Origin of the sequence: Microbacterium sp. LWO13-1.2, from assembly GCF_038397725.1 — a bacterium.
Taxonomy (GTDB): Bacteria; Actinomycetota; Actinomycetes; order Actinomycetales; family Microbacteriaceae; genus Microbacterium.
The window spans coordinates 2,038,146-2,260,033 of the sequence record NZ_CP151634.1 but is presented as its reverse complement, the minus strand read 5'-3'; the positions used below and the strand labels follow the sequence as shown (position 1 = coordinate 2,260,033).

At 67.5% G+C, this 221,888-nt stretch carries 229 protein-coding genes, 6 tRNA genes, 1 other RNA gene and 1 riboswitch (2 of these 237 cut by a window edge); of the genes, 79 read left to right on the top strand and 157 right to left on the bottom strand.

What is annotated here, in order from left to right:
* The 3 genes from MRBLWO13_RS10685 to MRBLWO13_RS10675 all read left to right on the top strand — a co-directional run.
* A protein-coding gene (locus MRBLWO13_RS10685; protein WP_341973963.1) for a LuxR C-terminal-related transcriptional regulator crosses the window boundary here: on the top strand, positions 1-425 show its 3' portion. The gene continues 430 nt to the left of window position 1, outside the view; the window shows 425 of its 855 coding nt (coding positions 431-855); its start codon lies off the left edge, out of view; its stop codon occupies positions 423-425.
* A 62-nt stretch (positions 426-487) separates the two neighbouring features.
* Positions 488-553, top strand: a riboswitch (guanidine-III (ykkC-III) riboswitch).
* A 9-nt stretch (positions 554-562) separates the two neighbouring features.
* Entirely contained in the window at positions 563-889 is a 327-nt protein-coding gene (locus MRBLWO13_RS10680) for a multidrug efflux SMR transporter (RefSeq protein WP_341973962.1), read from the top strand.
* 41 nt (positions 890-930) lie between these two features.
* Positions 931-1,275, top strand: a complete 345-nt coding sequence (locus tag MRBLWO13_RS10675) for an Lsr2 family protein (RefSeq protein WP_341973961.1) — start codon at positions 931-933, stop codon at positions 1,273-1,275.
* A gap of 81 nt (positions 1,276-1,356) precedes the next feature.
* On the opposite strand, the gene MRBLWO13_RS10670 is transcribed toward MRBLWO13_RS10675, so the two are convergent.
* Positions 1,357-1,995, bottom strand: coding sequence for a MarR family transcriptional regulator (locus MRBLWO13_RS10670; protein WP_341973960.1), 639 nt, complete (start codon positions 1,993-1,995; stop codon positions 1,357-1,359).
* 82 nt (positions 1,996-2,077) lie between these two features.
* On the opposite strand from MRBLWO13_RS10670, the gene idi reads away from it, so the two are divergent.
* The 9 genes from idi to MRBLWO13_RS10625 all read left to right on the top strand — a co-directional run bounded on the left by idi (position 2,078) and on the right by MRBLWO13_RS10625 (position 10,088).
* A complete protein-coding gene (gene idi / locus MRBLWO13_RS10665) occupies positions 2,078-2,599 on the top strand; it encodes an isopentenyl-diphosphate Delta-isomerase (RefSeq protein WP_341973958.1) in 522 nt (173 codons plus the stop codon).
* On the top strand, positions 2,596-3,684 hold the full coding sequence (locus tag MRBLWO13_RS10660) for a polyprenyl synthetase family protein (RefSeq protein WP_341973957.1): 1,089 nt from the start codon (positions 2,596-2,598) through the stop codon (positions 3,682-3,684). Before idi ends, MRBLWO13_RS10660 begins: the two co-directional genes overlap by 4 nt.
* Positions 3,681-4,604 (top strand): squalene/phytoene synthase family protein, encoded by a 924-nt coding sequence (locus tag MRBLWO13_RS10655; RefSeq protein ID WP_341973955.1) that lies wholly within the window; start codon positions 3,681-3,683, stop codon positions 4,602-4,604. The genes MRBLWO13_RS10660 and MRBLWO13_RS10655 overlap by 4 nt, the downstream gene beginning before the upstream one ends.
* Complete coding sequence (gene crtI / locus MRBLWO13_RS10650) at positions 4,601-6,220, top strand: phytoene desaturase family protein (protein ID WP_341973954.1); 1,620 nt, start codon at positions 4,601-4,603, stop codon at positions 6,218-6,220. Before MRBLWO13_RS10655 ends, crtI begins: the two co-directional genes overlap by 4 nt.
* A complete protein-coding gene (locus tag MRBLWO13_RS10645; RefSeq protein WP_341973953.1) occupies positions 6,211-6,570 on the top strand; it encodes a lycopene cyclase domain-containing protein in 360 nt (119 codons plus the stop codon). The genes crtI and MRBLWO13_RS10645 overlap by 10 nt, the downstream gene beginning before the upstream one ends.
* Positions 6,567-6,893 carry a lycopene cyclase domain-containing protein gene (locus MRBLWO13_RS10640; protein ID WP_341973952.1) on the top strand — a complete coding sequence of 109 codons (327 nt, stop codon included), beginning with the start codon at positions 6,567-6,569 and terminating at the stop codon, positions 6,891-6,893. Before MRBLWO13_RS10645 ends, MRBLWO13_RS10640 begins: the two co-directional genes overlap by 4 nt.
* Positions 6,890-7,786: a prenyltransferase gene (locus MRBLWO13_RS10635; RefSeq protein ID WP_341973951.1), complete on the top strand. Its 897-nt coding sequence runs from the start codon at positions 6,890-6,892 to the stop codon at positions 7,784-7,786. Before MRBLWO13_RS10640 ends, MRBLWO13_RS10635 begins: the two co-directional genes overlap by 4 nt.
* Before the next feature lie 34 nt (positions 7,787-7,820).
* Positions 7,821-10,004, top strand: coding sequence for an MMPL family transporter (locus MRBLWO13_RS10630; protein WP_341973950.1), 2,184 nt, complete (start codon positions 7,821-7,823; stop codon positions 10,002-10,004).
* Between the two features lie 11 nt (positions 10,005-10,015).
* A tRNA-Arg gene (locus MRBLWO13_RS10625) sits at positions 10,016-10,088 on the top strand.
* Between the two features lie 17 nt (positions 10,089-10,105).
* On the opposite strand, the gene MRBLWO13_RS10620 is transcribed toward MRBLWO13_RS10625, so the two are convergent.
* The 3 genes from MRBLWO13_RS10620 to MRBLWO13_RS10610 form a co-directional block, all read right to left on the bottom strand.
* Positions 10,106-10,603 carry an HNH endonuclease gene (locus MRBLWO13_RS10620; protein ID WP_341973949.1) on the bottom strand — a complete coding sequence of 166 codons (498 nt, stop codon included), beginning with the start codon at positions 10,601-10,603 and terminating at the stop codon, positions 10,106-10,108.
* 334 nt (positions 10,604-10,937) lie between these two features.
* A complete protein-coding gene (locus tag MRBLWO13_RS10615; protein ID WP_341973948.1) occupies positions 10,938-11,756 on the bottom strand; it encodes a M23 family metallopeptidase in 819 nt (272 codons plus the stop codon).
* 266 nt (positions 11,757-12,022) lie between these two features.
* Positions 12,023-12,724 (bottom strand): metal-dependent transcriptional regulator, encoded by a 702-nt coding sequence (locus MRBLWO13_RS10610; RefSeq protein WP_341973946.1) that lies wholly within the window; start codon positions 12,722-12,724, stop codon positions 12,023-12,025.
* A 101-nt stretch (positions 12,725-12,825) separates the two neighbouring features.
* Here MRBLWO13_RS10610 and serC point away from each other — a divergent pair, with 101 nt between their 5' ends.
* Positions 12,826-13,938 (top strand): phosphoserine transaminase, encoded by a 1,113-nt coding sequence (serC, locus tag MRBLWO13_RS10605; protein WP_341973944.1) that lies wholly within the window; start codon positions 12,826-12,828, stop codon positions 13,936-13,938.
* A 67-nt stretch (positions 13,939-14,005) separates the two neighbouring features.
* On the opposite strand, the gene MRBLWO13_RS10600 is transcribed toward serC, so the two are convergent.
* Together MRBLWO13_RS10600 and MRBLWO13_RS10595 are read right to left on the bottom strand one after the other, a co-directional pair.
* Positions 14,006-14,605, bottom strand: a complete 600-nt coding sequence (locus tag MRBLWO13_RS10600) for a DUF3027 domain-containing protein (RefSeq protein ID WP_341973943.1) — start codon at positions 14,603-14,605, stop codon at positions 14,006-14,008.
* Entirely contained in the window at positions 14,589-14,969 is a 381-nt protein-coding gene (locus MRBLWO13_RS10595; RefSeq protein ID WP_341973942.1) for a cold shock domain-containing protein, read from the bottom strand. The genes MRBLWO13_RS10600 and MRBLWO13_RS10595 overlap by 17 nt, the downstream gene beginning before the upstream one ends.
* Before the next feature lie 109 nt (positions 14,970-15,078).
* Between MRBLWO13_RS10595 and MRBLWO13_RS10590 the strand changes: the two genes are divergently transcribed.
* The 3 genes from MRBLWO13_RS10590 to MRBLWO13_RS10580 are packed head-to-tail and all read left to right on the top strand — an operon-like array spanning position 15,079 to position 18,768.
* Complete coding sequence (locus MRBLWO13_RS10590; protein ID WP_341973941.1) at positions 15,079-15,354, top strand: multidrug ABC transporter ATPase; 276 nt, start codon at positions 15,079-15,081, stop codon at positions 15,352-15,354.
* 10 nt (positions 15,355-15,364) lie between these two features.
* Entirely contained in the window at positions 15,365-17,068 is a 1,704-nt protein-coding gene (locus MRBLWO13_RS10585) for a helicase-associated domain-containing protein (protein ID WP_341973939.1), read from the top strand.
* A gap of 59 nt (positions 17,069-17,127) precedes the next feature.
* Entirely contained in the window at positions 17,128-18,768 is a 1,641-nt protein-coding gene (locus MRBLWO13_RS10580; RefSeq protein ID WP_341973938.1) for a DNA repair helicase XPB, read from the top strand.
* Here the strand turns inward: MRBLWO13_RS10580 and MRBLWO13_RS10575 are convergent, their stop codons facing one another.
* Positions 18,769-19,680, bottom strand: coding sequence for an alpha/beta hydrolase (locus MRBLWO13_RS10575; RefSeq protein ID WP_341973937.1), 912 nt, complete (start codon positions 19,678-19,680; stop codon positions 18,769-18,771). It abuts the gene before it with no gap.
* A gap of 107 nt (positions 19,681-19,787) precedes the next feature.
* Between MRBLWO13_RS10575 and MRBLWO13_RS10570 the strand changes: the two genes are divergently transcribed.
* The 4 genes from MRBLWO13_RS10570 (at position 19,788) to MRBLWO13_RS10555 (ending at position 23,252) form a co-directional block, all read left to right on the top strand.
* Positions 19,788-20,324, top strand: coding sequence for a TetR family transcriptional regulator (locus MRBLWO13_RS10570; protein ID WP_341973936.1), 537 nt, complete (start codon positions 19,788-19,790; stop codon positions 20,322-20,324).
* Positions 20,325-20,381: 57 nt separating this feature from the next.
* Positions 20,382-21,074 (top strand): response regulator transcription factor, encoded by a 693-nt coding sequence (locus MRBLWO13_RS10565; protein ID WP_341973935.1) that lies wholly within the window; start codon positions 20,382-20,384, stop codon positions 21,072-21,074.
* Positions 21,075-21,156: 82 nt separating this feature from the next.
* Positions 21,157-22,839 carry a HAMP domain-containing sensor histidine kinase gene (locus tag MRBLWO13_RS10560; protein WP_341973934.1) on the top strand — a complete coding sequence of 561 codons (1,683 nt, stop codon included), beginning with the start codon at positions 21,157-21,159 and terminating at the stop codon, positions 22,837-22,839.
* A 125-nt stretch (positions 22,840-22,964) separates the two neighbouring features.
* Positions 22,965-23,252: a WXG100 family type VII secretion target gene (locus MRBLWO13_RS10555; RefSeq protein WP_341973933.1), complete on the top strand. Its 288-nt coding sequence runs from the start codon at positions 22,965-22,967 to the stop codon at positions 23,250-23,252.
* A gap of 69 nt (positions 23,253-23,321) precedes the next feature.
* Here MRBLWO13_RS10555 and groL read toward each other — a convergent pair whose 3' ends face one another.
* The 4 genes from groL to MRBLWO13_RS10535 all read right to left on the bottom strand — a co-directional run bounded on the left by groL (position 23,322) and on the right by MRBLWO13_RS10535 (position 26,953).
* Positions 23,322-24,941: a chaperonin GroEL gene (gene groL, locus MRBLWO13_RS10550; RefSeq protein WP_341973932.1), complete on the bottom strand. Its 1,620-nt coding sequence runs from the start codon at positions 24,939-24,941 to the stop codon at positions 23,322-23,324.
* Between the two features lie 111 nt (positions 24,942-25,052).
* Complete coding sequence (locus tag MRBLWO13_RS10545) at positions 25,053-25,619, bottom strand: LytR C-terminal domain-containing protein (RefSeq protein WP_341973931.1); 567 nt, start codon at positions 25,617-25,619, stop codon at positions 25,053-25,055.
* A gap of 74 nt (positions 25,620-25,693) precedes the next feature.
* The gene (locus tag MRBLWO13_RS10540) at positions 25,694-25,951 is read right to left on the bottom strand and encodes a DUF3263 domain-containing protein (RefSeq protein WP_341973929.1); all 258 of its coding nucleotides are present in this window, start codon (positions 25,949-25,951) and stop codon (positions 25,694-25,696) included.
* 9 nt (positions 25,952-25,960) lie between these two features.
* A complete protein-coding gene (locus tag MRBLWO13_RS10535) occupies positions 25,961-26,953 on the bottom strand; it encodes a DUF2332 domain-containing protein (protein ID WP_341973928.1) in 993 nt (330 codons plus the stop codon).
* A gap of 71 nt (positions 26,954-27,024) precedes the next feature.
* Here MRBLWO13_RS10535 and msrB point away from each other — a divergent pair, with 71 nt between their 5' ends.
* Both msrB and MRBLWO13_RS10525 read left to right on the top strand, forming a co-directional pair.
* Positions 27,025-27,429: a peptide-methionine (R)-S-oxide reductase MsrB gene (gene msrB, locus MRBLWO13_RS10530; RefSeq protein ID WP_341973927.1), complete on the top strand. Its 405-nt coding sequence runs from the start codon at positions 27,025-27,027 to the stop codon at positions 27,427-27,429.
* Positions 27,426-27,977 carry a nitroreductase family protein gene (locus tag MRBLWO13_RS10525; RefSeq protein ID WP_341973926.1) on the top strand — a complete coding sequence of 184 codons (552 nt, stop codon included), beginning with the start codon at positions 27,426-27,428 and terminating at the stop codon, positions 27,975-27,977. The genes msrB and MRBLWO13_RS10525 overlap by 4 nt, the downstream gene beginning before the upstream one ends.
* Positions 27,978-28,002: 25 nt before the next feature.
* On the opposite strand, the gene MRBLWO13_RS10520 is transcribed toward MRBLWO13_RS10525, so the two are convergent.
* The gene (locus MRBLWO13_RS10520; protein WP_341973925.1) at positions 28,003-28,947 is read right to left on the bottom strand and encodes a DMT family transporter; all 945 of its coding nucleotides are present in this window, start codon (positions 28,945-28,947) and stop codon (positions 28,003-28,005) included.
* 50 nt (positions 28,948-28,997) lie between these two features.
* On the opposite strand from MRBLWO13_RS10520, the gene MRBLWO13_RS10515 reads away from it, so the two are divergent.
* The 6 genes from MRBLWO13_RS10515 to MRBLWO13_RS10490 all read left to right on the top strand — a co-directional run bounded on the left by MRBLWO13_RS10515 (position 28,998) and on the right by MRBLWO13_RS10490 (position 33,885).
* Positions 28,998-29,651 carry an SOS response-associated peptidase family protein gene (locus tag MRBLWO13_RS10515; RefSeq protein WP_341973924.1) on the top strand — a complete coding sequence of 218 codons (654 nt, stop codon included), beginning with the start codon at positions 28,998-29,000 and terminating at the stop codon, positions 29,649-29,651.
* 5 nt (positions 29,652-29,656) lie between these two features.
* Positions 29,657-30,040, top strand: coding sequence for an MmcQ/YjbR family DNA-binding protein (locus MRBLWO13_RS10510; RefSeq protein WP_341973923.1), 384 nt, complete (start codon positions 29,657-29,659; stop codon positions 30,038-30,040).
* 88 nt (positions 30,041-30,128) lie between these two features.
* The gene (locus tag MRBLWO13_RS10505) at positions 30,129-31,073 is read left to right on the top strand and encodes an ATP-binding cassette domain-containing protein (protein ID WP_341973922.1); all 945 of its coding nucleotides are present in this window, start codon (positions 30,129-30,131) and stop codon (positions 31,071-31,073) included.
* Entirely contained in the window at positions 31,070-31,885 is an 816-nt protein-coding gene (locus tag MRBLWO13_RS10500) for an ABC transporter permease (RefSeq protein ID WP_341973921.1), read from the top strand. The genes MRBLWO13_RS10505 and MRBLWO13_RS10500 overlap by 4 nt, the downstream gene beginning before the upstream one ends.
* A 9-nt stretch (positions 31,886-31,894) precedes the next feature.
* Positions 31,895-33,193 (top strand): histidine kinase, encoded by a 1,299-nt coding sequence (locus MRBLWO13_RS10495; RefSeq protein WP_341973920.1) that lies wholly within the window; start codon positions 31,895-31,897, stop codon positions 33,191-33,193.
* Positions 33,190-33,885: a response regulator transcription factor gene (locus MRBLWO13_RS10490; RefSeq protein ID WP_341973918.1), complete on the top strand. Its 696-nt coding sequence runs from the start codon at positions 33,190-33,192 to the stop codon at positions 33,883-33,885. The genes MRBLWO13_RS10495 and MRBLWO13_RS10490 overlap by 4 nt, the downstream gene beginning before the upstream one ends.
* A gap of 23 nt (positions 33,886-33,908) precedes the next feature.
* Here MRBLWO13_RS10490 and MRBLWO13_RS10485 read toward each other — a convergent pair whose 3' ends face one another.
* The 3 genes from MRBLWO13_RS10485 to MRBLWO13_RS10475 all read right to left on the bottom strand — a co-directional run bounded on the left by MRBLWO13_RS10485 (position 33,909) and on the right by MRBLWO13_RS10475 (position 35,893).
* Entirely contained in the window at positions 33,909-34,760 is an 852-nt protein-coding gene (locus MRBLWO13_RS10485) for a transposase (RefSeq protein WP_341973917.1), read from the bottom strand.
* A gap of 27 nt (positions 34,761-34,787) precedes the next feature.
* Positions 34,788-34,860, bottom strand: a tRNA-Thr gene (locus MRBLWO13_RS10480).
* A 73-nt stretch (positions 34,861-34,933) separates the two neighbouring features.
* Entirely contained in the window at positions 34,934-35,893 is a 960-nt protein-coding gene (locus MRBLWO13_RS10475) for a thioredoxin domain-containing protein (RefSeq protein WP_341973916.1), read from the bottom strand.
* Between the two features lie 228 nt (positions 35,894-36,121).
* Here MRBLWO13_RS10475 and ugpC point away from each other — a divergent pair, with 228 nt between their 5' ends.
* Together ugpC and MRBLWO13_RS10465 are read left to right on the top strand one after the other, a co-directional pair.
* Entirely contained in the window at positions 36,122-37,237 is a 1,116-nt protein-coding gene (gene ugpC, locus MRBLWO13_RS10470) for a sn-glycerol-3-phosphate ABC transporter ATP-binding protein UgpC (protein WP_341973915.1), read from the top strand.
* Between the two features lie 70 nt (positions 37,238-37,307).
* A complete protein-coding gene (locus tag MRBLWO13_RS10465; protein WP_341973914.1) occupies positions 37,308-38,615 on the top strand; it encodes a DUF4032 domain-containing protein in 1,308 nt (435 codons plus the stop codon).
* Here the strand turns inward: MRBLWO13_RS10465 and MRBLWO13_RS10460 are convergent.
* From MRBLWO13_RS10460 to MRBLWO13_RS10435, 6 genes are all read right to left on the bottom strand, one after another.
* Positions 38,612-39,253 carry an NAD(P)H-binding protein gene (locus MRBLWO13_RS10460; RefSeq protein ID WP_341973913.1) on the bottom strand — a complete coding sequence of 214 codons (642 nt, stop codon included), beginning with the start codon at positions 39,251-39,253 and terminating at the stop codon, positions 38,612-38,614. The genes MRBLWO13_RS10465 and MRBLWO13_RS10460 overlap by 4 nt on opposite strands.
* A 27-nt stretch (positions 39,254-39,280) precedes the next feature.
* Positions 39,281-40,285, bottom strand: coding sequence for a 23S rRNA (guanosine(2251)-2'-O)-methyltransferase RlmB (gene rlmB, locus MRBLWO13_RS10455; RefSeq protein ID WP_341973912.1), 1,005 nt, complete (start codon positions 40,283-40,285; stop codon positions 39,281-39,283).
* Entirely contained in the window at positions 40,278-41,687 is a 1,410-nt protein-coding gene (gene cysS / locus MRBLWO13_RS10450; protein WP_341973911.1) for a cysteine--tRNA ligase, read from the bottom strand. The genes rlmB and cysS overlap by 8 nt, the downstream gene beginning before the upstream one ends.
* Positions 41,688-41,740: 53 nt before the next feature.
* Positions 41,741-42,265 carry a hypothetical protein gene (locus MRBLWO13_RS10445; RefSeq protein ID WP_341973910.1) on the bottom strand — a complete coding sequence of 175 codons (525 nt, stop codon included), beginning with the start codon at positions 42,263-42,265 and terminating at the stop codon, positions 41,741-41,743.
* Complete coding sequence (gene ispD / locus MRBLWO13_RS10440; RefSeq protein WP_341973909.1) at positions 42,262-43,461, bottom strand: 2-C-methyl-D-erythritol 4-phosphate cytidylyltransferase; 1,200 nt, start codon at positions 43,459-43,461, stop codon at positions 42,262-42,264. Before ispD ends, MRBLWO13_RS10445 begins: the two co-directional genes overlap by 4 nt.
* An 84-nt stretch (positions 43,462-43,545) precedes the next feature.
* Positions 43,546-44,028 carry a CarD family transcriptional regulator gene (locus MRBLWO13_RS10435; RefSeq protein ID WP_341973908.1) on the bottom strand — a complete coding sequence of 161 codons (483 nt, stop codon included), beginning with the start codon at positions 44,026-44,028 and terminating at the stop codon, positions 43,546-43,548.
* A gap of 136 nt (positions 44,029-44,164) precedes the next feature.
* Between MRBLWO13_RS10435 and MRBLWO13_RS10430 the strand changes: the two genes are divergently transcribed.
* Complete coding sequence (locus tag MRBLWO13_RS10430) at positions 44,165-44,710, top strand: DNA modification methylase (protein ID WP_341973907.1); 546 nt, start codon at positions 44,165-44,167, stop codon at positions 44,708-44,710.
* 94 nt (positions 44,711-44,804) lie between these two features.
* Here MRBLWO13_RS10430 and MRBLWO13_RS10425 read toward each other — a convergent pair whose 3' ends face one another.
* Together MRBLWO13_RS10425 and MRBLWO13_RS10420 are read right to left on the bottom strand one after the other, a co-directional pair.
* A complete protein-coding gene (locus MRBLWO13_RS10425; RefSeq protein WP_341973906.1) occupies positions 44,805-45,488 on the bottom strand; it encodes a response regulator transcription factor in 684 nt (227 codons plus the stop codon).
* Positions 45,485-46,726: an ATP-binding protein gene (locus MRBLWO13_RS10420; protein WP_341973905.1), complete on the bottom strand. Its 1,242-nt coding sequence runs from the start codon at positions 46,724-46,726 to the stop codon at positions 45,485-45,487. The genes MRBLWO13_RS10425 and MRBLWO13_RS10420 overlap by 4 nt, the downstream gene beginning before the upstream one ends.
* Before the next feature lie 198 nt (positions 46,727-46,924).
* Between MRBLWO13_RS10420 and phoU the strand changes: the two genes are divergently transcribed.
* Complete coding sequence (gene phoU / locus MRBLWO13_RS10415) at positions 46,925-47,620, top strand: phosphate signaling complex protein PhoU (RefSeq protein WP_341973904.1); 696 nt, start codon at positions 46,925-46,927, stop codon at positions 47,618-47,620.
* A gap of 28 nt (positions 47,621-47,648) precedes the next feature.
* Here phoU and MRBLWO13_RS10410 read toward each other — a convergent pair whose 3' ends face one another.
* Entirely contained in the window at positions 47,649-48,407 is a 759-nt protein-coding gene (locus MRBLWO13_RS10410) for a WYL domain-containing protein (protein WP_341973903.1), read from the bottom strand.
* A gap of 83 nt (positions 48,408-48,490) precedes the next feature.
* Here MRBLWO13_RS10410 and MRBLWO13_RS10405 point away from each other — a divergent pair, with 83 nt between their 5' ends.
* The gene (locus MRBLWO13_RS10405; protein ID WP_341973902.1) at positions 48,491-49,360 is read left to right on the top strand and encodes an NAD(P)H-binding protein; all 870 of its coding nucleotides are present in this window, start codon (positions 48,491-48,493) and stop codon (positions 49,358-49,360) included.
* Between the two features lie 3 nt (positions 49,361-49,363).
* Here MRBLWO13_RS10405 and MRBLWO13_RS10400 read toward each other — a convergent pair whose 3' ends face one another.
* Entirely contained in the window at positions 49,364-50,113 is a 750-nt protein-coding gene (locus tag MRBLWO13_RS10400; RefSeq protein WP_341973901.1) for a phosphoglyceromutase, read from the bottom strand.
* A 57-nt stretch (positions 50,114-50,170) separates the two neighbouring features.
* Here MRBLWO13_RS10400 and MRBLWO13_RS10395 point away from each other — a divergent pair, with 57 nt between their 5' ends.
* Positions 50,171-50,992, top strand: a complete 822-nt coding sequence (locus MRBLWO13_RS10395; protein WP_341973900.1) for a class I SAM-dependent methyltransferase — start codon at positions 50,171-50,173, stop codon at positions 50,990-50,992.
* Between the two features lie 5 nt (positions 50,993-50,997).
* On the opposite strand, the gene MRBLWO13_RS10390 is transcribed toward MRBLWO13_RS10395, so the two are convergent.
* The 3 genes from MRBLWO13_RS10390 to MRBLWO13_RS10380 form a co-directional block, all read right to left on the bottom strand.
* Positions 50,998-52,116 (bottom strand): folate-binding protein, encoded by a 1,119-nt coding sequence (locus tag MRBLWO13_RS10390; protein ID WP_341973899.1) that lies wholly within the window; start codon positions 52,114-52,116, stop codon positions 50,998-51,000.
* A gap of 1 nt (position 52,117) precedes the next feature.
* Complete coding sequence (locus MRBLWO13_RS10385) at positions 52,118-52,720, bottom strand: FABP family protein (RefSeq protein WP_341973898.1); 603 nt, start codon at positions 52,718-52,720, stop codon at positions 52,118-52,120.
* Between the two features lie 145 nt (positions 52,721-52,865).
* On the bottom strand, positions 52,866-53,156 hold the full coding sequence (locus tag MRBLWO13_RS10380) for a hypothetical protein (RefSeq protein ID WP_341973897.1): 291 nt from the start codon (positions 53,154-53,156) through the stop codon (positions 52,866-52,868).
* A 73-nt stretch (positions 53,157-53,229) separates the two neighbouring features.
* Between MRBLWO13_RS10380 and MRBLWO13_RS10375 the strand changes: the two genes are divergently transcribed.
* The 7 genes from MRBLWO13_RS10375 to pstB all read left to right on the top strand — a co-directional run bounded on the left by MRBLWO13_RS10375 (position 53,230) and on the right by pstB (position 61,315).
* The gene (locus tag MRBLWO13_RS10375) at positions 53,230-53,913 is read left to right on the top strand and encodes a response regulator transcription factor (RefSeq protein ID WP_341973896.1); all 684 of its coding nucleotides are present in this window, start codon (positions 53,230-53,232) and stop codon (positions 53,911-53,913) included.
* A 52-nt stretch (positions 53,914-53,965) separates the two neighbouring features.
* Positions 53,966-56,131: an RNA degradosome polyphosphate kinase gene (locus tag MRBLWO13_RS10370; RefSeq protein ID WP_341973895.1), complete on the top strand. Its 2,166-nt coding sequence runs from the start codon at positions 53,966-53,968 to the stop codon at positions 56,129-56,131.
* The gene (locus MRBLWO13_RS10365; protein ID WP_341973894.1) at positions 56,128-57,123 is read left to right on the top strand and encodes an NUDIX hydrolase; all 996 of its coding nucleotides are present in this window, start codon (positions 56,128-56,130) and stop codon (positions 57,121-57,123) included. The genes MRBLWO13_RS10370 and MRBLWO13_RS10365 overlap by 4 nt, the downstream gene beginning before the upstream one ends.
* Positions 57,124-57,278: 155 nt before the next feature.
* The gene (gene pstS, locus MRBLWO13_RS10360; RefSeq protein WP_341973893.1) at positions 57,279-58,379 is read left to right on the top strand and encodes a phosphate ABC transporter substrate-binding protein PstS; all 1,101 of its coding nucleotides are present in this window, start codon (positions 57,279-57,281) and stop codon (positions 58,377-58,379) included.
* Positions 58,380-58,471: 92 nt separating this feature from the next.
* Positions 58,472-59,413, top strand: coding sequence for a phosphate ABC transporter permease subunit PstC (gene pstC, locus MRBLWO13_RS10355; protein ID WP_341973892.1), 942 nt, complete (start codon positions 58,472-58,474; stop codon positions 59,411-59,413).
* Position 59,414: 1 nt separating this feature from the next.
* The gene (gene pstA / locus MRBLWO13_RS10350; protein WP_341973891.1) at positions 59,415-60,506 is read left to right on the top strand and encodes a phosphate ABC transporter permease PstA; all 1,092 of its coding nucleotides are present in this window, start codon (positions 59,415-59,417) and stop codon (positions 60,504-60,506) included.
* A 29-nt stretch (positions 60,507-60,535) separates the two neighbouring features.
* A complete protein-coding gene (gene pstB / locus MRBLWO13_RS10345; protein WP_341973890.1) occupies positions 60,536-61,315 on the top strand; it encodes a phosphate ABC transporter ATP-binding protein PstB in 780 nt (259 codons plus the stop codon).
* A 76-nt stretch (positions 61,316-61,391) separates the two neighbouring features.
* On the opposite strand, the gene MRBLWO13_RS10340 is transcribed toward pstB, so the two are convergent.
* The 4 genes from MRBLWO13_RS10340 to sigK form a co-directional block, all read right to left on the bottom strand.
* Positions 61,392-62,276, bottom strand: coding sequence for an aminodeoxychorismate lyase (locus MRBLWO13_RS10340; protein ID WP_341973889.1), 885 nt, complete (start codon positions 62,274-62,276; stop codon positions 61,392-61,394).
* Between the two features lie 157 nt (positions 62,277-62,433).
* A complete protein-coding gene (locus MRBLWO13_RS10335) occupies positions 62,434-63,063 on the bottom strand; it encodes a DNA-directed RNA polymerase subunit beta (RefSeq protein WP_341973888.1) in 630 nt (209 codons plus the stop codon).
* 27 nt (positions 63,064-63,090) lie between these two features.
* On the bottom strand, positions 63,091-63,864 hold the full coding sequence (locus MRBLWO13_RS10330; protein ID WP_341973887.1) for an anti-sigma factor: 774 nt from the start codon (positions 63,862-63,864) through the stop codon (positions 63,091-63,093).
* Positions 63,861-64,460: an ECF RNA polymerase sigma factor SigK gene (gene sigK, locus MRBLWO13_RS10325; protein WP_341973886.1), complete on the bottom strand. Its 600-nt coding sequence runs from the start codon at positions 64,458-64,460 to the stop codon at positions 63,861-63,863. The genes MRBLWO13_RS10330 and sigK overlap by 4 nt, the downstream gene beginning before the upstream one ends.
* Before the next feature lie 251 nt (positions 64,461-64,711).
* Between sigK and MRBLWO13_RS10320 the strand changes: the two genes are divergently transcribed.
* Positions 64,712-65,374 carry a fasciclin domain-containing protein gene (locus MRBLWO13_RS10320; protein WP_341973885.1) on the top strand — a complete coding sequence of 221 codons (663 nt, stop codon included), beginning with the start codon at positions 64,712-64,714 and terminating at the stop codon, positions 65,372-65,374.
* A gap of 596 nt (positions 65,375-65,970) precedes the next feature.
* Positions 65,971-66,471 carry a hypothetical protein gene (locus tag MRBLWO13_RS10315; RefSeq protein ID WP_341973884.1) on the top strand — a complete coding sequence of 167 codons (501 nt, stop codon included), beginning with the start codon at positions 65,971-65,973 and terminating at the stop codon, positions 66,469-66,471.
* Positions 66,472-66,534: 63 nt separating this feature from the next.
* Here the strand turns inward: MRBLWO13_RS10315 and MRBLWO13_RS10310 are convergent, their stop codons facing one another.
* Entirely contained in the window at positions 66,535-67,050 is a 516-nt protein-coding gene (locus MRBLWO13_RS10310) for a CGNR zinc finger domain-containing protein (RefSeq protein WP_341973883.1), read from the bottom strand.
* A gap of 25 nt (positions 67,051-67,075) precedes the next feature.
* Here MRBLWO13_RS10310 and MRBLWO13_RS10305 point away from each other — a divergent pair, with 25 nt between their 5' ends.
* The gene (locus tag MRBLWO13_RS10305) at positions 67,076-67,285 is read left to right on the top strand and encodes a hypothetical protein (RefSeq protein ID WP_341973882.1); all 210 of its coding nucleotides are present in this window, start codon (positions 67,076-67,078) and stop codon (positions 67,283-67,285) included.
* On the opposite strand, the gene MRBLWO13_RS10300 is transcribed toward MRBLWO13_RS10305, so the two are convergent.
* From MRBLWO13_RS10300 to MRBLWO13_RS10245, 12 genes are all read right to left on the bottom strand, one after another.
* Positions 67,282-67,815 (bottom strand): DUF1697 domain-containing protein, encoded by a 534-nt coding sequence (locus tag MRBLWO13_RS10300; protein WP_341973881.1) that lies wholly within the window; start codon positions 67,813-67,815, stop codon positions 67,282-67,284. The genes MRBLWO13_RS10305 and MRBLWO13_RS10300 overlap by 4 nt on opposite strands.
* Complete coding sequence (locus MRBLWO13_RS10295) at positions 67,812-68,393, bottom strand: isochorismatase family protein (RefSeq protein ID WP_341973880.1); 582 nt, start codon at positions 68,391-68,393, stop codon at positions 67,812-67,814. Before MRBLWO13_RS10295 ends, MRBLWO13_RS10300 begins: the two co-directional genes overlap by 4 nt.
* A 66-nt stretch (positions 68,394-68,459) precedes the next feature.
* Positions 68,460-68,532 (bottom strand) — tRNA-Thr (locus tag MRBLWO13_RS10290).
* A gap of 69 nt (positions 68,533-68,601) precedes the next feature.
* Positions 68,602-70,158, bottom strand: a complete 1,557-nt coding sequence (locus tag MRBLWO13_RS10285; RefSeq protein WP_341973879.1) for an alpha/beta hydrolase — start codon at positions 70,156-70,158, stop codon at positions 68,602-68,604.
* Positions 70,155-71,312, bottom strand: coding sequence for a DNA polymerase III subunit delta' (locus MRBLWO13_RS10280; RefSeq protein WP_341973878.1), 1,158 nt, complete (start codon positions 71,310-71,312; stop codon positions 70,155-70,157). The genes MRBLWO13_RS10285 and MRBLWO13_RS10280 overlap by 4 nt, the downstream gene beginning before the upstream one ends.
* A gap of 54 nt (positions 71,313-71,366) precedes the next feature.
* Positions 71,367-71,996 (bottom strand): dTMP kinase, encoded by a 630-nt coding sequence (gene tmk / locus MRBLWO13_RS10275; RefSeq protein WP_341973877.1) that lies wholly within the window; start codon positions 71,994-71,996, stop codon positions 71,367-71,369.
* Positions 71,993-74,851, bottom strand: a complete 2,859-nt coding sequence (gene topA / locus MRBLWO13_RS10270; RefSeq protein WP_341973876.1) for a type I DNA topoisomerase — start codon at positions 74,849-74,851, stop codon at positions 71,993-71,995. Before topA ends, tmk begins: the two co-directional genes overlap by 4 nt.
* Before the next feature lie 78 nt (positions 74,852-74,929).
* Positions 74,930-75,259: an Rv3654c family TadE-like protein gene (locus tag MRBLWO13_RS10265; RefSeq protein ID WP_341973875.1), complete on the bottom strand. Its 330-nt coding sequence runs from the start codon at positions 75,257-75,259 to the stop codon at positions 74,930-74,932.
* Positions 75,259-75,636 (bottom strand): TadE family type IV pilus minor pilin, encoded by a 378-nt coding sequence (locus tag MRBLWO13_RS10260; RefSeq protein WP_341973874.1) that lies wholly within the window; start codon positions 75,634-75,636, stop codon positions 75,259-75,261. The genes MRBLWO13_RS10265 and MRBLWO13_RS10260 overlap by 1 nt, the downstream gene beginning before the upstream one ends.
* Positions 75,636-75,833 carry a DUF4244 domain-containing protein gene (locus MRBLWO13_RS10255; protein ID WP_341973873.1) on the bottom strand — a complete coding sequence of 66 codons (198 nt, stop codon included), beginning with the start codon at positions 75,831-75,833 and terminating at the stop codon, positions 75,636-75,638. Before MRBLWO13_RS10255 ends, MRBLWO13_RS10260 begins: the two co-directional genes overlap by 1 nt.
* Before the next feature lie 54 nt (positions 75,834-75,887).
* Positions 75,888-76,787 (bottom strand): type II secretion system F family protein, encoded by a 900-nt coding sequence (locus tag MRBLWO13_RS10250; RefSeq protein WP_341973872.1) that lies wholly within the window; start codon positions 76,785-76,787, stop codon positions 75,888-75,890.
* On the bottom strand, positions 76,781-77,797 hold the full coding sequence (locus tag MRBLWO13_RS10245) for a TadA family conjugal transfer-associated ATPase (RefSeq protein WP_341973871.1): 1,017 nt from the start codon (positions 77,795-77,797) through the stop codon (positions 76,781-76,783). The genes MRBLWO13_RS10250 and MRBLWO13_RS10245 overlap by 7 nt, the downstream gene beginning before the upstream one ends.
* A gap of 401 nt (positions 77,798-78,198) precedes the next feature.
* On the opposite strand from MRBLWO13_RS10245, the gene acs reads away from it, so the two are divergent.
* Complete coding sequence (gene acs / locus MRBLWO13_RS10240) at positions 78,199-80,166, top strand: acetate--CoA ligase (protein ID WP_341973870.1); 1,968 nt, start codon at positions 78,199-78,201, stop codon at positions 80,164-80,166.
* Positions 80,167-80,253: 87 nt separating this feature from the next.
* Here the strand turns inward: acs and MRBLWO13_RS10235 are convergent, their stop codons facing one another.
* Together MRBLWO13_RS10235 and MRBLWO13_RS10230 are read right to left on the bottom strand one after the other, a co-directional pair.
* Complete coding sequence (locus MRBLWO13_RS10235) at positions 80,254-80,712, bottom strand: RidA family protein (RefSeq protein ID WP_341973869.1); 459 nt, start codon at positions 80,710-80,712, stop codon at positions 80,254-80,256.
* Positions 80,709-80,933: a hypothetical protein gene (locus tag MRBLWO13_RS10230; protein ID WP_341973868.1), complete on the bottom strand. Its 225-nt coding sequence runs from the start codon at positions 80,931-80,933 to the stop codon at positions 80,709-80,711. The genes MRBLWO13_RS10235 and MRBLWO13_RS10230 overlap by 4 nt, the downstream gene beginning before the upstream one ends.
* Positions 80,934-81,044: 111 nt before the next feature.
* Here MRBLWO13_RS10230 and MRBLWO13_RS10225 point away from each other — a divergent pair, with 111 nt between their 5' ends.
* The 5 genes from MRBLWO13_RS10225 (at position 81,045) to MRBLWO13_RS10205 (ending at position 85,938) form a co-directional block, all read left to right on the top strand.
* On the top strand, positions 81,045-83,579 hold the full coding sequence (locus MRBLWO13_RS10225; protein ID WP_341973867.1) for a transglycosylase domain-containing protein: 2,535 nt from the start codon (positions 81,045-81,047) through the stop codon (positions 83,577-83,579).
* A complete protein-coding gene (locus tag MRBLWO13_RS10220) occupies positions 83,570-84,529 on the top strand; it encodes a metallophosphoesterase (RefSeq protein ID WP_341973866.1) in 960 nt (319 codons plus the stop codon). The genes MRBLWO13_RS10225 and MRBLWO13_RS10220 overlap by 10 nt, the downstream gene beginning before the upstream one ends.
* Before the next feature lie 18 nt (positions 84,530-84,547).
* A tRNA-Pro gene (locus MRBLWO13_RS10215) sits at positions 84,548-84,624 on the top strand.
* 64 nt (positions 84,625-84,688) lie between these two features.
* Positions 84,689-85,165 carry a VanZ family protein gene (locus MRBLWO13_RS10210; protein ID WP_341973865.1) on the top strand — a complete coding sequence of 159 codons (477 nt, stop codon included), beginning with the start codon at positions 84,689-84,691 and terminating at the stop codon, positions 85,163-85,165.
* Complete coding sequence (locus MRBLWO13_RS10205; protein ID WP_341973864.1) at positions 85,162-85,938, top strand: HAD-IIB family hydrolase; 777 nt, start codon at positions 85,162-85,164, stop codon at positions 85,936-85,938. The genes MRBLWO13_RS10210 and MRBLWO13_RS10205 overlap by 4 nt, the downstream gene beginning before the upstream one ends.
* Positions 85,939-85,944: 6 nt before the next feature.
* Here the strand turns inward: MRBLWO13_RS10205 and MRBLWO13_RS10200 are convergent, their stop codons facing one another.
* The 17 genes from MRBLWO13_RS10200 to ffs all read right to left on the bottom strand — a co-directional run bounded on the left by MRBLWO13_RS10200 (position 85,945) and on the right by ffs (position 105,488).
* Positions 85,945-86,262: a hypothetical protein gene (locus MRBLWO13_RS10200; RefSeq protein WP_341973863.1), complete on the bottom strand. Its 318-nt coding sequence runs from the start codon at positions 86,260-86,262 to the stop codon at positions 85,945-85,947.
* Positions 86,259-87,533, bottom strand: coding sequence for an alpha-hydroxy acid oxidase (locus tag MRBLWO13_RS10195; RefSeq protein WP_341973862.1), 1,275 nt, complete (start codon positions 87,531-87,533; stop codon positions 86,259-86,261). The genes MRBLWO13_RS10200 and MRBLWO13_RS10195 overlap by 4 nt, the downstream gene beginning before the upstream one ends.
* Before the next feature lie 10 nt (positions 87,534-87,543).
* The gene (locus MRBLWO13_RS10190; RefSeq protein ID WP_341973861.1) at positions 87,544-88,296 is read right to left on the bottom strand and encodes an FCD domain-containing protein; all 753 of its coding nucleotides are present in this window, start codon (positions 88,294-88,296) and stop codon (positions 87,544-87,546) included.
* Between the two features lie 186 nt (positions 88,297-88,482).
* A complete protein-coding gene (locus MRBLWO13_RS10185; RefSeq protein ID WP_341973860.1) occupies positions 88,483-89,124 on the bottom strand; it encodes a thymidine kinase in 642 nt (213 codons plus the stop codon).
* Positions 89,125-89,131: 7 nt separating this feature from the next.
* Positions 89,132-90,604, bottom strand: coding sequence for a malate:quinone oxidoreductase (locus MRBLWO13_RS10180; RefSeq protein ID WP_341973859.1), 1,473 nt, complete (start codon positions 90,602-90,604; stop codon positions 89,132-89,134).
* A gap of 62 nt (positions 90,605-90,666) precedes the next feature.
* Complete coding sequence (locus tag MRBLWO13_RS10175) at positions 90,667-91,743, bottom strand: aspartate-semialdehyde dehydrogenase (RefSeq protein WP_341973858.1); 1,077 nt, start codon at positions 91,741-91,743, stop codon at positions 90,667-90,669.
* 157 nt (positions 91,744-91,900) lie between these two features.
* Positions 91,901-93,190 (bottom strand): aspartate kinase, encoded by a 1,290-nt coding sequence (locus MRBLWO13_RS10170; protein ID WP_341973857.1) that lies wholly within the window; start codon positions 93,188-93,190, stop codon positions 91,901-91,903.
* A gap of 266 nt (positions 93,191-93,456) precedes the next feature.
* Complete coding sequence (locus tag MRBLWO13_RS10165; protein WP_341973856.1) at positions 93,457-94,380, bottom strand: EamA family transporter; 924 nt, start codon at positions 94,378-94,380, stop codon at positions 93,457-93,459.
* A gap of 46 nt (positions 94,381-94,426) precedes the next feature.
* Positions 94,427-95,020, bottom strand: coding sequence for a recombination mediator RecR (gene recR, locus MRBLWO13_RS10160; RefSeq protein WP_102191756.1), 594 nt, complete (start codon positions 95,018-95,020; stop codon positions 94,427-94,429).
* Entirely contained in the window at positions 95,020-97,359 is a 2,340-nt protein-coding gene (locus MRBLWO13_RS10155; protein ID WP_341973855.1) for a DNA polymerase III subunit gamma and tau, read from the bottom strand. Before MRBLWO13_RS10155 ends, recR begins: the two co-directional genes overlap by 1 nt.
* Positions 97,360-97,428: 69 nt before the next feature.
* Positions 97,429-99,909: a glycosyl hydrolase family 65 protein gene (locus MRBLWO13_RS10150; protein ID WP_341973854.1), complete on the bottom strand. Its 2,481-nt coding sequence runs from the start codon at positions 99,907-99,909 to the stop codon at positions 97,429-97,431.
* Positions 99,906-100,652, bottom strand: a complete 747-nt coding sequence (locus tag MRBLWO13_RS10145; RefSeq protein ID WP_341973853.1) for a beta-phosphoglucomutase family hydrolase — start codon at positions 100,650-100,652, stop codon at positions 99,906-99,908. The genes MRBLWO13_RS10150 and MRBLWO13_RS10145 overlap by 4 nt, the downstream gene beginning before the upstream one ends.
* Positions 100,653-100,750: 98 nt before the next feature.
* Positions 100,751-101,974, bottom strand: coding sequence for an acetate kinase (locus MRBLWO13_RS10140; protein ID WP_341973852.1), 1,224 nt, complete (start codon positions 101,972-101,974; stop codon positions 100,751-100,753).
* Positions 101,971-104,091 (bottom strand): phosphate acetyltransferase, encoded by a 2,121-nt coding sequence (gene pta, locus MRBLWO13_RS10135; RefSeq protein ID WP_341973851.1) that lies wholly within the window; start codon positions 104,089-104,091, stop codon positions 101,971-101,973. Before pta ends, MRBLWO13_RS10140 begins: the two co-directional genes overlap by 4 nt.
* A 9-nt stretch (positions 104,092-104,100) precedes the next feature.
* Positions 104,101-104,757 (bottom strand): hypothetical protein, encoded by a 657-nt coding sequence (locus MRBLWO13_RS10130; protein ID WP_341973850.1) that lies wholly within the window; start codon positions 104,755-104,757, stop codon positions 104,101-104,103.
* Positions 104,754-105,350 (bottom strand): rhomboid family intramembrane serine protease, encoded by a 597-nt coding sequence (locus MRBLWO13_RS10125; protein ID WP_341973849.1) that lies wholly within the window; start codon positions 105,348-105,350, stop codon positions 104,754-104,756. The genes MRBLWO13_RS10130 and MRBLWO13_RS10125 overlap by 4 nt, the downstream gene beginning before the upstream one ends.
* A 41-nt stretch (positions 105,351-105,391) precedes the next feature.
* Positions 105,392-105,488: signal recognition particle sRNA small type (ffs, locus tag MRBLWO13_RS10120), an RNA gene on the bottom strand.
* 113 nt (positions 105,489-105,601) lie between these two features.
* Between ffs and MRBLWO13_RS10115 the strand changes: the two genes are divergently transcribed.
* Genes MRBLWO13_RS10115 through MRBLWO13_RS10105 form a run of 3 tightly spaced genes read left to right on the top strand, consistent with a single transcriptional unit; the run spans position 105,602 to position 110,029 of the window.
* Complete coding sequence (locus tag MRBLWO13_RS10115) at positions 105,602-106,591, top strand: MoxR family ATPase (RefSeq protein WP_341973848.1); 990 nt, start codon at positions 105,602-105,604, stop codon at positions 106,589-106,591.
* A gap of 11 nt (positions 106,592-106,602) precedes the next feature.
* Positions 106,603-107,793 carry a DUF58 domain-containing protein gene (locus MRBLWO13_RS10110; RefSeq protein WP_341973847.1) on the top strand — a complete coding sequence of 397 codons (1,191 nt, stop codon included), beginning with the start codon at positions 106,603-106,605 and terminating at the stop codon, positions 107,791-107,793.
* A complete protein-coding gene (locus MRBLWO13_RS10105; protein ID WP_341973846.1) occupies positions 107,780-110,029 on the top strand; it encodes a DUF3488 and transglutaminase-like domain-containing protein in 2,250 nt (749 codons plus the stop codon). Before MRBLWO13_RS10110 ends, MRBLWO13_RS10105 begins: the two co-directional genes overlap by 14 nt.
* 3 nt (positions 110,030-110,032) lie before the next feature.
* On the opposite strand, the gene MRBLWO13_RS10100 is transcribed toward MRBLWO13_RS10105, so the two are convergent.
* Entirely contained in the window at positions 110,033-110,926 is an 894-nt protein-coding gene (locus MRBLWO13_RS10100) for a rhodanese-related sulfurtransferase (protein WP_341973845.1), read from the bottom strand.
* Between the two features lie 9 nt (positions 110,927-110,935).
* Positions 110,936-111,664: a DeoR/GlpR family DNA-binding transcription regulator gene (locus MRBLWO13_RS10095; RefSeq protein ID WP_341973844.1), complete on the bottom strand. Its 729-nt coding sequence runs from the start codon at positions 111,662-111,664 to the stop codon at positions 110,936-110,938.
* A 56-nt stretch (positions 111,665-111,720) separates the two neighbouring features.
* Between MRBLWO13_RS10095 and MRBLWO13_RS10090 the strand changes: the two genes are divergently transcribed.
* From MRBLWO13_RS10090 to MRBLWO13_RS10080, 3 genes are all read left to right on the top strand, one after another.
* Positions 111,721-112,077 carry a DUF4406 domain-containing protein gene (locus MRBLWO13_RS10090; RefSeq protein WP_341973843.1) on the top strand — a complete coding sequence of 119 codons (357 nt, stop codon included), beginning with the start codon at positions 111,721-111,723 and terminating at the stop codon, positions 112,075-112,077.
* 51 nt (positions 112,078-112,128) lie between these two features.
* Positions 112,129-112,216 (top strand) — tRNA-Ser (locus MRBLWO13_RS10085).
* Positions 112,217-112,300: 84 nt separating this feature from the next.
* Entirely contained in the window at positions 112,301-112,762 is a 462-nt protein-coding gene (locus MRBLWO13_RS10080; RefSeq protein WP_341973842.1) for an anthrone oxygenase family protein, read from the top strand.
* 14 nt (positions 112,763-112,776) lie between these two features.
* On the opposite strand, the gene MRBLWO13_RS10075 is transcribed toward MRBLWO13_RS10080, so the two are convergent.
* The 8 genes from MRBLWO13_RS10075 to MRBLWO13_RS10040 all read right to left on the bottom strand — a co-directional run bounded on the left by MRBLWO13_RS10075 (position 112,777) and on the right by MRBLWO13_RS10040 (position 121,808).
* The gene (locus MRBLWO13_RS10075; RefSeq protein WP_341973841.1) at positions 112,777-113,379 is read right to left on the bottom strand and encodes a GNAT family N-acetyltransferase; all 603 of its coding nucleotides are present in this window, start codon (positions 113,377-113,379) and stop codon (positions 112,777-112,779) included.
* Positions 113,380-113,388: 9 nt separating this feature from the next.
* The gene (locus tag MRBLWO13_RS10070; protein WP_341973840.1) at positions 113,389-114,036 is read right to left on the bottom strand and encodes a phosphatase PAP2 family protein; all 648 of its coding nucleotides are present in this window, start codon (positions 114,034-114,036) and stop codon (positions 113,389-113,391) included.
* 31 nt (positions 114,037-114,067) lie between these two features.
* Positions 114,068-115,297 carry a multidrug effflux MFS transporter gene (locus MRBLWO13_RS10065; RefSeq protein ID WP_341978347.1) on the bottom strand — a complete coding sequence of 410 codons (1,230 nt, stop codon included), beginning with the start codon at positions 115,295-115,297 and terminating at the stop codon, positions 114,068-114,070.
* A 311-nt stretch (positions 115,298-115,608) separates the two neighbouring features.
* Positions 115,609-116,763, bottom strand: a complete 1,155-nt coding sequence (locus MRBLWO13_RS10060; protein WP_341973839.1) for a cystathionine gamma-synthase — start codon at positions 116,761-116,763, stop codon at positions 115,609-115,611.
* A gap of 66 nt (positions 116,764-116,829) precedes the next feature.
* Positions 116,830-118,206: a cystathionine beta-synthase gene (locus MRBLWO13_RS10055; protein ID WP_341973838.1), complete on the bottom strand. Its 1,377-nt coding sequence runs from the start codon at positions 118,204-118,206 to the stop codon at positions 116,830-116,832.
* Between the two features lie 83 nt (positions 118,207-118,289).
* Positions 118,290-119,252: a carbohydrate ABC transporter permease gene (locus MRBLWO13_RS10050; RefSeq protein WP_341973837.1), complete on the bottom strand. Its 963-nt coding sequence runs from the start codon at positions 119,250-119,252 to the stop codon at positions 118,290-118,292.
* Positions 119,249-120,382, bottom strand: a complete 1,134-nt coding sequence (locus MRBLWO13_RS10045) for a sugar ABC transporter permease (RefSeq protein ID WP_341973836.1) — start codon at positions 120,380-120,382, stop codon at positions 119,249-119,251. The genes MRBLWO13_RS10050 and MRBLWO13_RS10045 overlap by 4 nt, the downstream gene beginning before the upstream one ends.
* A 112-nt stretch (positions 120,383-120,494) precedes the next feature.
* Positions 120,495-121,808 carry an extracellular solute-binding protein gene (locus MRBLWO13_RS10040; RefSeq protein WP_341973835.1) on the bottom strand — a complete coding sequence of 438 codons (1,314 nt, stop codon included), beginning with the start codon at positions 121,806-121,808 and terminating at the stop codon, positions 120,495-120,497.
* 264 nt (positions 121,809-122,072) lie between these two features.
* Here MRBLWO13_RS10040 and MRBLWO13_RS10035 point away from each other — a divergent pair, with 264 nt between their 5' ends.
* The gene (locus MRBLWO13_RS10035) at positions 122,073-123,089 is read left to right on the top strand and encodes a LacI family DNA-binding transcriptional regulator (RefSeq protein WP_341973834.1); all 1,017 of its coding nucleotides are present in this window, start codon (positions 122,073-122,075) and stop codon (positions 123,087-123,089) included.
* A 103-nt stretch (positions 123,090-123,192) separates the two neighbouring features.
* Here the strand turns inward: MRBLWO13_RS10035 and rplL are convergent, their stop codons facing one another.
* Both rplL and rplJ read right to left on the bottom strand, forming a co-directional pair.
* A complete protein-coding gene (gene rplL / locus MRBLWO13_RS10030; protein WP_341973833.1) occupies positions 123,193-123,570 on the bottom strand; it encodes a 50S ribosomal protein L7/L12 in 378 nt (125 codons plus the stop codon).
* Between the two features lie 47 nt (positions 123,571-123,617).
* Positions 123,618-124,106: a 50S ribosomal protein L10 gene (gene rplJ / locus MRBLWO13_RS10025; RefSeq protein WP_102191731.1), complete on the bottom strand. Its 489-nt coding sequence runs from the start codon at positions 124,104-124,106 to the stop codon at positions 123,618-123,620.
* 295 nt (positions 124,107-124,401) lie between these two features.
* Between rplJ and MRBLWO13_RS10020 the strand changes: the two genes are divergently transcribed.
* On the top strand, positions 124,402-125,817 hold the full coding sequence (locus tag MRBLWO13_RS10020; protein WP_341973832.1) for a glucose-6-phosphate dehydrogenase: 1,416 nt from the start codon (positions 124,402-124,404) through the stop codon (positions 125,815-125,817).
* Positions 125,818-125,934: 117 nt separating this feature from the next.
* On the opposite strand, the gene MRBLWO13_RS10015 is transcribed toward MRBLWO13_RS10020, so the two are convergent.
* Positions 125,935-126,918, bottom strand: a complete 984-nt coding sequence (locus tag MRBLWO13_RS10015) for a hypothetical protein (protein WP_341973831.1) — start codon at positions 126,916-126,918, stop codon at positions 125,935-125,937.
* Positions 126,919-127,189: 271 nt separating this feature from the next.
* Here MRBLWO13_RS10015 and MRBLWO13_RS10010 point away from each other — a divergent pair, with 271 nt between their 5' ends.
* The gene (locus MRBLWO13_RS10010; RefSeq protein WP_341973830.1) at positions 127,190-127,870 is read left to right on the top strand and encodes a YqaJ viral recombinase family protein; all 681 of its coding nucleotides are present in this window, start codon (positions 127,190-127,192) and stop codon (positions 127,868-127,870) included.
* 9 nt (positions 127,871-127,879) lie between these two features.
* On the opposite strand, the gene MRBLWO13_RS10005 is transcribed toward MRBLWO13_RS10010, so the two are convergent.
* From MRBLWO13_RS10005 to MRBLWO13_RS09985, 5 genes are read right to left on the bottom strand one after another with little or no spacing between them, the layout of a single operon-like run.
* On the bottom strand, positions 127,880-128,374 hold the full coding sequence (locus MRBLWO13_RS10005; RefSeq protein WP_341973829.1) for a hypothetical protein: 495 nt from the start codon (positions 128,372-128,374) through the stop codon (positions 127,880-127,882).
* Positions 128,371-129,027 carry an LPXTG cell wall anchor domain-containing protein gene (locus tag MRBLWO13_RS10000; protein WP_341973828.1) on the bottom strand — a complete coding sequence of 219 codons (657 nt, stop codon included), beginning with the start codon at positions 129,025-129,027 and terminating at the stop codon, positions 128,371-128,373. The genes MRBLWO13_RS10005 and MRBLWO13_RS10000 overlap by 4 nt, the downstream gene beginning before the upstream one ends.
* Positions 129,024-129,650: a signal peptidase I gene (locus MRBLWO13_RS09995; protein ID WP_341973827.1), complete on the bottom strand. Its 627-nt coding sequence runs from the start codon at positions 129,648-129,650 to the stop codon at positions 129,024-129,026. The genes MRBLWO13_RS10000 and MRBLWO13_RS09995 overlap by 4 nt, the downstream gene beginning before the upstream one ends.
* 26 nt (positions 129,651-129,676) lie before the next feature.
* Positions 129,677-130,303, bottom strand: a complete 627-nt coding sequence (locus MRBLWO13_RS09990; protein WP_341973826.1) for a SipW-dependent-type signal peptide-containing protein — start codon at positions 130,301-130,303, stop codon at positions 129,677-129,679.
* Positions 130,304-130,307: 4 nt separating this feature from the next.
* Positions 130,308-130,946, bottom strand: coding sequence for a SipW-dependent-type signal peptide-containing protein (locus tag MRBLWO13_RS09985; protein WP_341973825.1), 639 nt, complete (start codon positions 130,944-130,946; stop codon positions 130,308-130,310).
* 296 nt (positions 130,947-131,242) lie between these two features.
* On the opposite strand from MRBLWO13_RS09985, the gene MRBLWO13_RS09980 reads away from it, so the two are divergent.
* Positions 131,243-132,973, top strand: a complete 1,731-nt coding sequence (locus tag MRBLWO13_RS09980) for an MDR family MFS transporter (RefSeq protein ID WP_341973824.1) — start codon at positions 131,243-131,245, stop codon at positions 132,971-132,973.
* Entirely contained in the window at positions 132,960-133,448 is a 489-nt protein-coding gene (locus MRBLWO13_RS09975; RefSeq protein ID WP_341973823.1) for a MarR family transcriptional regulator, read from the top strand. Before MRBLWO13_RS09980 ends, MRBLWO13_RS09975 begins: the two co-directional genes overlap by 14 nt.
* Here the strand turns inward: MRBLWO13_RS09975 and MRBLWO13_RS09970 are convergent.
* Positions 133,445-134,332 (bottom strand): LysR family transcriptional regulator ArgP, encoded by an 888-nt coding sequence (locus MRBLWO13_RS09970; protein WP_341973822.1) that lies wholly within the window; start codon positions 134,330-134,332, stop codon positions 133,445-133,447. The two genes, MRBLWO13_RS09975 and MRBLWO13_RS09970, sit on opposite strands and share 4 nt — an antisense overlap.
* Positions 134,333-134,402: 70 nt before the next feature.
* Between MRBLWO13_RS09970 and MRBLWO13_RS09965 the strand changes: the two genes are divergently transcribed.
* A complete protein-coding gene (locus MRBLWO13_RS09965) occupies positions 134,403-135,077 on the top strand; it encodes a LysE/ArgO family amino acid transporter (RefSeq protein WP_341973821.1) in 675 nt (224 codons plus the stop codon).
* Positions 135,078-135,098: 21 nt separating this feature from the next.
* Here the strand turns inward: MRBLWO13_RS09965 and MRBLWO13_RS09960 are convergent, their stop codons facing one another.
* The 6 genes from MRBLWO13_RS09960 to MRBLWO13_RS09935 form a co-directional block, all read right to left on the bottom strand.
* Complete coding sequence (locus MRBLWO13_RS09960) at positions 135,099-135,881, bottom strand: amino acid ABC transporter ATP-binding protein (RefSeq protein ID WP_341973820.1); 783 nt, start codon at positions 135,879-135,881, stop codon at positions 135,099-135,101.
* Positions 135,868-136,530, bottom strand: a complete 663-nt coding sequence (locus MRBLWO13_RS09955; protein WP_341973819.1) for an amino acid ABC transporter permease — start codon at positions 136,528-136,530, stop codon at positions 135,868-135,870. The genes MRBLWO13_RS09960 and MRBLWO13_RS09955 overlap by 14 nt, the downstream gene beginning before the upstream one ends.
* A 3-nt stretch (positions 136,531-136,533) precedes the next feature.
* Entirely contained in the window at positions 136,534-137,355 is an 822-nt protein-coding gene (locus tag MRBLWO13_RS09950) for an amino acid ABC transporter substrate-binding protein (RefSeq protein ID WP_341973818.1), read from the bottom strand.
* Between the two features lie 182 nt (positions 137,356-137,537).
* Positions 137,538-138,227 carry a 50S ribosomal protein L1 gene (rplA, locus tag MRBLWO13_RS09945; RefSeq protein ID WP_341973817.1) on the bottom strand — a complete coding sequence of 230 codons (690 nt, stop codon included), beginning with the start codon at positions 138,225-138,227 and terminating at the stop codon, positions 137,538-137,540.
* Between the two features lie 11 nt (positions 138,228-138,238).
* Entirely contained in the window at positions 138,239-138,670 is a 432-nt protein-coding gene (gene rplK, locus MRBLWO13_RS09940; protein WP_102191716.1) for a 50S ribosomal protein L11, read from the bottom strand.
* A 121-nt stretch (positions 138,671-138,791) separates the two neighbouring features.
* Positions 138,792-139,775, bottom strand: coding sequence for a WYL domain-containing protein (locus MRBLWO13_RS09935; protein ID WP_341978345.1), 984 nt, complete (start codon positions 139,773-139,775; stop codon positions 138,792-138,794).
* Positions 139,776-139,879: 104 nt separating this feature from the next.
* Between MRBLWO13_RS09935 and MRBLWO13_RS09930 the strand changes: the two genes are divergently transcribed.
* Entirely contained in the window at positions 139,880-140,278 is a 399-nt protein-coding gene (locus MRBLWO13_RS09930; RefSeq protein ID WP_341973816.1) for a VOC family protein, read from the top strand.
* 57 nt (positions 140,279-140,335) lie between these two features.
* Here the strand turns inward: MRBLWO13_RS09930 and nusG are convergent, their stop codons facing one another.
* The 3 genes from nusG to MRBLWO13_RS09915 form a co-directional block, all read right to left on the bottom strand.
* Positions 140,336-141,373 (bottom strand): transcription termination/antitermination protein NusG, encoded by a 1,038-nt coding sequence (gene nusG / locus MRBLWO13_RS09925; RefSeq protein WP_341973815.1) that lies wholly within the window; start codon positions 141,371-141,373, stop codon positions 140,336-140,338.
* Between the two features lie 43 nt (positions 141,374-141,416).
* Positions 141,417-141,689, bottom strand: coding sequence for a preprotein translocase subunit SecE (secE, locus tag MRBLWO13_RS09920; protein ID WP_341973814.1), 273 nt, complete (start codon positions 141,687-141,689; stop codon positions 141,417-141,419).
* 40 nt (positions 141,690-141,729) lie between these two features.
* Positions 141,730-141,802, bottom strand: a tRNA-Trp gene (locus tag MRBLWO13_RS09915).
* Positions 141,803-141,980: 178 nt separating this feature from the next.
* Here MRBLWO13_RS09915 and MRBLWO13_RS09910 point away from each other — a divergent pair.
* The gene (locus tag MRBLWO13_RS09910; protein WP_341973813.1) at positions 141,981-143,825 is read left to right on the top strand and encodes an HSP90 family protein; all 1,845 of its coding nucleotides are present in this window, start codon (positions 141,981-141,983) and stop codon (positions 143,823-143,825) included.
* Positions 143,826-143,851: 26 nt separating this feature from the next.
* On the top strand, positions 143,852-146,650 hold the full coding sequence (locus tag MRBLWO13_RS09905) for a hypothetical protein (protein ID WP_341973812.1): 2,799 nt from the start codon (positions 143,852-143,854) through the stop codon (positions 146,648-146,650).
* A gap of 79 nt (positions 146,651-146,729) precedes the next feature.
* Here MRBLWO13_RS09905 and MRBLWO13_RS09900 read toward each other — a convergent pair whose 3' ends face one another.
* The 6 genes from MRBLWO13_RS09900 to gabT all read right to left on the bottom strand — a co-directional run bounded on the left by MRBLWO13_RS09900 (position 146,730) and on the right by gabT (position 154,917).
* On the bottom strand, positions 146,730-148,094 hold the full coding sequence (locus tag MRBLWO13_RS09900; protein WP_341973811.1) for an NAD-dependent succinate-semialdehyde dehydrogenase: 1,365 nt from the start codon (positions 148,092-148,094) through the stop codon (positions 146,730-146,732).
* A gap of 20 nt (positions 148,095-148,114) precedes the next feature.
* On the bottom strand, positions 148,115-149,590 hold the full coding sequence (locus MRBLWO13_RS09895; protein WP_341973810.1) for an NAD-dependent succinate-semialdehyde dehydrogenase: 1,476 nt from the start codon (positions 149,588-149,590) through the stop codon (positions 148,115-148,117).
* A gap of 30 nt (positions 149,591-149,620) precedes the next feature.
* Complete coding sequence (locus tag MRBLWO13_RS09890; protein WP_341973809.1) at positions 149,621-151,165, bottom strand: APC family permease; 1,545 nt, start codon at positions 151,163-151,165, stop codon at positions 149,621-149,623.
* Positions 151,165-152,049: a universal stress protein gene (locus tag MRBLWO13_RS09885; RefSeq protein ID WP_341973808.1), complete on the bottom strand. Its 885-nt coding sequence runs from the start codon at positions 152,047-152,049 to the stop codon at positions 151,165-151,167. Before MRBLWO13_RS09885 ends, MRBLWO13_RS09890 begins: the two co-directional genes overlap by 1 nt.
* The gene (locus MRBLWO13_RS09880; RefSeq protein ID WP_341973807.1) at positions 152,049-153,431 is read right to left on the bottom strand and encodes an NAD(P)/FAD-dependent oxidoreductase; all 1,383 of its coding nucleotides are present in this window, start codon (positions 153,429-153,431) and stop codon (positions 152,049-152,051) included. The genes MRBLWO13_RS09885 and MRBLWO13_RS09880 overlap by 1 nt, the downstream gene beginning before the upstream one ends.
* Positions 153,432-153,549: 118 nt before the next feature.
* Complete coding sequence (gene gabT, locus MRBLWO13_RS09875; protein ID WP_341973806.1) at positions 153,550-154,917, bottom strand: 4-aminobutyrate--2-oxoglutarate transaminase; 1,368 nt, start codon at positions 154,915-154,917, stop codon at positions 153,550-153,552.
* A 100-nt stretch (positions 154,918-155,017) separates the two neighbouring features.
* Here gabT and MRBLWO13_RS09870 point away from each other — a divergent pair, with 100 nt between their 5' ends.
* From MRBLWO13_RS09870 to MRBLWO13_RS09845, 6 genes are all read left to right on the top strand, one after another.
* On the top strand, positions 155,018-156,532 hold the full coding sequence (locus tag MRBLWO13_RS09870) for a PucR family transcriptional regulator (protein ID WP_341973805.1): 1,515 nt from the start codon (positions 155,018-155,020) through the stop codon (positions 156,530-156,532).
* Between the two features lie 260 nt (positions 156,533-156,792).
* Positions 156,793-157,932 (top strand): multiple monosaccharide ABC transporter substrate-binding protein, encoded by a 1,140-nt coding sequence (gene chvE, locus MRBLWO13_RS09865; RefSeq protein WP_341973804.1) that lies wholly within the window; start codon positions 156,793-156,795, stop codon positions 157,930-157,932.
* A gap of 71 nt (positions 157,933-158,003) precedes the next feature.
* Complete coding sequence (gene mmsA / locus MRBLWO13_RS09860; protein WP_341973803.1) at positions 158,004-159,545, top strand: multiple monosaccharide ABC transporter ATP-binding protein; 1,542 nt, start codon at positions 158,004-158,006, stop codon at positions 159,543-159,545.
* Positions 159,542-160,774: a multiple monosaccharide ABC transporter permease gene (gene mmsB / locus MRBLWO13_RS09855; protein ID WP_341973802.1), complete on the top strand. Its 1,233-nt coding sequence runs from the start codon at positions 159,542-159,544 to the stop codon at positions 160,772-160,774. The genes mmsA and mmsB overlap by 4 nt, the downstream gene beginning before the upstream one ends.
* 39 nt (positions 160,775-160,813) lie before the next feature.
* Positions 160,814-161,992, top strand: coding sequence for an ROK family transcriptional regulator (locus MRBLWO13_RS09850; RefSeq protein WP_341973801.1), 1,179 nt, complete (start codon positions 160,814-160,816; stop codon positions 161,990-161,992).
* Complete coding sequence (locus MRBLWO13_RS09845) at positions 161,989-162,765, top strand: ATP-binding cassette domain-containing protein (protein WP_341973800.1); 777 nt, start codon at positions 161,989-161,991, stop codon at positions 162,763-162,765. Before MRBLWO13_RS09850 ends, MRBLWO13_RS09845 begins: the two co-directional genes overlap by 4 nt.
* A 12-nt stretch (positions 162,766-162,777) precedes the next feature.
* Here the strand turns inward: MRBLWO13_RS09845 and MRBLWO13_RS09840 are convergent, their stop codons facing one another.
* Positions 162,778-163,476 (bottom strand): MBL fold metallo-hydrolase, encoded by a 699-nt coding sequence (locus MRBLWO13_RS09840; RefSeq protein WP_341973799.1) that lies wholly within the window; start codon positions 163,474-163,476, stop codon positions 162,778-162,780.
* A gap of 68 nt (positions 163,477-163,544) precedes the next feature.
* Between MRBLWO13_RS09840 and MRBLWO13_RS09835 the strand changes: the two genes are divergently transcribed.
* The gene (locus MRBLWO13_RS09835; RefSeq protein WP_341973798.1) at positions 163,545-164,102 is read left to right on the top strand and encodes a WHG domain-containing protein; all 558 of its coding nucleotides are present in this window, start codon (positions 163,545-163,547) and stop codon (positions 164,100-164,102) included.
* 34 nt (positions 164,103-164,136) lie between these two features.
* Here MRBLWO13_RS09835 and MRBLWO13_RS09830 read toward each other — a convergent pair whose 3' ends face one another.
* Positions 164,137-165,588 carry a helix-turn-helix domain-containing protein gene (locus MRBLWO13_RS09830; RefSeq protein ID WP_341973797.1) on the bottom strand — a complete coding sequence of 484 codons (1,452 nt, stop codon included), beginning with the start codon at positions 165,586-165,588 and terminating at the stop codon, positions 164,137-164,139.
* A gap of 140 nt (positions 165,589-165,728) precedes the next feature.
* Here MRBLWO13_RS09830 and aceB point away from each other — a divergent pair, with 140 nt between their 5' ends.
* From aceB to MRBLWO13_RS09815, 3 genes are all read left to right on the top strand, one after another.
* Positions 165,729-167,384 (top strand): malate synthase A, encoded by a 1,656-nt coding sequence (aceB, locus tag MRBLWO13_RS09825; protein WP_341973796.1) that lies wholly within the window; start codon positions 165,729-165,731, stop codon positions 167,382-167,384.
* A 28-nt stretch (positions 167,385-167,412) separates the two neighbouring features.
* On the top strand, positions 167,413-169,008 hold the full coding sequence (locus tag MRBLWO13_RS09820; RefSeq protein WP_341973795.1) for an isocitrate lyase: 1,596 nt from the start codon (positions 167,413-167,415) through the stop codon (positions 169,006-169,008).
* Positions 169,009-169,155: 147 nt separating this feature from the next.
* Entirely contained in the window at positions 169,156-169,500 is a 345-nt protein-coding gene (locus MRBLWO13_RS09815) for a hypothetical protein (protein ID WP_341973794.1), read from the top strand.
* Positions 169,501-169,540: 40 nt separating this feature from the next.
* On the opposite strand, the gene MRBLWO13_RS09810 is transcribed toward MRBLWO13_RS09815, so the two are convergent.
* Positions 169,541-170,044, bottom strand: coding sequence for an Lrp/AsnC family transcriptional regulator (locus MRBLWO13_RS09810; protein ID WP_341978343.1), 504 nt, complete (start codon positions 170,042-170,044; stop codon positions 169,541-169,543).
* A gap of 126 nt (positions 170,045-170,170) precedes the next feature.
* On the opposite strand from MRBLWO13_RS09810, the gene ald reads away from it, so the two are divergent.
* Positions 170,171-171,265, top strand: a complete 1,095-nt coding sequence (gene ald / locus MRBLWO13_RS09805) for an alanine dehydrogenase (protein ID WP_341973793.1) — start codon at positions 170,171-170,173, stop codon at positions 171,263-171,265.
* A gap of 58 nt (positions 171,266-171,323) precedes the next feature.
* Here ald and MRBLWO13_RS09800 read toward each other — a convergent pair whose 3' ends face one another.
* The 7 genes from MRBLWO13_RS09800 to MRBLWO13_RS09770 all read right to left on the bottom strand — a co-directional run bounded on the left by MRBLWO13_RS09800 (position 171,324) and on the right by MRBLWO13_RS09770 (position 179,013).
* Positions 171,324-172,151 carry a fumarylacetoacetate hydrolase family protein gene (locus tag MRBLWO13_RS09800; RefSeq protein WP_341973792.1) on the bottom strand — a complete coding sequence of 276 codons (828 nt, stop codon included), beginning with the start codon at positions 172,149-172,151 and terminating at the stop codon, positions 171,324-171,326.
* Positions 172,151-172,558, bottom strand: coding sequence for a RidA family protein (locus tag MRBLWO13_RS09795; RefSeq protein WP_341973791.1), 408 nt, complete (start codon positions 172,556-172,558; stop codon positions 172,151-172,153). The genes MRBLWO13_RS09800 and MRBLWO13_RS09795 overlap by 1 nt, the downstream gene beginning before the upstream one ends.
* Positions 172,559-172,606: 48 nt before the next feature.
* On the bottom strand, positions 172,607-174,997 hold the full coding sequence (locus tag MRBLWO13_RS09790; protein WP_341973790.1) for a bifunctional salicylyl-CoA 5-hydroxylase/oxidoreductase: 2,391 nt from the start codon (positions 174,995-174,997) through the stop codon (positions 172,607-172,609).
* A gap of 1 nt (position 174,998) precedes the next feature.
* Positions 174,999-176,660: an AMP-binding protein gene (locus tag MRBLWO13_RS09785; protein ID WP_341973789.1), complete on the bottom strand. Its 1,662-nt coding sequence runs from the start codon at positions 176,658-176,660 to the stop codon at positions 174,999-175,001.
* 31 nt (positions 176,661-176,691) lie between these two features.
* Positions 176,692-177,558 (bottom strand): acyl-CoA thioesterase II, encoded by an 867-nt coding sequence (locus MRBLWO13_RS09780; protein ID WP_341973788.1) that lies wholly within the window; start codon positions 177,556-177,558, stop codon positions 176,692-176,694.
* Positions 177,555-177,995: a cupin domain-containing protein gene (locus MRBLWO13_RS09775; protein ID WP_341973787.1), complete on the bottom strand. Its 441-nt coding sequence runs from the start codon at positions 177,993-177,995 to the stop codon at positions 177,555-177,557. The genes MRBLWO13_RS09780 and MRBLWO13_RS09775 overlap by 4 nt, the downstream gene beginning before the upstream one ends.
* 181 nt (positions 177,996-178,176) lie before the next feature.
* Positions 178,177-179,013 carry a PaaX family transcriptional regulator C-terminal domain-containing protein gene (locus MRBLWO13_RS09770; RefSeq protein WP_341973786.1) on the bottom strand — a complete coding sequence of 279 codons (837 nt, stop codon included), beginning with the start codon at positions 179,011-179,013 and terminating at the stop codon, positions 178,177-178,179.
* Positions 179,014-179,154: 141 nt separating this feature from the next.
* Between MRBLWO13_RS09770 and MRBLWO13_RS09765 the strand changes: the two genes are divergently transcribed.
* Positions 179,155-180,354, top strand: coding sequence for a pyridoxal phosphate-dependent aminotransferase (locus MRBLWO13_RS09765; protein ID WP_341973785.1), 1,200 nt, complete (start codon positions 179,155-179,157; stop codon positions 180,352-180,354).
* 138 nt (positions 180,355-180,492) lie between these two features.
* Here the strand turns inward: MRBLWO13_RS09765 and MRBLWO13_RS09760 are convergent, their stop codons facing one another.
* From MRBLWO13_RS09760 to MRBLWO13_RS09700, 13 genes are all read right to left on the bottom strand, one after another.
* Complete coding sequence (locus MRBLWO13_RS09760) at positions 180,493-180,888, bottom strand: VOC family protein (RefSeq protein WP_341973784.1); 396 nt, start codon at positions 180,886-180,888, stop codon at positions 180,493-180,495.
* A 33-nt stretch (positions 180,889-180,921) separates the two neighbouring features.
* The gene (locus MRBLWO13_RS09755; RefSeq protein WP_341973783.1) at positions 180,922-182,067 is read right to left on the bottom strand and encodes a UDP-N-acetylmuramate dehydrogenase; all 1,146 of its coding nucleotides are present in this window, start codon (positions 182,065-182,067) and stop codon (positions 180,922-180,924) included.
* 3 nt (positions 182,068-182,070) lie between these two features.
* Positions 182,071-182,469, bottom strand: a complete 399-nt coding sequence (locus MRBLWO13_RS09750; RefSeq protein ID WP_341978341.1) for a MaoC/PaaZ C-terminal domain-containing protein — start codon at positions 182,467-182,469, stop codon at positions 182,071-182,073.
* Positions 182,469-182,930: a MaoC family dehydratase N-terminal domain-containing protein gene (locus MRBLWO13_RS09745; protein WP_341973782.1), complete on the bottom strand. Its 462-nt coding sequence runs from the start codon at positions 182,928-182,930 to the stop codon at positions 182,469-182,471. Before MRBLWO13_RS09745 ends, MRBLWO13_RS09750 begins: the two co-directional genes overlap by 1 nt.
* A gap of 72 nt (positions 182,931-183,002) precedes the next feature.
* Positions 183,003-184,205 carry a glycerate kinase gene (locus MRBLWO13_RS09740; protein ID WP_341973781.1) on the bottom strand — a complete coding sequence of 401 codons (1,203 nt, stop codon included), beginning with the start codon at positions 184,203-184,205 and terminating at the stop codon, positions 183,003-183,005.
* Positions 184,206-184,304: 99 nt separating this feature from the next.
* Positions 184,305-185,978, bottom strand: coding sequence for an SLC13 family permease (locus MRBLWO13_RS09735; protein ID WP_341973780.1), 1,674 nt, complete (start codon positions 185,976-185,978; stop codon positions 184,305-184,307).
* Positions 185,975-186,634: a response regulator transcription factor gene (locus MRBLWO13_RS09730; protein WP_341973779.1), complete on the bottom strand. Its 660-nt coding sequence runs from the start codon at positions 186,632-186,634 to the stop codon at positions 185,975-185,977. Before MRBLWO13_RS09730 ends, MRBLWO13_RS09735 begins: the two co-directional genes overlap by 4 nt.
* A 1-nt stretch (position 186,635) precedes the next feature.
* Positions 186,636-188,198 carry a HAMP domain-containing sensor histidine kinase gene (locus MRBLWO13_RS09725; protein WP_341973778.1) on the bottom strand — a complete coding sequence of 521 codons (1,563 nt, stop codon included), beginning with the start codon at positions 188,196-188,198 and terminating at the stop codon, positions 186,636-186,638.
* Positions 188,191-188,451 carry a hypothetical protein gene (locus MRBLWO13_RS09720; RefSeq protein WP_341973777.1) on the bottom strand — a complete coding sequence of 87 codons (261 nt, stop codon included), beginning with the start codon at positions 188,449-188,451 and terminating at the stop codon, positions 188,191-188,193. The genes MRBLWO13_RS09725 and MRBLWO13_RS09720 overlap by 8 nt, the downstream gene beginning before the upstream one ends.
* Positions 188,452-188,531: 80 nt before the next feature.
* Positions 188,532-189,329, bottom strand: coding sequence for a sulfite exporter TauE/SafE family protein (locus tag MRBLWO13_RS09715; protein ID WP_341978339.1), 798 nt, complete (start codon positions 189,327-189,329; stop codon positions 188,532-188,534).
* A 63-nt stretch (positions 189,330-189,392) separates the two neighbouring features.
* Positions 189,393-190,940 (bottom strand): tripartite tricarboxylate transporter permease, encoded by a 1,548-nt coding sequence (locus MRBLWO13_RS09710; protein WP_341973776.1) that lies wholly within the window; start codon positions 190,938-190,940, stop codon positions 189,393-189,395.
* Positions 190,940-191,503 (bottom strand): tripartite tricarboxylate transporter TctB family protein, encoded by a 564-nt coding sequence (locus MRBLWO13_RS09705; protein WP_341973775.1) that lies wholly within the window; start codon positions 191,501-191,503, stop codon positions 190,940-190,942. Before MRBLWO13_RS09705 ends, MRBLWO13_RS09710 begins: the two co-directional genes overlap by 1 nt.
* Before the next feature lies 1 nt (position 191,504).
* Positions 191,505-192,524: a tripartite tricarboxylate transporter substrate-binding protein gene (locus MRBLWO13_RS09700; protein ID WP_341973774.1), complete on the bottom strand. Its 1,020-nt coding sequence runs from the start codon at positions 192,522-192,524 to the stop codon at positions 191,505-191,507.
* A 161-nt stretch (positions 192,525-192,685) separates the two neighbouring features.
* On the opposite strand from MRBLWO13_RS09700, the gene MRBLWO13_RS09695 reads away from it, so the two are divergent.
* Together MRBLWO13_RS09695 and MRBLWO13_RS09690 are read left to right on the top strand one after the other, a co-directional pair.
* Positions 192,686-193,921: a hypothetical protein gene (locus tag MRBLWO13_RS09695; protein WP_341973773.1), complete on the top strand. Its 1,236-nt coding sequence runs from the start codon at positions 192,686-192,688 to the stop codon at positions 193,919-193,921.
* Positions 193,922-194,022: 101 nt separating this feature from the next.
* Positions 194,023-195,597: an AMP-binding protein gene (locus MRBLWO13_RS09690; RefSeq protein WP_341973772.1), complete on the top strand. Its 1,575-nt coding sequence runs from the start codon at positions 194,023-194,025 to the stop codon at positions 195,595-195,597.
* A gap of 72 nt (positions 195,598-195,669) precedes the next feature.
* Here MRBLWO13_RS09690 and rplQ read toward each other — a convergent pair whose 3' ends face one another.
* From rplQ to MRBLWO13_RS09510, 36 genes are all read right to left on the bottom strand, one after another.
* Positions 195,670-196,347, bottom strand: coding sequence for a 50S ribosomal protein L17 (gene rplQ, locus MRBLWO13_RS09685; RefSeq protein WP_341973771.1), 678 nt, complete (start codon positions 196,345-196,347; stop codon positions 195,670-195,672).
* Positions 196,348-196,381: 34 nt separating this feature from the next.
* On the bottom strand, positions 196,382-197,371 hold the full coding sequence (locus tag MRBLWO13_RS09680) for a DNA-directed RNA polymerase subunit alpha (RefSeq protein ID WP_341973770.1): 990 nt from the start codon (positions 197,369-197,371) through the stop codon (positions 196,382-196,384).
* Between the two features lie 121 nt (positions 197,372-197,492).
* Positions 197,493-197,891 carry a 30S ribosomal protein S11 gene (gene rpsK / locus MRBLWO13_RS09675; RefSeq protein WP_033106075.1) on the bottom strand — a complete coding sequence of 133 codons (399 nt, stop codon included), beginning with the start codon at positions 197,889-197,891 and terminating at the stop codon, positions 197,493-197,495.
* 32 nt (positions 197,892-197,923) lie between these two features.
* Positions 197,924-198,298 carry a 30S ribosomal protein S13 gene (rpsM, locus tag MRBLWO13_RS09670; protein WP_341973769.1) on the bottom strand — a complete coding sequence of 125 codons (375 nt, stop codon included), beginning with the start codon at positions 198,296-198,298 and terminating at the stop codon, positions 197,924-197,926.
* A 131-nt stretch (positions 198,299-198,429) separates the two neighbouring features.
* Positions 198,430-198,546, bottom strand: coding sequence for a 50S ribosomal protein L36 (rpmJ, locus tag MRBLWO13_RS09665; protein WP_005050492.1), 117 nt, complete (start codon positions 198,544-198,546; stop codon positions 198,430-198,432).
* Positions 198,547-198,614: 68 nt separating this feature from the next.
* Positions 198,615-198,836: a translation initiation factor IF-1 gene (gene infA, locus MRBLWO13_RS09660; RefSeq protein WP_102191677.1), complete on the bottom strand. Its 222-nt coding sequence runs from the start codon at positions 198,834-198,836 to the stop codon at positions 198,615-198,617.
* Between the two features lie 204 nt (positions 198,837-199,040).
* Positions 199,041-199,724 (bottom strand): thioredoxin domain-containing protein, encoded by a 684-nt coding sequence (locus MRBLWO13_RS09655; RefSeq protein WP_341973768.1) that lies wholly within the window; start codon positions 199,722-199,724, stop codon positions 199,041-199,043.
* A 133-nt stretch (positions 199,725-199,857) separates the two neighbouring features.
* Positions 199,858-200,706, bottom strand: coding sequence for a type I methionyl aminopeptidase (gene map, locus MRBLWO13_RS09650; protein ID WP_341973767.1), 849 nt, complete (start codon positions 200,704-200,706; stop codon positions 199,858-199,860).
* A gap of 9 nt (positions 200,707-200,715) precedes the next feature.
* Positions 200,716-201,312 (bottom strand): adenylate kinase, encoded by a 597-nt coding sequence (locus MRBLWO13_RS09645; RefSeq protein ID WP_341973766.1) that lies wholly within the window; start codon positions 201,310-201,312, stop codon positions 200,716-200,718.
* Positions 201,309-202,631, bottom strand: a complete 1,323-nt coding sequence (secY, locus tag MRBLWO13_RS09640) for a preprotein translocase subunit SecY (protein WP_341973765.1) — start codon at positions 202,629-202,631, stop codon at positions 201,309-201,311. The genes MRBLWO13_RS09645 and secY overlap by 4 nt, the downstream gene beginning before the upstream one ends.
* Before the next feature lie 103 nt (positions 202,632-202,734).
* Positions 202,735-203,388 (bottom strand): 50S ribosomal protein L15, encoded by a 654-nt coding sequence (gene rplO, locus MRBLWO13_RS09635; protein WP_341973764.1) that lies wholly within the window; start codon positions 203,386-203,388, stop codon positions 202,735-202,737.
* Positions 203,388-203,573: a 50S ribosomal protein L30 gene (gene rpmD, locus MRBLWO13_RS09630; RefSeq protein WP_102191670.1), complete on the bottom strand. Its 186-nt coding sequence runs from the start codon at positions 203,571-203,573 to the stop codon at positions 203,388-203,390. Before rpmD ends, rplO begins: the two co-directional genes overlap by 1 nt.
* The gene (gene rpsE, locus MRBLWO13_RS09625; RefSeq protein ID WP_341973763.1) at positions 203,573-204,289 is read right to left on the bottom strand and encodes a 30S ribosomal protein S5; all 717 of its coding nucleotides are present in this window, start codon (positions 204,287-204,289) and stop codon (positions 203,573-203,575) included. The genes rpmD and rpsE overlap by 1 nt, the downstream gene beginning before the upstream one ends.
* Positions 204,286-204,645: a 50S ribosomal protein L18 gene (gene rplR / locus MRBLWO13_RS09620; protein ID WP_017201578.1), complete on the bottom strand. Its 360-nt coding sequence runs from the start codon at positions 204,643-204,645 to the stop codon at positions 204,286-204,288. Before rplR ends, rpsE begins: the two co-directional genes overlap by 4 nt.
* A 2-nt stretch (positions 204,646-204,647) precedes the next feature.
* Positions 204,648-205,184 carry a 50S ribosomal protein L6 gene (rplF, locus tag MRBLWO13_RS09615; protein WP_341973762.1) on the bottom strand — a complete coding sequence of 179 codons (537 nt, stop codon included), beginning with the start codon at positions 205,182-205,184 and terminating at the stop codon, positions 204,648-204,650.
* A gap of 6 nt (positions 205,185-205,190) precedes the next feature.
* Positions 205,191-205,589 (bottom strand): 30S ribosomal protein S8, encoded by a 399-nt coding sequence (rpsH, locus tag MRBLWO13_RS09610; protein WP_341973761.1) that lies wholly within the window; start codon positions 205,587-205,589, stop codon positions 205,191-205,193.
* A gap of 154 nt (positions 205,590-205,743) precedes the next feature.
* Positions 205,744-206,334, bottom strand: a complete 591-nt coding sequence (gene rplE, locus MRBLWO13_RS09605) for a 50S ribosomal protein L5 (protein WP_341973760.1) — start codon at positions 206,332-206,334, stop codon at positions 205,744-205,746.
* Positions 206,334-206,693: a 50S ribosomal protein L24 gene (gene rplX, locus MRBLWO13_RS09600; protein ID WP_102191665.1), complete on the bottom strand. Its 360-nt coding sequence runs from the start codon at positions 206,691-206,693 to the stop codon at positions 206,334-206,336. Before rplX ends, rplE begins: the two co-directional genes overlap by 1 nt.
* Positions 206,694-206,695: 2 nt before the next feature.
* On the bottom strand, positions 206,696-207,064 hold the full coding sequence (rplN, locus tag MRBLWO13_RS09595; protein WP_102191664.1) for a 50S ribosomal protein L14: 369 nt from the start codon (positions 207,062-207,064) through the stop codon (positions 206,696-206,698).
* Positions 207,061-207,405, bottom strand: coding sequence for a 30S ribosomal protein S17 (gene rpsQ, locus MRBLWO13_RS09590; RefSeq protein WP_341973759.1), 345 nt, complete (start codon positions 207,403-207,405; stop codon positions 207,061-207,063). Before rpsQ ends, rplN begins: the two co-directional genes overlap by 4 nt.
* Positions 207,405-207,722, bottom strand: coding sequence for a 50S ribosomal protein L29 (rpmC, locus tag MRBLWO13_RS09585; protein WP_270409973.1), 318 nt, complete (start codon positions 207,720-207,722; stop codon positions 207,405-207,407). The genes rpsQ and rpmC overlap by 1 nt, the downstream gene beginning before the upstream one ends.
* Entirely contained in the window at positions 207,722-208,141 is a 420-nt protein-coding gene (gene rplP, locus MRBLWO13_RS09580; protein WP_053097481.1) for a 50S ribosomal protein L16, read from the bottom strand. Before rplP ends, rpmC begins: the two co-directional genes overlap by 1 nt.
* A complete protein-coding gene (rpsC, locus tag MRBLWO13_RS09575) occupies positions 208,141-208,899 on the bottom strand; it encodes a 30S ribosomal protein S3 (protein WP_102191662.1) in 759 nt (252 codons plus the stop codon). Before rpsC ends, rplP begins: the two co-directional genes overlap by 1 nt.
* Complete coding sequence (rplV, locus tag MRBLWO13_RS09570) at positions 208,899-209,297, bottom strand: 50S ribosomal protein L22 (RefSeq protein ID WP_341973758.1); 399 nt, start codon at positions 209,295-209,297, stop codon at positions 208,899-208,901. Before rplV ends, rpsC begins: the two co-directional genes overlap by 1 nt.
* 25 nt (positions 209,298-209,322) lie before the next feature.
* A complete protein-coding gene (rpsS, locus tag MRBLWO13_RS09565; protein ID WP_102191660.1) occupies positions 209,323-209,604 on the bottom strand; it encodes a 30S ribosomal protein S19 in 282 nt (93 codons plus the stop codon).
* A 12-nt stretch (positions 209,605-209,616) separates the two neighbouring features.
* Complete coding sequence (gene rplB, locus MRBLWO13_RS09560) at positions 209,617-210,456, bottom strand: 50S ribosomal protein L2 (protein WP_341973757.1); 840 nt, start codon at positions 210,454-210,456, stop codon at positions 209,617-209,619.
* Positions 210,457-210,476: 20 nt separating this feature from the next.
* Complete coding sequence (gene rplW, locus MRBLWO13_RS09555) at positions 210,477-210,800, bottom strand: 50S ribosomal protein L23 (protein WP_102191658.1); 324 nt, start codon at positions 210,798-210,800, stop codon at positions 210,477-210,479.
* The gene (gene rplD, locus MRBLWO13_RS09550) at positions 210,797-211,459 is read right to left on the bottom strand and encodes a 50S ribosomal protein L4 (protein WP_341973756.1); all 663 of its coding nucleotides are present in this window, start codon (positions 211,457-211,459) and stop codon (positions 210,797-210,799) included. The genes rplW and rplD overlap by 4 nt, the downstream gene beginning before the upstream one ends.
* Positions 211,460-211,462: 3 nt before the next feature.
* Positions 211,463-212,122, bottom strand: a complete 660-nt coding sequence (rplC, locus tag MRBLWO13_RS09545; RefSeq protein ID WP_341973755.1) for a 50S ribosomal protein L3 — start codon at positions 212,120-212,122, stop codon at positions 211,463-211,465.
* Between the two features lie 8 nt (positions 212,123-212,130).
* Entirely contained in the window at positions 212,131-212,439 is a 309-nt protein-coding gene (gene rpsJ, locus MRBLWO13_RS09540) for a 30S ribosomal protein S10 (RefSeq protein ID WP_030147986.1), read from the bottom strand.
* An 837-nt stretch (positions 212,440-213,276) separates the two neighbouring features.
* The gene (locus MRBLWO13_RS09535; RefSeq protein ID WP_341973754.1) at positions 213,277-213,501 is read right to left on the bottom strand and encodes a hypothetical protein; all 225 of its coding nucleotides are present in this window, start codon (positions 213,499-213,501) and stop codon (positions 213,277-213,279) included.
* A gap of 150 nt (positions 213,502-213,651) precedes the next feature.
* Complete coding sequence (tuf, locus tag MRBLWO13_RS09530) at positions 213,652-214,842, bottom strand: elongation factor Tu (protein WP_102191654.1); 1,191 nt, start codon at positions 214,840-214,842, stop codon at positions 213,652-213,654.
* Between the two features lie 147 nt (positions 214,843-214,989).
* Entirely contained in the window at positions 214,990-217,104 is a 2,115-nt protein-coding gene (gene fusA, locus MRBLWO13_RS09525) for an elongation factor G (RefSeq protein ID WP_341973753.1), read from the bottom strand.
* 96 nt (positions 217,105-217,200) lie between these two features.
* A complete protein-coding gene (gene rpsG / locus MRBLWO13_RS09520) occupies positions 217,201-217,674 on the bottom strand; it encodes a 30S ribosomal protein S7 (RefSeq protein ID WP_028502477.1) in 474 nt (157 codons plus the stop codon).
* Between the two features lie 5 nt (positions 217,675-217,679).
* A complete protein-coding gene (gene rpsL, locus MRBLWO13_RS09515) occupies positions 217,680-218,048 on the bottom strand; it encodes a 30S ribosomal protein S12 (RefSeq protein ID WP_046013400.1) in 369 nt (122 codons plus the stop codon).
* A gap of 221 nt (positions 218,049-218,269) precedes the next feature.
* Positions 218,270-221,888, bottom strand: the 3' portion of a protein-coding gene (locus tag MRBLWO13_RS09510; RefSeq protein WP_341973752.1) for a hypothetical protein. It continues 233 nt past the right edge of the window; 3,619 of the gene's 3,852 nt are visible here — the last part of the coding sequence; its start codon lies off the right edge, out of view — the gene reads right to left on this strand; the stop codon is at positions 218,270-218,272.

The window sequence follows — 221,888 nt, the reverse complement described above, 5'->3', positions numbered from 1 at the left end:
ACGAGCTGCGCATCCGCGATGAAGTGGATCGGCGCCTTCGTCTCACCACCGGCGCGCAGCTGGTCGCTCCCTCCCAACGGGAAGAGCTCCGTGAGAGCTTCGCCGAGCTGCGCAGCATCGCGGCCGCCGTGGATGACTCCTCGCTGCGCGCGCGGATCGCAGACGTGCAGAACCGGTTGGTGACCCTGGCCGGTGACAGCCCGACCCCGCGCACGGGTCCGCTGCCGACGGTGCGGCTCTCCCCCCGTGAGACCGACGTGCTCGCGTGCGCGGCGCTCGGCGCCACGAACGCGGAGATCGCCGGCCAGCTCGGTCTCCGTGAGGGCACGGTGAAGGCGTATCTGGGAACGGCGATGTCGAAACTCGACGCCTCGACGAGGCACGCCGCCGTCGCCAAAGCCCGGCGAGCGGGACTTCTGCCCTGATCACCTCTCACGGGTCGGGCCGACTGCACAGTCCCTGATCAGGCGCGTTCGCTATGGTGGAAGCAGATCGGTCCTCCCGATCCCGGACGAGGCAGGCCAGTACCCGGAAAGCGACAAGACTGGTCCGGAGGATCACCATGTCGTGGATCATTCTTATTGCATCCGGTGTCATCGAAGCCGTCTGGGCGACCGCCCTCGGCAAATCCGAAGGCCTGACGAAACTCTGGCCGAGCGTCATCTTCTTCGTCGGCCTCGCCGCATCGATGTTCGGACTCGCCTTCGCAATGCGCGAGATCGCCACCGGAACCGCATACGCCGTCTGGGTCGGAATCGGCGCATCTCTCACCGTAATCTGGGCGATGATCACCGGCGACACCGAAATCTCCTGGATGCGAATCCTGCTTTTGCTCGGACTCGTCGGGTGCATCGTCGGACTGAAGCTGATCGACCCCGGCCACGAATAGGTTTCTTGTCGTAATTCCGGCTGCCGGGTATGGTCAATTCCATGGCAAGAAGAATTGTGCACCAGCTGGTCGACGATATCGACGGAACGGTCCTGGAGGTCGGCGAGGGCGAGACTGTGCATTTCTCACTCAATGGCGCCTCTTACGAGATCGACTTGAATGCGACGCACAGTGAGGAATTGCGCAGCGCCTTGGAGCCGTACATCTCGGCGGGTCGTCGGGCCGGGGGTTCCAGCTCTGCCAGGTCCTCGAGTCCGCGAAAGCGCGCCGGACGCAATCCTGAGGTCAGCGCCATTCGGGCGTGGGCGAAGGCGAACGGTCACACGCTCTCCGAGCGCGGTCGTATTCCGGCGCCTATCGTCGAGGCGTACAACGCCGCACACTGAGACGCGCGCACATCGACGCATCCGCGCGCTGAGCACTTCCGTCGCCCGCCGAGGTGCTGAACACAACCGGTGTTCGTCGCCCTATGGTGTGACGTCCTGAGCCCAGGGCTCGTCACGGATCGTGATCTCGTCCGTCATGTCTCTGAGGAACCGGATGACCACGTCCCGCTCCTCCCCCGTGAGCCGGGCCGCGGCATAGAACCGCTTGGCCTGCTGACGACCGACCGTCTCCATCGCGGCGAGGCGGGTCTCGGGCGTGATCGTGATGGCGAGCGCCCTCCTGTCCGTCGGATGCGGAGCCCGCGCGATGTGCCCTCCCTTCTCCAGCCGGTCGAGCAGCTTCGTCGTCGAAGCCGTCGAGATGGCGAGGTGCTGGGCGATACCTCCTGGCGTCGCGATGACCGCGCGATTCGAACACACGATCAGATAATGCAGCGCGCGCATGTCCGTCTCGTTGAGCTGCATATACCGCCTCGACACACGTGACAATCGCTGCTCCGCTTCGCGCAGCTCGCCGAGAGCACCCATGAGCGCCGCGATCTGCCGCAGCGCCTCCGGCGAAACGCCGGTCCTGTCGATCAGGGTGCTGCGAGGATCGCTGGCGTCCACGTCGTAGATGCTCGAGTGGCTCAGCCCGTCGACGGTGTCCCGATCTCCGGCCGATGAGCCGCGGGGCGCCGGCGACTCGGCATCGGGGATGGCGCCGGACTCGTTCTCCATGGCATCATGCTACACATGAATTGCTACATGCTAAGGTGACTACTTGCTAAGCTAGCTAAATATTCCGAAGGAGAGGATAGCGATGGATGATGTGGTCCTCCTTGCCAACGATGGCTCCACTGTTGGCATCCTTCCGAAGAGCGAGGTCCATTCCGCCGAGACGCCGCTGCACCTCGCCTTCTCGTGCCACGTCAAGGACGCAGACGGACGGCTGCTGGTGACCCGGCGAGCGCTGGGCAAGCGCACCTGGCCGGGAGTATGGACCAACAGCTTCTGCGGACACCCTCGCCCCGGCGAGGAGATGCTGGACGCTGTCCGGCGGCGCGCCCAGGACGAGCTCGGTATCAGCCTGTCATCGATCCGGCTGGTCCTCCCCGACTACCGCTACCGGGCGGTCGATGCGAGCGGCATCGTCGAGAACGAGATCTGTCCCGTACACGTGGCGGTCATCGACGGCGAGCTGTCGCCGAACCCGGACGAGGTCGCCGAGTGGGCGTGGGTGCAGGCAGAGGATCTGGCCGAGGCCCTCGTGCGCGCACCATTCGCCTTCACTCCCTGGCTCAGGGAGCAGTTGCCCCAATTGTCGGGCACGGACCAGACATGAGCGCGACGGCCACGAAGACGCAGAACCAGCACTCCGCGGTCGAGGATGCACTGCGGCGACGTTTCGCGGAACGCAGCAGCGCAGCCGAGGAGTACGGAGAACAGTTCGCGTTGCTCTGGCGCCTCGCCGCGGACCACGTCCTCGGCGGCAAGCTGATCCGTCCGCGGCTGCTCCTCGACGTGCACGGAGCGCTGAGCCCCGACGAGTCTCCCCGGCAGAACGATGTCGCGATCGAGATCGCCGCGAACGTCGAGCTCCTGCATTACGCGTTCCTTCTGCACGACGACGTGATCGACGGCGACCTGACCCGGCGGCACCGGCCCAATCTGATCGGCACTCTGGCCGGCTTCCACACAGAGACCGCCTCCGCGGAGAACGTCGTCCTGCATTGGGCGCGCAGCGGCGCCATATTGATGGGTGACCTGCTGCTGTCGTCCGCGATCCTGGGATTCGCGCGCGCGAAGGTCGCCGAGAGCACGCGTCGGAGGCTTCTCGATCTTCTCGAGCACGCCATCGTCGAAACGGTCGCGGGAGAGCACACAGATGTCGGTTTGAGCGACGGCGTGATCACGCCGGATCTGACGACGATCCTCTCGATGACCGCCTATAAGACGGCGACATACTCGTTCGCTCTCCCGCTCCGCGCGGCCGCCATCCTGGCCGAAACAGATCCATCGGTAGAGATGAGCATGGTCACGATCGGTCGCCACCTCGGCCTCGCCTACCAGCTCCAGGACGACCATCTCTCGATGTTCGGAGACCATGCCGACCACGGCAAGGACCCGTATGCCGACCTTCGCGCCGGCAAGGAGACCGCGATCATCGCCTTCGCGAGGGAGACGGGGGCGTGGACGCGCATCGAGCACGGGTTCGGGCACCCGCAGCTGCCACCAGGGGATGCCGCTCGCATTCGTGAGCATCTGATCGAGTGCGGCGCCGAGGCCTTCACTCGCGGCCTCATCGAGGATCAGCTCGCCGCCGCGCACTCCGTTCTGGAGAACGCTGCAGGGCGCGCGGAGATCCCCGGACCTGCGCGCGAGGCGATCCGGCGCGTCGCAGCGAGCATCAAGGACCGACGCCGATGAGACATGATGACTCTCCCGGAGCCGACACGACCGGTGATGCTCTGGAGCGCTTCACCCATGCCGCGGAGACCGCGGCACGGGACGTGATTCACACGTACTCGACCTCGTTCGGACTCGCCACCAGGCTCCTCGGTTCCCGGCACCGACGTCACGTCCGCAACATCTACGCGATGGTGCGGATCGCGGACGAGATCGTCGACGGCGTCGCCGCTGAGGCGGGGCTGACTCCCCCGGCACTCGAAGCCGCTCTGCGCGATTACCGGACAGAGACCCACCGCGCCATCCGCGACGGCTACAGCAGCGACCTCGTGCTGCACGCGTTCGCTCGTACCGCGCGCGATGCAGGAATCGACGAGGATCTCACCGGTCCGTTCTTCGACTCGATGCAGAGCGACCTGCCCTCCGCAGACGTCGGCTCGACCTTCGCGGCCTACGACGCCTCCGCCCATCAGCGCTACGTCTACGGATCTGCCGAGGTCATCGGCCTGATGTGCCTGAGAGTCTTCCTGCGCGAGGAGGTTCGCGATGCCGCTGCGCTGGAGACGTTGCGCTCCGGCGCACGCCAGCTCGGCGCCGCGTTCCAGAACATCAATTTCCTCCGCGATCTCGCCGATGACACGGAGCGACTCCGCCGCGGTTACCTCACCGGCGTCCGTCGCCTCACCGACGAGGATCGCGACGCGTGGGTGGGCACCATCCGGGAGCAGCTCGATCGAGCGCGCCTCGCCATCCCCCTGCTGCCTCGGGATGCGCGCGCCGCGGTGCGCAGTGCGCTCGCGTTGTTCGCCGCCCTCACCGATCGCATCGAACGCACGCCGGCCGCTGAGCTGTACCACCGCCGCATCCGTGTGCCTGCCGCGCAGAAGGGCCTTCTGGTCGCAGCGGCTGTTCTTCGCACCTGGACGGAGCCCCGTCGATGAGCCGTGTCGTCGTGATCGGAGCCGGCGTCGCCGGACTCGCCACCGCGGGTCTCCTCGCCCGCGACGGACACGAGGTCGTGGTGCTCGAGAAGAGTGCCCAGGTGGGCGGGCGGGCCGGGTCGATCGAGCGTGACGGATTCCGATTCGACACAGGCCCGTCCTGGTACCTGATGCCCCGCGTCTTCGACCACTTCTTCGCCATGATGGGAACGCGTACCGAGCGCGAACTCGGCATGACCATGCTGGATCCCGGCTATCGGGTCTTCAGCGAGCCGTCCGACGACGCGGCGAGTGCCGGCGCGGTGACGATCCCGCGCGGCGCCGAGGCGGTCTCGCGCCTCTTCGAGGACATGGAGGCGGGCGCCGGCGCGTCCCTGCGCAGGTATCTCTCCTCTGCCCGCCACACGAGCGAGATGGCCGAGAAGCATTTTCTCTACAATCCGTTCACCCGGGCGTCCTCCCTCGCCACAGCGGAGATCCTCCGCGCAGTACCTGAGCTCGCGCGACTCCTCCTGACGCGCCTGGATACCTGGGCGGCGCGACGGTTCTCCCATCCTGTGCTCAGGCAGATCCTCGGATACCCGGCGGTCTTCCTCGGAACCCATCCCGGCCAGGCCCCCGCCATGTACCACCTGATGAGCGCGCTCGATCTCGATGAGGGCGTGCAGTACCCCCAGGGCGGATTCTGGACGGTGATCCAGCGACTGGAATCGCTCGCCATCGAAGCGGGGGCGACAGTGCGGACACAGGCCGAAGTGCAGCTCATCGACACCGAACCGGTCGGTCGCCACCGCAGACGCCATCGCGCGACCGGGGTGCACTGGCAGGATGCGCATGGCGACGAGCATGTGGAATCGGCCGACATCGTCGTCTCCTGCGCGGATCTTCATCACACCGAGACCCGGTTGCTGTCCGCACCCCAGCGCAGCTATCCGGAACGCTGGTGGCGCCGGCGGACCAGTGGTCCCGGCGCCGTCCTCGTGATGCTGGGTGTGCGTGGCGGGCTGCCTCAGCTGCCGCATCACTCACTGTTCTTCACCCGCGACTGGACCGCCAATTTCGACGCCATCTTCGGCAGATCGCCGCACGTGCCGTCTCCTGCGTCCATCTACGTCTGTCGACCGAGTGCGACGGATGCCACGGTCGCACCGGCGGACCACGAGAACCTCTTCGTGCTCGTCCCCGTCCCGGCGGATGTCTCCCTCGGCGGCGGCGGGGCCGACGGCGCCGGTGATCGGGCGGTCGAGGCGATCGCCGACGCCGCCATCGATCAGGTCGCCCGCTGGGCGGACATCCCCGACCTCCGAGAGCGCATCGTCGTCCGCCAGACCAAGGGACCAGCCGACTTCGCGCGCGACCACCACTCCTGGCGCGGCGGGATGCTCGGCCCCGCGCATACCTTGCGTCAGAGCGCCATGTTCCGAGCGCAGAATGCGTCCAAGCGGGTGAGTGGCCTGTTCTACGCCGGCGCCACGACGGCGCCGGGCGTCGGCGTTCCGATGTGCTTGATCAGCGCCGAACTCGTGCTCAAACGCGTGCGCGGGGATCACAGCGGCGGCCCTCTTCCCGAGCCGGTGCCGGTCGGGGAACGAAGCGAGGCGCAGCCATGGGCCTGATCTACCTCGCCTTCCTGGTGGGGGCTTCCGGCTGCCTGCTCCTGCTCGACTGGCGATTCCGTCTCTTCTTCTGGCGCGATCCGGTGGCCGCCGCCATCGTCTCTGCGATCGGCGTCGCCTTCTTCCTCGCCTGGGACGTCGCAGGAATCAGTCTCGGCATCTTCTTCCGGGGCGAGGGCGCCATCGCCAGCGGCGTCCTCCTCGCTCCGCACCTTCCTCTCGAGGAACCGGTGTTCCTGTTCTTCCTCGTCCTGTGCGCCATGGTGCTCTACACCGGATCCGTGAAGGTGCTCGCCCGTCGACGGACAGCGACGCGGAACACGACGCGCGGCCGCGGGGACACCCGGTGAGCTACTCGACTCTCGCCCTCTGTTTCCTGGCCGTCGCTGCGACGGCCGGCGCCGCGCTGCCGCTCCTGGCGCGCACGCGGGGACCGTCGATGGCCGCCCTCGTCATCAGCGCTGCAGGGCTCGTTCTGCTCACCGCCGTCTTCGACAGCGCGATGATCGCCGCCGAACTGTTCCACTACGCGCCGACACGGCTACTCGGGCTGCATGTCGGTCTCGCCCCGATCGAGGACTTCGCCTATCCGCTGGCTGCCGTTCTGCTGCTTCCGAGCATCTGGGTCGTGCTCCTCGGGCGGAGATCACGGAGATCGGGGCGGGAACGATGAATCGCGAAGAACCGATGAAGATCGGGAGCGGTCGGAGCATCGCCCAGATCGTGCTGTCCTCACGACCAGTGAGTTGGATCAACACCGCGTTCCCTTTCGGTGCGGCTTATCTCCTGACCACCCGCGAACTGGACGCGACCCTCGTCATCGGTTTCCTCTACTTCCTCGTGCCGTACAACCTCGCCATGTACGGAATCAACGACGTATTCGACTACGCATCCGATGTGGCGAACCCACGCAAGGGCGGCATCGAAGGGGCTCTTCTCGCACCGCGGCTGCATCGCACGACCCTCTGGGCCGCCGCGCTGTCGAACCTTCCGTTTCTGGTGTTCCTCGTCGCTGTTGGGAATCTCGCGTCCACCGCATGGCTCGCGGTCAGCATCTTCGCGGTCATCGCCTACTCCGCGCCGCGGCTGCGCTTCAAGGAGCGCCCCTTCCTGGACTCGGTGACCTCGAGCATCCACTTCGTCAGCCCGGCCGTTTTCGGACTCGCTCTCGCCGAAGCGAAGCCGACCGTGGCCATGGTGACCACGCTTCTCGCGTTCTTCCTCTGGGGCATGGCCGCTCACGCCTTCGGCGCCGTGCAGGACATCGGACCGGATCGCGAAGCGGGGATCCGCTCCGTCGCCACCGTGATCGGCGCCCGCGCCACCGTTCGTCTGGCACTTGCCCTGTGGCTGCTCGCCGGCATCCTGATGCTGACAACGACCTGGCCGGGACCGCTCGCCGCAGCACTGGTGCTGCCGTACCTGCTGAACACCGCACGCTGGTGGAACGTCACCGACGATACCTCCGCCGCCACGAATGTCGCGTGGCGACGGTTCATCGCACTCAACTATGTGGTCGGCTTCCTCGCGACGATGCTCCTGATCCTCGCCTGGTTCTCCTCGTGACCCGATCCCTTCACCCGCTCCCGAAAGGACCGAGATGACGTCCCCCGAATCCGCCCCGCCGATCACCCGTCGAGAGCGGGTCCGCAGCCGTTCCTGGCTGCGTGCGCTCGTTCCGGCGGTGCTGATCCTCGCGTGGCTCGCCGGCGCGTCGTTCGGCGGTCCGCTCTTCGGCAAGATCGATGAGGTCTCCTCCAACGATCGGACCACATACCTGCCCGAGTCCGCCGACGCCACCCAGGTGCAGGAGCTGCTGGGCGACTTCACGGATTCGGATGCGATACCCGCGATCGTGGTGTTCACCGGCGAGACGGCTCTCAGCGAGAGCCAGCTCGAAGCCATCACGGATCTTCTCGCCACGGTCGACGCCCTCGACGGTGTCGGCGACGATGTCTCTCCCGCGCTCCCCTCTGAGGACGGCGAAGCGGTGCAGGCCTTCGTACCGATCTCCTCGGGGTCCGACGTCGGTGATGTCGTCGCCGAGCTCGGGACGACGCTACGCGAATCCGCACCGGCAGGAGTCGACGTCTTCATCACCGGCCCCGCCGGCTTCACGGCGGATCTCGTCGCCGGCTTCGCGGGGATCGACGGCCTGCTCCTCGGGGTCGCCCTCCTCGCCGTGCTTCTGATCCTCGTGCTCGTCTACCGCTCTCTGCTCCTGCCCGTCGTCGTGCTCTCCACGAGCCTGTTCGCGCTCTGCGTGGCGCTGCTGGTCGTCTGGTGGCTGGCGAAGGCGGAGGTGCTGCTGCTCAGCGGACAGACACAGGGCATCCTGTTCATCCTTGTGATCGGCGCAGCCACCGACTACTCGCTGCTGTTCGTCTCGCGCTTCCGTGAGGAACTCCGCAGCACGTCCGACAAGGGTGCCGCGGTCGCCGCGGCCTGGAAGGGCTCGTTCGAGCCGATCGTCGCCTCCGGCGGAACAGTGATCGCCGGTCTGCTGTGCCTGCTGCTCAGCGACCTCAAATCCAACAGCACCCTCGGCCCCGTCGCCGCGATCGGGATCGTCTTCGCGATGCTGTCCGCACTGACGCTGCTGCCCTCACTGCTGCTGCTCTTCGGACGCGCGGCCTTCTGGCCGCGCCGGCCGTCCTTCGAGCCTGACGTCGTTGCCGCCGAGCGTGGGATGCCGTCCACGGGCGTCTGGGCTCGACTGGCCACGGCGATCAGCCGCCGTCCGCGAACGATCTGGGTCGTGACGACGCTCGTGCTCCTGGTCGGGGCGCTCGGAGTGACGCAGCTCAATGCCTCCGGTGTGCCGCAATCGGACCTCGTGCTCGGCTCATCGGAGGCTCGAGACGGTCAGGTGGTGCTCGGGGAGCACTTCCCTGGCGGCTCGGGAAGTCCCGCGTACGTGGTCGCCGATGAGGCCGACCTGCAGGATGCGGCCGAGATCCTCCTTGCGCTCGACGGGGTCGATGCGGTCTCCGTGACCGCATCCGATGCACCGAGCGGTACGGCGGCGGTCACGGACGAGGGAATCACCGCGTTCGGTCCTCCAGGGAGCCCGACCCCGGATCCGACCGTGGTCGACGGCCGGGTGCTGCTTCAGGCGACACTGGCAGACGCCGCGGACTCCGATGCCGCGGCGTCCACGGTGCGCGAGATGCGCGCGGAGCTCGAGGGCCTCGATGCTCTCGTCGGCGGAGTGACCGCCACCGCGGTCGACACCGACGACGCGTCGATACACGATCGGAATCTCATCATTCCCGTCATCCTCGTCGTCATCCTGCTGATCCTGATGGCGCTGCTGCGGTCGATCCTCGCCCCGGTGCTGCTCATCGTCACGACGGTGCTCTCTTTCGGCACGGCGATGGGTGTGTCCGCACTCGTCTTCAACGGGGTGTTCGACTTCTCCGGAGCCGACCCGGCCGTCCCCCTCTTCGGATTCGTGTTCCTCGTCGCGCTGGGGATCGACTACAACATCTTCCTGATGACACGCGTGCGCGAGGAATCCCGTCGCCATGGCACGAGGGAAGGCGTGCTGCGCGGGCTCGCGATCACCGGCGGGGTGATCACTTCGGCAGGGCTGGTGCTCGCCGCGACGTTCGCCGCCCTGTCGGTGATACCGATCCTGTTCCTGGTGCAGCTCGCGTTCATCGTCGCGTTCGGTGTGCTGCTGGACACCTTCATCGTCCGGTCCCTCCTGGTGCCGGCACTCGCCTATGACATCGGGAGGGCCATCTGGTGGCCGTCAAAACTCGGTCGCGGGATCTTTTAGAATGATTCTGCGCCCTCGTAGCTCAGGGGATAGAGCAGCCCTCTCCTAAAGGGCAGGTCGCAGGTTCGAATCCTGTCGAGGGCACCCAAAGCACTTACACGTCACGCAGCGAGTGCGAGGTACGGCTCCCATCGCGGGTCACTTCGCTCCGTACCGCGCACGGTCCAGCCCGTGCCGTGCGGCGGGCGCGGAGTGATCCGCAACTCCCAGCGCATCTCCTGCGGCGTCCGGTCGCTCTTGACGTTGTTGCAGCGCAGGCAGCAGGCGACGAGGTTCTCCCAGGAGTCCGCGCCCCCGCGCGAGCGGGGCAGCACGTGGTCAATGGTGGACGCCGCCTTGCCGCAGTACCCGCAGCGATTGTTGTCGCGCCGCAGCACCCCGCGGCGTGTCACCGGAACGCGGCGGCTCTTCGGAACACGCACGTAGCGGGAGAGGATGATCACCGCAGGACGTTCGTATCTTCCGCGGGCGGCCCAGACCGGATCGTCCTCGACGCGCTCGATCACCGTCGCCTTGTCATTCATCACGAGAACCAATGCTCGTTTGAATGACACGATCGCGAGCGGTTCGTATCCGGCGTTCAAGACAAGTGTGCGCATCGTCATCCTCTCGATCCGCCGGGACGGCTTCCCGGCACTCTCGACTCACATGAGGTCGAACAGGCGGCAGAGGGTTTGCAGAGACGAAAAAAGGCGCCGTCTCAGAGACAGCGCCTTTCGCGCACGGCAACGCCGTGGCATCCCTGCGGACGATGCCGAAGAACGTAACGGCCGAGGGCATCCATGGTTCGGATGCTCGGTATTCGCTCCATCAGCTTCTCCCGTCTGTACGACAACGGGTTCAGGCTAACTCATTCACGCGCACAGCGGGCGAAACAGCAGGTGAACGGCCGAAGGTGTGTCCGCCTCGGGTCCGTTCCACCGACGAGAAGGATCAGCCGGCGTTGGCGGCCAGCCAGGAGTACGGCTCGAGGATGCTGCCGCCGATGCGCACCTCGAAGTGGAGGTGGTTCGCCGTCGAGCTGCCGGTGCTGCCGACCGCTCCGATGAGCTGACCCGCCTCGACGGTCTGTCCGGCCTGCACCTGGCGCGTGCCGTACGTCATGTGCGCGTAGGTCGTCGAGACACGCTGTCCGGCGATGACGTGGTCGATCACGATGGCGACACCGTAGCCGTAGTAGCTCTCGGACGAGACCCGCACGACACCGGCCGCAGCCGCGTAGATCGGGGTGCCCGCAGGGGCCAGCATGTCTGCACCGTCGTGGCCGCCACTGTCGGGGCCGACCGTCGTGCGTCCCTGGGTGTACGAACCCTGGGGCAGCGGATAGCGGACCTCACCGGAGCCGGGAGAGACGAGCGCATAGCCCGCGGTGTTGAAGGCAGTTCCGGCGGTCGAGGCGGCAGCGGCGGCGCGGGCTGCGGCAGCCTCTTCCGCCTTCTTCTTCTCGATCTCATCGGGCGTGGTAGCCGTGAAGGTACCGCGGCTGAGCGGGGCTGCGGTCGCCTGCGAAGCGACGACGAGCGACTGCGCATCGGCCTCGGCGAGCTGCTGGATCGTCGTTCCGGCCTCGGCGGGCTTGCTCGCCGCATAGGCGGGCAGCGCGATGACGGCGACAAGGGCGCCTACGGCACCGAAGATGGCGATCGACCGCAGAGGACCTGCGGCCTTGTGGGTACGCGCTCGCGCTGGTGAGCGTCGAGCAGGTGTTCGGTCTTCGGTTGTGTTCGTGGGCGATTCGATGTCTGCGGCCAAAAGTGGGTCCTCCTGCGCCTGCGCGCTTCGGGTAGCGCTGGCTCGTCGGCACTCTGCTTCTCGTGCACGGATGTAGCTCGGGTACTTTGTGCGACTTAACCGGAAAGACGACGAGCCTGGAAGGCAATCTTCACGGTCATCGTCTGCGGGCTTCTCGCTGACGACCTGTCCGAGGTTACCGGAAGATAACGATCGTGTCACCCTGCGAACCTGGCAATCCTCGGAGAGGGCTCCGGATTCGCCGCGCGAAGCACCGGCCGCGCGGGTCAGACCGGCTCAGCCACCAGGAAGATATGAGAGGCCAGCTCGACCGGAAGCTCGAGCCCTTCGCCGTTGCCGTCCATCTGGATCAGGACGTAGCCCTCGTTATAGCGGTAGTCGCCATGCGCACCGGGAACGACTCCGGCGTCACGGAGTTGCTGCAGCAACTCCGGATCGACCTGCGCAGGCTCGGCAAGGCGCCGGACGGTGCCGTCGATCGGCGCTCCGGCGGTGTTCAGCTTCTGCACAAGACCGATGACGCCCTCATCGAACGTGCGCGCGGGGAGGTCGCCGAGCTGATCGAGTCCGGGGATCGGGTTGCCGTAGGGCGACTCGGTGGGGTGACCGAGGAGCTCGACCAGGCGACGCTCGACCTGCTCGCTCATGACGTGTTCCCAGCGGCAGGCCTCTTCGTGCACGAACGCCCAATCCAGTCCGATCACATCGGAGAGCAGTCGCTCGGCCAGGCGGTGCTTGCGCATCACGTTGACCGCCTTCGACCGGCCGGCGTCTGTGAGTTCGAGGGTCCGATCCTCGGAGACGACGACGAGGCCATCGCGCTCCATCCGGCCGACGGTCTGCGAGACCGTGGGGCCGGAGTGCCCGAGGCGCTCGGAGATGCGCGCACGCAGGGGCACGATGTTCTCCTCCTCGAGTTCGAGGATGGTGCGGAGGTACATCTCCGTGGTGTCGATCAGGTCGGTCATGTCTGGCCCTCCGAGAGTTCTTAGGTAAGCCTACATTCCTGCGCCGACATCGGATCCGGGGCTCGTGAAACGACGTCACTCCGAAGCCATAGAATCGAGCTATGGCGATCGAGATCCCCCGAGAACTCCTGCCCGCTGACGGCCGATTCGGCTGCGGGCCCTCGAAGGTGCGCCCCGCGCAGCTCGAGGCGCTCCTCGCGGCCGGTCCGAGCCTGCTGGGCACTTCGCACCGCCAGGCCCCGGTGAAGAACCTCGTCGGCAGTGTGCGCGAGCGGCTGTCCACCCTCTTCCGCCTCCCCGAGGGCTACGAGATCCTCGTCGGCAACGGCGGCTCGACGGCCTTCTGGGATGCCGCCGCCTTCGGTCTCGTCGAGCGCCGCAGCCAGAACCTCGTCTTCGGCGAATTCGGCGGCAAGTTCGCCGCCGCCGCCGGAGCGCCGTGGCTCGAAGCTCCGGACGTGCGCAAGGCCGAGCCCGGTTCGCGCGCTGCTGCCGAGATCGTCTCCGGCATCGACGTCTACGCGTGGCCGCACAATGAGACCTCCACCGGTGTCGCAGCACCCATCGAACGTGTGCTCGCAGACGGCGCCCTGACGGTCATCGACGCGACGAGCGCGGCCGGAGGCATCGACTTCGACGTCACCCAGGCCGATGTCTACTATTTCGCCCCGCAGAAGAACCTCGGCTCGGACGGCGGGCTGTGGTTCGCCGCGGTCTCGCCCGCAGCGATCGAGCGGATCGAGCGGATCGCTGCATCTGATCGCTACATCCCGGAGTTCCTGAGCCTGAAGAACGCCGTCGACAACTCCCGGCTCAACCAGACGCTGAACACGCCGGCACTGACGACCCTGCACCTGCTGGACAGCCAGCTCGGCTGGATCCTCGAGAACGGCGGGTTGGCGTGGGCGGCCGCCCGCACCGCGGAATCGTCGGGAGTGCTGTACGACTGGGCCGAAGCATCCGCCGTCGCGACCCCCTTCGTCACCGACCCCGAGCACCGCTCCCCCGTCGTCGTCACGATCGACTTCGACGAAAGCGTGGATGCCGCGGCCGTCGCGAAGACACTGCGTGCGAACGGCATCGTCGACACCGAGCCGTACCGCAAGCTCGGACGCAACCAGCTGCGCGTCGCGACGTTCGTCTCGATCGAGCCCGAAGACGTGCGTCAGCTGACCCGCGCGCTCGACTACGTGCTGGCGAACTCCGGATCCTGAACCCCCGGTTCGCCGGAACGTCTTCTCGCCGTCAGGCGAGGATCGGCGTCATCACCGAGCGGACGCGCTATTCCTCTTCGTCGTCGGAGTCGTTCTCGTCGTCGGAGTCGTCATCATCGTCGGAGTCGTCGTCGAAATCGACCGCCGACTCATCCAGTTCGTCGATGTCGACGCCGTCGAGGTCTCCGGCGTGCAGGATGTCTGCTTCCTGATCCTCATCGTCGAGCTCATCGTCTTCATCGAGCTCATCGTCGTCGAGATCATCGGCGTCGTCGTCGAAGACATCGGCGTCGTCGTCAAGATCGGGCGCATCGGCAGCCGCGGCAGCCGCCTGCTCGGCGAGTTCGACCTGGTGGGCGCGGTACTCGGCGAGTCGCTCGACCCAGGGCACCCATTCCGGTGCGAGAAGCGCGCCGTCACCGGGAAGGAGTTCGATCTCGAGGACCGTCGGCTCCTCGTCGTCGACGCGAGCGACCGTGACCGTCCAGTGCCAACCCGGATACCCGGGGAGCCGGTTCTCGAAGCGCAACGAGACCGAACCGTCGTCTTCCAGGAGGTAGCCGGCCGCGGGGCCGATCGTCGTCGCCGGAGTGATCTCGCGCAGGGCTTCCAGCGCGAGATCGTGAGCGCCGACGAGACGCGCGTCGGCGTCAGGCTTCGAGGTCATCGGCTACCTTGCGCAGAACGGCCGCGATCTTGCGGCTGTGGCCGGAGGAAGGATAACGACCGCGACGCAGGTCGCCGCCCATCTCGTCGAGGAGCTTCACGAGGTCCTCGACGATGATCGCCATGTCGTCAGCAGGCTTGCGCTGCGCCTTCGCCAGACTCGGCGGCGCCTCGAGGACGCGCACCGAGAGCGCCTGCAGACCGCGCTTGCCGTCGGCCACGCCGAACTCCACGCGGGCACCCGCCTTCACGGCAGCGCCAGCGGGAAGGGCGGAGGCGTGCAGGAACACGTCCTGGCCGTCATCGCTGGCGATGAAGCCGAAACCCTTGTCGTCGTCGTAGAACCTGACCTTGCCGGTGGGCATGGAAGAACCTCGCTATAGAAATCGAACAGAAGGCGCGCCGAGACGCATCCACCCTCAGCCTACCGGTCACGGCGGAACCCAGCACCGCAGTGCAGGTAGGCTGAGGAAGATGAGCACGCACAGTTCCGGACCGGATGTTCCGGTCCGTCAGGTCGACCGGATCCTGGCGTTCAGCGCGCTCGGGCTTGCCGCCGCATCCGTGCTCTGCTTCTTCGCGATCATCATCGGCAGCGCCGTCGGCATGGATCAGGCCGCGTTCGGCGAAGGCCTCTGGCCGCTCGTCGCCGGCATCCCGCTCTGGGGTCTTCCGGTCGCCTTCGTGATGATCATCGCGCTGCTCGTGATGAGCTTCATACGCAAGGGACGCGCGGCTTCGCGGTCCTGAGGCACTCCATATGAGCACTCACGCGCGCCCGCTTGCTGATTGGCTGGCCGCGGCGAGCGATGCGGAGCTTGCTGATCTCTTCGCCGCGCGCGGCATCCGAGCGGATGCTCCATGGCATGACTTCTTCGACGCCGCCGAGGCGCTGCTCGAACCCGCGTCACTGGCGCGGATGCTGCCTCAGCTGACCCTGCGCGAGGCCATCGGGCTGCGGAGTGCGGCCGACGGTGTCGACGCCGGCCCGGAGCGCGCTGGGTTGACGGCACTGGCGCTGCTCCGTCCGGACGGGACTCCGTATCCGCCTGTTCTCGCGGTCGTCGCGGGCCTGCGGATCCCCACGGACGCCGGCGGAGATCCGCCGACACCGGCTTCGGCCGAGAATGCCGCGCATGCGGCCGAGCGCGCGTTCACTACGGTCACCTCGCTGGCCGATCTGCTGCTCCACGCGCGAGAGACCCCTCTGGCGCTGCTCGCCACCGGCGGGATCAGCGCCGGCGAGAAGCGTCTGCTGGCGGAAGCCGGGGTGCCTGCGGAGTCCATCGATGCCCTGCTGGGGATCGCCGTCGACGCAGATCTGGTCCGCGCCGACGGGCGAAAGCTCCGTGTCTCCGCGGATACCGAGCATTGGCTGCACGCCGGCGTCGGCGACCGCTGGGGACGCCTGGCGATGGGGTTCCTCCGCGCGCTGCCGCGCGGGCTCCGCCGGGATGCCGCCGGTTGGCCCGATCTCTCCGTCTGGCCGAACGCGCATCCGTGGGATCCGACCTGGCCCGATCGCTGCGCGGTACTGCTCGAGCGCGCCCGGCTCCTCGGCCTGATCGCCGACGACGGCAGCGAACCCGAATGGACCGTACCGCTGCGCGAACGCGGAGAGGTCGACGCCGAGGCGTTGACCGGCGTGCTCCCCGCCGAGGTCGACCGCATCTTCCTGCAGAACGATCTCAGCGCGATCGCCCCCGGCCCGCTCGCGCCCGCACTCGACGTGCGCCTGCGCACGATCGCTGCCAGAGAATCGGCGGCGCAGGCGTCGTCGTACCGTTTCACCGTCGAATCGATCGCTCATGCGCTGGCCTCCGGCGAGACCGAGGATTCGATCCTCGAGTTCCTCGGATCGCTCTCGCTCACCGGTATCCCGCAGCCTCTGAGCTATCTCATCGTGCAGACCGCTCAGCGCCACGGCCTGGTGCGAGTATCGGCCGATGCCGCAACCGGGCGCACGCGCATCGACAGCGTCGACGGTCATCTGATCGACGCGATGGCCGTCGACCAGACCCTGCGACCCCTGGCTCTCAGCAGGGTCGGCGCATCTCTGGCCTCTCGCGTCGGGCGCGACACCGTCTACTGGGCCCTCACGGACGCCCGCTACCCCGCGACGCTCGTCGGCGCGGACGGGACCGTCCTGACGGCCGACAGGCATCCGGCGACGACGGGACCCGTCGCCGTCATCGCGGATTATTCGCCGCTGCTTGCTCGATTGCGAGCGCAGCAGGGACCGGATGCCGACGCCGCCTGGCTCGACCGAGAGCTGGAGGCGGCCGTCCGCGCCAAGGCCGTCCTGCAGGTGACCGTCGGCATGCCCGACGGGTCGACACGGGACCTGCTGTTGGAAGCCACCGGACTGGGCGGCGGACGCCTGCGCGGACGCGACCGTGCCGCCGATGTCGAGCGGACGTTGCCGGTCTCCAGCATCCGCGCGGCTTTCGTCGTCGAGCAGTGAACCACCCGTCGAGTGCAGGGCCGACCCCGTGACTCGAAGCCGCGATAGACTGGTCAGCTATGTCTGATGGCCCCCTGATCGTCCAGAGCGATCGCACCGTGCTTCTCGAAGTCGCCCACGCCGAGGCCGAGAGCGCCCGCCACGAACTGGCGATCTTCGCCGAGCTCGAGCGTGCCCCCGAGCACATCCACACATATCGCATCACCCGCCTCGGCCTGTGGAATGCCCGCGCTGCCGGTCACACCGCCGAGGACATGCTGGAGACGCTCGACCGCTGGTCCCGCTTCCCCGTGCCGCCGTCGGTGGCCGTCGACCTCCGCGAGACCGTCAACCGATACGGGCGGCTCGTCATCGAGCGCGACGAGGAGGGCACGCTCATCCTGCGCTCCTCCGACCCGGCCGTGCTCACCCAGATCGCGAACAACAGGCGCATCCAGCCGCTGCTGATCGGACATCCGACCCCGGACACCTTCGTCGTCGACGCGTGGGCGCGCGGCCAGATCAAGCAGGAGCTTCTGAAGATCGGCTGGCCGGCCGAGGACCTTGCGGGATACACGCCGGGGACACCGCATCCGATCGAGCTCACCGAAGACGGGTGGCAGATCCGCCCGTACCAGCAGGATGCGGTCGATGCGTTCAGCAAGGACGGCTCGGGGGTCGTGGTGCTCCCCTGCGGCGCCGGCAAGACGATCGTCGGCGCCGGTGCGATGGCCGCGACGAAGACCACCACGCTCATCCTGGTCACCAACACCGTCTCAGCGCGTCAGTGGCGCGACGAGCTGCTCAAGCGCACGAGCCTCACCCCTGAAGAAATCGGTGAGTATTCCGGCCAGGCCAAAGAGGTCAAGCCGGTCACGATTGCGACGTACCAGATCCTCACGGCGAAGCGGAAGGGCGAGTACGCCCACCTCGCACTTCTGGATGCCCTGGACTGGGGTCTCATCGTGTACGACGAGGTGCATCTGCTGCCGGCCCCGGTCTTCAAGCTCACCGCCGACCTGCAGGCCCGCCGCCGGGTCGGCCTCACGGCGACCCTGGTGCGCGAGGACGGCCGCGAGGGCGATGTCTTCAGCCTGATCGGGCCGAAGCGATTCGATGCCCCGTGGAAGCAGATCGAGGCCCAGGGGTTCATCTCCCCCGCGGCCTGCTACGAGGTGCGAGTCGACCTTCCGCCGAGCGACCGCCTGGAGTACGCGGCCGCAACCGACGACGAGCGCTATCGGCTCGCGGCATCGGCCCCGGCGAAGATCGATGCCGTGAAGGAACTGATCGCGAAGCATCCCGGCGAGCGCATCCTCGTGATCGGGCAGTACCTGGATCAGCTGGAGACGCTCTCCGAATCACTGAACGCCCCGTCGATCACCGGCGCGACCCCGATCGACGAGCGCGAGGAACTGTACCGTCAGTTCCGCGAGGGCGAGATCTCGCTGCTCGTGGTGTCGAAGGTCGCGAACTTCTCGATCGATCTGCCGGAGGCGTCCGTCGCCATCCAGGTGTCCGGTTCATTCGGATCCCGCCAGGAGGAGGCCCAGCGCCTCGGTCGCCTGCTGCGCCCGAAGCAGTCGGGACACACCGCGAGCTTCTACACGCTGGTGGCCAGGGACACGATCGATCAGGACTACGCGCAGAACCGTCAGAGGTTCCTCGCCGAGCAGGGCTACAGCTACACGATCATGGATGCGGACGCGCTGGCGGCCTGATCAGGCCGCTCTGTCCGCGCGCTCGAACCAGTCCAACGCGAGTTCGGAGATCTCGGCCGGAGCGTCGTCGGTAACGAAGTGGGCCGCGTCTTCGACAAAGGCGAGTTCGAAGTGCTCGGCGCGCCGTTCGTGGTCACGGCAGATCCTGCGGACGAGCGTCTCGGTGAACGGACCGTCGTGCCGCCCGAACACGGCGAGCGTCGGCGGCTGCAACCGCATTCTCTTGTACGTGCCCCGCGCGAGGCGGAGCACCTCGGGAATGATCATTCCGCGGTACAGCGCCCGCACGGCGCGGCTCACCTCAGGCCGCTGCTGCACGCGCAGGTAGGCGTCGACGGTGGCGCCGCTCATCGGGTGCGCGACGTATCGGGGACCGAACAGCCAGCCCAGCGACTGGCCCTCGCGGTGCATGAGCATCCGCGGCATGTGCGCGAACGCGGGCAGGAGCCGGGGTGTGAACGCCATGAACCCCGGTGGCACCGCGATCTGCACAGCTGTGCGCACCCGCTCGGGGTGCGCGTAAGCGAACTGACCTGCGACGACCGCGCCCAGGTCGTGGCTGATCAGGTGGGCCCTTTCGATCCCCAGGGCGTCGAGCAGCGACTCCAGGTCGTGCCGGATAGAGTCGCGCTCGAAACCGGGGTCGTCGGCCTCGGACCACCCGGAACCACGCAGATCGGGACAGATCACGCGGTACCCCCGAGCGGCGATCGTCGGGGCGATCAGCCGCCATTGCCACCAGTGCTGCGGGAAACCGTGCAGCAGCACGACGGCGTCTCCTTCGCCGATGGCGGCGACGTGCGTGCGCAGCCCCGGCGTCTCGACCACCGTATGCGTGAACCCGTCCGCGTCGGGCAACGGGGGCGACCACGTCCCTCGGAGGGATCCCTGCGGGAATGCCGGTGTGTCCATGACGAGACCTCCGCGTCTGCACGTCCGGGTCGGTTCGGCCCTGAGCACAGAATACTACGTTCATAGTAGATTTGCCACTAGTTTCATAGTGCGCATAGTCTCGGACCGTGAGCAGCACTCGAGAGCGCGCCCTGGATGCCGCGGTGACCCTCGTCGGAACCGAAGGAGTGCGCGCGCTCACCCATGGACGCGTGGATGCCGCCGCGTCCCTCCCGCCCGGATCGACCTCGAATCACTTCCGCACCCGCGCGGCACTGCTCGCCGGCGTGATCGAGTGGATGGCCGTACAGGAGCGAGCGGACGCCGGCATCCCGGAGATCCACAGTCGGGAGCAGCTCATCGGCGCACTGACGCGGATGATCGAGGCCCAATCCGGGCCGCTCGCGGCCAGGACGCGTGCGCGCTACGCCCTGTTCCTCGAAGCCGACGAAGACGCCGCCGGCCCATTGAGGGCGCAGCGTGCGGGCATGGAGCAGTGGGTGCGCGGCATCCTCAACGAACTCGGAGGCGAGGCCGCAGCGGCGCATACCGCCTTCCTGATGGCGACCGGCGACGGGCTCCTGCTGCACCGCATCACTGTGGATCCGGAGGCGCCGATCGAGGCGGCGATCACGCAGGCCGTCACCGCCGCGCTACGTGCATGAACCGCCGCTCCGGCAGATAATCAGCCCGCTCATCACGGAAGTCACCATAATGGGGACATGACAGCAGCGCGCATCCTGGTCGTCGATGACGAACCCAACATCCGCGACCTCCTCTCGACCGGACTGAGCTTCGCCGGATTCTCGGTGAAGACGGTCGCCAACGGCGCCGCCACCATCTCGGCGGTGCTGGAGGAGGAACCCGACCTCATCATCCTCGACGTGATGCTGCCGGACATGAACGGCTTCAGCGTCACCAAGCGCCTTCGCGGCGCCGGTTTCACCGCGCCGATCCTCTTCCTCACCGCCAAGGACGGCACCGACGACAAGATCGAAGGCCTGAATGCCGGCGGCGACGACTACGTCACGAAGCCGTTCAGCCTCGACGAGATCGTGGCGAGGGCGCAGGCGATCCTGCGGCGCACCATGCAGGCCGATGAGGAGTCGATCATCCGCGCCGGCGAGCTTTCGATGGACCAGGACACGCATGATGTCCACGTCGGCAAGGAACCGATCGAGCTGAGTCCGACCGAGTTCAAGCTGCTGCGCTACCTGATGCTCAACCCGAACAGGGTGCTCTCCAAGGCGCAGATCCTCGATCACGTCTGGGAGTACGACTTCAACGGCGACGCCGGCATCGTGGAGAGCTACATCTCCTACCTTCGCCGCAAGATCGACCCGCACACCGAGGAGTCGCTCATCCAGACCAAGCGCGGCTTCGGCTACATGCTGAAGGTCGGCAAATCGGGCTGACTCGACCCGCACCCATCGCCGCTCTGCCAGTGGCCCCATCGCCGCCTCTGGTGGCCGCCGACGTCGCATACGGGAGGACCGCATGGCACACCAGCCGGACGCGGTCACCCACTGGTGGCGCCGCATCAGCCTGCGGGCGAAAGTCACCGGAGTCACCGTCGCGGTGCTCGCCCTCGGCCTGCTCCTTGCGGGAATCGGAACGGTGCCGATGCTGCGCAACTCCCTCATCGAGAACATCGACGCCCAGCTGCCTTCCCTGGTCTCCAGCGATATCACCGGGCGCTACTTCGACGTCGTCACCACCGACGGCCAGACCAGCTACACGCAGCTGGAGACACCACGCGACTTCTCCTTCGCCGTCTACGACCACGAAGGACGGCTGGCGGCAACGGCGGGGAACGGCCCCTCGCCGAACTTCCCCACGAAGTACTCCCTGCAGCGCGCCACGGCAGACCTGGACCGCAAGTTCACGCTCACGGGAGACGGGGGCAGCTCGTTCCGCGCCGCGGTCGCCGTGGTGCAGGGTGACGATGGCCCGCTTCGCGTACAGCTGGTCGCGATGCCGCTGGACGAAGTGGACCGGATCATAGGACAGTACTTCGGCATCTACACGACCGTCGCACTGATCACCATCTTCCTCGCGGCGCTGCTCACGCGAGGGCTGGTGACCCTCACGTTCCGCCGACTCGGCCAGGTGGAATCGACGGCGATGTCGATCGCAGCCGGTGATTTCAGCCAGCGTCTCACCGATCTCGAGCCGACGACGGAAGTCGGCCGGCTCAACGCCGCGATCAACACCATGCTCGACCGCGTCGACGGCTCGCTCGCCCAACGGGATCGCACGGTGCGGCACATGCGCCGCTTCATCGGAGACGCCAGCCACGAGCTGCGCACACCGCTCGTCAGCGTCCGCGGCTATGCCGAGCTGTACCGGATGGGCGCGATCCGCGGCGACGAGGACACCGCGCGCGCCATGGAGCGCATCGAGAAGGAGGCCATCCGGATGGGCGTGCTCGTCGAGGATCTCCTCGCACTCGCCCGACTGGACGAGGAGCGCGAACCGGAGATCGAAGCCCTCGATCTCCGGCCGATCGCCCGCGACGCCGCCCTGGATCTGCGTGCAGCCGCCCCAGGGCGGACGGTCACGGTGGTCGACCTCACGGGGAAGGCGGCATCCGCACCACCGACGTACACCGTCACGGTACGCCCGGACGCGCACTCGGCAGCACCCCGCGGGCTCGCGGGCGCCACCCTCGCCCGACTCCGCAGGAAACCGCGCGGCTCCGCTGATGCGGTGCCGGCGATCGATTTCACCGAGTCGGCCGACCTTCCCGTGCGCACGCCGCCGATCGTGCTGGGCGAGGAGAACAAGGTGCGCCAGGTGGTGACCAACCTGCTCGGCAACGCTCGCCGGTTCTCCCCCGAGGACGGCCCGATCGAGATCGTCGTCGACACGGATCGCGTGCGCGGGACCGGCAGCATCGCGGTCGTCGATCACGGCGAAGGCATTCCCCCGCAGATTCGCGAGCAGATCTTCGAGCGGTTCTGGCGGGCTGACACCTCGCGTGCCAGAGAGACCGGTGGCGCCGGCCTGGGCCTGGCGATCGTCGCATCGATCGTCAAGGCGCTGCATGGTTCGGTCGCCGTCTCCGAGACGGCAGGCGGCGGCGCCACCTTCACGGTCACCCTGCCCCTGGCGCCGGCCAGAGCGACGCCCGCGCACCTGATGGAGGACACGCAGCCGCTGGACCGGCTCGACCTGTAGCGCACTCCTCCTGCACCGTTTCTCGAACCCGCGGGTTGCACACAGACCGTGGAGATCGCCCCATTACCCGTGGGGACGGCGGGCGATCGACGAATAGGTTCAGAACTCCATCGAGAGGAGTTCCCATGTCCGTCTTCACCGTCGACACCGAAGCCGTGCAGGCCGCGAACAGCGCGGCCCACGCCACCATGGCGCGCCTGCAGGGCGAGTCCACCACCCTGATGGCTCAGCTCGGGCAGCTGCAGTCATCGTGGACCGGCAGCGCATCGGCCGCTTTCCAGACCTGCAGCGAGCAGTGGCGCGGCGCGCAGCTGCACGTCGAGCAGGTTCTGGAGTCGATCGGCACGGCCCTCGGCGCTGCCGCCATGCAGTACGCCGACGCCGACCAGTACTCGGCCAGTCTGTTCCGCTGATCCCCCTCCGCGGAACGCAGAAACGCCCCGGCCGAGAGGCCGGGGCGTTTCTGTGCGAGGAAGCGGGACTCAGAAGTCCATGCCGCCCGACGGGTCACCCATCGGAGCGCCGGCCTTCTCAGGCTTGTCGGCGACGACGACCTCGGTGGTGAGGAAGAGAGCCGCGATCGAGGCTGCGTTCTGCAGCGCCGAGCGGGTCACCTTGGCGGGGTCGATGATGCCCTGTGCGAACAGGTCACCGTACTCGCCGGTCGCGGCGTTGAGGCCGTGACCTGCGGGCAGGCCGGCGACCTTGTTCGCGACGACGCCCGGCTCGAGACCGGCGTTCAGCGCGATCTGCTTGAGCGGAGCCTCGATGGCGACGCGGACGATGTTGGCACCGGTCGCCTCGTCACCCGTGAGCTCGAGCGTGGCCAGAGCCTTGGTGCCGGCCTGGATCAGCGCGACGCCACCACCGGGGACGATGCCCTCTTCGACGGCAGCCTTCGCGTTGCGAACGGCGTCCTCGATGCGGTGCTTGCGCTCCTTGAGCTCGACCTCGGTTGCCGCTCCCGCCTTGATGACGGCGACGCCACCTGCGAGCTTGGCGAGACGCTCCTGGAGCTTCTCGCGGTCGTAGTCGCTGTCGGTGTTCTCGATCTCGCGACGGATCTGCGTGACCCGACCCTCGATCTGGTCAGCTTCGCCGGCACCCTCGATGATGGTCGTCTCGTCCTTGGTGACGATGACCTTGCGAGCGCGACCCAGCAGGTCGAGCGTGGCGCTCTCCAGCTTGAGGCCGACCTCTTCGGTGATGACCTGGGCGCCGGTGAGGATCGCGATGTCCTGCAGCTGCGCCTTGCGGCGGTCGCCGAAGCCGGGAGCCTTGACGGCGACCGACTTGAAGATGCCCTTGAGCTTGTTCAGCACCAGAGTCGCGAGAGCCTCACCCTCGACGTCTTCGGCGATGATGACGAGCTCCTTGCCGTCCTGGATCACCTTGTCGACGATGGGCAGAAGGTCCTTGATGCTGGAGATCTTCTGGTTCGCGATCAGGATGTACGCGTCCTCGAAGACCGCCTCCTGGCGCTCCGGGTCGGTGACGAAGTACGGGTTCAGGTAGCCCTTGTCGAAGCGCATGCCCTCGGTGAGCTCGAGCTCGGTGCCGAAGGTCTGCGACTCCTCGACGGTGACGACACCCTCCTTGCCGACCTTGTCGATCGCCTCGGCGATGAGCTCGCCGATCGCGGGGTCAGCGGCGGAGATGGACGCCGTCGCGGCGATCTGCTCCTTCGACTCGATCTCCTTGGCGCTGGAGAGCAGTTCCGCGGTGATCGCGGCGACGGCCTTCTCGATGCCGCGCTTGAGCGAGATCGGGTCAGCGCCGGCTGCGACGTTGCGCAGGCCCTCGCGGACGAGCGCCTGAGCGAGAACGGTCGCGGTGGTGGTTCCGTCACCTGCGACGTCGTCGGTCTTCTTGGCGACCTCCTTGACGAGCTCCGCACCGATCTTCTCGAACGGGTCGTCCAGCTCGATCTCCTTGGCGATGGACACGCCGTCGTTCGTGATCGTGGGGGCGCCCCACTTCTTCTCAAGCACGACGTTGCGGCCGCGCGGGCCGAGGGTCACCTTGACAGCGTCGGCGAGGATGTTCAGGCCACGCTCGAGGCCGCGGCGGGCCTCCTCATCGAAAGCGATGATCTTTGCCATGAGTTTTGTCGTCCCTCCTGGACGTAGACGTTGGGTTTAGCACTCAGACTGAGAGAGTGCTAACGCCATTCTGGCACTCGACCCCTTCGAGTGCAAGCTGCGTGGAGGGTGCTACTCCGCAGGAGTCTCGGGCGGCGCCGTCGAACGGTCCAGCCCGATCACGACGGCCAGCTGCTTCTGGTCCGTCTCATTGAGCCCTGCGTAGACATCGCTCTGCTGCACCTCGGCGCCGCCGAGCAGACCGGCCAGTCCGATCGCCGCGAGCTCGTCGTCGTCTGCGACGTAGTAGACCGTGGTCGTGGGGAAATCCTGGCTGTCGCTGTCAGTCGCGTAGACGACGTCCGCGGCCCAACCGCTGTTCAGCAGCGTCTCCCGCATCTGCGTGGCCAGACCCTCCTCCGGGGTCGCGTTGAGAATCATCACCGAATAGGTCGTGTCGACGATCCCGGTCTCCACCGGGGTCGGTGCGACGCTCGGCTCAGCCTCGGGGAAGAGGGTGATGCGACCCATCATGACCAGGGCGACGAAGATGCCGCCGATGATGAGCACCAGTGCGGCGACGAACGACCACAGCAGCACGACCCATCCGTTCATGCCCGGGGCTTCGGCACGGTGTGCTCCGACGCGTCCGGAGGTACGGGGAACGTCGTCGAAGCGATCTCGAGTGGGCTGGGGCACCCCTCGATGTTAGCGGCACCCGTCTGCGAATCCGCATCGGGCAGGGCTCGCCCGATCGGGCGAAGCCTCCGCGTTCAGCTCACGAAACCCGGAATCCGGGCGGCACGACGGGAGGCGCGCGAGTCGCGGATGCGGCGCAGCCGCCGGACCAGCATCGGATCGTATTCCAGCGCGACATCGGAATCGATCAGTCGCGTGAGCAGCTGGTAGTACCGTGCAGCGCTCATCCCGAGCTGCGTGCGGATGACCTCTTCCTTCGCACCACCGTGTCGCGGCCACGCGGCCTCGAGCGCGAGGATCGCGCGGTCGCGCTCCGTCAGGTCTCCGAGCATGACTCCAGGCTAGGACGAATCCGCGGCGTGGCCCGCGCGCCACTCCCACCAGCGGCCCAACGGGTCGGCGGACGCCCGGACGGCGGCGTCGAGGGCGACGACGAAGCCGGGCCAGGTGTCGGCGTCAACGGGAGGCTCCCAGACGTCGAGCAGGCCGGGAGGATCGATCGTCACCCATCTCGCAGGCAGCCGGCGGATGTCCTGGACGAGCGCGAGCCGGTCGGCACGCGGGATGTGCACGAGCACGCCGGGCGTGCTGATCACCAGCGTCGCCCCCGCCGGGGCTTCACCGGCGAGCGCACGCAGCCGCTCCCCGGCGTCGCCGGCGACCAGGAGCGGCGGATCGGACGCAGCGATGTCGAGGGCGGCCGCGATCCGCTCTTCACGCCCCTCCTCCCCCGGCCAGACCAACCCTCGGAGCCACCGTCGATCACGATCGTCTCGGGCATCCAGCGGCGCAAGATCGATGCCGGCACGCCAGATGATCTCCGGCATCCGCAGTGTCGGAAGCGCGCCGGTCACCGTACTCTCCAGCACCACGGAAGACGGACCGTCCTCGGGATCGAGCGCCGCGCGGAGCGATCCGTCCTCGGCGGTGAAGCGGTAGGAATACCGGTCCGGATACAGGCAGAGCCCAGCCGCCGCGCCCAACTCGAGCAGCGCGATGGGGCCGGGGATCTCTGACAGCACCGGCAGCAACGCCGCGAGGCGCAGCGGCTCATTGGTCTGCAGCTGCCTCCGCCCGCACTCCGCGACGATCTCGTCGGCGTGGTCGAGGAAGAACGCGCGCCAGGCCGGGTAGCCGGTGAGTGCGGCGCCGAGCATCCGCGTGACCGCGAAGACCAGGGGAGGTTGGCGTCGGGTCTCCGGGATCCGCGCGAGGAGGGTCTGTACCTCCGCGTCGGCGGCGACACCGGACGCCCACTCCGCGTACAACTCGCTCCGGCCCGGCGCCTCCTCCTGCGCGAACCGCAGGTAGCGAAGTCGCACCGCATCCGTCATGGTTCCATTCTCCCGCGCGTGGCCCGCCACGATCGCAGACGCGAGAGAATAGAGGGGACACAGGAGGACTCATGCCGTACAGCGTGGACAAGACCGAAGACGAGTGGCGCCGAGAGCTCGGCGACCAGCAGTACGCGGTGCTGCGTCAGGCCGCGACGGAACGCGCCTGGACGGGCGAGCTGCTCGACGAGAAGCGCTCAGGCCTCTACACCTGCGGCGCGTGCGGTGCGGAGCTGTTCAAGAGCGGCACCAAGTTCGACTCCGGATGCGGCTGGCCGAGTTTCTACGAGTCGATCAGGCCGGAGGCGGTCGAGCTTATCGAGGACGCGACGCTCGGCATGGTGCGCACCGAGGTGCGCTGCGCGAACTGCGGGTCGCACCTCGGGCACGTGTTCCCCGATGGGTTCGGCACACCGACCGGCGACCGCTACTGCATGAACTCGATCGCGATGAACTTCACTCCGGACGAGTCGTGAGTGTTCTCGATGCCGTCCGGACAAGACAGTCCTGGTCGAAGGTCACCGACGATGCGCCCTCGCGCGAGGAGCTGCTGACGTTCGTCGCCGCTGCCGGACGCGTCGCCGACCACTCCTCGCTGCGCCCGTGGCGCCTGATCGAACTGCGTGGCGCCGATCGCGAGGTGCTGGCCGCGGCGATCGCGAAGGCCGAAGGCGACAAGTCGCCGTCGTCGAAGCCGCTGCGTGCGCCGCTGCTGATCGCCGTCGTCGCCAGCTACCGCAAGAGCAGCAAGGTGCCCCGCTGGGAGCAGGAGGCCGTGGCCTCCGGTGTCGCGCACATGCTGAGCCTGCTGCTGGACGACGCGGGTTGGGGCGTCTTCTGGCGCACCGGTCACTCCACACGATCGAAGGCGGTCGCGAAGGCGCACGGCCTGTCGAAGGATGAGGAACTTCTCGGCTGGCTCTACGTCGGCGGCAAGCCTGCGGGCAAGAAGGCAGGACGACGCAAGCCCGTCGACGCGCGGCGACTCGTCTCCCGGATGCCGAAGAAGTCCAAGAAGAAGTAGGTTCGGGCTCCTCGCGGAACCTCGATCAACGGCGGCGACGGCGCCACGGAACGGCGACGACCACGGATGCCACGGCGACGACCACCATGGCGATGAGCTGCCACGGCGCTGGCCCGGAGACGGCGGGCCAGAGCAGGTCGATCACCACCGACGTCGTGAGCTGCCCGAGCACCGAGCCGAGCCCCATCAAGAGCACGCCGGTCTGACCGACGATGAACGCGCCGAGCAGGATGTAGGCGAACCCGAGGAAGCCACCGAGATACAGCCAGGGCTCCGTCGGAAGAGCATCCGGCAGTCCGCGGATGGACACGCTGCCCGACGCCGCCAGGGCGAGCGCGACTGTTCCCGCGATGAAACTCGTCAGGGTCGCGGCCATCGGAGACTGCACGCGCTGGGCGAGGCGCCCGTTGGTCGCTGCCTGCCAGGCGATCCCGACGCCCGCGGCGAAGGGCAGCAGCAGCATCCACAGCGGAGCGGTCGCGAGCACGTCGCCGCTGAGCGAGATCCCGACCGCGGCGAGCGCGAGCGCCCCGCCGAGAACCCGTCCGGGCGTGACGGCGACGACGCCGGCCGGCCCGAAGCCGATCCGGTCGAGGATCAGTCCGTGCAGGGTCTGCCCGGCGACCACGCCGACCGTGAACAATGACACGCCGAGAACCCCTGCGGTGAGGCCCTGGGTGGAGACGGTGAGAGCGCCGCAGGCGCCGCCGAGCAGCATCCAGAACGGGATCCTCCGCTCGCGGACACCGCTCCACAGCCGTGCCACGCCGGCCCTCGCCGAAGGGATGAACGGAATGACGGCGATCAACACGATGAGACCGACGGTGAAGGAGATGAGCCCCGCGACGATTCCGTCATCGACTCGGACGCCGAGAACGCCGTTGATGCGCGCCTGAACGGCCGTCATCGCGCCGATCGCGACCGCTCCGCCGAGAGCCACCGGGGCGGGGAGCACACGCTTCTCGGTCACCCGTCGACCCTACCCGAGCGCGTGTCGGAGGTCGGCGCTACCCTATGTGCATGTGCGCGAGCTACGGTCTGGATCCCCGGTTCACCGATGCGGAACTCATTGCTGAAGTTGACGAGGACATCCTCGAAGGGCTTCGCACCTGGGCCGCGGAGAATGCCGGCGAGACATTGAGACCGACGGGCAAGAACCTCCGGAATCTCAACCCGATCCTCGTCGATGCCGACGGCGAGATCACGGTGGCGCCCGCATGGTGGGGCTTCCTGATCGACGGAGCCCCCTCGCGGTTCCCCTCGATCAACACCCGCTCCGAACGCCTTCAGGAACGCCCGGGGAGCCTGCGGTCGCGTGCGATCGTTCCGGCGACCGGCTGGTACGAGATGAAGAAGCCCGAGCGGGTGTGGCACGAGTTCGGCCTCGGGGGCGGTGCCCTCTTCGGCATGGCGGCCGTCACGCAGCGCGGACGCACCGCCGACGGCGAATGGTTCACCTGCTATTCGGTCGTCATGCGCCCGGCACCCGAACACCTGGCGAGCATCCACGACCGGATGCCCGTGCTGATCCCGACGCCGTTCGCGCGCGACTGGCTGTCGGCGCAGGGTGATCGCGAGCTCATCGACGAGGCGCTGCTGGCCGCGGCATCCCTCGATGAGCGCGTGACCGCCGTGCCGCGCACCGACGACAAGGGAACGGAGCGGCTCTTCTGAGCGCCTTGGATGCCGCAGAGCTGATCGCCCTCGCCTCGGCGCGCGCCGAAGAACTCCCCGGATCCGAGCGGGAGAACCCCTTCGGGCCCGAATGGGACGTCTTCAAGGTGCGAGGCCGGGTCTTCCTGCTGGCACCGCTGGACGGCACCGGCCGAGTGACTCTCAAATCCCACCCCGACGACGCCGTGGCACTGCGTGAGACGTTCGCCGACATCATCCCCGGGTACCACATGAACAAGAAGCACTGGATCACGCTGACGCCGGGGACCACGCTCGAGGCCGACCTGATCGCCGAACTCGTGACCGAGTCGTACCTTCTCGTGGTGGAGAATCTCCCGCGCAGGCTGCGTCCGGTGGATCCTGCCCTCTTCGGGCGCCCGCCGGCCTGACAGTCCCCGCCACGAAAACCCGCACGGCGCAGAGAGACGGTACCTGCGGAGGATGCGGTGGACGGATGAGGCCTCCTAGCGTGGAAGCATGATCACAGCAGAAGGCCTCACGAAGAGGTTCGGAGACAAGACCGCCGTCCAGGACGTGTCGTTCACCGTCCGACCGGGGAGCGTCACCGGCTTCCTCGGCCCGAACGGTGCGGGGAAGTCCACCACCATGCGCCTGATCGTCGGCCTCGACCGGCCGACCGCCGGACGCGCCACGATCGGTGGCCGGGAGTACCGCAAGCTGCGCGCGCCCCTCACCGAGGTCGGTGTACTCCTCGACGCGAAAGCCGTGCACACCGGCCGCACCGCGCGGAACCACCTCCGTGCGATGGCGGCGACCCACGGCATCTCCGCATCCCGCGTCGACGAGGTCATCGACCTCGCCGGCATCACATCGGTGGGCAACAAGCGCGCGGGCAAGTTCTCGCTCGGCATGGGTCAGCGCCTCGGCATCGCCGCTGCCCTCCTCGGCGATCCGCACACGCTGATCCTCGACGAGCCGGTGAACGGCCTCGATCCCGAAGGCGTGCTGTGGGTGCGCCATTTCGTGCGGCACGCCGCCTCCGAGGGACGCACTGTCCTGCTCTCCAGCCACCTGATGAGCGAGATGGCGCAGACAGCCGATCACGTGATCGTGATGGGGCGCGGCAGAGTGCTCGCGGACGCACCGCTTGACCAGCTGGTGCGCGATTGGACCCGCAGCACCGTGCGCGTGCGCACCCCCCGTACCGGCGACCTCGCCGCCGCGGTGAACGGCGCCGACGTCGAGGTCGTCAGCGTCGAGCCCGATCTGCTCGAGATCGTCGGCCTCACCGCCGCGCGCATCGGCGATCTCGCCGCGGATCGCGGCATCCCGCTGCATGAGCTGACACCGACCAGCGGCTCCCTGGAGGACGCGTATCTCGCGCTCACCGGGGATGCCGTCGAATACCGCACCCGCACCGCGTCGGAAGCCGGCGCCCCGCTCGAGGAGGTCGTGGCATGACCGCCGCAGCCCAGCTCACCCGTTCCAGCCACGTCGCGGCCGACCGTCACAGCGTGACCTTCCTCCGCCTGGTGCGGTCCGAGTGGATCAAGATCGCCACTCTGCGCTCCACCTGGTGGTCGATCGCGATCACCGGCGTCCTCACGGTCGGCATCGCCGCCCTCATCGCGGCTTCAGCCGATGTGCCGGGTTTCGACGCGATCCAAGCCGTGGTCAGCCCCATCCAGTTCACGATGCTGCTCGCCGGGATCCTCGGCGCGATCTCCGTCACCGGTGAGTACTCCACCGGCATGATTCGCTCCACGCTCACCGCCAATCCGGTGCGCGGAGCCGCCCTCGCGGCCAAGGCCGTCGTGATCGCCGCGTTCCTGTTCATCGCGTCGCTCGTCATCTTCACGATCGCCGCGTTCGTCGTGACCGCTGTCGGCGCCCCGAACGACGTCGTGCTCGATTGGTCCTCCCCGGAGGCGACGATCCTTCCGATCATCGTCGCTTCGCTGGCGATGGCCGTGTTCGCTCTCATCGGCGTCGGATTCGGGTACATGCTGCGCTCCGGAGCCGGTGCGATCGCCGCGACCGTCGGCGTGCTGTTCGTGCTCCCCATCGTCGCCAGCATGTTCTCCTTCGGCGGGGAGAGCTGGGCGTGGATCCTCGACCTCGCGAACTACCTCCCGATGGTCGCCGCGCAGAGCGCCATCCTCCCCGGTGAGGGTGCGGCGCTCGAAACTCCGGTGGCCTACCTGACCCTCGCCGGCTGGGTCGCCGCCAGCATGATCGGCGCCTGGGCGTCGCTGCGCACCCGCGACGCGTAGAGTCTCGTCGTGACCTCCCCGCGCAGCCGCAGCGACTCGATCCGTGAGGACGAGGAGCTGCGGCTGCCGCGTACGCCCGGGATGATCCGTCGCTTCTGGGCGCGGCATCCGATCGTCGCCGACGTGCTGATCGCCCTTCTCTGCCTGGCGCTCTCGCTGGTGCCGGCCGGCATGATCGCACCGTTCGCGCCCGGCGACACCTCCGCCCCGACAGCCGACGCGGCTCCTGCTCTGGTGTTCCAGTCGGTGTCGATCTCCATCGTCGTGATCGGCGCGTGCGCCCTGCTCGTTCGACGGCGGCAGTGGCCGGTCGCGGCATTCGTGGCCGCCGTCGCCGTCTCGGTGTCGTATCTGTTCGTGTCGGTGCCGACAGGCGGGCCTCTGCTGCTCGTCACCAGCTACTCGCTCGCCGTGTACCGTTCCTCGCGCGCCTGCTGGCGCGGCCTCGCCATCGCCATCGCCGCGCTGGCGATCATCGCATTCGCGCTGGAGCGCGGGGGCGTGATCACGTTCCAGACCGCGGCGAACGCGGTCATCGGCGAACTCATGCTCGGACTCATCGGAGCGCTCATCGGAGTGAACGTCGGCGGCCGCCGGCGTTACATCGAAGCCGTCATCGACCGCTCGCGCCAGCTTCTGGTGGAGCGGGATCAACAGGCGCAGCTGGCCGCCGCCGCCGAACGCGCCCGTATCGCCCGGGAGATGCACGACATCGTCTCGCATTCCCTCACCGTGATCGTCGCACTCTCCGAGGGCGCGGCCGCCACCCCCGACCATGAGCGCGCGCGCAGAGCTGCGACGGCTTCGGCGACGACGGCCAGAAGCGCACTCACCGAGATGCGCGCCATGCTCGGCGTGCTCCGCAGTGATGATTCCCCTCTCCCCCTGGCACCTTTGGAGCCGGTGCAGCCGCACGACACCGTCGCGAGCGCGCAGCGAGCCGGCTATCCGGTGACGCTGGCGGTGAGCGGGAAGGCAGACATTTCCCCTGCCGTCGCCCACGCGATCGCGAGGATCGTGCAGGAGGGCGTGACGAACGCCATGCGCCATGCGCCCGCCGCGACAGCGATCTCTGTGCGAGTCGACCACACACCGGACACCGTGATCATCGAGATCCTCAACGACGGTGTCGCCGGGACTGTCGGCACCGGCGGCTTCGGCCTGCGCGGTCTCGCCGAGCGCGCCGCCCACGTCCGGGGACGTCTGCACTCCGGACCGGCCGCGGGCGGACGGTGGTCTTTGCGGGCCGACCTTCCCAGCGGTGCCCATCCCGATGATGCCGGGCAACCGGTGAAGGAGACGAAATGACGGGGCCGATCCGAGTTCTGCTCGTCGACGACCAGGAACTCATCCGAGTGGGATTCCGTATGGTGCTGGAAGCCGAGCCTGACATCGTCGTGGTCGGGGAGGCCGGTGACGGCAACGCGGCCATCGCGGAGGCCGCGCTGCTGCAGCCGGATGTCGTGCTGATGGACATCCGGATGCCGGGGCTGGACGGAATCGCTGCGACCGAGGCGATCGTGCGAGAGCATCCGGCCAGCCGCGTGCTGGTGCTGACCACGTTCGACCTCGACGAGTACGCCTTCGGGGCGATCCACGCCGGAGCCAGCGGATTCCTCCTGAAGGATGCCCAGCGTCACGAACTGACCTCCGCTGTGCGCGCGGTGCACCGCGGCGACGCAGCCCTGTCGCCGCGGATCACACGCATGCTGCTGGAACACGTATCGCCGAGGCTGGGGACGGCAACGGCGACAGCAGACGTCGGCGACGATCCCGTCACCGAATCGCTCACCGAAAGGGAGCGGGAGGTGTTCCTGGCGATCGCACGCGGGATGACCAACGCCGAGATCGGCGAGACCCTCTACGTCAGCGAATCCACCGTGAAGACGCATGTCGGGCGGGTGCTGACCAAGCTCGGCGCGCGCGATCGCATCCACGCCGTCATCCTCGCCCACCGTCTGGGCTACGTCGGCGACGAGGCGATGCCGCCGTCCGAGTAGACCTCGACGGTGTTCGCCGCGCCCTACAGGCACTCGAGGGCCTTGCGGGCGTCCTCGATCGCGCGCTCGGCTGATGCGAGGCGCTCCTGCACGATCCCCTGTTGCTCTTCGGCGCGGGCCATCTCTGCTCCCGCGTTCTCGATCTGGGCGCGCACGCGTGCGAGTTCGGCCTCGAGCTCGGCCGCCCGTGCCGAAAGTTGCGCGGCGCGCCGCGCGGTGTCGCGGACGTCGCGGTCGGCCTTCCCCTGGTCGCGTTCGGCGCTGGCCAGTTCCCGCTCGGCCGTATGAACCGCCTGCTCGGCCTGCCTGCGTTCCCGACGCGCTCGAACCTCATCCACCGGCACCGGCGAAGCGGGAGGCGAGTCCGAGAGCCCCCCGGCGACCGAAGCGGCCAGATCGATGGGACTGGACGGCTCCAGTTCGCGGATGAGCCGACCGGATGCGGCGGCACGCGCCGCATCCGGATCGAAGAAGGCGGCGGTGATCGTCTGGCGGATGGCGTCCACTGTGCTGGCGGAGATCTGCGCTCCGCGCGTCGTGGCCAGTTCCGCCGCCCGCTCTGCGAGCCGCCCGGTGAGTGCGCGCCGTTGGCGCCCCAGCGCCGCCAGGGTGGGCGCATCGAGGTCCGCCTGCGCCTCTCGCAGCTCCTCTGCGAGTTGGAGGGCTTCGCCGAGTTCACTCGCACGCTCCTGTGCGAAGACGTTGACCGCCCAGGCGGCGATCGACGGCTTCCGGAGTGCGCGCACCTGGGTGGCGAGATCGTGATCGCCGATCTCTGCGGCACGAGAGTTCCGCGCCGTGGTGAAGTCGGCGGGCGGAGCGGAGTAGAGCTCGGCCGCGATCTCCGCGAGTGCTGCTCCGGTCTCGATCTCCATCGCTCCGCTCCTGCCACGAGAAGTCAGAGCCGACTACGGGATTCGAACCCGTGACATCCTGTTTACAAGACAGGTGCTCTACCAGCTGAGCTAAGTCGGCGAGCGGCGCGCTGGGCCGTTGCGTCACCGAGTCTACGACAAGCGACGCGGACCGAGCCGCCAGGGCCCGCGCGCTACGGCGCGGGGGTCTCCGTCGGGGCCGGGCTTCCCGTGGCGTTCGGCGCCGGTGTCGGCGTCGCGTAGTAGGCATCGCTGGCGACGGTGAGGATGAACTGCGAGAACTCGGCCGGATCCTTGAGGGCGCCGACATAGGCCTCACCGTTCGCGACGACCATCGGCGCCGAGGTGAGCACGAGATCGTCCGACCCGGCGAGGGGGCCTTCGAGCGCTCGAGCCGTCGCGTCCTTCGCCCAGGTCAGGAAGTCCTGCTGTTCGATGCAGGAGCGCACAGCCTTGGCGTTGTCGACTCCGACAGCGCCCGCGAGGTCGGCGAGCTCGACGTCGGAGAGCCCGTCGCTGTCCACTTCGGGCTGGTCGTTGAGCAGGTCGTGATTGAACGCGTAGAACTGCTCCGGCGAATGCGTGGCCACGCACGCCGCGGCGGCCGCAGCACGCAGGGAGTACTTCGTGCCGTTCGAGCTCGCGGTGAGCAGCGACACCGGGTGATAGGTCACCGTCACGGCGCCCTCCGAGATCCAGCTCGCCAGCTGGCGGGCGTTGGCGCGCTCGAACTCGCCCGCACCGGGCGAGAGGTAGTCGACGTAGATGTGGATGTCGACCTGTCCGGAGGTGGACGGCTCGGGCGTCGGGGTCGCGGTCTGCCCTGCCTCGTCCGGCGCGGGTGTCGGCGAGGCTGCCGCGTCCGATGCTCCGGCGGCGTTGATCTCGGTGACGGCGACGCCGTCGCCGTCCATGCCGGTCGGCGTCAGCTGCGGCTTGCTCACCGTGGAGTTCACGGCCATCGCGACAGCGGTTCCGATCGCACCGACGGCGACGAGCGCGACGGCACCGATGATGATCCGTCGCATCATGCGCGCCCTGCTCTGCTGCGCGTGCACTTGCTGTGCCTTCTCCCGCACGGCCTCGCGCGAGTTGCGCGGCGTGGGGACGTTCGGCGTTTCGTCGCTCGACATCGTTCCTCTTGAAGTCTCGTGGGGGCGGGACCCCGATCGCCGTACGGGGCGGCGATCGCCGCGCGTAGGCGGCCGGTTTCGATGTTAACCAGGCTGGCTGGGAAATACCCAGGTGCGCCGTTTCATGCCATACTGATCGCGACCCAAAGAAGGGTCCCGGTGGGTCACTCCACCGCTTCCATCACAACGGATCGTCCGGCACGTACCTGCCGGTGAGGAGAAACAATAATGGCATCTGTAACTTTCGACGACGCGACCCGCCTGTACCCCGGCGGCACCCGTCCCGCAGTCGACAAGCTGAACCTCGAGGTCGGAGACGGCGAGTTCCTCGTCCTGGTCGGCCCCTCCGGTTGCGGTAAGTCCACGTCGCTCCGCATGCTCGCGGGCCTTGAAGAGGTCAACGCGGGTCGCATCCTCATCGGCGACCGCGACGTCACCGACGTGCCGCCGAAGGACCGCGACATCGCGATGGTCTTCCAGAACTACGCGCTGTACCCGCACATGACGGTCGCCGAGAACATGGGCTTCGCGCTCAAGATCGCCGGCGTCAACAAGGACGAGCGGGCCACCCGCGTTCTCGAGGCGGCGAAGCTCCTCGACCTCGAGGACTACCTCACGCGCAAGCCGAAGGCGCTCTCCGGTGGTCAGCGTCAGCGCGTCGCCATGGGCCGTGCCATCGTCCGCCAGCCGCAGGTCTTCCTCATGGATGAGCCGCTGTCGAACCTCGACGCCAAGCTCCGCGTGCAGACCCGCACGCAGATCGCGTCGCTGCAGCGCCGCCTCGGCGTCACCACCGTCTACGTCACGCACGACCAGACCGAGGCGCTCACGATGGGTGACCGCATCGCGGTCCTCAAGGACGGTCTCCTCCAGCAGGTCGGCACGCCCCGTGACCTGTACGAGAAGCCGAACAACGTCTTCGTCGCCGGCTTCATCGGCTCGCCCGCGATGAACCTGTTCAGCGCCGACCTCGCCGAAGGCGGCGTCCGGTTCGGAACCGAGGTCGTTCCGCTCGAACGCGACACCGTCGGCCGTGCACACGGCAGCCAGGTCACCGTCGGCGTGCGTCCCGAGGACATCGTCGTCGGACCGGCAGACGGCAAGGGCCTGTCCGTCGTCGTCGATCTCGTCGAGGAGCTCGGCGCAGACGGCTACCTCTACGGACACACCGAGATCAACGGCAAGCGCGCCGACCTCGTCGCACGCGTCGACGGCCGCAGCCACCCGAACGCCGGCGAGACGGTCACGCTCGCGGCGTCCGCTGGTCACGTGCACGCGTTCGACATCGAGTCGGGCGAGCGCCTGAACGACAAGCCGGTCATCTCGTCGTCTTCGGCTTCCTGAGTTCCACACCCCTCGCGGCGCGGGCGACCCTCGGGTCGTCCGCGCCGCGTCGTTTCACCCCGGAGAGCACATGCAGGATGCACTGAGGATCACCGCCAGCACCGTCGACCCCGGACTGCTATCGCTGCCCTGGTCGATCACCTTGGCGAAATGGCCCTCGGAGCACATCGTTTCTCTCCCGAAGGGTCTCTCGCGTCATCTGGTGCGCTTCGCGGATCTGTCCGGGCGGGTCATCGCCGTCAAGGAGACGACGACGGAGATGGCGCAGCGCGAGTACGACATGCTCGGCAATCTCGGACGCCTCGACGTGCCGTGCGTGAGTCGCGTCGCGGTGATCGCCGGGCGGACGGATACGGCGGGCGAACCTCTCCCCGCGGCCCTGGTCACCTCGCATCTCCGTTTCTCGATGCCGTACCGTGCGCTGTTCACCCGCGTGCTCCGCCCAGACACCGCCACCCGCCTCGTCGATGCCCTCGCGCTGCTCCTGGTCCGGCTGCACAACGTCGGCTTCTACTGGGGAGACGTCTCGCTGTCGAACACCCTGTTCCGACGCGACGCGGGCGCATTCGCCGCCTACCTGGTCGATGCCGAGACCGGAGAGCTGCACGAGGAAGGTCTCACCGACGGGCAGCGCGCGTACGATCTGGACATCGCCAGGACGAACATCGCCGGCGAGATCATGGACCTGGCTGCCGGCGGCCGTCTCGAGCACGGCGTGGATGCCGTCGCGATCGCCGACGGTCTCGTGTCGTCGTACCGCTCGCTCTGGGCGGCACTCACCGCCGGTGAGTCGTTCGCCGCCGCCGAGACATGGCGGATCACCGAGCGGGTGGAGCGTCTCAACGCTCTCGGTTTCGACATCGACGAGATGTCGATGTCGACGACTGCGGATGGCACTCTCGTCGAGATCCAGCCGAAGGTGGTAGATGCCGGGCACCACCAGCGCCGCTTGATCCGGCTCACCGGACTCGACGTCGAGGAGAACCAGGCCCGTCGACTGCTGAACGATCTGGACGAGTTCCGTGCCCGCTCGACCAAGCAGTGGGTGGACGAGGAGATGTACGCGCACGAGTGGCTGACGCGCGTGTTCGAGCCGGTCGTGCGCGCGATCCCGTACGAGCTACGGGCGAAGCTGGAGCCGGCCGAGGTGTTTCACCAGGTGCTGGAGCACCGGTGGTACCTCTCCCAGGCGCAGGGCCGCGCCGTGCCCCTGGCCGAAGTGCTGACGAGCTACATCAACGATGTGCTGCGGCACCGTCGCGACGAGGCCACGATCATGGGCCCGCCGACCGAGACCATGAGCCTCCCGGTCATCACCGGTGCGACGCCGGTGTCCGGCGACGATGAGGACGACGTCGACTGGCGCGATCTCGTCTAGTAGCCGACGGTGAACCGCCCGCGGCGGTGCTTCGGCTGCTCGACCTCATCGACGACCGCGATCGCGAAGTCCGCTCCCGAGATGAACGACTGGCCCTCGGCGTCGCGGACGATCACGTCGCCACCGTCGCGGTAGCGCCCGGTTCGCTCACCCTCGGCCCACGGTCCGAACACCTCGGCCGGATGGATGAAGAACCAGTCCAGCCCGGCATCCGCGCCTTCCAGCAGTGCGAGCGAGTCGATGCCCACCTGAGCCTCGTGCTTGTACTCCTCGGGGAAACCCTGGTCGAAGAGCCGAGGGCCGCCAGGCGCGACAAGGCTGCCACCGGCCCCGCCGACCACACCGAGCCGGGTGGCTGTGCCGGTGAACCTCGTGATCAGGCTGGAGACCACACCGAGCATCTCGTGCTCCATGTCACCGCGCGGCGAGAGAGACGAGACGACCGCATCTGCCCCGTCGAAGACGTCGCCGAGCGAGGCGAGATCGAGTACGGATCCCTGAACGCTCAGGGCGCCGTCGACCGGGTCCGACGGCGTCGACCGGGAGACCGAGATCACCTCATGCCCTCGACTCACCGCCTCGGAGACGATGTGGCGGCCGGCGTAGCCGGTTCCTCCGAGGACGACGATGCGAGCCATGCGGTTTCCTTTCGGGAGGGTGTGCTTCTAGCGGGCGGCGCGGATCGTGGCGACCTGGTAGAGCGCGACAGAGGTCGCGATACCGGCGTTCAGCGATTCGGTCGCCGCGTTGATCGGGATCGAGACGATCTGGTCGCAGGTCTCGGTGACCAGGCGCGAGAGGCCCTTGCCCTCGGAACCGACGACGATCACGACGGGCCGGTCGGCGAGCTCAAGATCCGGGAGCGAGACGTCGCCGTCGCCGTCGAGGCCGAGCACGAAGACGCCCTGCTTCTTGAACTCCTTGAGCTGGGTCGTCAGGTTCGTCGCGAGCGCGACCGGAATACGTGCTGCCGCTCCGGCGCTCGTCTTCCAGGCTGCCGAGTTGACGCCGGCCGAGCGACGCTGCGGGAGGATGATCCCCTGGCTGCCGAAAGCAGCGGCCGAGCGGATGATCGCGCCCAGGTTGCGCGGGTCGGTGACCCCGTCCAGTGCGACGAACAGCGGCACCTGGCCGCGGCTGATGACCTTCTCGAGCAGGTCCTGCGGGTGCGCGTACTCATACGGCGGAACCTTCAGGGCGACGCCCTGGTGCACACCGTCGAAGCCGGCCATCCGGTCGAGTTCCTGTCGGGTGACCTCGAGCACCGGGATGTTGCGGTTCGTGGCGATCGACAGCATCTCCTTGACGCGGTCGTCCATCTCCACGCGCTGCGCGATGTAGAACGCCGTCGCCGGGATCTTCGCGCGGAGCGCCTCGAGCACAGAATTGCGCCCGGTGACCGTCTCGGTGTCGGAGGTGTTGTCCTTCGCACGAGCGGAGCGGTTCGGGCTGCCGCCGGATGACGAACGTGCGCCCGGCTTGCCCTTGCCACCCGAGGCCGCGAAACGCTCGGCCGCAGCCTTGCGCTTCCCCGCGGGGTGCCAAGCGCGGTCCTCCGCCTTCGGAGTCGGTCCGCGCCCTTCGAGCGCCTTGCGGCCGAGGCCACCGGTGCCCTTCAGCGGGCCCTTCTTCTTGCCGTTGCTTGCGCCGGGGCGCTGAGGCTTAACCATCGATACTCCAATGTGTTCCGTCCGGGCCGTCTTCGAGCGTGATGCCCGCAGCCGCGATCGCGTCGCGGATGCGGTCAGCCGCAGCCCAGTCCTTGTCTGCGCGTGCCTGTGCACGCTGGGTGATCATCGTCTGCACGAGGGTGTCGAGCGCGGAGGCGGATGGTCCGCCGTCCGTCGTTCGCCACTCTCGCGACAGCGGATTGATTCCGAGGATGTTCGTCATCTGAGTGACGTCCATCACATCCTGACTCGCTGCGGCGTGCTCCCCCGCGTCGAGGAGAGCATTGCCGGAGCGGATGCTGTTGTGGATCGCCGCCAGAGCGCGAGGAACGGAGAGATCGTCATCCATCGCCTCGACGAACTCGTTCGGAAGACCTTCCTTGGCCTCGCCCCAGCCCGGCTTCGCCATTCGCGTTCCCCGCTCGAGGAACGCGCGGATGCGCCCGATCGCCGCCTCCGCCTCTGCCCACGACGAATCCGACAGGTCGATGTTCGATCGGTAGTGCGCAGCGGCCAGTGCGTAACGCACCACGAGCGGGTCGTGCGCGGTCAGCACGTCGGCGGCGAGCGTGAAGTTGCCGAGCGACTTCGACATCTTCTGACCGTTGACGTTGACCAGGCCGTTGTGCACCCAGTACCGCGCGAATCCGTCGCCGGCAGCCGTCGACTGGGCCAGCTCGTTCTCGTGGTGCGGGAAGCGCAGATCGAGGCCACCGCCGTGGATGTCGAACTCCGCGCCGAGATAGCGCTTCGCCATGGCCGAGCACTCGATGTGCCAGCCGGGCCGCCCAGCGCCCCAGGGCGATGCCCAGGTCGCATCTGCCGGCTCGTCCGATTTCGCACCCTTCCAGAGGGCGAAGTCCTGCGGGTTGCGTTTTCCGCGCGGGTCCGCGTCCTGCGCGGCTTCCATCGCGTCGACCGACTGGTTGGTGAGCGAGCCGTAGTCGGCCCAGGAACGCACGTCGAAGTAGACGTCCCCCGAACCATCGGATGCAGGGTACGCGTGACCGCGCTCGATGAGCGCCGCGATGATGTCCTGCATCTGCGGGACGGATGCTGTCGCCCTCGGCTCATAGGTGGGCGCGAGGATGCCGACTGCGGCATATGCGGCGGTGAATTCCCGCTCGAACCGGAAGGCGAGCGCCCACCACGGTTCGGCGTCCGTGTGATTCGCCAGCACCTTGTCGTCGATGTCGGTGACGTTGCGCACGAAGGTCACACGACCGTGACGGCGCTCGAGCCAGCGGCGCAGCAGATCGAAACTCAGCGCAGCGCGGACGTGCCCGATGTGCGGGCCGGACTGCACCGTCGGACCACAGACGTACATCGTGACGTTTCCGGCGTCGAGCGGCACGAAGTCGCGCAGCTGCTGTGCGCGGGTGTCGTAGAGGCGGAGAGTCACCGCTCAAGCCTACTCGGCCCGCTCGCTCGTCCCCTGAGTGTGTCCCGCGCCCTTCAGCGCGGCGGTGATACCGGCCGCGGTGACCGCTCGTAGGTGACGACGTTCACCCTGCCGCGGAAGGCGGTGCGTCGTTCGACTTCGGCGTACCGACCGCCCTGATCGACCAGTTCCAGCACTCGCTGGTAATCCTGCATTCGCGGGTTGAACTCCTGAATCAGCGAACCGTCGAGCGCCAGCAGCCGGATGGTGCCCACCCGCGGGGTGTTCACCGTGTACCGCGCGATGTCGCCGTTGCGCAGATGCCTCTCCGCACTCCCGATCCGCACCGTGAGAGTGTCGGCATCGCGACGCAGGTGCACGCGCTGCATCGACACCGCGGCGAGCGCGATGAGCGGGATGAAGACGACCGCTCCGACGAGCATCCCGGTGCCCTTCGCACCACCTGCGGCCATGTCGTTGACGATCTCGGCGAGCGCATCGAAGTTGATGATCATCAGCGTGAGCACCACGACCAGGTACGCCAGGCCGAGCACCAGGATGAGGGTGCGGCGCGGCTGTCGGAAGGAGAGCTCGTTCATCGGGACTCCTCGGCCGGGTACACCATCGCGATGGCTGTCACGGAGATGCCCTCGCCTCGCCCAGGGAATCCCAGCCCGTCGGTCGTCGTCGCGGTCACCGACACCGGCACTCCGCCGAGCGCGGCAGAGAGCACCTGTTCCGCTTCCGATCGACGAGCACTGAATCGCGGGCGGTTGCCCTGGAACTGCGCGGAGACGTTCCCGATCGTGAACCCCGCGTCCGCCAGCAGGTCCCGGGTGCGGGCTAGGAAGACCTCCGCGTGCGCGCCCGCGTACTCGGGGTGGGCCGTGCCGAAATGCTCTCCGATGTCGCCGAGTCCCGCCGCCCCCAACAGGGCGTCGACAATCGCGTGGGCGACCGCATCTCCGTCGGAGTGTCCGGACAGCGGCTGCTCCCCCGGCCACTCGAGACCGGCGAGCCAGAGATTCCCCTCGCCTCCGAATGCGTGCACGTCGGTGCCGATGCCGACGCGCGGGATCGCGGCGGCGGGGGCCGGAGCCGCGGACAGCAGCTGCCGAGCGCGCACCAGATCGGCAGGGGTGGTGATCTTGAACGCGCGCGCCGCCCCGTCGATGTGTCGGACCGCATGGCCCGCTGCGGCGAACAGCGCTGCATCATCGGTGTACTCCGCGCCCGAGGCGAGAGCCGCCGCGTAGGCGGATTCGAGGTGTCCGCGCGGGAACCCCTGCGGCGTCTGCGCCGCGGCGAGCTCCGACCTGTCCACGGCACCGACGACCGCGCCGCCGTCGACCTTCTTGAGGGTGTCCACCACCGGCAGCGTGGGAATGACTCCCGTGTCGTCCGTCACGGCGGCGGCGACGGCGTCGATGAGCGACGACGGCGTCAACGCTCGCGCCGCATCATGCACGAGCACGGTCGTCACGTCGCCCCAGAGCGCGGCGAGCCCCGCCGCTACCGACTCCTGACGCGTGCCACCGCCCGTGACGACACGGCCGAGATCGCTCCTCCCGCCCGCGGCGGCGAGCAGTTCGGTCTCGGCATCCCCCTCGAATCCGGCGGGGGCGACGACGATCACCTGTGCGGGTGCGGCCGCGAAGACGCCGTCGAGCGCATGCCGGAGGATCGGGCGGCTGTCGATGCCGACGAAAGCCTTGGGTGCCCCCGCATCGAGGCGGGTGCCGGAGCCGGCCGCGACGACGATGATGGCCACGTGGGGCACGGGAAGCAGAGTCACACGCACACGTTACCGGCGACGACCGGAAACGACGAAGAGGGCGGATGCCGAAGCATCCGCCCTCTTCATGAAAAGTCCCGGTCGTTACGAGGCGAGAACCTCGTCGAGCACGGCACCAGCCCTGTCTTCGTCGACCTTCTCGGCGAGTGCGAGCTCGGAGATGAGGATCTGGCGAGCCTTCGCCAGCATCCGCTTCTCGCCCGCGGACAGGCCACGGTCCTGATCGCGACGCCACAGGTCGCGCACGACCTCGCTGACCTTGATCACGTCGCCGGAGGCGAGTTTCTCAAGATTCGCCTTGTAACGGCGCGACCAGTTCGTCGGCTCCTCGGTGAACGGGGCACGCAGCACCTCGAACACATGGTCGAGGCCCTCCTTGCCGATCACATCGCGGACGCCGACGAGGTCGACGTTCTCCGCCGGCACCTCGATGATCAGGTCGCCCTGCGTGACGTTGAGCTTCAGATACTTCTTCGTCTCGCCCTTGATGATGCGATCTTTGACCTCGATGATGGTCGCGGCCCCATGGTGCGGATAGACGACTGTTTCGCCAACCTCAAAAAGCATAAAAACGTGTCCTTTCGGCAACCTCAAGGATACCACAGGGGATATGCGCTAAGGTTCGCGCCTCATCGTCTCCGATCCCCCGCGCGCATACCCATAGAATGGATCACGGACACCCCGCCGGACCTCAGGAGGACCCGTGAAATCGCGCCTTGTCGCCGCTGCTGCTGTCAGCGCCCTCGTTCTTCTCGGCGCAACGGGGTGCACCTTCCTCACGCCTCAGGCGACGACGATCGAGTATCCCTCGTCCGACGGCGTGAACGTCTCCGACGCCGACGGCCCTCTCGTCGTCCGCAACGCCTTCATCGTCGCCACCGAGGACGGCTCCATCGGCAACCTCGTCGGTGCGATCGTGAACCCCACCGAAGAGCGCGCCACGATGACGATCACACTCGCGGGCATCGCCCCGTTCGTGGTCACCGTCTCGGCCGGCGAGACGATCAGCCTCGGCGCCGACGCTGAGCCGCTGCGCATCATCGACCTCGACAGCATGCCCGGCTCCACGGTCGAGATCCACTTCCAGTCCGGAGATTCCACCGGCACGAAGGCCGAGATCCCCGTGCTGGACGGATCCCTCCCCTACTACGCAGACCTGGTGCCTTCCGAGGCGAAGCCGGTATCCGTGCCGGAGAGCACCCCCGTACCGGTGCCGACCGACACCGCGACGTCCGCTCCTTCGAACTGACCTTCCAGAACGAAAGAAGAGGCCGGTCACCCCACGGGGTGACCGGCCTCTTCTCGTCTGAGCGGGCGCGGAGCGCGCCCGCGAGGGCTGGCCCTCAGCCCTCGAAGCGGTATCCGAGCCCGCGAACCGTGACCAGCATCACCGGCTCGCCAGGGTTGACCTCGATGCGCGAACGGATGCGCTTGATGTGCACGTCGAGCGTCTTCGTATCGCCGAAGTAGTCGCTCCCCCACACGCGATCGATCAGCTGACCGCGCGTGAGCACCCGCCCGGAATTGCGCATCAGGACCTCGAGCAGTTCGAATTCCTTGAGCGGCATGTTGATCAGGTCGCCCGCAACCGTGACCGTGTGGCGGTCGATGTCGAGAGACACGCGCCCGCCGTCCAGCACACGCTCATCGAGCTCGCTCTCGGCCTGCACGACTCTGCGCAGCACCGCGCGCATTCGCGCGAGCAACTCGCGCGAGGAGTACGGCTTCGTGATGTAGTCGTCGGCGCCGAGTTCGAGCCCGACCACGATGTCGACCTCGGAGTCCTTGGCCGTGAGCATGATGATCGGCACGGCCGAGGTCGAGCGAATCTGACGGCACACCTCGGTTCCCGGCATCCCCGGGAGCATCAGATCGAGAAGCACGATGTCCGCGCCGCGCTCACGGAAGGCGGTGAGGGCTCCGGGACCGTCCTCCGAGATCTCGACCTCGTAACCCTCGCGACGCAGCAGATAGGCGAGCGGGTCGGCGAGATCGGGCTCGTCCTCGACGAGAAGGATGCGGGTCATATGAGTTCTCCGTTTCGGGTGCGCGCGGATACGGCAGCTTTGGCGGCCTTCGCCGCTTTGCGTGCCTGCTTCTTCTCGCGCTTCTTGCGCTTCTGGTCCAGGTCGACGAACTCCGGCGCATCGATGCGCGGCAGCCGGATGGTGAAGGTGGAGCCGCGTCCCGGCCGCGACCACAGGAGCACCTCGCCGCCGTGGCGCTGCGTCGCGTGCTTGACGATCGACAGGCCGAGGCCGGTGCCGCCGGTGCGGCGGGAGCGGGCCTCGTCGGCGCGGTAGAAGCGCTCGAAGATCCGCTCGCGATCGGTCTCCGAGATGCCGATGCCCTGATCCGCGACGGCGATCTCCACGATGTCGCCGTCGGCCTTGACCCCGACGCCGACGCGCGAGCCGCGAGGCGAGTAGACGATGGCGTTGGCGATGAGGTTACCGACCGCTTCGATGAGGATCTGCGCATCACCGCGCACCCACACACCGCGGTCGCCGCCACGGGTGAGCTCGACGCCCGCGGAATCCGCCTGCACGCCGTTCGCTTCGATCGAGGCGGTGATCACCTCGTCGATCGCGACCGGATTCACCTCTGCGAGGCCGTCTGCCGCCTGCAAGCGGGAGAGGCTCATGATGCGGCCGGTGAGCTGACCGAGCCTGGTCGCCTCGGCGAGGATCCGCGCAGCGAAGATCCGCACCTGGGCGGGATCGTCTGCCGCGGACTCGATCGCCTCGGCGAGGAGACTGACAGCACCGACCGGCGTCTTCAGCTCATGACTGGTGTTGGCCACGAAGTCGGTACGCATCTGATCGAGGCGCTCCTGCTCCGTGACGTCGCGGATGATCAGCAGCATCAATCGTGAGCCGAGCACGCTCGCCCTGGCTGAGACAAGGCGGGGATCGAGACTGAGTCCGCCGCGGGTGATCCGCATCGTCTCGGTATCGGTTCCCCCCGTCGACCGCACACTGCGCACCAGTTGACGCAGCTCCTGATTCTCCAGATTCGCACCGACGTCGATTCCGAAGCGGGTCGCGGCATGCGACCGCGCGAGCACGAGCCCCGACGTGTCGACGACGCAGGCGGCGTCATCCATGCTGCGCAGCACGTCCGCGACACCGTCGGGGACGACGACCGAGGTCTCTTCCTCGGCGCGAGCTCGGGCACGGTACGCCCACACCACGATCATCGACAGGCCGACACCGATGACCAGGCCGATGGCCAGTGCGATCAGGGCGATCTGCGGCGTGCTCATGGCTCAAGCGTAGAGTGTGTTCACCGGGCCGCTGACGGGTTTCCTGGCCATCCACGCGGTCAGCGAAGTACTGTTCATATGCTGGGCACCGTTCGTTAACCTTCGAGGCACAGAATCGCTTCGGGCCTGTGCGGCAGCTCAGCCCAACCTCTCGGCCGGATGACGCCCGTCGAGACATGAATGAAAGGTTGCGCCGCCATGCGCGAAGTCTTCCACCAGTCCCTCGAGGATCTGCAGTCCAAGCTCGTAGAGATCGCTGACCTCGTCACGGTGTCGATCGACAAGGCGACGCGTGCGTTCGCGACGAGCGATGTGGCGTTGGCCGAAGAGGTCATCGCCGACGACGCCAACATCGACGCCCTCGCCATCACCCTCGACGAGCAGGCCATCGAGATCCTCGCCCGTCAGCAGCCGGTCGCGCGCGATCTGCGCATCGTGGTGACGGCACTCCGGGTGAGCGCCTCGCTGGAGCGCATGGGCGACATGTCCGAGCACATCGCGCAGCTCGCCCGACTGCGCTTCCCCGAGCGCGCCATCCCGAAGGGCCTCAAGGGCACTTTCGTGAAGATGGGCGAGCTGGACGTCGAGATCTCCCGCACCCTGTCCGAACTGCTGCGCACGCAGGACCTCCGTTACGCCGACATCATCCGCAACGCGGACGACGATGTCGACGAGTTGCACGCCACCGTGTTCGAGAAGGTCCTCAGCGACAACTGGAAGGGCGAGGCGACGGCGACGGTCGACGCGACGCTCGCCAGCCGCTACCACGAGCGCTTCGCCGATCACGCGGTCGCCGTCGCGAAGAAGGTCGTCTACCTCGCGACCGGCGACTGGCAGGTCGACGAGCAAGACATCCCCCTCGCCGTCGAGCAGCAGGTGCAGGGACACGCGTAGCCACCCGTTCGGGGCGGCTACGCGCTCGTCACCGCTCTCGCCGATCCCCCGTCGGGGACGACCTCGCGTCGTCCCCGACGGGGGATTTCGGCTCGCGACCGAAGTCTGTCGCCAACCACTGCTCCACTGACTCCTCGGGGAACGCCCGCTCCGCCGCACGCTCGGACCCACTCTCGGCGTCACGGATGCGATCGAGTCGGAACAATCGCCAGGCATCCCGATCCACGTCAAAACCGACGAGGTACCAGCGATTGCCCCGCAGGACGTGCCGGTACGGCTCCACCTGCCTCAGCGACGCACGCTCGCGGCTGTCCCTGTAGGCGAACCGCACCCGCGTCGCGTTCGCGACAGCATCGGCGAGCACCCCCATCGTGGCCATGTCGATCGCCGGACGATCCGCGTGCAGCACCTGGGTCGACAGGGACACGGCGCGCGCCCGTCGCGCCAGCCGCGGCGGCAGCAACGACGTCAGCTTGGCGGCCGCAGATGCGGCGGCTTCATCGGCGGGTTCCCACGCGGCGAGCATCCCGAGTCCGACCGCGACTGCGGCGATCTCATCCTCGCTGAGCAGCAGCGGCGGGATCTTCACGCTCGGGCGCAGCCGATAACTCGCGCCAGGACCTGTCCGGGCGCTCACGTCATATCCGAGGTCGCGCAATCGCCTGGCATCACGCCGCACCGTGCGTTCGCTCACCTCGAGTCGTCGAGCGAGCATGTCGACGGGCAGCTCGCCTCCTCCTTGCAAGAGCGAGAGCAACTGCAGTGCGCGTTCCGTCGGCGTCGCCATCCGTCCAGCCTCGCACACAGATACGGACAGGATCAGGCCTTAACTGCTCGTATCGTGAGGGACCACGGACGAAAGGAGCGATCATGCGCATCGCAATCACCACCCCCAACGGCCACGTCGGACACCACCTCGCACGCGCCCTCGTCAGGGCGGGAGTGCGGCCCCTCCTCGTCATGCGCGACAGGAGTCGAATGGACGACGAGCTGCGGGAGGTCGCTGACGTCGCCGAAGCCGACTCCCTGAACGCCGGGGAGGTCGTTGACGTGACTCGCGGCGTTGACGCCCTGTACTGGGTCGACCCGCCGTCGATGAACGACGACCCGCTCGCGGACTACGCGAGGGCGACCGAGGCTGTGACGGCCGCGGTCACCGCCAACGGCATAGGTCGGGTCGTCTTCCAGAGCAGCGTCGGAGCCGAGAAGCGCCACGGCGCCGGCGAGATCGACGGGCTCGCCGCGACGGAGATGGCCCTGGATGAGCTCGACATCTACGTCACGCACCTGCGCTGCGGATATTTCTTCACGAACCTGGTCATGCAGCTCGACGCGATCCGGTCTGGAAGGATTCCGGTGCTGCTGCCGCCAGACTCCCGGATGAGCTGGGTGGCCCCGCGAGACATCGCGGACGTGGCCGCCGGCCTGCTCCTGAGCACGTCATGGTCCGGACGCCGGGTGCAGGCCGTCCACGGACCTGCGGATCTCAGTTGGAACGATGTCGCCGCGATCTTGGCGACGGAACGAGGAACTCCCGTGAAGGCCGAGCAGATCGCGGACGATGAGATGCGACGCATCTACCTGTCTGCGGGCATCTCGCAGTCCGCAGCGGAAGCACTGCTCGGCATGTCAACGGGACTGCGCGACGGTTTCACACCGGAACAGGCTCGCACGGTCGTGTCGACCACGCCCACCACTCTGAGATCGTGGGTCAGCGAAGAACTGACCCACGATCTCTGATGGCTACTTCTTGCCCTGCGCAGCGACCGCTGCGGCGCCGGCTGCGGCGGCCTCGGGGTCGAGGTAGCGGCCGGGTCCGGTGGGGACGTTGTTCTCGTCGAGCTCATACACCAGCGGGATGCCCGTGGGGATGTTGAGCTCGGCGATGTCGTCATCGCTGATGCCCTCGAGGTGCTTGACGAGACCGCGCAGCGAGTTGCCGTGTGCCGTGACGAGCACGGTCTTGCCCGCCTCAAGGTCGGGAACGATGGCGCTCTCCCAATAGGGCAGCATCCGATCGATGACCAGCTTGAGCGACTCGGTGCGCGGCACCTCGCCGTCGATGCCGTCGTAACGCGGGTCGTTCACCTGGCTGAACTCGCTGTCGTCGTCGAGCAGGGGCGGCGGCACATCGAAGGAACGACGCCACAGCTGGAACTGCTCCGGGCCGAATTCCGCGAGCGTCTGGGCCTTGTCCTTGCCCTGCAGCGCGCCGTAGTGACGCTCGTTGAGTCGCCAGGAGCGGGTGACCGGAATCCACAGGCGATCGGCCGCATCGAGCGCGATGTTCGCGGTCTGGATCGCGCGGCTGAGCAGTGAGGTGTGCAGGACGTCCGGGAGGATGCCGGCTTCGGCGAGCAGCTCGCCGCCGCGCTGAGCCTCTGCCTTGCCCTGCTCGTTCAGGCGGACATCCACCCAACCGGTGAAGAGATTCAGTTCGTTCCACTCGCTCCGGCCGTGGCGGAGCAGGATCAGGGTGCGCGTCGCAGTCATGCGGCCAGTTTATCGGGGAGGTCGTCGACCACGCCCGCGGGCTGGAAGGATTGACTCATGGCGTCATCTCCACTCGGCCGGCCGACTCGGGGCACCACCGGGACGAACCGTCTCCGCCGGAGCGATCGCTGGATCGCCGTGAGCAGCGCGTTCCGCTCCTCTCCCGATCCGCTCATCGTCGATCTCGGCTACGGGGCGAGCGGCGTGACGGCGTTCGAACTCGCCGCGCGACTGCGGCAGGTGCGACCCGACGCGGAAGTGATCGGCCTGGAGATCGATCCTGTGCGCGTCGCCACGGCTCGCGAGCAGCTCGAGGAGGTGCGCGCCGGCCGCACGCCGTTCCCGCCGGATATCCGCGTCTCCTTCGCCAGGGGCGGGTTCGAGGTGCCGCTCCCCGACGGCAGACGTGCCGCCGTCATCCGCGCGATGAACGTGCTCCGCCAGTACGACGAGGCGGATGTCGCTGCGGCCTGGCGCGCGATGGCCGCGAGACTGGCCCCCGACGGGCTGCTCGTGGAGGGCACGTGCGACGAGATCGGCCGGGTCTCCAGTTGGGTCGACGTGACCCCGGACGGGCAGCCGGCGCGCTTCACGATCTCCCTGCGCCTGGCAGAGCTGGAACAGCCGAGCATCGTGGCCGAGCGTCTGCCGAAGGCCCTGATCCATCACAACGTCCCCGGTGAACGCATCCACGCTCTGCTCACCGACCTCGACCGCGAGTGGGCCAGAGCCGCTTCGCTGTCGACATTCAGCGCGACCCAGCGCTTCCTCGCCACGGTGGCGGCACTGCGCGATCTGGGCTGGCCGGTACGCGGCGGCCGCACCCGCTGGCGCCTGGGCGAGCTCACGCTGCCGTGGGACGCGGTGGCTCCGCTGTAGAAGGCTCAGCCGTCCCGGGGATCCGGTGCCGTCGGTCGGCGGGAGAGGCGCGTGAGTCGCGGGATATCGGCCGTCGCACCAGCATCCGCCGGAACGATCACCTGCTGCGCCGCCGCGATGTCGACCCCGTCCGCGCGGACGACGAGGTCGCCGATCGGAGTGCGCCGAGAGAGGATGGCGAGCGCGATCGGTCCTTCCTCATGGTGACGAACGGCGGAGGTGATGTGACCGACCTCGTCATCGCCCGCGAACACCGGCGCTCCGGATGCCGGAAGCACGTCGTCACTGCCATCGAGATGCAGAGCCGCCAGCCGGCGCGGCGGGTGACCGAGGTTGTGCACCTTGGCGACCGTCTCCTGGCCGCGGTAGCAGCCCTTGCTGAGATGCACCGCACTGCGGATCCAGTCCAACTCGTGCGGCAGGGAGCGCTCATCGACTTCAGCCGCCCAGCGCGGTCGCCAGGCCGCTACCCGCAAGGCCTCCGCAGCGAGGAGGCCGGCGACCTCATCATGAGCGAGCGCGGCGGCGAGGGCCTCGGCCGGTGCCGCCTCGAGGATCGCCACTCGCCAGGCCAGGCCGGCTCCGGGGTGATCTGCGATCTCGGCGTACTGGTGCCCGCCGGCGCGCACCTGCTGCCAGGGGTCGGCCCACACCAGGGCGGTGCCGTTCGGCGTGAAGGCCGCGGCCGTCGCCGTCGCGGCCGCCGTGCCGCCGTCGACGAAACCGAGAAGCGCGAGATCCGGCCGGACCGCCACGGTGACCTGCGTGCGGAAGACCATGCGGGACAGCCAGGCGCCGAGCGGTTCCGCATCAGCGGCGTCGGCGATCAGCCAGGCCGTGGTCCCGTCGTCGAGTACACCGGCGGCGTGCTCCACTCGGCCCTGGGGGTCGAGGACGAGCAGTTCCGTGCTCTCGCCCGGCGCCAAGCGCGCGACCGACTGGGAGGTGATCGAATCCAGCCAGCTCAGGCGTTCCGGACCGGTGACCTCGACGATCATGCGGTCATCGAGCGGTGCGATCGCCGTGCCGGCGATGAGCCGGCGCTGCTCCCGGATCGGATCGCCGAAGTGCGCGAAACCTCGGTCGCCGGCGACGGCTCCCTCGATCTCCGCGAAGCCGGCCACGTCAGACCTTGGCCAGTCGGGCGGACGCATGCGAGCTGAGGGACGTGCCGAGCGCGGCGATGTCCCATGCCCACAGCAGGTGCCCGTCGACGAGCCCGTACATGCGCGTCGCCGCACCGTACTCCTTGGCTCCGGCACCGCGGACGATCGCGTCGGATGCGATATCGATGCGCGGCCCGCTGATCTCGCCGAGGTACAGCTCCAGCGTCCCGTCGGCATGCGCGAGCGACACTTCGATCGGGAAGCCGCCCCCAGCGCCACGCAGCTCTTCCACGTCGTCGACAGTGCGGACGACGGCAGGCTCGAGCGGAGGCAGCAACGCCGGTCCCGCGTCGGCATCCGTCGCTGCGCGCGACAGCCGCCAGAACCCGACCTCCGCAATCAGCTGGACCGGATCGGAATCATCGTCAGCGGTGAAGGTGGCCGTACCGGAGTAGTTCAGAAACGGGCCGCCGTCATGGCTGAAGCTCACGCGGTGCGCGAATTCGCCCTGCAGGCGACGCTCGCCGATCGTGTAGTCGATGACGCCGGTGCCCTCCCAGACGCCGATCAGCCAAGAAAGAGGCACGATGTCGGCCGGAAGGTCGGTGGGCAGTTCGAGCACGATCAGCTCAGCGCTGGCCGCGGAAGAGGTTCAGCAGCACGACGCCAGAGACGAAGGCGATCGCGAGGCTCGCCAGGCCCAGCAGGCCGATGAAGAAGAGTTCGAGCGCCAGGAGATCCATGTCTCCCACATTACCCCCACCTGGTCAGGAGGGGATGAGCGCAGCGAGACCGAAGCCGACCGAGATCAGCCCCATGATCAGCAGGGCACCTGTAGCGCTGCCCGCGACCCGGAAGATGAACCCTTGCGTGCGGCCGTACCAGAGCTGCACGGCGAAGGAGAGCAGTACGACACCGCCGAAGGCCACGAGCATCCACGGCACCCGCCATTCCTCCGGCACGAAGATGCCGATGGCGATGCTCGCGAGGAAAGCTGCAGCCCACACGCCGAAGACCGCGATGAACGGGTTACGGGGGGCGAGTGCCGGTTCGGACATGGCTCCATTGTTGCGCATCCGGTGCCGGTATCATGGCCCCACGGCGTCGACCGTCGTCTCGGAAGGATAGTGCGTGGCCCTGCTGCTGGTTCTGACCAACGCTCCGGTTTCGGAGGAGGTCCTTCCCGCGCTCGAACTGCTCAGCCATCGAGTGCGCCAGATCCCTGCGGAGCCCGCACGGCTGATCAACGCGCCCGAATATGACATCGTCATCGTCGACGGCAGGCAGGACCTCGCCGCGGCGAAGTCGCTGTGCCGTCTGCTGCGCGCCACCGGGCAGGACTCGCCGCTGCTGCTCGTCGTGACCGAGGGCGGCATGAGCGCCGTCTCCGGCGAATGGGGCATCGACGACGTGCTGCTCTCGACCGCCGGTCCTGCGGAGGCCGATGCCCGCATCCGCCTGGCTCTGGCGCGACGCGACGATGCCGCCGCTCCCACCCGCGTGCAGGCGTCCGGCATCACCATCGACGAGCAGTCGTACTCGGCGAAACTGCACGGCAAACCCCTGGACCTCACCTACAAGGAGTTCCAGCTGCTGCACTTCCTGGCCACCCATCCGTCACGGGTGTTCACCAGGGAGCAGTTGCTCAGCGAGGTTTGGGGATACGACTACTTCGGAGGCACCCGCACTGTCGATGTGCATGTGCGGCGCCTGCGCGCGAAACTCGGCGACCAGGAGCAGATCATCGGCACCGTCCGCAATGTCGGCTACCGGTTCAATGTGTACGACGACGAGTCCATCGCCGCAGCACGGTGACGAAGCATCCGCGTTCACACGCGCGTCACCTCACGGTGCTTAGATGTACCCCATGATCGATCCCGCACTCGCCGATGCCGGCCTCGGCGACGCAGAAGACGACGACTTCGACGCCGTCGAGTCCCCGGATGCCCTGCTTCCCGACCACCGCTACCTGGATCGCGAGATCAGCTGGCTCGCCTTCAACAAGCGCGTGCTCGAGCTCGCAGAGGACGCCTCGCTTCCCGAGCTGGAACGGGCGAACTTCCTCGCGATCTTCGCAAGCAACCTCGACGAGTTCTTCATGGTGCGCGTCGCGGGGCTCAAGCGCCGCATCATGACCGGCCTCGCGGTGCCGACCAACATCGGCCGCTCTCCTGCCGACGCGCTCGCCGACATCTCCCGCGAGGCGCACGCGCTGCAGCTCCGCCACGCGGACGCGTGGACCTCGCAGGTCCGCCCCGCCCTCGCAGACGCCGGCATCGAGATCACCGAATGGTCCGAGCTCACCGATGACGAACGCGCTGCACTGTCGGAGTACTTCCAGCTGCAGGTGTTCCCCGTCCTCATGCCCTTGGCCGTCGACCCCGCGCACCCGTTCCCGTACATCTCCGGGCTGTCGCTGAACCTCGCGATCCGCATCCGCAACGCCCGAACCGGACGTCAGGAGTTCGCGCGCCTCAAGGTGCCGCCGATGCTCCCCCGTTTCGTCGAGGTGCCGGGCTCCGGCGAGATCCAGCGATTCCTGCGCTTGGAGGAACTCATCGCCAACCACCTCGGCGACCTGTTCCCCGGCATGGAGGTGCTCGATCACCACGCCTTCCGCCTCACCCGCAACGAAGACATGGAGATCGAGGAGGACGAGAGCGAGAACCTCATCCAGGCGCTCGAGGCCGAGTTGCTCCGGCGTCGGTTCGGTCCGCCCATCCGTCTCGAGATCACCGACGACATGGACGACGTCACCATGGGCCTGCTGGTGAAAGAGCTCGACATCACCGACCAGGAGGTCTACCGCCTCCCCGGCCTTCTCGATCTGCGCGGTCTCTTCGATCTCGGGCGCATCAAGCGCCCCGACCTGCGCTTCCCGCCGCACCTGCCGACGACGGCAGTGGCCTTCCAGCCGACCGGCTCGAGCACCCGCGCCGACATCTTCAAGGCGATCCGCAAATCCGATGTGCTGGTCCACCACCCGTACGAGTCCTTCACCACCAGCGTCGTGGCGTTCCTCGAGCAGGCGGCCCGCGACCCGCACGTGCTCGCCATCAAGCAGACCCTCTACCGCACCTCGGGTGACAGCCCGATCGTGCAGGCGCTCATCGACGCGGCAGAATCCGGCAAGCAGGTACTCGCACTGGTCGAGGTCAAGGCTCGATTCGACGAGGCGAACAACATCGTCTGGGCCCGAAAGCTCGAGAAGGCGGGCGTGCACGTCGTCTACGGCCTGGTCGGGCTGAAGACGCACTGCAAGCTCGCTCTCGTCATCCGCGAGGAAGACGGGATGCTGCGGCACTACTCGCACGTCGGAACCGGCAACTACAACCCGAAGACGAGCCGCATCTATGAGGATTTCGGCCTGTTCACCGCCGACGCGCAGGTCGGGAAGGACCTCACCCGCCTGTTCAACGAGCTCAGCGGCTATGCCATCGAGAAGAAGTTCAAGAGGCTGCTGGTCGCTCCGCTGCACCTGCGCAAGGGGCTCATCCGGCAGATCGACAACGAGCGCAAGAACGCCGAGGCCGGCAAGCCGGCGCACATCCGCATCAAGGTGAACTCGATGGTCGACGAGGAGATCATCGACGCGCTCTACCGCGCGAGCGCGGCCGGCGTGAAAGTCGATGTGTGGGTGCGCGGCATCTGCAGCCTCCGGGTCGACCTCGACGGCATCAGCGACAACATCACGGTGCGCAGCATCCTGGGCCGCTATCTGGAGCACTCGCGCATCTTCGCCTTCGAGAACAACGGCGACCCTCAGGTCTACATCGGCAGCGCCGACATGATGCACCGCAACCTCGACCGCCGCGTCGAGGCCCTGGTGCGTGTCACCGATCCTGCGCACCTCAAGGATCTGCTGATGTTCTTCGACCTCGCTCTCGATCCCGGCACGATCTCCTGGCACCTGGGGGCGGAAGGCGCATGGGAGCGCCACGCCGTGGACGCGAACGGCAATCCGCTGGTCGACCTGCAGGATCAGACCATGGGGTTGATCCAGAAGCGTCGTCGTTCACGGTCGGTGCGATGACTGTTCGCCAGGCTGAAGGATCCGCGTCGGCGCAGAGCCTGGCGCGCCCGAAGACGGTCGAGAAGGCCGTGTACGCGGCCGGCGCCGTCGTCTGGCGCATCGTCGACGGCAAGCTGCGCATTCTGCTCATCCACCGGACCAAGTATCGCGACGTCACGCTGCCGAAGGGCAAGGTCGATCCGGGAGAGATGCTCGCGGAGACGGCGGTGCGCGAGGTGCACGAGGAGACGGGCATCCGCGTGTCGCTGGGAGTCCCCGTCGGTGTCAGCCGCTACCACCTCGCGTCGACGAAGCAGAAGGTCGTGCACTACTGGGCGGCGGAAGCGACGGAAGACGCCATTCGCGCATCGACGTTCGTGCCGAACCGGGAGATCGCCGCGATCGAATGGGTCAGCGTGAAGAAGGCACGCGCGCGTCTGAGCTACCCGGTCGATCTGGAGATCCTGGATTTCTTCGACAATCTCGTCGACGACGGCGTCCTGCACACGTTCCCGATCGTGGCGCTGCGGCATGCGAAGGCGCTCTCCCGCTCGGAATGGGACGGAGCGGATGCCGCGCGTCCGCTCAGCGAACGCGGCCGCCACCAGGCCAAGTCGATCGTGGGGCCGCTGCGCGCCTTCGGAATACGCAAGATCGTGACCAGCGATGCCGTGCGCTGCGTCGACACCGTGAAGCCGCTCGCGAAGTCCCTGGAGCGCAAGGCCGTGCGGACCGAGCAGATCAGTCAGGACGCCTGGGAGGACGGCACCGCCGACCTCCGATCGATCGTCGGCCGACGCGTGCGATCCGGAAAGCCGGCCGTCCTGTGCAGCCACGGGCCCGTGCTGCCAGGACTGCTCGCCGAGATCTCGCTGGCCACCGGGACCATTCGCGGCTCCTACCTCTCCAGCGCCGCCGACCTCGAGCCCGCCGCATTCTCTGTCGTGCATCTCTCCGCCACGAACCCGGGCTCGGGCATCATCGCCATCGAAACGCACGTTCCGAAGGTCTGAACGTCCCTTTCGCGTGTGGGAGAGCCGCCCCAGAGGGTTGCCGGTCGTTCACCTCCCGTTCACCTGCGCGGGAGAGTCTCGTTAACCGCCGCGTCTAGCGTCACTGTGTGCCCTGCACCGGGCCTCTACCCCATCCACGATCGAACGGATCCACAGTGAAGATCTCCCGAATCGCACGAATCGGCGCCATCGGCGCCGTCGCCGCCCTCGCGCTCGCCGGCTGCGCCGCGAACGAAGGCGGCACCCCGCCCGCCGGTGAAGAGTCCACGTCCACCCTCTCCGGTGAGCTCGTCGGCGCAGGCGCCTCGTCGCAGGAAGTCGCCGTTCAGTCTTGGGCGAAGGGCTTCCAGACCGCAAACCCCGACGTCACCCTCTCGTACGACCCCGCCGGTTCCGGTGCAGGTCGCGAATCGTTCCAGGCCGGCGCCGTCGCGTTCGCCGGTTCCGACCGTGCATTCAAGGCCGACGAGATCGCCGCTGGCCCGTTCGACGCGTGTGTCGAGGGCTCCGGCATCGTCGAGATCCCGGCATACATCTCCCCGATCGCGGTGATCTTCAACCTCGAGGGTGTCGACTCCCTCAACCTCGACCCGGCCACCATCGCCGGCGTCTTCGCGGGAACCATCACCAAGTGGAACGACCCGGCGATCGCGGCGACCAACAAGGACGTCACGCTGCCCGACCTGGCGATCACGCCGGTCCACCGCGCCGACGACTCGGGCACCACCGAGAACTTCACCGACTACCTCGCCCAGGCCGCCCCCGAGGTGTGGACCTACGAGGCCGACGGTGAGTGGCCGATCGCTTCGGGCGAGGCTGCTCCGCAGACCTCCGGCGTGATCGCCGCCGTCTCCGGCGGCCAGGGCACGATCGGATACGCGGACGCGTCGCGCGCCGCAGACTTCGGCACCGTGTCCGTCAAGGTCGGCGACGAGTTCGTGCCGTTCTCTCCCGAGGCTGCGGCCGCCGTCCTCGACGCGTCCCCCTTCGAGGAGGGCCGCACCGAAGGCGACCTCGCCGTCGAACTGGACCGCACCCCTGAGGGCACCGAGTACCCGATCGTCCTCGTCAGCTACAGCATCGCGTGCGAGGAGTACACCGACGCCAAGGCTGCAGCCCTGGTGAAGCCGTTCCTGCAGTACATCGTCAGCGCCGAGGGTCAGGAAGCTGCGGCGGCTGAGGCCGGCAGCGCTCCGATCTCGGACTCGATCCGCGAGAAGGCTCTCGCCGCGATCGATCTGATCGTCACGAAGTAACCCGCTCGAGGGCCGGCTCACGTCGCAGGACGGGAGCCGGCCCTCGGATGGTTCCGGCCCGAACTCCACCCGATCCAGAGGAACAGGAAGAGATGACCACAACCGCAGCCCCTCGCGCGCGGACCCCGCAGCGCGCAGGAGACCGCTGGTTCTCCGGGATGGCGCTGTTCGCCGGATCGATGATCCTCGTCACCCTCGCCGCCGTCGCCCTCTTCCTCGTCGCACAGTCGATCCCCGGCATCAGCGGAACGCCGGAGACCGCATCGCTGCTGTCGACGAACTTCTGGGACTACGTCTGGCCGCTCGCCTTCGGCACGGTCTGGGCGTCGTTCCTCGCCCTCCTGATCGCCGTGCCACTCTCGATTGGCGTCGCACTCTTCATCTCGCACTATGCACCGCGCCGCCTGGCGCAGCCGCTGGGTTACATCGTCGACCTGCTGGCCGCCGTGCCCTCCGTCGTCTTCGGCCTCTGGGGCATCCTGGTGCTGGCACCCGCGGTTCAGCCGATCTACGCCTGGCTCGTCGAGAACGCCGGCTGGTTCCCGTTGTTCGCCGGCCCCACCTCCAGCACTGGGCGCACGATCTTCACCGCTGCCATCGTGCTCGCGGTGATGGTCCTGCCGATCATCACGGCGATCTGCCGCGAGATCTTCCTGCAGACACCCGTCCTCCACGAGGAGGCCGCGCTCGCACTCGGCGCCACTCGCTGGGAGATGGTGCGCATGGCCGTGCTTCCCTTCGGGCGCAGCGGCATCGTCTCGGCATCCATGCTGGGACTCGGACGTGCGCTCGGCGAGACCATGGCGGTCGCCATGGTGCTGTCGGCCACCGGGGTGGTGAGCTTCCGCCTGCTCACTCCGGAGAACCCCAGCACGATCCCCGCCAACATCGCTCTCACGTTCCCCGAGGCCTACGGGGGCAACATCAACGTGCTGATCGCCACTGGTCTCATCCTCTTCATCGTCACTTTCGCGGTCAACGCCGTGGCTCGCTGGATCGTCAGCCGCCGCAAGGAATTCTCGGGAGCGAACTGACATGTCCATCGCCACTGCTCCGGTTCCCACCCGTCTGCCGTCGACGTCGTCTCTGACGAACGGCCGCCTGCCCCGCTGGGCTCCCTGGACCCTGCTCGGCGTGTCGCTCGCGGCGTCGTTCGCCGTGTTCGGCATCCTCGCCATGTCGAGCCAGACTGCGCCCAACCTCGCGGGTGCTGCCGTCGTCGGCATCATCCTCTACCTCGTCCTGATCACCGTCATCTCCTCGATCGTGGAAGGCCGCCGCAAGGCGACCGACCGACTGGTCACCGGCGTCGTCGGCACCGCGTTCGCGATCGCGATGGTTCCCCTGGTCTCGGTCGCCTGGACGGTCATCCAGAACGGTGTCGCCGGCATCAACGCGGAGTTCTTCAACAGCTCGATGCGCAACATCGTCGGCGAGGGCGGCGGGGCGCTGCATGCGATCACCGGCACCCTGCTGATCACACTCGCGGCAGCCGTCATCTCGATTCCGATCGGCCTGTTCACCGCCATCTACCTGATCGAGTACGGCCGCGGGTCGATCGCCCGCGGGATCACCTTCCTGGTCGATGTGATGACCGGTATCCCGTCGATCGTCGCCGGCCTCTTCGCCTACGCCGTCTTCGCCCTCTTCTTCGGTCCTGGTGTCCGCATGGGGATCATGGGCGCGATCGCCCTGGCCGTGCTGATGATCCCGGTCGTCGTGCGTTCCAGCGAAGAGATGCTGCGGCTGGTGCCGAACGAGCTTCGTGAGGCGTCGTACGCACTCGGCGTGCCGAAGTGGCTCACGATCCTCAAAGTCGTTCTGCCGACGTCGATCGCCGGAATCACGACCGGCATCATGCTCTCGATCGCGCGCGTGATCGGCGAGACGGCACCGCTCCTGATCACAGCCGGCGTCGCCACCTCGATGAACTACAGCCTCACCGAGGGGCGGATGATGACGCTGCCGGTGTACGCGTACACGCAGTTCATGAACCAGGGCATCCCGCAGTCCGCGTACATCGACCGGGCCTGGACAGCGGCGCTCACCCTGATCGTCATCGTCATGGCCCTGAACCTCCTCGCACGTCTCATCGCGAAGATCTTCGCGCCCAAGACCGGCCGTTGAGCCGTTACCCGAAACCCGAAGGAACACACGTGTCCAAGAGCATCGAAGTCAACGACCTCAACGTCTACTACAGCGACTTCCTCGCCGTCGAGGGCGTCTCCCTCGAGATCCAGCCGCGCAGCGTGACAGCCTTCATCGGTCCGTCCGGATGTGGCAAGTCCACCTTCCTGCGCACCCTCAATCGCATGCACGAGGTCATCCCCGGTGCACGCGTGGAGGGCGAGGTGCTGCTCGACGGCAAGGACCTCTACGGCCCCGGCGTCGACCCGGTACTCGTACGCCGCCAGGTCGGCATGGTCTTCCAGCGTCCGAACCCGTTCCCGACGATGTCGATCAAGGAGAACGTGCTCGCCGGTGTGAAGCTCAACAATTCGCGCATGTCGAAGTCCGACCAGGACGCTCTGGTCGAGAAGTCGCTCACCGGTGCGAACCTGTGGAACGAGGTCAAGGACCGGCTCGACAAGCCCGGCTCCGGCCTGTCCGGCGGCCAGCAGCAGCGCCTGTGCATCGCCCGCGCGATCGCCGTCTCGCCCGAGGTGCTTCTGATGGACGAGCCGTGCTCCGCACTGGACCCCATCTCGACATACGCGATCGAAGAGCTGATCGGCGAGCTCAAGAACGAGTACACGATCGTCATCGTGACGCACAACATGCAGCAGGCGTCGCGTGTGTCCGACCGAACGGCGTTCTTCAACATCGCCGGCACCGGCAAGCCGGGCAAGCTCATCGAGTACGACGACACCAAGTCGATCTTCACGACCCCGTCGGTGCAGGCCACCGAAGACTACGTGTCCGGCCGATTCGGATAAGGCCCGACTGGCAGAAGTGCCCGGGGACTTCGGTCCCCGGGCACTTCTGCGTTCCTGGGCGCTTCGTCGAAAATCGCTAGTCGCGGGGCGACAGCAGGTATCGGTTCAGCTCCGCGGTGAGGGCATGGTCCACCGGCAGCACCATCTCGTCGACGGCGGTGATCGGGGCTGCGAGGCGGACGCTCGACACCAGCCAGGCGGCATCCGCTCGGGAGAGGTCGGATGCCGGCACCTGGGCGTACCCGACGTCGAAACCACGCGCCGCGAGGTGCTCGTAGACGCTCAGCTGCGTGGTGCCGTGCAGGATGCCGCCGTTCGGCGCCGGCGTCACGAATCGGTCGCCGAAACGGAGGATGAGCGAGGCCGTCGGCGCCTCCAGCACGAAGCCGTCGCTGGAGAGGAAGATCGCGTCGTCGGCGCCGCGACGATGCGCCTCACGCAGTGCCGCCATGTTCACGGCGTACGAGAGCGTCTTCGCCCCGAGCAGCAGCCACGGGGCCCGCTCCGCCGCGTTCAGGTCGTAGCCGCGATCGAGCGTGACGACTCTGATCCCGCGTTCGCGCGGCACGGTGAAGTCGGATGCCGGCGCCGCCGTCACCCACGCGGTGGGCGTCGGCCCGTGCTCGACACCCCGGCTGAGGATGAGCTTGATGACGGACTCCCCCGCCGGACACTGCGCCGCCGCCAGATCGACGGCCTGACGCCACTGCACGAGATTCGGAACGGGCAGATCGCACAGTTTCGCCGAATGGGCGAGCCGCTCCAGATGCGGCACCACTTCCTGCGCGTGGGCGTCGATCACACCGATCGACTCGAAGACGCCGTCTCCACGCTGCGTGCTGAGTTCGCCGACGCTGAGGGCCGGAGCGGCAGCATCCACTGCCGTGAACGTGTCGCCGAAATCGGCGCGTTCCTCACCCGCGGCGACGGGGTCGATCATCAATGCCAAGCGCCAGTTCATGAGAATGAGCCTAGAGGTCGGGAATAGCACTCGCCGTATCGCGTTATTATTGATCGGCCGGGCCGCATAACCCCGGGCTCCAATTTTTGCCGCTTTGAGCGGCCTTCCGCCGAGAGGCGTTCTTGCGGCCCGGTCTTTTCATACCTGCGCCGCTCCTTCAGGCCAGGGCGCTCGCCCGCCACAGCACCGCTGATGCCGCCAGATCCTGCGCATAGCTGCTCAGTCTCAGCGCCCGTGTCGTGAGCTCGCTCGCTCTGACCGGCTCGGTCGGCTCGTAATCATCCGCCGTGTGCGTCGCACCCGAGGCCTGGACACGGCAGAACGCGGCCGCCCGCTCGAGCGCCACGGCGAAGTCGCCGCGGAACGCGCCCCGCAGGATCGTGTCGATGAGTTCGACGAGTTCGTCGGGGTTAGCCGGTACTGGGGCTCCTGCGACGACAGCATCCGCCGACAGCAGCTCGACGCGCCCGCGCTCGTAGAGCAGCGCCGCGGTCTGCGGATCGCCGTGGATCGCGAGCTGCAGGAGGTACAGCCGCCAGAGAGCACCGGGGAGCGTGCGCGCCGGAGCCTTCGACCAGAGCTCGGCGATCTCGTCGATGCCGTGCTCGGCGGTGAACGCCACCAGGCGCTCGGCACTCACGCCGCTTTCGTCGGCGCGCACCCGTGTCAGCAGAGCGGATGCGGTGGCATGAGCCGTTCGCGTCTCCTCGGCGGGGTCGTGGGCGCCGACCAGGTTGTCGAAGGCGCTGGTCGGACGACGCACGGGTCGGGAGTGCTGCTCGGGCATCGAACAAGGCTACCCGTGCGGGGTGGCTCAGGCCGTCGGAATCACGATCACCGGATCGCTGGTCGGCTGTCCGCTCGGCGAACCGCCGGCCTGCTCGACGGTCACCGCGATGACGTCGCCGGCATGCATGTCGCCCTGCAGAGCCGCCGTCGCATCGCCGCCGTCGACCGTGAAGACACCGGCGGAGACGGGTGTCTCCCCTCGAACGAACCACAGTTCGTACGTCTCGCCGTCGCTCGGCGCCGCGATACCGTCCGTGACGAGCACGGCTGCCCCGAGAGAATCCGACCAGTACGCCGTGGCCGTGCCTCCCGATTCCAGTTCGATGCTGGCCTGCGCGGCATCATCAGCCGACCGGATCTCGTCGAGCGCGATGACGTCCGCCGGACGGTTCAGCTGTTGGCTGAGCGCCACCGCACCGATTCCCAATCCGACCAGAACGGCGAGGCATGCGGCGAGCGCCAGAATCGCCCGGCTCCAGCGGCGCTGCGGCCGTCGCTCCAGGATCTCGGGCGCCGCGAGCGAAGACTCGGCCAGCGGGACACTCGATGTCGGGGAGTTCTCTCCGTGCGGGGTCTGTGGGGTCTGCGCGATCTGGGCGAGGAGAGACGCGCGGATGCCGTCCGGCGGAGCCACCGGCAACGCGAAGGCAAGCGACGCGGCCGTCTCGGCATCCTCCTCGACGATCCCCCGCCATTCGGGGTGCGCGGCGAGAGCGCCGCGGAAGCGCGCATCATCTTCGGGTGACAGCGCGTGCAGGGCGGCGCCGGCCGCGAGCTCCGCGAACTCCTTCTCGTTCATGCCGTCACCCCCATCGCCGCACGGAGACGTGTGAGTCCGTCTCGCATCCGAGTCTTGATCGTTCCCAGTGGTGCTCCGATGAGCACCGATATCTCGTTCTGACTGTAGCCACCGTAATAAGCGAGGACGAGCGCTTCGCGCTGCGCTTCGGGCAGGCCACCCAGCGCTTCGACGACCTTCTCGCCGTCGATGCCCAGCTCCACCTGCTCGGCGACGCTGTCGTGGGCGACTCCGATATCACGCAACCCTGCTCGCACATCGCGGTCCGAACTGGATTGTGATGCGCGTACCCGATCGATGGCCCGACGATGTGCGATCGTCATCACCCATGCTCTTCCCTGCCCCTTGTTCGGAGCGAACCGGGATGCGGATTGCCAGATCTCGAGGAAGACCTCCTGCAGCACTTCCTCGCTCTGTGCGCGGTTCACGAGCACTCGGAGTATCAGTCCGAAGACGCGCGGGGAGAGCGTGTCGTACAGGTCCGCGAAAGCCCGCTGGTCGCCGTCGGCAGTGCGGATGAGGAGCTCGGCGACGGCGTCGCTCGCCGTCCCGTCCTCGGGCACGTCCATTCCGTCGATGACCATCTCCACCAGCATGCCGCATCTCCCCTCGATTGCGTGCGAGCGTCACCTGAATGTGAGGAAGGAGCCTCGACCCCGGCGTCACATCGACCGTGACCCCCGGCGATGGCATCGTGTCCTCGCCTCCGTCAGTGATTGTTCGCTCCGGATGGGCCTGTCGGATTGGATTCTGCGGGATCTGAGATTCTTCCCATCCGATCTGCGACGGGCTCCGAACAGATGTCGACGCCACGGAGATGCCGTGGTCTTGATCTCCGGAGGTAGAGATGTTCAGCACCAAGAAGAAGATCACCGCAGCATTGTCGCTCGGCTTCGCCAGCGTTCTCGTGCTCTCGGGTTGTGCCATGGGCAGTGGCCCCGCTGAGGAATCGACCGAGCCCAAGGCTCCCGAGACCTCGGAGGAGTCCGAAGCCCCCGAGACGATGGATCCGGCAGCGAACCTCGTCGGTCCTGGCTGCGCGGCATATGCCGAGGCCGTCCCGGACGGCGCCGGTTCCGTGCAGGGCATGTCTCAGGACCCTGTCGCTGTCGCGGCATCCAACAACCCGCTGTTGAAGACCCTGGTTGCCGCGGTGAGCGGACAGCTCAACCCGGATGTGAACCTGGTCGACACCCTCAACGGCGACGAGTTCACCGTCTTCGCGCCGGTCGACGAGGCCTTCGCGAAGATCGACCCGGCGACCATCGAGGCACTCAAGACCGACAGCGCCACGCTGTCGTCGATCCTCACCTACCACGTCGTTCCTGGGCAGATCGCGCCCGCTGACATCGCCGGCACGCACACCACGGTGCAGGGCGCAGACCTCGAAGTCACCGGAAGCGGTGACGAGTGGATGGTCAACGACGCGATGGTGATCTGCGGCGGAGTGCAGACCGCGAACGCCACCGTGTACCTGATCGACACGGTGCTGATGCCGCCCGCTCAGTAGCAGCGGGCTCGCCGAGTGGGGATTCTCGGTATCTGATCCTCGTGCGGGTCGGGGGACTCGCACGAGGATCAGAAGCGGCCGCCGATGACATTTGTCGTCGGCGGCCGCTTCTGTGCGCCCGTGACGAGTGCGCACGGGCTGCCGAGCAGAGACCATCAATCGGGCGCACTAGACTGGGAGGACACGGGCCTCTAGCTCAGTTGGCAGAGCATCGGACTTCAACAAAATAGGAGCGCCTCGGGGGAAACTCCGGGGATGACACCACTCAAAGTCGGGGAACCCTTACTGGGCAACCAGTTGGCAATCCCGAGCCAAGCCGGACGCGAGTTCGGAAGGTGTAGAGACTGGACGGGTGGCACCTACGGCGAAAGCTATGGTGAAGGGACAGTCCAGACCACGAACGCCCAACGGGCGGCGGCGAAAGCCGAAGTGGCAAGTTAATCCGCGGGTCGAGGGTTCGAGCCCCTCGGGGCCCACCGTGTTGTTACTCGGATCGAGTGCGGCTGCGATTTTCGCACCGTGCACTCGCGTCGGGTCCTGCCCTCTTGATGTCAGAGCGTGGCGATATCGTCACAGCAACGACGTCGGGAAGAGACATGCACGATGACGATGCGATAACGCCTTCGGACGGCGCACTGAAGCAGTGCGCGACATGCCGGCAGTTCAAGGCCCTGACAAGCTTCAATCGAAAGTCGTCGCGGGCAGACGGGCGCCAAGAGGTCTGCCGCGACTGCAATCGGGCATCCTCACGGCGCTACTACCAGCGCAATCGCGAGCATCACATCGCCGTGATCCGCGCGCGAACCGTTGCACAGAAGGCGATGAGTCTCGCCTACGTCACCCAGTACCTGATCGATCACCCATGCGTTGATTGCGGAGCGTCCGACCTCAGAGTTCTGGATTTCGACCACAGACCAGGCACCCACAAGCGAGACGGCGTCATGCAACTCATACGCAACGGATTCAGCATCCCTTGCATCGCAGAGGAGATCGCGAAATGTGATGTCCGCTGCCGCAATTGCCATGCGATCGTGACGTACGAGCGCATGGGAAGCAATTGGCGTTCCCTCGCGATGACCGAACGAGATGCAGAGTAGAAGCGTCCCGATGGCCCCGAGTAGATCCGTCACATCCCTCGGCAACCCGGCCGGCGTCCCCGGTCAGTAACGCGCCCGGTGCCGACGCACGGCGGCGCGGTTGGCGCAGCGCACCGAGCAGTACCGCTGCCGGCCGTTGCGGGTCACATCGACGACCACATGAGTGCACGGCTCGGCCGCACAGCGACCGAGCCGGCTCATCCCCCGCGTGGACAAATGCAGCGCCGTGCCGACGGAGATCACCGCACGCAGCACGGCGGGTAGCCTCTGGATGTCGTCGCGATAGTGCAGGTGCCAACCCTCGCCATCGTGGTCGGTGAGTCGCGGATACGCCGCCGTCGCCGCCATCACGGCGTTGAGCGCGTCGGCGCGCATCGAGCCGGAGCCGGCATCGACAACGCTCAGCCATTCGTCGATCACCTCTCGCGTGCGGGCGTGGTCATCCGAAGCCTCGGGGAACGCCATCGTCATGCCGAATTCCCGGGTGCGTTCCTCTATCCCGTCGCGGTCGGCGGGCCACTCGTTCGCGAGCGACGCCGCCATCAGGACCGCATATTCGCCGTAAGGGTTGAGATGCATAAGGCCATTACATCACGCTGGAACCATGGCTGATCTCGACACCCGACCGGTACCGGTCGCACTCCCCCGGAAAGCACTGCACGAACACGCTTGGGTCACCGAATCCCGGCATCCGACGTCCGACGGCGTGCTGCTCTATGTGAAATGTGCGGGATGCGGGACTCGCCGTGTCGATGTGCAGGCGCGCCTTCAGCATCCGCCGACCGCGCTCAGCCGTGAGATCGACGCGACCTAGGCGGTCAACTCGGCCAGCTTCCTGGTCGTGCGCAGATTGCGCGCAGTGCCGGCGACGCCCAACGCCCGATCGAGCACCGCCTTCGTCAGTTTGGTCGCGTGAACGCCACCTTCGGCGTAGTTGATCCAGAGGTCGTCGCCGACCAGGGCGAGCTCCTCTCCCGGCACCAACCGCTCCCGCAGAGCCTCCACCGCGCCCGGTGTCGGCGAGCCCTCCAGGAACATTGCGTGCAGCAGCTTCTCCACCGGATTCGCGAACGGCTGTGCGGCGAGCGAGGCGACCAGAGCATCATGCGTACGCAGGATCACCGGGGTGTCGACGCCGAACTCATCGGCGATCAGCCGCCGCACCTGGGCGCAGGCCGCCGCAGAGTCCTGCGGATGCGCGCAGACGATGTTCCCGCTCGCGATGTACGTCGACACGTCCTCGACGATCCCCGATGCCGTCAGCCGCTCGCGCAGGCGCGCCATCGGAACGGAGTTCCTGCCGCTGACGTTCACCGCCCGCAGTAGGAGAACACTGCGACTCACGCCTCGGTGCTCTCGACCAGCTCCGCACCGGCGTGCGCGAGTTCCGCGAGCGCCGCCTCGCTCGGCTCCGCTGCGACCCCCGCGATGAGATCGGTGAGGATGCGCACGCGCACCCCGTGCTCGATCGCATCCAGAGCGGATGCCCGCACGCAATGGTCCGTCGCGATCCCGACCACATCGACGCTCAACACACCACCGGCCGTCAGCACCGTCCCGACGGTCAGACCGTCTTCGGTGACACCCTCGAACATCGAGTAGGCAGGCTTGCCCTGCCCTTTACGGACGTGATGAGTCACCGCATCCGTCACGAACAACGGGTCGTACTCGGCCCCGTCGGTGCCGGCGACGCAGTGCGTCGGCCAGGTGTCCACGAAGTCCGGAGCGTCCGAGAAATGGCCACCGTTATCGCCATCGACATCGTGCCAGTCGCGCGAGGCGATGATGGCGTCGTAGTCGCCCGCGTGGTCAGCGAGGAACGCGGTGATCCCGGATGCCACGGCATCTCCACCGGCGACGGCGAGCGCGCCGCCCTCGGTGAAATCGTTCTGCACATCGACGATGAGAAGTGCTCTGCTCATACTTCGAGGGTACGCCGCCGGGACGGGAAAGGCCCCGTGATGTTCTTCACATCACGGGGCCTTCGGAGCCGCCCAAGGGAATCGAACCCTTGACCTTCTCATTACGAGTGAGATGCTCTGCCGACTGAGCTAGGGCGGCGTGTGCCGCATAAGCGGCACGATCAACGATATTACCCTGTCCGAGAGCGCGCCGCGAACCGACGCGGGTTCACTCGCAGCGCAGACCGTCTTCCGGCACGACGTCGTTGAGGAAGAACGCCTCGACCGCGTCGTCCACGCACAGATTGCCCTTGTTGTAACCGGTGTGCCCCTCGCCGACACGGGTGATCAGAACGCCCTCTTCGAGCTGGCCCGCGAGCGCCTCCGACCACGCGTAGGGAGTCGCCGGGTCGTTCGTCGTGCCGATCACGAGGATCGGCCCCGCACCGGCGGCAGTGATCTCGCCCCGTGTGCCGGTCGGCGGGTACGGCCACACCTCACAGGAGTCCGGACCACTCCAGTACGGTGCGATCGTGGGTGCGCCCTCACGGATCTTGGCCATCGTGGCCTCCTCCGCAGCGGGGTCGTTCTCGACCGGGTAGTCCATGCAGTTGTAGGCACGGAAGGCTTCGCTCGAGTTGTCGATATAGGTGCCGTCCTCACGACCGTTGTAGAAGTCGGCGAGATAGAAGGCTGTGGCCGGGTCACCCTGCAGCGCCTCGGTCAACGCCTGGGTGAGGTAGCTCCAGCTCTCCTGCGAGTACAGCGCGGCGATGATCGCAGTCATCATCGCGTCGGCGCCCATCATGCGTCCGTCGCCGTTCTCGAGCGGCAGACGATCGGCACTCGCGAGCAGCGCACCGAGATCGGCCATGGCGTCGTCGACCGTGCCGTTGAACGGGCACTCGCCGGAATCGAGGCAATCCTGCATGTACGCCCGCAGTGCGGACTCGAAACCGAGTGCCTGTGTGGCGCCCACCTCGAGCCCAGGCACGGAAGGATCGATCGCGCCATCGAGGACAAGGCGACCGGCCTTCTCCGGGTAGAGCTTCGCGTAGGTCGCGCCGAGGAACGTACCGTACGAGAAACCGAGGTAGTTCAGCTGCTTGTCGCCGAGGACCGCGCGGATCAGATCCATGTCGCGCGCCGAGTTGATGGTGGTGATGTGCTCGAGGATGCCGCCGCTGTTCGCTTCGCACGCGTCGGCGAACGTCTTATGCGTCTCGAGCAGTTCGGCCTCCCACTCCGGGGTGCCACGCGGGGCCACCGGGATGCCGTAGAGGTAGTCGTCCATCCCTGCCGCGTCGAGGCAGGTCACGGCCGTGGACTGGCCGACGCCACGCGGATCGAAGCCGATCACGTCGTAGCTTTCGATGAGAGCAGAACCGACAGCGAAGTCGAGGCTCCCCTGGATGAGGTCGACGCCGCTCGCGCCTGGCCCGCCGGGATTGGTCAGCAGCGAGCCGAGCGGCGTTCCCTCCGCCTGGTGGCGCACCACCGAGAGCTGGATCTCGCCGTCGCCCGGATTCTCCCAGTCCAGTGGCGCGGTGACCTCGGTGCAGTCGAAACCGTTGCCGCACTCGCTCCAGTCCAGCGTCTGCCCGTAATACCGGAGCAGGTTCTCGGCAACCCCCTCGGTGTCCGGCGCATTCGTGCGGGACGGACGCGGAGCCGCCTGCTCGGGGATCATCGCATAGAGGCATCCGGAGAGTGCGACGGATGCGGCGGCAAGGCCGGCGATGAGCGCGGAAGCGCGCCGGATGCGGGAAGTCGTACGGTGGGTCACGGTGTCCTCCCGCTCGTGACAGTCACGAGCAAGCTCTCCAGGGCGAGCAGCGGTGCGACGTTGCGCTCCAGCGACTGACGCGTCTCGGCAAGGTGGTCAAGTACGACAAGCGTACGTGTCTCAGGCCATGCGGCCGCGAGCCCGCTCAGCTCGGCACGCAATTCGCTGTTGATGAGCTCGTCGTCCCGGCCGAACTGGAGCATCACGACGTCGCGGAACAGCGATTGCATATCGGTGAGCACGCGGTCGATGCCGTCACGCAGACTTCGCGTCGCGCGCTTCTTCTGATCGTCCTCCAGCGCCGACAGCTGTGCGCGCAGCGCGGGTGGCACCGCCTGCCCCTCGGCGATGCCGACGGTACGCAGCAGTGATGCGCGCTCGGTCGCGTCGCGCTCGGCCGTCAGCGCCTTCGCATCCTCGGTCGCGGCCTGGATGATGCGCCCGGCGACCTCCACGGCATCACCGACGCCGCGCACCGCGAGCACGGAGCGAAGGGTGTCATCCCGTCGACGGCGGGCGTTCTCGTCGACGGCCAGCCGCTGAGCCATGCCGATGTGACGCTGCGCATGACGTGCGGCCTGCTCGGCGACGACCTCATCGACGCCGGTGCGCAGCACGATCAGCCGGGCGACATCGGCGACGTCGGGCTCGCGCAGGCGCAGCGAGCGGACGCGGGAGCGGATCGTCGGCAGCAGATCGGCTTCGCTGGGCGCGCACAGGATCCACACCGTCTGCTCCGGCGGCTCTTCGAGCGCCTTCAGCAGCACGTTGGAGGTGCGCTCGACCATGCGATCGGCGTCTTCGACGACGATCACGCGATAGCGACCCGCTGATGGCGCGAAGTACGAGCGTTCGACGAGAGCACGAGCCTCGGCGATCGTGATGATGACCTTGTCGGTGCGCAGCGCCGTGACGTCGGGATGGGTACCGGCGAGCACTTGGCGCATCGCCGCCTCGTCACCTGGTTCATCGGCGACCAGTGCGGCCGCGAACGCATAGGCGAGTGTCGACCGCCCGGACCCGGGTGGGCCGGTGATCAGCCAGGCGTGCGAGAGGGCTGCGGGATCGGATGCTGCGGCGCGCAGCGTCTCGACAGCAGCATCCTGCCCCCATACGTCGGCCCAGGGAAACGGAGCGGCGACAGTCTGGGGCATGGACTCAGCCTAACCGGGAGCAGGGACAGCCCATTGGTCGACGACCAGCAGGACTCAGGCGAAGAGCGCGGCGACGCGGGTGCGGATGCCGGCGGCGATGGCATCCGGATCACCAGCGGCGTCGACCACGAGGAAACGATCGGGCTCGGCGGCAGCGAGCGCCAGGTATGCGTCCCTGACCCGTCCGTGGAACTCGGCCTTCTCCGCCTCCAGGCGATCGAAGGGCTTGTCGGCCGAGTCCAGCCGCGTCCGAGCGGTCGCGGGATCCAGGTCGAGAAGCACCGTGAGATCGGGCAGTGCCCCCTCAGCAGCCCACAGCGACAGCTCACGGATCTCGGTGGCATCGAGCACGCGGCCGGCCCCCTGATACGCGACGGAGGAGTCGAGGTAGCGATCCTGCAGAACCACGTCTCCGCGCTGCAGCGCTGGTCGTACGACGGTCGCGACATGGTGCGCACGATCGGCCGCGTACAGCAGCGCCTCGGCCCGCGGAGCGATGTCACCGCGATGATGCAGGACGATGTCGCGGATGAGGTGCCCCACCTCGGAACCGCCCGGCTCGCGAGTGCGCAGCACGGCGTGCCCCGCACCGGTCAGCCACGACTCGAGGAGATTCGCCTGCGTGGTCTTGCCGGAGCCGTCGCCGCCCTCGAGAGTGATCCAGATGCCGGACCCTTCGGTCACGCGTCCGCCTTCTTCTTGGCCGCGTTGGCAGCCCGCGTCGCCGCGGCCTTCTTGGCCGCCGCCGAGCGGGCAGCGGCCTTCGCCGCATCCGTCTTCGCCGGAGCCTTCTTCGCAGCGGTCTTGGCCGGAGCCTTCTTGGCAGGTGCCTTCTTCGCCGGGGCCTTCTTCGCGGGAGCCTTCTTCGCCGCGGCCGTCTTGGCACCGCGCTTGGGAGCGGGTCCCTTCGCACGCTTGTCAGCGAGCATCTCCACAGCTCGCTCGAAGGTGATGTCCTCGGGCTTCTCACCGCGCGGGATCGTGACGTTCGTCACGCTGTCGGTGACGTACGCGCCGAACCGTCCGTCCCGGATGCGGATCGGCTTGCCGCTGACGGGGTCGGCATCGAACTCGGCGAGTGCGCTGGATGCGCGGCGGGAGCCGGCGCCGTACTTCGGCTGAGCATAGATCTCGAGAGCCTGCTCCAGCGTCACGTCGAAGATCTGCGCTTCGCTCTCCAGCGAGCGCGAGTCGGCGCCCTTCTTCAGATACGGCCCGAATCGGCCGTTCTGCGCGGTGATCTCGTCGCCTGTCTCGGGATCGGTGCCGACGACACGCGGCAGGCTGAGCAACTGCAGAGCGGTGTCCAGGTCGATCGTCTCGACGGACATCGACCGGAACAGCGAGCCGGTCCGCGGCTTGGGCGCCGTTTCCTTCTTGGCTCCGCGCTTCGGCTTCGGTGCTTCGACGACCTCGCCGGTGGCCTCGTCGACAGCGTCCGGATCGACCGGATCGTTCTCCTGCACGTAGGGACCGAAGCGCCCGTCCTTGACGACGATGATCTTGCCGTTCTCGGGATTCTCACCGAGTACGCGGTCTCCGGCGACGGGTGCGTCGATGAGCTCCTGCGCCTTGGCCTCGGTGAGTTCGTCGGGTGCCAGGTCTTCCGGCACGTTCACGATACGCGGCTTGGCCTCGGGGTTCGCAGGATCCACGACCTCGAGATATGGACCGTACTTGCCGAAGCGCAGTGTCGCCGTATCGGTGATGCGCGTGGAGTTCAGCGCCCGCGCATCGATCTCGCCGAGGTTGTCGACGACCTGACGGAGGCCGACATGCGAATCGGATCCGAAGTAGAACGACTTGAGCCATTCGACACGGTTCTGCTCGCCGCGCGCGATCGTGTCGAGGTCATCCTCGAGTGCTGCGGTGAAGTCGTAGTCGACGAGCTCGGCGAAGTGCTCCTCGAGCAGACGCACGACGCTGAATGCGAGCCATGTGGGCACCAGAGCCTGGCCGCGCTTGACCGCGTAGCCGCGGTCGAGGATCGTCTCGGGGATCGATGCGAACGTCGAAGGACGACCGATGCCCTTCTCCTCGAGCACCTTCACGAGGGATGCCTCGGTGTAACGGGGCTTGGGCGTGGTGCGGTGGCCCTTCGCCTCGGCATCCGACACGGCGAGCGCGTCGCCGACGGCGACCGCCGGCAGCGACTGGTTCTCGGCCGCATCGGCATCGCCGCGCTTCTCGTCGCGGCCCTCCTCGTACGCCTCCAGGAAGCCCTTGAAGGTGTAGACGGTGCCGGATGCCGTGAACTCGACGGTCTGCCCAGCGGCATCCACGGCGATGGTGACCGTGGTGGTCTCGTACTTTGCGTCGGCCATCTGGCTGGCGACGGTGCGCTTCCAGATGAGGTCGTAGAGACGCTGTTCCTCGCGGTCGAGCTCACCGGAGAGGGATGCCGGAGTGCGGAAGTTCTCACCCGATGGGCGGATCGCCTCGTGCGCCTCCTGCGCATTCTTGCTCTTCGACTTGTAGACCCGCGGCTTCAGCGGCACGGCGGCGTCGCCGTACAGGGCCACGGCCTGGCTCCGCGCAGCCTGCACCGCCTGGGTGCTCAGCGCGACGGAGTCGGTACGCATATAAGTGATGTACCCCTTCTCGTACAGGCGCTGGGCGACGCTCATCGCCTGCTTCGCACCCATCGAGAGCTTGCGCCCTGCCTCCTGCTGCATGGTCGAGGTCGTGAAGGGGGCATACGGGCTGCGGGTGCCGGGCTTCGCCTCGACCTTGGTGACGGTTCCGGTGCCTACGGTTTCGACCGCCTGGGCGAGGGCTGTGGCCGCGGCCTCATCGAGGATGATGACGGCCTTCTTGAGCTTGCCGTTGTCATCGAAGTCGGTGCCTCGAGCCAGTTGACCGCCGTCGACGCGGACGAGGCGGATCTTGAAGCTGGTGCCGGTCGCTGCCGCTGCGGCGTCGACGTCCCAGTACTCGGCGGACGAGAACGCCATCCGCTCGCGCTCCCGATCGACGACCAGGCGGGTGGCCGCTGACTGCACGCGGCCCGCAGAGATGCCGGTCTTCACCTTGTACCAAAGCACGGGCGAGACGTCCCAGCCGTAGAGGCGGTCGAGGATGCGGCGGGTCTCCTGCGCGTCGACGAGGTCGTGGTCGAGCTCGCGGGTGTTGCCGACGGCCGCCTGGATCGCGTCCTTGGTGATCTCATGGAAGACCATGCGCTTGACGGGGACCTTCGGCTTGAGGGTCTCGAGCAGGTGCCAGGCGATCGCCTCGCCCTCGCGGTCCTCATCGGTTGCGAGCAGGAGCTCGTCGGCGGTCTTCAGCGCACGCTTGAGTTCGGCGACCGTCTTGGTCTTGCGGTCGGACACGACGTAGTAGGGGTCGAAGCCGTTCTCGATGTCGATCGAGTACTTGCCGTAGGCCTGCTTGTCCTCGGCCGGGATGTCCTTCTTGTCGGCGAGATCACGGATATGGCCGACGGAGCTGAGCACCTCGTAACCGTCGCCGAGGTATCCCTGAATAGACCGCATCTTCGTCGGGGACTCGACGATGACGAGCTTCTTGCCTTCAGCCAAGGGTGCGTCCTTTCTTCGAAGCACACCATACACACCACTGCGTGGGGTCGTTCACAGTGACGGAAGTATGCGCCGCCGTCAGTTTCCCTCGGGTGGCCCGGCACGGGCTCGGGAGACGGCAGCGAGTCCAGCGTACGCCGCCTCCACCTGTACGGTCGCAACGAAGCCCTCCACGGCGCACGCGGTGAGGGTCGCTCCGGCAGCCGCCGCGACCCTTCCGGCGAGGTCGCACGGCGACTCCGGAGAGGCGATCGCACCGCTCGCCGCATCGGCCGCGGCGAGCGCGGCAGCATCGGCCGCACCCGCCGCACGTTGGGCGGTGACCGCGGCCCCGCCGACGGCCGCAAGCCCCAGGGACAGCACGGCCGTGACGGCCAGGAGCCCTGCTCCGAGCGCCGACCCGGCCATCAGCGACCACCGCCGAGTGCGCAGCTGGACGCCTGCAGCGGCACCCGGATGACAGCACCGACCGCCACCTCGAGGCGCGCTGTCACGCACACGAGATCACCCGGTGATGCGGTCGAGATGCCTGCTCCGGCGACGGATGCCGCGACGGCTGCCTCGGCGGCTGCAACACTCTCGCCGCGGCCGAGGAGGCGGGCCGCATCGGCCACGGCATCCTGCAGCGCGACCTGCCGCGACGCCGCGCCGAGCGCTCCGGCACCCAGCAGGAGCGTCAGGACGACCGCGGGCAGCGCGAGCGCGAGCTCGGCGGCGACCGAGCCGCGTTCACCCGCCGGGTCTCGGCCGAGCCTGCTCCGTCTGGCACGAACCGGTAGGCGCATCACGACACCGTGAGCGCCCGCCGCACGAGATCGGTGAGGATGCCGCGAACCTCCTCTGAGCGCATGATGACGACCAGCAGGCCGGCGAAGGCGACAGCGGCCATCGTCGTGATGGCGTACTCGGCCGTGGCGGCACCGCTGTCATCGAGGAACAGCGCCGCCGCACGACGGCGGTCAAGTGTGGGGATGGTGTTCATGGTGTTCCTTCTTTCTCTCTGGACGCCGTCCGGCGTCCGTGGTCGTGGGTTCGGTCACAGCGGTAGAGGGGTCGAGGCGAGCACGCTGAGCAGCAGCGGTGCGACACCGAGGAGGAGGAAGGCCGGGAGGGTGCACACGCCGAGCGGAATGAGCAGCCGGGTCGAGAGCCGCGCTGCCGCGAGCCTGCCCCGCACGCGGGCGGTGTGGCGGTCCTGCGCGGCGGAGGCGCGCAGGAGCTCGCCGGCGGGGACTCCGGCCGCCCGGGAGAGGTCCAGCACCGATCGGGTGCGTTCCTCCCCGCCCTGATCGCTCGCTGAGCTCTCGCTGACCAGTCGCAGTGCGCGATCGATCGAGGCGCCTCCAGAAAGGGCCACCGCGACCAGCTCGGCCTGCATACCCGGCGTTCCCGGTTCGGGCTGCGCCGTGCGCAGCAGGCGTCGGGTCCACGCCCGCGCCACCAGCACGAGGCCGAGCCCGGCGACGACGCAGGCGCCGCCGATCGGGTTCGAGACGACGACCGTGAGCGTGTCGAAGCCGAGCGCGAAGCCCAGCAGGAGTCCAGCCAACGGCATCCACAGCAGCAGCCGCGCAGTGCCGGCCGGTTCGGCGAGCGCGATCCGCACATCGTCGGCGGCAGACGCCGCGTCCTGCAGGGTGTCGGCGAGCATCCGCAGCACCTCGGCGAGCGGTGCCCCCACTGTCGTCGCGACGTCCCACGCCGCTGCGAGATCGACCCATGCGCCGCCCTCGGCTTCGACCGCGCCGAGCAGTGGCATGCCTCTGTCGACCCGATCGACGATCCTGGCTGCGTGCGGGTCGCCGCTCTCGGCGAGGTGCCGCCAGGCGACCAGCGGTACCGCACCCGCCTGGAGCAGCACCGCCAGCGTGCGCACGGCCGTCGCCGCGTCCTCGGCCGCGGCCGCGGCGCTGCCAGCACGAGAGACTCTCACCATGGCTGCACCTCCTCGATACCGAGCCGTTCGCCGTTCACCGTGAAGACGCCCGCCTGTGCGATGCGCCGGGTGCCATCCGGCGCGCGAGCCAGGTGCAGCACGACCGTGAACGCGCTCACCGCCTGCCGGGCGAGGGCTATGGCATCCATTCCTGCCAGCGCGCCCAATGCTTCCAGCCGAGCGGGCACGTCCCGCAGACCGCTGGCATGGAGTGTGCCAGCGCCACCGTCGTGGCCGGTGTTCAGTGCGGTCAGCAGCTCGCGCACCTCCTCGCCACGGCACTCCCCGACCACCAGCCGGTCGGGCCTCATCCGCAGGGACTCGCGCACGAGCCGGGCCAGGCTGATCCCGCCGGCTCCCTCGAGGTTGGCCTGCCGCGCCTCCAGCGCGACGTGATGGGGGTGCTGCGGTTGCAGTTCTGCCACGTCCTCGATCGTGACGATGCGCTCGCCGGGCGGCACGGCGCTGAGAAGGGCCGACAGCAATGTCGTCTTCCCTGTACCGGTGCCGCCGGTGATGAGGATGTTCGCGCGCTCGGCGACGAGTGCCGTCAGCCAGCCCTGCTGACGCGCATCGAACGCGCCGAGCCCAGCAAGGGCGTCGAGATCGGCGGCGCGCACCCGCGGCACCCTGATCGAGAGGGCTGTTCCGGACGTCGAGACCGGGGCGAGCACGGCATGCACGCGGATGCCGGAAGCCAGCCGTACGTCGACGCACGGCGCCTGGTCGTCGAGATGCCTGCCACCCAGACCGACGAGAGCGACGGCGAGATCGCGCACCTCCCGCTCCGACGCGCTCCACTCCGTCACGCGCTCGGCGCCGTTTCCGCGATCCACGAAGAGCCCGGCCGCCCCGTTGACGAAGATGTCCGTCACCGCTTCATCGGCGCAGCACGCGGCAAGGGCGCCGAACGCCGGATCGACCTGCAACGGAGCAGCCTCGACCGGCATCGTCGTCGACGGTGCCGGTACGCCGACACCGCGTGGCTGGATGACGAAAGAATCGGTCATCCCCCGACGCTAGGCACCCGCTTCCCGACCGCGGTGCGCGATTCGCGCGTCCTGTGCAGAACTTCTCGCGCAGTTGGATCCGTGCAGAAGCACTCCGCGCGCCAGCGCACGACCGACTCCGGGACCGCTCCCAAACGGAGAAGGGCGGCACCTCACGGGGGGAATGAGATGCCGCCCACGGCAGGGCCCGTTCGGGGGAAACGGGCACGCCAAGGCCGGAATGAGATTTCGGCTGACGTCGAGTGTACGCAAGGCGGCACTCCTGACAAAACCCATCCCGATACCGACTTTCGGCGGTAGGCGATGTCGGGCCCCGCGATTAGATTCACGATGACCCGGTCACGCGACCCCACATGACCGCGCCCAGCAGGACCAGCAATGCCGCAAAGGAGCGCCTGCCGATGAGCAGCCAGATCGATCACCTTCTCGACGAGACACGCCGGTTCCCGCCGTCGGAGGAATTCGTCGCACAGTCCATCTCGTCCCCCGCGCTCTACGAGAGCGCCGCCGCCGACCGGGAGGGATTCTGGGGAGAGCAGGCCGCTGAGCTGCTGCACTGGCACACGCCGTTCACCCACGTCCTGGACTGGTCGAACCCGCCATTCGCCAAGTGGTTCGACGACGGTGAGCTGAACGTCGCCTACAACTGTCTCGACCGGCACGTCGAAGCAGGCAACGGCGACCGCGTCGCTCTGCACTGGGAGGGCGAGCCCGGCGACGAGCGCCGCATCACGTACGCCGAGCTGACCGACGAGGTCAAGCGCACGGCCAACGTGCTCGAGGGGCTCGGCGTCGGCCACGGTGACCGCGTCGCCATCTACCTGCCGATGATCCCCGAGGCCATCGCCTCGATGCTCGCGGTGGCCAGACTCGGCGCGATCCACTCCGTCGTGTTCGGCGGCTTCAGCGCCGACAGCCTCCGCTCGCGCATCGACGATGCCGGCGCCAAGGTCGTCATCACCGCCGACGGCGGCTTCCGCAAGGGCAAGGTGTCGGCACTCAAGCCCGCCGTCGATCAGGCGCTGAGCGACCGCGGCGAGGGTGAGCAGCAGACCGTCGAGCACGTGCTCGTCGTCCGACGCGGCGGCAACGACGTCGACTGGGTGGAAGGCCGCGATGTCTGGTGGCACGAGGCCGTGCCCGCGGCATCGGCCGACCACGAAGCGCAGGCGTTCCCCGCCGAGAACCCGCTGTTCATCCTTTACACGTCCGGCACCACCGGCAAGCCGAAGGGCATCCTGCACACGTCCGGTGGCTACCTCACTCAGGCCGCGTACTCCCACAAGTACGTCTTCGACCTGCATCCCGAAACCGACGTGTTCTGGTGCACCGCCGACATCGGATGGGTCACCGGGCATTCCTATGTCGCGTACGGTCCGCTCGCCAACGGCGCAACCCAGGTGCTCTACGAGGGCACACCGGATGCTCCGCACCCCGGCCGCTGGTGGGAGATCATCGAGAAGTACAAGGTCTCGATCTTCTACACGGCCCCGACCGCGATCCGCTCGTTCATGAAGATCGGACGCAGCGTCCCGAAGAAGTTCGATCTGTCGTCGCTGCGACTGCTCGGCTCCGTGGGTGAGCCGATCAACCCCGAAGCATGGATGTGGTACCGCGACGTGATCGGCGGCGGGAAGACCCCGATCGTCGACACCTGGTGGCAGACCGAGACCGGCGCGATCATGGTATCCGCGCTGCCCGGCGTCATCGCCACCAAGCCGGGCTCTGCGCAGGTACCGCTGCCGGGCATCACCCTCGACGTCGTCGATGAGCAGGGAGCGCATGTCGGCAACGGCAACGGCGGACTGCTCGTCATCACCGAGCCGTGGCCGAGCATGCTGCGCGGCATCTGGGGTGACCCGGAGCGGTACAAGGAGACGTACTGGGAGAAGTTCGAGGATCAGGGTTACTACTTCGCCGGCGACGGCGCCCGCCTCGACGAAGACGGCGACCTGTGGCTGCTGGGGCGCGTCGACGACGTCATGAACGTCTCCGGCCACCGCCTGTCGACCGCCGAGATCGAATCCTCGCTCGTGGCGCACGAGGCCACGGCAGAGGCCGCGGTCGTCGGTGCATCCGACGAGACGACCGGGCAGGCCGTCGTCGCCTTCGTGATCATCAAGGAGAGCTACCTGTCGGAGCACGACCCGGCCGGTCTCGCCCAGCAGCTGAGGCTCTGGGTCGGCGAGCAGATCGGGGCGATCGCCCGTCCGCGCGACGTGTACATCGTCGGCGAGCTGCCGAAGACCCGCTCGGGCAAGATCATGCGCCGTCTGCTGCGCGACGTCGCGGAAGGACGCGAGGTCGGCGACACGACGACCCTCGCCGACACCGCGGTGATGAGCATCATCTCGGCGCAGGTCAAGTAGGTCGTTCGACGCTCCAGAGATGGAAAAGGCTGGTTCCGGATGTCGGGAACCAGCCTTTTCCGTCCCGGATGCCGGGATCGAATTTCGTCAGGCGAGGATGAAGGTGACCTCGACCTCGACCGGAGCGCCGAGCGGGAGCTCGGCGACGCCGACGGCCGCGCGTGCATGCTTTCCTGCGTCGCCGAAGATCTCGCCGAGCACTTCACTCGCGCCGTTGATCACACCGGGCTGACCGGTGAAGGCGGCGGCGGATGCCACGAACCCGCCGACACGCAGCACGCCACCGATGCGGTCGACTCCCCCGGCGGCGTCCGCGGCGGCAGCGAGCGCGTTCAGAGCGCAGGTGCGCGCGTAGGCCTTCGCATCGTCGGCGGTGACCTGCGTGCCGACCTTGCCGATCGCCGGCAGCGCTCCGTCTGTGAAGGGCAACTGGCCCGAGGTGTAGACGAGGTCGCCGTGCACGACGGCGGGTACGTAGGCGGCGACCGGCGCGGCGACCGCGGGGAGCTCGATTCCGAGCTCGGTCAGACGAGCGGCGATGCTCATGCGGCACCGCCCTCGAACTGTCGCGAGGCCTCGGCCGCGGCGGCGAGACCGGCGTTGGCGGCAGCATCCGTCGTCACCGGGCGCTTGAGGTAGGCGACGAGCCCACCCTCGGGCCCCTGGACGACCTGCACGAGCTCCCAGCCCTGCTTGCCCCAGTTGTTCAGGATCGCGGCGGTGTTGTGGATGAGCAGCGGCGTGGTGAGGTACTCCCACGTGGTCATGGCACTCCTATCGATTCGGGCGTGCCGCCCTTCGGCGGGCCCAGAGACCCTGTCGAAGAGGTGCGCGCCCGTCAAAGGCTGTTTTCAGGGAACTCCCCTACGATCAAGCGTATGCCTCAAAAGAATCGCACGGTGAAAGGCGTGCTCGGCGGCCTTCTCGGGCTCGTCGGGCTCAGCGCCGTCGCTGGCCTTCTGGTCACCGCCACTGTCACCCCGGTCCTCGCGATGACCGGCCTCGCCGGCAGCCAGGCCCTGACGCTCTTCGACGAGCTCCCCTCGAACCTGGACCCGTCTGCCCCGATGGAGCAGTCGACGTTCTACGCGACGGGTCTCGACGGCGCCCCTTTCAAGCTGGCGTCGGTCTTCGAGCAGAACCGCGTGCCTGTCACGTACGAGCAGGTGGCTCCGGTGATGTTCGAGGCCGTGCTCTCCAGTGAGGACAAGAGCTTCTACAGCCACGGCGGCGTCAACCTCGGTGCCACGGTGAAGGCCATCGTCGACAACGTCAAGGGCACCTCCTCGCGCGGCGCCTCCACGATCAGCCAGCAGTTCGTGAAGAACGTGCTGATCCAGGAGTGCGAGCAGGACGTCGACACCAATGACGACAACTACTCCGAGAAGCTGCAGCAGTGCTGGACCGACGCGACCAACGCGACCGGCAGCAAGGGCATCGAACGCAAGCTGCAGGAGATGCGCTTCGCGATCCAGATCGAGAAGGACTACTCGAAGAACGACATCCTGCTCGGCTACCTGAACATCGCCAACTTCGGCGGCACCGTCTACGGCATCGAAGCCGCAGCGAGCTACTACTTCTCCACGACGGCCGCGAACCTCACTCTGGCGCAGGCCGCGACGCTCGCCGGCATGGTGCAGAACCCCAACTACTACCGTATCGACCTGCCCGGCGGCACCGCGACCGAGAACGATGTCGCTGTCAACAGCGCCGAGGACGGCTACGCGAAGACGAAAGAGCGCCGCGACTATGTGCTCGAACGCATGCTCACCGACGGCAAGATCACCCAGGCGCAGTACGAAGAGGCGGATGCTTCAGACATCGCGCCCGCGATCCTGGAGCCGCAGCAGGGTTGTGTTGCAGCCGGGCGCAACGCGTATTTCTGCGAGTACGTGAAGTCGATCGTCCTCGATGATCCGGCCTTCGGCGCCACCCCGCAGGAACGCAGCGACCTGCTGCGCCGCGGTGGCCTGGAGATCTACACCTCGCTGGATCTGCGCATTCAGGACCCTGCAGCCGAGTCGATGGCGAACATCGCTCCCGCGAACTTCGACAACCAGTTCTTCGGTGCCGCCGGAGTTTCGGTCGAAGCCACCACAGGCCGCGTGCTCGCGATCACGCAGAACACGACGTTCAGCGAGACGATTCTCGACGACCAGGCCTATTCTTCGCTCGTCTTCGCGAACGACAAGCGACACGGTGGCGTGCCGGTGGGTTCCACATACAAGCTGTTCACCCTCATCGATTGGCTCGAGAAGGGTCACTCCCTGCGGGAGTCGATCAACGGCAGCAACCGCATGTTCACCAAGATGCACTGCGGTGATTCCCCGATCCCGATGACGTCGAAGATCGGCAACTACGGCGGCGGGAACGGCGGCAACGGCACCCCGATGTCGTTCACCGCGCAGTCGTTGAACAGCGGCTACCTCGCGATGGCGGAGAAGCTCGACCTGTGCGAGATCAACAAGGTCGCCGACCGCATGGGCGTGACCCTCGGCAACGGCGGCAAGGTGACCGAAGAGAACTTCATCTACGACATCCTCGGCTCGAAGTACATCTCCCCCATGGCGATGGCGGGAGCCTACGCGACCGTGGCGAACGGCGGCATCTACTGCACGCCGAAGGCGATCGACCGGGTCGTGCAGAACGGCAAGGAGCTGCCGCTGCCCGCTTCGTCCTGCACCCAGGTGATCTCCCCCGAGGTCGCCGCGACGGCCGCATACGCGTTGCAGAACGTGATGACGAACGGCACCGGTACCGGAGCGAACCCCTACGACGGCACCCCCGTGCTCGGCAAGACCGGAACGCACGAGACCTACTCGACGATGATGATCGAGTCGAGCACGAACGTCACCAGCGCGATCTGGGTCGGCCGCTCCAAGGGCGATGCCCGCATCGACAACCAGTCGACCGATGACTACGCGCTCAGTTCGATGCGATACGCGCTCGCCCGCGACATGCAGAGTGCGGCGAACGCCGTCTACAGCGGTAACGACTTCCCCGGCCCGGACGAGAATCTGCTCCGTCAGGTGCTCACGAATGTGCCCAACGTTGTGGGAAAGACGATCGATGAGGCGACGGCGATCCTCGAAGACCAGGGATTCTCGGTCTCCGTCGGCGCTCCGGTCGACAGCGACAAGCCGACCAACATCGTCGCCGCGCAGGATCCCGCCGGGCAGGCCCCGAGCGGCGGTACCGTGACGCTCTCGCCGAGCAACGCCCAGGGCGTGACGATGCCGGACGTGACCGGCCAGTCGAAGGGCGCGGCGCAGTCCGCACTCATCGGCGCCGGGTTCACGACGATCTCGTTCAACAAGACCTGCAACCCGCCGGAAGCGGTCGTCAAGGCCACCAGTCCGGCGGCGGGGACAGCGACGAAGAAGAGCACGCCGGTCTCGGTCGCATGCGAGTAAGCGCGCGCCCGGCCCTCATCGCGCTCGGCGCGGTGGGGGCCGCGGGTGCGGCCGCTGCCGTGTGGGGCATCGGCATCGAGCGCTACCTCTTCACCGTGCGCGAGGTAACCGCGCCGGCGCTCGCGCCAGGCTCGGCCCCGATCCGGGTGCTGCACCTCTCCGACGCCCACATGGCGCCGTGGCAGCACCGCAAGCAGGACTGGCTGGCCTCGCTCGCCCAGCTGAACCCCGACCTCATCGTCAACACCGGCGACAACCTGGGGCATCGGGACGGGTTGAACGGCATCCGGCGCGCCTTCGCGCCCTTCGCAGGCATCCCCGGAGTGTTCGTGCACGGCTCGAACGACGTCAACGGACCGTCCGCGCGCAACCCGCTGCGGTACTTCTCCGGGCCATCGCAGCGCCACCGTGCACCGGAGATGCTCGACACCGATGCGATGGACGCGTACTTCACCGAGGACCTCGGCTGGACCGATCTCAACAACGCGGCGGCGCGTCTCACGGTCGCGGGCGACACCGTCGACTTCTTCGGCGTCAGCGATGCGCACCGCAACTGGGACCGCCTCGAGGATCTGCCTTCAGCGATCAAGGACCTCGGGCCACGGGATGCGGACACCTCGGTCGTCGGCGTCACGCACGCTCCGTACCAGCGGGTGCTGAACGGCTTCATCGACCTGGGCGCCGATGCGATCCTCGGCGGGCACACCCATGGTGGTCAGGTCTGCCTGCCCGGGTACGGCGCACTGGTCGCGAACTGCGACATCCCCTTGAAGCAGGCGAAGGGGCTCAGCACCTGGACGCACGAGGGACGGAGCGTCCCCCTGAACGTCAGCGCCGGATGCGGGCACTCGATCTATGCCCCCGTGCGCTTCGCGTGCCGTCCCGAAGCGACGCTGCTCACATTGACCGCGCGGGACCACCGATTCGGTGCCACGGGGATTTCACTGTAGACTCGGAGGGTTGCAAAACGGGGTGTGGCGCAGCTTGGTAGCGCGCTTCGTTCGGGACGAAGAGGTCGCAGGTTCAAATCCTGTCACCCCGACCAGTAACACCGGAAGGCCGCCCTCGAGGCGGCCTTCCTCGTATCCGCACCAGTGAGAAGGGACCGCATGAGAGGCCTGCTTCCGCCGCCGCGCCGGATCACCCGTGGTGCGGCCACCGTCATCGGAATCCTCCTCCTGGCAGCTCTCGCCATGCTCACTCTCACTCCTCCTCGTATCGAGGAGCGGATGCCGAATCTCCTCGACCGGGTCGTCGACATCGTCCACCAGCTGGGTTGGAGCCGATGGGGATTCACGGAGCTCGAGATCTTCGCCAATATCCTCGTCTTCGTGCCTGTCGGCGCTCTGGCCTTCGTGCTCCTGCCGCGGCGGATCTGGGTGCTCTCGCTCCTCACCGGACCTGCGATCTCGGTCCTGATCGAGGGTGTTCAGCGCGTGGCGCTTCCCCATCGCGCAGCGACCGTGAACGACATCGTCGCGAACTCCGTCGGCGCCACCGCCGGTGTCCTCCTCGCGATCGCCTGCACGCTGCTGTTCGCCCCACGCCCCTCGCAGGAGCGCTCCCCTAATCTGGAAGCATCATGACTGCGCCCACCCTTGTCGCCTTCGACCTCGACGACACCCTCGCTCCGTCCAAGGGAGCGATCAGCTCGCGCATCGCGAACCTGCTTCGCGCCCTGTTGCGCTCGGTCGACGTCGCCATCATCTCCGGCGGCAACGAGGAGCAGTTCCGCACGCAGGTGGTCGCCCAGCTCGGCGACGCGGATGCCGCGACGCTGGCGCGCCTGCACCTGCTGCCGACGTGCGGCACGCGCTATCTCCGCCACGACGGATCCGGCTTCGAGCTCGTCTACGCGCACGATCTCTCCGATGACGAGAAGTCCGGGGCTCTCACCGCACTGCGCGAGGAAGCCGAGCGGCTCGGCTTCTGGGAGCCGGAGCCCTGGGGCGACATCCTCGAGGACCGCGGCTCGCAGATCACCTTCTCCGCCCTCGGCCAGCAGGCCCCGCGCGACGCGAAACACGCATGGGATCCGACAGAGGCCAAGCGCGCAGCACTGCGCGACGCCGTCGCCGCGCGCCTGCCAGGTCTCGAGGTGCGCTCCGGTGGATCGACTTCGATCGACATCACTCGCGCCGGCATCGACAAGGCCTACGGGATGCAGCAGCTCACCGAGCGCACCGGCATCCCGCTGTCCAGCATGCTTTTCTACGGCGACCGCCTCGACGAAGGCGGGAACGACTACCCGGTGCTCGCCATCGGCGTGCCCTCCGTGGCCGTGGACGGCTGGGAGGACACCGCAGACAAGCTCGATGAGCTGCTGAAGACACTGAACCCGGCGGCCCGGGTCCGCTGAGCCGCGCTACGGCTCGTAGATCGGCAGGAAGTGGATGACCGCCTCCTCGTAGGGGTGGGCCTGGCGGATCGCTTCCTGGACGGCACCGGCCTGCTCGACGTCGCAGACGGACTCGATCCGGATCTCCTCGCTGCGCTGCACCGCGCCCACGTCGCCCTCATACGGCTGCGAGCCGGGGAGGGCCTGCCAGCGGCCCGTCACCTTCCAGGAGCTGGTGCACCGCTCGTACGCCCCGATCCGCCCCGCACCGGCGGCGTGCAGGGCGTGGATCACCGCTTCGGCGTGACTCGCGGGAACGGATATCTCGATCTTCAGCCGCGTCATGCCGAGACGTCCGCCGCACGGACACGAGGTACCCCGCGGCGGGATACCGGAACCAGCCTCTGCAGCTGCGTGACGTGCCCCGGCTCCAGCTCGGCCAGCGAAGAGACACCGAGCAGACGCATCGTGCGCACGATCTCGCTGCGCAGGATGTCGATCGTGCGGTCGACGCCTGCACGACCGCCGGCCATCAGCCCGTAAAGATAGGCGCGGCCGATCAGCGTGAAGTCGGCACCGAGTGCGACCGAGGCCACGATGTCGGCACCGTTCATGATGCCCGTGTCGATCATCACCGTGAAGTCGTCTCCCACCGCCGATCGCACCGATGGCAGCAGGTGGAACGGAATCGGTGCGCGATCGAGCTGACGGCCGCCGTGGTTGGACAGCACGATGCCATCGACACCTGCGTCACGCAGCGTCAGCGCGTCCTCGACCGCCTGCACGCCCTTGATGACGATCTTCCCCGGCCAGATGTCACGGATCACCGCGAGATCGTCGTAGCTGATGGTGGGATCCATCGCGGCATCCAGAAGCTCACCGACGGTGCCGCCGGTGGTGCTCAGCGAAGCGAACTCGAGCTTCGGCGTGGTGAGGAAGTCGTACCACCACCACGGCCGAGGGATCGCGTTGATGATGGTTCCGAGCGTCAGCTGCGGCGGGATCGAGAAACCGTTGCGCTTGTCCCGCAGGCGCGCTCCGGCGACTGGGGTGTCCACCGTGAAGTGCAGCGTGTCGAACCCGGCGCCGGCGGCGCGGCGGGTGAGTTCGTAGGAGATCTCCCGATCGCGCATGACGTAGAGCTGGAACCAGTTGCGCCCGTGCGGATTCACGGCCTTCACGCCTTCGATCGACGTGGTGCCGAGGGTGGAGAGCGTGAACGGGATGCCGGCGGCCGCCGCGGCTCCGGCCCCGGCCTCCTCCCCCTCGGTCTGCATGAGACGCGTGAACCCCGTCGGAGCGATGCCGAACGGGAGAGCGCTCGGACCGCCGAGGATGTCGACAGAGGTGTCGACGTCGGGGGCAGGACGCAGGATGCCGGGGTGGAACTCGATGTCCTGGAACGCCTGGCGCGCGCGGGTCAACGAGAGTTCGCCCTCGGCGGCGCCGTCGGTGTAGTCGAAGGCCGCCTTCGGCGTGCGGCGCTTGGCGATGAGGCGCAGATCGTCGATCGTGAGCGCCGAGTCCAGGCGGCGCTTCCGGCCGTTCAGTTCGGGCTTCTTGAACTTCATCAGCTCGAAGAGCTCAACAGGGTTGGGAACCTGGCGCGTGACCATGGTGTTCCTCTCAGTCGGTGGATGTGGGGTTTCGTGCATCGGCGCGGCGCGTGAGGCCCGTCGCCGTGTAGTAGCCGGTGATGTGGGCATGGACGAGGCTGCGGGCGGCATCCACGTCGCTGGCATCGATCGCGGCGACGAGGGCGCGGTGCTCGGAACGCAGCAGGGCCGACATCGCATCCCAGTCGGCGATGGCGACGGCCCCCTCCTGCACGTACGACTCGATGGACGTGCGCAGGCCCGTCATCATCGCGGCGATGACGGTGTTGCCGCTGGACTCCGCCAGCGCGAGATGCAGCTGCGCGTCGAGCGCCAGGAACTCGGAAGGGCTGAGGTCCGCCGCATCCATCGCGTCCAGGGTCTGGTGCGCGGCAGACAGGTCTCGGTTGTGCGCGCCGGCGAGGGCGGTGACGACGGCATCCTCGAGCACGAGACGGGTGCGGACGACATCCTCGAGCGGAAAGCCGTGCGCTGCCACCTGAAGACGCAGCAGCGTCGACAGGCCGCCGGTGGGCGTGGCGATGACGATCGCGCCGGACTGCGGGCCTGAGCCGGTCGCGGTGCGGATCAACCCCATCACCTCGAGCACCCGCAGCGCCTCACGGACGCTGGAGCGTCCGACGCCCAGGTCGGCGGCGAGGTCGCGCTCCGACGCGATGCGGTCGCCAGGACCGAGACGCCCGTCGAGGAGGTCGCGTTCGATGCTCTCCAGCACGAGTCGCCAGGCGCGGGGCGCCGACTCGGTCTCGTTGTGCTCCGACATCCGTCCTCCTGTGGTCTGACCACAGAGTAGCCTGTGTGGTCAGACCACGCAAGCACGCGCCTGCTCCGGTCGTCGAGCAAGGGAGCGCCAGCGACCGGGACGAAACGTGTCGTCCGACGTCGTACGCCGGATCAAGGCGTTTCGTCTCGCTTCGCTCGCTCAACGACCGGGTTTACGCAGGCGCGCTCAGCTCAGACGACCGCCGGACTCGTCGAGGTAGCAGGCGCCGCACAGCGATTCGTACGTCGTGACGAGTTTGTCGCCGCCCCCGTCGATCGCGACCTGATCGCCGTCGAAGACGAAACGCCCGTCGATCACCCGGCCGTTGAACACCGCCTTGCGACCGCAGCGGCAGATGGTCTTCAGTTCCTCCAGCGAGTGCGCGATCGCGAGCAGTCGCGCCGAGCCCGGAAAGGCCTGCGTGCGGAAGTCGTTGCGAATGCCGTAGGCCATCACCGGGATGCCGTCGTCGACCGCGATCCGGAAGAGGTCGTCGATCTGCGCAGCGGTGAGGAACTGCGCCTCGTCGACCAGGAGGCAGGCGACGTCGACAGGGCCGCCGGGGAGCAGCTCATCGTCGGAGGAACGCCGCATCCGCTCGCGGTGCGCCGAGAACAGTGCCCGTGCGTCATCCTCCGGCGCGATCAGGAAGTCGACCTCGCGGGTCATCCCCAGTCGGCTCTCGATCTGCGTTGCGCCTTTGGTGTCGATCGCCGGCTTGGCGAGGAGGACGTGCTGACCACGCTCCTCATAGTTGTAGGCAGCCTGGAGGAGAGACGTGGACTTGCCCGAATTCATCGCGCCGTAGCGGAAGTAGAGCTTGCCCACCGGGAGCTCAGACGTTGATGCCGAGCGTCGCGGCGGTCGCCGCGGTGGAGCGCTCCGTCAGAGCCGCGTCCTTGTTCAGCTGTTCGCCGAACGTCGGGATCAACTCGCGCAGTGCCGGCTCCCAGCTCGGGTAGTGCTCGGGGAAGCACGACTTCAGCAGGCCGAGCATGATCGGCACGGCGGTCGACGCACCAGGAGACGCACCGAGGAGGCCGGCGATGGTACCGTCTGCCGAGGAGATCACCTCGGTGCCGAACTGCAGGATTCCACCCTTCTCAGGGTCCTTCTTCATCACCTGGGCACGCTGGCCCGCGTCGATGAGGGTCCAGTCCTCGTCTTTCGCCGTGGGCATGAAGATGCGCAGGCTGTCGACCTTCTTGCGGTGGTTCTTCATGAGCTCGCCGACGAGGTACGTGATGAGGTCGGGGTTCTTGACGGCGACCTGGAGCATCGGCACGAGGTTGTGCGGACGCACCTGGGTCACGATGTCGAGCATCGAACCCTTCTTGAGGAACTTCGGGCTGAACGTCGCGAACGGGCCGAACATCAGCGAGGACTCTCCGTCGACCACCCGGGTGTCGAGGTGCGGCACCGACATGGGGGGTGCGCCGACGGATGCCTGCGAGTACACCTTCGCCTTGTGCTGGGCGACGACCTTCGGGTTCGTCGTCTTCAGGAACTGCCCGCCGATCGGGAAGACGCCGTAGCCCTTGATCTCCGGGATGCCGGAGTTCTGCAGCAGCTTGAGGGCCCAGCCGCCGGCGCCGACGAAGACGAAACGAGCCTTCACCTCGTTCGGGGCATGCCCGATGGTGTTGCGGTACTTGACGAGCCAGGTGCCGTCCTTCTGCTTCTTCAGACTGCGCACCTCGTGGTTGACCCGCAGGTCGACACCGTCGGCAGTGAGGTGATCGAAGAGCTGGTGCGTGAGCGCTCCGAAGTCGACGTCGGTTCCGGCGGGCACGCGAGTCGCCGCGAACGGCTCGCCCTTGCGGCGCTGCTGCATCAGCAGCGGCGCCCACTTGTTGATGACGCGGGAGTCCTCGCTGTACTCGATACCGGCGAACAGCGGCTGCTCCTTGAGCACCTCGTAGCGTTCCTTGAGGTAGGCGACGTCCTTCTCACCGCGCACGAAGGTCATGTGCGGGGTGGCGTTGATGAACGTCGACGGCTCGTCGAGCACACCCTTCTCGACCAACGACGACCAGAACTGGCGGCTCTGCTGGAACTGCTCGTTGATGTTCACCGCCTTGGCGGGATCGAGCGGACCGTTCGCGTTCTGCGGCATGTAGTTCAGCTCGCAGAGGGCGGCGTGTCCGGTCCCGGCGTTGTTCCACGGGTTGGAGCTCTCTTGAGCGAGATCGGAGAGTCGCTCGAAGGCGACGATCTTCCACTCCGGCTGCAGCTCGTGCAGCAGAGTACCCAGGGTGGCGCTCATGATGCCACCACCGATCAGGACGACATCGACGGTTTCAGTCACCAGACCAGTCTAGTTCCCCGGGAATGGGTCCCTGAGCCAGCCCAGGGACCCACCATGGGTTGTCAGACGGCGGATGCTGCGCCGATGCGCGCGGCGACGAGCTCGGCGATCTGCACGGCGTTCAGTGCTGCACCCTTGCGCAGGTTGTCGTTGCTGATGAACAGCACCAGACCCTTGTTCTCGGCAGCCGACTGATCGGCGCGGATCCGGCCGACGAAACTCGGGTCCTTGCCGGCGGCGTACAGCGGCGTCGGCACTTCTTCGAGCACGACGCCGGGCGCTGCGGACAGCACCTCGCGTGCCCGCTCCGGGGTGATGTCGCGCGCGAACTCGACGTTGATCGACAGGGAGTGGCCGGTGAAGACCGGCACGCGCACGCACGTGCCCGCAACGCGGAGGCCGGGGAGTTCGAGGATCTTGCGGCTCTCGTTACGGAGCTTCTTCTCCTCGTCGGTTTCGTTCTGTCCGTCGTCGACGATGGAGCCGGCGAGCGGGATGACGTCGAAGGCGATGGGCGCGACGTACTTCTCCGGCTGGGGGAAGTCGATGGCCGAGCCGTCGTGCACGAGGCGCAGCGTGTCACCCTGGGCGAGGACGCCCTCGACCTGGCCGAGCAGCTCCTGCGCGCCGGCGAGACCGGAGCCGGAGACCGCCTGGTACGTCGAGACGATGAGCCGTTCGAGACCGGCCTCGGCGTGCAGCACCTTCAGCACCGGCATCGCGGCCATCGTCGTGCAGTTCGGGTTGGCGATGATGCCCTTGGGACGCTCATCGATGGCGTGCGGGTTGACCTCGCTCACCACGAGCGGGACCTCGGGGTCGTTGCGCCAGGCGCTGGAGTTGTCGATGACGACGGCTCCGGCCTCTGCGAAGCGCGGCGCGTAGGCGCGGCTGGCGGTCGCGCCGGCCGAGAACAGGGCCACGTCGATGCCTGCGGCATCCGCCGTCTCGACATCTTCGACGATCACCGAGACGCCACCGAAGTCGATCGCGGTGCCCGCAGAACGCGAGGAGGAGAAGAGCCGCAGTTCGCGGATCGGGAACGACCGCTCGGCGAGAATCTCGCGCATCACGGTGCCCACCTGGCCGGTGGCGCCCACGATGGCGACGGAGAGTCCTGAGTCGGAGATGCGGGTCATGAGGTTCCTTGGCGTCGTGCAGTGATGCGTACGAGGCGGAAGGCACGGCGTCGGGATGCGGATGCCGCGCCTGGCGCCGATGTCAGGGTTGCGGTGAGTCTACCGCGTCGACCGGATGCTCCGGGTCGGTCCCCGACATCACGATCCGAGGTCTGTATCAGCGACCGGAGCCGGCGTGCACCTTCGCCTCGTCGTCTCCGTCGAGGCCGTAGGCGGTGTGCACGGTGCGTGCGGCCTCGGCGAGGTCGTCGGCACGGAGCACCACCGAGATGCGGATCTCGGAGGTCGAGATCATCTCGATGTTGATCCCGCCGGCGGACAGCGCCTCGAACAGCGTCGCCGAGACGCCGGAATGCGTGCGCATGCCGGCACCGACGACGGAGAGCTTGCCGATCTGGTCGTCGTGCACGAGGTTCTGGAAACCGACCTCGGTCTGCTCGGCGGCCAGCGCCTTGAGCGCGGCTGCGGCGTCTGCCTTCGGGACCGTGAAGGAGATGTCGGTGCGTCGCGTGGATGCCGCCGACACGTTCTGCACGATCATGTCGACGTTCGCGCCCGACTTCGCGACGATCTTGAAGATCTCTGCGGCCTTGCCCGGAACATCCGGCACGCCCGCGACCGTGATCTTCGCGTGGCTGAAGTCGGTGGCGACTCCGGCGACGATCGGTTCTTCCATGGCTGCTGCTCCCTCGGCTTCGCGAGGGTTCTTCATACCCTCGCCCAGAACGTAAGTACCCTCGGCCGACGAGAACGTCGACCGGGCGTGGATGAGCACGCCGTGACGGCGCGCGTACTCGACGGCGCGGATGTAGAGCACCTTGGCTCCGTTGGCGGCGAGCTCGAGCATCTCCTCGCTGCTGACGTGATCGAGCTTCTGCGCTCGCGGGATCACGCGCGGATCGGCGGTGAAGATGCCGTCGACGTCGCTGTAGATCTCGCAGACGTCGGCGTCGAGCGCCGCGGCCAGCGCGACGGCGGTCGTGTCGGAGCCGCCCCGGCCGAGCGTGGTGATGTCTCGGGTGTCGCGGTTGAATCCCTGGAACCCGGCGACGATGACGATCGCGCCCTCGTCGAGCGCCTCGCGGAGACGGACCGGGGTCACATCGACGATCCGGGCCGATCCGTGCTTCGAGTCCGTGATCATGCCGGCCTGACTGCCGGTGAACGAGCGCGCTTCGAAGCCCATCGAGTGGATGGCCATGGCCAGCAGCGCCATCGAGATGCGCTCACCACTGGAGAGCAGCATGTCGAGCTCGCGCGGCGCCGGAATCGGGGCCACCTCGTTCGCGAGGTCGAGCAGCTCGTCTGTGGTGTCGCCCATCGCACTGACCGCGACGACCACATCATGGCCGGCGCGGCGGGTGTCGACGATGCGCTTGGCGACGCGCTTGATGCTCTCTGCGTCGGCGACAGAGGAGCCGCCGTACTTCTGCACGATGAGGGCCACGTTCACTCCCGGGGGTGTCGGGCGGATCCGCCCACGCACATTCTACGTTCGACGCATATGCCGTGCTGTGCATGTGACGTCTGCATGCCAGAGCCTCGGCGTCTGCGGGGGACGAAGAAAGCCGCGTCCACGGGCCCGGGACGACCACCCGCGTCCCCTCCCCCTCGGCAGGGGTCAAAGACGGTCGCATTCGCGGGCCAGAGGCGACCTCCCGCGCCCCCTCGACCGGGGCCCGGTTCCACAGGCTACCCGCGAGCCGGACCCCGTCAGGGGGCGGGGATCGGCGCCGGCTCGGGTGACGCTGCGGGGCGGAGACGCCCGCCGGTGCCCGCGAACCAGCACCCGATGATGATCAGGGGGAAGCCGATGACCAGGCCGAGCGTCAGGGGCTCGGCGAGGACGATCGCGCCGAGGATGATCGCGACCACCGGGTTGACGTAGGTGAACAGCGGCGCGCGCACCGGGCCGACCTCACGGATGAGCGCGAAGAATGCGAGGAACGCGACGGCCGTGCAGATGACGGCCAGTGCCAGCAGCGCCAGAGCGGAGGTCACGGTCGGCAGGCGGTGCTGCGTGAGGAGACCGAGCGGCAGATAGAGGATGCCGATCATCAGCAGTGAGAGGGTGATCGTGCCGAGCGAGGGCACGTCGGCGAGTTTGCGCGCGACGATGAACGGCGCGATCGCGTAGAGCACCGCGACCAGCAGCACCTCGCCCGCGGCCAGCAGGCTCATCTCGCCGCCGAACAGCCCAGGGCCGGCGACCACGATCGCGACGCCGACGAATCCGATGACGAGTCCGATCGCGCGAGCGGGGCGGAGCACGCCGCGATCACCGCCACCGAGGGCGATGAGTGCAGCGAAAAGCGGCACGGTAGCGACGAGCAGCCCGGTCAGGCCGGACGGCAGCGTCATCTCGGCATGGCCGAGCAGCACGAAGGGACCGGCCATCTCGATCAAGCCGAAGGCGAGCACCCATGGCCAGTGCTTCAGAGCGGCGCGCAGCGCGCCGTTGCGGATCGCGAACGGCAGCAGCAGCAGCGCGGCGATGAGAGTTCGGCCGGCGACGATCGCCGGTGGCGAGATCGACTCCACGGCGATGCTGATGAACAGGTAGGGCACGCCCCAGAGCAGGGCCATCGCCCCGAAGAGGAGCCAGCCGCGGCGTGTGAAACCGGAGTGCGCGGTCACTGCGCCACCGCGGCGGGCCCCGTCGGGCTCAGCAATAGACCCACGTTCACAGCACGCGCCGCCCTTCGAAGGCTCGCCCGAGAGTGACTTCGTCGGCGTACTCGAGATCGCCGCCGACCGGGAGGCCGGAGGCCAACCGAGAAACGGTGATCTGCATCGTGGTGAGCAGACGGCTGAGATAGCTCGCCGTCGCCTCGCCTTCGAGGTTCGGGTTGGTGGCGAGGATGACTTCCTGCACCGTGCCGTCGGCGAGGCGCGTCATCAGCTGGGCGATGCGCAGATCATCGGGGCCGATTCCGGCGATCGGACTGATCACGCCGCCGAGCACGTGGTACAGCCCCCGGAACTCACGGGTGCGTTCGATCGCCGCGACGTCTTTCGCGTCTTCGACCACGCAGATCAGAGCCGGGTTGCGTCGCGGATCGCGGCAGATCGCGCAGCGCTCCTGCTCGGCGACGTTTCCGCAGATCTCGCAGAAGCGCACCCGGATGCGCACCTCGGTGAGCAGTTCGGACAACCGGGCGACGTCGAACGTCGGAGTCTGCAGGATGTGGAACGCGATGCGCTGCGCGGACTTCGGGCCGATGCCGGGGAGGCGCCCGAACTCGTCGATGAGTTCCTGAACGATGCCGTCGTACATCAGGCGAACCTCGTCGGCGGCTCGTAGGGCTCTTCGCGCACGAACGTGGCGCCGAGCACCTGGCGGATCACGGCCTCGCCGTAGCGCTGCACGCCACCGGCGACCGGGCTGCGGTCGGAGATGACCGGCGCCGGCCTGGCCGGCTGCACCTGCCGAGCGGGCGGTGCGTCCTGAGTGGGCGCCTGTGCTGCCGCTGGTCGGGCAGGCGCGGCCTGTGTCGACGCCGGCGGCTCGTAGGAGGGGTCGTATGGCGGCTCGTCGTCGAAGTACGGCACGTCATCGTCGCCCGGAAGCGGCGGCTCATCGGAGTCGATCGCGCCGTCGACCGGCGAGGGGACAGCGGATGCGGCGGCCTCGACCTCGGCCGGCTCCTCGTCGACGGGCAGCTGCGGCGCCGGGGGTGCCACGGTGACCGGAGCTTCGACGGTGGTCGGGATCGGGGCGACCGCCCATTCCGTCACCGACGGCGCCGACGCGCCGCGGGACTGCGGTCGGGATGACGAAGCGGATGCCGCAGACGGCCTTCCCGCGGAGTCGGAGTCCCTCGCTTCGGGAGCATTCCCCGCCTCGGCATTCGCAGCAGCGGTTGAACCGGTGGATCCGGCTGCCCCGGTGGAACCGACTCTCGCAGGCTCCGAAGCATCAGCGGAACCCGCATCGCCCTGAGGGCGTGCCGTCGGCGTGTCGGCAGAGCCCTGACGAGCCGCGGCCCCGGTCGGAAGCGGCGCCGGCAGATACTTCACGCGCACGCCCAGTTCCTGCTCGATCGCCGTGCGCAGGTGATCGGACGGACCGGATCCGGGGACCGAACCCTTGAACTTCGCGACGTCATGCTGACTGGTGAACCCCAGCGTAAGCACTTCGGAGTCGGTGCCGTACGCCAACGGCTGCACGGCGGTGGCGAGCAGCCACGATGTGCGACTGATGCTCTCCAGCCGGGTGAGCACCGCGGGCCAGACGGCGGTGACCCGCTCGTACGTGACCGGCCCGGTCGGGACGGAGGTCGCCGCAGCGGGGGCCTCGGTCGGCGCATCCGCCGGATAGCTGTGTTCTGTCTCGCTCGCTGCAGTCGTCGGCGTGCTGACCGCGGGGGCTGACGGCGCCGAGGAGACCGGGGATGCGGGCGCCGCCGACACAGCCGGGGCCGGGACTGCCCGCTGCGTCACCGGAGCCGGAGCCTGCTGAACCGCCGCATCGGCAGTGGCGCCGGCATCCGCTGTTCCTGCGCTGGCGAGCACGCGAGCGACCATGAGTTCGAGGTGGAGGCGCGGCGAGGTCGCCCCGGACATGTCGTCGAGGGCGGCGCTGACGAGGTCGGCGGTTCGAGACAGCCGTGCCGCACCGAACGCGGACGCCTGCGCCCGCATCCGCTCCAGCACGTCCTCGGTGATGCCGCGGAGCACCGCCGATGCGCCGGGGCCTACGGCCGCGATGACGATGAGGTCGCGCAGCCGCTCGAGCAGGTCGTCGACGAAGCGCCGCGGGTCCTGCCCGGTCTGCACCACTCGGTCGATCGCCGGGAAGGCAGCAGCCGCGTCTGCGGCCGCGAGAGCGTCGACGATCTCGTCAAGCAGTGCCGCGTGCGTATAGCCGAGCAGCGCCACCGCGCGCTCGTAGCCGACCGTGACGGTCGCCGACCCGGCCGGCGCGTCCGAGCCGGCGATGAGCTGATCGAGCAGCGACAACGTGTCTCGCGGCGATCCGCCACCGGCGCGGACGACGAGCGGCAGCACGCCCTGTTCGACGATCACGCCCTCTTCGCCGCAGAGCTTCGCGACGTACTCGAGCATGGCCGCCGGAGGCACCAGCCGGAACGGATAGTGGTGGGTGCGCGAACGGATGGTGCCGAGCACCTTCTCGGGCTCGGTCGTCGCGAAGATGAACTTCACGTGCTCCGGCGGCTCTTCCACCAGCTTGAGGAGCGCATTGAACCCCTGCGGGGTCACCATGTGCGCCTCGTCGAGGATGAAGATCTTGTAGCGATCGCGACTGGGGGCGAACGTCGCACGCTCGCGGAGGTCTCTCGCGTCATCGACGCCATTGTGGCTGGCGGCGTCGATCTCGACCACGTCGAGCGATCCCCCACCGGCACGGGAAAGCTCCACACAGCTCGGGCAGGTTCCGCATGGCACGTCGGTCGGGCCCTCGGCGCAGTTCAGACAGCGGGCGAGAATACGCGCAGACGTCGTCTTTCCGCATCCGCGTGGACCGGAGAAGAGGTAGGCATGCCCGACCCGGTCGCCGCGGAGTGCGGTCATCAGCGGCTCGGTCACCTGCGACTGCCCGATCATCTCGCCGAAGGATTCGGGCCGGTAGCGGCGGTAGAGGGCTGTGGTCACCACAACAGCCTACGGCGTGCCGGGGACACTGCGGTGGGCTCCGTTCGTCGCACCGCAGTGTCCGGCCCGTCAGTCGATCTGTTGGATGATCGGGATCGCCGTCGTGATCACCGGAACGGATGCCGAGAGCTGCGTCCCGTCGTCCCGTCGCGCGCCGGCGAAACGGCGCAGCGTCGGCCGTCCGGGGATCAGCGGTCCCTGATCCGCGAGAGCGACGAGGGCATCGGCTCCGACCGATGCCGTGTACGCAACACCGCGTACCGTGAACTCGACCGGTTGTCCCGCTCGCACCTCGACACGCAGTTCGTCGCGTGTCACCGTGATCTGCAGCACCGCCCCCTGCCATTGCATCGGGAACGACAGCGATGGCCAGTCCGCCGGAAGGCGCGGGTCGAAGCTGAGCTCGCCCGCGTGATCCCGCATCCCGCCGAAGCCGGACACCAGCGCCGTCCACACGCCGCCGGCCGACGCCACGTGCACGCCGTCGGCCGCGTTGTGGTGCAGATCTCCGAGGTCGACGAAGATCGACTGCGCGAAGTACTCCTTGGCGAGATCCTGGTAGCCGACCTCCGCCGCCAGGATCGACTGCACCACCGCGGACAGCGTGGAATCGCCGGTGGTCAGCGGATCGTAGTACTCGAAGTCGGCGAGTTTCTCGTCGGGGGTGAAGTGGTTGCCCTGTAGGAACAGCGCGAGCACCACGTCGGCCTGCTTGAGCACCTGGAACCGGTAGATCACCAGCGGGTGGAAGTGCAGCAGCAGCGGATGCTGCTCCTTCGGAGTGTGCTCCAGATCCCAGAGCTCGCGTTCCAGGAACAGCGAGTCCTGCGGATGGATGCCGAGGCTCTCGCTGAACGGGATGAACATGGCCTCGGCGGCGCGGTCCCAGGCATCCGGCTCCTCCGGCGCCACATCGGTGCGATCCACCAGCGCGGCGTACGCGGCCGGGTCGTTCTCGGCGATCTCCCGCACCACCCGTGCGGCATAGCGGAGGTTGTACCGCGCCATGACGTTCGTGAAGAGGTTGTCGTTGACGACCGTCGTGTACTCGTCAGGACCGGTGACGCCGTGGATGTGGAAGGTCTCGATGCCTTCGTTGGTGCGCCAGAACCCGAGCGTCGCCCACAGCCGCGCGGTCTCCACCGCGATGTCGGCGCCCTCCCGCCGGAGGAACTCCTCATCACCGGTCGCACGGACGTACTTGCCGAGCGCGAAGCTCACGTCGGCGTTGATGTGGTACTGCGCGGTGCCGGCCGCGTAGTACGCGGAGGCCTCCTCGCCGTTGATGGTCCGCCACGGGAAGAGCGCTCCGGCCTCGTTCAGCTGCGCGGCGCGACGGCGCGCGGCTGGAAGCATCAGGACACGGGCACGCAGGGCGTTCCTGGCCCACTGCGGCGAGGTGTAGGTGAGGAACGGGAGCACATAGATCTCGGTGTCCCAGAAGTAGTGGCCGCTGTAGCCGGAGCCGGACAGCCCCTTGGCCGGCACGCCGTTGCCGTCGGCGCGCGCCGACGCCTGGGCGAGCTGCAGGAGGCACCAGCGGGTGGCCTGCTGCAGGTCGTCGTGACCGCCGATCTGCACATCGCTGCGCTCCCAGAACGCCGCCAGCCAGTCGGCCTGCTTGCGGAACTGCGCCTCGACGCCCTCCACCGCCGCCCGGTCGAGCGTGCGACGGCAACGGTCGACGAGCTCACGAGCCGGCACGCCGCGGGATGTGTGATAGCTGACGAGCTTCGTGAGCCGAATCGGGATGCCTGCCTTGGCCTGCACCCGGAACACGTTCTTGGCGGTGTCCGCCTCACTGAGCTGGCGGGCGCTGTACTCGTTGTCCGTCTCGATGACGTGGTCGGCGACGACCGCGACGGTCATCCCCGAGTCGGCGACCTCGTACGAGAGGACGGAGCGCAGTCCGTCCTGCCAGTACTCCTCCGGCTCCAGCACGCGGTTGGCGATGCGCTCCGCCTTGCGCGGATCGAATCCGGTCTTCTGCGCCGCAGCCGGAGTGCCGGAGTAGACACCGGCGCCGTCCTGACGGTTCAGCAGCTGGCAGCTGATCGTGACCGGCGCGTCGGAATTCTCCACGACGACCTCGAGCCGCAGGATCGCCAGATGCCGCTCCTCGAAGCTGACGAGGCGCTCATCCCTGATGCGCACGCGCTTGCCGGACGGCGTCTCCCAGACCACGAGCCGCTCCAGCACGCCGGTGCGCATGTCGAGGGTGCGCCGGTACTCGCGCACATCCGCCTCGTCGAACGAGATGGGTTCGTCATCGACGTACACCCGCATGATTTTGGCGTCCGGCGCGTTGACGATCGTCTGACCGACCTCGGCGAACCCGTAGGCCTGCTCGGCGTGCCGGATCGGCCAGGTCTCGTGCAGCCCGTTGATGAACGTGCCGTGCTCGTGCGCTCCACGGCCCTCGATGTGGTTGCCGCGCAGGCCGAGATAGCCGTTGCCTACGGAGAACAGCGTCTCGCCGACGCCCTCCTCGGAATAGCGCGTCTCGATGAGACGCCACGGGTCGACGGGGAAGTGGTCGCGGTCGATCATGCGGTCTCCGTGGGTTCGGTGATGAGCTGGGCGAGGTCGTCGACGATACAGGTGGCGCCGGCGGCGCGCAGGGCGTCAGCGCCCGCTCCCCTGTCGACGCCGACGACAGTGGCGAATCCGGCGGCGGCAGCGGATGCCGCCCCCGAGGTCGCATCCTCGACGGCGACGCTCGTTGCCGGGTCGACACCGAGAGCACGCGCGCCCTCGCGAAACATGTCAGGGGCGGGCTTGGATGCCAGGCCGTCCCGCTCGGCGACGACCCCGTCCACCACGACGGTGAAGAAGTCGCGGATGCCGGCGGCGGCGAGCACCTCTTCGGCGTTCTTCGAGCTCGACACGACGCCGAGAGGCAGCCCGGCGGCGCGCAGAGACTCGATCAGGGCGAGAGAGCCGGGGAACGGTGCGATACCGGTGCTGCGGAGGGATGCCGCGAAGGCGGCGTTCTTGCGATTGCCGATGCCGCAGATGGTCTCGGCTTCGGGCGGATCCTCGATCTCACCCCACGGCACCTCGATGTTGCGACTGTGCAGCAGGCTCGCGACGCCGTCATAGCGCTTCTTGCCGTCAACGAAGTCGAAGTAGTCGGCATCGGTGTACGGCGGCTCGATGTTCCAGCGTGCGAAGACCTCGTCGAAGACCGTCTTCCACGCGCTCATGTGGACCTCGGCGGTGGGCGTCAGCACGCCGTCGAGATCGAAGAGCACGCCGGCCGCGGTCAGCAAGTCAGGCAGGGTTTCGGGCACGAGAACCTCCGGGAGAAGGGCGAGGGGTACGGCACCTCGGCGTGCCTCCGTGCCAGCGTAGTGCGGGCTCGGCATCCAGGTAACCCCCGCGCCGGGGCTCAGAGCAGTTCAGCGGTCTGGCGGGCGATCTGCAGCTCTTCGTTCGTCGGCACGACGAGGACGACGACGGAGGAGGCGTCGGTGGAGATGCGCCGGATGCCCCGCTCGCGGGCCTCGTTCCGGGCGGCATCGATCTCGATACCAGCGAAGCCCAGCGTCGACATCGATTCCGCGCGCACACGCGCGGCGTTCTCCCCGACCCCTGCCGTGAACGAGATGACATCCACGCCGCCGAGTTGCGCGATGTACGCCCCGGCGTAGGCGCGCAGTCGGTGGATGTAGACATCGAACGCGAGTGTCGATGCCGCCTCACCCGCGTCCACCCCGGCGAGGATGTCACGCATGTCGCTGTGTCCGGCGAGCCCCAGCAGACCGCTGTGCTTGTTGAGCAGGGTGTCGAGATCGTCGATCGTGTAACCGGCGGTCCTGGCGATGTGCATCAGTGCGGCCGCATCGATATCGCCGGAGCGAGTGCCCATGACCAGACCCTCCAGCGGCGTCAGCCCCATCGATGTCTCCACCGACCGCCCGCCATCGACGGCCGTGACCGAGGCGCCGTTGCCGAGGTGGAACACGATCTGCTTCAACGATCCGAGATCGCGGCCGAGGAACGCCGCGGCCGCCTCGCTCACGTACTGATGGCTCGTGCCGTGGAAGCCGTAGCGGCGCACCTGATGGTCTGCGGCGAGCGCGGCATCGATCGCGTAGGTGTAGGCCGCCGGCGCCAGCGTCTGATGGAACGCGGTGTCGAACACGGCCACGTGCGGCACGGTGTCGAACACGGCGCGCGCGGCGACGATCCCGGCGAGGTTGGCCGGGTTGTGCAGCGGTGCGAGGACCGACAGCTCCTCGATCTCGTTCTCGACGTCCTGCGTGATCAGTGTCGGCGCGACGAAGCGCGATCCTCCGTGCACGACGCGGTGGCCGACGGCGACGGGCGGATGCTCGACGAGCGACGGCCCGTGTGCGGCGAACTGCTCCAGCATCACCGCGAACGCGCGATCGTGGTCGGCGATCGGCAGCTCGCTCTTGTACGTGGCGTCGAGCATCGTGGGAGCGGGCTCGCCGGGTGCTGCGAACTGCCGCACCGTGTGCATCACCGCGCTGATGTCCTGGCCGATCCGCTCGATGAGACCGCCGGCCAGTTCACGCTCGCGCGCGACGTCGATGAGACTGTATTTCAGCGACGAGGACCCGCTGTTGATGACGAGGATCGCACTCATGCGCCGGCATCCACTCCCTGAGCCTGGATCGCAGTGATCGCGACCGTGTTCACGATGTCGTCGACCAAGGCACCGCGTGAGAGGTCGTTGATCGGCTTGTTCAGCCCCTGCAGGACCGGACCGATCGCCACCGCGCCGGCGGAGCGCTGCACCGCCTTGTAGGTGTTGTTGCCGGTGTTGAGATCGGGGAACACGAACACGGTCGCTCGCCCGGCCACGGCCGACCCCGGCAGCTTGGCCGCGGCCACCGCCGCATCCGCCGCCGCGTCGTACTGGATCGGCCCTTCGACTGGGAGCTCCGGATCCCGCTCCCGCACCAGGGCCGTCGCTTCGCGAACCTTGTCGACGTCCGCGCCGGAGCCCGACTCCCCCGTCGAGTAGGACAGCATGGCGACGCGCGGCTCGATGCCGAACTGGCGGGCGGTCGCCGCCGAGGAGATCGCGATGTCCGCGAGTTGCGCGCTGGTCGGGTCCGGGATCACGGCGCAGTCGCCGTAGACGAGCACCCGGTCGGCGAGCGCCATCAGGAACACGCTGGAGACGACGTTCACCCCCGGCTTCGTCTTGATGATCTCGAACGACGGGCGGATCGTGTGGGCCGTGGTGTGCGCGGCTCCGGAGACCATGCCGTCGGCGAGGCCGAGATGCACCATCATCGTTCCGAAGTACGAGACGTCGGTGACCGTGTCCGCCGCCTGCGCGAGCGTGATGCCCTTGTGGGCCCGCAGCCGCGCATACTCCGTGGCGAAGCGCTCGACGAGTTCGGCGTCGAACGGGCTGAGGATCTGGGCGGCGGTGAGGTCGAGACCCAGCGCGGTGGCGCGTGCGCGGATCTCGGACTCGTCGCCCAGGATCGTGAGATCGGCGACCTCCCTGGCCAGCAGGGTGGCTGCCGCCTTGAGGATGCGATCGTCGTCGCCCTCGGGCAGGACGATGCGCTTGCGCTCTGCGCGGGCGCGCTCGATGAGGCCGTACTCGAACATCAGCGGAGTGACGACGCGGGATTCCGCGAGGCCGAGCTGGGTGGTGAGCTCGGTGATGTCGACGTGCGTCTGGAAGAGCCCCAGCGCTGTGTCGTAGCGGCGGCGGGAGTCGACGCTGACGCGCCCTCTCGTGCCCATGACCCGCAGGGTCGTCTCGTACGTGCCGAGATCGGTCGCGATGATCGCGACCGCGGAGGCGAAGCCGTCGATGAGCCGATCAATGGGCTCCGGCAGCGGGAACGGCCCGTTCAGGATGATTCCGGACACGCGCGGGAAGGTGCCGGATGCGTGCGCCAGCAGCGTCGCGAGGAGCACCTCGGTGCGGTCGGCCGGGATCACCACGACGGCATCCTCGGTGAGACGAGGGAGCACGTTGACCATCGACATCCCGGCGACGACGACACTGAGCACCTCGCGACCGAGCAGTTCGGGGTCGCCCTTGAGGAGCCGGCCGCCGACGGCCGTGAGGATGCCGCTCATCGACGGAGCGATGAGGCTGCGATCCTCCGGGATCGCCCAGACGGGAGTCGCTGCGGTCGATGCGGATCGCAGGGTCTCGATCGTCCGGTCCATCGCGTCGGGGTCGGCGCGGTTGACGACGAGTGCGAACAGTTCCGCACGCTCCTCGCCGAGTTCGGCGATCGCGAGCCCCGCGATCTGACCGATCGCCTCCGGGGTGCGCGCGGTGGTGGTGCCGAGCTGTTCTCCCTGGCGCTGCTGATCGCGACCGCTGAGCACGAGCAGTACCGGGGCACCGAGGTTCGCAGCGATCCTGGCGTTGTATCCGAGCTCCGCGGGACTGGCGACATCGGTGTAATCGCTGCCGACGATGACGACGGCGTCGCACTGCGCCTCGACCGCCTTGAACCGCGACACGATCGTGGACAGGGCGCGATCCGGGTCCTCGCGCACATCGTCGTAGGTGACGCCGACGCATTCGTCGTAGTCGAGCTGCACGCCGTCGTGTGCGAGCAGGAGCTCCAGCACATAGTCGCGTTCCTCGGCGGACCGGGCGATCGGGCGGAACACCCCCACTCTGGGGGTCACGCGCATCACCGCGTCGAGCACGCCGAGCGCGACGGTCGACTTGCCGCTGTGTCCTTCGGCCGAGGTGATGTAGATGCTCCGAGCCACGACTTCAGCTTATGCCGCGCACGGGCCGGACAACGCGACGACGACGGCCGTCGCATCCGCCGCGTACTGGGCGTAGTAGTCGGGGTCGGTGTTGATCTGCACACGGTGGATCGCGTGCGACGGCGCCATCTGCTGCCACCCTTCCAACCCGCCGAGGCGCGTGTAGAAGAGGGTGGCGGATGCGGCCGGGTCCATCCGGGTCTCGACGCTGCCCCACCAGTCCTGCTGCTGGAAGAGCCCGATGCTCGAGGTTCGCGTTCCGTCCGGGTTGCGGAAGCCGATGGTCTCCCAGTCGCCGTAGTCGATGTTGCGCAGACCGCTCTCACCCATGGCGGTCATCACCCCGATGATCTGCCCGTCGCGGCCGAATCCGAGACCCGATGCCGTCTGCATGATCGTGGCGGCGTTCTCGAGCTGCTCCCCCCGCCATCCCTCGATGCCGACTTCCGGGAACGTCCCCGAGTCCGCCGCGCAGACGGGTGCCGGATCCCGCGCGAGGCCGAACGGCACGAGCACCGCGAACCCGACGACCGCCACGACGATCGCCGCGGAGATGAGGATGCGCCGCAGCATCCGCCGTCGCCGGATCCGAAGAGCGGCCCGCCGCCGGGCGCCGGGCTTGCGCGTGCGCGCGCTGCTGCGCGATCTCGGACGCCGTGTGCTCATCCGGATCGGTCTCCGCGTCTGCGAGCGAGCGCAGCCAGCCCGCCACCGATTGCCCCGAACAGGTGCGCCTGCCAGGAGACGCCATCGCGCACGCCGACGACGCCGGCCAGCATCGAACCGCCGTAGAGCGCGATCACGATCAACGCGATCACGGCGTACAGCAACCGGTGCGGAATGCGACCGGGAGCGAACACCCTCATCACGACATAGCCGAAGTAGCCGAAGACGAGTCCGGACGCACCGACCGTCAGCGCGCCGGGCGCGTTGAGCAGCCAGGTGCCGATACCGCCGACGATCGCTACGGTCGCGGTCACCGCCCAGAAGCGTCCAGCGCCGTCCACCGCGACCAGACAGCCGAGCACGAGCAGCGGCACGGAGTTGGCGATCAGGTGCGCCCAATCGACGTGGAGCAGCGGACCCAGCGCGATACCGGCGAGACCGGAGACATCCCATGAGCGCACGCCGAACCCGGTGAACGAACCGGGCAGCACGGCATCAGCGAACTGGATGAGCCACATGGCGGCGAGGAGCACGACCGGCGATGCGAACCGACCGATCGGGTTCGAGCGCGGGGAGACGGCGGGGCTGGTCACGTCACGATCCTGGCAGTGCCGCCCCGGAGGACGCTGAAAAAGAAAGTGACCCTCCGCGCACCCAGCAGAGCCCGGTTACCCTTGCTGCGTTTCCGCCCTGGGGGAATTGGCCTGGATGCCGCCACGCGGAGAGCCGTCAACCATCTTACCGGAACCTCTGCGCTGCGAGCGCCCAGGAGACCGGACGACGACCGCTCGCGCGGGTTACGATCGATTCACGCGCATCGCAGCGCTCACGCGAGAGGGAACGCATGCCAGACACCGCCCCCCAGATCCCGGCTGAAATCAGCGCCGAGCAGTTCGCCGCGCAGACCTCCGCGATCCTCGGCTCCGTCGGAGCGGTGATCGATGGAAAACCGGATGCCGTGCGCAGCGCCCTCATCTGCCTGCTGGCCGAGGGGCACCTCCTCATCGAGGACGTCCCGGGGGTCGGCAAGACCATGCTCGCGCGGGCGCTGGCCGCCAGCGTGGATGCGACGGTGCGCCGCATCCAGTTCACCCCCGACCTGCTCCCCGGCGATGTCACCGGTGTCTCCGTCTACAACCCGGTCGACCGCGAGTTCGAGTTCAAGCGCGGTGCGATCTTCGCGCACATCGTCATCGCCGACGAGATCAACCGTTCCTCCCCCAAGACTCAGTCGGCCCTGCTCGAGGCGATGGAGGAGGGACAGGTCACCGTCGATGGGGATACGCATCCGCTGCCGCGGCCGTTCCTCGTCGTCGCCACGCAGAACCCGCTCGAGATGGAGGGAACGTACGCCCTGCCGGAAGCGCAGCGGGACCGCTTCATGATGCGGATCTCGATGGGGTATCCGGATGCCGCTGCCGAGGCGCTGATGCTGCGCCAGCGCGACGTCGTGAACCCGCTCGCCGCCGTGACCCCGGTGGCGGATGCGGCATCCATCAGCCTGCTCGTCGCGTGGGCACGGTCCGTGCACATCGCCCCGGCGCTCGAGGAGTACGCGGTCGCTCTCGCCCAGGCCACCAGGGTCGACCCGAGCCTGCATCTGGGGGCGAGCCCGCGTGCGACGCTGCAGCTCGTGCGGGCTGCCAAGGTCTGGGCTGCTCTGGACGGACGCGAATACGTGATCCCCGACGACCTCACCGCACTCCTCGTCCCGGTGTTCGCGCACCGCCTGCTGCCGGCCCGCGGCGCGCACCGCGCCGGCGCCCAGCCGGTCGAGGCGGCGCTCGCGCAGATCGTCGATCGGGTGCGAGTCCCGATCGCGGCCCGCTCCTGAGGAACGGAGAGATGCGACGACGGCGAACTCTCACCGGGCGAGGAGCGGGAGCTCTCCTCGCCGGCGTCGCCTGCGTGGTCCTCGCGAACGCCGTCGCGGCTCCGATCCTCCTCTACGTCGGGCTCCTGCTCTTCCTGCTCCCCGCACTCTCTTTCCTCGTGGTGCGGATTCCCCGGCGTACCGGCACCGTGGCACGGCAGATCTCCACCGACCTGATCACCGTCTCCGAGCTTTCCCGGGTGACCGTGCGTTTCAACCTGCGCGCCATCCGCATTCCGCACGGCCTCTGGCGTGACGTGCTGCCGGATGCCGTCGCCGGTGAGTCCGGCGGCGAGTACCCGCCGCGCAGCGGCCAGCTGAGCTACGTCATCACCGGAGTGCGGCGCGGTATCTGGCAGATCGGGCCCCTCATGCTGCGCACCGTCGATCCCTTCGGCCTCGCTCAGCGGGAGCAGGAGTTCGGCGAGACCCGGACGGTCACCGTGGTGCCGGAGGTCTTCACATTGGCACCGCTCACAGTCCGCGTCGGCGCCGCCGGCGGCACTGCGCACACCTCGTCGAGCAGGCTCGGACAGGGCAGCGACAATCTCTCGCCGCGCCATTACATCTCCGGCGACTCGATGCGCCGCATCCACTGGCGTGCCACCGCGCACCGAGGCCAGTTGATGGTGCGTCAGGAAGAGGAGGAGTCCAGTCCGGACGCGCTCGTCGTGCTCGATCGCAGCGCCGCCCGCTGGGATCGGCCAGGACACAGCGCCGACGCCCGATTCGAGACCGCGGTCTCGCTCTGCGCCTCCGCGGCGATCCACCTGGTTCAGGAGGGCTACAGCGTCGACGTGATCGACAGCGCGGGGAACGTGCTGGGCGAGCTGCGCGGGCACGAGGACGATCGCGACGGGCTCCTCGTGGCGCTCGCGATGGTCACGCCGCGCGGGGATTCCCGCGACCTCCCGACGCTCATCGGCGGCACCCCTCCCGGCCCGCTCGTGTACATCACCGGGCGGATCGATGAAGAGGACGCCGCGCTGCTGCGGCCCTCAGGGGCGGCGGCGGCCATGCTGTTCGCCACGGAAGCCCAGCCCGGTGCGATGGCGGCCGCCACCGCACACGGCTGGTCGACGGCAGAACTCGGCGAGGACATCGCCGACGCCTGGGAGGACGCACTGCCCCAGCGACCCGGAGTCGGCGATGCGCCGGTCTGAGCGGGTGGACCCGGCCGTCGGCGCGGCGACGTGGCGTCGGGACGAGGAGACCCCGCCCCGGCGACTGGCGCCCGGTGCACTCGCCGCTGCGGCCGGATTCGTCGCGCTGTGGCCGTTCACCTCGGTGATCGAACCGGGCGCGTGGTCTTTCGCCGTCACAGCGGTGATCTTCGTGACGGCGCTCACCGGAATCGGCATGCGGACACTGCTGCAGCGCCGACCCGAATGGGTGCGGGAGCTCGTGCCGCTCTTCGCCCAGATCGTCGCCGCGATCGGCACCGTCACTCTGCTGGTCGCCGGGGACACCGCAGTCTTCGGCGTCGTTCCGACCCCGAGCACCTGGTCGGTGTTCGGCTCACTCGCGGCCGGCGCGTGGGAGGAGATCGCCTACGGATCGGCGCCGCTGAACGCCACGCCGGGGTTGCAGCTGGTGCTGGCCGGCGGCTTCGCGGTGCTCGCGATCCTGCTCGACCAGCTCGTCGCGCATCGGAACGCCCTGCTCGCCGGCCTCCTCGCGGCCGTCGTCGGCGCGCTGCCGATGATCGTCACCGTCAGCGGCGCCAACGTCGTCTGGTTCGTGATGCTCGGCGTGCTGATGCTCGTCCTTTTCGGCTACACCGCGCGGCAGGATCCGGACGCGCCCGCCCGGTCCGCACCCGCGATCACCGCCGGGATCGGCGTCATCGCGTTGACCGCTACCATCATGATCGCGCCGGGGCTGCCCGTATCGGCGAGCTGGGCCGGCTCGGGCGTCGGCATCACCGTCAACGCATCATTGAATCTCGGCGACGATCTGCGCCGTCCGACGCCGGTCGAGGTGCTGACGGTCGCAGCCGAAGGCGAGGTCGCCCCCTACCTGCGACTCGCCACCCTCTCGCAATTCGACGGCCGCGTCTGGAACCCTGATGAATCCGAGCTGCAGGAGCAGTCGGACGGCTTCGGGGACCCCGACTGGACCGAGGAGATCGAGAGCGAGAGCCGGCGCACGTCGATCCGGATTCTGCGGATGTCGAGTGCGTGGCTTCCGGTTCCGTACGCCGCGACCAGAATCCAGGGCGCGCCCTCATCGTGGATGGTGATGCCCGGGAATCGCACCGTCGTCTCCGATCGAGGCGACGCCGTCGGCAACGACTACACCGTGACCTCGGTTTCCGTCACCCCGACCCTCGAGCAGATCCAGGCGGCATCAGCGGCACCGCCTCTTGAGACGGACGAGACGCCGGTGGAGCTGCCCGCGGCGATCGGCGACCTGGCGGCAGAGGTGACGGCCGGCGCCGGCTCCGACTACGACCGACTCATCGCCCTGCAGACGTGGTTCCGCAGCACCTTCAGCTACTCCCTGGAGACGCCCGTCGAGGAGGAGTTCGACGGAACCGGCGCTGACGCCGTCGCGCGGTTCCTGGAGGTGCGTTCCGGGTACTGCATCCACTTCGCGGGCGCCTTCGCCCTGATGGCTGAAGAGCTGGGGATGCAGGTGCGCATCGTCGTCGGCTACCTTCCCGGTCTGCTCACGGATCAGGAGCGCGGCGAGGAGTCGGTGTTCTCCGTGACGAGCGACCAGCTGCACTCCTGGCCGGAGGTGTATTTCGAGGGCATCGGCTGGGTGCCGTTCGAGCCGACCGCATCCCTGGGCGTGCCGACCCGGTTCGAGCCGGCGACCACCACGGGACCGGGGGCAGGAGGACCTGCCTCGCCGGCGCCGACGACGTCGCCGGGCGCGACGGCGACGAACGGCCCGGACCTCGAGCGCAACGATGCCGGCGACAGCGCGGGGACGACCGGGCCTCTGCGACAGCTCGACCCGACGCCGATCATGCTCGGCATCGTCACGATCGTGCTGATCCTGCTGCTCCCGGCGCTGATCCGGCGCACACGTCGCGCCATCCGCCGACGGCGCGCGCGCGACGGCGACGCGATGGCGGCTTGGTCCGAACTGCGAGACACCTTGCTGGACCTGCGGGTCGCGGTGTCGGATGCCGACACTCCACGGGTGCGCGGAGCGGCCCTCGTGCGCGAGCGAGGCGCGGACCCCGACGCCGTGAAGCGGCTCACGGATGCCGTCGAGCAGACGAGCTATGCCCGCGGCGGAGCGGAGGTCGGTGACCTCTCGGTGCCGCTCACCACGATCCTCGGCGACCTGCAGCGGAGCGTGGATCATCGAACCCGGCTGACCGCCGTGATGATCCCGCGGTCATTGTTCGCGGGGCGCAGTGCGGATGCTCCCCTGCTCGCGTAGCCCTCACGCCGCGGCGTGCTCCTGGCAGGGCACCGCTGCGCACGTCTCGCACACGACGAACTGCACGCGGCACGAGAGGTCAGGGCAGTTCGCCGTGCGTTTGGTGGGCGTCGAGCAGCCGACGCACTCTCCGATGACCGCGGCGTGGTCCGAGAAATCGACCGAACCGCGCTTGTCGAACACGTAGAGCGAGCCCTCCCACAGTCCGTCGTCTCCGAATCGCTCCCCGTAGCGGACGATGCCGCCCTCCAGCTGGTAGATCTCGCCGAAGCCGCGGGACGCCATCAAGCTGGACAGCACCTCGCAGCGGATGCCGCCGGTGCAGTACGTGACGACCGGCTTGCCCTTGAGATCGTCGTACGCCCCGGAATCGAGCAGGCTGACGAAGTCGCGGGTCGTGTCGGTGTCCGGGACGATCGCGTTCTTGAAGCGCCCGATCTGCGCCTCGAGCGCGTTGCGGCCGTCGAAGAACACGACGTCGTCGCCGCGCTCCGCCACGAGGTCGTGGAGTGCGTCGGGGGTCAGCCGCGTTCCGCCGCCGACGACGCCGTGTGCGTCCACCCGCAGCTCACCGGGCGCCCCGAAGGAGACGATCTCGTCGCGGACCTTCACGCTGAGCTTCGGGAAGTCGAGGCTGAGACCGGCCGCGTCGAGTCCCGTGCCCTCGCTCCATTTGATGTCGGCGTCCTTGAACGGCGCGTAGGCGCGGAACGACCGCACCCACTTCTTCAGCGCGAGCAGGTCACCGCCGAGGGTGCCGTTGACGCCGTCCTTCGAGATGATGAGGCGACCGCGCAGCCCGAGCGCCTCGCCGAGATCGCGCTGCCAGAGACGGATCGCCTCGGGGTCGGTGAGCGGCGTGAAGGCATAGAAAAGCACGATCTTCGGGGTGGCCACCCTGAGATTTTACGCGGGGATCAGCTGCGCGATGAGCGGATCGTCATCCTCCGGGTCGACGATGATCCCGGCGATCTCGCCGAAACCGAGAACCGGGAACCGCGATGCCGCACCGATCTTCTCCTCGCTGGCCAGGACGAGCACCTCTGTGCTCCGTGCGGCGAGAGCTCGCTTCGTCGCGGCATCGTCGATGCTGCCGGTCGTCAATCCGTGGAGGGGGTCGATCCCGGACACCCCCATGAAGAAGATGTCGGCGCCGAGATGCGCGATCGCCTCGAGCGCAAGGGCTCCGCCCGACGCCATCGAGTGCCGGGTGAGCTCCCCACCGACCAGGATGATCCTGGCGTCCGAATGCTCCGCCACCGCGAGTGCCACGGCGGGACTCGGCGTGATCACCGTCAGCGCCGCGTCGTTCGGGAGCATCCGCGCCATGGCGAGGGTCGTCGTGCCGGCGTCGAGGATGATCGTGGAAGCGGGGCGGATATGAGCGACCGCTGCCCTCGCCACCCGCTCCTTGCTCTCCGTCGCGATGTCCTGGCGCTGCGCCACCGGGCGCTCCGCAATCGGGACGGCACCGCCGTAGACGCGGACGCACGCCCCGATCGCCGCGAGTTCGCGAAGGTCGCGACGGATGGAGTCTTCCGAGACGCCGAGCTCAGTCGCCGCATCCTTCGCGACGACCCGACCGTCGCGAGCGAGCAGCCCGAGCAGATGTTCCTTGCGCTGCACACTCAGCATTCCGACTCCTTCACGTTTATTTACGTTTCTGCACGGTTAACGTTACAGTCTTCGGTATGACGAAACCACTCCTCATTCTCATCGCCGGACCCTACCGCTCCGGCACCGACGGCGATCCCGAAGCGATCGCACGCAACCTCGAGCGCCTCGAGGCCGCCGCAGCTCCCCTCCACCGGCTGGGACATGTCCCGATGATCGGCGAATGGGTCGCCCTCCCGGTGCTCCGCGGGCTGGACTCCGCCGAAGCCGCGCACAGCGATGTCATGTACGACGTGGCCGCGCGCCTGCTGCAGCACTGCGACGCGGTGCTGCGCCTCCCCGGCGATTCGACGGGTGCCGACAACGACGTCGCCATCGCCCGCGAGCGCGGCCTGCCCGTCTACTTCTCGATCGACGAGGTTCCGGCCGGATAGCACCTGTCACGCGGCACCCGGCCGATCGGATAGGATGGACAGGTTGTTCCTGGTGACGTGTCCGAGCGGCCGAAGGAGCACGCTTGGAAAGCGTGTGTTGTGCAAGCAACCGCGGGTTCGAATCCCGCCGTCACCGCCAATGACTGAACCCCCGGTAAGCGAGAGCTTCCGGGGGTTTTCTCATGCAAGGCCGCATCCCGATGCTCGCCCTATGCTGATTCCCGTGATCAGCATCGCCCTCGTCCTGACGTTCGTCTCGCTCGTGCTCGCCGCATCGCTCGCCGGTCTCTTCTTCGCGTTCTCCATGTCGGTGATCGGCGGCTTGAACGAGCTGGGGGCGGATGCCGCATCCGCAGCGATGCGCAGCATCAACCGCCGCATCCTGAACCCCTGGCTGTTCCTGACGTTCCTCGGCACCCCTCTGAGCGCACTCGCGGCCGGGATCATGACGACCATCGCGGGCAGGGACGGCTTCTGGCTCTACCTCGCTGCCGGTGTCAGCTTCGTCGGCTCGTTCCTCGTCACCGCGGCGGTCAACGTCCCCATGAACAACGCGCTCGAGGCGGGCACGCTCTCGTGGTCCGACTACGCGCCGCGCTGGACAGCGTGGAACACGTTCCGAACCCTGGCGTCGCTGGCGGTGGTCGCTCTCCTGGGAGTGGCGCTGTTCCTCTGGCGGGGCTGAGCCCTCCGGATGACTCAGCCGCCGAAACGCACGCCGTAACTCTGCGCGCCCGGGCCCTCGGGCAGACGCTCCATCCCGAGGCGCTCGTAGAACGCGGCAGCGCCGGTGTTGTTCGGATCCATGCCGAGGTGCAGGCCCGTCACTCCCCGACGTCGCAGCTCGGCGAAGAGTGTTTCGACGAGCAGGCGCCCCAGTCCCTGACCCTGGGTCTCGGGAAGCAGGTCGATATGCAGATGCGCCGGGTAGTCCACGGCATGCACGTCGTCGCCCGGAGCACGACTGTAGGCGGACTCGACCATCCGGTCCTCGCGGGTGATGACCTCCCCGGGCCGCGGATACCGCTGCGCCCGCTGCGGCCACCACTCATCGCGGAACCATTGCGCGAAGGCATCCGTGTCGTCCGTCGCGACGATGTAACCGATCGCGCGTCCGTCTTCGGCCTCGACGACCCAGGCGAGATCAGGGTGACGCTCGACGTAGGGAACAGCGTAGACGTCGCCCCACAGCTCATCGTTCGAGAGGATGCCCGTCGCATCCGCGCCGGCGTCCGCCGTCCGCACGCAGATGTCGTACATCGCGGCGCGATCTGCGGGTCGATACGGACGGATGCGAGACAAGAGGACTCCTCAGGAAGAGCGGGCGGCCTTCCAGCCTATCGGCGGATCGGACTGCGGCCTCCGGCCCTGCACCCAGTCGCCGAGCAGGGCGGCCAGCATCAGCACGACCCCGGCCCCGGCCAGCGCCCCGCCGAGCGTGTCCGTCGCCCAGTGCACGGAGAGCAGGGTGCGCGAGTACGCCATCCCGAGGACCCAGAGTGCGCCGAGGACGATCGTCCAGACCCGAGGGAAGATCACGCAGATCACGACAGCGATGGTCGCCGCGTTCGCGACGTGCCCCGAAGGGAATGAACCGTAATCGGAGGCCACGAGCATGTCATCGGGTCGGGCCCGCCCGAACAACTGCTTGAGCCCCTGCACCGCCCCGGCACTGAGCAGGAAGGCGAGAGCCGCGAAAACCGCCGATCGCCAGCGACGCGTCAGCAGCAGCACCGCGATCACCAGCAGCGGCACCAGCAGGATCGCGATCCAACCGCCGCCGATCCGGTTCGTCAGGTGGGCGAAACCCAGCAGCCAGGGCACTCTCTGATCGGCGACCACCGAGTTCCACCAGCGATCGATCGCCGGAGTATCCGCGAATCCCAGTACGACGATCGCCCCCAGCACCGTCGCCGCTACGAGACAACCGACCCCCCACCACAGCATTCGCCTGTTCATCGTCCCATTCTGGCCGACGTCACCTGGAAGGTCAGGGCGTGAGCATCCCCACCGTGCGCGGACGCACGATCAGCCACAGCGCGAGGATCGCGATCACTGCGCACCCGACCATCACCGAGGCCATGGTGGTCGCGGTGATGCCGGCATCGTGCGAGATCCAGCCGACGACCGGTGAGATGAGTCCGGCGACGCCGAAGTTCGCCGCGCCCAGGATCGAGGCAGCCGTGCCTGCCGCCTTGCCGTGTCGATCCAGCGCCAGCACCTGCACGTTCGGGAACGTGAAACCGCATGCCGTCATGAACACGAACAGCGGCACGACCGTGCCCCAGAGCCCCAGGCCGATCTGATCGGTCACGATGATCGCGGATCCGGCGAGGAGAAGCACGACGGTGGACACCGCCAGCACCCACTGCGGTCCGAAGCGGGTCGCAAGCCGGGAGGCGATCTGAACACCGATGACCAGGCCGAGCGAATTCGCGGCGAACAGGAGCCCGTACTGCTGCGGATCGAGCTGGTGCGTCTGCTGGAAGAGGAAGGGGGATGCCGAAAGGTAGGAGAACAGACCCGAGAACGTCATCCCGCCGATGATCAGCACGCCGATGAAGACCCGGTCGGACAGCACCGAACGGTAACGCTGCAGCACCGTCGCGCCGCCACGCTCCTGCCGGCGCGCTGCCGGGAGGGTCTCTGGGATGAAGATGATCGCGGAGAGCAGCATCACGATGCCGTAGACGGCGAGCACGACGAAGATCCCGCGCCACGGCATCAGCGTGAGCAGCCACGATCCGATCAGCGGAGCGACCACGGGGGCGACCCCCGAGACGAGCGCGAGCCGCGAGAGCATCACGACGAGCCGGCGTCCGCCGAACAGGTCTCGCACGATGGCCATCGCCACCACACCACCCGCCGCGGCTCCGATGCCCATCAGTACGCGCGTCGCGCTCAGCAGGCCGAGATCCGGGGCGAACGCCGCCGCGAGGCTGGCGAGCACGTGCAGCGCCGTGACCGCGATCAACGGGACACGGCGACCGACCTTGTCGCTGAGCGGGCCGACGACGAGCTGACCGATCGCGAAACCGATCATCGTGCCGGTGAGGGTCAGTTGGATCGCACCTGCCGTGGTGTTGAAGTCCTCTTCCAGCACCGGGAACGCGGGCAGATACAGGTCGATCGTGAAAGGGCCGAGCGCGGTGAGGGCGCCGAGCAGGATGATGTAGAGGACCCGGCGCGCCGTCGGGATCGAATCCCCGGGGTGCAGCATGACCGGCGCCGTGGCCGGGTTCGACCCGAGGGTGCGGATCGCGCCGGTCGGCGTCGAGGTGCGGATGCTGCCGGTCGCGGTGCGTTCGGTCGGCGTGGGATCAGTGTGCGGAGCGTCGGGCACGACGGTCCTTCCGGAGTTCAGGTGGCGGGATATCGTTCGAATCGATTCGATTGGCGAAGCATCCATGCTACCGCCCGCGACCACCGGGCGATGCCCGCCGGGGCGCCCTCCGGAATGGTTTCAGACGGTTCCCGGGCTGCGGGAGCGTCCCAAAGCATCCCCCGACGGCGAAGGGCCGGGCGTACCGGTCAGCGGGAGAGTCGAGCAAGCCCCTGCTCGAGGTCGGCGATGAGGTCCCCGACGTCTTCGATTCCGACGGACAGCCGCACGACGTTCTCCGGAACGGCGAGCGGGGTGCCGCGGACCGAGGCGTGCGTCATCTCCGACGGGTAGCCGATCAGCGACTCCACACCACCGAGCGATTCCGCGAGTTGGAACAGCTCGGTCGACTCCGCGAACGCGCGCGCCGCGGCGGACCCGCCGGCGAGGCCGAGCGACAGCATCCCCCCGAAGCCGCTCATCTGGCGGGCTGCGATGTCGTGGCCGGGGTGCGATGCGAGCCCGGGGAAGAATACGGTCTCGAACTCCGGACGCGATTGCGCCCACTCGGCGATGGCTTGCGCGTTCTCCGAGTGCTGCCGCATCCGCAGGGCGAGCGTCTTGATGCCGCGCGTCGTCAGCCAGGCGTCGAGCGGAGCAGAGACGGCGCCGACGGCGAACTGCTGGAACTTCACCTGCTCGAAGAAGCGGTCATCACCGAAGACGACGGCGCCGCCGAGTACGTCGGAGTGCCCTCCGAGGTACTTCGTGGTCGAGTGCACGACGAGGTCGGCGCCGAGCGCGAGGGGCTGCTGCAACGCCGGCGAGGCGAAGGTGTTGTCGACCACGACGATCGCTCCCGCGGCGTGCGCGATCTCGGCGATCCGACCGATGTCGATGATCTTGAGAAGCGGATTGCTCGGCGTCTCCAGCCAGACGATCTTCGTCTCCGGCCGGATCGCCGCACGAATGACGTCGACGTCGGAGAGCTCGACCGTCGTCGTCTCGATCCCCCAGGGCGCGAGCACCTTCGTGAGCAGGCGGTAGGTGCCGCCGTAGGCGTCGTTGCCGAGCAGCACGTGGTCGCCGGGCTTCAACACACCGCGCAACAGGGCGTCCTCGGCGGCGAGGCCCGAGGCGAACGAAAGCGCCGCGGAGCCGCCCTCGAGCGCGGCGAGCTGCGTCTCGAGCGATGAGCGCGTGGGGTTCGCGGCTCTGTTGTATTCGTATCCGCCGCGGAGGCCGCCGATGCCGTCCTGCACGAAAGTGGAGGTCTGATAGATCGGGGGGATGATCGCACCCGTGGTCGGGTCGAACTCCTGCCCTGCGTGGATGGCTCGGGTGGCGAAAGCGTGGTCGGACATGCCTATCAGCCTACGTCCGGCCCCGCCCCGTGGGCCGATCCTGTTACGGCCGGGGACGGCGCGCGATCAGCGGGAGAGATACGCGAGGAGGTCCTGCCTGGTGAGGACGGTGTGCGGCTTGCCGTCTTCGGTCACCAGCAGCGCGTCGACATCGGCGAGTGCGGTCCGCGCCTGGGCGACGGGAGCATGGATGCCGATCAGCGGCAACCGCTCCCCCACATGCTCGCACACCGCGTCGGCTGGCGAAGCCTCGCCGCGGAAGAGCAGGTCCAGCAGCCCTTTCTCGTCGACGGTGCCGACGACCTCGCCCATCATCACCGGCGGCTCGGCGCTGAGGACGACGAGCTGAGACACATCGAACTCGGTCATCATGCCGATCGCCTCCAGCACAGTGTCGCTCGGGTGCGCGTGGACCAGATCGGGGATGCCGTGCCCCTTCCGCGAGGGGCGCGCGGCGAGCACATGAGCGACCGTCTCGCCCTCCTCGACCTCGCTGAAACCGTACGAGCGCATCCAGCCGTCGTTGAAGATCTTGCCGAGATAGCCGCGTCCGCCGTCCGGCAGGAGCACCACGACGACGGCATCGGCCGGCAACTCCCGGGCCACGCGCAGGGCGCCGATCACGGCCATCCCGCTGGAGCCGCCGACGAGGATGCCCTCTTCCCGCGCCAGCCTGCGGGTCATCGCGAAAGCCTCGGCATCGCCCACCGCGACGATCTCGTGCGGCACGCTCGGATCGTAGGCGCCCGGCCAGATGTCCTCACCGACACCCTCGACGAGATACGGGCGGCCGGTGCCACCGCTGTAGACGCTGCCCTCCGGGTCGACGCCGACGATGCGCACGCGCTCATCGGAGACCTCGCGCAGGTACCGACCGGTGCCGGTGATCGTGCCGCCGGTCCCGACGCCCGCGACGAAATGCGTGACCTCGCCGTCGGTGTCGCGCCAGATCTCGGGGCCCGTGGTCTCGTAATGGCTGCGCGGCCCGTTCGGGTTCTCGTACTGGTTCGGCTTGAACGCCCCGGGGATCTCTCGGGCGAGGCGATCGCTCACGCTGTAGTACGACTCCGGGCTGTCCGCGGGGACCGATGTGGGGGTCACCACGACCTCGGCGCCGTACGCCCGCAGCACATCGATCTTGTCCTCGCCGACCTTGTCCGGCAGGACGAAGACGCATTTGTACCCGCGCTGCTGCGCGACCAATGCCAGCCCGACGCCGGTGTTGCCGCTGGTGGGTTCGACGATGGTTCCGCCCGGCTTCAATTCGCCGGATGCCTCTGCCGCGTCGATGATCCGGGTCGCGATCCGATCTTTCGCGGAGCCGCCGGGATTGAGGTACTCGAGCTTGACGAGCACCGTGCACGCGAGCCCGTCAGTGACGTGCTGCAGCTTCACGAGGGGCGTGTCGCCGACCAGGTCGACGATGGACTCGGCGTACTTCATGATTTCAGCGTACGGGGGTGGATGCCGCGGCAGCAGGTATGTTTCGCCGCGGCATCCGCCCGTTCCACCGATTCAGGAATCGGTCAGCCCTTGGTCGACCCTGCCAGGAGTCCGCGCACGAAGTACCGCTGCAGCGAGAAGAACACGATCAGCGGAACGATGATCGACACGAAGGCGCCGGCCGTGAGCAGGAACCAGTCGTTGCCGCGCGTTCCGACCATCTCCGCCAGGAGTTTCGTGATCGGTGCGGCCGCGCCGTCCGCGAACACGAGGGCGACCAGCAGGTCGTTCCACACCCAGAGGAACTGGAAGATCGCGACCGACGCGATGGCCGGCATCGTCAGCGGCAGCACGATGCGGAAGAAGATCTGCCCACGCGATGCGCCGTCGACGCGCGCGGCCTCGATGATCTCACCGGGGATCTCGGACATGAAGTTGTGCAGCAGGTAGATCGCCAGCGGCAGGGCGAACATCGAGTGCGCGAACCAGACTTGCGCGAACCCTCCGGATGCACCGAGAGGCTGCGTGACCTGGAGGCCGAACAGGTTGATCCCTCGCGAGAACGAGCTCAGCAGCGGCACCAGAGCCATCTGGATCGGCACGATCTGCAGCGCGAACACGAAGATGAACAGCGCGTTGCGCCCCTTGAAGTCGATCCACGCGAACGCGTACGCGGCCATCGCGGCGACCATCAACGGCACCACGGTCGCCGGGATCGTGATCGCGATCGAGTTGATGAACGACTCCACCATCGTGAGCTGCGTCGTACCCGACTGCAGCACCTCGGCATAGTTCTCGAAGGTGACCTGGGGGTTCGCGAAGAACTCCCACCAGCCGCTGCTGCGGATCTGATCCCGCGGGCGGAACGACGAGATGAACAGGCCGAGCGTCGGGATCGTCCACAGCACGGCGATCACGATCGAGCCGACCGACGCCCAGGGTCGAGAGAGCACCTTGCGGGCACGGCCTGCCGAGGCATCCAGCCGTCCGCCGGTGGTGATGGCGCGGGTAGTGGACGCTTCTTGGGTCTTCACGGTGTCGGTCATCGGATCTCCCGCTGCTTCTGGATCTGGCGCGCGTTGTAGATGACGATCGGCAGCACCAGAATGAACAGGATCACCGCGAGCGCGGCGCTGCGTCCTCCCTCGAACTTCGTGAACTGCGTGTACATCTCGTTGGCGAGCACCGACGTGTCGTAGTTTCCGCCGGTCATCGTGCGCACGATGTCGAAGACCTTCAGCGAGGCGATCGAGATCGTCGTCAAGACGACGATCAGCGCGGGGCGGATCGCCGGAATCGTGACCGATTTGAACCGCTGCCAGGCGTTCGCGCCATCGAGTTCAGCCGCTTCCAGCAGCTCGGCCGGCACGCCCTTGATCGATGCGGACAGCACGACCATCGCGAAGCCGGTCTGCACCCAGATCAGCACGACGATCAGGAACAGCGTGTTCAGCGGCGGGTTCAGCAGCCACTGCTGCGGCTCTCCCCCGAACCAGACGACGAGCTGATTCAGCAGGCCGATCTGGTCGAACTCCTTGCCGCGGTACTCGTACATGAAGCGCCAGATGATGCCGGCACCGACGAACGAGATCGCCATCGGCATGAACACCAGCACCTTGTAGATCTTCTCGCCGCGGGTCTTGTCGATGAAGACGGCGTAGGCGAGGCCGACGATCGTGGAGACGGTCGGTGTGAGCAGCACCCAGACGACGGTGTTGAGCACCACGCGGATGCCGTCGGGCTGTGTGAAGATCCACGCGTAGTTGGCGAGGCCGACGAAGTCCTTTCCCGAGGAGTTCATGAACGAGGTGACCATCGTCTGCAGCGAAGGCAGGATCAGTCCGACGAGCAGCAGCAGCATCGCCGGAGCCATGAACGCCACGAGCTGGATGAGATATCCGGTGCCCTCGCGGGAGCGGAAGTCCAACAGGAAGAAGATCGCCCCGACGGCGACGGCGACTCCCATCGCCCAGTACCACGCGTTGAACGTCACCATCACGGCCAGCGGGATGAGCAAGCACATCGCCAGGCGGATGCCGGTGTAGAGCGCGCCCTTGCGCGGCGCGATGTCGACGAGAAGCAGGATGACGGCTACCACCACCGCGAATGCGATGACGACGATCACAGCCTGCAGGATCGGATGCATCGTCCCGATCCACTGGAAGAACGCGGTCACGTCGGTCCTTTCACCTTGTGCAGAGCGAGGCCGCCCCGAGCCTCAGCGCTCGGGCCGGCTGTTCGGATTCGAGAGAGCGGGCCGCCCGGATGGACGGCCCGCTCCGTTCCGATCAGCTCGCCGGCCAGCCGGACTCGATCTGCGTGAGAACCTCATCGGTCGGAGTTCCGTTGACCCAGGCGACCATGCCCTTCCAGAACGTGCCGGTGCCGACGGCACCGGGCATCAGGTCGGAGGCATCGAAGCGGAACGTCGTCTCCGGGTCCTGCAGGATCTTGATGGTCTCCTGGAGGATGGGGTCCTTCGCGTTCTCCGGGTCGAGCCCGTTGTTCGCGGAGGTGACGCCACCGAGGCTCACCCGGCTGTTCGCCCACTCGGGGCTCGACAGGTACGCGAGCACCTTCTGCGTCGCCTCACTGTCGCTGAACGCGCCGACGATCTCGCCGGCACCGGTCACCGCGTTCTCGCCAGCCTTCTCACCCGGAAGCATGAAGGCCCAGACATCGCCGTCCTCGGCGATGTTGGTGCCTTCCGGGTAGAAGCCGGAGAGGAACGACGCCTGGTGGGTGAGCGCGCAGGTTCCTGCAGCGAGCGCGGGAGCCACGTCGCCGAAGGCCGTCGAGTTGATCGACCGGACGTCACCGAAGCCGGCGTTGACGTTCGCCGGGTTCAGCAGCACCTCGCCGACGGAGTCGAACGCCTGCTTGATCTGCGGGTCGCTGAACGGGACCTCGCCGGTGACCCACTCGTCATACACCTCGGGACCGGCCTGACGCAGCACGTAGTCCTCGACCCAGTCGGTGCCGGGCCAGCCCGTCGCCGTTCCGGATTCGAAGCCGGCGCACCAGGCGGGAGTTCCCGACGCTGCCTGAATCGCGGTGGTCAGCGCCCCCAGCTCATCGAGGGTCTTGGGGACTTCGACGCCCCATTCGGCGAACTTCGTCGGCGAGTACCAGATCCAGCCCTTGACGTTGGCCATCAGCGGCGCGCCGTAGAACGTGTCGTCGACCGTGCCGTAGTTCACCCAGTCCTCGGTCCAGTACTCGTTCGCGTTCTTCTTGACCTCTTCCGGCGCGGGCTTCAAGAAGTCGCGCTCGGCGAAGTCGGCGAACAGGCCGGGCTGCGGGAAGATCGCGATGTCCGGCGGGTTGCCACCCTGCGCGCGCGTGCCGAGCTGGGTCTCGAAGTCCTGGCTGCCCTCGTACTTGATCACGATGTCGTTCTCCTTGGCCCAATCGGCCCAGGACTCCTGCAGCAGTTCCGCCTCGGCATCGACGATCGTGCCGTAGATGGTGACCGTGTTGCCGCCACCGCCCTCGCCACCACCGTCTGGGGCACCGGGCGCTCCACATCCGGCGAGCGCGATGCCCGTGGCACCGAGCAGGGCGAGCGGCGCGAGTCGCCGGTGACGCTGTGACAGACCCATGTGAATTCTCCTCTTCGAGTACCCGGCCCCTCGCGGATGGCGATGCTGTGTGTCTCGCCGATAGGGAACCGATTCCAGGCCAACCTACTTCCCCGCGAGGACGCCGCACAATAGGCAACGATCACAAGCGCACAACCATTCGACGTATTCAGGGACGACTGGCCGCCGGTCATTGTGGAACCGGTTCCTCTCCGCGTACCCTGAGGAACCGACGGGCGCGCAGAGTTGCCCTGCCGTCGCGTACGCCGAGGTCGAGGAGGACCGATGAGCACGATCGCGGACGTCGCGGCACGTGCCGGCGTCTCCAAGGCGACCGCCAGCCGCGCCCTGACCGGACGGGGCTATGTGTCCGACGCGACTCGTTCCCGCGTCACGGAGGCCGCGCGGGAGCTCTCCTACGTCGCGCACTCCTCGGCGACGAGCCTGGCCACCGGACGCACCCAGACCATCGGCGTGGTCCTGCCGTCGATCGAGCGGTGGTTCTTCGCCGAACTGCTGGCCGGTATCCAGGAATCACTCCTGGAGCTGGACTACGACCTCGCGCTGTACAGCTTCAAGGAGGGCGCGGGCCAGCGCGCGCGTCTCTTCGAGAGCGTGCTGCCGCGCAAACGGTTCGACGGGCTCATCGTCGCGGGCATCCAGCCCGGCCCTCACGAGCTCGAACGCGTGCAGCGCGCGGATCATCCACTGGTGACGGTCGGCCCGCCTGCCGACCGGGCGAGTTCCGTGTCGATCGACGACTCCGCAGCTGCGCGCATTGCGACAGAGCACCTGATCGAGCTCGGTCACACCAGGATCGCCCTTGTCGGCACCTCAGCGGATGCCGCATCCCGCAGCTTCGTCGATTCCCGCCGTGTCGACGGCTATCGGGATGCGATGACGTCTGCCGGACTCGGCGCGCATCTGCGAGTGGCAGACGGAGTGGAGATCAGCGCCGGCACCATGCCGGACGGGTACGCGTCGGCCGCCGAGCTCCTCGGCGATCGGCGCGACCGGCCGACCGCGATCGTCGGCATTTGCGACGAGGCGGCGATCGGCGCGATCATCGCCTCACGCCGGCTCGGGATCTCCGTGCCGGCAGAGTTGAGCGTCGTCGGCATCGACGATCATCAGCACGCCGAGATGTTCGCGCTGACCACGATCCGGCAGCGGCCGCGCGAGCAGGGCGCTCAGGCCGTCCGTCTTCTGCAGCAGCGGATCGAGGACCCTGCCACTCCGGTCGAGCACGTGGTGGCGGCATCCGCTCTCGTGGTGCGCAACTCCACCGCTCCGGCGCGCTGACCAGGACCCGGGACGCACGAAAGCCCCGGGGCGAACCCCGGAGCTTTCGCAAGCGTTCAGACGCATTCAGGACGGGGCGCTCTGCGCCTCGACCCGAACAGGATTACTTGAGGGTAACCGTTGCGCCTGCCTCTTCGAGGGCAGCCTTGGCCTTCTCGGCAGCTTCCTTGGTCGCGCCTTCGAGGACGGCCTTCGGTGCACCGTCGACGACAGCCTTGGCCTCGCCGAGGCCGAGCGAGGTGAGCTCGCGGACCGTCTTGATGACCTGGATCTTCTTGTCGCCAGCAGCCTCGAGGACGACGTCGAAGGAGTCCTTCTCCTCGACCTCTTCAGCAGCAGCGCCGCCAGCGCCGGCAACGGCGACGGGGGCAGCAGCGGTGACCTCGAACTTCTCCTCGAACGCCTTCACGAAGTCGTTGAGCTCGACAAGGGTCAGGCCAGCGAACTGCTCGAGCAGCTCCTCGGTGGTGAGCTTCGCCATGATGTATCTCCTAATAGATGGGGTTTGTGAAAAAGATCGCCGGTCGCTTACGCGGCCTGTGCGGTCTCCAGCTTTTCGCGAAGCGCGTCGATGGTGGCCGCAGCCTTGCCCATCGTCGCCTTCATCATGCCCGCAGCCTTCGCCAGCAGAACCTCACGGCTCTCGAGCGCGGCGTACTTGTTGACCTCGTCGGCGGTGAGGGCGTTGCCCTCGAAGATGCCGGACTTGATCACGAGAAGCGGGTTCGCCTTGGCGAAGTCACGCAGAGCCTTGGCGGTGGCGACGAAGTCACCGTGCACGAATGCGACGGCGGACGGACCCTTGAGGTCGTCATCCAGCGCACTGATCCCCGCGTTGTTCGCGGCGATCTTGGTCAGCGTGTTCTTCACCACGGCGTACTCGGCGTCCTGACGGATGCTGTTGCGCAGCTGCTTGAGCTGGGCAACCGTCAGACCGCGGTACTCGGTCAGCAGGACGGCGTTCGAGTTCTCGAATGACTTCGTGAGCTCGGCGACCGATGCATCCTTCTGCGCCATGGTCACTCCTTGGTGTCTACGAGGCGCCTCACGGTGGTGAGGCACCGACCTCGACCGCCTGTGGAACAGGATCTGCACACAAAAAAGCTCCGGCGCAAGCGCACGGAGCTTTGAGAAGTTCGTGACACCTGCGCGGGCCCCTGCATTGCAGAGCTTCAATCCTCATGCACTTGCGCGCACGACGATGACCAGCGGTCTTCGGTTGGGATAACTGTACCCCACGGCATCCGCAGTCCCCAAATCGAGAGAGCGGCACGTCCTGCCGCGACGGAGGCGTCGGGGCTACGGTGGTCGCATGACCGATGCGACCACGCTGGTGATCTTCGGGGCCTCCGGTGACCTCACCTCCCGCCTCCTGCTTCCGGCACTCGGCCAGCTGCTCGTGCACGAGCCGTCGCGCCGGGTGCGGCTGATCGGCGCCGACCGCGAAGACTGGACCGATCGTGAACTCGACGAGCTCGTGCGCACGGCGTTCGCAACCGTGGAGGCGGAGGGGGCGGCATCCCGCGTGGATGCGTCCTACCGTCGCACCGACATTACCCGCGCCGACGATCTGAACGCGTTGCTGGGCGAGTGCTCGGGCCAGGTCGCACTGTACTTCGCCGTGCCGCCCAGCGTCACCACGGCCGCCTTCGAGGCCCTCACCGCGGAGATGCTCCCCGAGGGTGCGGTGCTCGTTCTGGAGAAGCCGTTCGGCACCGACGAGGAGAGCGCCCGGCTCCTGAACCGGACGCTCGCCGGTCTGGTCGCCGAGAGCCAGGTGTTCCGCGTGGACCACTTCCTCGGCCGATCCACGACGCTGAATCTGCTCGGCGCCCGATTCGCCAATCGCGTGCTCGAACCGCTCTGGTCTGCGGAGAGCATCGAGTCGGTCGACATCGTCTACGACGAGCAGCTGGGGCTGGAGGGGCGCGCCGGGTACTACGACTCGGCCGGCGCCATGGTCGACATGATCCAGAGCCACCTCCTGCAGGTGCTGGCGGTGCTCGCCATGGAGGAGCCGGCCACCCTCGACGAGGTGGACTTCCGTGCGGCGACCAGTGCCGTGCTGCGAGCGACATCGGTCTGGGGCGATGACCCCACGTCCTCATCGCGACGCGCCAGGTACACCGCCGGCACCGTCGCGGGCACGGACAAGCCGTCTTACGTCGACGAGCCCGGCGTCGATCCAGCTCGCCGCACGGAGACGCTCGCCGAAGTGACGTTCGAAGTGCGCAACGCGCGCTGGGCAGGCGTGCCCTTCACCCTTCGTTCCGGCAAGGCGATCGGAGACCCCGCGCGGGAGATCGTCGTGCGCTTCCGTCCGGTTCGGCACGTTCCGATCGGTCTCACCGGCTCGGCCGAGGGCGCGGTGCTGCGCTTCTCGCTCGGTCCCGATCGGATCTCCCTCGAGTTGAACGTCAACGGCGCCGATGATCCGTTCGAGCTGGAGCGCGCCACGCTCTCCGCCGACCTCGGCGAAGGAGCGCTGAAGGCGTACGCCGAGGTGCTCTCCGGTGTTCTCGACGGCGACCCGATGCTCGCGGTGCGCGGAGACGCCGCCGAGGAGAGCTGGCGGATCGTCGAACCGATCCTGCAGGCCTGGAAGAACGGCGACGTGCCCCTCGACAAGTACGTCGCGGGCTCCCCGGGCCCTGCGGGGTGGGATGCTCCTGCGGGGTGGGATGCTCCGGCGGGGTTGGATGCTCCGCATCCGGACTCACCGCGCTGATTCGCCGGACTCCGGTCGGATCTCGCCGAGACCCACACTTCTCGCCGAGACCCCGTCATGTAGACGTGGGTTTCGGCGAGAAGTGTGGGTATCGGCGCCGGCCAAGGGGGCGACAAGTCATCCGGGCGGACGGATGCCGAAGGCGCGGAGCCGCCGCCCCAGCTGCTCCGCCGTCTCGATGTGCTCGGAGCCCCAGCGGGCGAAGCCCCAGCCCGTGACACCGCGAACGGCATCCTCCCTGTACTTCTCGTCGAGGACCGCTTCTCCCACGGATCGTCCGCCGCGCAAATCGGCGTCGAAATACTTCCGCTTCCCGTCGAACTCCCCGAAGCGACGCGCGCTGGGGAAGGCGAAGTCCAGCCAGTAGTCCTCGCCGTTCGGGCCGACCACCCGAGTCTGCAACGGCACGCTCCTGAACCCAAGCCTGTGCAATTGCAATCGGCTCACGCTCTCCCCGGGAAGCTGTGCACGCCCATCAGCGAACTCGATCACCCTTCGCGCCCGTCGAATCCCGCGCACGCTCACCTGGTCGGCCCGTTCCCCGAGTGCGAGACGCCACTCATCGGCGAGATCTTCGTTCTGCACATGGCCGACGACGGCCAGCCGGCGCAACGCCGCATCCGCGCAGGACACGGCTGCCTCCTCGGACATCGTGCACGCTAGATCGAGGACGGTGCGATCCAAAGACGTGCAGCGGATGCCCTCGACCTCATCGACATCTCGCCGAGCCAGTTGAACATCGTGATGAACGACCCCGAAGCGGGTCTTGGAATGGCTCGCTCCGCCGAGCGCGACGTGGACATGCTTCGGCGCCAGCCGATACAACGGCAGCCCACGGAGAACGCCGGCTGAAGAAAGCATGAACACCGGCCCGGGGAGGTCGGAGCTGAGATGGGTCGCGATGACCTGGAGCAGATGGCGCCCCTCGTTCCACAGGTCACGCCATGCTTCACCGTCGACATACCAGCCGCGCCGAACACGCACGAGACCGCTCGTCGCGACCAGCATCCGGATCTCACGCTCAGAACGACCACTTTCGCGCAGCTGCGCACGCGTGAGCAGCAACTCGCGGCCCTCCGAGATGGTGATGTTTCTTGGCATCCCTCATCCTGTGGCATTCACGCGGCGCGGTCCGGGTGCGAACGCACGAGGTGTGGAAGACCGGCACCGACGCTGTGCTGTGCAGGATTACTGAAGCCCTGGTGGCCTCCCTCGTCGAGACCCACCCTTCTCGTCGAGACCCCGTCATATGGACGTGGGTCTCGGCGAGAAGTGTGGGTCTCGGTGACCGTTCCGTTCGGATGAGGGCGGAGCGGCAGCGCGGCGGCGTGGGAGGAGACGTGACGTCGGCGGGCCGGGATAGTCTCGAGAGGTGACCCCGGAACTCGCTGCGCGTATCGTCGCGGACTCCCGCGATCGGGTGGCGTGGATGCGCGCGCGATCGCGCGGCATCACGGCGACCGACGTTGCCGGTCTCACCGGAGACAAGTCGATCGTCCGGGCAGCGGATGCCAAGCTCGGCGGCGGTCCGCGCTTCGGCGGCAACGCCTATACCGACCACGGCCGTCGTCGGGAACCGGAGATCGCCAGCTGGGTCGCCGCGACCCACGGCATCCTGCCCTCGTCCGCCCTGTTCCGCGCCGAGGTCGAGCACCGGCACCTCGCCACCCCCGACGGCGTCGCGGTGGATGCCGCCGGCCGCGTGCAGCTCGCCGAAATCAAGACCACCAACAAGGCGTGGCGCGGCATCCCCCGCACCTATCTGCGGCAGATCTGGTGGCAGCAGCACGTGCTCGGCGCCGAACGGACGCTGTTCGTGTGGGAGGAGCACGTCGACTTCTCACCGATCCACGAAGAGCCGAAGTGCGTCTGGATCGACCGCGACGACCGTGAGATCGCGAAGCTCGTCGGGCTCGCCACCGACCTCATCGACGAGCTGTACCGCCGCACCACGGGGCAGCAGGCGCCTGCACGGCCGGTGGATGCCGCCGCCAGCCGTCGCGCAGAACTCCGCGAGCGCGACGCCTTCCGCGCGCTCGCCCTCGCTGACTGACGGTACGCCTCACGTACAGGTGTTGTTGCCGCCGAGCCCGAGCAGCCCGCCGACCGAGAGCGTCTTCGTGGCAGCCGGAGACACCCATGAGGTTCCGGCGATCGCCTGCACCCTCACGGTGTTGGTCGAGCCGAGCAGGCTCCCGAGAATGGTGTTGAGCAGCCCGGACGAGATCGTCGACGTGTACGTGTAGGGCCCAGCGCCGCTCTGGGTGACGTTGGCCGGATCGACCGTCACATTGTTGATCGACAGTCGCTCGTTCGCCTTGACGTACGGCGAAGTCCACACGATCGTGAACCCGGTGAAGGTGCCGAGGAAGCTCGTCACCGTGCAGCTGGTGACGACCGGGGTCTGCAGTGTGGCCGCGGTGAGCGTCGCCGTCGTGTGCTCCGAATCGGTGAAGGCCGCGTCCGTGACCTGAGCCGAGGGGGCGATGCCGATCCCGACGAGCAGGATGGCTCCGATGACCCCCGCGAGCATGCGGTGACGCGACGACGCATTCATCGACCCGCCCCCTCGTCGCCGTCACCACGACCTCGTCGCCGAGCGAACAGCAAGGCGCCGCCGACCAGCAGAAGCACCACTCCCCCGCCCAGGATCCACGGCACGGCGGGAGACATGCCCGTGGCCGGCAGCTCACCACCGGGTCCGACGGCGACCGACTCACCGGCACCGTCGGCGTGCACGCGCATCGTCGCTCCCTCGCCCTCCGCCGCCGCGCCCAACGAGATCTCCAGACGGAGGTAGGCGGTGTCGGTGGCCGCGATGTCGAGGAGCGCCGTCGTGATGCCGTCCCGCGGAATCTCCCATGCCGTCTCCAGCGCAGTCGCACCGACGGGGCACCCCGTCTCTTCCCACGCCACCGCGCAGATCGACACATCGACAGTGAGCGGTGCGGCACCGGCGGCGCTCATTCCGATCGCGATCTTTCCCGGATCGGGCGCATCCGCACTCACTTCGACGTCCCACCGCACCTCCTGACCGGGCATCATGCGCGAGGCCGCCTCCCAATCGGCGACCGAGACGAGACGCAGGTACTGCCCCTGCACGACCTCCGTCGCGGATGCGGCCCACGCCGGCGCCGAGAACGTGCCGAGCACGGCGAACGCGACGCACCCGGCGAGCGCGGCGACGGCCGCGGCGCAGCGCCCCCTCATGGACCGCTCCCGTCGCTTCGCGGTTCCTCCACAGTCCGGCGGGGGCGGTGCGATTCGCGGGGCCAGAACGCCCAGCCCACGAGCAACGCGGCAGCGACGGTGATGCCGCCGAGCACGAAGGGGTTCCCCAGGGCGACGACGAAGGAGGCGACGCCGGGAATGGCGGCGCGGACGATGCGAACCTCGTCCACCGCGTAGGGGAACGGATCGTCCTGGGCGTTGGCATCTCCTCGCATCGTGATGATCCGAGCGGCATCCGTCTCCCCCGGCGCCACAGACGTCACCCGGTGGGTGACGGGCAGCTCGGGGTCGCGATCGACTGTGACGATGTCGCCGACCGCGATCTCGGATGCTGGTATCCGCTGCACGACGGCGACCGATCCGGCCGGAATGGTCGGCGACATCGAGCCGGTACGGAACATCATCAGAGTGATGTTCGAGGTGATGGCGAGGATCACCAGCACGATGCACACCGCTCCACCCGCCGCGGCGACCCACAGCAGGATGTCGGCGAGCGTCCGCCCGACGGCCGTGCGCGTCCGACCGGCCTGGAGAGGCGGCGACCCGCCGTCGGCATCGCGCGAGCGCTCACGCAGTTCGCGCCGGCTGCTCGGCGTCGTCATCTCCTCCTCCATCGCTCCTCCGCTCGTCACGACGCCGTCGCGGCGAACTCCCACGTGGCGGTGAGCGTGAGCCCCTGAGCCGTATTGGGGGCCGCCGCGGGCAGCGTGACCTCGAAGCAGTAGTTGACCTGGGCCCCCGCATTCGCGGTGAGAGCCTGGGAACTCGTCGCCCCCGTCACCAGCGTGGCGTTCACGGGCAGACCCGCGACCGCCGTGCCCGTGCCGAAGTTGGCCGCATTGCACGTGGTCTGGGTGATGGTTCGCACACTGTAGGTGAGGTGTGCACCGAGACCCGCACCGTTGCCGGCCCCGGCCTTGAGCTGCACCGATCCGGCCACGGAGGGGTTGATCGTGCGCACGCTGAACAGCGCGTACACCGTCGCGCCCGGGGTCATCGCCGCAGCGGTCGCCGACAACTGAAACGGCAGCGTGGCTCCGGGTGCGGTCGGATGCTCACTGAACGCCACCCCGTCGGTCGCACCGACGATCCCGAAGCGCCCGGCCGTGAAGTTCGCAGTCGTGTGCTCTGAGTCGTTCCAGGCCGCGAGGGTCATGGCGGCGCCCACGCCGAAGACGAGCCCGCTCGCGAGAACGGCCCGTATCCGGCGGGAGCGCAGCCGCCTCGCCTCCCGCATGCCTTTGCGGGTCGACACGCGATCAGCTCGTCGAGGTCGCCGTGAACTGCCACGTCGCCGTGGCGGCTTCACCCTGCGTCAGTCCGGCTCCCGCCGTGACCTCGAAGCAGAGCTGCACGGGGGCGCCTGCGTCGGTCACCGGTGCGCCGTTCGCAAGGTTCTCGGTGACTCCCGCCGTGAACGCGCTCAGTGTCGCTCCCGATGCCACGACGTCTGCTCCGGCGATGCCCGCCGCATCGCAGGTCGCTGCCGCGTCGATCGAGTACACCGTGTACGACAGGTTCTCCGCGTTCGAGGAGGCATCCGGCGACGCGGTCACACCGGCCGCGTCGAGCGTCGCGTCCGTCGTCGTGTCGGCGGCGAGTCGCACCCAGAACGGCGCGTAGACCGTCTGGCCAGGGGCCATGTTGCTCGCCACCGCAGGCAGCTGGAAGACGAGCGTTGCAGCGGTTTCGGGCGGGGTCGCCCCTGTGTTGTGGCTCGCATAGCCCGCGGATGCGGACGTCGTCGAACCTTCCAGATCGAACGCGCCGGCGGTGAACGTGCCGGTCGCGAATTCGGAGTCGTTCCAGGCCGCGAGTGTCACTGCCGCACCGACGCCGAGCACGAGCCCGCCCGCCAGAATCGCCAGAACCTTGCGCTGATTTGCCTTCGTTGCCATGTCAGTCTTCCCCCCTCAGGGATTTGGGTTGTGCGCGCGAATGCCTTCGCGACCTTCCCCAGCGGCCGACATCTTGCGTTTCACTCATCATCGTTGAACGCCGCCGCAACCACAACGGGGCAAAGTCACGATCGGGTACTGCGCGCTCCGGATGCCGACACCTCGTCGCCCGGCCGCCCGACCACTCGGAGATAGTTGACGAGACTCAACCAGTTGACGTATAGTTGATCTTCGTCAACTTTCTCGTGCGCGCCAGTGCTGTCGCAGCATCCACACTCCACTGCGAAAGGTCGCCCATGACCACCGACTCCCCCGTTCGGATGACGCACCGCCAGGTGCTCGAGGCCCTCACCGGCCTCCTGCTCGGCATGTTCGTCTCGATGATCGCGGCCACCGTCGTCTCCACGTCGATGCCGGTCATCGTTCACGACCTCGGCGGCGACCAGGCCGCCTACACCTGGGTGATCACCGCGACGCTGCTGACCACGGCGATCTCCACCCCGATCTGGGGCAAGCTCGCCGACCTCTTCAACCGCAAGCTGCTCATCCAGATCGCCCTCGTGCTCTTCGTCGTCGCGACGGCTGCTGCCGGCTTCGCGCAGGACACCGGCACGCTCATCGCCTTCCGCGCCGTGCAGGGTCTCGGCGCGGGTGGCCTGGCCGCGCTCAGCCAGGTGATCATGGCCGACATCATCAGCCCGCGCGAGCGCGGTCGCTACATGGGACTCTTCGGTGCCGTGATGGCGGTCGCGACCGTCGGCGGTCCGCTGCTCGGAGGCTGGATCACCGACACGGCAGGCTGGCGCTGGAACTTCTTCGTCGCGCTGCCCTTCGCGGTCGCCGCCCTGATCCTGCTTCAGAAGACGCTGCACATCACCGCTCAGCAGGCCCGCAAGGTCTCTATCGACTACGCCGGCATCGTGCTGCTGTCCACGGCCGTGTCGCTGCTGCTCATCTGGATCACCAACGCCGGGTCGAACTTCGACTGGTGGGGCACCGAGACGATCCTGATGCTCGGCGGGGTCGTCGTCGCCACCGTCGCGTTCATCATCGTCGAGTTGAAGGTGCGCGAGCCGCTGATCCCGCTCTCCCTCTTCCGCAACCGCACGTTCACCCTGTCCGTGCTCGCCTCGATCTCCATCGGCATCTCGATGTTCGGCACCTCGGTGTACCTCGCCCAGTACATGCAGCTCTCCCGCGGCGCCTCTCCCACCGAGGCCGGCCTGATGACGCTGCCGATGATGGCGGGGCTCCTCATCGCATCGATGCTGATCGGACAGCTCGTCACCCGCTACGGGCGCTGGAAGGGCTACCTGATCCTCGGCGCCGTACTGCTGCTCGCGGGCACCGCGCTGCTGTCGACGCTGCACTACGACACGAACTTCGTGCTCGTCTCCGTGTACATGTTCCTTACCGGCGCCGGCCTCGGGATGACGATGCAGAACCTCGTGCTCATCGTGCAGAACACGGCCAAGCCCGCCGAGATGGGAGTCGCCAGCTCCGGCGTCACCTTCTTCCGCAGCCTCGGCGGCACGATCGGGGTCTCGGTGATGGGAGCTGTGGTGGCGAACACCATCACCACGCTTTTCGCAGACGGCAAGGAGCGGCTCGCGACGGCGATCGCCGGGCTCGGCGAACAGGGGGCGGCGGTCGCTGCGGAACTCGCCAGCGGCACCCTTCCCGAGGTGCGCCTGCTGCCCGATTCGGTGCGCGTCATCGTCGAGGACTTCTACGCCCAGGGCATCTCGCAGGCCTTCCTCATCGGCGTGCCGCTCGCCTTGCTGAGCCTCATCGCGATCCTGTTCCTGCCGAACGTGCCGCTCACGAAGATGACCACCAGCGAGCGGGCGGAGGCGGATGCCGCAGAGCACGTCGTCGAGGATGCCGCCGAGGTGGCACTCGCCGACGCGACAGCGATGTCCGGCGCGCCGACCGGCAGCGTCACAGTCGTCGCAGCATCCGGTGCGAGGCGTGGCGATGGATCGGGCGAGAAGCGCGATGGCGGGGTCGGCGATGTCCGCGGCTGAGTCCACCGTCGGTGGCGAATCCTCCGAGGCGCGGGCCGTCGCGGTCCGCGCACTCGAGGCGGAGTTCAGCGAACTGATCACCCACATCCGGCGGATCCTCATGGAGAACGCCAATCGCGTGAGCCCCGGCATGCTCCCCGGCGCCTACAAGACGCTCACCACGATCGCGCGCTGCGAGCAGGTGACGGTATCAACCCTTGCCGAGCGGATGCTGGTGGACAAGAGCCAGGCCAGCCGCATGGTCCGCGAGCTCGAGGAACTCGGGCTGATCGAGCGCTCCACGGATCCCAGTGACGGTCGTTCATTCCTCCTGCGCGCCACACCGCTCGGCACCGAGCGACTGGCCGCCGCCCGACTGCCGCAGGAGGGGATGCTCATGAAGACTCTCGAGGAATGGAGTCTGCGCGACATCGACAGTCTCACCCGCCTGCTGCACGCGCTCGCGACCGGAGCGACACCGGACCGCCCGGCCTAGACCGCCGCCGGCGACCCGGGGAGGACCCGGCGCGCCTCTGCCGCGACCTCGGCCGCAACGGTCTCCAGGAGCTCCGAGCGCAGGTTCCACTGCTGCCAGAACAGCTTCACGCGCAGTGTCGGCCCGCCGAGGGCGACCAGCCCGTCCGGCTGCTGGGGCAGCGGCAGCATTCCCCATCCGAGCCCCAGCGCCACAGCGAGCGCGTAATCGTGCGATGCCGGCACGTAGTGCCGTGGAACGCCCTGGTGCGACACGCCCTGAGCCTGGAGCCATTCGTGCTGCAGGGTGTCGCGGCGGTCGAAATCGACGAAAGGGGCGGTGGCGAGAGCGTCCGGCGTCACCCCGCCGCGGAACCACCGATCGGCGAAGGTCTTCGTCGCCATCGCCCGATACTCCAGCACGCCGAGCGGCGACACCGAGCATCCGGCCACCGGCGTCTCTTCACTGGTCACGGCGGCCATCACGGTGCCGGATTCCAGCAGCCTGGCCGTGAAGTTCTGATCATCGCGATGCAGGTCGAAGTCGAGATCATGGCGGTCGGCGAGGCGTGCGAGCGGCGGCAGGAACCAGGTCGCCATCGAGTCGGCGTTGACGGCGAGCGGAATGCTGATGCGCTGCTTTCCGCCCTCGGCATCCATGCCGGCGAGCGCATCGCGCTCCAGCAGGGCGATCTGGCGGGCCAGGCGCACCACCGCCTCCCCCGCCTCGGTCAGCCGAGCCGGCTTCGAGCGCACGACGAGGACGCGTCCGAGCTGCTGCTCCAGCGTCTTGAGCCGCTGACTCACCGCCGACGGCGTGATCTGCAGTCGGCGAGCGGCCGCGTCGAGTGTTCCCTCGTCCACGACGGCCGCCACAGTGGCAGCGAGCTCCGGATCGATCCTCACATAAGCCATGCTAATGCTGCAGTAGGAATCTTCGCTGGTGCTGTTCTCTCCTTGCTCCTACCGTGGAAGCATGCTCTCCCTCCTCGCCGGCCTCGGCCTCGGCCTCTCCCTGATCGTCGCGATCGGCGCGCAGAACGTCTTCGTGCTGCGCCAGGGGATCCGTCGCGAGCACGTGCTGGCCGTCGTCGCGATCTGCGCGGTGTCGGATGCCGTGCTCATCATCGCGGGCGTCGCCGGCCTCGGCTTCGTCATCGCGACCGCACCCTGGCTCGTCGTCGTCGCCCGCTGGGCGGGGGCGCTGTTCCTGCTCGGCTACGGCCTGCTCGCTGCACGACGAGCCTGGAAAGGTGGAGACGACGCACTGCGGGCGGAAGCCGGCGACTCCTCCGATGCGGCGCCCGCGGCATCCGGCGGCACGGCCACCGCCACACGTACCGCCACGCGCACCGCCCTGGCCCCGGTCATCCTCACGGTGCTCGCGCTGACCTGGCTCAACCCGCACGTCTACCTCGACACGGTACTCATGCTGGGCTCGATCTCGGCCACACACGGCGAGAACCGCTGGCTGTTCGCCGCCGGCGCCGTCGCCGCCAGCATCCTCTGGTTCACCGCGCTGGGCTTCGGCGCCCGTTATCTCGGCCGGTGGCTGCGTACCCCGCGCTCGTGGCGCATGCTCGACGCGATCATCGCTGTGATCATGATCGCCCTGGCGATCAGTCTCGTCCTGCCCGTGCTGCACCCCTGACGCGCTCGGCGCGAGGCGAGGTCACGCGCCGTCGAGTGGACGCATGATCCGGGTGAGGAACCGCTGGGTACGCTCGTGCTGCGGAGCGCTGAACAGCTTCTCCGGCGGCCCCTCCTCGACGACGACTCCGGCATCCAGGAACAGCACGTGGTCGGCCGCCTCCCTGGCGAAGCTCAGTTCGTGCGTGACGACCGCCATCGTCCAGCCCTCATCGGCGAGCTCCTTGATGACGAGGAGCACTTCGCCGACGAGTTCGGGGTCGAGGGCACTGGTCGGCTCATCGAAGAGCAGCAGGTCAGGCTTGAGCGCGAGCGCACGGACGATGCCGACCCGCTGCTGCTGACCGCCGGAGAGCTGATGCGGCCGCGCGTTCTCCTTGTCGGCCAGGCCGACGCGAGCGAGCAGTGCCTGCGCCTCGGCGACGACCTCGTCTTTCGGGCGACCGTGCACCCGCCACGGGCCTTCGATCACGTTCTCCAGCACGGTGAGGTGCGGGAACAAGTTGTGGTGCTGGAACACCATCGCGGAGCGGTCTCGCAGTGCGAAGCGCTGCTTCGCATCCGGGCGCGAGGCGAAGTCGATGTCGGGGCCGTCGTGCACGGCGATGGTGCCGGCATCCGGCCGTTCGAGCCCGTTCAGCGAACGCAGCACCGTGGTCTTTCCCGAGCCGCTGGGTCCGATGAGGACCACGACCTCTCCGCGATGCAGCGTGAGGTCGATGCCGCGCAGCACCTCGTTGTCACCGAAACTCTTGTGCAGGCCGCGGGCCGTGAGCAGCGCCTCGGCTGGTTCAATTCGCGACACGGCTGTCCAATCTCTTCTCCAGAGCGCTCTGACCCGTCGACAGCACCAGGCAGAACACCCAGTACACGAGCGCGGCCGTCAGATAGATCACCATGAACTGGTAGGTCGACGCCGCGATCTGCTGCGACACCTTGAACAGCTCGGTCACCAGGATCAGCGATGCGAGCGAGGTGTCCTTCACCAGAGAGATGAACGTGTTCGACAGCGGCGGCACGGATACCCGCGCCGCCTGCGGCAGGATGACTCGCGTCAGCGTGCGGGTGCGCCCCATCCCGACCGTGTATGCCGCCTCCCACTGTCCCTGGGGAACCGAGAGGATCGATGCCCTGATCACCTCGGCCGCGTAGCCGCCCACATTCAATGAGAAGGCGATGATCGCGCACGGCCAGGGGTCGATGGTGACCCCGATCGAGGGCAAGCCGTAGAAGATCACGAACAGCTGCACGAGCAACGGCGTGCCGCGGATGATCGAGATGTAGACGCGTGCGATCCCCGAGACGACCGAGCGCGTCGAGATGCGCATCAGCGCGATCCCGAGCGCGATCACCAGGCCCAGCGCGAACGAGCTCAACGCCAGCGGGATGGTCCCGACCAGCCCCGCGAGGGCGATCGGCCCGATCGACGTGAGGAACAGCTCCCAGGGCTCCACGGGCTACTCGGTGACGTCGGCGCCGAAGTACTTGTCGCTGATCTCGGCCAGGGTGCCGTCGGCGCGCAGCTCCTCGAGCGCGGCATCCACGGCGTCGACGAGGGCCTGCTTGTCCTTCGTGAACACGAACGCCTGCTGACCGGCTTCCTCGGTCTCGGCGGCGATCTTCAGTCCAGTGGGACCGTCGGTCGTCTCGTAGTCGAGGAAGGTGAGCTTGTCGTTGATGGTGGCGTCGACGCGCCCCTGCTTGAGGAGGGTGACAGCCTGAGCCCACCCTTCGACGGGCTCGACGGTGGCGCCGGACTCGGTGGCGAGTTCGTTCCAGTTGCTCGTGAGCGACTGCGCGGTCTTCTTGCCCTTGAGGTCGTCGAAGGACGTGATCGAGTCGTCATCCTCGGCGACGACGATCACGCCCGGCGAAACGGTGTACGGCGTGCTGAAGAGGTACTCCGCCTCGCGCTCGTCGTTGATGGTCACCTGGTTCGCGATGACGTCGAAGCGCCCGGCGTCGAGGCCGGCGAAGATCGCATCCCACTGCGTCTCCTGGAACTTGACCTCGAGGTCGAGCTTTTCGGCGACCGCCTCGATGATCTCGACGTCGTAGCCGGTCAGGTCGCCCGTGCCTCCGTCTGCGTGGAAGCTGAACGGGCGGTAGGTGCCCTCGGTCGCGACCGTGAGGGTGCCGTCGGCGACGAGGCCGAAGTCGGATGCCGAGCCGCTGTCATCGGACGCGCCGGTCTTCTCGGGTGCGGTCGCGCCGCTGCAGGCCGTGAGTGCGGCGGCGGTGAGGACGAGGGCGGTGACGGCGATGAGACGACGGGACATGGGCGGGACCCTCCTGGGGTGCGGTTCGCGCTGATGCTGTGGGGCGCGGTGATCGGGTGGAACTCACTCAGCGTACGCGCGCACGGGTGACACGCGATATCGGATGACGTCGGATTGCGGCCGAGACGTGCCCGGACGCGGAAATGCCCCCGCCGAAGCGGGGGCATTTCTGTGAGTCAGACTCAGATGGCGTTGACGTCCAGCGGGATGCCGGGGCCGAACGTGGTCGACACCGCACCCTTCTGGATGTAGCGGCCCTTGGAGCTCGACGGCTTGAGGCGGACGATCTCCTCGAGCGCTGCGTCGATGTTCTCGTTCAGCTGCTCGGTGGTGAAGGACGCCTTGCCCACGACGAAGTGCACGTTGGCGTGCTTGTCGACGCGGAACTCGATCTTTCCGCCCTTGATCTCCTCGACGGCCTTGGCCGGGTTCGGGGTCACGGTGCCGGTCTTCGGGTTCGGCATCAGGCCACGCGGACCCAGCACCTTTCCGAGACGACCGACCTGGCCCATGAGCTCCGGGGTGGAGACTGCTGCGTCGAAGTTGGTCCAGCCATCGGCGACGCGCTGGATGAGCTCGGCGCCGCCGACCTCATCCGCACCAGCGGCGATCGCTGCCTCGGCCGCGGGGCCGGTGGCGAAAACGATGACGCGGGCGGTCTTGCCGGTTCCGTGGGGCAGGATGACGGTGCCGCGCACCATCTGGTCTGCCTTGCGGGGGTCGACAGCGAGCTTCAGCGCGACCTCGACGGTCGAGTCGAACTTCGCGGAGCCGGTCTCCTTCGCCAGCGCGACGGCCTCAGCGGGAGTGTAGAAACGGTCTGCCTCGATCTTCTCGGCGGCAGCCTTGTAAGCCTTGGACTTGGTAGCCATGATTATTCTCCTCAGCCCTCGACCGTGATGCCCATGGAACGGGCGGTGCCGGCGATGATCTTCGAGGCGGCCTCGATGTCGTTCGCGTTCAGGTCAGCCTGCTTGGTCTCGGCGATCTGACGGACCTGCTCCTTGGTGATCTTCGCCACCTTGACGGTGTGCGGGGTCGCCGATCCCTTGGGGACGCCGGCGGCCTTCTTGATGAGCTCCGCAGCGGGCGGGGTCTTCAGGACGAACGTGAAGCTGCGGTCCTCGTAGACGGTGATCTCCACGGGGATGACGTTGCCGCGCTGCGACTCGGTCGCGGCGTTGTACGCCTTGCAGAACTCCATGATGTTGACGCCATGCTGACCGAGCGCGGGCCCGATCGGCGGCGCCGGGTTGGCTGCACCGGCGTTGATCTGAAGCTTGATCAGGCCGGTCACCTTCTTCTTCGGTGCCATTCTCTTTCCTTTCATCGAATCGGATGCGGAGCATCCGTTTCTCCCGCGAATCCGGCGGTTCCGGACTGCGGTCGTCCGCGCGCACGCCGAAGCGGCACACAAACCACGTAAGTCTACCCGATCAACGACGCTCCCGCGATTCGGCGGCCTCCCCGCGGTACAGGGCAGCGATCCGTTCGCCGAGTTCGCGGAGCGCAGTCCTCACCTCGGCAGGCTCGACGACCTCCGCGGCGCTCGTCCACCCCGCGAGCTGCTCCGCCAGGGCATCCACTCTGTGCGCCTGCACCTCGACCCGCACCCGCCCGTCCCGGTCCGGAGGATCGTCCAGCAATTGCGCCTGCACACCGAACCGGTCACAGAGTGCCCGCACCGCCCAGGGTTCCACCCTCACCACCGCGCGTACCGCTCCACGAAAGCCTTCGACCCGCTCGACCATCTCGGCCCACACACGCGGCCGATCGAAGCCCGCTGGAGCGATGCCCCGCTCGGACAGCACGCGCGACCCCTCGATCCGATCCGCGCGGTACGTCCGCACGCGGCTCTCGTCCGCGACATCTGCCCCCTCGACGACCGGAGCTGCGATCAGATACCACCGCACCCCGCGACTGCCGATCATCAGAGGGACGACCTCTATGGAAGCAGCGCCGCGCGAGCCGCGATACTCCAACTGCACCCGACGATCGTCCGCGATGGCACGTTGCAACTCGGCGACCACCGGCGGTGCCGCATCGTTCTCGGTGACACCCCACGGCGCATCTCGCACGGTCGCTGCCGCGACACGTTGTGCTCCGGCGCGGAACGGTTCCGGCATCGCACGCACGAGCTTTCGCATGGCCGCGATGCGCTCGGGACTCGCCGTGTCGCTCTGGGTGAGGCCGATGAGCAGCGACGTGACCTCACCTTGCGTGAGTCCGGTGAGGTCGGTGCGCGCTCCGCCGATCAGGCGCCATCCTCCTCCCCTGCCTCGTGTCGGATAGATCGGAACGCCCGACATCGCCAGGGCTTCCAGGTCTCGTCGCGCCGTCGGCACCGACACTTCGAGCTCTGCCGCCAGCTCGGCCGCCGTGATCTGCGGACGCCCCTGAAGCAGCAGCAGGGCCTGGATGAGACGGTCGGCGCGAATCTCTCAACCTCTTTTCTGAAGTGATCAATTGATGATCACTTCAGCTACGAGCATAGAAGAAACAACCGATTCAGAAGGAGAATCTCATGTTCCGTGGTCTCGCAAATCTCAACCTGGTCGCCGATGACATGTCCGCAGCGGTCGCCTGGTACACGACCGTCTTCGACTCCGCGCCCTACTTCGTCCGGCCGGAACAAGGACCAGTGCAGTACGCCGAATGGCGCTTCGGCGACGACGACGACGAATTCGCGCTGATGGATGCCCGCTTCCGCCCCGCGCTCGCCCAGCCGGGAGGCGCACTGATGAGCATGCACGTCGACGACGTTCGCTCCACCTTCGATCGACTCATCGAGCTCGGCGCCCTGGCTTTCGACCCGGTGACGCAGCGCGGAGAGGGCTGGTGGTCAGCATCCGTCACCGACCCGTTCGGCAACCTCATCGGACTCATCCAGAGCCCGCACTGGGCTGCGCAGCACGCAGGCTGAGCCGGAACGCAAGAACGGCCGCCCCGAAAGGGACGGCCGTTCTTGACGAGAAGACTCTCAGTTCATCTTGGTGACCTGGTCGAACGACAGCTCGACCGGAGTCTCGCGCTCGAACAGGGAGACGAGCACGATGAGCTTGCCACTCTCCGGCTTGATCTCGCTGATCGAACCGGGAAGACCCGCGAAGGAGCCTTCCTTGATCGTGATGGTCTCGCCGACCTCGAAGTCGACCTCGGCCGGCAGCGGACGAGCGACGGCGAGTCCACCCTTGGAGGCGATGTTCTTCGCCGTCGGGATGTCCTTGACCTCGACGAGCGACTTCAGCATGTTGAAGGCTTCTTCGAAGCGCAGCGGCGTCGGGTTGTGCGCGTTGCCGACGAAGCCGGTGACACCGGGCGTGTGGCGAACGACGGACCAGGTGTCTTCGGTGAGCTCCATGCGCACCAGCACGTAGCCGGGGATGCGCACGCGAGTGACCATCTTGCGCTGGCCGTTCTTGATCTCGACGACGTCCTCCATCGGGACCTCGATCTGGTAGATCTCGTCCTCGACCTCGAGCGTCGACTTGCGCTGCTCGATGTTCGCCTTGACCTTGCGCTCGAAGCCGGCGTACGAGTGGATGACGTACCACTTGCCCGGCAGCATCCGCAGGTCGGCGCGGAACGTCTCGTACGGATCGGCCTCCGCGTCGTCTTCGTCTTCTTCGTCGTCGTCGGATGCCGGAGCATCCTCGTCGCCGTTCACGTCGGGGCCGTCGTACGGTGCGACCTCGTCCGCCGCGGCGGCCTCGAGGTCGGCGGCCTCTTCGGCCACAGAATCATTGAGGACCTCAGCGGCAGCTTCAGTTTCAGCCGCTTCGTCCAGGTTGAGAGCGTCGTTCACGATCGCGTCCGCCTCCGGGTCTTCGTCAATTTCGATGTCATCATCGATGTCGTCTTCGTCGTCTTCACCCTCGATGTGCAGGGCGACGTGCTCTGCCGAGGTGACTGCGAGCTCCTCTGCGGCGAGGACGTTGCCCTCCTGGGCCTCATCCTCTTCGCTGGACTGCTCTGCGGCTGTCGCCCAGTCGGCGTCGTCGGAATATCGTTCAGACACGTTGTTTCTTTCCAATCACTGCGGCGCGAGCCGCGGGGTGTCATCAGCCAGGGATTCCGAACACCCAGTGCGTGACCCAGGCGAACAGGTTGTCCAAGCCGTACACGATTCCCATGACGATGAGAACGAAGACGAGCACCACTGCGGTGAACTTGAACAGCTCCTTGCGGGTCGGGGTGACGACCTTGCGCAGCTCGGAGATGACCTGACGGATGAAGAGGGCGATCCCGCCGAAGAACCTCCCGAAGGCGTTCTGCTTCTTCTCACGGGTGGCGCCGGCCGCGACGACCTCGCCGCGCGGTTCGTCCTGATCCATCCTGAATGTACCTTTCGTGTGCCAGCGTTGCGCTGACGCGCAGGGCGGACAGGAATCGAACCTGCAACCTGCGGTTTTGGAGACCGCTGCTCTGCCAATTGAGCTACCGCCCTAGAGACCCGGAAGTCTCGGGAGCCTGCGCCCCGCCGCCAGAACTGCGATCAGGAGATCCCAGGCACGGCGGAAGAATGCAGACAACAACTGCGGTTCAAGCATACGGCATCCGCACGCCGGTCTCGAACCGGGGCGCTCGTTCCGCCTCACGACAATGTTGTTAGGCTCAGCGAGCGAATGCAGTGGGAGGGTGGACACGTGGGTGCGGATGTGCAGCAGTTCCAGGTCGATCTGCGCGGAGTCGTCGACCTGCTCAGCAGGCATATCTACTCGAGCCCTCGCGTCTACCTGCGTGAGCTTCTGCAGAACGCCAGAGATGCCATCACCGCCCGGAACGAGATCGACGGCGGCGGCGGTCGAATCCGGATCACGCCCCTCACCGAGGCCTCCGGAGAGTTCGTTCTGCGCGATGACGGCATCGGCCTCACCGCCGCCGAAGTCGCCGACCTGCTCGCGACCGTCGGGCGCAGCTCCAAGCGCGACATCTTCGACCTTCCTCGCAGCGATTACCTCGGCCAGTTCGGCATCGGCCTGCTCAGCTGCTTCATGGTGGCCGACACCATCGTGATCCGCTCCCGCAGCGCCCGTGGCGGACCGGCCGTGGAATGGACCGGGTCCGCCGACGGCACATTCCGGGTCACCGAGATCGACGACGACCTTCCGATCGGCACCAGCGTGCATCTCGTTCCTCGTTTCGATGCGGACGAGCTGCTGCGACCGGCGGCTGTGCACGAGCTGGCGACGACCTTCGGCGAGTTCCTCCCTGTGCGCATCACCGTCGACACTCGCGCCGGCGGTGTCGACATCACCCGCGCTGCCCCGTTTCTCGATGCGGCGACCGACCCGGATGCCGCGGTGCAGTACGGCCGCGATCTGCTCGGCGCCGTCCCCCTCGATGTCATCGAGCTGACCGAGCAGGCCACCGGTACCAGGGGCCTCGCGTACGTCCTGCCGTTCGCGCCGCCGCCCGGTGCACGGCAGGCGACGAGAATGTACCTCGGCCGTATGCTGCTCTCCGAACGCGTCGAGGACGTACTCCCCGACTGGGCGTTCTTCGTCCGCGCGGCGATCGACTCCACCGGCCTTGCCCCGACGGCGAGCCGAGAGGCGCTCGTCGAAGACGCGGCGCTCGAACGGGTGCGCGAGCAGCTGGGCGCCGGCATCCGCCGCTGGGTTCTCGAACTCGGACTGCGTGAACCGCACCGTCTCGCCCAGTTCGTGGCCGTGCATGAGGTCGGCCTGAAGTCGCTGGTGCGCCACGATCACGAGCTCGCCCGGTTCATCACTCGATGGCTGAGCGTCGAGACCACACACGGAACGATGCAGATCGGCGACCTCGTCGAACGCTATCCGCACATCCGCTACGCGCAGACGGTCGACGAATTCCGGCAGGTCGCCGGCATCTCACCCGGCTCGGAAGTGCTCGTCAACGGCGGCTACCTGTACGACGCCGATCTGATGCGGATGCTGCCGGATCTCTACCCGCAGGTCACCGTGGAAAAAGTCGACGTCACCGGCGAACTGGACCGACTGGACCCGCCGCCCCTCGACGATCGCGAGGCGGCTGTCGCGCTGGAAGGGCGAGCGGGGGCGGTCCTTTCGGCATCCGGCTGCTCCGTGATCGTGCGTTCGATCGACCGACCCGAGATGCCGGCGCTCTACGTCGCCGACCCCGAGGTGCTGCGCGCGATCGACCGCAGCCGCACCAAGGGCATCACCGGTTCGCTCTGGGGCGGTGTACTCGACCGCATCGACGACACCCTCGCCGCGGCACGCGGTGACGACGTCACGGCGCGCCTGTGCCTGAACTGGTCGAATCAGGTCGTGCGCGCCCTGGTTCGCGTGCGCGACGATGCCGTGTTCGCGCGCACCCTGCAACTCCTCTACATCCAGGCGCTCCTCGCCGGGCACCATCCGCTCACCGATTCCGACCGCTCGCTGATGTCCAGCGCGCTGGCCGACCTCGTCTCCCTCTCCGCCGGGATCGAGGGAGACCGGATCTCCTTCGATGGAACCCGCTGAGGCCGTCAGCATCCGAAAGGACCACCATGGCTCGTCCTAAGAAGCGCTTCCAGCAGTTGATCGAAGAGATCGACCGCACACCCTGGGGGCCTGCTGAGCAGGCCCTGATCTCGGAGGCCGTCACCCTTGCCATCGAGATCGGCGACGACCGCCTCGAGTACGAGGCGCGGATGCGTCAGACGGCATCCGCGAACATGAACGGCGCGACGGACGTGATGTTGAACTCGTTCGCCTGGTGCCTCGCTCGCCACGATGCGAACCCTCAGCGCTTCCCCGCCGATCTCGACAACGGCAGCGCGGACCTGATGTGGCAGTTCAAGTGGATGGCGGCGTCGCTGCGCTCATCCCCCGCGTTCTCGCAAGAACAGATCGCCGCGGTGCTGGACGACATGGAGGCGCACTATCTGAAGGCGGGACTGGGCGTGAGCGGCGTGCTCACCGCTCGTTTCGAAGATGCGTGGGACGCCGGCCGGATGTCCGAGGCCGAAGCCCTGCGCGTGCAGCTGGAGGCGACGCCCCGCGATGAGCACAGTCATTGCGATGCCTGTGGGCGCAGTCAGTTCGCCGGATTCTTCGCCGAGACCGAGCGCGACGCCGACGCGATCCGACTCGTGGAGGAGATGATCGAGGGAGGCTTCTCCTGCGGAGAGGAGCCGGAGCACGCTCTGTCCAGGGTGCTCCTGCCCTATCTGCGGGCCGGACGCGGTGACGATGCGAAGACCGCGCACCTGCGCAGCTACCGCCTCGCACAGGACAATCGCGACAACCTGCAGATCGTCGCGAACAACATCATCTTCTGCGCCGTCACCGGCAACGAGGCGCGCGCGCTCTCGCTGGTGGAGCGGCACCTGTCCTGGCTCGCTCACGACGGCCTCAACGTGGATGCGCACTTCGCGGCGCTCGCGGCGTTCGCGCTCGCCCTGGACAGCGTGGTCGCTGCGGGCCACGGCGAGACACCGGTGCGCGGAGCCGAGGCATCGGTGCTGACGCCGTTCTTCGGAGCTCACGAGGGGGCCTGGAGCGCGGCAGAGCTGGCTGCGGCCGCATGGGCGGCAGCCGAACGGATCGGCAGCGACTTCGACCGTCGCGACGGCACCGATGGCCACTCGAGCCGGCTCACCGCGATGCGCGCGCTCGGCGACGTGCGTTACGACGTGCCGATCCGCTCGGATGCCTTCGTCGCGCCGAGTGCCGCGGCCGTTCCGGCCGACGCCGAGGCCTGGTACGAGCGGGCGATGAACCTCGGGCAGTACGGGGCCGAGCAGGAATCGCTGGCCGCGATGCCCCGCGCCCTCGAGATCGAAGACGACGGCAAACGGGCACAACTGCTGTCACTGCAGATCGGGATGCTGGTCGGTCTTGATCGCGCCGACGAGACCGAGCCGCTGCGCACGGAGCGCATCGCGCTGCTGCGCGCCACGGGCAAGGAGGCACAGGCCGACCTGGAGGAGCGCCTCGGCCTGGCGACGTTCGGCGTGGACACACCGGAGAACGCGGCTGCCCTCGATCGCGAGCTCGAAGGGGCGGATGCTCTGCCGGCGTGGAGCCGTGGCGACGTGGCATTCAGTCGCGCCTCGCTGCACCTGCGAGGAGATGATCCGGACACCGCGCTCGAGCTCCTCGAGAAATCCGCTCGCGCCTTCGCCGAGGCCGGGGATGCCCGGTTGGTCAACACCACCACCCTTCTCGCCGTCTCCGCACTGCTGCACAAGGGCGAGACCGACGCGGCGACCGCACTCCTCGATCGGCTCGTGACCCAGGACGACGTCAGCGACGGCCACCGCGCCCACGCGATGGAAACGCGGGCGCGCATTCACGGGGGCAACGGATCGTTCGTCGCGGGGGCGACGGACGCCGACGAAGCCTGCCGGATTCTCGCCGGACTCGGTGCAACGAGAGCGCTCGCCGGCGCCCATCTCCTCGCTGCTGCCCTCTGGGAGGACGCGGACGAACCGGAGAAGGCCGTATCGCGCTACCGCCTCATGTCGCGGCTCATCAGCCAGGACGGCGGCGATGTCACCGGAGCGAATTTCCGTCTCGCCCGAGCGATGCTCAAGGCCGGCGACGCCGAAGAAGCCGCCGAGCTGTTCGGGGAGGTGCTGAAACTCGAGGAGCAGGCCGAGGTTCCGGCCGGTTCCCGCGGAATGACGGTGTCGTTGCTGGCGCGGTCGCTGAGCGCCGCCGGCGAATTCGGACAGGCCGTCGCCGCCTACGGTTACGCCGCCCAGCTCTTCGGCGAGGCCGAGGAGCACGCCGATCACGCGATGTCGCTGGCGGCTCAAGCCAAGATCCTCGCGCGGTTCGACGAGCAGGACGATGCGATCGAACTGCTCGAGAGGGCGGCGGAGATCGTGCGGCGCGCCGACGATGCACTCGGCGCGCTGACCGAGGTCCTCCATGACCTCGGTCAGGTCTACGGCAGCAGGCAGGACGAACGCGCGTTCGCGTTGTTCGACGAGGTCGCCGCCCTCGCGAAGGAACACGAGGCCGACTGGCTCCTCTCCGATGTCACCGACTCGCGGGGCCGAGCCCTCGCCGAACTCGACCGGGTGGACGAGGCCGTCTCGGCCGTGCTCACCGCCGCCGACGGGTTCGCGGGACTCGGAGATCTCGGCTCAGCCGGCGGATCCGAGTTGTTCGCCGCCCGGCTGCTCGCCGGGAAGGATCGGGCGGCCGATGCCGTCCCGATCTACCGCAACGCCCTCGAGCATGGCGCGGACGCTCCACAGCTGCGTCAGGTCGCGGCCCTCGAGCTCGGCGACGTGCTCGAGCGGCTCGGTCGACACGATGACGCCGCCGAGGTTCGGGCACTCATCGAGAGTTGAGCGTCCGGCCCACACGGCCAAGAAAGGACGGAAGGGGCGGATGCCGTGCATCCGCCCCTTCCGCCCTTCGAGAACCCGCTCAGCCGATGCGGATGAGCTTCTTGTTCACGAACTCGTCGGCGGCGAGGTGGCCCAGCTCGCGAGCAGTGCCGCTGCGCTTGATGCCGCCGAACGGCAGCTCGGGGCTGTCGGCGAGCACGAGGTTGACGTAGACCATCCCCGCCTCGATCCTGTCTGCGACGCGCTCGGCCTGCGCGGCATCCGTGGTGAACACGTACGAGCCGAGGCCGAAGGTGGTGTCGTTCGCCAGCGCGACCGCAGCGTCCTCGTCGGCCGCGCGATAGACCACCGCGGCCGGCCCGAACAGCTCCTCGTGGTACACGTTCATCGCAGGGGTCACGTCTGCGAGCACGGTCGGCGCGAAGAACGCACCATCGCGGGTGCCGCCGGTGAGCAGCGTGGCGCCCTGAGCGACCGCCTGGTCGATCTGGGCCTGCAGATTCGCGGCCGCGGCCTCGGAGGAGACCGGTCCGAGCACGGTGTCCTCGAGCATCGGGTCCGACGGCGTCGCGGCGGCCATCGCCGCCGTGAACTTCTCCACGAACGCGTCGTAGAGGTCGTCGGCGATGATGAAGCGCTTCGCGCCGTTGCATGCCTGGCCGTTGTTGTCGAGGCGGGCATCGACTCCGGCCTGCACGGTGGCGTCCAGATCGTCGCTGGAGAGCACGATGAAAGGATCGGAGCCTCCAAGCTCCAGGGCGACCTTCTTCAGGTTGCGTCCGGCGACCTCCGCAACGGCAGCTCCGGCGCGCTCCGAGCCGGTCAGCGAGACGCCCTGCACCCGCGGGTCGGCGATCATCGTCGCGATCTGCTCGTTCGTGGCCAGCACGTTCTGGTACGCACCTGCCGGGAAGCCCGCGTCGCGATAGATCTCGGCGATGGCGTTCGACGACTCGGGGCACTGCGGTGCGGGCTTCAGCAGGATCGTGTTGCCCACGATCAGGTTCGGGGCGGCGAAACGCACGATCTGGTACGCCGGGAAGTTCCATGGCATGATGCCGATGAGCGGTCCGAGCGAGGAGCGGCGGATGATCGCCGAGCCGTCTCCGAGAATGGCGATCGACTGGTCGGCCATGATCGCCTCGGCCTGATCGGCGTAGTACTCGGCGATGTCGGCCGCGAAGTCGACCTCACCGAGTGCCGCCTCGCGCGGCTTGCCCATCTCGCGCACGAAGATGTCAGCGAGATCCTCCCGGCGTTCGCGGTGCAGCTCGGCCATCCGGCGTACGAGCGCTGCGCGCTCGGCGACGGTCGAGGAGCGTGACCACTCGCGGTGCGCGGTGTCGGCGGCGGCGACGGCCTCCTCGATCTGCGCATCCGTGAAGGTGTCGAAGGATGCCAGGGTCTCCCCCGTAGCCGGGTTGATGACGGCGTAGTCAGTCATTTCTCGTCCTCTCTGAGCTTTCAGGCGACCGGGATCAGCGTGTACTTCGTGGACAGGTACTCGTGAATGCCCTCGGCACCGCCCTCGCGGCCGACTCCGGACTGCTTGACGCCGCCGAAGGGAGCAGCCGCGTTCGAGACGACGCCCACGTTGAGCCCCATCATGCCGGTCTCCAGCTTGTCGATCATCCGCTGTCCGCGCTGCAGGTTCTCGGTGAACACGTAGGACACCAGACCGTATTCGGTGTCGTTGGCGAGGCGCACGGCCTCCTCCTCGGAATCGAACGTGGCGATCGCGAGCACCGGGCCGAAGATCTCTTCGCGGAGGATGGCGCTGCCGGCCACGACATCGGTGAGCACCGTCGGCTCGTAGAACGATCCGACGCCGGCCACGGCCTTGCCGCCGGCGAGCAGGGTCGCGCCGCGCTCGACAGCGTCGCCGACGAGTTCCGCGGCCTTCGACACGGCATCCGCATCGATGAGCGGGCCGATGGACACGCCGTCTTCGGTGCCACGACCGATCTTCATCGCCTGCACCCGCTCGGTCACCCGACGCGCGAATTCCTCGGCGACGGATGCCTGCACGATGAAGCGGTTGGCCGCGGTGCACGCCTGGCCGATGTTGCGGAACTTCGCTGCGAGCGCGCCGTCGACGGCCTTGTCCAGGTCGGCGTCCTCGAACACCACGAACGGAGCGTTGCCGCCGAGCTCCATCGAGACGCGCAGCACACCCTCGGCCGCCTGCGCGATGAGCTTGCGCCCGACCTCGGTCGAACCGGTGAACGACAGCTTGCGCAGGCGCGGGTCGGCGATGATCGGCGCCGACAGGGCGCTCGAACGCGAGGTCTGCACGACGTTGACCACACCGGCAGGCAGGCCCGCCTTCTCGAGCAGAGAGACGAAGAACATCGTCGTCAGCGGCGTGAGCGCCGGCGGCTTGATGACCACGGTGCAGCCGGCCGCGAGCGCGGGGGCGATCTTGCGGGTCGCCATCGCGAACGGGAAGTTCCACGGCGTCACGAAGAAGGACGGACCGACCGGACGCTGAGAGACGACCATGTGGCCGGTGCCCTCCGGGTTGAGCCCGTAGCGGCCGTTGATGCGCACGGCTTCCTCGCTGAACCAGCGGAGGAACTCACCGCCGTAGCCGACCTCGCCGCGGGCCTCCGCAAGCGGCTTGCCCATCTCGAGCGTCATCAGCAGCGCGAGGTCTTCCTTGTGCTCCTGCACGAGGTCGAAGGCGCGGCGAAGGATATCGCTGCGGGTACGGGGGGCGGTCGCCGCCCAGCCGTCCTGTGCGGCGACAGCGGCATCGAGTGCGCGGATGCCGTCGGTCGGCGTGGCGTCGGCGATCGTGCGGATGACGGCGCCGGTGGCGGGGTCCTGCACATCAAAGGTTCCGCCGGTCTCGCCATCCGTCCACTGGCCGCCGATGAAGAGGCCGGTGGGGACGCGTTCGAGCAGCGCCTGCTCGGCGGATGCGGTCTGAGTGCTCATGGAAGTCTCTTTCTGTGAGGGAAGCGGAAGTCAGCGACGGCGACGGCTGGGCGGCGCGTCCATGCTGAGGGTCTCGCCGCGGAAGAACGCGGGACGACGGATGGCCTGCCAGATCATGATCGCGATGCCGGCGACGATGATCACCATGCCGAGGATGAACACGATCCCGATGCCGCCGATCTGCGAGCCGGATCCGTAGGCCGGGTCCATCGAGTCGATCAGGGTGGTGAAGAACAGCACCCCGAGGATGACTCCGCCGACGAGCGGGAACAGGAACGTGAAGAAGAAGTTCCGTGCCGAGTCGAACCACTGCTTGCGGAAGTACCAGACGCAGGCGAACGCGGTGATGCCGTAGTAGAAGCAGATCATCATCCCGAGGGTGAGGATCGTGTCCCACAGGGTGTCTTCGCTGACCACGCGCATGACCGCGTAGAACGCGGAGGCGACGATGGCCGAGACGATCGTCGCGTAGCCCGGCGTGAAGAATCGCGGGCTGATCTTCGCGTACGACTTCGGCAGTGCGCCGTAGTGGCCCATCGCGAGGAGCGTGCGAGCCGGTCCGACGAACGTCGACTGCAGGGACGATGCGGAACTGGTCAGCACGGCCAGGGAGACGAGGAACGCGAGCGGTCCGAGAACGGGACCGGAGAGGTGGAAGAACACGTTCTCCTGGATGTCCTCGTTGCCGAGCCCCAGCTCCCCTGTACCAACACCGGCGAACATGATCATCGCGACCGCGAGGAGCAGGTACAGCGTGACGATCGTGATCACGGTGAGGGTGGCTGCGCGTCCGGGAGTCTTCTCCGGGTCCTTGGTCTCCTCGTTCATGGTGAGGGTGACATCCCACCCCCAGAAGATGAAGATCGAGAGCGAGAGGCCGGCCGCGAGCGCGCTGAACGACGAGACGGCGAACGGGTTGAACCAGTTCAGGTCGAAGGGCTGGAAGTCGAAGCCGTTCCCGCTCACCGCCTGCACGATCGCGGCACCTGCGAACAGCACCAGGACGAGGATCTGGAAGCCGACCAGCCAGTACTGCAGCTTCTGCGTGGTCTGCATGTCGCGGTAGGAGATCCAAGTGGCACCGAGCATGAACAGCAGGGTGACGCCGATGTTGATCCAGGTGACGCTCGCGAGATCCGCGATGGTCGCGTCGCCGGTGATCTGCGACAGCAGCAGGAACAGGAAATCGACCGCGACGCCGGCGAGATTCGACAGCACCAGGATCGTGGCGACGACGAGTCCCCATCCGGCCATCCAGCCGATCCACGGTCCGAATGCGCGCGTCGCCCAGGTGAACGACGTGCCGGAATCGGGCATCCGGTTGTTGAGTTCGCGGTACCCGAACGCGACGAGCAGCATCGGGATGAAGCCGACCAGGATGATCGCCGGGATCTGCGCACCCACCTCGGATGCGGTGGGGCCGATGGCCGCGGTGAAGGTGTACGCCGGGGCGATGCAGGAGATGCCGATCACGATGGCACCGATGAGGCCGACCGTACCGGCGCTCAGCCCCTTGCGGGAGATCCCGCCGGTCACTCCGGATTCGGGCTCCGTCGCCCGCTCTGTGCTGGACATCAGAGGTCTCCTGCTTCGGCGCGGGTGCGCGGGACGACGATCACGGGAACGGGCAGTTCGCGCAGCATCTTCGCTGCGGTGGAGCCCAGGAAGAGTCGGCGCGGCTGGGCGAGCCGACTCGAGCCGACGAGGATGACCTCGCCGGGAAGCCAGGAGAGGTGTGCGACGGCGTCTTCGACGCTCTCGCCCGGCGCCTCTTCGATCTCGGCGGTGCGGCCGTCCGGGAGGAGTTCGGTCGCGACGGCGAGCACATCGTGCGCATGCGCGTTGCCGACCAGGCGGATCGCGCCGGTGTCGAGGCCGGGCGGCACGTCGAAGGGTACGAGCGAGACCAGCCGGAGATCGGTGCCGCTGTCCGCCGCGATGGCGACGGCCTCGTCGAGCAGGGCGTCTGCTCCTGGCCGCTTACCGACGGCCACGGTGACCCGCGGGACGACGTGATCGTCCTGCCGTGCGGTACCGACGGGGGCGAGCGCGACCGGGATGGTCGAGGAGTGCAGGAGTTCGGATGCGACGCTGCCGAGGCGGTGCCGGCCGAAGAGGCCGCCACCGGCTGCTCCGACAACGATCAGGCGAGCCCCGAACTCCTCGCCGGCGGCGATGAGCCCTTCGGCGAACGACTCCGCGAAGCGGACGTGCCCGCTGCGGGTGAGCTCCTGCGGAAGCCGGATCACGGCGTCGTTGAGCCACTGCCGGCCCTGAGCGCGGATGTGGTCCTCATAGGCGCGCTCCGGTGGCACTCCGGCGCTGCGCGTGCCCTCCGTCGGGAGAACGATCACCAGGTGGAGGGTCGCACCGAGGCTGCGGGCGAGTCGCGCGCCGAGCGCGGCGGCATCGGCCCCGGCATCCGTCGCCGTGTAGCCGACGACGATGGAGCCGGTCATCAGCCGACCTCGACCGAGGCGACGGCTTCACGGCTGGCCGCGAGGATGCTGGACGCCGCCAGACGGCCCATGCGGATCGCACCGTCGACGTGCTGGTATCCGGCGCCGGCCATGTCGCTGCATGCGAAGTGGATCGGGCCGACAGCGGCACGCAGGTCGGCCCCGTAGCGGTGCAGGCCTCCCATGTCGAAGCTCGCCGCGTACGCGCCGCGGGTCCACTCCTCGCTGCCCCAGTCGCTCTCGTAGTACACGACGGGGTTCTTGGCTTCGGGTCCGTAGTAGTGCGAGAGGGATTCCAGGATGCGCTCCTTGCGCTCCTCGGCGGACAACTCGAAGACGCCGTCGGCGGTGTTGTCCGACACGAAGCCGACCAGCGTGCCGCGCTCGTCACCGTGGTTGGTGTTGTCGTAGGCCTCGTGGCAGATCTCGTACGGGCTGAACGCCGTACCGGAGAGACCGCCTTCGCGCCAGAACGGCCGTTCGTAGACGGCGTGCACCTTGATCACGAAGCCCATCGAGATGTGCTGGTGCATCTGGTGCTGGCGGCGCGGCAGCGGCGGCACGAACGAGATCCGGTTGTACAGCACCGGCGCGTGCGCGAGGATCGCGAAGCGTGCCTTCACCGTGTAGTCGGCGGTGGTCGCGGTCACCCCGTCATCGCCCCATGCCAGGCTTCGCACCGGCTGGTTCAGGATGACGTCGTCCCCGAGTCGCTCGGCGAGCAGGAGCGGCACCTGCTGGAGCCCTCCGACGACGCGCTTGTCGAGGATGAAGTCCGCATCGACGAGGTTCGAGTAGGAACCGGCAGATGCCGCCATCAGCAGGGACTGCAGCAATGAGAACGCGTGGGTCGGCTTGGTGAGCATCGCAGAGCCGGTCGCGAAGGCGAGGTTGCGGACGGCCTCGTCGTCATCGGTCTGCGCGCGCAGCCACGCATCCCAGGTGACGGAGTCCCACTCCGCGGCGTTCGGATGCTCCCACGGGCGGTCGGGGTCGATCTCGGCGACCATCGCATCGAGGCGGTCCGTGATCTCGGCGATGACGCCCTCGGTCGCGGCGGAGACCGGGAACATCTCTCCCGTGAAGCGCGAGACGGTGCCGTCCGGACCGACGTAGACGCTGTCGCCGTCGCGGTAGCGGCTGAAGGTCTCCAGCCCCAGCTCGCCGACCGTGTCGATGAGCGCGTCCTGATCGGGCGATACCCACTGTCCGCCGATCTCCAGCATCGCGCCGTCGATGACGTCGGTCCAGAGTCGTCCGCCGACACGGTCCCGAGCCTCGAGGACGGCGACCGAGAGGCCGGCCTTCCGCAGGTCGTTCGCCGCCGTGAGCCCTGCGGCTCCGGCGCCGACGATGAGCACATCGCGCGTGATCTCAGCCATCTGCAACTCCTTCATTGAATGTGCCGGCTTCATTGAATGTGCCGGTCGCGACCCGTAATCCCCCGACCCGGGTCGCGACCGGACGTCTCGCTGGTCAGCGCGTGAGCGCGTCCCGGATCTATCGAGCCACTGCGGCGAGTGCCGCAGCGACGATGTCGATGCCCTCGTTGAGCAGATCGTCGCCGATCGAGAGCGGAGGCAGGAAGCGGATGACGTTGCCGAACGTGCCGCAGGTGAGGACGATGACGCCCTGCGCGATGCAGGCCTTGGCGACGGCCGCGGTGAGAGCCGCATCCGGGGCGTTCGTCTCGGGATCGACGAACTCGGCCGCGATCATGGCACCGTGCCCGCGGACGTCTCCGACGCGCGGGTCGTTCTGCTGGATCGTGGCGAGCCGGCCCTTGAGGAGCGTCTCGATCTCGCGAGCCCGTTCGATCATCCCGTCGTTCTCGAAAACGTCGATCGCGGCCAGAGCTGCCGCGCAGGCGATCGGGTTGCCGCCGTAGGTGCCGCCGAGGCCACCCGAGTGCGAGGCGTCCATGATCTCGGCGCGGCCGGTGACCGCGGCGAGCGGAAGGCCGCCGGCGATGCCCTTGGCGGTCGTGATGAGGTCGGGCTCGATGCCGAAGATGTCGCTGGCGAACATCGCTCCCGTGCGGGCGAAGCCGGTCTGCACCTCGTCGGCGATGAAGACGACGCCGTTCGCGCGGCACCAGTCGACGATCGCATTGAGGAAGCCCTCAGCAGGCACGATGAAGCCGCCCTCGCCCTGGATCGGCTCGATGATGACCGCGGCGAGGTTGTCGGCGCCGATCTGCTTCTCCAGCTGCAGGATGGCGCGAGCCGCCGCCTCAGGACCGGTGAGACCGTCGCGGAACGGGTACGACGCGGAGGCACGGTAGACCTCGGGGGCGAACGGACCGAAGCCGCTCTTGTACGGCATCGCCTTGGCGGTGAGCGCCATCGTGAGGTTGGTGCGGCCGTGGTAGCCGTGATCGAAGGCCACGACGGCCTGACGACCGGTGTGCTTGCGGGCGATCTTGATCGCGTTCTCGACGGCTTCAGCACCGGAGTTGAACAGCGCCGTCTTCTTCGCGAAGTCGCCGGGGGTGATCCGGTTCAGTGCCTCTGCCACCTCGATGTACGACTCGTACGGCGAGATCATGAAGCAGGTGTGCGTGAACTGCGCGGCCTGCGCGGCGACGGCTGCGGCGATCTTCGGGTGCGCGTTTCCGACCGTGGTGACGGCGATGCCGCTGCCGAGGTCGATCAGCGAGTTGCCGTCGGCATCGACGACCACCCCGCCACCGGCGGCGACCGCTGCGACGGGCACGGTGTGGCCGACGCCGGATGCGACGGCGTCCGCTTTGCGCGCCAGGATCGCCGCGGAACGCGGGCCGGGAAGCTCGGTGACCAGACGACGTTCTTGGGGGAGCTCGGGTCCGCCGACAGGAACAGCGGTGGTTGCGGTGTCGAGAAGTGCCATGCAGGCGAGCGTAGGTGCGCCGACGATGCGCGCGCATTCGCCCGCCTGTACAATCTGAGCAGAGAGTTCGCCAGAGCGTATATCTGCGTCAAGGAGCCCGATGCCCGCCGTGGAACAGCCGACACTGCGCACGCTGCTCCAGCGCCGCGACCTCGGGCTGCGCTTGGTCTCGCCCGTCGAATCGCTCCGCGACGCGGCGCTGGACCGCCCTCTTCGCTGGGTGCACAGCTCGGATCTCGCGGATCCGACCCCGTTCCTCGCCGAGGACCTCGCGCTGCTCACGACCGGGACGCAGTTCGCCGACGAGGATGCCGCCGCCATCGAGACCTACGTCGGGCGACTCGCTGATCGCGGCGTGGTCGGGCTCGGCTTCGGCACCGAGGTGTATCGCGTCGGCATCCCCGATGAGCTCGTCGCGGCCTGCGCTGCGCGCGGGATGCCCCTGTTCGAAGTCCCTTACCGTACGCCGTTCATCGCGGTCGCGCGCGCGCACTCCGAGGCGATCGCCGCGCAGGCATATGCTCGGCGATCGTGGGCCCTGGACGCGCAACGTGCGCTCGCGCTCGCGGCTCTCCGCCCCCGAGGGCTCGATGCGACTCTCGCCGAACTCGGACGCCGACTCGACGCCTGGGTCGGCATGTTCGACGCCGCGGGCGCGCTGAGCGTCTCGCATCCGCGGGACGCCGTCGACGCAGCGGTCCTCGACGAACTGGGCATGCGGATCATGGAGATCCTCTCCCGCGGTCTCGAGGCCGGCCAGTCGCTGACGATCGACGGCCGCACGTTCATGCTCTTCACCGTCGGGCGGGGCGGTCACCTGCGCGGCGTGGTCGCCCTCGCGATCGACGCCATCGACGCGGAGGCGAGATCGGTCGTCACCTCTGTGATCGCCATGGCCGGTCTCGCCCTGGAACAGAGCGAACAACTGGCCCGCAGTCGGAGAAGGCTGCACGCTCAGCTCCTGGACTCCCTCCTCGCCGACGACCCCGCGCTGGCGAGGAGGGTGCTCGGCAGCATCCCGGCCGCGCCCGTGGTCGTCGCCGTCACCGGGGATGCCCCGGTCGGACCGCTCTCGGACTGGTGGGAACGCCGCCGCACGGAGCACGGAACCGCCGCATTCCTCGCCGAATCCGTCGAAGGCGTCACCATCTGCGTGTCAGCCGTCGACGAAGAGCTGTTCGACGAGGTCGCCCTACGGTTCGGGATCCGCCTCGGAGTGTCCGAACCTGAGGCGTACGATGCCTTCTCTCGCGCTCACGCCCAGGCGCTCGCTGCACTGCGCCAGCAGAGCGGCGAGGGTGCGATCCGCTTCGCGGACACCGTCGGCTCCAGCATCCTCAGTGCCCTGGCCACCGACGAGGCGCGGCTGGTCGCCGAGTCACGGTTGGCGCCGCTGCGCGACCATGACCGGCGGACCGGGGCCGAGCTGGAGCGCTCGCTGCGAAGTTGGCTGGAGCACGATGCGAGGGTCGAATCCGCCGCGACGGCACTGGCCGTCCACCGGCACACATTGCGTTCCAGAATCGCCCAGGCCGGCACGATTCTGGGCGTCGAACTGTCTTCCTTCCCTGCTCGCGCCGAGCTGTGGACACTGCTCCAAACCGCCCGGGATTGATCGCTCTCTTTGCGTTCGGCTCTCGAACTCATTGAAACCTTACGCGGGGCCGCGGGAATTCGTTGGCGACCTTGCCCATATTACCGATAGTTAGCGTCAACTAGTTTGACATTTCGATCGCATGATCACGGAACGGTAACAACGCTTGACTTCATGTCTCGAACTCAAGCATCGTTCAATCGCGGTGATCGTCTCGAGCCAGCCGATCGGCCGCAGAATTCGCGCACGGTGGTGTGCGCGATCAGACAAAGGAGTTTCGAATGAAGAAGCGCGCACTCGCCGCCCTCGGGGCAGCAGCCGTACTCGTGCTCTCCGGATGCAGTGTCACCAGCACCGCCCCCGGCGGGAACGATGGAGGCACCGAGGCCAAGGACGTCACGGTCGGCGTCTCGATGCCGACCCAGACATCGGAGCGTTGGATCGCCGACGGCGACGCGGTGAAGGCCGGCCTCGAAGAGGCCGGCTATGACGTCGACCTGCAGTACGCATCCGACGACATCCCGACGCAGAGCCAGCAGATCGACCAGATGATCACGGAGGGCGCCGACCTCCTGATCATCGCGGCGATCGACGGCACCGCCCTTTCCAGCCAGCTCGACGCGGCTGCCGCTGCCGACATCCCGGTCATCGCCTACGACCGGCTCATCCGCGACAGCGAGAACGTCGACTTCTACGTGACGTTCGACAACTACGAGGTCGGCGTGCAGCAGGCAACGTCTCTGCTCGTCGGACTGGGCATCCTCAAGGCAGACGGCAGCGAGGCCGGCGCGACCGGCCCGTTCAACATCGAGCTGTTCGCCGGCTCGCTGGATGACAACAACGCGCACTTCTTCTGGAAGGGTGCGATGGACACGCTCCAGCCGTACATCGACTCCAAGGTGCTGAACGTCCCGTCCGGCCAGACGACGATCGAGCAGGCCGCGATCCTTCGCTGGCAGCAGGAGACGGCGCAGAAGCGCATGGAGGACATCCTCACGGCGTCCTACGGCAACGGCACCAAGCTCGACGGTGTGCTCTCGCCGTACGACGGCCTCTCCCGAGGCATCATCACGGCCCTCCAGGGCGACGGCCGCGGCGCCACGATCGCAGACGGCCTGCCGGTGGTCACCGGACAGGACGCCGAGATCGCGTCCGTCGCGCTCATCGACCAGGGTGTGCAGTTCGCATCGATCTTCAAGGACACGCGCAAGCTGGCCGAGCAGTCGATCAAGACCGCGAGCTCGATCCTCGCGGGCGACGAGCCGGAGGCGAACGACACCGAGACCTACGACAACGGCGTGAAGGTCGTGCCGTCGTACCTGCTCACGAGCGACATCGTCTACAAGGACACCATCGAGTCGCTCCTCGTCGACTCGGGCTACTGGACCGCAGAAGAGGTCGCGTCCGGCCAGGCCGAGTAACAGTCCCATCAGAGTTGTTCGGGGTGCGCCGCTCCACGGCGCACCCCGAACACCATCGAGGCAGGAAGAACATGTCACAGGCCATCCTCGAGATGCGAGACATCACGAAGACATTCCCGGGCGTCAAGGCGCTCCAGGGCGTCAACCTCACCGTGAACGAGCGCGAGATCCACGCGATCTGCGGCGAGAATGGTGCGGGGAAGTCCACGCTCATGAAAGTGCTGTCCGGCGTCTACCCGCACGGCACGTACGACGGCGAGATCATCTTCAACGGCGAACAGGTGCGGTTCTCGAGCATCAACGACAGCGAGCACCACGGCATCGTCATCATTCACCAGGAACTCGCGCTGGTACCGCACCTCAGCGTTGCGGAGAACATCTTCCTCGGCAACGAGCGTCTCTCGCGGAGCGGGCTGATCGACTGGGACCGCACGAACGCGGATGCAGCCGAACTCCTCGCGCGCGTCGGCCTCGCCGAGAATCCCATCACCCACGTCAACCAGCTCGGCGTCGGCAAACAGCAGCTGATCGAGATCGCGAAGGCGCTGGCGAAGAACGTGCGCCTGCTGATCCTGGACGAGCCCACGGCCGCGTTGAATGACTCCGATTCGGAGCACCTGCTGCAGCTGCTGCGCGATCTGCGCGCAGAGCAGGGCATCACGTCGATCATCATCTCGCACAAGCTGAACGAGATCGCCGCCATCGCTGAGAAGACCACGGTGATCCGCGACGGGCGCACGATCGAGACGATCGACATGTCCGACTCGGACGCCACCCAGGAACGCATCATCCGTGGCATGGTGGGCCGCGATCTCGACCATCGCTACCCCGAACGCGAGTCGCACATCGGCGAAGAGGTCCTCCGCATCGAGGACTGGACCGTGCGCCACCCGACGCAGTCCGACCGTATCGTCGTCTCCGGCGCGAGCCTCAACGTACGAGCAGGAGAAGTCGTCGGCATCGCAGGGCTCATGGGCGCCGGACGCACCGAGCTCGCGATGAGCGTCTTCGGCGGCACGTACGGCAAGCGCCTGAGCGGACGCGTGTTCGTGCGCGGCCAGGAGGTCTCGACCGGCAGCGTCAGCGCGGCAATCGACGCCGGCATCGCCTACGCCACGGAAGACCGCAAGCGCTACGGCCTGAACCTCATCGACGACATCCGTCACAACATCACCTCGGCGTCGCCGAAGCGGATCAGCACGGCCGGCTGGGTGAACGACAACGAAGAACTGCGGGTCGCAGGGCGCTACCGCGAGAGCATGAAGATCAAGGCACCCAGCGTGCTGAGCGTCGTCGGCACACTCTCCGGCGGCAACCAGCAGAAGGTCGTGCTGAGCAAGTGGATCGAGACGCAACCCGAGATCCTCATCCTCGACGAGCCCACGCGCGGAATCGACGTCGGCGCGAAGTACGAGATCTATACGATCATCAACGAACTGGTCGCGGCCGGAAAGGGTGTGCTGGTGATCTCCTCGGAGCTCCCCGAGCTGCTCGGCGTCTGCGACCGCATCTATACCCTTGCCTTCGGACGCATCACCGGCGAAGTAGCCGCATCCGAAGCAACCCAGGAGAAACTCATGCACCTCATGACTTTGGAAGGAACCGGCCGATGACCGTCGTCAGCAACCTCTGGAACCTCGCGACGCGGAACCTTCGCCAGAGCGGGATCCTCGTCGCCTTCATCGCGATCGTCATCTTCTTCGCGGTGCTCAACCCGAACTTCCTCGCCCCGGGCAACCTCACGAACATCGTGCTGCAGTACTCGTACATCCTGGTGCTGGCGATCGGCATGGTGATCGTGATCATCGCCGGCCACATCGACCTCTCGGTCGGGTCGGTCGTCGCCCTGACGGGTGCGGTGGCCGCCGTGGTCGTGATCCGGATGGACATGCCGTGGTGGGCAGGCGTTCTCGCCGCTCTCGTCGTCGGCATCATCGTCGGCGCCTGGCAGGGGTTCTGGGTGGCATTCGTCGGGATCCCGGCGTTCATCGTGACGCTCGCGGGCATGCTCCTGTTCCGCGGCCTCACCTACCTCGTCCTCGGCAACATCTCGCTCTCGCCGTTCGGCGGAACCTACTACCAGATCGCGAACGGGTTCCTGAACAGCATGTTCGGCACCGTCGATCTCGGCAGTTACGCGGTCGGGTTCGCCGGCCTCACCTTCTCGATCGCCATCAAGTTCGACGTCTTCACGGTCGCGATCTTCGCCATCGGCGTCATCGGCTACGCCGTCTGGCAGCTTCGTCGCAGGCGCGCCAAGTTCGCGTACCAGCAGGCGGTGGAGTCGATGCCGCTCTTCGTCCTGAAGATCGTCGCCGTGGCCATCATCGTCATGTGGTTCGGCTTCCAGCTGGCGGCCAGCCGTGGCCTCCCGTACGTGCTGATCATCCTTGCCGCACTGATCATCGCCTACACGTTGCTCACGCAGAAGACGGTGTTCGGACGCCATGTCTACGCCATCGGCGGCAACCTGAACGCCGCGATCCTCTCCGGCGTGAAGGTCCGGAAGGTCAATTTCTGGATCTTCGTGAACATGGGGATGCTCGCGGCTGTCGCGGGCGTGCTCTTCTCCGCCCGGACCAACGGCGCCCAGCCAGGGGCGGGCAACATGTTCGAACTCGATGCGATCGCTGCGTGCTTCATCGGCGGTGCCGCCGTCACCGGCGGCGTGGGACGTGTCGGCGGCGCGATCATCGGCGGTCTGATCATGGCCGTGATGAGCAACGGGATGCAGCTGATGGGTGTCGACCAGCCGACGCAGCAGGTCGTCAAGGGACTCGTCCTGCTCGTCGCCGTCGCATTCGACGTGTGGAACAAGAAGCGGGCTGCCCGAGCAGCCTGACGCGATCGTGACGGTGATGTGCGCTGATAGGCTCCGGCTGTGAGCAGATCAGCGGCGGGCTCGCAATCTGCCCTACGCGAGGCCAACACGGCGAAGATCGTGGATGCTGTCAAACGCTTCGGCGGGCTCACCCAGGTGGAGCTCGCCGAAGCGACCGCGCTCTCCGCGGCCACGATCTCCGCCATCGTCAAGGAACTCTCCCTGACCGGACTGGTCGAGACTCGACCGACATCTCGCAGCGGCCGTCGCGCGCAGCTGGTCACCATGGCTCGCCGCAGCGGGCTGGTCATCGCCGCCCACGTCACGGCGCGAGCCATCCGGGTACGAATCGCCGACACCGCACAGGAGATTCTCGAGGAGCGGCGACTGCCCCTTCCTCCCGACCACCCCATGGACACCGTTCTCGACCGCACAGCCGTGCTGATCTTCGAGATGCTCCAGATGATCGGCTCTGAACCGGACGAGCTGCTCGGCGTGTGCCTCACGATCCCCGCACCCATCGATCCGGCCACCGGAATGATCACGTTCAGCGGATTGATGCCGGGATGGGAGGACGCCCCGATCGCCCCGATCCTTTCGCAGCGCCTCGGATGTCCGGTCATCGTCGAGAACGACGCCAACATGGCAGCTCTCGCCGAATCGACGCTCGGCGCAGCCAGAGGAGTCGCCGACAGCATCACCGTCCTGGCCTCCGACGGCACGGGTGCCGGCATCGTGATCGATTCCCGGTTGCATCGCGGCGCCGACGGCACGGCCGGCGAGATCGGCCACATCCAGATCGATCCGCAGGGGCAGATCTGCCGTTGCGGCCTGCGCGGCTGTCTCGACACGGTGGTCGGAGCGAACGCCCTGCTGGCGCCCCTGCGCAGCCACTACGGCAACCTCACGTTCCGCGACGTCGTCTCGCAGGCGGCGGCCGGCGACCAGGGCTGCCGCCGCGTGGTCGCCGATGCGGGGAGCACGATCGGCCGCGTCGTCGCCGGTCTCGCTCAGGGCATCGGCACCGGGCTCATCGTCGTCGGCGGAGAACTCGCACAGGCCGGAGACGCGTTCTTCGACGCCTTCTCGACGGCAGTGCGCGAGCACGTCAACACCGGTCGCCACCGGGAGATGGTGATCATGCAGTCGACACTTCCCCCGGATTCCGTTCTCGCAGGCGCGCTCGTCGAGATCATTCAGACGACGGACGTTCTCCAACGGTTTGAGGAGCGAACATGAACGATCCTGCACCGCCTCCGCTGCTGTCCATGCAGGGCATCAGCCGTCACTTCGGGGCCATCAAGGCTCTCACCGATGTGAACTTCGACGTGCGCGCACGCGAGGTCGTCGGCCTGGTCGGCGACAACGCCGCCGGTAAGTCGACGCTCGCGAAGATCATCGCCGGCGCGCTGGAGCCGGCATCCGGCGTGATCAGGATCGACGGCGTCGAGACATCGATCCCATCGCCCTCCGCCGCGCACCAGCATGGCATCGCGACCGTGTTCCAGGACTTCGCCGTCTGCGAGAACCTCGACGTCACCGCCAACATCTTCCTCGGTCGCGAACTCCAGCGCCATGGCGGGTTGCGAGACGGCGAGATGGAACTCGCGGCGCGGGAAGCGCTCCGCGACCTCCAGATCCGCGTGCCGTCCATCAAGTCGCTGTTGCGTGATCTGTCGGCAGGTCAACGTCAGTCGATCGCGATCGCACGCACGCTCATCGGCAGGCCGCGACTGGTCGTGCTCGACGAGCCGACCGCATCGCTCGGCGTCTCGCAGACAGCAGAGGTGCTCACCCACATCGAGCGGTTGCGCGACCTCGGATTCGGCGTCGTGTTCATCAGCCACAATCTGAGCGACGTCCGGGCGATCGCCGACCGGATCGAAGTCCTCCGCCACGGGCGCAACAACGGTTCGTTCACCGGAGCGGATGCCACCTACTCCGATCTGATCGCCGCCATCACCGGCGCTCCCGGTTACTCCCCCTCGAAGCCGGCCGCCCCATCGGAGTGAACGGCGACGGCCTCACCCGAGCGCGGCGAGGAGGTCGTCTGCGGAACCTCGGAATTCCGGACCGTGACCGGGGAAGATCCGCCGTTCCGGAAGATCCCGAAGGCGCTCCAGGCTCTGCCGCGTCTGCTCGGCGTCGTTGCTGAAGGGCGCGAGCCTGGCGCCGCCGACTCCGGTGAGCACGTGCCGGGTGGTGATCGCGTCACCGAGGAACAGCGCGTCGACGGCCGGGATGCGGATGGCCACCGAACCAGGAGTGTGTCCGGGAATCGCGATGATCTCCGGGTTGCCGGGCAGATCCAAGACGTCGCTGTCGGAGATCAGGCGCACGTCGGCGATGTGGCGTGTGCGCAGAGCGCCGCGTCGGATCCCCGCCCAGAGGAAACCGAGGGACGGCCCGAGCTTCCAGGCGTCGGCTTTGACCCCGCGCGCGGGAGTGCGACCTGTCGCGAGCGCCGCGTCGGCCTCGTGGATGTGCACGGGAATGCCGTGGTCGGCCCTGAGCCGCTCCGCGACGCCGATGTGATCGGCGTCGCCGTGCGTCAGTACGATGCCGCGGATGTCGTCGAGCGAGAGTCCCTCAACGGCGAGTGCCTCGCGGAGCATCCGTAGATCACCGGAGAGTCCCGCGTCGATGAGTGTCACACCGTCTTCGGTCACGATCGCGTGCACGGCGATGATGTCGTCGCCGATGCGGAGAATTCGAGCTGTCATGTTGGCTACAGTACATAGCCTTGATGGCTACAGTCAATAGCCTTATGCTGGAGGGCAGGAGGACGAACATGCCCGCACCGCAGAGAGTCACGCCCGAGGCGCTGGTGAGCGCGATCCGCGAGATCTCCGAACGAGAAGGAATGGATGCCGTGACGATGAGCTCGGTCGCGGCGGCCGTCGGCGTCCGCGCACCGAGCCTCTACAAGCGCGCCGCCAACCGCCACGATCTGCTCCGGCTCGCCGCCGACGACGCCGTGGCCGAGCTGACCGCGGACATCGCCGCCCGCGCCGCGCGCACCGACGACCCGCGGGAGATCCTTGCGGGCACCGCCCGCGCACTGCGCGCGCTCGCCTCGCGCTCGCCCCACATCACGACCCTGTTGTTCTGCGCCCCCGGCCCACAGGCAGGGCCCTCGCCGGAGTCGCTCGCGCCGATCATGACCGACCTGCTCAGCGCCGTGTCCGCGATCGCTCCCGAGGACCCGCTGTCGGCCGCGCGCACCCTCACCGCATGGGCGTACGGATTCTGCACGATGGAGCAGAACGGCGGATTCCGCCAGGGCGGCGACGTCGACGCCGCTTTCGAGCGGGGGTTGGAGATCGTCCTCCGCGGCCTCGCCGTGTGAGATCCGTCGGGTTTCCGGTCACCCCGCGCCGTCCTCACCGCGGCGCGTGCGCCTCCAGGAACTCGTACACGTCGGTCGTGTCGACGCCGGGAAAGGCGCCGGTCGGGAGCGTCGCCAGCAGAGTGCGGGGCGTGCGCACGTTCGGCCAGGAGTTCTCCCGCCAGCGCTGCTCGAGGTCTGCGGGAGCGCGTCGACAGCAGACCTCGACGGAGTGCTTCGATGTGCCGCGATTCGCGGTGTCGCGCCCCACGAACCATTTCGTGTCGTCGAAGCGCACGCCGACGCTCACCGAGTGCAGGCCTTCACTGGACGACTCGACCCGCGCCGTGCACCAGTAGGTGCCGTTGCCGGTGTCGGTGTACTGGTAGTACGGGTTGAAGCGGTCGTCCTCGTCGAACACGACCCGGCTCGTCCACCTGCGGCAGCACATCTGACCCTCGATGGCGCCGAGCCGATCAGTCGGAAAGTTCACATCGTCGTTCTCGTACGCCTTCGTGATCGTGCCGGACTCGTGCACCTTCAGGAAGTGCACCGGGATGTCGAGGTGGCGGGTCGCCAGATTCGTGAAGCGGTGCGCTGCGGTCTCGTACGACACCGAGTAGGTATCGCGAAGATCCTCGATCGAGATCGCCCGTCGGCTCTTCGCATCCTTCAAAGCGGGCACGACGTGCGCCTCCGGGATCAGCAGGGCGCCGGTGAGATAGTTCGTCTCGACCCGCTGGCGCAGGAACTCCGCGTAGCTTCGGGGTTCGGAATGCCCCAGCATCCGAGACGAGAGCGCCTGCAGCACCGCCGTGCGCGCATCGCCCTTCGCCGGCACCTGGCTGGAAAGGTACAGACGCCCGTTGGCGAGGTCTGCGACGCTGCGCGTGGTCTGCGGCAGGTCGGGGGCGTAGTGCAGGGTGAACCCCAGGTACGCGGCGATCTCGGATGCGGTGCGCTGCGTGAGGGGACCGCCGGGGTGTCCGACCGCGGCCAGGATCTCGGATGCCTTCGTCTCGAGGTCTGCGAAGTGATTGTCCTGGCGCCGCATGAGGTGGCGGAGCTCGACGTTCGCACGCCGCGCCTCCTCGGGCGTCGCCGCCCGTTCATCGCGCAGCCGGTCGATCTCGCCGTGCAGGGCGAGCAGCGCTTTCAACGCGTCAGTGGGCATGCCTTTGCCGATCCGGAACGGCTCGATGCCGAGGGCCTGGAAGGTCTGCCCCTTCATCGCCCGCTCCAGAGCGATCTCGACGGCGCTTCGCTCATCGAGCGGCTCGCCTTCGAGCAGCGCGTCGATGGTGACGCCGAGCGCGCGGGCGATGGCCTGCAACTGGGTGAGCTTCGGCTCGCGTTTTCCGGTCTCGATCATCGAGAGCTGGCTGGGCACCCGGTCGACCGCCGTGGCGAGGTCATCGAGGGTCATCCCCCGCGCCGTGCGCAGCTGACGGATGCGCCGGCCGATCGTGAGGGCGTCGGTCTCTTCTGCGGTGTCTACGGTGACCATGCGCCCGATTGTGTCACAGAAGAAGAATTTCGGTCAAACTTCACAACGGATTTGGCCAGTTGGGTCGCTGAACTTCACGCAGAGTGGTCTCAAGCCACCCGGCAGCTCAACGACTGAGTACGACCGAAAGGACTCACATCATGACCACTCCCACCGCTGCCCCGTTCACCGCGCCGATCCAGACGGCGCAGCAGGGCCCCGCGATCGAGATCACCGGCCCCGTTCGCGATCGTTATGAAGAGATCCTCACGCCCGAAGCGGTCGCCTTCCTCACTGAACTGCACCACCGCTTCACCAACCGCCGGCACGATCGCCTCGCCGACCGGATGCGCCGTCGCTTCGAGATCGGGAACGGGCACGACCCGCGCTTCCGCGACGACACCGCGCACATCCGTGAAGATGCCGACTGGCGCGTCGCCGGCGCCGGCCCCGGGCTCGAAGACCGCCGGGTGGAGATCACCGGGCCGACGGATCCGAAGATGACCATCAACGCGCTGAACTCCGGGGCTCGGGTCTGGCTCGCCGACCAGGAGGACGCCACCAGCCCCACCTGGAAGAACGTCATCGAGGGGCAGCTGTCGCTGCGGGACGCGATCCGCGGCGAACTCTCCTTCACCTCCCCCGAGGGCAAGGAGTATCGCGTCACCGCCGAGCGCACGCCGACGATCGTGATGCGACCGCGCGGCTGGCACCTCACCGAGAAGCACATGGAGTTCACCGATCGTTCCGGTCGGCGCATGGCCGCATCGGGCTCGCTCGTCGACTTCGGCCTCTACTTCTTCCACAACGCCAAGGCGCTCATCGACTCCGGCCGCGGACCGTACTTCTACATCGCCAAGATCGAGTCGAGCGAAGAGGCGAAGCTCTGGGACGATATCTTCACCTTCAGCGAGGAGTACATCGGTCTCCCCCACGGCACGATCCGTGCCACGGTGCTGATCGAGACATTGCCCGCCGCGTTCGAGATGGACGAGATCCTGTACGAGCTGCGCGATCACTGCGCAGGGCTGAACGCCGGACGCTGGGACTACATCTTCTCGATCATCAAGAACTACCGCGGTCGCGGTGCACGCTTCGTGCTCCCCGACCGCAGCGAGGTCACGATGACGGTGCCTTTCATGCGGGCCTACACCGAGCTGCTGGTGAAGACCTGCCACAAGCGGGGCGCCTTCGCGATCGGCGGCATGAGCGCCTTCATCCCGAATCGCCGCGACGCCGAGGTGACGGCCCGCGCCGTCGAGAAGGTGTCCGCCGACAAGAAGCGCGAGGCCGGAGACGGCTTCGACGGCACCTGGGTGGCGCACCCCGACCTGATCGCGACTGCGCAGGCCGAGTTCGACGCCGTGCTCGGCGACCGCCCGAACCAGGTCGACCGCCAGCGTGATGACGTGCACGTGACGGCATCCGATCTACTGGATCTGCACATCGGGCGACCGATCACCGCGCAGGGCGTGCGCGACAACGTCTCGGTGGCGATCCGCTACCTCGAAGCGTGGCTGCGCGGGCTCGGCGCCGTGGCGATCGACAACCTCATGGAGGATGCCGCGACGGCGGAGATCAGCCGGTCGCAGGTATGGCAGTGGATCCACCAGGACCGCTCCACCGAAGACGGCACGGCGATCACCCCGGAGTACGTCGAGGGCCTCATCGCCACTGTGCTCGCTCAGGCCACGAGGTCGGCCGGCGATCGCTTCGACGACGCGGCCGACATCTTCCGCGAGGTCGCCCTGCAGGAGGAGTTCCCGACCTTCCTCACCCTGGGTGCGTACTCCCGCTACCTCGCCGAGACCGACTGACCGTTCACCCACCCACGAAGGCAATGACATGACCCAGTATCAGAACGACATCGACGCCATCCAGTCCCTGAAGGACGCGAACGGCTCCAGCTGGAACGCCATCAACGCCGAGTCCGCCGCCCGGATGCGGGCGCAGAACCGTTTCCGCACCGGACTCGAGATCGCGCAGTACACGGCCGACATCATGCGACGCGACATGGGCGAGTACGACGCCGACTCATCGATCTACACGCAGTCGCTCGGGGTGTGGCACGGTTTCATCGGGCAGCAGAAGCTCATCTCGATCAAGAAGCATCTGAAGACCACGAACAAGCGCTACCTCTACCTCTCCGGGTGGATGGTCGCCGCGCTCCGTTCCGAGTTCGGCCCGCTCCCGGATCAGTCGATGCACGAGAAGACCGCGGTGCCCGCACTGATCGAGGAGCTCTACACGTTCCTCCGCCAGGCCGATGCCCGTGAACTCGATCTGCTCTTCTCCCAGCTCGACGCGGCACGCGCCGGCGGCGATGAGACCGCGGTGGAGTTCATCCAGTCCCAGATCGACAACTACGAGACCCATGTCGTTCCGATCATCGCGGACATCGACGCCGGCTTCGGCAACCCGGAGGCGACGTACCTCCTCGCCAAGAAGATGATCGAGGCCGGCGCGTGCGCCATCCAGATCGAGAACCAGGTCTCGGACGAGAAGCAGTGCGGCCACCAGGACGGCAAGGTCACGGTGCCGCACGAGGACTTCATCGCGAAGATCAACGCGGTCCGCTACGCGTTCCTCGAACTCGGCATCGACAACGGCATCATCGTCGCCCGCACCGACTCGCTCGGCGCAGGACTCACGCAGAAGCTGGCCGTCACGCACGAGCCCGGCGACCTGGGCGACCAGTACAACTCGTTCCTCGATGTCGAAGAGATCTCGGAGGACGAGCTCGGCAACGGCGACGTCGTGATCAAGCGCGACGGCGTGCTGCTGCGCCCGAAGCGCCTGGCCAGCAACCTGTATCAGTTCCGTCCAGGAACGGGTGAGGAGCGCGTCGTGCTCGACTGCATCACGTCGTTGCGTAACGGCGCCGACCTGCTGTGGATCGAGACGGAGAAGCCGCATGTGGAGCAGATCGCCGGCATGGTCGACGCGATCCGCGAGGAGATCCCGAACGCGAAGCTGGTCTACAACAACAGCCCGTCGTTCAACTGGACGCTGAACTTCCGTCAGCAGGTGTACGACCTGCTCGTGGAGCAGGGCCAGGACGTTTCGGCCTACGACCGCAACGCTCTCATGAGCGTCGAGTACGACGGCACGGAGCTGGCACGGCTGGCCGACGAGAAGATCCGTACGTTCCAGCGCGACAGCTCCGCTCGCGCCGGGATCTTCCACCACCTGATCACGCTCCCGACGTACCACACGGCGGCGCTGTCGACCGACGATCTCGCGAAGGGCTACTTCGGAGACGAGGGGATGCTCGCGTACGTCAGCGGGGTCCAGCGCCGGGAGATCCGCGGAGGGATCGCCACGGTCAAGCATCAGAACATGGCCGGAAGCGACCTCGGCGACAACCACAAGGAGTACTTCGCCGGCGACGCCGCCCTCAAGGCCGGTGGTCAGCACAACACGATGAACCAGTTCGGCTGAGGTCGTTCCGGCGGGGAAGGCTGACCCGCAAAGAATGATCGGGCCCCTGGATGCTGCGCGACTCGCAGCATCCAGGGGCCTCGTTCTGCCCGAGCGGGCTGTGGATAACTCGGACACCATCGGATCGATCCGAGTAGGTTCCATGGCATGCCCTCGACTGAACCCCTCGCCGAAACCGGACGCCGCCGCCGTGTCACCGCTCTGGCGATCTTCATCGTCTCGGCCGTGGTCATCGGTTCAGCGCTCGTGCTGCTCGCTTCCGAATCAACGCTGATCTCCGGTTCCGTGCCGGCGGAAGCACTCCTCATCTTCATGATTCCCGGCTATCTGTTCATCTTCGGATGGTGGTTCTTCGGGCTGCTCCTGATCGTGGGGATGGTGTTGCTCATCCGGGCGCCGAAGCCACTGCCCCTGGCGATCTTCGGCGCGATCGTCCTGGTCGCCGGAGGCATTGCCGTCACCGATCTCGTCCACCTCTACGACCTGGGGTGAAGCCGGGTCCGATCCGATGGTGCTGACCAACCGGCTCGCGTCACTCGAAGGATGCGGCGACCGAATTGCGGTGATAGTCGAAGACGATGCTGGTGCGCGTCGATGCGACGCTGCTCTGTGCAGAGAGGTGCTCGAGGACGAACTCGCGCATCTGCGACGAGTCGGCGACGGCGATGTGCAGCAGGAAGTCGTCGTCACCGCCGAGGAAGAACACCTGGATGACCTGCGGCAGCACCCGCACCCGTTCGGCGAACTCGACGATGCTCTCCCGTCTCCCACTCGGGCGCAACACAACGCCGATGATCGCCTGGAGGCCGGCGCCGAGCATCCGCTCGTCGACGCTGGCGTGGAATCCGGTGATCACTCCGCGGTCGATGAGGGCGCGCAACCGGGCGTGCGCCGTCGATGGCGCGACACCGAGACGCCCGGCGAGCTCGGCGTTCGTCATCCGCCCGTCCGCCGCGAGGAGCTTCACGACCTGCGCGTCGATCGCGTCGAGGGGCGCGCCCTGAATACCATTCGGCGCCGCCGCCCCAGAAAGCATGTTCATGTGAATGATTATTCAGGAATCCCGGCTCCAACGAATGTTCTTCACTGAATCTGTTGCTGAACCGATGTTTCTGCGATCGTTTGAGAAGTACTACGCGCATACTCAGCACATGGAGGATCGATGAAGATCGGCGTACCCACAGAGGTCAAGAACAATGAGAGCCGTGTCGCCCTCACCCCGGCCGGCGCCGACCGCCTCGTCCACGAGGGGCACCGCGTCCTCGTGCAGTCGGGCGCCGGGCTGGGATCGCGCATCGATGATGACGCGTACCGGGCAGCCGGCGCGGAGATCGTGTCATCCGCCGCCGAGGCATGGGGCGAAGCCGACCTGCTGATCAAGGTCAAGGAGCCGATCGCCCAGGAGTACGGATTCCTCCGCCCCGATCTGACGCTCTTCACCTACCTGCACCTCGCCGCTGATCGGGCCCTGACGACGGCGCTCGTCGATGCCGGCACCACGGCCGTCGCCTACGAGACCGTGCAGCTGCCCGACCGCAGCCTGCCCCTGCTCGTGCCGATGAGCGAGATCGCCGGCCGCCTCTCGGTCACGATGGGCTCGTACTCGCTGATGCGGTCAGCGGGCGGACGCGGCATCCTGCTCGGCGGCATCGCCGGGACCCCTCGCGCGAAGACCGTCGTGATCGGCGGCGGCGTCGCAGGAGAGCATGCCGCGGCCAACGCCCTCGGACTCGGCTCGAAGGTCACCGTGATCGACATCTCGCTGCCGCGCCTGCGCGAGCTGGAGCATCGCTACGGCGGAGCGCTGGAGACGCGCGCCTCCAGCCGCTATGACATCGCGGAGGAGCTCGCGTCCGCCGATCTCGTCATCGGTTCCGTCCTCATTCCTGGGGCCGCAGCGCCGAAGCTCGTCACCGACGAGATGGTCGCCTCGATGAAGCCGGGCTCCGTGCTGGTGGACATCGCGATCGACCAGGGCGGATGCTTCGAGGGCTCCCGCCCGACCACGCATGACGACCCCACCTTCGCCGTGCACGACTCCATCTACTACTGCGTCGCGAACATGCCGGGAGCTGTCCCGGAGACGGCGACCCGCGCCCTCACGAACGCCACCCTCCCCTACGTCTCGGCGATCGCCGGCAAGGGCTGGGAGCGCGCCGCGGCAGACGATGCGGCGCTGGCCAAGGGGCTCAACATCCAGGGCGGACGCATCACGCTGGAGGCCGTCGCTCAGGCGCACGGTCTCGCCTTCGCCTGAGCGGGCACGACGAGGGGCCGGGGAGATCACTCCCCGGCCCCTCGTCGATCCGGCGCGGCTATTCGAACCGGATGCTGTTGCGGAGGGCGCCGATGCCCTCGATCGCCGTGGTCACGACGTCGCCGTCGCGAAGCCAGCGCGGCTCGTCCATGCCGAGCGCGACACCACCCGGCGTGCCGGCGAGAACGAGATCCCCCGGTCGCAACGTCGTCATCTGCGACACGTAGGCGATCAGATCGGCGGCATCGAAGACCATCCCCGCGGTGTCTGCATCCTGCACGAGTTCACCATTCACCTCGCAGGTGATGCGCAGGCCGTCACGCGGCTCGACATCATCGACGGTGACCACCCACGGACCGATCGGCGTGGTGGCGTCGAAGGCCTTCCCCTGCAACCACTGCAGCGTGCGCTGCTGCCAGTCGCGCATCGAGATGTCGTTCGCGACCGTGTAGCCCAGGATCGCCGCGCTGGCGCTTTCGCGGTCCGCCCGGTGCACTTCGGAACCAACCACGACGACGAGCTCGGCCTCCCAGTCGAGACGTTCGGTGTCGTGGACGACGATCGCGTCGGTGGCTCCCGTCAGCGTGTCGGCGAACTTGGCGAACAGCGTCGGGAACTCCGGCACGGCCCGCCCCGTCTCCACGATGTGGTCGCGGTAGTTCAGGCCGCAGCAGAAGATCTTCGCCGGGCGCGGGACCGGATTCGCGAATGCCGTCTCGGCGAGATCGACGCGACCTTCCTGTCGCAGGGCGGCCTCTGCCCGTTCCCGCCAGTCCGGATCGGTGAACAGCTCCTGGGCGTCCGCCTCCTCGAGCAGCACCCAGCCGGAATCGTCGCCGACGGCGGCACGCGTACCGTCACCGTGCCGCACGGTGGCGAGCCGCATCAGCCTTCCTCTGGCGCGGCGATGTGTGCGACGCCCTGGATCTCGATGAGTGCTTCAGGCTGCCAGAGCCGGGTGACGCCGATTCCGGCCATCGCGGGGTACTCCGTGCCTGCCATCTCGCGCCAGTGCCGCCCGATCTCACGTCCGTGGCGCTGGTAGTCGTCCACGTCAGTGAGGTAGATGGTGACGTCGACCAGGTCGCCGGGTGCACCCCCCGCTGCCCGGAGGGTGGTGAGGACGTTGGAGAACGCCTGCACGAACTGCTCGACGATGCCACCGGGGACGATCTCCCCCGCAGCATCCATCGCCGTCTGCCCGCCGAGGTAGACGAATTCTCCTGCGCGGACTCCGTGCGCGAAGCCGCGCGGTTTCACGAGAGAATCCGGGTTGATGATCTGCCGCGACATGTGCGGCCTCCTTAGGTGTCAGTGCGTGCGTGTCAGTGGGAGTGCGGGTCAGCGTGCGAAGGCGTCGACTGCCGAGGGCTGCGGCGTCCAGCGACGGTGCGCCGACGTCTCCTCGACGCTCGACGAATCGCGCACGAGCGAGAGACGCGGACGGACGGCATCCGTGCGAGCGGAAGGCGGTTTGCGTGATCCTGCACGGAACGGAGCCACCCAGTCGGCGCCGGCCCCGCGGTATCCCTGATCCGCGGCCGCATGCAGCGTCCATTGCGGATCCCACAGGTGCGTGCGTCCGAGGGCGATCATGTCGGCACGGCCGGCGAGCAGGATCGAATTGACGTCGTCATGGCTGGAGATCGCACCGACCGCGATCACGGTGACACCCGCCGCCGCCGCCACCCGGTTGCGGATCGCGTCTGCAAAGGGGGTCTGATAGCTGCGCCCGTACTGCGGGCGCTCCCCCTCGGCGATCTGGCCGGAGGAGACATCGATCGCATCTGCGCCATGCGCGATGAACGCACGGGCGATCTCGACGGCGTCATCCACCGTGTTCCCGCCCTCGATCCAATCCTCCGCGGACAGCCTGACGGTCAACGGGCGTTCGGCAGGCCAAACCGCCCGCATCGCGTCGAACACCTCGAGCGGGTAACGCAGCCGGTTCTCCAGCGATCCCCCGTACTCGTCGGTGCGCCGGTTGGAGACGGGAGACAGGAAGGAAGAGACCAGATAGCCGTGCGCCGCGTGCAGCTCTGCGAGATCGAATCCGGCGGCGGCCGCGCGGCGTGTGGCTGCGACGAACTCGTCGCGCACGCGCGTCATCGCCTCACGGTCGATCTCCCGCGGAACCTGGTTCGCTCGTCCATACGGCAGCGCCGACGGGGCGACGGTCTCCCAGTTGCCCTCCGCGAGCGGCTGGTCGATCCCCTCCCACATGAGCTTGGTGGAGCCCTTGCGGCCGGAGTGGCCGATCTGCACGCCGATCTTCGCCGTCGACTGCCGGTGCACGTAGGAGACCACACGACTCCAGGCGTCGAGCTGCTCGTCGGTGTAGAGACCGGCGCAGCCCGGCGTGATCCGCCCTTCGGACGAGACGCAGACCATCTCGGTCATCACGAGCCCCGCTCCTCCCATCGCCTTGGCCCCGAGGTGGACCAGATGGAAATCGCCGGGAACGCCCTCGACCGACGAGTACATGTCCATCGGCGAGACGACGATCCGATTCTTCAGCTCCAGCCCTCCGATGCGATGCGGGCGGAACATCGCGGGCTCATCGGCCGCACGGGCGGTGAGCGGCGCACCGCGCACGATGTCGGCGGCGAACTCGGGATCGCGCACCGCGAGATTCTCCAGCGTGATCCGTCGGCTGCGGGTGAGCAGGTTGAACGAGAACTGCAGCGGATCCTGGTCGGCGTACTGGCCGATCCGCTCGAACCATTCGAGCGACGCCTGCGCCGCGCGCTGGGTGGAGGCGACGACCGGACGGCGCTCGACCTCGTAAGCCTCGAGTGCCCGGTCGAGGGAGTCGTGCTCGTGCAGGCAGGCGGCGAGCGCCAGCGCGTCTTCCATGGCGAGCTTCGTGCCGGAGCCGATCGAGAAGTGCGCCGTATGCGCCGCATCACCGAGGATCACGAGATTCTCGTGGTGCCAGTGCTCATTGCGGACGGTGGTGAAGTTCAGCCACTTCGAGTTGTTCGTCAGGACCTCGTGTCCGTCGAGCACGTCGGCGAAGAGCTCCCGGATCTTCTCGACGGAGTCGTCGTCGCTGACGCCGGGTGCGAAGACCTCGTTCTCGGTCGCGGCGAACCCGGCCGCCCGCCACACGTCCTCGTGCATCTCGATGAGGAAGGTGCTCTCCTGAGCGGAATACGGGTAGCCGTGCAACTGCATGACCCCGTGCGGCGTGTGCAGCACGGCGAAGGTGAACGCCTCGAAGACACGATCGGTTCCGAGCCACATGTACTTCGACGCTCGGCGGTCCAGATCCGGCACGAACTGTTCGGCGAACTTCGCGCGCACCCGCGAGTTCACACCGTCGGCGGCGAGTACGAGGTCGTATTCGGCCATCAGCTCAGCGGGATCCGGCGCCTCGGTGCGGAACAGGATCGTCACTCCCAGCTCGAGGCAGCGCTGCTGGAGGAGCAGCAACAGCTCCTTGCGCCCCATCGCAGCGAACCCCTGCCCTCCGACGGTGTGCGTGGTCCCGCCGAAGAGGATGTCGATGTCCGTCCAGCGGGCGAACTGCGCGCCCATCCGAGCGGCGATCACCGGGTCCGCGTTCTCGATCCCTCCGAGGGTCTCGTCGCTGAAGACCACCCCGAATCCGAACGTGTCGTCCGGCGCATTGCGCTCCCAGATGGTGATGTCGTGACTGGGATCGAGCTGCTTCATGAGTGCGGCGAAGTAGAGCCCTCCGGGGCCTCCGCCGATGACGGCAACGCGCATGTCAGGCTCCTTGGGTGATGGTCTCGGCGGCCGCGGCCGCGAGAGCCGCCCGTTCGCGAAGGATGAAATGCTGCACCTTGCCGCTGGGGTTGCGAGGCAGAGCGGTGATGTACTCGACGCGGCGCGGGCACTTGTAGATGGCCAGGCGCGACTTCACGGTCTCGAGGATGCTCGCGGTGAGCTCTTCGGTGGGTTCGACGCCCTCCCTCGGCACCACGAAGGCGGCGACGATCGTGCCACGGTCCGGGTCGTCGCAGCCGATGACCGCGCACTCGAGCACGCCGGGATGGGCGAGCACCGCTTCCTCGACTTCGGGGGCGCCGACGTTGTACCCGGCGGTCACGATCATCGAGTCGTTGCGCGCGTGGAAGGTGAGGTAGCCGTCCTCATCCATCACGAAGGTGTCTCCGGTGATGTTCCACCCGTCGTGCACGTAGACCTGCTGGCGATCATCGTCGAGGTAGCGGCATCCGGTCGGGCCGATGACGCCCAGCCGTCCAGGCTCTCCCGCGCCGAGGACGCGCCCATCATCGTCGAACACCGCAGCCCGGTAGCCGGGAACGGCCTTGCCTGTGGCTCCCGGACGGATGTCGTCCCCGGATGCCGAGATGAAGACATGCAGCATCTCGGTCGATCCGATTCCATTGACCAGGCGCAGACCGCTCGCCGCTTCGACGGCCTCGAAGGTCGAGATGGTGAGGTGCTCACCGGCGGCGACGCCGAGGCGCAGCCGGCCGAGTTCGTCAGCCAGTCCCTCTTTGATCACCGTTCGGTAGCCGGTCGGAGCGGTGTACAGCACGGTGATCCCGAGGGGCCGGATGAGCTTCGCCAGTTCGACGGGCGTCGCGCGCTCCACGAGCACCATCGAGCCGCCGGTGCGCAGCGGGAACACGACGTTGCCTCCGAGTCCGAACGTGAAGGCGAGCGGGGCGGTGCTCGCGCTGACGTCATCCGGCGTGAGATGCAGGATGTGCTTGGCGAAGGTGTCCGCGTTGGCGAGGATGTCGCGATGGAAATGCATCGTCACCTTGGGGACGCCGGTGGTGCCGCTGGTCGCACCGAGCAGCGCGACGTCGTCGGCCGCGGTGTCGACGGGCGTGAACACTCCGTCCTTGGCATCGCAGGCGGCGAGGAGCGCATCCTGGTGACCTCCCGCCACGAGGATCCTCGGGGTTCCAGGAAGACCGGCGAAGGCCTCTTCGGCATCCGTCAGGCCGCGATGGTCGACCACGGCGACACGGGGACGCACGCGCTCGGTGATACCGCGCACCTCCTGCGCACGCCATGCGACCATCGTCGTGACCACGACCATGCCCGCTTTGAGGGCACCCAGCCAGCACGCCACGGTCCACGGGCCGTTCAGCATGCGCAGCATCACCCGGTTGCCCGGCACAAGACCGAGATCCTCGGTGAGCACCTGCGCGAACTGGTTCGCGCGATGCTGCAAGAGACCGTAGCTCCAGGTCGTGCCGTCGGCGAGCACGATCGCGTCGCGGTCCGCCCCGAAACGATCGATCGTCCGATCGATCAGTTCGACGGCGGCGTTCAGACGTTCGGCGTACTGGACGTCGGGGATCGTGAATTCGAGCGTCGGCCACTGATCGGCCGGGGGCAGCGCCTCACGCGCGAACGTGTCGAGGTGGGCTGAGGGGGAGAGCTGCATTGCTTGTCCCTTCGGGGAAACGGGGCTGGGCTCAGAGCGGACGACCCGGGCGGATCATCCCCTCCTGAGCCACCGTGGCGACCAGACGGCCATCCATCGTGAAGAACCGGCCGAGGCCGAGGCCGCGCCCGTCCGCGATACCGGCGCTCTCCTGCGCGTAGAGCAGCCATTCATCGGCGCGGGCCGGCGTGTGGAACCACATCGCGTGGTCGAGGCTGGCAGTGATCAGTCCCTCGGCGCGCCACGGCAGACCCAGAACACGCAGTATCGGCTCGAGAATCGTGTAATCGCAGACGTAGGCGAGAGCGAGCTGATGAGTGCGCGGGTCGTCGTCGAGCCTGTCGAAAGCGCGAACCCACACCGCCTGGTGCGCCGTGCGCTCACCCTCGACCTCTGCGTAGACAGGACCAGGGACATGCCTCATGTCGAAGCTGCGCCCGTGCGACCAGTACTCGATGTCGGGTCCCTCGAGGCCCGACAATGCCTCCGCAGACGTGCGCAGCGTCTCGGGCCCCGGGACATCGGGCATCGAGGGTCCATGCTCGGGGAACTCCTCCGGCACATGGAAGGATGCCGTCGCCATGAAGGCGAGCCGGCCGTGCTGGTGCCCGCGGACGTGACGGGTGGAGAAACCACGGCCGTCACGGATCAGCTCCACGTCGTAGCGCACCGGCTCGGCGATGTCGACACCGCGGAGGAACGAACTGTGCACCGAGTGCAGCACACGGTCGCGCTCCACCGTGCGCAGCGCCGCCGCCACGCTCTGCGCCACGGTGTCGCCACCGTAGGCCTTGGGCCAAGGGACGGGCTGCGGTTGCGCCTCGAACGCGTACCCGTCCTCGCCGGACGCCACCTCGGTGAGGGCGATCGCACTATGGAAGGCGGCGGAGGTGCTCATGAGCGGCGGAAGCCCTCGAGTGTCGCGTCGTCGACCTCGGGCAGGTTGACGACGATGTTGTCCGGGGTACGAGTGGTCAGCCAGACGAGTTCGTCGGTGACCGACATGTTGGCCTCGACGTGCGGCATGAACGGCGGCACGAACACCCAGTCCCCGGCAGTCATGTCGAGGTACTCGCGATAACCCTCGCCGAAGTAGATGCGCCCCTGGCCCCGCAGCACGAATCCGCCGGTCTCCGCCTCGCCGTGGTGGTGCGGCAGCGATCGATAACCGGGATCGTTGGAGACCTGGCCGAACCAGATCTTCGTGGCCTCGGTGTGCCGAGGGCCGACACCGGAGACACGGATGCAGCCGCCGGAGGACATGGTCTGCGTGTCCTCTTCTCCGCTGCGAGTCACTTGAGGAACCCTGTCCCAGCGCAGTTCGTTCTCGGTCATCGAAGCTCCTTCGCTCGCATCACCCGGGCGCAGCCTGCGCCGTGCCGTGGTTCCGATGAACCCGACTCAAGAAGTGTCACATGCGTGACCACCGTCACACAAGTGCAATATCGAGAAGGCCCGACGAACACCGAGAACCCCTGATCCCGCCGTGCGGGACCAGGGGTCTTCAGGAGATCGATCAGCTCATCACGGCTGCAACGAACCGTTCCGCAGCAGGCTCCAAGCGCTGATGCAGCTCGGCGAACAGCCGCTCCGCCTCGAGGCCGACCCAGCCCTCCGGCAGCAGTTCGAGCGGGATACCGGGGTCGAGATACGTCAGTCGCCGCCACTGGGTGATGACGCCCACGTGCAGGGCGAACGCCTCCTGGTCGGTCTCCTCCGCCGTCAGCACCGGCCGGAAGCCGTCGATGAAGCCCCGGTACATCGGCTCGATCGCCGGCAGATCCCACCAGCGCCGCACGGCCTGGACAAGGGGTTCATCCGACACACGATCGCCGAGGAAGAGCTCGACGTATCCGTCCAGTCCTGCGCCCCGCAACGCCGTGCGGGTCTCGTCGGCGATCCGCCCCGGCGCGATCCACAGCCCACCGCTGACCTGGCCGAACCCGAGGCGTTGGAGCAGCTTTCGCAGCTGGTGCCGCAACGGTCGCTCCCGTTCGGGCACGCTGAACGAAGCGAGCAGCCAAGGATCCGACGCCTGGGCGCGGCGATCCTCGAAGATGCGGTGGTCTCCGGCCGAGAACACGCCCTCCAGCGACTCGGCAAGCCGATACGCGGCTCCCCCGCCGGAGCGGATGCTGACCAGCACTCCGCGCCGCTTGAGCCGTGACACCGCTGAGCGGACCGCTGAAGCATCGGCGCCGAGCACCGCCATCATCTCGATCAGATCGGCGACCTGGATCACCCCGCCATGCGCTCGCACGTAGCGCCCGAAAACCGTGACGATCAGATGCTGGGGCCGCGGGGCGGCTCCGAATGCGGCACCGGTGACGTCATCCGAGGCTTCTGGGCTCATGACGATGGAGCCTATCGGCTCACCGTCAATCGCCGGCCAAAGGCCGGCAAGGCCGGGCCCGATCACGAAAGCCTCAAGATCCGGCGATCTTCATGACTTTCCGACGTCTCGAGAGCGGACGACCCGAGTACGCTCGAAGGCGTGACCGAACGCGCACCTCTCTCCCGCAAACTGTCCGCCATCGCCGAGTCCGCCACCCTCAAGGTGGATGCCAAGGCCAAGGCCCTCAAGGCCGAGGGCAAGCCGATCATCTCCTACGCGGCCGGCGAGCCGGACTTCTCGACGCCGCAGTTCATCGTGGATGCCGCGGCCACGGCTCTCGCCGACCCGGCGAGCTACCGGTACACCCCGGCTCCTGGCCTGCCCGCCCTGCGGGAAGCGATCGCCGCGAAGACGCTGCGCGACTCGGGTCTCGAGGTCTCCCCCAGCCAGGTCATCGTCACCAACGGCGGCAAGCAGTCCGTCTACCAGGCCTTCCAGGCTGTGGTGAACCCCGGCGACGAGGTGCTGCTGCCCGCGCCGTACTGGACCACGTACCCCGAAGCCATCCGTCTCGCCGACGGCATCCCGGTCGAGGTGTTCGCGGGTGCCGACCAGGACTACAAGGTGACCGTCGAGCAGCTCGAAGCCGCACGCACCGACCGCACCACGGCGCTCGTCTTCGTCTCGCCCTCGAACCCGACCGGTTCGGTGTACACCGCAGAAGAGACGAAGGCGATCGGCGAGTGGGCCGTCGAGCACGGCATCTGGATCATCTCGGACGAGATCTACCAGAACCTCACCTACGAGGGCGTCAAGGCGACCTCCATCGTCGAGGCGGTCCCGGATGCCGCCGGCCAGACGATCCTGGTCAACGGCGTCGCCAAGACCTACGCGATGACCGGATGGCGGGTGGGCTGGATGGTCGGACCCGCAGATGCGATCAAGATCGCGGGCAACCTGCAGTCGCACCTGTCCAGCAACGTGAACAACGTGGCGCAGAAGGCCGCGATCGCGGCGCTCAACGGCCCGCAGACGGAGGCCGAGCAGATGCGCGAGGCGTTCGACCGCCGCCGCAAGCTCATCGTCGCCGAGCTGTCGAAGATCGACGGGATGCGGGTGCCGAACCCCCTCGGCGCGTTCTACGTCTACCCCGACGTGCAGGGCCTGCTCGGCCGCACCTGGGGCGGCGTGACGCCGAGCACCTCGCTCGAACTCGCCGACCTCATCCTCGATCAGGCCGAGGTCGCGGTCGTGCCTGGTGAGGCGTTCGGGCCGAGCGGCTACATCCGCATGTCGTACGCGCTCGGTGACGAGGCATTGCTCGAGGGCGTGCAGCGCCTGCAGCGCCTGTTCGCCTGAAGCGGCACTGTGGGTCGCTGTGACCCTAGTCGCTGAGACCCACAGCTGTCACCGAGACCCACAGTTGCAGCAGGGGGTCTCGGCGAGAGATGTGGGTCTCGGCAATCCCCAGGGCACTTGAGGCCGCGCGCGCGAACGCTATTCCTCGAAGCCGATGAGCCAGCGGATGCCGTAGCGATCGGTGACCTGACCGTCGTAGTCGCCCCACGGCCGTTTCTGCAGCGGGTCGGTCACCGTCCCGCCTTCGCCGAGCGCGTCGAACCAGCCCGTGAGCGCGGACGCATCCGTCGTCCCGAGCAGGGAGAAGACCGCACCGACGATGTGCGCGGCGTCCTGGTCGGGTCCGGCATCCGCTGCGAAGAGTTCGACCGGCCCCCGGATCTCGCCGTGTGCGATCGCGTCGCCTGGCCCGTCGGCGCGCCCGAAATCGGCGTAGGTGTGCAGGATCAGTTCGCCGCCGAAGATGCCGTGATAGAACGTCAGCGCCTCGGCGGCGGTTCCGGGAAGGAATAGATACGGGACGAGTCCGGCCATGCGCCGAGCGTACCTTCCGTCGGCGGGATCGACCTAGAGCTCGACGCCCACCAGCACCGGCTCGGGCTGGAGCACGAGGCCGAACTCGGCATGAACCCGACTCTGGATGAAGCGGGCGAGTTCGGCGACCTCACCGGCCGTCGCACCACCGCGATTGGTCAGCGCGAGAGCGTGCTTGGTCGACACCGAGGCGCGCGAGCGCGGAAGCTTGAATCCCTTGCCGATACCGGCCTGCTCGATGAGCCACGCCGCACTCACCTTCACATCGGATGCCTCATGCCGCGGCGTCGGGAGCAGTCCGTCGTACGACGCGAGCGGGATGACGGTGACCGCGTCGAGGTCGGGAGCGACCGGCCACTGCGGGCACTCCGCCGGGAGGGCACGCGCGACCGCTTCCGGGACGACGGCGTTCTGGAAGAACGAGCCGACGCCGTGCGTGTCGGGGTCATGCTCGTCGAGCAGCATGCCCTTCGAGGCGCGAGTGGCGAGGATCCGGTCGCGCACCCAGGTGAGGGGCACCGGGGCATCGTCCTGGAGTCCGAGCGCCCGTCGCAACTGGTCGCCGCGCACCACCCGCTCGTTCGCGACATGCAGGTCGACAGTGACGGACAGGATGACAGCGCGCCGCAGCGGCTCGCCGCCGTAGTGGTGTTTGAGCACCGACGTGCGGAAGCCGAGTCCGAGCTCTGCCGCAGGAACCACCGAGATCTCGCCGGTCGACTCGTCGATGAGTTCGACCTCGACCAGGGTCTCCTGGATCTCCTGGCCGTACGCTCCGATGTTCTGCACGGGAGCGGCGCCGACCGTGCCCGGGATCCCCGACATCGCCTCCAGCCCGGCATAGCCGCGCTCGACCGCGTGCGCCACGAGAGCATCCCAGCTGTGTCCGGCCTGAGCCCGCAGCCGGACACGCCCCTGGTGCGGTGACGGGAGCTCGTCGATGCCGCGGGTGAGCACCCGGATGACGGTGCCCTCGAACGGCTCATCCCCGACGAAGAGGTTGGAACCGCCGCCCAGCACGAACCATTCGTCGCCGCGCGCCCACGTCTCCCGCAGCGCCTCGACCAGTTCGGCGGACGTCGACACCTGCAGCATCCGCTCGGGGGCAGCTCCGGTGCGCAGCGTCGTGAGCTCCGACAGCGAGATCGGGGCGATCTCCACGGGGTTCGAGAAGACCATGCGTCAGACCGCGACGCGCAGCTGCGCCTTGACCAGTACGGTCGCGTCGTTGAAGGTCACCTTCAGGTCGATCCGCGTGGACGCCTCGTCGACCGCTCCGACGGTGGCCAGCACGTGCACGTCTGCGCCGGTGACGGGATCGACGACGACCGGCTTGGTGAAGCGCACGCCGTAGTCGAGGATGCGGGCGCCCGGCTCGAGTGCGGCGAGCACGACCGAGGATCCGATGCCCATGGTCAGCATGCCGTGCGCGAGCACTCCGGGAAGACCGACGGATGCCGCGACGTCATCGCGGTAGTGGATCGGGTTGAAGTCTCCGGATGCTCCGGCGTAGCGGACCAGCGACTCACGGGTGAGGTGCACGGTGCGCTCGGCGATGGTGTCTCCGACGGTGTAGGCCATCACTGCCCCTCTCCTTCTTCATCGGAGCCGACCAGCAGAACGCTGGTCGCCGTCACGACATGCGAGCCTTCGGCATCCGTGATCTCGGCGTCGCTGGTGATCAACGCGTTGCCGGCCATCATCCGGATGCCGGTGACCTTCAACTGTGCGGTCAGCTCGTCGCCGGCCACGATCGGGCGCGAGTAGGTGAAGCGCTGCTCGGCGTGGATGGTCCGCGCGAGAACGATTCCCGAATCGGGTTCGGCCAGCAGCTGCTGCAGGGTGTGATCCTGGACCACCATCGCGAACGTGGGCGGGGCGACCACGTCGGCGAAACCTGCGGCGCGTGCCGCGCTCACGTCGGTGTGCTGCGGCGCATCGGCGAAGACGGCGCGCGCGAACTCGCGCACCTTCTCACGTCCGACGAGGTACGGGGCTGTCGGCGGGAACTCCCGGCCGACCAATTCTGAGTTCACGGGCACCGTTCGAGTCTATCGAGACGGTGACTCGCGGGGTTCCCTGCACGCCGACCTCACGCCGACCCCGCCCTGATCTCACGCCGCCCTCGCCGACAGTGCCGATCCGAGCATCACGAGCCGCATGCATCGCTCTGCGGCATCGCGCAGCAGTTCCTCCCCCTGTTCGACAGCCTGCTCGAGCTCCATCGGGACGGTCAGGATCGAGGCGATCGCGCCGATGCCGATGTCGTGCACGGCCGGCGCTCCTGCGCCGAGGGATCCGGCGATTCCCAGTACCGGAACGCCCTCCACCCGCGCCCGCATCGCCACCTCGGCGGGGACCTTGCCGCGCGGAGTCTGGAAGTCGATGGCGCCCTCCGCCGTGATGACCAGGTCGGCCTTCGCGATCAAGTCGTCGAGCGACGTCGGCAGAAGTCCGCTGTCGAGCAGCACCTCGAAACGCGGCGCGAGCCGGGCCCCGAGCACTGCGGCGAGACCGGCGCCGAGTCCCCCGGACGCGCCCGTTCCGGCGCCGGTGCGGACATCCATCGCACCCCCGAAAGGCGACTGCGCCTCGAGAAGGGCAGCCCAGGCGTCCAGCGCCGTCGACAGCAGTTCCACCTGGATCGGAGTCGCGCCCTTCTGCGGGCCGAACACCCGCGCGACGCCCCGCGGCCCGCACAGCACGTTGTGGATGTTGCAGGCGAGCACGATCTCGACGTCGCCGAGACGCGGATGCAACCCTGCGAGATCGAGTGCGGCCGCCTCGGTCAAGTGCCGGCCGCCACGCGGGAGCGGAATCCCGTCGCGGTCGAGGATCCGCGCTCCGAGTGCCTGCAGCGCACCCGCACCGCCGTCGCTGGTGCCCGAGTCGCCGCATCCGATCACGATGCGCTCTGCACCGTCGTCCAGGGCGGCGACGATCAGCTCACCGACCCCGTAGGTCGTGGTCTCGCCGGGGTCGCGGCGATCGCGGGGCACCAGGCGCAGGCCGGCCGCCGCTGCCATCTCGACGACCGCGGTCCCGGTGGCGGCGCCTCCGAGTCGCGCCCAGTGCGCATCGACGGCGACTCCGACCGGACCGGTGACTCGCGCCGGCACGACGTCGCCGCCGGTCGCCGCGGCGAGCGCCAGTGCGGTGCCCTCACCTCCGTCCGGAACCGGGAACTCGTCCACCTGCACGCCGGGGATGACCCGGCGGATGCCGGATGCGATGGCATGTGCGACGGTCTCGGCGCTGAGGCTCTCCTTGAATCCGCTCGGTGCGACGAGGATGCGTTGCGGGATGTGGATGGACATGTGTTCTCCTTCGATACGACGTGGGCAGGGGCGGAGTGCCCTTCGACGGGCACGACGAACAACGGGTACGCGGTGCGGACCCGGGTGAGGCGCGGATGCTCAGCGCATGAGCGGCATTCCCATCGCCGGCCAGATCCAGAACGCGCAGACCGCGACCAGGGCGAACATCATCGGCGCCAGGACGATGGAGAGCCGTCGCAGGTCGCGCGGTGCGAACCCGCCGGGGACGGCGGCGGGATCGGCGAACATCGCCACCGGTTTGGCCGAACTCGGCAGGGTATGGCAGAAGCCCGCAGCCACCGTCGACGCGAACGCGGCCGCCATGGGCTCGACGCCGAGACCTGGCGCGAGCGCGATCACCACCGGGATGACCGCGGCCGAACGCGCCGACCGCGACGGGATGAGCAGATGCGCGGCGATCGAGAGTCCGATCACCACGAGGATGAAGGCGATGCCCCCGCCCGCACCCAATCCCGCGAGCGGGGCGAGGGCGGACCCGCTCAGCCAGACCGCCGCACCCGTCTCGGTGAGCGCGGATGCCAGCGCGAGCGTCGCGGCGAGGAAGAGGAGCAGCCCCCACGGCACCTTCGCCACAGCCGCGGGAAGACGCGTGCAGCCGATCACCGGCGAGACCGCGGCGACCGCGCCGAGCAGAGCGACGAGTGCCGGGGAGAGCTGATGCAGCGGCTCTGTGCTCCAGAGCACGATCACGCCGGCCAGCAGCGCCGTCGCCCGCCATTCATCGGCCCGCAGCGGCCCGGTCACCGGCATCGGCGCGGTGCGTTCGAAATCGGCGAGACCGATCCGCAGCCGGCCGGCGCGATCGGGGCGATCGGTGAACCGCCACAGGATGATCTCGCAGGCGAGGTGCGAGGAGATCACCGCCACCGGCAGCCCGAACCACAACCAGCTGAGGAAGGTGAACCCTTCACCGCCGGCGGCGACCAGCAGCTGGTTGGTGATGATGTGCGCGCCGGCCCCGAGGAGGGATGCCGCGGCCGAAAGCAGGATGACCGTCGGGAAGAGCAGCGCGAGCGCCTTCACCAGCTTCTCGCGGCCCGCGAGGACTGCTGCCACTGCAGTGAAGACCGGGATGGCGAGAGCGGCCCGACCGGATGTCGCCGGCACTGCGAACGCCGTGAGGGTCAGGGCGACGGTCGTGAGGTGGAACAGCGCTCGCGGACTGCGCGCCCGACGCAGCAGGTGGGCGGCGCCGCGCATCGCGAGGCCAGACGAAGTCACTCCTGCCGCGATCACGAACGCGCCGATCAGCAGCCAGATCGTCGGGTCCCCGAGGGAGGCGAAGAACGTGTCGACCGGGAGCACTCCGGTGGCGATCAAGGCGAGCGCTGCGAGGAGGGAGACCAGGGTGTCGTCCAGTCGGGTCGCGGTCCACGCCCAGACGGCGAGGAGGAACACGGTCACGGTGATGGCGACCGGCACCGTGAGGCCGCCCGCAGCACCGGCAGCGGTGGACACGGGCGCCCCGGCCGCCGACAGGGCCATCGCGGCACCGGCAGCCAGTACGGCGGCGAGCGCCACGAGTGCGATGACGCGACGCATCCGGTCCCGCCCGCCGATCGCCCGGGAACGCGGCGGTGCCGGGCGATCGCGGAGTTGCGGTGCGCGCTCGGGCAGGGAGCGGCCGGCGCCGGACATCCTGACCGGAGGGATGGTCGCGAAACGCACATGCTTCGGACGCTCGGTCGGCGGCTCCAGGATCTCGGGAGTCGTCGAGTTCACGCCGGTTCGGGAGTCGATCAGGGTGCTCATCGCAGTCGATATCCCGCCCCGCGCACGGTCTCGATGCGGTCTGCGCCGATCTTGCCCCGCAACGCCCGCACGTACACGTCCACGACGTTCGACGCGGGATCGAAATCCATACCCCAGACGTGACCGATCAGCTGGTCGCGGGAGAGCACCTGCCCCGCGTTCTCGATGAACACCTCCAGCAGTGCGAACTCGCGCGAGGTGAGCTCCCGCATCTCGCCGCCCACTGTCACACGACGCGCTCGCACATCCACGTGCACGTCGCCGTGTGCGAGCACGGGACCGGATGCTCGTCCTTCTCCGTCTCCGATGCGCAGTCGCACCCGAGCGAGAAGCTCCGCGAACTGGAAGGGCTTGGTGACGTAGTCGTTGGCTCCGCTCTCCAGACCACGGACGGTGTCGATCACCGAATCACGCGCCGTCAGCACGATCACGGGAGTGGTGACGCCCTCCCCTCGGAGGTGAGCGAGGACGTCGAAGCCGTCCATTCCGCCGAGGCCGATGTCCAGCAGCACCAGATCGAACGTCCCGCCGCGCGCGAGGATGAGGGCCGTCTCGCCATCCGCCGCCTCCGCGGTGTCGTATCCGGCGGCGCGCAGACCACGCCGCACGAACGAAACGATGTGCGGGTCGTCTTCCGCGATGAGGATGGTCCGCATCTCAGTTCCTCTCTGCGATGAGCGCCGGCGACCGTTCGCCGGCAGCCGATTCCCGTGCGTCGATCGGCGCCGGGATGTCGATTCCGAAAGTGGCGCCCTCGCCCGGGACGCTGTCGACCCAGGCCGATCCGCCGTGGCCGTCGGTGATCGCGCGCACGATGGCGAGCCCGAGGCCCGAGCCATGCCGCCCGACCGTGTCGCCGCGAGCGGAGCCGCGGACGAAGCGCTCGAAGATCCGCTCCGCATCCTCCGCGAGCACGCCAGGGCCGGTGTCCTGCACCCAGAGCCGCAGCAACCGCTCGGTGCCGTCTCCTTCGAAGCGGGAGCCCATCCGAATGCGGTCGTCCTCATCGGTCACCTGCACCGCGTTGGCCGCGAACTGCAGAACGGCTTGGGTGACGCGCTGCGGATCGAGGCGGACGCTGCCCTCGGCGACCTCCATCAGTTGCCATCGTCGAGCACCGAGCGCCTGCGCCTTCGCCTCGATGTCGAGCGTGAGCGCGGTCACATCACACGATGCGACGCGGACGAAGTCCGGTTGCTGCGCGCGGGCGAGGACGAGCAGGTCGGTGACGATGCGGCTCATCCGATCGAGTTCGTCGCTGATCAGCCGCAGCGTGGCCTTGCGCTCCTCAGGGTCGTCGCTGAGCAGTTCCAGGTGGCCGCGAACGATCGTGATCGGGGTGCGCAGTTCGTGACCCGCATCGTCGACGAATCTCTGCTGCGTGGCATGGACGGCCTCGAGTCGATCGAGCATCTGGTTGAAAGTCGTCGCGACGGCCGCGATGTCGTCGCTGCCGTCCACCGGCACGCGGGCGGTGAGATCGTGCTCGCCGATGTCGCGCGCGACGCGGTAGACGTCGCGCACCGGCGCGAGGATCTGACCGGCGACGAGCCATGCGACTCCCGAACTGAGCAGCAGGCCGAGGAGGGCGGCCCAGGCGATCCCGGTGAAGCTCTCGTCGACCTGAGCTCGAGCATCCTGCGTGAACTGCAGGATCATCAGCGTCCCGCCGCTGTCGCCCGACGTGAACTCCAGCCGTCCCCATCGCGCGGGTCCGGTGTCTCCGGTCTCGACGACACCGGATGCCGCATTCGAGTCCAGCAGCCGGCCGACGAGTCCGTCACCACCCGGCACCTCTGCGGAACCGCCGCTCACCGAGTTCGCTCCCGTGAGGCCGTTCGCCACCGCGACGATCGACCCGTCGACGATTCCGACGACGACCTCGTCGTGCAGCACCTGCCGCGCCACGTATTCCTGCAGGAGCTGCTCCGGAGTGGAGAGCCCCTCTGCCCCGGCCTTCTCCGAGAACCGGATGAACTCATCGGCTTCCTGTTCGATCTCGGTGTTCGCCGCCCGCTCCACGCCGGCCACGAAGATGCTGCGGCCGATCATGCCCACCGCGACGAGCGTGACCATCGTGCTGAGGATGATCCAGGCGGTGATCCTCCAGCGGGCGGGCATCGACCGGGCACGCAGGGTGCGCAGCGGAGTGCCCGGCCGGCCGACGCGGACGTCGTCGGTCTCGGCGACCTGGTGCAGGTCGACCAGCGGATCAGTCATCGTCGCCCTCGTCATCGTCGTCGTCGCCGGGAACACCCGGCGCCGGAGCGGCCGGTGGTGCAGGCGCGGGTTCTACCTGCGGCGCCGGCGGGGCCGGAGTGACCGGCGTCGGCGAAGCCAGCTGCACCGTGACCGGCGCGTCCGGCAGCCGCGGAGCTGCGGGCATCTGCGCGTGCGCCACGATGCCCACGGCGAAGGCCACCGGAAGTGCGATCAGAGCGCCCGGGATCAGGATGCGTCGTGCGGAGGTCATACGACCATCCTGCTGGGCGATCATGATGCCTGCATGAGGTGAGGATGAAGATTCCTTCATCCTCGAGCCCGAGTGCGCGCTCAGCCCCGCTTGCGTCCGCGGATGGCTTTCATCGCCATCTGCGCAGCGATCACGACGAGATATGCCGCGAACAGCATGTTGCCCGCCGCCGGATCGATGATCGTCGCCAACCACGCGCCGAGTGCGGTCGTCGTGCAGGCGGAGGCGCCGATCACCGCCGCGGCGATCAGGTCGACGTTTCGATGCCGGATATTGCCGACGGTGCCGGAGACGGCCGTCGGAATCATCATCAGCAGCGACGTGCCCTTGGCGACCAGGTCGCTCGTCCCGAACGCCAGCATGAGCACGGGAACGACGATCACACCGCCGCCGACGCCGATCAGGCCGGCGAGGAGCCCGGCGCCGACGCCGACGGCGACGAGTGCGATTCCGCTCCACCAGGTGAGCGCGAAGGCGGCATCTCGAGAAGGGATCACCAGGAACAGGCTCGCGATGACGACGACCAGGAACCCGAAGAAGCCCCACCTCAGCGCCGTCTGCGAGATCCGCGGCAGCAGCCAGGTGCCGATCTGGGCACCCACCACCGCACCGGCCGCGAGGATGATCGCGGGGACCCAGGCCACCGAACCCGACACCGCATAAGAGACCACGCCGACCGTAGCCGTCGGCACGATCGCTGCGAGCGAGGTGCCGGCCGCGATGCGCTGATCGAACTGCAGAAGCAGCACCAGCAGGGGCACGATGACGGTGCCGCCGCCGACGCCGAAGAGTCCGGAGAGAAGACCGGCGAGCAGCCCGATGACCACGAAAGCCGCGTAGGCCCGAGCCCCGCGGCGCGGCGAAGCTGCGACATCCATCACGTCTCCAGCCTAGCCCCGCGCGCCCTGTCCTCCCGTCGGGAGGGCAGGGCGCGCGACGATTCAGACTTCCGAATCGGCCTTGATCGGCACGGCGATCGACTCGGTCAGCGCCTGTTCGTACCGTCGCTGCCGCCGGCGCAGCCACAGCCCGCCCACGATCAGCAACGCGAGCAGCGCATACGCGATCGCCGCGAACGGCTGCGCGATCAGCGTCGTCACGTCGCCCTGACTCAACTGCAGCGCCTTGCGCAGCTGTTCCTCCCCCATCGGGCCGAGGATCGTGCCCACCACGAGCGGCGCGACCGGGAACCCGTAGCGTCGCATGAAATAGCCGAGCACGCCGATGACCAGCAGGATCAGGATGTCCACGACCGAGAAGTTCAGCGCGAACGCCCCGAAAGCGGCGAACATCAGGATGCCGGCATAGAGATACGGCCGCGGGATCTGCAGCAGCTTCACCCACATGCCCACCAGCGGCAGGTTGAGCACGATCAGGATGACATTGCCGATGTAGAGGCTCGCGATCAGCGCCCACACCAGGGTGGACTGGCTCTGGAAGAGCATCGGACCCGGCTGCAGCCCGTAGGACTGGAACGCGGTGAGGATGATCGCGGCCGTCGCCGTCGTCGGCAGGCCGAGCGTCAGCAGAGGCACCAGCACGCCGGCGGCCGCCGCGTTGTTCGCCGACTCCGGACCTGCGACGCCCTCGATCGCCCCATGGCCGAACTCCTCCTTGTGGCGAGAGAGCTTGCGCTCCGTCGCGTACGAGAGGAAGGTCGCCACATCCGCACCACCCGCGGGGATCGTGCCGATCGGGAAGCCGATCGCAGTTCCGCGCAACCACGGCTTCCAGGAGCGGCGCCAGTCGTCCCTGGTCATCCTGTTGCTCCGGCCGCGGGTGACGGGAATGACGGAGACGCCGCCGTGGCGCAACCGCGCGGCGATGTACAGCGTCTCCCCCACCGCGAACAGGCCGACCGCGATGAGCACGACGTCGATGCCGTCCGACAACGGAAGCAGCCCCAGCGTGTAGCGCTGCTGACCGGACAGCGTGTCCGTGCCGACGAGACCGAGGAAGAGGCCGACGCCGAGCGACAGCATTCCGCGCGATACCGACGATCCGATCAGTGCGCCGACGGTGATGAACGCGATCACGATCAGGGCAACGTAGTCCGCAGGCCCGAGGTTCACCGCGAACTGTGCAAGGACCGGTGCCAGCAGCGTCAGCCCGACGGTCGCAAGAGTGCCGGCCACGAAGGATCCGAGGGCGGCAGTGGCGAGCGCCGCGGCACCCCGCCCCAGCTTCGCCATCTTGTTCCCCTCGATCGCGGTGACGATCGAGGCCGATTCCCCTGGGGTGTTCAGCAGGATGCTGGTGGTCGAACCGCCGTACATTCCGCCGTAGTAGATGCCGGCGAAGGTGATCAGGGCGGCCGCCGGATCGAGAGTGTTGGTCAGCGGCAGCAGCAGCGCCACCGTCATGGCGGGACCGATACCGGGGAGCACGCCGACGGCGGTGCCGACCAGCACGCCGAAGAAGGCGAAGGCGAGGTACTGCGGCTGCAGAGCGGTCGCGAAGCCCTCGAGGAGCAGAGTCCAGCTGTCCATCAGAACATCCTTCCCAGCCACTCGAGCGCCGGACCCCAGGGCAGCGAAAGCCCGAGCAGGCCACCGAACACGATCTGGATGACGAGGGCGAGCCCGGTCCCGATGAGGAGCGCCATCCACCAGCGCTTGGCCCCGAGCGACCACGCGACCCCGCCGAACAGCAGAGCGGCTGCCGGAACCCAGCCAATGGGTTCGATGAGCAGCAGGTGCGCCACGACCAGACCGGTGATCTTGAGCAGGGTGAGCCAGTCGGTCGGCAGGCTCTGATCGATGTCCTCACCGCCTTCCGGCACGCCACGCTGTCCGCGGAGGATGCCGACGAGCACCGCGAGCGCGGCACCGAGCAGGATCACGGCGACGAAGATCGGAAAGACCCGCGGCCCGACGTGCGCGCCGACCGGGACGTGGATCGCGAAGACGCCGACGAGGGCGAAGACGCCGAGCGCGACCATGAGTGCGGCGAAGACGAGTTCGCCGATCGGGAGGGAGGCGACGAGCCGTACGGGCCGGTTCGTACCGGCCCGTACGCTGTCGGGTCCCGTTCCCGGAGACCCCGTGGTCATGTCAGCCGACCAATCCGATGTTCTTCAGGGTCGCCGTGACTTCCTCGATGTTGCCGGTCAGGAAGTCATCGAACTCCGCCCCGGTGAGGAAGGCGTCGGCCCATCCACGGGTCTCCAGCTCTGCGGCCCACGCCTCGGAGTCGTGCAGCTCGGTGACGATCCGCTCGAGTTCGGCACGGCTGGCGTCGTCGATTCCTCCGGGTGCGATCACTCCGCGCCAGTTGGTGAGCACGACGTCGTAGCCGGCATCCGTGATGGTGTCCACATCTGGGAGCTGCTCGACGGGCTTCTCGGATGAGACCGCGAGCGCCTTCATGGTGCCGGCCTCGATGTGCTGCAGGAACTCGCCGACGCCGGAGATGCCGGCGGCGACCTTCCCACCGAGGATCAGCGTCGTCGCCTCGCCACCGCCGGAGTTCGGCGTGTAGTTGAGCTTCTCAGCGATCTCGGCTCCATCGAGCCCGGCCGCCTCCAGCATGAGTCCGGCGAGGATGTGGTCGGCGCCGCCGGCGGAGCCGCCCGTGATGGTGATCGCCTGCCCCTTGTCGACGATGTCCTCGACCAGGTCCTCGAGCGTGTCGTATTTCGAGTCGGCCGGCACGACGACGACCAGTGGCTCATCGGTCAGCCGGGCGATGGGCGTCATGTCCTCGATCCGCACCGCAGAGGCGTTCGTCTCCACGGCGCCGACCATGACCAGGCCCATCACCATGAGCGTGTTCGGGTCCTTCTGGTTGGCGAGCTGTGCGAGGCCGACGGTGCCGCCGGCGCCGCCGACGTTCGTGACCGGTGCCGAGTCGACGATCTTCTCGCCCGTCAGCAGCTCCGACATGGCGCGGCCGGTCTGATCCCAGCCTCCGCCCGGATCTGCGGGGACCACGATGGAGACGTCGGTGATCGACACCGCCTCTTCGGGTCCTTCTTCATCGGCGGCGGGTGTCGTCCCGCCGGCACAAGAGGTCAATACCAGGGCTGTGGCTGTGGCGAGTGCGGCCAGGATGCCGGTGCGTGTCTTCTTCATGCGCTCCTCCTTGAGCGTTCGTGATTGCTGTCCGCAACCGTAAGAGGGCGGATGCTGCTGCTCAAGCTTCGGAAACCATTGGTCCCGCTTTCGGAACTATTGGTCGTCGACGGACATCTCCAGGCCTCGCGAGCGCCCCGGCACCGCGCGACAATGGTCAGGTGGCTTCGAAGATGACGCTCCGCGTACAGCTGCTCCTGCTCCAGGCGCTGATCGTGTTCCTGGTGACCCTGGCGACCGGCATCGTGGCCGGAGCCTTCCAGGAGAATGCGCTCCGGGAGGCCTACAAGGAGCGGATGCAGGCGGTGGCACAATCGGTCGCCTCGCTGCCGACCGTTCTCGATGCGTTCGATGACATCGACCCGTCGGCCGCGATCCAGCCCGTCGCCGAGGTCATCCGTGAAGCGTCCGATCTCGCGTACGTCGTCGTGGCCAATGCCGACGGCATCCGCTATTCCCACCCGAATCCCGACCGCATCGGCGAGGAGGTGTCGACCGATGCGTCCGTTCCGCTCTCCGGTGAGATCTACGTCGGTACCCAGACCGGCACGCTCGGCACGTCGTGGCGCGTGAAGGTGCCGATCCGCGACGAGGACGGCGACGTCATCGGCACGGCATCGGTCGGCATCCTCGAATCGGAGTTGAACGCCGAGTTCCTGAGCAACCTCACCTGGCTGATCTCGGCGATGCTCGCCGCCGCCGTGCTCGGCGTATTGGGATCGGCATGGGTGACCTCCGTCATCCGGCGCCGGATCTACAGTCTGGAACCCCACCAGATCGCCGCGCTCGTGAAGAATCAGGAGACCACCCTGCACCGCCTCAGCGAGGGCGTGATCACGGTCAGCGCTGAGGGCCGCGTCACGCTCGTCAACGATGCGGCCGCGAGGTTCCTCGGCAGGGATGCCGTGGACATCACCGATGCGGATGCCGACAGCGTGCTGGGCGACGAACTGATGGCGGTTCTCCGCGAAGGCGAGCCCGCAGGACGCCCTGTGATCGTCGGCTCGCATGTGCTCGTCGCCCGCAGCACCGGCAGCATCGTCGACGGCGAGGGCGTCGAGGCGACGCTGCTGCTGCGCGATCACACCGAACTGCACGATGTCGTGCGCAGGGTCGAGACGGCCGACGCGATCATCGCGTTCCGTCAGCGGTTCGGGGTACCCAAGGGACTCAGCGCCGAGACGTTGGATCGGGTCGTGTCTGCGCTCTCTGCTCGGCCGAATGCCTCGGCCAGCGAAATCGGGGAGGACGTGCAGATCTCCCGAGTGAGCGCCCGTCGCTACCTGGAGCATCTCGCCGGCTCCGGCCGCGCGCTCCGTGCGCTCGACTACACGACCAAGGGGCGCCCGAGCACGCGCTACCGCGCGCACGAGGCAACGGACGTCCGCCCCCTCTGAGCGGGTCGCCGGAATGACCCTTGGGACGCAGTGTCGATCTATGCGACACTGAATCGCATCGTCGGAGAGGTCCGTCGTTCGGTTCGGTCAAAGGAGATCACATGCATCGCAGTTCGTTCCCCGACGTGGACATCCCCGATGTCTCCGTGTACGACTATCTCTTCGGAGACCTGGAGGAGTCGCGACTGAATGCTGTCGCCATCGTCGACGGAACCAGTGGCGCGGAGACCTCCTATCGTCAGCTGATCGGTCAGATCGACCTCTTCGCGGGTGCACTCGCTGCTCGCGGAGTCGGAGTGGGCACCACGATCGGCCTGCTCTGCCCGAACATCCCCGCCTTCGCCACCGTCTTCCACGGCATCCTGCGGTCCGGCGCAACCGCGACGACCATCAACTCGCTCTACACGCCGGAGGAGATCGCCAATCAGCTCGTCGACGCAGAGGCGACCTGGCTTGTCACCGTCTCGCCACTCCTGGCCGGCGCGAAAGCAGCGGCCGAGAAGGTGGGCATGGATGCGGATCACGTGATCGTGCTCGATGGCGCCGAGGGCCATCCGTCTCTCCCTGCCCTTCTCGGTGAAGGCCAGGGCGCACCGGAGGTGACATTCGATCCGGCCACGCATCTCGCCGTTCTGCCGTACTCCTCGGGAACGACCGGCAGGCCCAAGGGCGTCATGCTCACGCACCGCAATCTCGTGGCGAACGTCGCACAGTGCCGCCCCGTCCTGAGCGTGGATGAGACCGACCGACTGCTCGCCGTGCTCCCCTTCTTCCACATCTACGGGATGACCGTACTTCTGAACTTCGCGCTGCGGCAGCGTGCGTCCCTGGTGACGATGCCGAAGTTCGATCTGCCCGAGTTCCTCCGCATCATCAGCGAGCATCGCACGACCTGGGTCTTCGTCGCCCCGCCGATCGCCGTGGCCCTCGCGAAGCATCCGATCATCGACCAGTACGATCTCTCCGCCGTCGATGTGATCTTCTCGGGCGCAGCGCCGCTGGACGGCGCCCTGGCTGCTGCCGTGGCGAACAGACTCGGCTGCACGGTCGTCCAGGGCTACGGCATGACCGAGACCAGCCCGGCGGTCACCCTGATCCCCGCAGAACGCCACGACGTCGACAAGTCGTCGATCGGCCCGCTCGTCCCGAACACAGAAGCGCGGCTGGTCGATCCCGAATCGGGAGCAGACGTCCCAGCCTCTGCCGACGGAGTCAGCGCACCCGGCGAGCTGTGGGTGCGCGGGCCGCAGGTGATGAGCGGTTACCTCAATCGCCCCGAGGCCACCGCCGAGATGCTCGACACCGACGGCTGGCTGCACACGGGCGATGTGGCGACGGCGTCCGCCGACGGCATCTTCCGGATCGTCGACCGCCTGAAGGAGCTCATCAAATACAAGGGGTACCAGGTCGCGCCTGCGGTACTGGAAGCCGTACTCCTCGAGCATCCGGCCATCGCCGATGCCGCCGTCATCGGGGCACTCGACAGCGACGGGCAGGAAGTGCCGAAGGCATTCGTCGTCGTGCAGCAGGGCGCGGAGATCGACGCGGATGCAGTGATGGCTCACGTCACGGCGAAGGTCGCACCGCACGAGAAAGTGCGCCAGGTGGAGTTCATCGATGCGATCCCGAAGTCCGCTGCCGGGAAGATCCTGCGCAAGGACCTTCGCGCCCGCTGACTCGCGCCACGAACGCGAAGAAGCCCGCCGACCCCGAAGGGTGGGCGGGCTTCTTCGTTGTGAAGCTGTGGCTTACTTGCCGGCCTCGACGAAACCTGCGGCTTCAGCGGCCTCAGCGGTGCGGAACCACACCTCGGCGACGGTGGCGTCGTACCACTGGCCATCGGGGCGGTGGAACTTCATCGAGTCCTTGTTGCCCTTGATGTCGAAGCCCTCGGGAGCGGAACCGTCTTCGAGCGGCTCTGCCGAGTCGTCACCGAACTCTGCGGCGGCGAACGCGGCAGGAGCAGCGGTCTCCTCCGCGGCCTCCTCGACGGGGGCCTCCTCGGCCGGCTTCTCCGCAGCCTTCGGGGCAGCAGCAGCCTTCTTGGTCGACTTCGCCTTCGGGGTGACGGGCTCGAGAACGAGCTCGATCACAGCCATCGGAGCGTTGTCGCCCTTACGGTTGCCGACCTTCGTGATGCGGGTGTAGCCGCCCTCACGGTCTGCAACCAGCGGCGCGATCTCGGCGAAAAGGATGTGTACGACTTCCTTGTCACCGATGACCGACAGCACGCGACGGCGTGCGTGCAGGTCGCCGCGCTTGGCGAAGGTGATGAGTCGCTCGGCGAGCGGACGAAGGCGCTTGGCCTTGGTCTCGGTCGTCTTGATCGACTTGTGGGTGTAGAGCGCCGCCGCGAGGTTGGCAAGCATCAGGCGCTCGTGTGCGGGGCCGCCTCCGAGGCGGGGACCCTTGGTGGGCTTAGGCATAGTTGACTAACTCCTGGTCAGAATTTCGGGAAGGTCAGAAGGACTCGTCTTCGCTGCCGCCGTAGAAGTGGGCGCCGTCGAAACCGGGCACCGAATCCTTGAGCGACAGACCGAGCGAGATGAGCTTGTCGCGCACCTCGTCGACCGACTTCTGGCCGAAGTTGCGGATGTTCATGAGCTGCGTCTCCGAGAGGGCGACGAGCTCGGACACCGTGTTGATGCCTTCACGCTTGAGGCAGTTGTACGAGCGGACCGACAGGTCGAGGTCTTCGATCGGCATGGAGAGCTCGCTGGAGCTCACCGCCTCGACCGGCGCCGGGCCGATCTCGATGCCCTCGGCCTCGACGTTCAGCTCGCGGGCGAGACCGAACAGCTCGGTGAGCGTCTTCGCGGCCGACGCGACAGCGTCGCGCGGAAGCATCGAGGACTTGGTCTCGACGTCGAGGATGAGCTTGTCGAAGTCGGTGCGCTCACCGGCACGAGTCGCCTCGACCCGGTAGCTGACCTTCAGGACCGGCGAGTAGATCGAGTCGATCGGGATCTGACCGGCCTCGGCGTACTCGTTGCGGTTCTGCGTCGCCGAGACATAGCCACGGCCGCGCTCGATCGTGAGCTCGAGTTCGAACTTCGCGGTGTCGTTCAGGGTCGCGATGACGAGCTCGGGGTTGTGCACCTCGACACCGGCCGGAGCCGAGATGTCTGCAGCGGTCACTTCGCCAGAACCGGTCTTGCGCAGGTAAGCCGTGATGGGCTCATCGCGCTCGCTCGAGACGACGAGCTGCTTGATGTTGAGGATGATCTCGGTGACATCCTCCTTCACGCCGGGGATGGTGCTGAACTCGTGCAGCACACCGTCGAGGCGAACGCTGGTGACAGCGGCACCGGGGATCGACGACAGCAGGCTGCGACGCAGCGAGTTGCCGATCGTGTATCCGAAGCCGGGCTCCAGAGGCTCGATGATGAACCGGCTCCGGTTCTCGACGATCTTTTCCTCGATGAGTGTGGGACGCTGTGCAATAAGCACTCTGTGTTCCTTTCGATCACATGACCGCTATATGACATGTGGTGGGTGAGGTCTTTAGTTGAATCAGTGCCCGCACGCGGGCATGACGAGGGATGCCGAAGCATCCCTCGTCATTGCCGGATCAGACGCGGCGGCGCTTCGGCGGACGGCAGCCGTTGTGAGCCTGCGGCGTCACGTCCTGGATCGAGCCGACCTCGAGGCCGGCAGCGGTCAGCGAGCGGATCGCGGTCTCGCGACCGGAGCCCGGACCCTTCACGAAGACGTCGACCTTCTTGACGCCGTGCTCCTGCGCCTGACGAGCAGCCGACTCGGCGGCCATGCCGGCCGCGTACGGGGTCGACTTGCGCGAGCCCTTGAAGCCCACTCCACCGGACGATGCCCAGCTGATGACAGCGCCGGACGGGTCGGTGATCGAGACGATCGTGTTGTTGAACGTCGACTTGATGTGGGCCTGGCCCAGCGCGATGTTCTTCTTTTCCTTGCGGCGCGGCTTGCGCGCGGCGGCCTTGGGTGCAGCCATGAAAGTGTTCTCCTAGTCCCTGGGGCCGCTGCTTAGCGGGCCTTCTTCTTGCCTGCGACGGTGCGCTTCGGGCCCTTGCGGGTACGGGCGTTGGTCTTGGTGCGCTGACCACGGACCGGGAGACCACGACGGTGGCGGATGCCCTCGTAGGAGCCGATCTCGACCTTGCGGCGGATATCTGCGGCGACCTCGCGGCGCAGGTCACCCTCCACCTTGTAGTTGCCTTCGATGTAGTCGCGGAGGATGATCAGCTGGTCATCGCTGAGGTCCTTCACGCGAATGCTCTCGTCGATCTCAGTTGCCTTGAGGATCTCGACAGAACGGGTACGGCCAACGCCGTAGATGTAGGTAAGGGCGATCACCACGCGCTTATCGCGCGGGATGTCAACGCCGGCAAGACGTGCCATGCGACTCTCCTGAGTGTTGTAGAGGTGTGGAGCAGGATCGGTGCCCGGGCCTCTGCCCCGAGGTGTCCCCCGCTTGCGCGGATTCTGATCCTGCCTGTTGTGTATTCAGTTGTGCTGGGGGATCTGAAAGATCAGCCCTGACGCTGCTTGTGGCGCGGGTTGCTCTTGCAGATCACCATGACGCGGCCGTGACGGCGGATCACCTTGCAGTGATCGCAGATGGGCTTGACGCTGGGGTTGACCTTCATGATGTTTCCTGTTCGCTGTCTTCGTACCGACCCCGCTCCGCGGAATCAGGCCGTTACTTCTCGACCGATCAGCGGTAGCGGTAGACGATACGACCGCGCGTCAGGTCGTAGGGGCTGAGCTCCACGACCACGCGGTCCTCGGGGATGATGCGGATGTAGTTCTGCCGCATCTTTCCGGAAATCGTTGCAAGGACCTTGTGCCCGTTGGCGAGCTCAACGCGGAACATCGCGTTGGGCAGCGCCTCGGAGATCACGCCCTCGATCTCGATGACACCGTCTTTCTTAGCCATAGCCTCGCTGACGCTTCTGCAGACCGGTCGATCTGCGGTGGGTGATTGGATATTGATGCTTCGCCGATTCAGACACGCCGAATCAAGGCGCAAGGCACCAAAGATCCATGGTATCTGACGGCGGGGCATCCGGCAAATGCGGACACCCCGGCGTGGGAAAGGCGGACCCGCGCTGTGCGGGCCCGCCCTCCTCGCGTCTGTTGATCAGCCGATGCCAAGGAGCTTCGCGAGTTCCGCGGCTCCGCCGGCCTGCAGGTCGAGACGCTCTCCGTTGATGGTGACCGTCGGCGTGCTGATGCCCTGCGGGCCCGGAGGCGTCTCGGGCGTACGGTCCGCGACGAAGTCGCTGAAGGTGCCGTCCGCGATGCAGTCAGCCGCTCCAGCGGACCCCGCCTGCTCAGCAAAGGCCGCGAGTTCGTCATCCGTCAGACCGGTGGAGTTCTCCGCCGGCTGGTTCGCGTACAGAAGGTTGAAGAAGTCCAAGAAGGCGTCGGGAGCGTCTTCCGCGACGCAGTACGCCGCATTCGCTGCCCGCGTCGAGTAGTTCGTGTTCTGCGACAGGCGGTCGAGAATCGAGATCGGGTGGATGTTGAGGGTGATCTCATTGTCCGCCGCTGCGCTCTGAAGCTGTTCGCCGAACTGACCCTCGAAAGCGTTGCAGGCGGGGCACATGAAGTCGACGTACGTGTCGACGACTTCCTCGCCGGTGCCGAAGGAGATCGCGCCGGTCTCCTCGTTGACGATGTCGCTCTTCGGAGCGGCACCAGGAGCGGTGGCCATGTTGTTCAGGAAGACGACGAGGCCGCCGAGTCCGACGAGGACGACGACCACGGCGATCGATATCCAGATGGCGAACCAGTTGGTGGTGTTGCCCTTCGCAGCGGCCATTGCGTTCCGTTTCTCTCGAGGTTCGCCCGAAGCGCGAACCCGACTGAAGTCTCCGTGCGCAGCGCGCACCCTACGATCTTATTTTGCCCGGCGCGCCTATGCGCCTCTTGTGAGCGCCTGGAGCTGCGCAGTTCTAGGCGACGGGCACCGGAGTGACGCCGAACGGCGCCAGCCCCTCAGCGCCGCCATCAGGCGCCGTCAGCACCCAGATGCCACCGTCGTGCACAGCCACGCTGTGCTCCCAGTGCGAGCCGTCGGTGCCGTCGATGGTCGAGACGGTCCAGTCATCATCCTCGACGAACGTCAACTCGCCGCCGGCTGTGACCATCGGCTCGATGGCGACGACCAGGCCCGGCTTCACCTCGGCACCGGGATCCGGCGTCCGGTAGTTGAACACGCTCGGCGCCTCGTGCATCTTGCGCCCGATGCCGTGTCCGACGTACTCGCGGAGGATGCCGTACGGCTCCCCCGTCACCGCAGAGGATCCCTGCGCCTCGATGTAGTCCTGAATGGCTGCGCCGACGTCGCCGAGGTGCGACGCCGTCGCCATCGTCGCGATACCGGCCCACATCGACCCCTCGGTGACGCGCGAGAGTTCCTCGCGCTGCGCGACGAGATCGGCGCGCGACGGGTCGGGGATCACGACGGTGATCGCGCTGTCGCCGTTCCAGCCCTGGAACTGCGCCCCGCAGTCGACCGAGACGATGTCACCCGGCTGCAGCACACGGTCGCTCGGGATACCGTGCACGACCTGCTCGTTCACGGAGACGCAGATCGTGTGATGGTATCCGCGGACCAGCTGGAAGTTGGACTCGGCCCCGCGTTCGAGGATCGCACGGTTCGCCGCCGCGTCGAGCTCGAGGGTCGTCACCCCGGCGCGGATCAGGGGACGAATGGTATCCAGCGCTGCTGCCGTGATCAGTCCAGGCTCCACCATGGCCCGAAGCTGGGTGGGAGTCTTGTAGATCGACCGGCGGAACATCGCGTCGGCTCAGACCGCGACGCGCAGGCCGCGCGCGTCCAGCGCGGCGACGATGCGCTCGGTGATCTCGTCGAGCGAGCCGACACCATCGATGCGGTCGACGATGTTCTTGTCACCGTACGCCTCGAGGATCGGCGCAGTCTCGCGCTCGTAGATGTCCAGACGATGCGCGATCGCATCTTCCGTGTCATCCGAACGCCCCTGCTCGCTCGCCCGCAGCCGCAGGCGCTCCATGCTCTCGTCACGCGGAACATCCAGCAGGATGACTGCGTCGAGGGACTCGCCGCGGCCGCTCAGGAATGCATCCAGGTGCGCCACCTGCGCCGTATTGCGCGGGTAGCCGTCGAGGAGGAATCCGTGCGCAGCATCGTCCTGCGAAAGACGGTCACGGACGATCTCGCTCGTCAGCTCGTCCGGGACGAGGTCGCCCTTGTCGAGGATGGCCGTGACCTGCTGGCCGAGGGGCGTTCCCGCCTTGATGTTCGCCCGGAAGATGTCGCCGGTGGATACGACCGGGATTCCGTAGGACTCGGCGATGCGCACGCCCTGCGTGCCCTTGCCGGAACCCTGCGGGCCGACGATGAGGAGACGAGCGGATGCTGTCATCGGAGGAGCCCTTCGTAGTGTCGCTGCTGCAGCTGCGCGTCGATCTGCTTGACCGTCTCGAGACCCACACCGACGATGATGAGGATCGATGCGCCGCCGAACGGGAAGTTCTGGTTGGCGCCCACCGTGGCCAGAGCCACGAGCGGGATCAGCGCGATGAGACCCAGGTAGAGGGAGCCAGGCAGCGTGATGCGGGTGAGCACGTAGTCGAGGTACTCGGCGGTCGGACGTCCGGCGCGGATGCCCGGGATGAAGCCGCCGTACTTCTTCATGTTGTCCGCGACCTCGACCGGGTTGAACGTGATCGCCACGTAGAAGTAGGTGAAGCCGATGATCAGCAGGAAGTAGACAGCCATGTAGAACGGCTGGTCGCCCGTGGCGAAGTGCGTCGAGATCCAGGTCACCCAGGCCGGCGGCGCTGAGCCATCCTGCGGGGTGTTGAACTGCGCGACCAGCATCGGGATGTACAGCAGCGAGGAGGCGAAGATCACGGGGATCACGCCCGCCATGTTCACCTTGATCGGGATGTACGTGTTGGTGCCGCCGTATGTGCGGCGTCCGACCATGCGCTTGGCGTACTGCACCGGGATGCGGCGCTGCGACTGCTCGACGAAGACCACGAGACCCATCACGACGATGCCGACGGCGAGGACGAGGAGGAAGACCTCGAAGCCACGCGACTCCCAGATCAGCCACATCGCGGACGGGAACGTCGCTGCGATCGAGGTGAAGATCAGCAGGGACATGCCGTTGCCGATGCCGCGCTCGGTGACGAGCTCGGCGAACCACATGATGAGGCCGGTTCCGGCGGTCATCGTCATGATGATGAGCAGCTGCGCCCACCACACGTCGTTCGTGAGCAGGTTCTGGCACGCCGCGATGTCGGTGTTGCCGAAGAGCTGGCCGCTGCGTGCCACGGTGATCAGCGTCGTCGACTGGAGCAGCGCGAGCGCGATCGTGAGGTAGCGGGTGTACTGGGTCAGCTTGCCCTGACCGGCCTGGCCCTCTTTGTGCAGCGCTTCGAAGTGCGGAATGACCACGCGCAGGAGCTGCGTGATGATCGTCGCCGTGATGTAGGGCATGACGCCCAGCGCGAAGATCGAGAGCTGCAGCAGCGCGCCACCCGAGAAGAGGTTGACGAGCCCGAGCAGTCCATCGGCGCCGGCGTTCTCGGCGAGGCACTCCTCAACGTTGGGGAAGTGCACGAACGGGGCCGGGACGTTGGAGCCGAATCGGTAGATGGCGATGATCGCCAGTGTGAAACCGATCTTCCGTCGCAAGTCGGGCGTGCGGAAGATCCGCGCGATAGCGCTAAACAAGGGCGTTCCTCCTGAAAAGGTTGCCGCCCCTGCAGGGCGGCTGAAAGACCAGGGTAACCCACAAGAGGGGCCGGAGAATTCTCCGACCCCTCTTGTGCACTGGCTACTTGACGGATCCGCCCGCAGCCACGATCTTCTGCTCGGCAGAACCCGAGACCTTGTCGACCGTGACGGTGAGCTTGACGGCGATGTCGCCGTCTCCGAGAACCTTGACCTTCTCGTTCTTGCGAACAGCACCCTTGGCGACCAGGTCGCTGATGGTGACGTCGCCACCCTTGGGGTACAGTTCCGCGAGCTTCTCCAGGTTCACGACCTGGTACTCGACGCGGAACGGGTTCTTGAAGCCGCGCAGCTTCGGGGTGCGCATGTGCAGCGGCATCTGCCCACCCTCGAATCCGACGCGCACGGTGTTGCGGGCCTTGGTGCCCTTCGTGCCGCGACCGGCGGTCTTGCCCTTGGAGCCCTCACCGCGACCGACACGGGTCTTCGCGGTGTTGGATCCGGGGACCGGACGCAGGTGGTGCACCTTCAGCACGCCGGGGCGGGATGCCGGAGCATCCTTCGCCGGCGTTGCCTTCTTGGCGGCGGGCTTCTTCGCTGCGGGCTTGTCAGCCGCAGCGTCGGCGGCAGCGGACGTAGCCGGTGCCTTCTTCGCTGCAGGCTTCTTAGCCGCGGGCTTCTTCTCAGCAGCAGCCTTGGGAGCGGCAGCCTTCTTCGGGGCCTTCTCGGCCTCGACGGCGTCGTTCTTCTCAGCCATTAGTCGATCTCCTCAACCTTGACGAGGTGTGCGACGGTCTTGACGTATCCGCGATTCTGCGCGTCGTCGGGGCGAACGGTGCTGTCACCGATGCGCTTAAGACCGAGGCTGCGCAGCGTGTCACGCTGGTTCTGCTTCTCGCTCACCTTGGACTTGATCTGTGTGACCTTCAGCCGGGCGGCCATCAGGCACCTACCTTCTGTGCGGCGATGGCCTCGGCCTCCGCGCGGACAAGACGCGCCGGGGCGACCTGGTCGAACTCGAGGCCACGACGTGCGGCGACCGCACGGGGCTCCTCGAGCTGCTTCAGGGCCGCGACCGTCGCGTGCACGATGTTGATCGTGTTCGACGAACCGAGCGACTTCGAGAGCACGTCGTGGATACCGGCGCACTCGAGGACGGCGCGAACGGGGCCACCGGCGATAACACCGGTACCACCCGAGGCGGGGCGCAGGAGCACCACACCAGCAGCGGCCTCACCCTGCACGGGGTGCGGGATGGTGCTGCCGACGCGCGGAACGCGGAAGAAGTTGCGCTTGGCCTCTTCGACACCCTTCGAGATCGCCAGAGGGACCTCGCGGGCCTTGCCGTAGCCGACGCCGACCAGACCGTTGCCGTCACCGACGACGACGAGAGCGGTGAAGCTGAAGCGACGACCACCCTTGACGACCTTCGAGACGCGGTTGATGGTGACGACACGCTCCAGGAACTGGTTGTCGCCGCGGTCACGCGAGTTGCGGTCACGACCGCCCTGGTTGCGCTCGCCACGACCGCCGCCACGGCGACCTTCGCGAGCGGGCTCCGCCTGCGTCGTGCCGGCAGCCGTCTCGGAGACGACAGCAGCCGTCTCGGGAGCGGCAGCAGCCGTTTCGGTCACTTCGTTCTCCTTGTTGTCACTCACAGTGCCAGCCCCCCTTCACGGGCGCCATCGGCGATGGCAGCGACACGACCTGCGTAGCGGTTGCCACCACGGTCGAACACCGCCTCGGAAACGCCGGCAGCCTTCGCACGCTCGGCGAGAAGCTCGCCGACCTTGCGGGCCTTGGCGGTCTTGTCACCCTCGAGCGAGCGCAGGTCGGTCTCGAGCGTCGATGCCGACGCCACGGTGTGACCCTTGCTGTCGTCGACGAGCTGCACGAAGACGTGGCGAGCCGAGCGGTTGACGACGAGACGCGGACGCGCCTCGGTGCCGACGACCTTCTTGCGAAGGCGGGCGTGACGACGCGCGCGGGCGTCAGACTTTGACTTGAGAGCCATGGTTACTTACCACTCTTTCCGGCCTTGCGACGCACGATCTCGCCGGCGTAGCGCACACCCTTGCCCTTGTACGGCTCGGGCTTGCGGATCTTGCGGATGTTCGCAGCTGCCTCGCCGACAGCCTGCTTGTCGATGCCACTCACGGTGACCTTGTTGGTGCCTTCGACCGTGAGGGTGATCCCGGCGGGCGGGTCGATCAGGACCGGGTGCGAGAAGCCGAGGGCGAACTCGACCGAGCTGCCCTTCTGCGCCACGCGGTAACCGGTACCGACAACCTCAAGACCCTTGGTGTAACCCTGGGTCACGCCGATGATGTTGTTGTTGATGAGCGTGCGGGTCAGGCCGTGCAGCGACCGCGACTCACGCTCGTCGTCGGGACGGGTGACCAGAACCTGGCCCTCCTCGACCGCGACCTCGATGGGGTTGGCGACCGTCAGGGTGAGCTCACCCTTGGGGCCCTTCACCGCGATCTCACGGCCGTCGACCGAAACGGTCACGCCCGCGGGAACCTCGATGGGAAGTCGTCCAATACGCGACATGATGAATTACCACACGTAGGCGAGAACTTCTCCGCCCACGCCCTTCTGCTCTGCCTGACGGTCAGTGAGGAGACCGGAGGAGGTGGACAGGATGGCCACGCCGAGGCCGCCGAGGACCTTGGGGAGTTCCGTCGACTTCGCGTAGACGCGGAGGCCGGGCTTCGACACGCGCTTGATGCCCGCGATCGACCGCTCACGGTTGGGGCCGTACTTCAGCTGCAGGGTCAGGCTCTGCCCGACACGAGCCTCAGAGGTCTCCCAGCTGGCGATGTATCCCTCCTGAAGGAGGATCGCGGCGATGTGCGTCTTCAGCTTGCTCGACGGCAGCGTCACGGAATCGTGGTGTGCCGAGTTCGCGTTGCGCAGACGGGTCAGCATGTCTGCGACCGGGTCTGTCATTGTCATTGTTGTTTTCCTTTGTTCATGAGGTTCCGACTGCCGTTACACGACAGCCGGCCTGCGATGAGCACGCAATCTTCAATTGTACGGCCACTTCGACATGTTCAGTGACCGAACGACAGGCTCAGTGACCGGTGAGGTCCCTGAGCCTGTCGAAGGGTTACGCCTGCGCGTCGTCGGTCTTGAAGGGGAATCCGATGTGACGGAGCAGAGCCCGACCCTCGTCATCCGTCTTCGCCGTGGTGACCACGGTGATGTCGAAGCCGCGTACGCGGTCGATCTTGTCCTGATCGATCTCGTGGAACACGCTCTGCTCCTGGAGACCGAAGGTGTAGTTGCCGTTGCCGTCGAACTGCTTGGCCGAAAGGCCACGGAAGTCGCGGATACGGGGAAGCGCCAGCGTGACCAGACGGTCCAGGAACTCCCACGCGCGGTCACCACGGAGGGTGACGTGCGCGCCGATGGCCTGGCCCTCGCGCAGCTTGAACTGCGCGATGGACTTCCGGGCCTTCGTGACGATCGGCTTCTGGCCGGTGATCTTGGTGAGGTCGTCGACCGCACCATCGATCACCTTGCTGTCGCGAGCTGCCTCACCGACACCGGTGTTGACGACGACCTTGACCAGACCGGGGATCTGCATCACGTTGCTGTAGCCGAATTCTTCCTGCAGCTTCTGCTGGATCTCGGCCTTGTACTTCTGCTTCAGGCGCGGCTGGATCTTGCCAGCCGGCGCGGCAGTGTCGGTGCTCATCAGAGGTCCTTACCTGACTTCTTCGCGAAGCGAACGCGAACGTTGCGCTTCACGCCGTCCTTGACCTGCTCCTCGACCCGGTGGCCGACACGAGTCGGCTTCTTGGTGGAGGGGTCGACGACAGCGACGTTGGAAATGTGGATGGGTGCCTCGACAGTCTCGACGCCGCCCGTCTTGGTGCCGCGCTGCGTCTGACCGACACGCGTGTGCTTGGTGACGTAGTTCACACCCTCGACGATGACGCGGTTCTGCCCGGACAGGATCTCGAGGACCTTGCCCTGCTTGCCGCGGTCGCCGCCGCGCTCGGGCTTGGCGCCCGTGATGACCTGAACCAGGTCACCCTTCTTGATGTTCGCCATGATCAGATAACCTCCGGCGCGAGCGAGACGATCTTCATGAACTTCTTGTCGCGAAGCTCACGGCCGACCGGTCCGAAGATGCGGGTGCCGCGGGGCTCCCCGTCGTTCTTCAGGATGACGGCGGCGTTCTCGTCGAACTTGATGTAGGAGCCGTCGGGACGACGGACCTCCTTCTTGGTGCGAACGATGACCGCCTTGACGACGTCACCCTTCTTCACGTTGCCACCGGGGATCGCGTCCTTGACGGTGGCGACGATCGTGTCACCGAGACCTGCGTAGCGGCGGCGCGAGCCACCGAGAACGCGGATGGTGAGCAGTTCCTTGGCGCCGGTGTTGTCGGCGACCTTGAGGCGGGACTCCTGCTGAATCACTTGGCCTTCTCCAGAATCTCCACCAGACGCCAGTTCTTGGTGGCGCTCAGCGGCCGGGTCTCGTTGATGAGGACGAGGTCGCCGATGCCGGCGGAGTTCGTCTCATCGTGCGCCTTGACCTTGGAGGTGCGGCGGATGACCTTGCCGTACAGCGGGTGCTTCACGCGGTCTTCGACCTCGACGACGATGGTCTTGTCCATCTTGTCGCTGACGACGTAGCCGCGGCGGGACTTGCGGTACCCACGCGCTTCGGCGTCACGCACATCGTGAGCTGCATGCTCGACGACGGCCTCTGCCTTCTTCGTCGCGGGCTTCTCCGCGACCTTCTTCTCGGTGGCCATCACTCAGCCTCTTCCTTCACGGCGTCGTCGGCGGAGTCCGCCTTCTTCGCCTTCGACTTGGTCGCCTTCTTGACCGGAGCCTCGACCGGAGCGGGCGTCGCACGGATGCCCAGCTCGCGTTCGCGGATCACGGTGTAGAGGCGCGCGATGTCGCGCTTGACGGCGCGGATGCGGCCGTGGCTCTCCAGCTGGCCGGTGGCCGACTGGAAACGGAGGTTGAACAGCTCCTCCTTGGCCTTACGCAGCTCCTCAACGAGGCGCTGGTCTTCGAACGTGTCGAGCTCTGCCGGAGCGAGCTCCTTGGTGCCGATCGCCATTACGCGTCGCCCTCCTCGCGCTTGATGATGCGTGCCTTGAGCGGCAGCTTGTGAATTGCACGGGTGAGGGCCTCGCGGGCGAGTTCCTCGTTGACGCCTGCGACCTCGAAGAGGACGCGACCCGGCTTGACGTTTGCGACCCACCACTCGGGGGAACCCTTACCGGAACCCATGCGGGTTTCGGCCGGCTTCTTCGTGAGCGGACGGTCGGGGTAGATGTTGATCCACACCTTGCCACCACGCTTGATGTGGCGGGTCATCGCGATACGAGCGGACTCGATCTGACGGTTCGTCACATAAGCGGGCGTGAGTGCCTGGATGCCGAAGTCGCCGAAGGAGACCTTCGTGCCACCGGTGGCCTGGCCATCACGCTTGGGGTGATGCTGCTTGCGGTACTTGACCTTGCGGGGAATAAGCATCAGGCAGACGCTCCTTCTGCGACGGGGGCCTCGTTGCGAGGTCCGCGGCGACGGTCGCCACCACGGTCATCGCGACCGCGGGACTTCGGCGCGTTGGCCTGCTCGCGTGCGAGCTCCTTGTTGGTGAGATCGCCCTTGTAGATCCAGACCTTCACGCCGATGCGGCCGAAGGTGGTCTTCGCCTCGTAGAAGCCGTAGTCGATGTTCGCGCGCAGCGTGTGCAGCGGCACACGACCCTCGCGGTAGAACTCCGAACGGCTCATCTCGGCGCCGCCGAGGCGGCCGGAGACCTGGATGCGGATGCCCTTGGCACCAGCGCGCTGCGCGCCCTGCATGCCCTTGCGCATCGCACGACGGAACGCCACACGAGCAGAGAGCTGCTCGGCGACACCCTGCGCGACGAGCTGAGCGTCAGCCTCGGGGTTCTTGACCTCGAGGATGTTCAGCTGGATCTGCTTGCCCGAGAGCTTCTCGAGGTCGCCGCGGATGCGCTCGGCCTCGGCGCCACGGCGACCGATCACGATGCCCGGACGGGCGGTGTGAATGTCGACGCGGACGCGGTCACGGGTGCGCTCGATCTCGATGTTCGAGACGCCGGCGCGGTCGAGCTGCGTCTGCAGCAGACGACGGATCTTGATGTCCTCGGCGACGTAGTCGGCGTAACGCTGACCCTTCTTCGTCGAATCCGAGAACCAACGCGATACGTGGTCAGTGGTGATACCGAGACGGAAGCCGTACGGGTTTACCTTCTGTCCCATTACTTGCTCGCCTTCTTGTTGCTGTCGCCGTCAACTGCCTTGGCAGCCTCCGGCGTCGAGAGCACGACCGTGATGTGGCTCGTGCGCTTCTTGATCTGGAAAGCGCGACCCTGTGCACGGGGGCGGAAACGCTTGAGCGTCGCGCCCTCGTCTACGTAGGCATTCGCCACGTACAGGTCCTGCTCGTCGAGGTATTCGCCGTCACGATCCGCCTTGACCTGCGCGTTGGCCATGGCCGACGCGACAAGCTTGTAGATCGGCTCACTGGCGCTCTGCGCTGCGAACTTCAAGATCGCAAGAGCCTCCTGGGCCTGCTTGCCCTTGATGAGCGCGACGACACGACGAGCCTTCTGAGGGGTCACGCGGATGTGTCGCACGCGTGCGATGGACTCCACCATTTCTCTCTCCTCTATCGCCCCCGCGTCAGCGGCGGCGGCCCTTCTTGTCGTCCTTCTCGTGGCCGCGGAAGGTGCGGGTGGGCGAGAACTCGCCCAGTTTGTGACCGACCATGGTCTCCGTCACGAACACAGGAATGTGCTTGCGACCGTCGTGGACCGCGATCGTGTGACCCAGCATTGCCGGGATGATCATGGAACGACGTGACCAGGTCTTGATGACGTTCTTCGTACCCGCCTCGTTCTGGACGACAACCTTGCGAAGCAGGTGCTCGTCGACGAAGGGGCCCTTCTTAAGACTGCGTGGCATCTTCTTCTACTCCTACTTGCGCTTCTTGCCGGCGTTACGGCGACGCACGATGTACTTGTCGCTTTCCTTGTTGGCGTGACGGGTACGGCCTTCGGCCTGCCCCCACGGGGTGACCGGGTGACGGCCACCAGAGGTCTTACCCTCACCACCACCGTGCGGGTGGTCGACAGGGTTCATCGCAACACCACGAACGGTCGGGCGGACGCCCAGCCAGCGCTTACGGCCGGCCTTACCCCAGTTGATGTTCGACTGCTCGGCGTTGCCGACCTCGCCGATGGTGGCGCGGCAGCGCACATCGACGTTGCGGATCTCGCCCGAGGGCAGACGCAGCTGAGCGTAGGGACCGTCCTTGGCGACGAGACGGACGGATGCTCCGGCCGAACGTGCCATCTTCGCGCCGCCGCCGGGGCGGAGCTCGATCATGTGGATGACGGTACCCGTGGGGATGTTCTTCAGCGGGAGGTTGTTACCCGGCTTGATGTCAGCCCCGGGACCCGACTCGACGATGTCGCCCTGCTTCAGCTTGTTCGGCGCCACGATGTAGCGCTTCTCGCCGTCGAAGTAGTGCAGCAGCGCGATGCGTGCCGTGCGGTTGGGGTCGTACTCGATGTGAGCGACCTTGGCGTTGACGCCGTCCTTGTCATTGCGACGGAAGTCGATGACACGGTACTGGCGCTTGTGGCCACCACCGATGTGACGGGTCGTGATGCGGCCCTGGTTGTTACGACCACCGGTCTTCGAGAGCGGGCGCAGCAGCGACTTCTCCGGCGTCGATCGAGTGATCTCGGCGAAGTCAGCCACCGACGAGCCTCGACGGCCCGGGGTCGTGGGCTTGTACTTGCGAATAGCCATTATTAGTCCTTATCCCCCGGTCAGCCGACGGCCGTGAAGATGTCGATGGTGCCCGACTTCAGGGACACGATGGCGCGCTTGGTGTCCTTGCGCTTGCCAGTGCCGAAGCGGGTGCGGCGGGCCTTGCCGACCCGGTTGATCGTGTTGACCGATGCGACCTTGACGCCGAAGATCTTCTCGATGGCGAGCTTGATCTCGGTCTTCGTAGCGCGCGGGTCGACGAGGAAGGTGTACTTACCCTCATCGATCAGACCGTAGCTCTTCTCAGACACGACCGGCTTCAGGATGATGTCGCGCGGGTCCTTGTTCAGGGCCGTCTGGAGGACAGTTGCCTGCTCGCTCATGCCGAGACCTCCTTGGTTGCACCGGACTTCGAAGCGATGAACGCCTCGAGTGCGGCCTGGGTGAAGACGATGTCGTCGGAGACGAGCACGTCGTAGGCGTTGAGCTGGTCGAACGTCAGCACGTGCAGGTTCGACAGGTTGCGGATGCTCTTCAGCGTCACGTCGTCGTCGCGCTCGATCACGACGAGCACGTTCTTCGACGACACGACGTTCGTGAGGAAGCTCACGGCGGTCTTGGTCGAAGGCGTGCCGTCGATCCCGAAGGACTCGATGGCGTGGATGCGGTTCCCGCGGAAACGATCGCTCAGCGAGCCCAGCAGGGCGGCCGCGATCATCTTCTTGGGGGTGCGCTGCGAGTAGTCGCGCGGCTTGGGGCCGTGCACGACACCACCGCCGGTCATGTGCGGCGCGCGGATCGAGCCCTGACGGGCGTTACCCGTGCCCTTCTGCTTGAAGGGCTTGCGGCCGGCACCGGAGACCTCACCGCGACGCTTGGTCGAGTGGGTGCCCTGGCGTGCTGCCGCGCGCTGCGCGACGACGACCTGGTGGATGAGCGGGATATTCGTCTTGACGTCGAACAGCGCGGCGGGAAGCTCGATGGAGCCTGCCTTCTTGCCGTCTGCGTTGAGGACGTCGAGCGCGAGAGTCGAGTCAGCCATGGACTAGGCCCCCTTCACTGCGTTGCGGACGTAAACGATGCGGCCACGAGCACCGGGGACGGCGCCCTTGACGAGCATGAGTCCCTTCTCGATGTCGATGGCGTGCACCGTGAGGTTGAGGACGGTCACGCGCTCGCCACCCATACGGCCGGCCATGCGCATGCCCTTGAAGACGCGGCTCGGGGTCGACGATGCGCCGATCGAGCCGGGCTTGCGGTGGTTGCGGTGCGAACCGTGGGATGCCGAAACGCCCTTGAAGTTGTGGCGCTTCATGACACCCGCGGTGCCCTTGCCCTTGCTCGTGCCGACGACGTCGACCAGCTGGCCGGCCTCGAAGACACCGTCGACCGTGAGCTCCTGACCAAGCGTGTAGTCAGCAGCATCCGCCGTGCGGATCTCGGTGACGTGGCGACGCGGCGTGACGCCGGCAGCCTCGAAGTGAGCGGTGAGCGGCTTGTTCACCTTGCGCGGGTCGATCTGTCCGTACGCGATCTGAACGGCCTTGTAGCCGTCCTTCTCGGGCGTGCGGAGCTGGGTGACCACGTTCGGGGACAGCTCGATGACGGTGACGGGAACGAGCTTGCCGCTCTCGTTCCACACCTGGGTCATGCCGAGCTTCGTGCCCAGCATTCCCTTGGAAATCTTTGCGTTGATGTCAGCCATGTCGATCCTCAGAGCTTGATCTCGATGTTGACGTCAGCCGGAAGGTCGAGACGCATCAGCGAGTCGACAGCCTTGGGCGTCGGGTCGACGATGTCGATCAGACGCTTGTGGGTGCGCATCTCGAAGTGCTCGCGGCTGTCCTTGTACTTGTGCGGCGACCGGATGACGCACACGACGTTCTTCTCGGTCGGAAGCGGCACGGGGCCTACGACGGTCGCGCCCGCACGGGTCACGGTGTCGACGATCTTGCGCGCCGACGAGTCGATGACCTCGTGGTCATACGACTTCAGGCGAATGCGGATTTTCTGTCCCGCCATTGTCTGTTCACTCTCTATAAAGCGTCTTACCGTCCTGGGCCGGGTGACCCTGGGGCATTGGACGCACGTCGACGCTGTTCGCGCCTCGGCACTCGAACGACTCGCGAGTCGATCTGCTGCACCACTGTTCTACTGTCAGCCCGCCGATCTCTCGACAAGCGGATCCCGAGCCTGCCGCGCACGGCAGAGCCTCCGTGAGGAGGTGTCGGGGTTGTCCTGCCACCCGCGGCCTAGATCCCTGCATCGTTCTCGTGAGAGAGGACGCCGCCTATGCACTGCCATGATGGTGATCCGGCGCACGCGAGGCACAGCCGAAATGTCGAACCTGTCTATTCTGCCATGCCTGATTTCACTTGCGCAAACCCGGGCGTGTCGCACTCGCTTCGGTGCCGCCTCCGAGCGCTGCAGCGCAGTGGATCCGGGTGTCACCCAACGGCAGGGCGAGGCATCCCCATGCCTCGCCCTGCCTGGGGAGCGTCCGATGCGAGGGGGAGGCATCGAACGCGAGGATCCAGACGTGAAGGGACGTCGAGACCCTCGATCGAGGGCGCAGCAAAACACTGCGCGGGCATGGAGACGACGAAGCGCCGAATGCGCATGCGTCGTACGATGATCCCCAAAATCGTCGTCCCCAGATCGTGCGCGGCGAGCCGCGCGAGTGTGGATTGCCGAACCCCTTCGACTATCCGTGACCGCAAGAACCCCAGGCGGTCAGCATCATGTTAGTGGGCAGCATGCCCTCAGCGCGAGTATCTCGCCGCGAGTGTCGCCACACGCAGCAGAACGGCGGCCCATCCCGAGGGGATGAGCCGCCGTTCGACGCGTGTGGTCCGACTGCTACTCGTTGCCGACGGCCTTGTCGGCGTTGTCGCGGATCTCATCGATCTTGTCCGACGCACCCGGTGCGATCTTCTTCGCGAAGTCGGCGACGCCGTCGAGGACCTTGTCGCTGACGTCCTCTGCCTGCTCGCTCTTGACGGCCTCTTCGATCTTGTCGCGGTTCTGCTCGAAGAGTTCCTTGCCCTTGTCGACGGCGCCGTTGAACGATTCCTGGATACCCATGTGTCCCCCTATGAGGTGTCTGCAGCCGACGGTCCCGTCAACTCTCACTTATTCTGCATGGGCGCGCCCCCAAAAGGGAACCCCCATGCTCGGGGATACGACAAAGGGGCCGGACCCGAAGGCCCGACCCCTTTGCGAGGAAGCAGATGCTTACTTGATGATCTTCGTGACCGTACCGGCGCCGACGGTGCGTCCACCCTCACGGATGGCGAAGCCGAGGCCCTCCTCCATGGCGATCGGCTGGATCAGCGCGACCGTCATGTCGGTGGTGTCGCCGGGCATGACCATCTCGGTGCCCTCGGGCAGCGAGATGACGCCGGTGACGTCGGTGGTGCGGAAGTAGAACTGCGGGCGGTAGTTCGTGTAGAACGGGTTGTGACGCCCACCCTCATCCTTGGACAGGATGTACGCGGTGCCCTCGAAGTCGGTGTGCGGCGTAACCGAACCCGGCTTGACGACGACCTGGCCGCGCTCGACGTCCTCACGCTTGAGGCCACGGAGCAGGAGACCACAGTTCTCGCCGGCCCATGCCTCGTCGAGCTGCTTGTGGAACATCTCGATACCCGTGACCGTGGTCTTCTGGGTGTTGCGGATGCCGACGATCTCGACCTCGGAGTTGATCGCGAGCGTGCCACGCTCGGCGCGGCCCGTGACGACCGTGCCACGACCGGTGATCGTGAAGACGTCCTCGATCGGCATCAGGAACGGCTTGTCCTTGTCGCGGATCGGGTCCGGAACGCTCGCGTCGACGGCGTCCATGAGGTCGAGGATCGACTGGACCCACTTCTCGTCGCCCTCGAGAGCCTTGAGGCCCGAGACGCGGACGACAGGAGCGTTCTCGTCGAAGCCCTGCGATGCGAGCAGCTCGGAGACCTCGAGCTCGACGAGCTCCAGGATCTCCTCGTCGTCGACCATGTCGCTCTTGTTCAGCGCGACGAGCAGGTACGGCACGCCGACCTGCTTGGCGAGCAGAACGTGCTCACGGGTCTGGGCCATCGGGCCGTCGGTGGCGGCGACCACGAGGATCGCGCCGTCCATCTGAGCAGCACCGGTGATCATGTTCTTGATGTAGTCGGCGTGACCAGGAGCGTCAACGTGTGCGTAGTGACGCTTCGGGGTCTCGTACTCGACGTGCGAGATGTTGATCGTGATGCCGCGCTGACGCTCTTCAGGAGCGGAGTCAATCGACGCGAAGTCGCGCTGAACGTTGGTCGCCGACGGGAACTTGTCAGCAAGAACCTTCGAGATCGCTGCAGTGAGCGTGGTCTTGCCGTGGTCGACGTGACCGATGGTTCCGATGTTGACGTGCGGCTTGGTGCGCTCGAACTTGGCCTTAGCCACTGGGTCCTCCTCAGGACGTTCGTGTAGAGGGTGCCGGGCACTGGATTGTGACCGGTTCTCTACGGGTTTGATTCTCAGTTTAGTAGAGAGGGAATGTGAAGTTGTAGGGGACCTGGGAGCCGGGCGCGAACCCGGCTCCCAGAAGTGTTACTCGCCGTTGGTCTTCTGGACGATCTCGTCGGCCACCGCGCGGGGAACCTCAGCGTAGCTGTGGAACTCCATCGAGTAGACGGCGCGACCCGAGGTCTTCGAGCGCAGGTCGCCGATGTATCCGAACATCTCGGACAGCGGAACCTGTGCGCGGACGACCTTGACGCCTGCGGCATCCTCCATCGACTGGATCTGGCCACGACGCGAGTTCAGGTCGCCGATGACGTCGCCCATGTACTCCTCAGGAGTACGGACCTCGACGGCCATCAGCGGCTCGAGGAGCACAGGGCTGGCGCGACGAAGCGCCTCCTTGAAGCCCATCGATCCGGCGATCTTGAACGCCATCTCCGAGGAGTCGACGTCGTGCGCCGCACCATCGACGATGGTCGCCTTGACGCCGACGATCGGGTAGCCAGCGAGGACGCCGACGTTCATCGCGTCCTGGAAACCGGCATCGATCGATCCGATGTACTCGCGCGGGATGCGACCACCGGTGACGGCGTTGACGAACTCGTACGTCTTGTCGGCATCCAGATCGAGCGGCTCGATGTTGAACTGGATCTTTGCGAACTGACCCGATCCACCGGTCTGCTTCTTGTGGGTGTAGTCGTGCTTCTCGACGGCCTTGCGGATCGTCTCGCGGTACGCCACCTGCGGCTTGCCGACGTTCGCCTCGACGTTGAACTCGCGCTTCATGCGGTCGACGAGGATGTCGAGGTGCAGTTCGCCCATGCCCTTGATGGTCGTCTGACCGGTCTCGGGGTTGAGTTCCGTGCGGAAGGTCGGGTCCTCCTCAGCGAGCTTCTGGATGGCGACACCCAGCTTCTCCTGGTCGGCCTTGGTCTTCGGCTCGATGGCGACCTCGATGACGGGCTCGGGGAACGTCATCGACTCGAGGACGACCGGCGATGCCGGGTCGGTCAGGGTGTCACCGGTGGTGGTGTCCTTCAGACCGATGACCGCGTAGATGTTGCCGGCGGTGACCGAGGGAACCGGGATCTCCTTGTTGGCGTGCATCTGGAAGATCTTCCCGATGCGCTCCTTCTTGCCCTTGGTCGAGTTGATGACCGCAGAGCCGGAGTCGAGGTGACCCGAGTACACGCGAACGTAGGTGAGGCGACCGAAGAACGGGTGCACAGCGACCTTGAACGCCAGCGCCGCGAACGGGTCGTTCGCGTCGGGGTGGCGCTCGATGATCGTGTCGTAGTCCTTGGGGTCGTGCGCCTGGATGGAACCGACGTCGAGCGGGTTCGGCAGGTAGTCGACGACCGCGTCAAGCATCGGCTGAACGCCGCGGTTCTTGAATGCGGAGCCGCACAGCACCGGGTAGATCTCGGATGCGACGGTCAGCTTGCGGATCGCGCCCTTGATCTCGGCGACGGTCAGCTCTTCGCCACCGAAGAACTTCTCGAGCAGCACGTCGTCGGTCTCGGCGACGGTCTCGAGGAGCTGCTGACGGTACTCGGCCGCCTTCTCCTTGAGGTCCTCAGGGATCTCCTGGATCTCGTAGGAGGCACCCATGGTGACGTCACCCTTGGAGTCTCCGGCCCAGACGAGCGCGCGCATCTCGACGAGGTCGATGACACCGACGAAGTCGTTCTCCGCGCCGATCGGCAGCTGGATGACGAGCGGCTTCGCGCCGAGGCGGTTGATGATCGTGTCGACCGTGAAGTAGAAGTCGGCGCCGAGCTTGTCCATCTTGTTGACGAAGCAGATGCGCGGAACGTTGTACTTGTCGGCCTGGCGCCAGACGGTCTCGGACTGGGGCTCGACGCCCTCCTTGCCGTCGAAGACGGCAACCGCACCATCGAGGACGCGGAGCGAACGCTCCACCTCGACGGTGAAGTCCACGTGACCGGGGGTGTCGATGATGTTGATCTGGTTCTTGTCCCAGTAGCAGGTCACGGCGGCAGACGTGATCGTGATGCCGCGCTCCTTCTCCTGCTCCATCCAGTCGGTGGTCGAGGCGCCATCGTGCGTCTCGCCGAGCTTGTGGTTGACACCCGTGTAGAACAGGATGCGCTCGGTGGTCGTGGTCTTGCCGGCATCGATGTGAGCCATGATGCCGATGTTGCGGACCTTACTCAGGTCGGTGAGCACCTCTTGTGCCACAGGAGTGTCCTTATCTTGGTGAGCAGTTGTACTGCGAAGAGTGGGGTGTTCGGCAGGCTCGGCGTCGCGGGTGCGTCACCGAGCCTGCCGAAGGGTTTACCAGCGGTAGTGAGCGAACGCGCGGTTCGACTCGGCCATCTTGTGAGTGTCCTCACGACGCTTGACCGCGGCACCGAGGCCGTTCGAGGCATCCAGAATCTCGTTCTGGAGACGCTCGGTCATCGTCTTCTCACGGCGGCCCTTGGCGTAGCTGACGAGCCAGCGCAGCGCGAGAGTGTTCGCACGGTGCGGCTTGACCTCGATCGGCACCTGGTAGGTCGAGCCACCGACGCGGCGGCTGCGGACCTCGAGGGTCGGGCGCACGTTGTCGAGCGCCTTCTTGAGGGTGGCGACGGCGTCCTGGCCGCCGTTCTTCGCCTCGACGCCGCGGAGGGCGCCGTAGACGATCGACTCGGCGAGCGACTTCTTGCCGTCGACGAGGATCTTGTTCACCAGCGAGGTGACGATCGGAGCGCCGTATACCGGGTCGTTGACGACGGGGCGCTTGGGGGCTGGACCCTTACGAGGCATTGGTCTTAACCCTTCTTCGCGCCGTAGCGGCTACGAGCCTGCTTACGGTTCTTGACGGCCTGGGTGTCGAGTGCACCACGGACGATCTTGTAACGGACACCGGGGAGGTCCTTGACACGACCGCCGCGGACGAGCACGAGCGAGTGCTCCTGCAGGTTGTGGCCCTCGCCGGGGATGTAGGCGGTGACCTCGGCCCCGTTGCGGAGCTTCACACGAGCGACCTTGCGCATCGCCGAGTTCGGCTTCTTCGGGGTGGTGGTGTAGACGCGGGTGCAGACCCCGGCCTGCTGCGGGTTCGACTTCAGGGCAGGCGTCTTGGTCTTGGTGACCTTCGGCGAGCGACCCTTGCGAACCAACTGCTGAATGGTTGGCACGTTCTCTCCTCATAGTGCTGCACGGTGACAGCGTGATGGATTTCACATCATGCCCCACCGGCACGCCGGAATCGGCGAGCTTTTGGTGTGGTGGGTATGCCGTGGAGGCGGACCGGCATGGTGCCGACGCCCAGCGCGCACGTCAAGACGTGCACACACCTGGCCAAGTGTAATGGTGCGTAACCTGGCGGTCAAATGGGCGGACGGTCGCGGTCCACGCGTCAGCGCAGATCCCGGATGCGTGCCGCCATCGAGTTCTCCGTTCCGGTGCGTCGTTCTGCGGTCACGGCGATGATCAGCAGGACGGCGCCGATGACGGCGAGCGTGATCCACCACGGCATCGACTCGATGCCGCGACCGATCTGCACGGTGAACACGAACACGTTCTCGATCGGCAGCACGATCAGCCCCAGCAGGAACGGCGCCGCCAGTCGCCGGCCGGAGCCGACCAGGATCGCGGCGAGCGCGAGCACCATCACCAGGATCGCCCGCCAGGTGAGCGGATCGGTGAAGGTCGACACGATGGACGCGATCATCATCGTCACGATCCCTGGCGCCAGCAGCGCCCACGAGCCCGTCCAGCGTCCTGGCCAGCTGTTCAACGTCGGCCGGTCCCCCGGCATCCCCGGTGCCGCCACGTGCGCCGCGGCATCCGACCGCATGCCCCATGCGCCCGCGACCAGCAGGAATGCCCCCAGCGGAAGGGAGAACCACTCGACGCGGAGGTCTCGAGGGCTCCAGGCCACGATCGCCGTCACGAACGCGAGCGCGAACAGGAACCACACCGGGGGCATCGCGGTGCGCACTCCGCGCGCGGCGACGAGGACGACGGCGAACAGGTACGCGAGCATCAGCGCCCACATCGCCCAGATCGAGAACCAGTCGCGTTCGATGGCGCACCAGGTCCCGGCAGCGAGGGCCAATGCAGCAGGAGCCTGCAACCAGCGCGTGGTCCGTCTCCGCGATCCCTCAGGAGACGCCAGCCGGATGCCGTGTCCGGCGGCGGCGAGCGCCAGAGCGCCGACGGCGCTGACGCCGAAGCAGACGAGGAACAGGATCGCGCCGTGCAGGTCGGCGACGTCGTCGCCGAGTCCGAGACGAATGCCCTGAACGGTACCGGCAAGGCCGGCGAGGCCCGCAGCGCCGAACGTCGACGTACGGAGGACCCTGAGCCGCCGGAACCGGATCGCTTTCGCGGACGCCGAGCCGAGGAATCGGGCGAGTCCGAGCAGCACCCAGGCCGCGGCCAGCAGTCCGGCGGCACGCCACGGGACCGTGTCCGCACGCGCGTCGGCGAGAACCAGCGCCGCGAGCAGCGGCGCGATCGCCGCGCCGAGGCCCGCCGCGTACAGGCCGGTCGCCCGTCGACCGCGGACGGTGAGCACGACCGCCACGCTCGCGGCGCCGAGCGCCGGCGGGAGCAGATAGGCCTCGAGCAGATCGACGCCGATCAGGCCCCAGACGCACCAGAGCGCACCAGTGAAGGAGGCCGCCGCGACCCACCACGCGTAGCGACGACCGGTGAACACGGCACTCGCGACGGCTCCGACGCCGAGGATCAGCAGCACCAGGAAGGTCGTCCCCAGCCCTGCGGCATCCCGCACCAGAGCAAGACCGACCGCGATCGCCCCCGTGAGAAGAGCCGACGCCTCGATCGCCACCCGCGCAGCGTCCGATGCCCGCACACCGATGCCGTGCATCGCGAGCGCCTCGCTGATCAGCGTGGTCGAAGGCAGCACCGCTGCGACCAGCACGGCGATGACGGGCAGCGTCACCGGCGACGCGCTGGCGGCGAGAACCTGCGCGCCGAGACAGACGATCACGACGGCGAGGGTCGGCACCAGCATTCCTGCGGCCGCGGTGCGCACGACCGGTGTGAGTCCTGGGCGGCGGGTCAGCAGCAGCGAGACGGCGAGGACGAACATCAGCCCGGTCGAGACCGCGGTCCACCCGCTGCGCTCGTACATCACCTGGACGACCCCGAGGCCGAACGGCACCGCAGCGACGACGAGCACCGCCTGCCAGGCGCGTGCTCCGATGCGCGGCAGGTAGGTCGCGGCGATCGCGACGGCGAGACCGGCGGATGCGGTGAGGCAGAGGAGCGCGATACCGCCGACACCGGCCTGCGAGAGAGCGGTCGATGTGATGACCAGTGCGTAGCCGAACCCGAGACCGACATGCAGGAAGCGGCTCCCCCGGGCGGACGCGGCGCCGACGGCCGCGAGCGCGACGATGCTCGCCACTCCGGCGGGTGTGACGATCGCGAGATCGCGCCATGCGATCATGACCGAGACCAGGATCGCGAGGTGCGCGCCGATCAGGAGAGGCAGGCGCAGGCCCCCGCGGGCCTGGCGCAGCAGAGGGAGCCCCCGGAGCGCGAATCCGACGACCGCGGCGAATCCGGCGAGCACGCCGACGGCCGCCGGCAGCGGGAGCACCCGCAGGCAGCCGAGCGTCAGGATGACGACGACGCCCAGCATGACCGCCACCGTGTCCGTCCCCTTGGCAAGACCCCGGATCTCGGGACGCCGACGCGCGACGATGCCGAACAGGGCGAGGCCGACGGCCATCGCGGTCAGCCCCACCAACGGCGCCCAGCCCCATTGGTCGGTCCCGGCGCCCGCCATTACGTCCCCGCCACTGAAGCGGAGGAAATCGATCACGGTGAAACCACCGGTGAACACGGAGAACTGGAGCGGCAGAGCACCGACCGCCGCCAGCACGGTGAGTGCGCCACCCACGAGGAAGCCGCGCCGGGTCCGTCTCGGCAGGGGAAGCAGGCCTCCGACGAGAACCAGGGCGCCGGCCGCGGCCGCCGGGATGATCGCGAGGAACCAGGCGCCTCCGACGACGGCCGGTTGGTTCGCACCGTAGACACCGACGGTCAGGGCGGTCGCGGCGGTCGCGCCCGCGGCGAAGCTCCACAGCCGCGTCAGCGCCTGCCGCGAGGCGACGAGCGCGTGCGCGGCGACGAGGGCGAGCACCCCGCTCACCGAGAACGCGAAGGCCGTCGCGTCGGCGGACGGAAGGCGCAGCGTCAGCACCAGCGCGCTGAGCACGGCGAGCAGTTGGAGGGCGACCAGCGTCGTGCGCTCTGCCGTCAGCAGACGCCTCGGCGCACCGCCACTCCCTCGGCCGGCCAGGGCGGTCACGTCCGTCGTGTCGGCATCCGTCCTATCCGCATCCGTTGTATCGGCGTCCGCATCCGTATCCGCAGAAACCGCCCGCGGGAATCGCGCCGCCAACGGCGGAAGCACCTCGACGATCCCTGCCGCCGCGAACGCGACTGCGACGTGACCGAGCGCGATGAGGAGCGGAGCATCAGCGGCATATCCGAGCATCGCCGGAGTGACCGCCAGCGCGACCAGAGCTGTCCACAGCCAGATCCGAATCCCCGAGCGCAGCGCCGCTGCCAGGATGACTCCGGCTGCCGCCGCGGTCACGAGAGCAGCGGTCAGCCAGGCGTTCGCCCCGGGAGCGGCGAGCTGTACGGCGGCATGCACGTCCAGGCCGGCGAAGACCAGGCCGAGCCCACCCACCGCCTCGGCAGAGAACTGCAGTCGACGCCGCGCCAGCAACCACGCGCCACCGAGGAAGATCAGCGTGATCAGGCCCGTGACCACGCCGCGGGCCGCGCGATCGGCGAGGTCGGGGTTGAAGTATGTGAAGACGATCGCCGCCACTGCGAAGAGGCCGGCGCCGGCGGTCGCCAGGACCGACTGGAGGGTTGCACTGTTCCGCGGGGTCGGGGCGGCAGCGGCGGGAGTCGCGGCGACCGGCGGAGGCGGCACCACGAGTCCGGACTCAGCGTGCACCGCTTTCAGAAGGGCCGGCCGTAGG

Excerpts from the sequence above, each read along its gene's own strand:
- rpsS (WP_102191660.1), bottom strand. The coding sequence starts at position 209,604 with ATGCCACGCAGTCTTAAGAAGGGCCCCTTCGTCGACGAGCACCTGCTT.
- MRBLWO13_RS10515 (WP_341973924.1), top strand. The coding sequence starts at position 28,998 with ATGTGCGCGAGCTACGGTCTGGATCCCCGGTTCACCGATGCGGAACTC.
- MRBLWO13_RS10435 (WP_341973908.1), bottom strand. The coding sequence starts at position 44,028 with ATGCTTTTTGAGGTTGGCGAAACAGTCGTCTATCCGCACCATGGGGCC.
- MRBLWO13_RS10315 (WP_341973884.1), top strand. The coding sequence starts at position 65,971 with ATGCACGATGACGATGCGATAACGCCTTCGGACGGCGCACTGAAGCAG.
- MRBLWO13_RS10035 (WP_341973834.1), top strand. The coding sequence starts at position 122,073 with ATGAGCACGATCGCGGACGTCGCGGCACGTGCCGGCGTCTCCAAGGCG.
- MRBLWO13_RS09905 (WP_341973812.1), top strand. The coding sequence starts at position 143,852 with ATGGCTCGTCCTAAGAAGCGCTTCCAGCAGTTGATCGAAGAGATCGAC.
- MRBLWO13_RS10310 (WP_341973883.1), bottom strand. The coding sequence starts at position 67,050 with ATGCATCTCAACCCTTACGGCGAATATGCGGTCCTGATGGCGGCGTCG.
- rplR (WP_017201578.1), bottom strand. The coding sequence starts at position 204,645 with ATGGCTCTCAAGTCAAAGTCTGACGCCCGCGCGCGTCGTCACGCCCGC.
- rplL (WP_341973833.1), bottom strand. The coding sequence starts at position 123,570 with ATGGCGAAGCTCACCACCGAGGAGCTGCTCGAGCAGTTCGCTGGCCTG.
- MRBLWO13_RS09730 (WP_341973779.1), bottom strand. The coding sequence starts at position 186,634 with ATGCGGACCATCCTCATCGCGGAAGACGACCCGCACATCGTTTCGTTC.
- MRBLWO13_RS10670 (WP_341973960.1), bottom strand. The coding sequence starts at position 1,995 with ATGGAGAACGAGTCCGGCGCCATCCCCGATGCCGAGTCGCCGGCGCCC.
- MRBLWO13_RS10600 (WP_341973943.1), bottom strand. The coding sequence starts at position 14,605 with ATGACCTCGAAGCCTGACGCCGACGCGCGTCTCGTCGGCGCTCACGAT.
- mmsA (WP_341973803.1), top strand. The coding sequence starts at position 158,004 with ATGTCACAGGCCATCCTCGAGATGCGAGACATCACGAAGACATTCCCG.
- rlmB (WP_341973912.1), bottom strand. The coding sequence starts at position 40,285 with ATGGTTAAGCCTCAGCGCCCCGGCGCAAGCAACGGCAAGAAGAAGGGC.
- MRBLWO13_RS10110 (WP_341973847.1), top strand. The coding sequence starts at position 106,603 with ATGCGACGACGGCGAACTCTCACCGGGCGAGGAGCGGGAGCTCTCCTC.
- rplE (WP_341973760.1), bottom strand. The coding sequence starts at position 206,334 with ATGAGCACCGACACTGCCGCGCCGGCTGGCAAGATCCAGCCGCGCCTG.
- MRBLWO13_RS10420 (WP_341973905.1), bottom strand. The coding sequence starts at position 46,726 with ATGAGCACGCCGCAGATCGCCCTGATCGCACTGGCCATCGGCCTGGTC.
- MRBLWO13_RS10590 (WP_341973941.1), top strand. The coding sequence starts at position 15,079 with ATGAGCACGCACAGTTCCGGACCGGATGTTCCGGTCCGTCAGGTCGAC.
- MRBLWO13_RS09755 (WP_341973783.1), bottom strand. The coding sequence starts at position 182,067 with ATGGTCTTCTCGAACCCCGTGGAGATCGCCCCGATCTCGCTGTCGGAG.
- infA (WP_102191677.1), bottom strand. The coding sequence starts at position 198,836 with ATGGCTAAGAAAGACGGTGTCATCGAGATCGAGGGCGTGATCTCCGAG.
- mmsB (WP_341973802.1), top strand. The coding sequence starts at position 159,542 with ATGACCGTCGTCAGCAACCTCTGGAACCTCGCGACGCGGAACCTTCGC.
- rpsJ (WP_030147986.1), bottom strand. The coding sequence starts at position 212,439 with ATGGCGGGACAGAAAATCCGCATTCGCCTGAAGTCGTATGACCACGAG.
- MRBLWO13_RS10245 (WP_341973871.1), bottom strand. The coding sequence starts at position 77,797 with ATGACCGATTCTTTCGTCATCCAGCCACGCGGTGTCGGCGTACCGGCA.
- MRBLWO13_RS09655 (WP_341973768.1), bottom strand. The coding sequence starts at position 199,724 with ATGGCCGCTGCGAAGGGCAACACCACCAACTGGTTCGCCATCTGGATA.
- MRBLWO13_RS10475 (WP_341973916.1), bottom strand. The coding sequence starts at position 35,893 with ATGTCGAGCGACGAAACGCCGAACGTCCCCACGCCGCGCAACTCGCGC.
- MRBLWO13_RS10140 (WP_341973852.1), bottom strand. The coding sequence starts at position 101,974 with ATGAGTGCGATCCTCGTCATCAACAGCGGGTCCTCGTCGCTGAAATAC.
- MRBLWO13_RS10505 (WP_341973922.1), top strand. The coding sequence starts at position 30,129 with ATGATCACAGCAGAAGGCCTCACGAAGAGGTTCGGAGACAAGACCGCC.
- MRBLWO13_RS09710 (WP_341973776.1), bottom strand. The coding sequence starts at position 190,940 with ATGGACAGCTGGACTCTGCTCCTCGAGGGCTTCGCGACCGCTCTGCAG.
- MRBLWO13_RS09870 (WP_341973805.1), top strand. The coding sequence starts at position 155,018 with ATGCCCGCCGTGGAACAGCCGACACTGCGCACGCTGCTCCAGCGCCGC.
- MRBLWO13_RS10405 (WP_341973902.1), top strand. The coding sequence starts at position 48,491 with ATGCGCATCGCAATCACCACCCCCAACGGCCACGTCGGACACCACCTC.
- MRBLWO13_RS09995 (WP_341973827.1), bottom strand. The coding sequence starts at position 129,650 with ATGACGACGCCGAGCAGCCGGCGCGAACTGCGTGAGCGCTCGCGCGAT.
- MRBLWO13_RS10320 (WP_341973885.1), top strand. The coding sequence starts at position 64,712 with ATGTTCAGCACCAAGAAGAAGATCACCGCAGCATTGTCGCTCGGCTTC.
- MRBLWO13_RS10635 (WP_341973951.1), top strand. The coding sequence starts at position 6,890 with ATGAATCGCGAAGAACCGATGAAGATCGGGAGCGGTCGGAGCATCGCC.
- MRBLWO13_RS10565 (WP_341973935.1), top strand. The coding sequence starts at position 20,382 with ATGACAGCAGCGCGCATCCTGGTCGTCGATGACGAACCCAACATCCGC.
- acs (WP_341973870.1), top strand. The coding sequence starts at position 78,199 with ATGAGCAGCCAGATCGATCACCTTCTCGACGAGACACGCCGGTTCCCG.
- MRBLWO13_RS10330 (WP_341973887.1), bottom strand. The coding sequence starts at position 63,864 with ATGAACGAGAAGGAGTTCGCGGAGCTCGCGGCCGGCGCCGCCCTGCAC.
- MRBLWO13_RS10365 (WP_341973894.1), top strand. The coding sequence starts at position 56,128 with ATGACTGTTCGCCAGGCTGAAGGATCCGCGTCGGCGCAGAGCCTGGCG.
- rplD (WP_341973756.1), bottom strand. The coding sequence starts at position 211,459 with ATGGCTGACTCGACTCTCGCGCTCGACGTCCTCAACGCAGACGGCAAG.
- MRBLWO13_RS10210 (WP_341973865.1), top strand. The coding sequence starts at position 84,689 with ATGAGAGGCCTGCTTCCGCCGCCGCGCCGGATCACCCGTGGTGCGGCC.
- MRBLWO13_RS10465 (WP_341973914.1), top strand. The coding sequence starts at position 37,308 with ATGCAGGATGCACTGAGGATCACCGCCAGCACCGTCGACCCCGGACTG.
- MRBLWO13_RS10395 (WP_341973900.1), top strand. The coding sequence starts at position 50,171 with ATGGCGTCATCTCCACTCGGCCGGCCGACTCGGGGCACCACCGGGACG.
- MRBLWO13_RS09885 (WP_341973808.1), bottom strand. The coding sequence starts at position 152,049 with ATGACCGGCTCCATCGTCGTCGGCTACACGGCGACGGATGCCGGGGCC.
- rplP (WP_053097481.1), bottom strand. The coding sequence starts at position 208,141 with ATGCTTATTCCCCGCAAGGTCAAGTACCGCAAGCAGCATCACCCCAAG.
- MRBLWO13_RS10190 (WP_341973861.1), bottom strand. The coding sequence starts at position 88,296 with ATGTCGGAGCACAACGAGACCGAGTCGGCGCCCCGCGCCTGGCGACTC.
- MRBLWO13_RS10560 (WP_341973934.1), top strand. The coding sequence starts at position 21,157 with ATGGCACACCAGCCGGACGCGGTCACCCACTGGTGGCGCCGCATCAGC.
- rpsC (WP_102191662.1), bottom strand. The coding sequence starts at position 208,899 with ATGGGACAGAAGGTAAACCCGTACGGCTTCCGTCTCGGTATCACCACT.
- MRBLWO13_RS09800 (WP_341973792.1), bottom strand. The coding sequence starts at position 172,151 with ATGCGGCTCGCCACCGTGCGGCACGGTGACGGTACGCGTGCCGCCGTC.
- MRBLWO13_RS09830 (WP_341973797.1), bottom strand. The coding sequence starts at position 165,588 with ATGGTCACCGTAGACACCGCAGAAGAGACCGACGCCCTCACGATCGGC.
- MRBLWO13_RS10175 (WP_341973858.1), bottom strand. The coding sequence starts at position 91,743 with ATGACCCGCATCTCCGACTCAGGACTCTCCGTCGCCATCGTGGGCGCC.
- MRBLWO13_RS10380 (WP_341973897.1), bottom strand. The coding sequence starts at position 53,156 with ATGTCCGAACCGGCACTCGCCCCCCGTAACCCGTTCATCGCGGTCTTC.
- MRBLWO13_RS10235 (WP_341973869.1), bottom strand. The coding sequence starts at position 80,712 with ATGAGCATCGCCGCTCGTCTGACCGAGCTCGGAATCGAGCTCCCCGCG.
- MRBLWO13_RS10090 (WP_341973843.1), top strand. The coding sequence starts at position 111,721 with ATGACGAAACCACTCCTCATTCTCATCGCCGGACCCTACCGCTCCGGC.
- MRBLWO13_RS10540 (WP_341973929.1), bottom strand. The coding sequence starts at position 25,951 with ATGCTCGGAGACCTGACGGAGCGCGACCGCGCGATCCTCGCGCTCGAG.
- MRBLWO13_RS10645 (WP_341973953.1), top strand. The coding sequence starts at position 6,211 with ATGGGCCTGATCTACCTCGCCTTCCTGGTGGGGGCTTCCGGCTGCCTG.
- MRBLWO13_RS10660 (WP_341973957.1), top strand. The coding sequence starts at position 2,596 with ATGAGCGCGACGGCCACGAAGACGCAGAACCAGCACTCCGCGGTCGAG.
- ugpC (WP_341973915.1), top strand. The coding sequence starts at position 36,122 with ATGGCATCTGTAACTTTCGACGACGCGACCCGCCTGTACCCCGGCGGC.
- MRBLWO13_RS09740 (WP_341973781.1), bottom strand. The coding sequence starts at position 184,205 with ATGTCCATCCACATCCCGCAACGCATCCTCGTCGCACCGAGCGGATTC.
- MRBLWO13_RS10335 (WP_341973888.1), bottom strand. The coding sequence starts at position 63,063 with ATGCCCGAGCAGCACTCCCGACCCGTGCGTCGTCCGACCAGCGCCTTC.
- rplB (WP_341973757.1), bottom strand. The coding sequence starts at position 210,456 with ATGGCTATTCGCAAGTACAAGCCCACGACCCCGGGCCGTCGAGGCTCG.
- rpmC (WP_270409973.1), bottom strand. The coding sequence starts at position 207,722 with ATGGCGATCGGCACCAAGGAGCTCGCTCCGGCAGAGCTCGACACGTTC.
- MRBLWO13_RS10230 (WP_341973868.1), bottom strand. The coding sequence starts at position 80,933 with ATGACCACGTGGGAGTACCTCACCACGCCGCTGCTCATCCACAACACC.
- MRBLWO13_RS10675 (WP_341973961.1), top strand. The coding sequence starts at position 931 with ATGGCAAGAAGAATTGTGCACCAGCTGGTCGACGATATCGACGGAACG.
- MRBLWO13_RS09820 (WP_341973795.1), top strand. The coding sequence starts at position 167,413 with ATGACCCAGTATCAGAACGACATCGACGCCATCCAGTCCCTGAAGGAC.
- MRBLWO13_RS10295 (WP_341973880.1), bottom strand. The coding sequence starts at position 68,393 with ATGAGCAGAGCACTTCTCATCGTCGATGTGCAGAACGATTTCACCGAG.
- MRBLWO13_RS10200 (WP_341973863.1), bottom strand. The coding sequence starts at position 86,262 with ATGACGCGGCTGAAGATCGAGATATCCGTTCCCGCGAGTCACGCCGAA.
- MRBLWO13_RS10535 (WP_341973928.1), bottom strand. The coding sequence starts at position 26,953 with ATGACGGATGCGGTGCGACTTCGCTACCTGCGGTTCGCGCAGGAGGAG.
- MRBLWO13_RS10620 (WP_341973949.1), bottom strand. The coding sequence starts at position 10,603 with ATGCGCACACTTGTCTTGAACGCCGGATACGAACCGCTCGCGATCGTG.
- MRBLWO13_RS09980 (WP_341973824.1), top strand. The coding sequence starts at position 131,243 with ATGACCACCGACTCCCCCGTTCGGATGACGCACCGCCAGGTGCTCGAG.
- MRBLWO13_RS10610 (WP_341973946.1), bottom strand. The coding sequence starts at position 12,724 with ATGACCGACCTGATCGACACCACGGAGATGTACCTCCGCACCATCCTC.
- MRBLWO13_RS10095 (WP_341973844.1), bottom strand. The coding sequence starts at position 111,664 with ATGCTGAGTGTGCAGCGCAAGGAACATCTGCTCGGGCTGCTCGCTCGC.
- MRBLWO13_RS10020 (WP_341973832.1), top strand. The coding sequence starts at position 124,402 with ATGACCGATGCGACCACGCTGGTGATCTTCGGGGCCTCCGGTGACCTC.
- MRBLWO13_RS10555 (WP_341973933.1), top strand. The coding sequence starts at position 22,965 with ATGTCCGTCTTCACCGTCGACACCGAAGCCGTGCAGGCCGCGAACAGC.
- rpsH (WP_341973761.1), bottom strand. The coding sequence starts at position 205,589 with ATGACAATGACAGACCCGGTCGCAGACATGCTGACCCGTCTGCGCAAC.
- aceB (WP_341973796.1), top strand. The coding sequence starts at position 165,729 with ATGACCACTCCCACCGCTGCCCCGTTCACCGCGCCGATCCAGACGGCG.
- MRBLWO13_RS09760 (WP_341973784.1), bottom strand. The coding sequence starts at position 180,888 with ATGGCCGGACTCGTCCCGTATCTATTCCTTCCCGGAACCGCCGCCGAG.
- MRBLWO13_RS10260 (WP_341973874.1), bottom strand. The coding sequence starts at position 75,636 with ATGCGCCTACCGGTTCGTGCCAGACGGAGCAGGCTCGGCCGAGACCCG.
- MRBLWO13_RS10680 (WP_341973962.1), top strand. The coding sequence starts at position 563 with ATGTCGTGGATCATTCTTATTGCATCCGGTGTCATCGAAGCCGTCTGG.
- rpsK (WP_033106075.1), bottom strand. The coding sequence starts at position 197,891 with ATGGCTGCACCCAAGGCCGCCGCGCGCAAGCCGCGCCGCAAGGAAAAG.
- MRBLWO13_RS10000 (WP_341973828.1), bottom strand. The coding sequence starts at position 129,027 with ATGAGGGGGCGCTGCGCCGCGGCCGTCGCCGCGCTCGCCGGGTGCGTC.
- MRBLWO13_RS09750 (WP_341978341.1), bottom strand. The coding sequence starts at position 182,469 with ATGGCCTACACCGTCGGAGACACCATCGCCGAGCGCACCGTGCACCTC.
- groL (WP_341973932.1), bottom strand. The coding sequence starts at position 24,941 with ATGGCAAAGATCATCGCTTTCGATGAGGAGGCCCGCCGCGGCCTCGAG.
- MRBLWO13_RS09880 (WP_341973807.1), bottom strand. The coding sequence starts at position 153,431 with ATGGCTGAGATCACGCGCGATGTGCTCATCGTCGGCGCCGGAGCCGCA.
- MRBLWO13_RS09780 (WP_341973788.1), bottom strand. The coding sequence starts at position 177,558 with ATGAGCACCTCCGCCGCCTTCCATAGTGCGATCGCCCTCACCGAGGTG.
- rpsM (WP_341973769.1), bottom strand. The coding sequence starts at position 198,298 with ATGGCACGTCTTGCCGGCGTTGACATCCCGCGCGATAAGCGCGTGGTG.
- rplW (WP_102191658.1), bottom strand. The coding sequence starts at position 210,800 with ATGAGCGAGCAGGCAACTGTCCTCCAGACGGCCCTGAACAAGGACCCG.
- MRBLWO13_RS09785 (WP_341973789.1), bottom strand. The coding sequence starts at position 176,660 with ATGCAGCTCTCCCCCTCAGCCCACCTCGACACGTTCGCGCGTGAGGCG.
- pstA (WP_341973891.1), top strand. The coding sequence starts at position 59,415 with ATGTCCATCGCCACTGCTCCGGTTCCCACCCGTCTGCCGTCGACGTCG.
- pstC (WP_341973892.1), top strand. The coding sequence starts at position 58,472 with ATGACCACAACCGCAGCCCCTCGCGCGCGGACCCCGCAGCGCGCAGGA.
- MRBLWO13_RS09835 (WP_341973798.1), top strand. The coding sequence starts at position 163,545 with ATGCCCGCACCGCAGAGAGTCACGCCCGAGGCGCTGGTGAGCGCGATC.
- MRBLWO13_RS09900 (WP_341973811.1), bottom strand. The coding sequence starts at position 148,094 with ATGACTGACTACGCCGTCATCAACCCGGCTACGGGGGAGACCCTGGCA.
- MRBLWO13_RS09950 (WP_341973818.1), bottom strand. The coding sequence starts at position 137,355 with ATGTCCCGTCGTCTCATCGCCGTCACCGCCCTCGTCCTCACCGCCGCC.
- rplF (WP_341973762.1), bottom strand. The coding sequence starts at position 205,184 with ATGTCGCGTATTGGACGACTTCCCATCGAGGTTCCCGCGGGCGTGACC.
- chvE (WP_341973804.1), top strand. The coding sequence starts at position 156,793 with ATGAAGAAGCGCGCACTCGCCGCCCTCGGGGCAGCAGCCGTACTCGTG.
- MRBLWO13_RS09700 (WP_341973774.1), bottom strand. The coding sequence starts at position 192,524 with ATGAAGAAGACACGCACCGGCATCCTGGCCGCACTCGCCACAGCCACA.
- idi (WP_341973958.1), top strand. The coding sequence starts at position 2,078 with ATGGATGATGTGGTCCTCCTTGCCAACGATGGCTCCACTGTTGGCATC.
- MRBLWO13_RS09845 (WP_341973800.1), top strand. The coding sequence starts at position 161,989 with ATGAACGATCCTGCACCGCCTCCGCTGCTGTCCATGCAGGGCATCAGC.
- rplO (WP_341973764.1), bottom strand. The coding sequence starts at position 203,388 with ATGGCTGAGAAGAACGACGCCGTCGAGGCCGAGAAGGCCCCGAAGAAG.
- rplV (WP_341973758.1), bottom strand. The coding sequence starts at position 209,297 with ATGGTGGAGTCCATCGCACGCGTGCGACACATCCGCGTGACCCCTCAG.
- MRBLWO13_RS10115 (WP_341973848.1), top strand. The coding sequence starts at position 105,602 with ATGCCAGACACCGCCCCCCAGATCCCGGCTGAAATCAGCGCCGAGCAG.
- MRBLWO13_RS09910 (WP_341973813.1), top strand. The coding sequence starts at position 141,981 with ATGCAGTGGGAGGGTGGACACGTGGGTGCGGATGTGCAGCAGTTCCAG.
- sigK (WP_341973886.1), bottom strand. The coding sequence starts at position 64,460 with ATGCTGGTGGAGATGGTCATCGACGGAATGGACGTGCCCGAGGACGGG.
- rpsG (WP_028502477.1), bottom strand. The coding sequence starts at position 217,674 with ATGCCTCGTAAGGGTCCAGCCCCCAAGCGCCCCGTCGTCAACGACCCG.
- rplK (WP_102191716.1), bottom strand. The coding sequence starts at position 138,670 with ATGGCACCGAAGAAGAAGGTGACCGGCCTGATCAAGCTTCAGATCAAC.
- MRBLWO13_RS10425 (WP_341973906.1), bottom strand. The coding sequence starts at position 45,488 with ATGACCCGCATCCTTCTCGTCGAGGACGAGCCCGATCTCGCCGACCCG.
- MRBLWO13_RS09715 (WP_341978339.1), bottom strand. The coding sequence starts at position 189,329 with ATGGATGTCGCAGCTTCGCCGCGCCGCGGGGCTCGGGCCTACGCGGCT.
- MRBLWO13_RS09810 (WP_341978343.1), bottom strand. The coding sequence starts at position 170,044 with ATGCTTTCTGGGGCGGCGGCGCCGAATGGTATTCAGGGCGCGCCCCTC.
- ald (WP_341973793.1), top strand. The coding sequence starts at position 170,171 with ATGAAGATCGGCGTACCCACAGAGGTCAAGAACAATGAGAGCCGTGTC.
- MRBLWO13_RS10060 (WP_341973839.1), bottom strand. The coding sequence starts at position 116,763 with ATGTCCGACCACGCTTTCGCCACCCGAGCCATCCACGCAGGGCAGGAG.
- MRBLWO13_RS09645 (WP_341973766.1), bottom strand. The coding sequence starts at position 201,312 with ATGACAGCATCCGCTCGTCTCCTCATCGTCGGCCCGCAGGGTTCCGGC.
- MRBLWO13_RS10580 (WP_341973938.1), top strand. The coding sequence starts at position 17,128 with ATGTCTGATGGCCCCCTGATCGTCCAGAGCGATCGCACCGTGCTTCTC.
- rplA (WP_341973817.1), bottom strand. The coding sequence starts at position 138,227 with ATGGCTACCAAGTCCAAGGCTTACAAGGCTGCCGCCGAGAAGATCGAG.
- MRBLWO13_RS09795 (WP_341973791.1), bottom strand. The coding sequence starts at position 172,558 with ATGTCGCGGCAGATCATCAACCCGGATTCTCTCGTGAAACCGCGCGGC.
- serC (WP_341973944.1), top strand. The coding sequence starts at position 12,826 with ATGGCGATCGAGATCCCCCGAGAACTCCTGCCCGCTGACGGCCGATTC.
- recR (WP_102191756.1), bottom strand. The coding sequence starts at position 95,020 with ATGTACGACGGCATCGTTCAGGAACTCATCGACGAGTTCGGGCGCCTC.
- MRBLWO13_RS10630 (WP_341973950.1), top strand. The coding sequence starts at position 7,821 with ATGACGTCCCCCGAATCCGCCCCGCCGATCACCCGTCGAGAGCGGGTC.
- MRBLWO13_RS10595 (WP_341973942.1), bottom strand. The coding sequence starts at position 14,969 with ATGCCCACCGGCAAGGTCAGGTTCTACGACGACGACAAGGGTTTCGGC.
- MRBLWO13_RS09985 (WP_341973825.1), bottom strand. The coding sequence starts at position 130,946 with ATGGCAACGAAGGCAAATCAGCGCAAGGTTCTGGCGATTCTGGCGGGC.
- rpmD (WP_102191670.1), bottom strand. The coding sequence starts at position 203,573 with ATGGCCGCCCGGCTGAAGGTCACACAGATCAAGTCCAAGGTGAGCGAG.
- MRBLWO13_RS09735 (WP_341973780.1), bottom strand. The coding sequence starts at position 185,978 with ATGAGCACCCTGATCGACTCCCGAACCGGCGTGAACTCGACGACTCCC.
- crtI (WP_341973954.1), top strand. The coding sequence starts at position 4,601 with ATGAGCCGTGTCGTCGTGATCGGAGCCGGCGTCGCCGGACTCGCCACC.
- MRBLWO13_RS10340 (WP_341973889.1), bottom strand. The coding sequence starts at position 62,276 with ATGAACTGGCGCTTGGCATTGATGATCGACCCCGTCGCCGCGGGTGAG.
- MRBLWO13_RS09770 (WP_341973786.1), bottom strand. The coding sequence starts at position 179,013 with ATGAGCCCAGAAGCCTCGGATGACGTCACCGGTGCCGCATTCGGAGCC.
- MRBLWO13_RS09965 (WP_341973821.1), top strand. The coding sequence starts at position 134,403 with ATGCTCTCCCTCCTCGCCGGCCTCGGCCTCGGCCTCTCCCTGATCGTC.
- MRBLWO13_RS10250 (WP_341973872.1), bottom strand. The coding sequence starts at position 76,787 with ATGGTGAGAGTCTCTCGTGCTGGCAGCGCCGCGGCCGCGGCCGAGGAC.
- MRBLWO13_RS10280 (WP_341973878.1), bottom strand. The coding sequence starts at position 71,312 with ATGCCCCAGACTGTCGCCGCTCCGTTTCCCTGGGCCGACGTATGGGGG.
- MRBLWO13_RS10575 (WP_341973937.1), bottom strand. The coding sequence starts at position 19,680 with ATGGACACACCGGCATTCCCGCAGGGATCCCTCCGAGGGACGTGGTCG.
- MRBLWO13_RS10220 (WP_341973866.1), top strand. The coding sequence starts at position 83,570 with ATGCGAGTAAGCGCGCGCCCGGCCCTCATCGCGCTCGGCGCGGTGGGG.
- MRBLWO13_RS09720 (WP_341973777.1), bottom strand. The coding sequence starts at position 188,451 with ATGACCTCCGCACGACGCATCCTGATCCCGGGCGCTCTGATCGCACTT.
- MRBLWO13_RS10255 (WP_341973873.1), bottom strand. The coding sequence starts at position 75,833 with ATGAACACCATCCCCACACTTGACCGCCGTCGTGCGGCGGCGCTGTTC.
- map (WP_341973767.1), bottom strand. The coding sequence starts at position 200,706 with ATGTTCCGCCGGTCGATCTACAAGACTCCCACCCAGCTTCGGGCCATG.
- MRBLWO13_RS09775 (WP_341973787.1), bottom strand. The coding sequence starts at position 177,995 with ATGACCGAGAACGAACTGCGCTGGGACAGGGTTCCTCAAGTGACTCGC.
- MRBLWO13_RS10500 (WP_341973921.1), top strand. The coding sequence starts at position 31,070 with ATGACCGCCGCAGCCCAGCTCACCCGTTCCAGCCACGTCGCGGCCGAC.
- MRBLWO13_RS09535 (WP_341973754.1), bottom strand. The coding sequence starts at position 213,501 with ATGGGTATCCAGGAATCGTTCAACGGCGCCGTCGACAAGGGCAAGGAA.
- MRBLWO13_RS10130 (WP_341973850.1), bottom strand. The coding sequence starts at position 104,757 with ATGAGCACACGGCGTCCGAGATCGCGCAGCAGCGCGCGCACGCGCAAG.
- MRBLWO13_RS10305 (WP_341973882.1), top strand. The coding sequence starts at position 67,076 with ATGGCTGATCTCGACACCCGACCGGTACCGGTCGCACTCCCCCGGAAA.
- MRBLWO13_RS09975 (WP_341973823.1), top strand. The coding sequence starts at position 132,960 with ATGTCCGCGGCTGAGTCCACCGTCGGTGGCGAATCCTCCGAGGCGCGG.
- MRBLWO13_RS10460 (WP_341973913.1), bottom strand. The coding sequence starts at position 39,253 with ATGGCTCGCATCGTCGTCCTCGGAGGAACCGGCTACGCCGGCCGCCAC.
- MRBLWO13_RS10195 (WP_341973862.1), bottom strand. The coding sequence starts at position 87,533 with ATGGTCACGCGCCAGGTTCCCAACCCTGTTGAGCTCTTCGAGCTGATG.
- MRBLWO13_RS09890 (WP_341973809.1), bottom strand. The coding sequence starts at position 151,165 with ATGTCCAGCACAGAGCGGGCGACGGAGCCCGAATCCGGAGTGACCGGC.
- MRBLWO13_RS09705 (WP_341973775.1), bottom strand. The coding sequence starts at position 191,503 with ATGACCACGGGGTCTCCGGGAACGGGACCCGACAGCGTACGGGCCGGT.
- MRBLWO13_RS10205 (WP_341973864.1), top strand. The coding sequence starts at position 85,162 with ATGACTGCGCCCACCCTTGTCGCCTTCGACCTCGACGACACCCTCGCT.
- rplC (WP_341973755.1), bottom strand. The coding sequence starts at position 212,122 with ATGGCTGACATCAACGCAAAGATTTCCAAGGGAATGCTGGGCACGAAG.
- rpsQ (WP_341973759.1), bottom strand. The coding sequence starts at position 207,405 with ATGGCCACCGAGAAGAAGGTCGCGGAGAAGCCCGCGACGAAGAAGGCA.
- MRBLWO13_RS09690 (WP_341973772.1), top strand. The coding sequence starts at position 194,023 with ATGCATCGCAGTTCGTTCCCCGACGTGGACATCCCCGATGTCTCCGTG.
- MRBLWO13_RS09840 (WP_341973799.1), bottom strand. The coding sequence starts at position 163,476 with ATGACAGCTCGAATTCTCCGCATCGGCGACGACATCATCGCCGTGCAC.
- MRBLWO13_RS10055 (WP_341973838.1), bottom strand. The coding sequence starts at position 118,206 with ATGAAGTACGCCGAGTCCATCGTCGACCTGGTCGGCGACACGCCCCTC.
- MRBLWO13_RS10015 (WP_341973831.1), bottom strand. The coding sequence starts at position 126,918 with ATGCCAAGAAACATCACCATCTCGGAGGGCCGCGAGTTGCTGCTCACG.
- MRBLWO13_RS10040 (WP_341973835.1), bottom strand. The coding sequence starts at position 121,808 with ATGGGTCTGTCACAGCGTCACCGGCGACTCGCGCCGCTCGCCCTGCTC.
- phoU (WP_341973904.1), top strand. The coding sequence starts at position 46,925 with ATGCGCGAAGTCTTCCACCAGTCCCTCGAGGATCTGCAGTCCAAGCTC.
- MRBLWO13_RS10105 (WP_341973846.1), top strand. The coding sequence starts at position 107,780 with ATGCGCCGGTCTGAGCGGGTGGACCCGGCCGTCGGCGCGGCGACGTGG.
- MRBLWO13_RS09815 (WP_341973794.1), top strand. The coding sequence starts at position 169,156 with ATGCCCTCGACTGAACCCCTCGCCGAAACCGGACGCCGCCGCCGTGTC.
- MRBLWO13_RS10485 (WP_341973917.1), bottom strand. The coding sequence starts at position 34,760 with ATGGAGATCGAGACCGGAGCAGCACTCGCGGAGATCGCGGCCGAGCTC.
- MRBLWO13_RS09895 (WP_341973810.1), bottom strand. The coding sequence starts at position 149,590 with ATGAGCACTCAGACCGCATCCGCCGAGCAGGCGCTGCTCGAACGCGTC.
- MRBLWO13_RS10065 (WP_341978347.1), bottom strand. The coding sequence starts at position 115,297 with ATGCTGCACCCCGGGGATTCGATCCCGACGGCGCGCCGGGTCCTCTAC.
- MRBLWO13_RS10070 (WP_341973840.1), bottom strand. The coding sequence starts at position 114,036 with ATGAACAGGCGAATGCTGTGGTGGGGGGTCGGTTGTCTCGTAGCGGCG.
- MRBLWO13_RS09725 (WP_341973778.1), bottom strand. The coding sequence starts at position 188,198 with ATGACTGATCCGCTGGTCGACCTGCACCAGGTCGCCGAGACCGACGAC.
- msrB (WP_341973927.1), top strand. The coding sequence starts at position 27,025 with ATGCCGTACAGCGTGGACAAGACCGAAGACGAGTGGCGCCGAGAGCTC.
- MRBLWO13_RS10655 (WP_341973955.1), top strand. The coding sequence starts at position 3,681 with ATGAGACATGATGACTCTCCCGGAGCCGACACGACCGGTGATGCTCTG.
- MRBLWO13_RS10490 (WP_341973918.1), top strand. The coding sequence starts at position 33,190 with ATGACGGGGCCGATCCGAGTTCTGCTCGTCGACGACCAGGAACTCATC.
- gabT (WP_341973806.1), bottom strand. The coding sequence starts at position 154,917 with ATGGCACTTCTCGACACCGCAACCACCGCTGTTCCTGTCGGCGGACCC.
- MRBLWO13_RS10445 (WP_341973910.1), bottom strand. The coding sequence starts at position 42,265 with ATGAACGAGCTCTCCTTCCGACAGCCGCGCCGCACCCTCATCCTGGTG.
- MRBLWO13_RS09930 (WP_341973816.1), top strand. The coding sequence starts at position 139,880 with ATGTTCCGTGGTCTCGCAAATCTCAACCTGGTCGCCGATGACATGTCC.
- rplJ (WP_102191731.1), bottom strand. The coding sequence starts at position 124,106 with ATGGCGCAGAAGGATGCATCGGTCGCCGAGCTCACGAAGTCATTCGAG.
- MRBLWO13_RS10225 (WP_341973867.1), top strand. The coding sequence starts at position 81,045 with ATGCCTCAAAAGAATCGCACGGTGAAAGGCGTGCTCGGCGGCCTTCTC.
- secE (WP_341973814.1), bottom strand. The coding sequence starts at position 141,689 with ATGGATCAGGACGAACCGCGCGGCGAGGTCGTCGCGGCCGGCGCCACC.
- MRBLWO13_RS10265 (WP_341973875.1), bottom strand. The coding sequence starts at position 75,259 with ATGGCCGGGTCGGCGCTCGGAGCAGGGCTCCTGGCCGTCACGGCCGTG.
- MRBLWO13_RS10400 (WP_341973901.1), bottom strand. The coding sequence starts at position 50,113 with ATGACTGCGACGCGCACCCTGATCCTGCTCCGCCACGGCCGGAGCGAG.
- rpmJ (WP_005050492.1), bottom strand. The coding sequence starts at position 198,546 with ATGAAGGTCAACCCCAGCGTCAAGCCCATCTGCGATCACTGCAAGGTG.
- MRBLWO13_RS10150 (WP_341973854.1), bottom strand. The coding sequence starts at position 99,909 with ATGATCGACCGCGACCACTTCCCCGTCGACCCGTGGCGTCTCATCGAG.
- rplX (WP_102191665.1), bottom strand. The coding sequence starts at position 206,693 with ATGGCGAACATCAAGAAGGGTGACCTGGTTCAGGTCATCACGGGCGCC.
- MRBLWO13_RS10410 (WP_341973903.1), bottom strand. The coding sequence starts at position 48,407 with ATGGCGACGCCGACGGAACGCGCACTGCAGTTGCTCTCGCTCTTGCAA.
- MRBLWO13_RS10050 (WP_341973837.1), bottom strand. The coding sequence starts at position 119,252 with ATGACCGACACCGTGAAGACCCAAGAAGCGTCCACTACCCGCGCCATC.
- MRBLWO13_RS10370 (WP_341973895.1), top strand. The coding sequence starts at position 53,966 with ATGATCGATCCCGCACTCGCCGATGCCGGCCTCGGCGACGCAGAAGAC.
- rplQ (WP_341973771.1), bottom strand. The coding sequence starts at position 196,347 with ATGCCTAAGCCCACCAAGGGTCCCCGCCTCGGAGGCGGCCCCGCACAC.
- MRBLWO13_RS10585 (WP_341973939.1), top strand. The coding sequence starts at position 15,365 with ATGAGCACTCACGCGCGCCCGCTTGCTGATTGGCTGGCCGCGGCGAGC.
- MRBLWO13_RS10005 (WP_341973829.1), bottom strand. The coding sequence starts at position 128,374 with ATGAATGCGTCGTCGCGTCACCGCATGCTCGCGGGGGTCATCGGAGCC.
- MRBLWO13_RS09790 (WP_341973790.1), bottom strand. The coding sequence starts at position 174,997 with ATGCGCGTTGCCGTCATCGGCGGAGGCCCCGGAGGGCTCTACTTCGCC.